This is a genomic window from Serratia sp. TMDUHS_CL (assembly GCF_037137105.1).
Classification (GTDB): domain Bacteria; phylum Pseudomonadota; class Gammaproteobacteria; order Enterobacterales; family Enterobacteriaceae; genus Serratia; species Serratia nevei.
The window spans coordinates 284,078-510,490 of the sequence record NZ_JBBBDV010000001.1; the positions used below are offsets into that span (position 1 = coordinate 284,078).

Below are 226,413 nucleotides of genomic sequence, written 5' to 3' on the forward strand. Positions count from 1 at the left end.
CTTATCACAAGGTTTTCGCGTCTCGTGCCGTCAAGGCAGGTTTATCAAGTAAAGGAAACACAAATGAGCAAGATCACTGGTCACGTTAAATGGTTCAACGAAAGCAAAGGTTTCGGCTTCATCACGCCTGCCGACGGCTCTAAAGACGTTTTCGTTCATTTTTCCGCTATCGTTAGCGATGGTTTCAAGACCCTGGCTGAAGGCCAGCAGGTTGAGTTCTCCATCCAGGACAGCCAACGTGGCCCAGCCGCAGCCAACGTCGTTGCTATTTAACGACTGAGCCGCCAAGAAACCCGCCGCCGGCGGGTTTTTTTATGCCCGCTGCCCGTAACGCCGCCCATCTCTGTTATCATTTACCGCTGATTCGGCGCCAGCCTGCGGGCGCGCCGCCATTCCATTCGTCATATAAGAGTTATCGCCGTGAGCACAGTTTCTTTTTCTTCCCTGCCTCTGCCAGCCGAACAGTTGGCCAACCTCAACGAACTGGGGTACGCCAAAATGACGCCGGTGCAGGCCGCCGCGTTGCCCGCCATCCTGCAAGGGCGAGACGTGCGCGCCAAGGCGAAAACCGGTAGCGGTAAAACGGCGGCGTTCGGCATTGGTTTGCTGAATAACATCGTCGTTGCTCAGGTTGCCACGCAGGCGCTGGTGCTCTGTCCCACCCGCGAGCTGGCCGATCAGGTGAGCAAAGAACTGCGCCGCCTGGCGCGCTTCACGCAGAACATCAAAATCCTGACGCTGTGCGGCGGCCAACCGATGGGGCCACAGCTCGATTCGCTGGTGCACGCGCCGCATATCGTGGTGGGAACGCCGGGCCGCATCCAGGAACACCTGCGCAAGAAAACGCTGCTGCTGGACGAGCTGAAGGTGCTGGTGCTGGATGAGGCCGACCGTATGCTGGACATGGGCTTCGCCGACGACATCGACGATGTGATCAGCTACACGCCGCCGCAGCGTCAGACGCTGCTGTTTTCCGCTACCTACCCGGCGGGTATCGAACGCATCAGCGAGCGCGTTCAGCGTCAGCCGCTGAGCGTCGAAGTGGACGATGACGAAGCGCAGACCGCCATCGAACAACGTTTCTATGAGACCACGCGCGATCAGCGGCCGGCGCTGCTGGTGTCGGCCATTCGTTATCATCAACCCGCGTCCTGCGTGGTGTTCTGCAATACCAAACGCGATTGCCAAACGGTGCTTGAGGCCCTGGAGGCCCGCGGTATCAGCGCACTGGCGCTGCATGGCGATCTGGAGCAGCGCGACCGCGACCAGGTGTTGGTGCGTTTTGCCAACCGCAGTTGCCGGGTGTTGGTAGCGACCGACGTCGCCGCTCGCGGGCTGGATATCAAAGAGCTGGAGCTGGTGGTTAACTACGAACTGGCGTTCGATCCTGAAGTGCATGTGCACCGTATCGGTCGTACCGGCCGCGCCGGCATGAGCGGGCTGGCGATCAGCCTGTGCACGCCGCAGGAAATGGCGCGGGCGCACGCGATTGAAGACTACCTGCAGATGACCATTGCCTGGGCGCCGGTGTCCGAGCTGAGCGGGGCCGCCAACGGTTCGCTGGAGGCGGAGATGGTGACGCTGTGCATCGACGGCGGCCGTAAGGCGAAGATCCGCCCCGGCGATATCCTTGGCGCGCTGACCGGCGATGCCGGGCTGACGGCGGCGGAAGTGGGCAAGATCGACATGTTCCCGGTGCATGCCTACGTCGCGATCCGTAAAGCCAGCGCGCGCAAGGCGCTGCAGCAGCTGCAACAGGGCAAAATCAAAGGCAAGAGCTGCAAGGTGCGGCTGCTGAAATAAGCCGAAGGCGGGTGGCGGTTTGCCTTCCCGCCGCTATCTATTTATACTGTATATAATTACAGTTATTTGAGTATTTGAGGACGCACACATGGCGGTTGAAGTTAAATATGTGGTGGTGAGAAACGGTGAGGAAAAAATGACTTTCGCGAGCAAGAAAGAAGCCGACGCCTACGACAAAATGCTGGATTTGGCGGATAACCTCGGAGAGTGGCTGCAACAGGCGCCGCTGAACCTGGACGACGAACAGCGCGAAGGGCTGAGCTTCTTCCTGGCAGAGAATAAGGACGCACTGGGTCTGATTCTGCGCGGCGCATCACCGGCGGAAACCGGCAAAAAACCGACGGAAGCGAAAGCGAAAAAAACGGTCTCTAACTCAAAAGAGGGATCTGCGTCAGAAAAGCAAGCGGCATAATGACTTATGTTGCGGTGTTGTGATGAAAAAGGATCTAAAATGAGCCGTGAAATAACTTTCTTCAGCCGCTTTGAGCAAGACATTCTGGCCGGGCGCAAAACCATCACCATTCGGGATGCCAGTGAGTCGCACTTCGAACCGGGCGAGGTATTGCGCGTAAGCCGCAATGAAGACGGCGTATTTTTCTGCTTTATCGAAGTGCTGTCGGTAACGCCGGTGCGCCTGGATGCGCTGACCGAACGCCACGCACAGCAGGAGAACATGTCGCTGAGCGAGCTGAAGCAGGTGATCAAGGAAATCTATCCGGGCCTGGATGCGCTGTTTGTCATCGAGTTCGTCAAACGGTAACTCTTTGCCGAAACCCTGTTGTGAGCCAGGGATGGGCGCCCGGATAGCGCTAATCACAACGGGAGGACATATGAAAAAAACGGGTTTGGCTATCGCCTTGTTGGCCATGATGGGAGCATCGACTGCGGTGTGGGCGCAGGATCAAGAGCAACGCACCGCCAAGGTGGGGCAGTGTGCCGGTCTGCAGCCGGCGGATATTGCCGCTCAGGTCAAGCGTGATTTCTTGCAGAACCGCATCACGCGCTGGGAGGCGGACAAAAAGCTGCTGGGCACCGCAACCCCGATCGCCTGGGTCAGCCCGGATGCCATCACCGGCAAGGATCAGGTGTGGCAGGTGCCGCTGACGGTGCGGGGTACCAAGATGGATAAAACCTACAACGTGACGCTCAACTGCAACACCGGCGAGATTGCCTACAGCGCGCCGCAGTAATACTTTCCCGCAATAAAAAGCCCGCCGATCGGCGGGCTTGATACATCAAAGCTCGGTCAGTCGCTAAACGGGATCACCAACTCACCCGGTTTCACTTCCAATCCCTTCGCCAGTTTTTTCGCCAGCGCTTCGGTTTTGCTGTTGTCAGGATTCAGCACATAAGCCGGCTTTTGGTCGAAGTAAGATTTTAGCGACTGGTTCAGGTATGGCGTCAGCGCTTTCATTACCGTCTGCATTTTTTCCGGCTGCACGCTGTAATCGGTCAACTCCATATCCTTCAGGTAAATGGCGCCCTGTGCACGGTCGTAAACCGGCTGTGCTTTCAGCGTCAGCTTCAGGTCCGCCGCCTGCGGGCCGAGAATCGACGTGATGTTGACCTTGGCGTCGCCGGAAAGGGTGACTTTACCCGGCTCGCTGCGGCCGATCTGGCTTTGCAGCTGCGTCAGCACGATGTTGGCGTCCACCAGGCCGGGCACGCCGATCTGCTTTTGATAATCATTGTGTTTCTGCAGGTAATCATTCACTTCCTGCTCGCTCAGGGTGTATTGGGTCAGTTGATTGCAACCGGCCAATACGCCGGCGAACAGCAGGGCGGCTGCGCCCATCAGGATCTTCTTCATTAATGCCTCATTGCGACTGCTGGCGAAAAGTGCTGCAGATAATTGATTAATCATTATAAACGTTCCGCCTGCGCGTGAAAACGGCAGGTGGCGATGTGCAGAGGATAGTGCGCGCAAAAGCGGGCAAGACCTATCGGATAACGCCGAAAGCGTCAGCGCCGCAGCCGCAGCGCCAAGAGAATCACGCCGGCCAGGCAGGCTGCGCCCCCCAACAGCGGGAACAGCGGAATGCCCCACAGTCGCAGCGACGAATGCATCAGATAAGGCGCCAGCCCCAGGGCAAAAGCGGCGGTGACGATGGCGATGGCCAGGGTGACGGCGGCGCGTTCCAGCGCTTTGCTCAGCTGGCCGAGGTTACTGACGTTGATATCGGCATTGAGCCGCCCGCGTTTTAGGCGGCGAACCAATAGCCGCAGCGTTTGCGGCAGCTCTTCTCCGGCATCGAGCGTTTCCCCGCCCAAGGCCAACAGCCGCTGGCGCACGGCGTCGGGGGCGTAGCGCTGCAGCACCGTTTGTTGCAGCATCGGCTTGAGCGTGGCCACGATGTCGAAGTTTGGATCCAGACGATGCAGCACGCCGTCGGCGGTGATTAATGCCTTGAACAGTAGCACCAGATCGGGCGGCAGCGCCAGCTGGTGTTCGCGCGCCATCACCAGCAGGTCGGTCAAGGCTTTACCTAGCGTCAGGGTGGTGGCGGCCTGTTTGTCGAGAAAGTTTTGTGCCGCCAACTCCAGATCCATCAGGTCCAACGGTTCGCTGTCCGACCAGGCGATCAGCGTGTTGACGATGCCTTCGGACTGGCGATCGGCGATGGCCTGCAGCAGCAGGAGCAACTGGTTGCGCCGCCGCTCGGACAGCTGGCCCACCATGCCGAAGTCGATAAAACCGACGCGGTCACCGCTCAGTGCCATGACGTTGCCGGGGTGCGGATCGGCGTGATACAGCCGATGCTCCAGCACCATGCTCATAAAGGCGCGGGCGCCGCGTTGCGCCAGTAGTGGGCCGTCAAAGCCTGCCGCCGCCAGCTGTTCAGGGCTTTCCGGCGCGGTGCCGGGCAAGTATTCCTGCACTAACAGGCGGGGAGAAGAGTATTGCCAATAGATTTTTGGCACCACCACGTCGGGTTGACGCGCGAACATCCCGGCAACGCGGTCGCAGTTATGCCCTTCGTGGGTCAAGTCCAGCTCGTGATTGAGCGCCGTTGCCAACGCTCGGACCATCTGCCGCGGCCGATAGCGCGCCAGCGCCGGGCTCTGCTGCTCCACGGTCTCCGCCAGCGAGGCCAGCAGCCGCAGATCGGCGTGGATGGTTTTCGCCAGACCGGGCCGCAGCACTTTTACCACCACTTGCTCGCCGCTGTGCAAGCGTGCGCGGTAGATTTGCGCCATCGACGCCGCGGCCAGCGGCGTGCGATCGAATTCGGCAAACCGCTGTTCCGGCTCGCCCCCCAGATCGGCGATGATTTGCGGCGCCAGCGTTTCCCATGGCAACACCGCCGCCTGGCTGTGCAGGCGATCCAGTTCGTCGGTCCAGGCCGGATCCAGGAGATCAGAGCGCGTGGCCAGGATCTGACCGAATTTGACGAAGGTGGGGCCCAGCGCTTCGAGCGCTTCGCGCAGCCGCTCAGGCAGGGTTTGTGCATCCTGCGGGGCAGATTCACCGCGGGCGCCGCGCAACAAGGCTCCCAGGCCCAGCAGGCGCAGAACGTCTTGCAGACCATAACGAATCAGAACGGAGGTTATTTCCTTCAGCCGCGCCCGGTCGCGAGCGGTGGCGAGCACCATTTTCAACATCAGTACGCCATGTCCTTATTTGTCATTCTCGAACGTTATTGTTCCATATCCAGCAGCAACGGCACCTCGCTGCGCTGCGCCATGCGGTTGCGGTAGGCTTCCACGTTGTCCGGCAGCGCAACCCCGGCGACGATCGATAACGAGCGCAACAGCGGGAACAGGTGAATGTCGTCCTCGGACAGCTCGCCGTTTACCGCGTCGGCGGAGACGATCAGCGGCGACAGCGCTTGCAGGTCGGCTTCCAGTTCGGCGATCAGATCGGCACTGTTGGCGAGATGTTCGGCAAAATCACCGATAGCCGCCTGTTTTTTATCGATAAAGTAACGGCGGGCGCTGTCGGTGGCGAACTCTTCGAAATCGGCATGCGCAATACGCGGCAGCAGCAATTTGGCGCTGTAACTGCCGACCCGCTGCAGCCACTCGGCAATGGCCGGGTTGGTGCTACCGGTCAGCACCGGCTTGCCGTCCAGGCTATCGACATAGCGCACGATATCCAGGCTTTCCGGCATCGCTTCGCCGTCGTCTTTGATCAGGATTGGCACCATTTTTGTGCCAATCAGGTTGAATGGGGTCGTCTCGTCGTCGTTGAGCAAGGTGACCAGCCGAATCGGCTGGCGCTTCAGGCCGAAAATCATACGGGCTTTAACGCAGAAGGGGCAATGATCGTAAATGAACAGTTTCATGCTTGCTCCGGGTTGTCAGGTTTTAACAGCAATAGTTACCACAGCTTACCGAGGCTGTCTTGAAGCGCGTGTGTTGGATGGTGCGTTATTGCGACATTGCCCGCGCAACAGGCGCGGGCGAGGGGCGTTATTTCTTGGCCGGTACCGAATTGAGCACATCGATCAGGTGAATGCGGGCCTGTTCCAGATCGACCTGATCGCGCTCGTTGGCGGCGGAGACGACCTGCAGCTGTTTGATGATATCGCTTTTCAGCGCGCTGTCGCCGGCGATGATGTGGGCCAGCGCTTTTTCCACCAGGGTGGAGCGCGCATAAATCATGCGCAGGTTCAGTATCATATGTTCGAGCAGTTGCGGTAACTTCGCTTCTTCAATCATGCCGACGGGCTCCTGTGGGGTTTTTACTAACAGGATAGCAGCTGTTGCCGATTCGGCCGGATTTCTATGGCGTTAACCGCCGCGCAGCATCATCGACGCGTTGCCCCGCGGGCTGAATTGCCAGTACAGCGCCAGCAGCGTGGCAAAACCGACGGCCCCGAGCAGCAACCAGGGCAGTTCCGGCATATTCATCGCCCGTCCGGTATCGTACATCCAGCCGCCGCCGGTATAGCCCAATGCGCCGCCCAGCGCCAAACCGAGGCGGCTGAAGCCCATGTAGCTGCCGCGCGCACGCGGATCGGCCAGCGAAGCGCTCAGCGTTTCGCGCGCCGGCTCGGCGATGATCGAGCCCAGATAGAAGCAGCAGATCAGCGTGAAGACCCCCTGCAGGCTGGTGGCGAGACCGATCGGCAGCAGGCTGAGCGTCATCAGCAGCAGACCCGCCATCAGGCGCTGTTCAAGCCGGAAGTGTTTTTCACCCCAACGCGCCAACGGATAGAGCAGCGACAGCGACAGCGCCGCTTCGATCGCGTACATCCATTTCACCGCCGCCGGTGAACCGGCAATTTCGTTGACCACGATAGGCATCATCAGCATCACCTGCACCGCCAGCATGTAGTAACCGGTCAGCGTCAGGACATAGGTGAGGAAGCGGCGATCGCGCAGAACCCGCAACAGGCCTTCTTTCATCGGCACGCGTACGGTGGAGATGCGATAAGCCGGCAGTAACCAGGCATTCCAACCGGCAGCCAGCACGAAGATCGCCGCCCCGACCCAGCAGACAAAGTGAAAGTCGTACTGCAGCAGCCAACTGCCGATCAGCGCGCCGACCACCGCGCCGGCGCTGTCCTGCATCATTAGCAGCGAGAAAAAGCGGCCGCGCTCGTGCGGACGGGTCAGTTTGATCACCAAAGCGGTGCGCGGCGGATCGAATAACGTGCCGCCGAGGGCGGAAAGCGCGCAGGAGAACCACAGGATCCAGGGCTCATCGGCCATCGCCATGGTGGCGAACCCGGCGGCGCGCAGCAACATGCCGGTGACGATCATCGGCTTGGCGCCGAAACGATCGGCAATGGCGCCGCCAAAGATGCCGAGCCCTTGTTGCAACAGCTGGCGCAAACCCAGCGCGATGCCGACGATCAGCGCCGCCCAGCCCAGCTGATCGACGAAGCGGATCGAAATAAGCGGAAAGACGACAAAGAAGCCTAACACCACCAGCAGGTTATCGAGCAACAGAAAATATTTACCCAAGCTGCGCGCTTGCGACACCAGAGACATGCTTCACCATGAGCAATTAAGAAAGAAGGGGAGATAGCCGTTCCATTCTCTACCCAATTCCCGTACGGCGACAGGGGCGGCATAGATAATATTTTTTTATCGTCAAGGTGTTACCTGAGCTGCAAAATTGGCGGAAAAACGCCGTAAAACGCGTATTCGGCGATTTACTGAGCGGCCGGGATTTTACCTCGGGGGCGGGCTACGGTTATATTGAATGCAGGGAAGCGCAGTTCTGCGGCGCTATTGGCAAAATAAAACCATGGCAAAAGATCGGCACAGGATAATGAGCCGCTCGGCTTCCTAATAAATACTTCTTATCGAACCGTTTTGACTGCGGGGGAAATGATGTTCGGCTATCGCTCTGCATCGCCAAAAGTACGTCTTACAACCGACCGGATGGTGGTCCGTTTAGTGCATGAACGGGATGCCTATCGCCTGGCGGATTATTATGCTGAGAACCGGACCTTTCTCAAACCCTGGGAGCCGGTGCGCGACGAAAGCCACTGTTATCCTTCCGGCTGGCAGGCGCGCCTGGGCATGATCACCGAAATGCAAAAGCAGGGCAGCGCCTACTATTTTATCCTGCTCGATCCGGAAGAGCAGGAAGTGCGCGGCGTGGCGAACTTCAGCAACGTGCTGCGCGGTTCGTTTCACGCCTGTTTCCTCGGTTATTCGCTGGGGGAGAAATGGCAGGGGCAAGGGCTGATGTTCGAAGCCTTGCAGTCCGCTATCCGCTATATGCTGCGCCAACAGCGCATGCACCGCATCATGGCCAACTATATGCCTCACAACCAGCGCAGCGGCGCACTGCTGACGCGTCTGGGATTCGAACGTGAAGGTTACGCCAAGGATTACCTGCTGATCGACGGCAAGTGGCAAGACCACGTTTTGACGGCATACACCAATAAAGAGTGGTTACCCCCACGTTGAGGCCAAACGATGAAATATGAATTGAACGCCAAAGAGGCGCGGGTCATCGGCTGCCTGTTGGAAAAACAGGTCACGACCCCGGACCAATACCCGCTTTCGCTTAACGCCATTACCCTGGCGTGCAACCAAAAAACCAACCGCGAGCCGGTAATGGATCTTAGCGAAAGTGAAGTGCAGCAACTGCTCGATCTGTTGCTGCGCAAACATTTCCTGCGCACCCTCAGCGGGTTCGGCAACCGGGTAGTCAAGTATGAACAGCGGTTTTGCAACTCCGAGTTCGGCCAACTGAAACTCTCGCCCGCCGAACTGGCGGTGATCGCCACCTTATTGCTGCGCGGCGCGCAAACGCCGGGCGAGCTGCGCACCCGCACCAACCGGATGCACGAGTTCAACGATGTCAGCGAGGTCGAACAGGTGCTGCAGCAGCTGGCTACGCGCGAAGATGGCCCGTTCGTGGTGCGCCTGGCGCGTGAGCCGGGCAAACGCGAAAGCCGGTTCATGCATCTGTTCAGCGGCCAGATTGATGAAGTGCCGGCGGCGCTTGAGTCTGAGGTCGACGGCGACCTGAGCGCCAGGGTCAGCGCATTGGAAAACGAAGTATCGGAATTGAAACGGCTGGTGCAACATCTGTTGGCGAGGGAAGCGAATGACTAAATTGCGTGTGGGCGTGGTGGGATTGGGCAGTATTGCGCAGAAGGCTTACCTGCCAATCCTCGGCCAGGCGGCGGATTGGACGCTGGTGGGCGGTTTTTCGCCCAATCAGCAAAAAGCGCAGCCGCTGTGCAACAGCTACCGCATGGCCTGTTTCTCCCGTCTGGACAGCCTGGCCGAACAGTGCGACGCGGTTTTTGTCCACAGCAGCACCGCCAGCCATTTTTCCGTGATAGGCGAGCTGCTGAACCGCGGCGTGCACGTTTACGTCGATAAGCCGCTGGCGGAAACGCTGGAGCAGGGCGAGCAGTTGCTCGAGTTGGCCGAGCGGCGAGGCAAAACGCTGATGGTGGGGTTCAACCGCCGTTTCGCGCCGCTTTACCGGCAGCTCAAACAGCAAATGAACCAGCCGGCTTCCATTCGTATGGACAAGCATCGGACGGACAGCGTCGGCCCGCACGATCTGCGTTTTACCCTGTTGGATGACTATCTGCACGTGGTGGACACCGCGCTGTGGCTGGCGGGCGGGCACGAGCAACTGCTGAGCGGCCGTTTGCAGGCCAACGCCGCCGGTGAAATGCTGTATGCCGAACACCACTTCGCCTGCGGCGACACGCAGGTGACGACCAGCATGCATCGCCGGGGCGGCAGCCAGCGTGAAAGCGTGCAGGCGGTGACCGACGGTGCGCTGTATCAGTTGACCGACATGCGCCACTGGCGGCGTGAAGATGCGCAGGGCGAGTTGGAACAGCCGGTGCCGGGCTGGCAAAGCACGCTGGTGCAACGCGGCTTCGACGGGGCGGTGCGGCATTTCCTCAGCGCCGTCGCCAACCAGAGCGCGCCGGAAACCGGCGGCGAACAGGCGCTGGTCGCCCAGCGGGTGGTCGAGCGTTTGCTGCGGGATAACTCTATGTAACATATGGCGGTAGCTATTCTTTTCCGGATGCGTAAACTGAGCCGATTGTTTCACTGACGCCTGCTGTTGCAGGCGTTGATATTTACGGTACCTATCAGACAACCACATGAACCTACTCAAATCCTTGGCTGCCGTCAGCTCGATGACGATGTTTTCGCGGGTGTTGGGCTTTGCCCGTGATGCAATCGTCGCGCGCGTGTTCGGGGCCGGCATGGCAACGGACGCCTTCTTCGTGGCGTTCAAACTCCCTAATCTGTTACGCCGTATCTTTGCCGAAGGGGCATTTTCGCAGGCCTTCGTGCCGATCCTGGCCGAATACAAGAGCCAGCAGGGTGAAGAAGCGACGCGCACTTTTATCGCCTATGTCTCCGGGCTGTTGACGCTGGTGCTGGCGGTGGTGACGGTGCTGGGGATGCTGGCCGCGCCCTGGGTGATCTATATCACTGCGCCGGGCTTTACCGATACGCCCGACAAGTTTGCCCTGACGTCGGCGCTGTTGCGCATCACATTCCCCTATATTCTGTTGATCTCACTGGCGTCGCTGGTGGGGGCGATCCTCAATACCTGGAACCGCTTCTCGATCCCGGCCTTTGCGCCAACGCTGCTTAACGTCAGCATGATCGGCTTCGCGCTGTTCGCGGCCCCGTATTTCAATCCGCCGGTGCTGGCGCTGGCCTGGGCGGTGGTGGTGGGCGGCGTGCTGCAGCTGGGGTATCAGCTGCCGCACCTGCGCAAGATCGGCATGCTGGTATTGCCGCGCCTCAAGCTGGGCGATGCCGGGGTCTGGCGCGTGATGCGCCAGATGGGGCCGGCGATCCTCGGGGTGTCGGTCAGCCAAATCTCGCTGATCATCAACACCATTTTCGCTTCGTTCCTGGTGTCCGGCTCGGTGTCCTGGATGTACTACGCCGACCGCCTGATGGAGTTTCCTTCCGGCGTGCTGGGCGTGGCCTTGGGCACCATCCTGCTGCCGTCGCTGGCCAAAAGCTTCGCGAGCGGCAACCACGACGAGTATTCGCGCCTGATGGATTGGGGGCTGCGCCTGTGCTTCCTGCTGGCGTTGCCGAGCGCCATTGCGCTCGGCATTTTGGCCAAGCCGCTGACCGTTTCGCTGTTCCAGTATGGCAAATTCAGCGCCTTTGACGCGGCGATGACGCAGCGTGCGCTGGTGGCTTACTCGGTAGGGCTGATGGGGCTGATCGTGGTTAAAGTGCTGGCGCCGGGCTTCTATTCGCGGCAGGACATCAAAACGCCGGTCAAGATCGCCATCATTACGCTGATTATGACGCAGGTGATGAACCTGGCGTTTATTGGCCCGCTGAAGCATGCCGGCCTGGCGCTGTCGATCGGTTTGGCGGCATGTCTGAACGCCTCGCTGCTGTATTGGCAACTGCGCAAGCAGAAGATTTTCCAGCCGCAGCCGGGGTGGGCGCTGTTCCTCACCAAGCTGGTGATCGCCGTGCTGGTGATGTCGGCCGTGTTGATTGGCGCGATGTGGCTGATGCCTGCCTGGGATCAGGGCAACATGCTGGAGCGTTTGCTGCGCTTGGCTGCGGTGGTGGTGGCCGGTGTGGTGGCGTACTTTGGCGTGCTGGCCGGGTTGGGCTTCCGCCCGCGCGATTTTGCTCGCCGGGTCGCCTGAGCCAAAGGCAAGCGTAAAAAAAGGTCGCCTGGGCGACCTTTTTGCTTTCTGGGCGGCGCAGTTTACATGCGTTCGACGGTTTCGATGCCCAGCGTATCCAGACCAGTTTTCAGCGTTTTTGAGGTCAGCAGCGCCAGCTTCAGGCGGCTCTGACGCACTTCTTCGCTGTCGGCGTTCAGGATCTGGCAGTGCTCGTAGAAACCGGAGAACAGGCCGGCCAGATCGTACAGGTAGCTGCACATGACGTGAGGCGTGCCTTCACGCGCGACGGTGGTGAGCACTTCTTCGAACTGCAGCAGGCGGGTGGCCAGCGCAATTTCGCGCTCTTCGGTCAGCGTCAGCGGCAGCGTCAGGCTGGTTTCGTCGATGCCGGCGCGTTTGAATACCGATGCCACACGGGTATAGGCGTATTGCATATAAGGCGCGGTATTGCCTTCGAAGGCCAGCATGTTATCCCAGTCGAAGACATAGTCGGTGGTGCGGCTTTTCGACAGATCGGCGTATTTCACCGCGCCGATGCCGACCACGCGGGCCACGGTTTTCATTTCGTCTTCCGGCATATCAGGGTTTTTGCCGGCGATCAGCTGTTCGGCGCGTTCGATGGCCTCATCCAGTAGGTCGGAGAGCTTCACCGTACCGCCCGAGCGGGTTTTGAACGGCTTGCCGTCTTTGCCCAGCATCATGCCGAACATGTGGTGTTCCAGCGAGACGGACTCCGGCACGTAACCGGCCTTGCGCACGATGGTCCAGGCCTGCATCAGGTGCTGATGCTGACGGGAGTCGATGTAATACAGGACGCGATTGGCACCCAGGGTTTCGTAGCGATACTTGGCGCAGGCGATGTCGGTGGTGGTGTAGAGGTAGCCGCCATCCTTTTTCTGGATGATGACGCCCATCGGATCGCCGTCCTTGTTCTGGTATTCATCGAGGAACACCACGGTAGCGCCTTCGCTTTCCACCGCCAGCCCTTTGGCTTTCAGGTCGGCGACGATGCCCGGCAGCATCGCGTTATACAGGCTTTCGCCCATCACGTCGTCTTCGGTCAGCGTGACGTTCAGGCGGTTATAGGTCAGCTGGTTTTGCGCCATGGTGATGTCGACCAGCTTGCGCCACATTTTCAGACAGTACTGATCGCCGCCCTGCAGCTTCACGACGTAAGCGCGCGCGCGTTCGGCGAACTCGGCATCTTCGTCGTAATGCTTCTTGGCTTCGCGGTAGAACTGTTCTAGATCGGACAGGCCCATGTCGCTGGCGTTTTCATTCTGCATTTTTTCCAGGTAGGCAATCAGCATGCCGAACTGGGTGCCCCAGTCGCCGACGTGGTTGGCGCGGATCACTTTATGGCCCAGAAACTCCTGGGTACGTGCCGCGGCGTCGCCGATGATGGTGGAGCGCAGGTGGCCGACGTGCATCTCTTTCGCCACGTTCGGCGCGGAGTAGTCGATAACGATAGTTTGCGGCTCAACCGGTGCGATGCCCAGTTTCGGTGCGTTTAGCACTCGATCGGCCTGGCGCGCGACCCAGTCGCTGTTCAGGAAAATGTTGATAAAGCCGGGGCCGGCGATTTCCACTTTAGCGGCGACGTCGCCGAGATCCAGCAGTTGCACCACTTTTTCCGCCAGTTGACGGGGTGGCATGCCCAGCTTTTTGGCGACGGACATCACGCCATTGGCCTGGTAATCACCAAACTGCGCCTTGGCGGATGGGCGGACCTGCGCTTCGCAATCGGCTGGCGCGCCAGCGGCGATCAGCGCCTGGCTGACTTTATCTGAAAGAAGAACCTGAATATTCACCGGGTTACCTTAATGACGAACGAGGGGCTGAAGCCAACCCCTGTGGGATTCAACGGTGGCAGGCACCGGTGCACGACTGGTGCGGTGCCTTCCACAAAACAGCCTGCAATTGTAACCGATCTGACGGAGCCCGTCAGCAGTTGGCTCGGCCGCAGCGATGAAACTGTTGTCGGGTGCGGCGCGTTGATGGCCGGAAGGTGAAAGCAGAATGACCTGACAGAATGTACGAAGGGGAGAGTTGCAAAGCTAGCGCTTTTTATTGCGGCGACCGGCATCCAGCGTGTTGCCGCTGCGTGATTTGAAATGACGGTAGATGGCGTATACGGCGATAATTATCAACACCAAGGATATCGTCAGCAATAACATAATGATCATCTCGAATTTAAATTTCCTCCAAAGTAGCCGAGTTATCTTGGTGAATCAATTGTTCGGGGTTAAATTAAGATAATCCTTAGTTTTTCATCAATTAATTTTGTTTATTTTCTTCTTTTACAATGGGTTGTGATTGCTTTTTGTGTGGGTTTGATAAGTGGGCCAGGGTTGATTAAACCAGACTATTCAATCGGATTGGCCAATGGGCTGCAGAGGGTTTTGTGCAAAATAACTTAAATCATAGCGTCATGAAGAAAAGGTATAATGGATTGCGAAAATTCTTATTTTTTATTTATCTGTTGATTTAATAAGCTGTCATCTTAATAAAAAGCTGGTTTTTATTCTCCCGGTCCGCAACCAAAAATCATTCTGAACGGCTGCTGAAAAACCTCGCAATGCTGGCGAGCGCTGTCGCCACCGTGTAAATTACGGCGTTTCACATGCGTTCCGTTGTTTTGAGGTTTCTATGACCACCCCCTTGCAGGCCATTGCCGAGCTGGACGACCTGGTGCTCGACCTGCCGCGTTTCGAGCAGGCATTGCATCAATTTGCCGCCAAATTGCGGCTTGATCTGGCCGCGTTTACCGCCGATCACATCTCTCTGCGCTGTCATCAGAACGCCACTGCCGAACGCTGGCGCCAGGGGCTGATGCAGTGCGGGACACTGCTGTCCGAGTCGACGATCAACGGGCGACCTATCTGTCTGTTCGATTTGTCGCAGCCGCTGGCCGTGGGGCCGTGGCAGATAGACTGCGTCGAGCTGCCGTATCCCGGGGAGAAACGCTATCCGCACGAAGGTTGGGAACACGTCGAATTAGTGCTCAGTGGCGATCCGCAGACGCTGCACGCCCGGGCGTTGAGCTACCTTGCCGATGAAGCGCTGCTGGCCCCGGGGATCAAACTGAAGCAAAGCTCGCCAAAAGGCGAGGGCGAGCGGCTACCGAACCCGACGCTGGCCATCACCGACGGAACGGTGACGATAAAGTTTCATCCTTATTCCATTCGAGATATCGTCGCCAGCGAACAAGGTTAGCCGGGCAGTGCCGCACAGGCTCGCGCCATGCGATCGAGCGCTTCATCGAGCAGGGCCCACCGGCAACCAAAGTTAAGCCGCACAAAGCGCCGATCGCCGAAATCCAAACCGGCGCTTAATCCTACGCCCGCGCGTTCGAAGAACTGATGCGGGTTGTCCACCGGTAAAGCGCTGCAATCGATCCACGCCAGGTAGGTGGCTTCGATTGGCAAAACCGTCAACCCCGGCATGGCGTTGATGCGCTCGGTCAGCCGATCGCGATTGGCACGTAGATAAATCAGCTGCTCGTCCAGCCAGGGCTGCCCGTATTGATAAGCCGCCTGCGCTGCCACCAGCGCCAGCAGATTGACCTCTGGCACGATGCCGCTGCGCGCGCGTTTCAGCCTTTGTCGCAGCGCTTCGTTGGGAACGATCGCCAGTGAAGCGCCCAGCCCGGCAAGATTAAACGTTTTTGACGGCGACATCAGCGTCACGCTGCGTTGGGCCGCATCGTCATTCAGGGTAGCGAAAGGGGTATGCCGCACGCCGGGTTCAAGCAGCAGCTCGCAGTGGATTTCATCGGAACAGACGATTAAATCGTGCTCGCGAGCGAACTGATGGTGCTGCAACAGCTCATCCCGGCGATAAACGGTGCCACCGGGATTCTGCGGGTTGCACAGCAACAGAAGCTTCTCGTTGCCGCTAAGCCGATCACGCATCACGGGGAAGTCCAACACCCAGCGTTGGCCTACCGCCGTTAGCGGCACCGAGAGGTGCTTACGCCCGGCGAATTTGGCCGCTTTGCGGAACGGCGGATAAATGGGAGCGGGGGCCAGCGTGCTCTGGTGTTCTTCGGTGCAGGCTCGCACGCACAGGTTCAGGCCGCACACCAGCCCAGGCAGGAAAATGATCCATTCAGGCTTGATGTGCCAGCCGTAGCGCTCTACCATGCGGCGGGTAAAAACCTCAATAAGATCAGTGGATGGGTGAGTGTAGCCGAATACGCCGTGCGCCACGCGACGCTGCAAGGCTTCGATCACCGCCGGCGGTGAGGTGAAATCGCTGTCGGCGACCCAAAGCGGAATAATGTCGCGGTCGCGATATTTATCCCACTTAACGCTGTCACTGTGACTGCGGTCTACCCATTGATCAAAATTGAATGCCATAGTTACAACCCTGAGCCGGTTTATGCCTAAGCATGAGCCTACGTGAGAAATGAAGAAATGAACAATTGCCGCCGTATGTTGGCCGTTATCTGGGGGTGACAATGATAAAACTGGAAGTTTGTTGCTTTAGCGTCGACTGCGCGCTGACGGCCGAACGGGCAGGCGCCGATCGTATCGAGTTGTGCGCCAGCCAGAGCGAGGGGGGATTGACGCCGAGCTATGGCACGCTGCGTCTGGCGCGCGAGCGGGTGGCGATCCCGGTGCATCCGATCGTTCGTCCTCGCGGTGGCGATTTCTGCTACGGCGCGGTGGATTTCGAGGTGATCAAACAGGATCTCCGCCAGATCCGCGAGATGGGGTTCCCCGGCGTAGTGGTCGGCATGCTGGACGAAGAAGGGCACATCGATCTGCCGCGCATGCGCGAAGTGATGAAGCTGTGCGAGGGCATGGCGGTGACGTTCCATCGCGCGTTCGACATGTGCCAGAACCCGATGGTGGCGTTGGAACAACTGACCGAGCTGGGCGTAGCGCGCATTCTAACCTCCGGCCAACAGCAGAGCGCCGAACTGGGCCTGCCGCTGCTGCGAGATTTGCGCCAGGCCAGTCACGGCCCGGTGATCATGGCGGGTGCCGGCGTGCGCCTCAGCAATCTGCACAAGTTTGTCGACATCGGTCTGCATGAACTGCACAGCTCTTCCGGCCATCTGGTACCGTCGACCATGCGTTACCGCAAGGCGGGCGTCACCATGTGCTCCGATAACGAGTTTGACGAATTTAGCCATTATTGCGTGGATGGCGAAATGGTGGAGGCGATGAAAAACGCGCTGGCCTTGGTTGATCCCCTGGCGCAAAGCGCATAATCACGCAGCTAACCGCGTTTGAAAACCGGTTTCCGGGCCGTAAGACCCCTTTGCGTGTCACTGAGCTCTCGGCGATCGCGCAAGTACCAGGCCCCGGCGTTTTGCCGGGGCTTTTTTTATGTCTTTGACCCGTCCTGAATAGCGTTGACACGTTTTCGACTTAAATCCGGAGAACGTGATAATGGCCGAGTTTAAACGCACACAACGCGACTATCCTTTGTCTTTTAAAATTGCTGTTGTTGAGCAGGTTGAAAAAGGCGAAATGTAGTGGTCAAGTAATATTGGCCACGGTTTTACAGTAAGAACGGTATCTGTTCTCTGATTCTTCTGGCGTCAGTCCACCGTTATAATGATGTGGTCTGACGCTATTGTAGTAATTCAATATATAGCGATTGATTTGCCGCCGGGCTTCGTCTTTGCCCACGTAGCCATTCGCTGGTACCCATTCTGTTTTCAGGCTGCGGAAGAAGCGTTCCATCGGGCTGTTATCCCAGCAGTTTCCCCGCCGACTGACGCTTTGCTTTATTCTGTAACGCCAGAGAAGTTGCTGATATTTCAGGCCTGTACACTGGCTTCCCTGATCGCTATGGAACATGACATCACGCGGTTGGCTACGCGTCTCATATGCCATCCGCAGAGCGTTGCTTATCAGTGCTGTATCGGCATTCGCTGACAGACTCCAGCCGATAACTCTGCGGGCAAAAAGATCCATTACGACCGCCAGATAGCACCAGCGATTTCCTGCCCAGATATAAGTAATATCTCCGCACCATACCCGGTCTGGCTCCGGTACAGCGAACTGGCGCTCTCGTCTGAGCTGGCGTACCCAAGATTCAAGCGTGGTAGAACCAACATTAACCGCTTCACTGGCTTGTCGATATGAGTAGCCCTTATCAACGATCAGCTGTGCACATTCCAGCCTGAACTCAGGGGTAAAAGTACGCTTAGTTCTCTTGTTCATTAAGTCACCTATTTTATGTTGAGGTGAGAATATCACCTTTAATCAGGTGGCCAAATTCACTGTGCCACTACACCAGTCGCTAAAATATAAAACGCCCGATGCGGTGCATCAGGCGTTTTACAGGCATAAAAGTGTCAACCTATGCCAGGACTAGTCATGTGGATGATTAGTGCTGTGCATCGGGCGAGAAGTTGAAGACTTCGCCCGGAGTAATGCCGCAGTTTAAAACGCGCACCGCATTATTGCCATTTCCGGGATTGATCAGGATATCGTGGATAGTGCGATTGTTGTTCATGACAAAACGCGCGTAGTAAAGGTTGCCGATGCGTATCCAGGGAATAGCTTCATTGCTCTCGACAGTGTCGGTATAGTTATCGTTGAACGAGCGGGCCCAAATGCCAGTCGAAGCTTGCGCGGTAGATTGATCGCCGATAGAGGATGCGATGGCCCAGAATGTTCTCAGTCCCATGCTCCGATGAATACGTTGACCTAAACCTTTATAAGCCGGGTTATCTCCATTGGCGGTCAGGATATTGCTATCCGCCGTCAGATTTCCGTCAATAAACCAGCCTACAGGCTGTTTGTCAGCACCGATGGCGATCATATTGCTGTTCGTCAAACAATTTAGCGGAGCCGCATGTAGCTGGTAGCTGCGTTGCGCAATGCTCAGTGTGCCTCTAAGAATGTTGTAACCCGCTTCATTGTTCAGACTGCCGTTCGTCCACATTGGCATGACGGTGTTGCTGAATGAAAGTTGATACCCGCCGTTCGCTTCGAAGCGAACGGCCTGAGGAGAGAGTGAACCCTTCGGTCCATTAGCGGTAGCGAAGTTAACATTGCTGATTTGCACTGGGGTGATATTTGATTGGCCAGTAGACTTTCTTAATACCAGGAAGCCCCCAACGGTATCACCATAGTCATTAATATAAGAACCGTTGGCGATTTGAATATTGGCGGAGGAATCCGAGTCGATATCAATTCCGGTACCATTTCTGTCAGCCATGAAATTGCTCAGGCTAAGGCCGCCTAAATAGGAGGTTCCTTGTGTTGTAGTTTTGATAAAGATCTTTTTGCCATAAGAGAACACATTCACCATAAACGTATTGTCGTGGCGATCGAGATTGAAAGCACAAGAACCGGTTACAGCGATAGAGGCAGTCACCGCGTTTTCTGTCGGGCGCACGACGTTGGCATTGACGTGAACATTGGTAAATCTGTTGATGTCCCTGCTTTCATAAACCCTGTAGTCGCAGCGTACTGCCCAACCGTAGATATTCTCAAAGTTGTTGGCTTCTCCACGAGCTTCAACAAAATCATAGGCGCCTACATAACGGCAGTTGGCGACTGACAGAGCGCCGGTTGCGGTAATGGTGGCCCCGTATGGAACAAACGCCTCCGGCTGGGTGGCAGTATATTTCTGATCTGGATAGAGGAACGACCAACCATCAAAGACAACGTTCTTATCGCAGGCGAAACAAACCGCACCTGCCGGCTTTTTGATGATGAAAGCACTATCGTCCGCAAGGCCTGCCCGATTAGGGCCATTGTTTGTAAGACTTGCAGGGCCTTGAGCAAGACCGCGGCGGGATCCTCTGACTGTGATGCCATTAGCGACGTTGATAGGTTGAGTGCTGGTCAGCAGATATTGAGCATTTTCCGAAGCATAGACCACTTTGTTTTTTAAACTCGCGGCATAGTTTAATGTCGCGCTGATTGCTGCGTCAGAGGTGGAAGTGCCACTAGGATCAGCGCCGAAGTGATCGAAAGTCAGTTTCTGATCCAGTCGTTTCCAGCGGGCTCCTCCCGTTGTAACCACCACGGTACCGTTATTGTCCGCACTGGTTGTATCCGTTTTCGCATAATAGAATTCGCCGCCGCCGGTGAAATGTCCGGGGGTGTGAGAAACTAAAAAGACAATCTGGTCATCTGTAACTGGCGTCAGATTACGCAATTCACTGATGTTATTAACACTAATCATATTGTTCATGAAATTTCTCCTGTTGGTTGGCAACACGATTCTCAATCAGGATGGACGTTTCAAAAAGTCGATGAAGTTTGCTGGGTGCTGATACAGCGTGAAGTTCAGGCCGCGGCAATTGGAGCATGCGTTGGCCTGGTACCTTGTCAAGACGCAGCACCGTTTCAACGCTGTTATTCGGTCGGCGGCCCCATCTCTTCTTGCGATCGCCATGCCCTGCTGATAAGTTTGTGAGTTAAAATACTTTAAATATCATAATATTAAATGATTTTTTGGTATGTATTGCCGTGGTGAATGGTTTGCGTTCTGCCGCTCGTCACCGCGCCGGTATTTTTACCTGTTCATCGCCTGCCTTATGGCCGGAACATCACAGCATCAATTGAGGAGAGCCGTCGGCGCAGCCGCAGGGCGCGTTAACGGCGGACTAAACAAGGAGATAACGATAATGACCCGAACGGCACACTGTTTGAGCGCGGCGCTTTTACTGACGTTGGCCCTGACCGGCTGCCAGACCGCCAAGCGACCTGTTTCTACATTAAGCCAGCCGCCCAGCGCAGAAGAAATTGCGGAACAAGACAAACGGCAGCGTGAGGCCGAGCGCATGCAGCAATGCCAGCGCGAGTTGGATGCCATGCGCGGTATGGATAACGAAAAATACCAAAAATTCAAACGCGAATTCGATACCTTGATGGGCGGTGCCGCGCAGTATGCCGGGGTACGTCAGCGGGTCAACACGGGCACGCAGGAAACCGTCGACGCCCTGTATCGTTATCGCACCAGCCGTCTTTGCGCGGACATCAGTTCTGCCATGATGACCGGCCTGGCTGAGCGTGGAGAACGCGCCCAATGACCCCTCGAGCAAGAAAGGCCTTGCTGAGCCTGATGATACCGCTGGCGTTTGCGCCGGCGGTGGCCGGGGCGGATGACGACGTGCCGGCATTATTGCAGTTTGCCGAGCGTTACCAGCGGCAGGACGCGCCGGCAGCCGAGACCGTGGTTACCCCATCCCAGGAAAGCCAAAAGCCGGCGTCCCGGCCGGTTCAAGCTCGTGAAACGAGCTCACAGAGAAAGCAACTGGCTCAGTTGCAAAAGACACTGCGCGAGAAAGAGACTCGCCTGGAGCAACAGCAAGCCGCTCTTCAATCCCTGCAACAGGAGTTGACCGCGTTGCGGGTTGCGTCGTCCCTGACCGCTGCCGATAAACCGACACCGGCGCCTGATTTGAGCGCGTTGAGCGACTTCGCCAGCGGCGTACGACAGGCGCTGAACCTGACGCCGCAGGAGCGCAAGGCTCAGGCGCAGATCGCCGAAGCGCAGGCGGCGTTAGCGCGGCAAAAGCAGAAAACCGAGGAGCGCGACCGGCGCATTGCCTTGCTGGAACAACGGCTGGCGGCGTTGCCTGAACAGGCGGATAAGGCTTGGCAGGAGAAACTGGCGGCGGCCCAGACCACCAACGATAAAGCGCGCCAGCGTTATGAGCAGGATAAAAAAGCGGCCGCCGCTGAGCTGGAACAGCAGAAGGCCGAGGCTGCCAGGCTGACGGGCGAACTGCAGCAGCAGCTGGCGCAGCTGCAAAAAGAGCAGGAGGGCCAACGGCAGCAGGGTGGGCAGCAAGAGAAAAGCCTGAAGACGGCGCTGGCGCAGCAAAAGGCCGAAGCCGCCAAGGCGACGGGTGAACTTCAGCAGCAGCTGGCGCAGCTGCAGAAAGAGCGTGATGGTCAACGCCAACAGGCTGAGCAGCAAGAGAAAAGCCTGAGGACGGCGCTGGCGCAGCAAAAGGCCGAAGCCGCCAAGGCGGCGGGTGAGCTTCAGCAGCAGCTGGCGCAGCTGCAGAAAGAGCGTGATGGTCAACGCCAACAGGCCGAGCAGCAAGAGAAAAGCCTAAAGACGGCGCTGGCGCAGCAAAAGGCCGAAGCCGCCAAGGCGGCGGGTGAACTTCAGCAGCAGCTGGCGCAGCTGCAGAAAGAGCGTGATGATCAACGCCAACAGGCCGAACAGCAAGAGAAAAGCCTGAAGACGGCGCTGGCGCAGCAAAAGGCTGAAGCCGTCAAGGCGACGGGTGAACTGCAGCAGCAGCTGGCGCAGCTGCAGGAAAAAAACAAGACGCAAACCGAACAAGCTAAAGCGTTGGAACAACGTTTGGCGGTGGTAACGGCGGAAAGCGCGCAGGCTGCGCAGCAGCGGGATAAAGCGACACTGCAGGTGGATAAAACGGCAACGGAGCTGGCGGCCGCCCATCAGGCGCAGCAAGCTTTGCAAGACGAGCTGAGCGGGCTGAGATTGCGGGCCAAATGGCTGCCGGATGCGCAGGCGCTCAAGAAAAAGCCGGAACAGCAGAGCTATGCTGCCGGTGTCGCTTTGGGACGCGATATTCAAACGATGCTGGCGGAGCGTAAAAATTGGGGCATCAATCCCGATAAAACCCTGCTGCTGGCGGGCGTGATCGATACCTTCAACGGCCATTACCAACTAAGCGATGCACAGTTGACCCGCGCGCTGTCGGAGTCGGAAAAAGCGGTGAACGACGCCAGAAACCAGGCGGCGAAGGTGCAGACCAGCAAGGGCGAGGCGTTCGTCACCGAGTTTAAAAAGAAGAAAGGCACGCAGAAGTCGCCTGCCGGTTTCTGGTATCGCATCGATTATGTGGGTGATGAAGCCATTAAGGAAAACGCACGGGTAGACATTGTGGTGAAAGAGAGCTTAACCGACGGCAGCGTGATTCAGGATATGGATCGCAGTGGGAAGGTGATGTCACAGCCACTCTCTGCCTATCCGCCGTTGTTCCGCGAGGCGATCGGCCATCTGAAAAATCATGGCTCTCTGACAATGGTGGTGCCGCCGGCGTTGGCGTACGGAGAAACGGGCTATGCGCCGCAGATCCCGCCGAACGCGACCATGGTGTATGAGCTGCGGATTGTCGATGTCGACAACGGGTAAATTCGGGCCGGCGCAGGCCGGCCCGATTAGCGAACGCTAGGGTTTTTTGGCGGTCAGCACGGCGCGCAGGGGCGCCGGATAGCCTTCGATCGTTTTGCTGCGATCGTTCGGATCGAGGAATTCGGCCAGTGACTCGCTGGTCATCCAGTCGGTGCGGCGCTGCTCTTCGAGGCTGGTGACGCACATATCGGCGATCTTCACGTCGACGAAACCGCACTTCTCCAGCCAGCATTTCAGCGCTTCGGCGGAAGGAATGAAATACACGTTGCGCATCTGTGCATAACGATCGCCCGGCACCAGCACCTGGTGGCGATCGCCTTCCACCACCAGCGTTTCCAGCACCAGCTCCCCTTCAGCCACCAGCTGATTTTTCAGCTGATAGAGATGATCGAGCGGCGAGCGGCGGTGATATAGCACCCCCATTGAGAACACGGTGTCGAACGCCGCCAGATCCGGCAACTGCTCGATGCCGAGCGGCAGCAGGTGGGCGCGCTGATCGCCACCCAACAGCTTGCGCACTGCTTCGAACTGGCACAGGAACAGCTGCATCGGATCGATGCCGACGGCAAAGTGTGCGCCGGCGCCGATCATGCGCCACAGGTGATAGCCGCTGCCGCAGCCGACGTCGAGAATGGTGCGGCCGGCCAGCGGAGAAATGTGCGGCAGCACGCGATCCCACTTCCAGTCGGAATGCCATTCGGTATCGATATCGATGCCATACAGCGAGAACGGCCCTTTACGCCATGGCATCAGGGTGCGCAGCATTTTCTCGATGCCCTCGAGCTGGCCCGGCGACAGGGCAGGCTCCATCTCGGCGCGTACGCCGTGCAGCAGATCGAGGCGGGTTGGGGTCAGCGTCGGCAAATGTTCCACCGAGTTGAACCACTGCTTGAATTTGCCGTGCAGCGATTCGCGTTGCCAGGCGCTGAGCTGCGCAGGCAGGGTGTCCAGCCAATGGCTTAGGGGGCTTTTGGCGATGCGCTGATAGAAATCACCGAACTCGATCATTGCGCATCCCCCGCTTTCAGGGCGATCAGCGAACCGAAGTTGAAGCATTGGAACCACACTTCGGCATGCTCGAACCCGGCTTGATGCAGGCGCGCCTTGTGTGCCTCTACCGAGTCGGTCAGCATCACGTTTTCCAGCATGCTGCGTTTTTGGCTGATCTCCAGCTCGCTGTACCCATTGGCGCGTTTGAAATCGTGATGCATGTTGAACAGCAGCTCGCCGACTTCGGCGTCTTCAAAGCTGAACTTCTCCGACAGCACCAGTGCGCCGCCCGGGCGCAGGCCGCGATAAATTTTCTCCAGCAGGCGCAGGCGATCGGCCGGTTCGAGGAACTGCAGCGTAAAGTTCAGCACCACCATCGAGGCGTTTTCGATGTCGATGTCGCGAATGTCGGCTTCGATGACGCCGACCGGCGTGTCGGCGCGGAAGGCATCGATATGGCGGCGGCAACGTTCCACCATCGCCGGCGAATTGTCGACGGCGACGATATTGCAGCCGGGCACCTTGATATTCCGCCGCATCGACAGCGTCGCCGCGCCCAGCGAGCAGCCCAGGTCATACACCCGGCTGTCGGGTTGCACAAAGCGTTCGGCCAGCATGCCGATCATCGAGATGATGTTGGAATAGCCGGGAACGGAGCGTTGGATCATGTCGGGGAACACTTCGGCAACGCGTTCGTCGAAGGTCCAGTCGCCCAATTTGGCGATGGGGGCGGAGAAAAGGGTATCGCGGTTTGGCATAGCGGCAAATCAGTTCAGAATTCGAAGCTGCGTAGTCTAACAGAAAAGCGTAAAAAAGCGGAGCGGAAGCAGGCGGCGCGGCCGCCTGATGATAAAACGGGATCAATGCAGGCTAAAAATCAGATCCCAGGGCAGATAGAAGATATTTGCCAGAACCATCAACAGCAAAGAGATATAGGTCGCGGCCATGCCTGAACGGCGCCAGCGAACCTCGCGGTTGCGCAAACCGTAGTAATGCACCAGCCGCCCGGCCATCAGCATCAGGCCGCAGAGGTGAATCATCCAGATTTCCGCGCCGTTCATCTCCATGATCACCAGCAATACGGCAGCGATCGGAATGTATTCAACGGCGTTGCCATGCACGCGGATGGCGGTCTGCAATTCGTAGAACCCGCCGTCGCCGTAGGCTACGCGGTACTGCATCCTTAATCTGACTACGTCATAAGAGAGTTTGATCAACAACAATGCGCCGAGCACCACATAAAGCGCGCTTACCATTTTTAACTCCGTTCCCTAACCAAAACTGGCAGCCAGCATCATAGCCGTCATTGTATTCACTGTCGCGGGGAAATATTTGATGTTATTGGTCAGATTAATAGGTCAAAACAGTGCATCCTGTTCCGGCCAGTCCGGCGGCGCAGGCAAATCGGGGATCGCCAGGCGTAGCTGCTGCCAAATTTTTTGCGCCTGCTGGGGCGAATCGCCGTTGTCCGGCGTATGAATAAACAGATAAGGCTGATGCTGTTGCTGCCACAGCGGCAGTTTTTGCTGCCAGGCTTCGAACCAGCGCAGGTTGTCGGCCAGCTGATCGCCGCCGATAAAGCGCACCAGCGGCTGGTCGGCGGTGACCAGGGCATGCACCGGCAGCTTCGGTTTTTTCTGCTGCGCATCGCGCACGGCGGCGGTATGGGGGGCGGCGTGATGCACCGGGCGGCTGTCGAGGATCACCCGATTGATGCCGCGCTGGTGCAACCCCTGATTCAGCGCACGCTCTGCCTCGCCCTTGGCGAAAAACGCCGGATGACGCACTTCAACACCGTAGGTGAATTCCTTCGGCAGGCTTTCGAAGAATTGCCACATGCGCGGCAGCTCGTCAGGGCCGAAGGCGGCGGGCAACTGCAGCCACAGTTGGCCGATGCGCTGATGCACTGGGCTCAGGCAGTGGTAAAACGCCTGCAGCTCGGCGGCGCAGTTACGCAGGGCAGCCTTGTGGCTGATGTCCGACGGGAATTTGAAGCAGAAGCGAAAATCGTCGCCGGTCATGTCGCGCCAGCGCTGCACGATTTCCAGCTTCGGCAGCGCGTAGAAGGTGGTGTTACCTTCCACGCAGTTGAAGTAGCGGCTGTAATCCGCCAAGTCACGCAGCCCGATGCGGTTCCAGGCCGCATGTTGCCACTGCGGCAATCCGATGTAGATCACGGCGTCGTCTTCCTTTACTGAGATCATCAGGCTACAACTTAACGTTACCGCTCGAGCGCGGCAAGAATTTCGCCGGTGTCGCGCACCCGCGCCAGACGTGGGAAGATGTGTTCGAACGCGAAGCGGTGCATTTCCGCGTTCTGCGCGCTGCAGACGTCTTCGGCGATCACCAGTTCATAGCCGTGTTCCCAGGCGGCGCGCGCGGTGGACTCTACGCCAATATTGGTGGAGATGCCGCCCAGCACCACGGATTTGATGCCGCGGCGGCGCAGCTGTAAATCCAGATCGGTGCCGTAGAAGGCGCCCCATTGGCGTTTGGTGACCAGAATATCGCTGTCATTGACCGCCAGCGGTGCGGGGAACTCCCACCAACTGACCGGCAAGCCGCCGGCGGGCGCGGGAGCCGGTTTGTCCACCGGCTGTTTCAGCGCTTCGGCGAAGGTGTCGGACCAGCCGACGCGCACCAGCAGCACCGGCGCGCCCAGCAGACGAAAACGCGCGGCCAGCAGGGCGGCGTTCGCCACTACCTGGTCGGCGCTGTGCGGGCCGCCGGCGTAGGGCAGAATGCCGTTTTGCAAATCGATCAGCACCAGAGCGGTGGTTTGGGCGTCAAGTTTCAGCATGGATTTCATCTCGTTGCGAAGTGGATAAAAACTGTTCGGCGCGCCAGGCGAGCAGCGTACGGCGCAAACCGGGGGAGAATCAGGCTACGTGAAAAAACTGTCGCAGGTTAATGGGAAATTTGTTAATCGATGTGTTGATTCGAACGAAAACGCGCCATTTAGTGCAGTAACAATGCTGTGTTCGCACTTATCGGGCGGATGAATTTCCTTTATAATGACTCCCTTTTTTCAACACTCTTTAATCCAACGACCTATGCCGATTTATGAATATGCATGTGGTGCTTGCAACCATCGGTTAGAGAAATTGCAAAAATTTTCCGATGCGCCGCTGGCAGACTGCCCGGCGTGTGGGCAGCCCGCGTTGACCAAGTTGATCTCGTCCTCCGGTTTCCAGCTTAAGGGTACCGGCTGGTATGCGACGGATTTTAAACCGGGTAACAAGTAGAATTTATCAGATAACAGCCGCGCGACAGGGGCGCAGTAGCCCGGCGCGGCATCGGCTGTGTAAAAGGATAGCGTATGCGTACTGAATATTGCGGGCAGTTGAATCTGTCCCACGTGGGCCAGGAAGTCACTCTGTGTGGTTGGGTCAATCGTCGTCGCGATCTCGGCGGCCTGATCTTTATTGATATGCGCGACCGCGAAGGCATCGTGCAGGTGTTCTTCGATCCGGACCAGAAAGTGGCGTTCGACAAGGCCTACGACCTGCGCAATGAGTTCTGCATCCAGATCGTCGGCACCGTGCGTGCGCGTCCGGACAGCCAGATCAATAAAGATATGGCCACCGGCGAAGTGGAAGTGTTCGCCCACGCGCTGGAAATCATCAACCGCTCCGAGCCGCTGCCGCTGGACTCCAACCAGGTCAACAGTGAAGAAGCGCGCCTGAAATACCGCTACCTGGATCTGCGTCGCCCGGAAATGGCCGAGCGTCTGAAGACCCGCGCCAAAATCACCAGCTTCGTTCGCCGCTTCATGGACAGCCACGGCTTCCTCGATATCGAAACGCCGATGCTGACCAAGGCGACGCCGGAAGGTGCCCGCGATTACCTGGTGCCGAGCCGCGTGCACAAGGGCAAATTCTACGCGCTGCCGCAGTCCCCACAGCTGTTCAAACAGCTGCTGATGATGTCCGGCTTCGATCGTTACTACCAGATCGTCAAATGCTTCCGTGACGAAGACCTGCGTGCGGACCGTCAGCCTGAATTCACCCAGATCGACGTCGAAACCTCCTTCATGACCGCCGATCAGGTACGTGAAGTGATGGAGAAACTGGCGCGCGAGCTGTGGCTGGACGTGAAGGGCGTGGATCTGGGCGATTTCCCGGTCATGACCTTCGCCGAAGCGATGCGTCGCTTTGGCTCCGACAAGCCGGACCTGCGTAACCCGCTGGAGCTGGTGGACGTGGCTGACCTGGTCAAAGACGTCGAGTTTAAAGTCTTCTCCGGCCCGGCCAACGACGCCAAAGGCCGCGTGGCGGCGATCCGCGTACCGGGCGGCGCACAGCTGACCCGCAAGCAGATCGACGAGTACGGCGCTTTCGTCAACATCTACGGCGCCAAAGGCCTGGCGTGGCTGAAAGTCAACGACCGCGCCGCCGGCATGGAAGGCGTGCAGAGCCCGATCGCCAAATTCCTCAGCGCGGACGTGCTGGAAGCGGTCCTGGCGCGCACCGATGCGCAGACCGGCGATATCCTGTTCTTCGGCGCCGACAGCTTCAAGATTGTCACCGATGCGATGGGCGCGCTGCGTCTGAAGCTGGGTCGCGATCTGGCGCTGACCCAACTCGACAGCTGGGCGCCGCTGTGGGTGGTTGACTTCCCGATGTTCGAAGAAGACGAAGAGGGCGGCCTGGCGGCCATGCACCACCCGTTCACTTCGCCGCGCGACATGAGCCCGGAAGAGCTGGCGGCAGCGCCGGTCAACGCCATCGCCAACGCCTATGACATGGTGATCAACGGTTACGAAGTGGGCGGCGGTTCGGTGCGTATCCACCGCAGCGAAATGCAGCAGACGGTGTTCAGCATTCTGGGCATTAACGAACACGAACAGCGCGAGAAGTTCGGCTTCCTGCTGGACGCGTTGAAGTACGGTACGCCGCCGCACGCCGGCCTGGCTTTCGGCCTGGATCGTCTGGTGATGCTGTTGACCGGCACCGACAACATCCGCGACGTCATCGCCTTCCCGAAAACCACCGCGGCGGCCTGTCTGATGACCGACGCACCGAGCTTCGCCAACCCGGTGTCGCTGCAGGAGCTGGCGATCAGCGTGGTAAAGAAAGCCGGTGCGGAACAAGAGAGCGAGTGATGAGTTACAAGCGCCCTGAATCTATCCTGGTAGTGATTTACGCGAAATCCAGTGGTCGGGTGCTGATGTTACAGCGGCGCGACGATACCGAGTTCTGGCAGTCGGTCACCGGCAGCCTGGAACAGGATGAGTCGCCGCCGCATGCCGCGCAGCGTGAAGTCATGGAAGAAGTCGGCATCGATATCGAAGCAGAGCACCTGCCGTTGTTCGATTGCCAGCGCTGCGTGGAGTTTGAACTCTTTGTCCATTTGCGACATCGCTATGCGCCGGGAACCACGCGCAATAAAGAGCACTGGTTCTGTCTGGCGTTGCCCGAGGAGCGCGATCCGGTGATTACCGAGCATCACGCTTACCAATGGCTTGAGGCGGCCGAGGCCGTGAAGTTAACCAAGTCATGGAGCAATCAGCAGGCGATTGAAGAGTTCGTGATCAATTCAGTCCAGTAGTTTTTTTCGGAGATTTTTTTATGGCAGGTCATAGTAAGTGGGCCAACACAAAGCACCGTAAAGCGGCGCAGGACGCCAAGCGCGGTAAAATTTTCACCAAGATTATTCGTGAGCTGGTCACGGCCGCCAAGCTGGGCGGCGGCGATCCGGATTCCAACCCGCGTCTGCGCGCGGCGATGGACAAGGCGCTGTCGAACAACATGACGCGCGACACCATGAACCGTGCCATCGCGCGCGGGGTGGGCGGCGATGATGATACCAACATGGAAACCATCATCTATGAAGGTTACGGCCCTGGCGGTACCGCCGTGATGATCGAATGCCTGAGCGACAACCGCAACCGCACCGTGGCGGAAGTGCGCCACGCCTTCACCAAATGTGGCGGCAACCTCGGCACCGACGGTTCCGTGGCTTACCTGTTCACCAAGAAGGGCGTGATCACCTACGCACCGGGCCTGGATGAAGACACCGTGATGGAAGCGGCGCTGGAAGCCGGTGCGGAAGACATCGTGACCTATGACGATGGCGCGATCGACGTGTTCACCGCCTGGGAAAGCCTGGGCGCGGTGAAAGATGCGCTGACCGCGGCGGGCTTCGAAGCCGAAGCGGCGGAAGTGTCGATGATCCCATCGACCAAGGCCGACATGGACGCGGAAACAGCGCCTAAGCTGTTGCGCCTGATCGATATGCTGGAAGACTGCGACGACGTGCAGGAAGTTTACCATAACGGTGAAATCTCCGACGAAGTGGCGGCGACGCTGTAATCCGGTAAAACGGGCGCCGCCGTTCGGCGGCGCCATGCATGCAAGGTGGATGTAGATATGGCGATCATACTCGGTATCGATCCCGGCTCACGCGTCACCGGCTATGGCCTTATCCGCCAGCAGGGGCGTCAGTTGAGCTATATCGCCAGCGGCTGCATCCGCACGGTGGTGGACGACATGCCGACGCGGCTGAAGCTGATTTACGCCGGCGTCAGTGAGATCATCACCCAGTTTCAGCCCGATTTCTTCGCCATCGAACAGGTGTTTATGGCCAAGAACCCGGATTCGGCGCTCAAGCTCGGCCAGGCGCGCGGCGTCGCGATCGTGGCGGCGGTGAATCAGAATCTGGAAGTGTTCGAGTATGCGGCGCGGCAGGTCAAACAGACCGTGGTCGGCACCGGCGCGGCCGAAAAGGCGCAGGTACAGCACATGGTGCGCTCGCTGCTCAAACTCTCGGCCAACCCGCAGGCGGACGCCGCCGATGCCCTGGCCATCGCCATTACCCACTGCCACCTCAGCCAGAACGTGCTGCGGATGAGCGAAGGGCGGTTGAACCTGGCGCGCGGGCGTTTGCGCTGACGCAAAGCGATGATTGCTCAGGCTGGATATTCATCCAGCCTTTTTTATGTTATAAGCTTTACCAGCAACGGCATGGCAGGGCGCCATGCCCGGTCATTCTGCAGGAGGGTAAATGATAGGTCGTCTCAGAGGAAATATTCTGGAAAAGCAGCCGCCGCTGGTGTTACTGGAGGCGAACGGCGTGGGCTATGAGGTACACATGCCGATGACCTGCTTTTACGAGCTGCCGGAACTGGGGCAAGAGGCCATCGTGTTTACCCACTTCGTGGTGCGTGAAGACGCGCAGCTGCTGTACGGTTTCAACGACAAGCAGGAGCGCGCGCTGTTCCGCGAGCTGATCAAGGTCAACGGCGTTGGGCCGAAGCTGGCGCTGGCGATCCTGTCGGGCATGTCCGCGCAGCAGTTCGTCAGCGCGGTGGAGCGCGAAGAGATCACTGCACTGGTCAAGCTGCCGGGCGTGGGCAAAAAAACCGCCGAGCGCCTGGTGGTAGAGATGAAAGACCGTTTCAAAGGGCTTAACGGCGACCTGTTCAACAGCAGCAGCGAGATCAGCCTGCCGTCTGCCACCGACAAAGCGCCGGATGTGGACGCGGAAGCCGAGGCCGTTTCGGCGCTGGTGGCGCTGGGCTATAAGCCGCAGGAAGCCAGCCGCATGGTCAGCAAGATTGCCAAGCCGGGCGCCGACTGCGAAACCCTGATCCGCGACGCGCTGCGCGCCGCCCTGTAAGGCCGAAAAGGGGTAGATAATGATTGAAGCCGATCGCCTGATTTCCGCCGAACCGATCAACGAAGAAGAGATCCTCGATCGCGCCATTCGTCCCAAGCTGCTGACCGAATACGTCGGCCAGCCGCACGTGCGCGAGCAGATGGAGATCTTCATTCAGGCGGCCAAGCAGCGCGGCGACGCGCTCGACCATCTGCTGATCTTTGGCCCGCCAGGGTTGGGGAAAACCACCCTGGCCAACATCGTGGCCAACGAAATGGGCGTGAATTTGCGCACCACTTCCGGCCCGGTGCTGGAGAAGGCGGGCGATTTGGCGGCGATGCTGACCAACCTCGAACCGCACGACGTCTTGTTCATCGACGAAATTCACCGCTTGTCACCGGTGGTGGAAGAAGTGCTGTATCCGGCGATGGAAGACTACCAGCTGGATATCATGATCGGCGAAGGGCCGGCGGCGCGTTCGATTAAGCTCGATTTGCCGCCGTTCACGCTGGTGGGGGCCACCACCCGCGCCGGCTCGCTGACCTCGCCGCTGCGCGATCGCTTCGGCATTGTCCAGCGGCTGGAGTTTTATCAGGTGGCGGATTTGCAGCACATCGTCTCGCGCAGCGCCGGGTGCCTGGGGTTGGAACTGTCCGACGAGGGTGCCCATGAAGTGGCCCGCCGTGCGCGGGGGACGCCACGTATCGCCAACCGCCTGTTGCGCCGGGTGCGCGACTTCGCCGAAGTGCGCGCCAACGGGGTGATCAGCGGTTCGGTGGCGGCGCAGGCGCTCGATATGCTCAACGTCGATGCCGAAGGCTTCGACTATATGGATCGCAAACTGCTGCTGGCGATTATCGACAAGTTCACCGGTGGTCCGGTCGGGCTGGACAACCTGGCGGCGGCGATCGGCGAAGAGCGCGAAACCATTGAGGACGTGATCGAGCCGTTCCTGATCCAACAGGGCTTTATCCAGCGCACGCCGCGCGGCCGCCTGGCGACGCAGCATGCCTACCGGCACTTCGGGCTCGAGCGCGAAGCATAAGTTTTCCACCCGTCATAAAAAAGGGCCGCATCTGCGGCCCTTGACGTTAATGTTGAACTTGATGACGTTACCGGGTCTATAGAAGGCGCACATAAAAACGGAAAATCAATTCATTGATTTTCGGCTGCTCACCACAGAGGAGGAAAAACCGCGTTTTTTCCTCCTCTGTCAGCAGTAGAAAGGGCCGCATCAGCGGCCCTTGTCATATCCCGGTTTTAATCAGGCCTGCTGTTTTTTGAACAGGCTCAGCGTGAACAGCACGGCGGCGCAGAGCACCACCGAAGGGCCGGCCGGCGTATCGTAAAACGCCGAGAAGGTCAGGCCGCCGGTGACGGCCACCATGCCGAGCAGTACCGCGACGCCGGCCATCTGTTCCGGCGTGCGCGCGAAGCGGCGAGCGGTGGCGGCCGGAATGATCAGCAGTGAGGTGATGATCAGCGCGCCGACGAATTTCATCGCCAGACCGATGGTCAAGGCGGTGACCAGCATCAATACGGTGCGTGCGCGCACCAGGTTAACGCCGTCGACGTGCGCCAGCTCCGGGCTGATGGTCATCGACAGCAGATCGCGCCACTGCCACCACAGCACCAGCAGCACCACGGCGACGCCGCCGGCGATCATCAGGATATCGCTCAGCGTGACCGACAGCAGATCGCCGAACAGGTAGGCCATCAGATCGACCCGCACGTTAGACATCAACGCCACCACCACCAGCCCGAGCGACAGGGCGCTGTGGGCCAGAATGCCGAGCAGGGTATCCACTGAAAGCTGCGGGCGGCGTTCCAGCCACACCAGGGCCAGAGCCAGCAGCAGCGTAATGGCGATCACCGCATAGAAGGGATTGATGTCCAGCAGCAGACCAAAGGCGACGCCGAGCAGCGAGGCGTGCGCCAGGGTATCGCCGAAGTAGGACATACGACGCCAGACCACGAAGGAACCCAGCGGCCCGGCGGCGCCAGCCAACAACACGCCAGCCAGCCAGCCGGGAAGTAACAGTTCAATCATGCTTCGCGGCTCCCGGTTTTCTTCAAGACAATTCTTCCCTGCAGGTCGTGACGGTGGTTGTGATGGTGGCGATACACCGCCAGTTGCTCTGCGCCGCGGTTGCCGAACATGGCGATGAATTCGGGATGCATCGACACCACCTCCGGTGCCCCGGAGCAGCAGATGTGCTGATTGAGGCACAAGACCTCGTCGGTTTTCGCCATCACCAGATGCAGATCGTGCGAGACCATCAGCACGGCGCAGCCCAGCTCTTTACGCAGCTGATCGATGAGATCGTATAGCGCCAGCTGGCCGTTGACGTCCACCCCTTGCGTGGGTTCGTCCAGCACCAGCAGCTGCGGTTTGTTCAGCAGCGCTCGCGCCAGCAGCACGCGTTGGTTTTCGCCCCCGGAGAGCTTTTGCATCGGCTGGTCGAGCAGGTGAGCGGCGTGCACGCGCTTGAGCGCCGGCAGAATGTCGGCTTTCTTTACGCCGGGCTTGAGACGCATAAAGCGGCTGACGGTCAACGGCAGGGTGGCGTCGAGGTGCAGCTTTTGCGGCACGTAGCCAATGCGCAGATCGGGCTCACGCTCCAGCGTGCCGGCGGTTGGTTTGACCAATCCCAGCACCACGCGCACCAACGTAGACTTGCCCGCGCCGTTCGGGCCCAGCAGCGTGAGAATACGGCCGGGTTGCAGGTTGAGGGAAATGTTCGACAGCACCTTGCGGCTGCCGAAGGCGACGGAGATATTTTTTAGCGTTATCAGTGTAGACATCTCGAGATTACAGGTTGCAGAACGAAGCGAATGTTATAATATCACGCCTTGTTGATGAAAACGATGGGATTACTGATGATGGCAAAGAAAAATAAATGGCTGCAGCGCACGCTGCTGGCCAGCGCACTGTTGATGGCCGGCCCGCTGAGCAGCGCTTCCGCTGCGGTGGTGACCTCGATTCGTCCGCTAGGCTTTATCGCATCGGCCATCGCCGGCGGCGTGACGCCGACCGAGGTGTTGCTGCCGGACGGCGCTTCACCGCACGATTTTGCGCTGCGCCCTTCCGATATCCAGCGTTTGCGCTCTGCGGACCTGGTGCTGTGGGTCGGGCCGGACATGGAGGCGTTCCTGAACAAGGCGCTGGTGCCGATCTCGGCAACCCGCAAACTGGCCATCAGCGAACTGCCGGCGGTGAAGCCGTTGCTGATGAAAGGCGAAGATGACGACGATCATGATCATGCAGGCGAAGCGCATAACCATGCCGATGACGATCATGGGCATCATCACGGCGAGTACAATATGCACGTTTGGCTGTCGCCGGAGATAGCAAAAGTGACCGCGATCGCGATTCACGACAGATTGTTGGAACTTATGCCGCAAAATAAGGACAAATTAGACGCAAACCTGCGCCAGTTCGAGAATCTGCTGACGCAAACTGACAAAAATGTTGGTAACATGCTTACGCCTGTGCAAGGTAAGGGTTATTTTGTTTTTCATGATGCTTACGGCTACTTTGAGAAACACTACGGTTTGAGTCCGCTGGGCCATTTCACCGTCAATCCCGAAATTCAGCCTGGAGCACAGCGCCTACACCAAATTCGAACACAGTTGGTTGAGCAGAAAGCGGTATGCGTTTTTGCTGAGCCACAATTCAGGCCGGCCGTAATCAATGCCGTCGCCAAGGGTACCAAAGTGCGTTCCGGAACGCTGGACCCGCTGGGCATCGGCATCGCGCTGGGGAAGGACAGCTACGGGAAATTCATGACTCAGCTGTCAAACCAGTACGTGAGCTGCCTGAAGTAAAGCTTATGAGGATAATATCGAGTGCAGCAGATAGTCCGAACTATCGCTCTGGCGTATAACAACCTGCCACGGCCCCACCGCGTCATGCTGGGGTCGCTGACAGTCGTCACATTGGCCGTCGCTGTTTGGCGGCCTTTTGTTTACCACCCAGAACACAACCCCATTGCCAAGAGCGTCGAGTTAGAATCCAGCCAGATGCGGTCATTGCTCCCTGAAGCCAGTGAACCGATTGATGCCGACCAACCCACCCCCGATGACGAAATCCCGCAGGATGAGCTGGATCAGAAAGATGCCGGCGACGATGGCGTGCATGAATATGTGGTTTCCACCGGCGACACCCTCGGCAGCATTCTGACGCAATATGGCATCGATATGTCGGATGTCACCTTGCTGGCTTCGCAAAACCGCGATCTGCGTAATCTGAAGATCGGCCAACAGCTGTCGTGGACCGTCAATGATGCGGGCGATCTGCAGCAGTTGACCTGGGAAGTTTCCCGCCGCGAAACCCGCACCTATGACCGCGTCGGCAATAGCTTCAAAGAGTCGAAAGAGGCGCAGCAGGGTGAATGGCGCAACAATGTGATCAGCGGCCGGGTCAACGGCAGCTTCGTCAGCAGCGCCGGCGACGCCGGGCTGAGCCGTAACGAAATCAATGCGGTGATCAAGGCGCTGCAGTGGCAGCTCGATTTCCGCAAGCTGCGCAAAGGCGACCAGTTCTCCGTGCTGATGTCGCGCGAGCATTTCGACGGTAAGAAATCGCAAAGCCAGCTGTTGGGCGTGCGTCTGCGCACCGGCGGCAAAGATTACTATGCGATCCGCGCCGAAGACGGCAAATTCTACGATCGCCAGGGTTCTGGCCTGGCGCGCGGCTTCATGCGTTTCCCGACCATGAAACAGTTCCGCATCTCCTCCAACTTCAACCCGCGTCGCGTGAACCCGGTGACCGGCCGCGTGGCGCCGCACAAGGGCGTCGATTTCGCCATGCCGGTCGGCACGCCGGTGTTGGCGGTCGGCGACGGTGAGGTGGTGATCGCCAAACGCAGCGGCGCGGCGGGCAACTATGTGGCGATCCGTCACGGTCGCCAGTACACCACGCGCTATATGCACCTGAAAAAACTGCTGGTGAAACCGGGCCAGAAGGTGAAACGCGGCGATCGCATTGCGCTTTCCGGCAACACCGGGCGCTCCACCGGGCCGCACCTGCACTTTGAACTGTGGACCGGCCAACAGGCGGTGAACCCGCTGACGGCCAAGCTGCCGCGTTCCGAAGGGCTGAGCGGCAAAGACCGCAGCGATTATCTGGCGCAGGTGAAGGAAGTGGTTCCTCAGCTGCAGCTGGATTAATACCCCCTTTTTCCGGCGCTTCGGCGCCGTCAATTTCATCGGCCTGATTGCGGGCCGATGCTGTTTTATCTGGGCGGTTCGCGGTTGTTAATTGCAAAATCGGTGATGGCAATTATGATTAGCCGAATCGCTAAGCGAAGAGCATGTGCATGCAAAACGAGAAGAAATCGAACGTAGAGTTCATCCCGCAGTTTCAGAAAGCCTTTTTATATCCGCGCTACTGGGGCGTGTGGTTGGGAACCGGCCTGATGGCCGGCATTTCGCTGGTGCCTGCGCGCCTGCGCGATCCGGTGCTGGGGGCGGTCGGCAAACTGGCCGGCAAGCTGGCGAAGGGCGCACGCCGTCGTGCCCGCATCAATTTGCTTTATTGCTTGCCGGAGCTGCCGGAAAGCGAACGTGAGCACATCATCGACCAGATGTTCGCCTGCGCGCCGCAGTCGATGGTGCTGATGGCGGAACTGGCCTGCACCAAGCCGGAGAAAGTGCTCAAGCGCGTGCGTTGGCACGGTGAAGAGGTGCTGGACAAGATCCGGGCGGAAGGGCGCAACGTCATTTTCCTGGTGCCTCACGGCTGGGCGGTGGATGTGCCGGCGATGCTGATGGCCGCGCGCGGCCAACCGATGGCCGCGATGTTCCACAATCAGCGTAATCAGCTTATCGACTACCTGTGGAATGCCGTGCGGCGTAAATTCGGCGGCCGCATGCACGCGCGCAACGACGGCATCAAACCGTTTATCAGTTCGGTGCGGCAGGGGTATTGGGGCTACTACCTGCCCGATCAGGATCATGGCGCGGAGCACAGCGAGTTCGTCGATTTCTTCGCGACCTATAAGGCGACGCTGCCGGCGGTAGGCCGGTTGATGAAAGTGTGTCGTGCGGCGATCGTGCCTTTATTCCCGGTGTACGACGGCAAAACCAGCATGCTGGACATTTATATCCGCGAGCCGATGGATGACCTGGCCGAAGCCGACGATCCGCGCATTGCCCGCCGCATGAACGAAGAGGTGGAAAATCTGGTGGGCCCGAACCCGGAGCAGTACACCTGGATCCTCAAACTGCTGAAGACGCGCAAGGAAGGGGAGATTGAACCTTACTCGCGCGACGATCTGTATCGTTAATCCTGTCTACCGCTAACGCCGGCCGGGCCACAACCCGGCCGGCGTCTCTTCAGATGTGCACCAGACAGCCGCGAGTCCGCAGGATGTCGACGACTTTAGGCGTGCGGGTGAAATCATTCCAGCGCAGGTCCAGCTTGCGCAGGCGGCTCAGTTCGCCGAGGCTTTCCGGCAGGTCGCTCAGGCGGTTGGCGCGAAGATCCAGACTTCTCAGCGCCGTCAGCTGGCCGATATTTTCCGGCAGACGCGTCAGCTGATTGAAACGCAGGTTCAACTCGCTCAACCGCGGCAGCCGGCAGAAGGCCAGCGGCAGCTCGGCGATGGCATTGTTAGCTGCGTCGAGTATCTCCAGCTCACCGAGCTGAGCCATTTCCGTCGGCAGCGAAGTCAGGGCATTTTTCATGATATGCAGTTCGCGCAGCGCGCGCAGTTGCCCAATTTCGGCGGGTAGGCTGCCGATGCGATTGTTGTATAAACGCAGCTCTTGCAATGCCGCAAGCCTCGGTATCGCCTGAGGCAAAACGGCCAGGCGGTTGTCGGTCGCATTGAGATAGATGAGTTGCTGCAGCTGCGCCAGCGAGCGCGGCAGATCGCTAAAGCCGTTATCGCTCAGATAGAGGTATTTCAATCGATGCAGCTGCCCCAGTTCCTCGGGGAGTTCGCTTGCGCGATTATGGCCAAAGTCGAACATTTCGAGCTGTTGCAACTGACCAATCTCCGGCGGCAGACGGTCGAGCTGATTACAGGAGATATTCAGCACCCGCAGATTTCGGTGCTGGAAGATCGAGGCGGGGAAGGCCGTCAGCTGATTGTCGTACAGGCTAATCTTGCGCAGCGCGTGGCCGGCTAACGGCGACTCGTCGAGCTGCGTCAGGCCGTGGCCGTCGAGATCGAGCTCATCATCGCTCGCTGCGGGAGTGTGTTGGTGGAGCATGGCGTTCTCCGTCTTTTATGGCGGTGTCAGGGCAAAAAAAATGCCGGCCAACGTGAGCCGGCCGGCATTTCGTCTGCGGCGTGGATTACTCGACGCGCAGGATACGGCTGGTATTGGTGGTGCCGACGGTTTCCATCACGTCGCCCTGGGTGACGATCACCAGATCGCCGGAGACGAGGAAGCCTTTGTCGCGCAGGCGATTGACGGCTTCATTGGCGGCGATCACGCCGTCTTTGTGGCTGTCGAAATACACCGGCGTCACGCCGCGATACAGTGCGGTCAGGTTCAGCGTGTGCTCATGACGCGACATGGCGAAGATCGGCAGGCCGGAGCTGATGCGTGACATCATCAGCGCGGTGCGGCCAGACTCGGTCATGGCGATCAGCGCGGTGACGCCTTTCAGGTGGTTGGCCGCATACATCGAAGACATAGCGATCGCTTCTTCGATGTTGTCGAACTGCACGTCCAGACGGTGTTTGGAAACATTGATGCTAGGGATCTTCTCGGCGCCCAAACAAACGCGCGCCATCGCCGCCACGGTTTCCGCCGGGTATTGGCCGGCGGCGGTTTCCGCCGACAGCATAACGGCGTCGGTGCCGTCCAGCACGGCGTTGGCCACGTCCATGACTTCGGCGCGGGTCGGCATCGGGTTGGTGATCATCGACTCCATCATCTGGGTCGCGGTGATCACCGCGCGGTTCAGGGTACGGGCACGGCGGATCAGTTTCTTCTGAATGCCGACCAGTTCCGGATCGCCGATTTCAACGCCGAGGTCGCCACGGGCAACCATGACCACGTCGGAGGCCAGAATAATGTCGTCCATCGCTTCGTCGCTGCAGACCGCTTCGGCGCGCTCAACCTTGGACACGATCTTGGCGTTGCAGCCGGCGTCGCGCGCCAGGCGGCGAGCATAGTTCAGGTCTTCACCGGTACGCGGGAAGGAGACCGCCAGGTAATCGACGCCAATCTTGGCGGCGGTCACGATGTCTGCCTTGTCTTTCTCGGTCAGCGCTTCGGCCGACAGGCCACCGCCGAGTTTGTTGATGCCCTTGTTGTTGGACAGCGGGCCGCCGACGGTGACTTCGGTAAACACTTTCATGCCCTGAACTTCGAGCACTTTCAGCTGAACGCGGCCGTCGTCGAGCAGCAGGACATCGCCCGGCACCACGTCGGCAGGCAGGCCTTTATAGTCGATACCGACTTTTTCTTTATCGCCTTCGCCTTTTGACAGGTTGGCGTCCAGCAGGAATTTATCGCCCACGTTGAGGAAGATTTTGCCTTCCTTGAAGGTGGATACGCGGATTTTCGGCCCTTGCAGATCGCCGAGGATAGCGACGTGACGTCCCAGTTTGGCGGCGATTTCACGCACTTTGTCAGCGCGAGCCTGGTGGTCTTCCGGGCTGCCGTGGGAGAAGTTAAGCCGAACTACGTTGGCGCCGGCGGCAATGATCTTTTCCAGATTATTGTCGCGGTCTGTAGCCGGACCCAGGGTGGTAACGATTTTGGTTCTTCTGAGCCGTCTGGACATGTATTACTCCGTTGACTGGTGAAGCAAATATTGGTGTTGCGATAAACGTCGGATAACGAAACCAGGCGTGAAATGTAATTTTACAACACTGATATTTCACCCGGGTTACCCGCATGAGCATATTAACAGGGTACAGCCTCTGATGCCGTCATTCAAATGTCTGTTGAACGGCGATTTTTTCTTCGTCAGGTCACGAGTCAAAACTGTTGGGAATGACCACCCCTTTATCAAAGCGCGATTCTTTGAGCGCTTCTTTGACCCGCTTCAAGTTATCTCTGAATTTAGCCCCTCTGCGCAAGGTAAATCCGGTGGCGAGCACGTCAATGAGCGTTAATTGCGCGATCCGCGACACCATCGGCATGTAAACGTCGGTGTCTTCGGGCACATCGAGCAGCAAAGGGAGGGTCGCCGCCTGAGCGAGCGGGGTGTCGCGCGAGGTGATAGCCAATACCGTGGCGTCGTTTTCTCGCGCCAGGTGGGCCATCTCCACCAGATTTTTGGTGCGGCCGGTGTGTGAGATCAACACCACCACGTCCCCTTCGCCGGAGTTCATGCAGCTCATGCGTTGCATGACGATGTCATCGAAGTAGACCACCGGGATATTGAAGCGGAAAAATTTGTTCATCGCGTCGTGCGCCACCGCCGCGGAGGCGCCCAGGCCGAAGAAAGAGATCTTTTTTGCCTGGGTGAGCAGGTCAACCGCACGATTGATTGCGGCAATATCCAAATTTGCCTTTACTGTATCCAGGCTGGCCATGACCGATTCGAAGATCTTGCTGGTATAGGAATCGACGCTGTCGTCTTCCTCAACGTTACGGTTTACGTAGGGCGTGCCGTTAGCCAGGCTTTGGGCGAGGTGCAGTTTGAAATCGGGAAAGCCTTTGGTATCAAGGCGGCGGCAAAAGCGGTTGACGGTAGGTTCGCTGACGTCGGCCATGCGCGCCAGCGTGGCAATGCTGGAGTGAATGGCGGTCTGTGGGGAGGCCAGGATCACCTCGGCGACTTTCCTTTCAGATTTGCTCAGGAGTTCCAGATGGCTCTGGATTTTGTCCAGCGTATTCATATAACGAGAGTCACTCATGGTTTTATCCCTGTGGCTTTCAAGCAACAGCGCCGAATTTCGCCCGTGTTCGCCGCGCACGCAGACGCCAAACGAGCGGCTGTAACCTGGAATCGATAGGGTATGTCGATTTCAAACAAAGGAGAAATCAATGCCGGTTTAGTGAAAATATACTACGTGCTGGTAACCGTTGGCAGTCTCGACAGGGCGTATGCAGGCTTTTTTCACCAGAATATGACCTGTGTCTAACTTTCATAATGGTAACAGAGCGTCAAAAAAGACGAAAAATTACAGTTTTGCCCGCCTGTGCGGGCTCTGGCGCGCATTGGCGCTACCACTGGAATCTTGAGGTCTTTTTTCCTGCTTCTGCACCGGGTTTGCTGGCCGTAGTCAAACAGAGTACATTAGTAATGTAAGAAAATTACAAATATCCTGCAACGAGGAGATGAACATGGCGGTAACCTCTACAGCCCAGGCGTGTGACCTGGTTATTTTCGGCGCGAAAGGTGATTTGGCGCGCCGTAAGCTGCTGCCTTCCCTGTACCAGTTAGAGAAAGCCGGACACATCCACCCGGATACGCGGATCATCGGCGTCGGCCGCGCGGAGTGGGATAAAAAAGCGTATACCGAAGTGGTCAAGGAAGCGCTTGGCACCTTCATGAAAGAAAAACTGGATGACGAACTCTGGGCCACGCTGAGCGCGCGCCTGGACTTCTGCAATCTGGACGTCAACGACAGCAAGAACTTTACCAAACTGGGTAAAATGCTGGATCAGAAACATCGCACCACCATCAACTACTTCGCCATGCCGCCAAGCACCTTCGGCGCCATCTGCAAAGGCTTGGGCGAAGCCAAGCTGAACCATGAGCCGGCGCGCGTGGTAATGGAAAAACCGTTGGGCACCGATCTGGCGTCCTCCCGCGTGATCAACGATCAGGTGGCGGAGTACTTCAACGAATCCCAGGTTTACCGTATCGACCACTATCTCGGCAAAGAGACGGTGCTGAACCTGTTGGCGCTGCGTTTCGCCAACTCGCTGTTCGCCTCCAACTGGGATAACCGCACCATCGATTCGGTGCAGATCACCGTGGCGGAAGAGGTGGGCATCGAAGGGCGTTGGGGTTACTTCGACCAGGCCGGCCAGATGCGCGACATGATCCAGAACCACCTGCTGCAGATCCTGACCATGATCGCCATGTCGCCGCCGGCGGATCTGACCACCGATCGTATCCGCGACGAAAAGGTGAAGGTACTGCGCTCGCTGCGCCGTATCGATCAGACCAATGTACGGGAAACCACCGTGCGCGGTCAGTACACCGCCGGTTTCGTCCAGGGCAAGAAAGTGCCGGGTTATCTGGAAGAGGAAGGGGCGAACAAGAGCAGCAGCACCGAAACCTTCGTCTCCATCCGCGTGGATATCGACAACTGGCAGTGGGCCGGGGTGCCGTTCTACCTGCGTACCGGTAAACGTCTGCCGACCAAATGCTCGGAAGTGGTGGTGTACTTCAAAAACCCGCCGCTTAACCTGTTCAGCGATTCTTACCAGCAGCTGCCGCAGAACAAGCTGACCATCCGCCTGCAGCCGGACGAAGGCATCGAAATTCAGGTGCTGAACAAGGTGCCGGGGCTGGATCACAAGCACCGTCTGCAGACCACCAAGCTGGACCTGAGCTTCTCGGAAACCTTCAACCAGGAGCACGTGGCGGACGCCTACGAGCGCCTGCTGCTGGAGACCATGCGCGGCATTCAGGCGCTGTTCGTGCGCCGCGATGAAGTGGAAGAAGCCTGGAAGTGGGTCGACTCCATCATGGACGCATGGAAAGCCGACAACGAGGCGCCTAAGCCTTATCAGGCGGGCACCTGGGGGCCGGTGGCCTCGGTGGCGATGATCACCCGCGACGGCCGTTCCTGGAACGAGTTCGAGTAATGCGCAATGCCGGCAGCCTGTCTGCCGGCTTTTTTTTGCCTGCGATCTGCGCGTGGGCCACATCACTTACGGTACGGCCGGACGTCCGCGCATTTGCGCGGAGCCCTGTGGCAGGGGCGTGCCATTGTTAACCGCGAGTAATGGAGAAATAACGATGAAAAACTGGAAAACCAGCGCCGAGCAGATCCTGACGGCGGGGCCGGTGGTGCCTGTTATCGTGATCAACAAGCTGGAGCAGGCGGTGCCGCTGGCGAAAGCGCTGGTTGCCGGCGGCGTGCGGGTGCTGGAGGTGACGTTGCGCACCGCCTGCGGGCTGGAGGCTATCCGCGCTATTGCCAACGAGGTGCCGGAGGCCATCATCGGCGCCGGTACGGTGATCAATCCGCAGCAGCTGCGGGAGGTGACCGAGGCGGGGGCCCAGTTCGCCATCAGCCCGGGGCTGACCGAAGCCTTGCTGCAGGCGGCGACGGCGGGGCCTATCCCGCTGATCCCGGGCATCAGCACCGTTTCCGAGCTGATGCAGGGTATGGATCACGGCCTGCGCGAATTCAAATTCTTCCCGGCGGAAGCCAACGGCGGCGTGAAGGCGCTGCAGGCGATCGGCGGCCCGTTCCCGCAGGTGCGTTTTTGCCCGACCGGTGGCATTACGCCAAACAACTACCGCGATTATTTGGCGTTGAAGAGCGTGCTTTGCATCGGCGGTTCCTGGCTGGTGCCGGCGGATGCGCTCGAAAACGGCGACTATGCGCGCATCACTGAACTGGCGCGCAGCGCCGTCAGCGGGGCTGCGTTGTAACCCGCACCGCGCCTGGGATTGGCGCATATTTGCGCACCCGCGAATATCGCAAGGCTCGACGCTTCGTTGAGCCTTTTTTAATTTTTATCGTGATTAACTTTCTTATTTTTAACCCGTTTTTTTCTGCTTTTTTATGAAAACGGCAGTTTGCTTTCTCATTTTGGCTGTGGTAAAAATATCTCAGTCGAAAATTTTACTTTTATGAGGATATTGGGCAAATCGCACGGTGTGCGGCTGATAATAGAGAACTATTATGATGACTATTAACGGAACTACCCTCAGAACCTCTACTTGCCAACTCTTCCTGTCTGCGATCCTTGCCAGTGAGCATCACTGGTGCAGCGAGCTATAGCGTCTTTCTCCCTTAACCGGTGCGGGTGGCGGGCTTAGGCCTTCACGCTACCGTTCAGCCGGGCAAACATTCTTTTTGCGTTTGGGTCAGTTTATCCCCAGGGATCTCTGCGTCTTGCGCGCCGCAATACGGCCGTTCGACGAGATAAATCGGGATAAATATGCCTTGGCGCGCGTTATTCGCCGTTTGGGAGAAAAATTATGATTTATTGGATCTTTTTAGGTTTGGCCATCATGACCGAAATCATCGGCACCTTGTCGATGAAATACGCCAGCGTCAATGGCGGCATGATCGGGCACATCGTGATGTACGTGATGATCACCGCGTCTTATGTGTTGCTGTCGGTGGCGGTAAAACGCGTGGCGCTGGGCGTGGCCTATGCGCTGTGGGAAGGCATCGGCATTCTGTTCATTACCCTGTTCAGCGTGCTGTGGTTCGACGAGCCGATCTCGGCGCTGAAGGTGCTGGGCCTGGCTACGCTGATCGCCGGCATCATGCTGGTGAAATCCGGCACCCGCAAAGAGCGAAAACAGGTCAGCCCGCGAGGTGACAACCATGCAACAGTTTGAGTTGTACCACATTGGGTTCCTGGGACTGGCGATCGTGCTGGAAATCATCGCCAACATCTTCCTGAAGATGTCGGACGGCTTCCGTAAAATTTGGCTGGGGCTGCTGTCGCTGCTGTCGGTACTCGGCGCGTTCAGCGCCTTGGCGCAGGCGGTGAAGGGCATCGATCTGTCGATCGCTTATGCGCTGTGGGGCGGTTTCGGTATCGCCGCCACCATCGCCGCAGGCTGGATCATGTTCGGCCAGCGGTTGAACGCCAAAGGCTGGATTGGCCTGGCGCTGCTGCTGACGGGGATGGTGATCCTCAAACTGTCCTGATAGCCGGCAATAAAAAAACCGCAGGCGTAGCCGTCTGCGGTTTTTTTTCGTCTGCGCTCAGGCTTACAGCGCGGCGATGATTTTGATTTCCACCTTGTACTTCGGATTCATCAGCTGCGCCTGCACCGTGCAGCGCACCGGCGCGCTGCCGGCGACCACCCAGGCGTCCCAGGCGGCGTTCATCGCGGCGAAGTCGGCGGTGTTGGCCAGGAAGATGGTGGCATCCAGAATACGGCTTTTGTCCGAACCGACGCGCGCCAGCAGCACGTCGATGGCGGCGAGGGCGTTGGCGGTCTGCGCGGTCGCGTCGTCGTCCAGGTTTTCCGGCACGCTGGTGTAGTAAACGGTCTCGTTGTGCACTACGGCCTCGGACCAGCGCTGATCGGGATCAATTCTTTCGATATTCATTTGCTTATCTCCATATCATAGTCGTGCTAAGGGTAGCACAGCCGGTCATGAAAATGCGCGGCGATAAAGTGGGTGGTAGCCGGGCGGCAGGCTTGGCATAATCACCGCTGAATGACACCGGCAAAGAGACAGCGTGACAGACGATTTTGCAACAGACGGCGCCTTGGCGCAGGCTATCAAGGGATTCAAACCGCGTGAGCCGCAGCGGCAGATGGCGCAAGCCGTTACCGAGGCGATCAATTTCAAGCAGGAGCTGGTGGTCGAAGCCGGCACCGGTACCGGCAAGACCTTCGCTTATTTGGCGCCGGCGCTGCGCGCCGATCGTAAAGTGATCATCTCGACCGGTTCGAAAGCGTTGCAGGATCAGCTGTATGCGCGCGATCTGCCTACCGTCGCCAAGGCGTTGAAGTACAAAGGCAAGCTGGCGCTGCTGAAGGGGCGCTCCAACTACCTGTGTCTGGAACGGCTGGAGCAGCAGTCGATGGCCGGCGGCGAACTGGCGGGGCAGACGCTGATCGATCTGGTGCAGCTGCGCAAGTGGTCGTCGCAGACCAAAGAGGGCGACATCAGCACCTGCAGCGAAGTGGCGGAAGACAGCTTCGTCTGGCCATTGGTGACCAGCACCAATGACAACTGCCTGGGCAGCGACTGCCCGCTGTATCAGGATTGCTTCGTGGTCAAGGCGCGTCGCCGCGCGATGGATGCGGATGTGGTGGTGGTGAACCATCACCTGTTCCTGGCGGATATGGTGGTGAAAGAGGGCGGTTTCGCCGAGCTGATCCCGGAAGCCGAGGTGATGATTTTCGACGAGGCGCACCAAATCCCCGACATCGCCAGCCAGTATTTCGGCCAGCAGCTCACCAGCCGCCAACTGTTGGATCTGGCGAAGGACATCACCATCGCCTACCGCACCGAGGTACGCGACGCCGCTCAACTGCAAAAAAGCGCCGACCGTCTCAGCCTGAGCACGCAAGATTTTCGTCTGAATCTGGGCGAGCCGGGTTTTCGCGGCAATCTGCGCGACGTGCTCGGCGAACCCAACGTGCAGCGCGCCCTGTTGCTGCTCGATGATGCGCTGGAGCTGTGTTATGACGTGATGAAGCTATCGCTGGGGCGTTCGGCGCTGCTGGACGCCGCCTTTGAACGCGCCACGCTGTACCGCGCGCGGCTCAAGCGGCTGAAGGCGGTGACGGAGCCGGGCTACAGCTATTGGTATGAATGCAACTCGCGCCACTTCGTGCTGGCGCTGACGCCGCTGACGGTGGCCGATCGGTTCCGCGAAATGCTGGACGACAAGCCGGGCAGTTGGATCTTTACCTCGGCCACGCTGTCGGTCAATGACCAGCTGGGTCATTTCACCGAACGGCTGGGGCTGACCAAGGCCAAAACGCTGCTGTTGCCGAGCCCGTTCGACTATGCCAAACAGGCGTTGCTGTGCGTGCCGCGCTTTTTGCCTTCGCCGAATCAGCCCGGCGGGGCCCGCCAGCTGGCGCGCATGCTGCGGCCATTAATCGAAGCCAACAACGGCCGCTGCTTCTTCTTATGCACCTCGCACCAGATGATGCGCGAGTTGGCGGAAGAGTTCCGCGCCACCATGACGCTGCCGGTGCTGTTGCAAGGGGAAACCAGCAAAGGGCAGCTGCTGGCGCAGTTCGTCGCCGCCGGTAACGCGCTGCTGGTGGCGACCAGCAGCTTCTGGGAGGGGGTGGACGTGCGCGGCGATGCGCTGTCCTGCGTCATCATCGATAAACTGCCGTTTACTTCACCGGACGATCCGCTGCTGAAGGCGCGCATTGAAGATTGCCGCCTGCGCGGCGGTGACCCGTTCAATGACGTGCAGTTGCCGGATGCGGTCATCACCCTGAAACAGGGCGTCGGCCGCTTGATCCGCGACACCGACGACCGCGGCGTGCTGGTGATTTGCGATAACCGTCTGGTAATGCGGCCTTATGGCGAGGTGTTTCTCAATAGCCTGCCGCCCACGCCGCGCACCCGCGATCTGAAGCAGGCTATCGCCTTCCTGCAGGCCGCCGATGCGTCGGCCACGTGAAAGATGAAGGGCTTACGGGGCTGTGCTACAATGCGCGCCCTGTATGAAAAACCCAGTTTTATTCCCGCCAGAGGTTGGCATGTCCACGCGAATTTTAGCGATCGATACCGCGACGGAAGCCTGTTCCGTCGCCGTCTGGAATCAAGGCGAAATCCACGCCCTGTTTGAGCTGTGCCCACGCGAGCATACGCAACGAATTTTACCTATGGTGCAGCAGGTGCTGGCGGAATCCGGTCTGGCGCTCAACCAGCTCGATGCGCTGGCCTTCGGTCGCGGCCCCGGCAGCTTTACCGGGGTGCGCATCGGCATCGGCATCGCTCAGGGCCTTGCGCTGGGTGCCGATCTGCCGATGATTGGCGTTTCTACGCTGCAAACCATGGCGCAGGGCGCCTGGCGTGTCAGCGGCGCGGAGCGCGTGCTGGCGGCGATCGATGCGCGTATGGGGGAAGTCTACTGGGGGCAGTTCGAACGCCAGGTGGACGGCAGCTGGTTGGAAAGCGAAGGCGAGGCCGTGCTGTCGCCGGCGCAGGCGCTGGAGCGTGCGCAGCGCCTGCATGGCGAATGGGCCCACGTCGGCACCGGCTGGCAAACCTATCCCGACCTGGCCAACGGTTCAACCCTGAGCGTACGCGACGGCCAAATGCTGTTGCCGCAGGCGCAAGACATGCTGCCGCTGGCGCTATACGCCTGGCAACAGGGGTTGGCGGTGGCGGTGGAAAACGCCGAGCCCACCTATCTGCGCAATGAAGTGACCTGGAAAAAACTGCCGGGCCGCGAGTAATCGCGGCGTATTGTGCTGTTGTTGATGCCGGGCGACGAAAGCCTGCAACTTGAACGATGAAACGCGGTCAAAGTTACAGGCATTTCAGGAGATTGCGACCATGTTAATCCGCACTGCAAGTAAAAAGCTGTCGCTGCTGGCCGTCGCCTGCAGCGCGCTGGTTCTGACCGGGTGCGTCACCGTACCGGATGCGATCAAAGGCTCCAGCCCCTCGCCGGTGACTCAGCTTTCCTCGGTACAAAATGCACCGAACCTGTTTACCGGCGCGGAAGCCCGCTTCGGCGGCACCGTGGTCAACGTCGCCAACGAGCAAGGGCGCACGGTGCTGGAGATTGCGGCGGTGCCGCTCGACAGCGGTGCGCGGCCGATACTGGGCGAACCGTCGCGCGGCCGCTTGCTGGCCACGGTAAACGGCTTCCTCGAACCGGTTGATTTCAAAGGCCAGTTGGTGACCGTCGTCGGCCCTATTACCGGGCTGAAAGAGGGGCGGATCGGCATGACGCCGTATCGCTTCGTGACGATGAACGTGACCGGTTTCAAACGCTGGCATCTGGTGCAGCAGGTGGTGATGCCGCCGGCGCCGATGGGCCCCTGGGGCTGGCGTGGTGGCCCGTGGGGACCCGGTTGGGGGGCAGGCTATGGCTGGTATAACCCTGGCCCGGCACAGGTGCAAACCATCGTAACCGAGTAGCATACGCTTGATGTGAACAAATTTGACAGGGCGGCTCAGGCCGCCTTTTTGTTTTTTGGGATAAGGAATATCCGACAATTAGTGACGTACATCGCAACCTGAATAATGTTTAAAACCCGAACTGGTCTGCTGAGTTAAAATATTGTTATGGTTAGGCTGCGAGTTTGAGGGCTGCGATGATAATTAGTAATGATTTCAGGAGTAATACCTTGGATAAGGTCTGGTTAAAACGGTATCCGGCAGATGTGCCCGCAGAGATTGATGCCGATCGCTATTCGTCGTTGATCGAAATGTTTGAGCATGCCGTGCAGCGCTATGCCGATCAGCCCGCCTTTATCAACATGGGCGAGGTGATGACCTTCCGCAAACTGGAAGAACGCAGCCGGGCTTTCGCGGCTTACCTGCAAAATGAACTGGGCCTGAAGAAGGGCGACCGCGTCGCGCTGATGATGCCAAACCTGTTGCAATACCCCATCGCGCTGTTCGGCATTCTGCGCGCCGGCATGGTGGTGGTCAACGTCAACCCGCTGTATACCCCGCGCGAGCTGGAGCACCAGTTGAACGACAGCGGTGCCAGCGCCATCGTCATCGTCTCCAACTTTGCCCATACGCTGGAAAAAGTGGTGTTCAACACCCAGGTCAAACACGTGATCCTGACGCGCATGGGCGATCAGCTTTCGGCCGCCAAAGGCACGCTGGTCAACTTCGTGGTCAAGTACGTTAAGCGCCTGGTACCGAAATACAACCTGCCGGACGCCATTTCATTCCGCAGCGCGCTGCAGCGCGGCCGGCGTCTGCAATATGTGAAACCGGACATCATTAATGCCGATCTGGCCTTCCTGCAATACACCGGCGGCACCACCGGGGTGGCAAAGGGCGCGATGCTGACGCACCGCAACATGCAGGCCAACCTCGAGCAGGCCAAAGCCGCCTATTCGCCGCTGTTCCGTGAAGGGCAGGAACTGGTGGTGACGGCGTTGCCGCTCTACCATATTTTCGCGCTGACGGTGAACTGCCTGCTGTTTATCGACCTGGGCGGGCGCAATTTGCTGATCACCAACCCGCGCGATATTCCGGGGCTGGTGAAAGAACTCGGCAAATATCCGTTCACCGCCATGAGCGGGGTCAATACCTTGTTCAACGCGTTGCTGAACAACGAAGATTTCCACAAGCTCGATTTCTCTACGCTGCGTTTCTCGGTCGGCGGCGGCATGTCGGTGCAAAAAGCGGTGGCCGAGAAGTGGGAGAAAACCACCGGCAAACACCTGCTGGAAGGCTATGGCCTGACGGAGTGCGCGCCGCTGGTGGCCGGTAACCCTTACGATCTGAAACACTACAGCGGCAGTATCGGTTTGCCGGTGCCGTCGACGGACATTCGGCTGGTGGACGACAACGGTCACGATGTGCCGCCGGGTGAACCCGGCGAACTGTGGGTCAAAGGGCCGCAAGTTATGTTAGGCTATTGGCAGCGCCCGGAAGCCACCGATGAAGTGCTGAAAGACGGCTGGCTGGCGACCGGTGATGTGGTGACCGTAGACGAACAAGGATTTGTGCGCATCGTCGATCGTAAGAAAGATATGATCCTGGTCTCCGGTTTCAACGTTTACCCGAACGAAATCGAGGACGTGGTCAGCCAGCATCCGAAGGTGCTGGAATGTGCGGCGATCGGCGTGCCCAGCGAAGTCTCTGGCGAAACGGTGAAGATCTGCGTGGTGAAGAAAGACGCTTCGCTGACCAAGGAAGAGCTGTTGACCCATTGCCGTCGCCACCTGACCGGGTATAAAGTGCCTAAAATTGTTGAGTTCCGCGATGAACTGCCGAAGTCGAACGTCGGCAAGATTTTGCGGCGAGAACTGCGTGATGAGCAAAAAACACCGAAGCCGGCCGATGCCGCCTAGGTGTCGCTCTCGCGCCTGACTATCAACAACGCCGGTGAATGCCGGCGTTGTTGTGTTTGAATCCTACAAGAGAATGATGTTTTGAATTATCAGTTGATCACTACCGATGCCGGATTGCAGCAGGTCTGCGAGCAGGCGAGAAAGCATGCCCAGATTGCGCTGGACACCGAGTTTGTCAGAACGCGCACCTACTATCCGCAGCTGGGCCTGATCCAGCTCTACGACGGTGAACAACTCTCCCTCATCGATCCTCTGCCGATCAAGCAATGGCAGCCGTTTGTTGACCTGCTGGCCGACACCGCCGTGGTGAAGTTCCTGCATGCCGGCAGTGAAGATCTCGAAGTGTTTCTCAACGCCTTTAAAACGCTGCCGACGCCGATGGTCGATACCCAGATCCTGGCGGCCTTTACCGGCCGGCCGCTTTCCTGTGGCTTCGCGACGCTGGTGGCGGAGTACATGAAGGTTGAGCTGGACAAGAGCGAGTCGCGCACCGACTGGCTGGCGCGTCCGCTGACTGAAAGGCAGTGCGTGTACGCGGCTGCCGACGTGTTCTATCTGCTGCCGATGGCCAAACAGCTGGTGCAGGAGACGGAAGAGGCCGGTTGGACCGCGGCGGCCAATAACGAGTGTCTGCTGCTGTGCCAGCGCCGTAGCGAGACGCTGGCGCCGGCATTGGCCTACCGCGAAATCAGCAACGCCTGGCAGCTGCGCCCGCGTCAGCTCGGTTGTCTGCAGAAGCTGGCGGAATGGCGGCTGCGCCAGGCACGCGAGCGCGATCTGGCGGTGAACTTCGTGGTGCGTGAGGAAAACTTGTGGCAGGTGGCGCGCTATATGCCGTCTTCGCTGGGAGAACTGGATTCGCTGGGCCTGAGCGGGCCGGAGATCCGTTATCACGGTAAAACGCTGCTGGCGCTGGTGGCGGAAGCCGAAGCGCTGGAAGAATCCGAGTTGCCGGCGCCGTTGGCTAACCTTATCGATCAGCCGGGCTACAAGAAGGTGTTCAAAGACATCAAGGCGGCGATCGCTGCCGTCAGCGAGCAAAGCGGGTTGAGCAGCGAACTGCTGGCATCCCGTCGCCAAATTAACCAATTGCTGAACTGGCATTGGAAACTGAAGGACGGCGAAAGTCGCCCTGAATTAATCAGCGGCTGGCGCGGCGATCTATTAATGGCACCGCTGCAGGACATCCTGAAAGATTATTAATCGCTGATTATCACCAGGGCAGGGTAGGGAAACTCTGCTCGGGTGAATATAGGCAGGAAATAATGCGTTGAAGGTAAATCTGGCCAGAATTTACTTTAAACGAGGCGGCGGCAAAGTTAATTGGGAATTGTCCCAAAGGGAAAAATCACTTTTTTGCTGGCGATAAAGCTTAATAACTGGATGCACATACAGTTACCCCCTGCATAAAATATACAGGGGGTAATTAATGCGTCGCAATCATTTAGCTGCTTCTTCCGATTCCGGTAATGTCACGTTAAGTTCAAGTACCGAAATATCGTCCCCTTTCTGCTCGAATTGCACGTGCAGCATTTCAGGATCGATCTGAATGTATTTGCAAATAACCGCCAGAATATCGCGTTTCAGATCAGGCAGATACGGGGGCTCACTGTCCCCGCGACGACGCTCTGCGACGATAATCTGCAGCCGTTCCTTGGCTATATTGGCTGTCTGTTTTTTGCGGGACAGAAAGAAGTCTAATAAGGCCATGGTTTATCCCCCAAAAAGGCGTTTCAGGAAACCCTTCTTCTCTTCTTCAATGAAGCGGAATGGGCGTTCTTCCCCCAACAAGCGGCAAACAGTATCGTCGTACGCCTTACCGGCGTCTGACTCGGCATCCAGAATGACAGGCTCACCCTGGTTGGAAGCGCGCAGCACGGACTGGTCTTCCGGAATCACACCCACCAGTGGAATGCGCAGGATTTCCAGCACGTCTTCCATGCTCAGCATGTCGCCACGGCTGACGCGGCCCGGGTTGTAACGGGTCAGCAGCAGGTGTTCCTTGATTGGCGATTCGCCTTTCTCGGCGCGGCGTGACTTGGAAGAGAGGATGCCCAGGATACGGTCGGAGTCGCGTACCGAAGACACTTCCGGGTTGGTGGTGATGATAGCTTCGTCGGCGAAGTACAGCGCCATCAGCGCACCGGTTTCGATACCGGCCGGTGAATCGCACACCACGAAGTCAAAATCCATCTCGCCGAGATCGTTGAGAATTTTTTCAACGCCTTCGCGGGTCAACGCGTCTTTGTCGCGCGTCTGCGAAGCAGGCAGGATATAGAGGTTTTCAGTGCGTTTGTCTTTGATCAACGCCTGATTCAGCGTGGCATCGCCCTGAATCACGTTCACGAAATCATACACTACCCGACGTTCGCAGCCCATGATCAGGTCAAGATTACGCAGGCCGATATCGAAATCGATCACGACGGTTTTCTTGCCTTTCTGGGCCAGGCCGGTAGCGATGGCCGCGCTCGAAGTGGTCTTGCCAACGCCCCCTTTACCCGATGTAACAACAATAATGCGTGCCATGAAATGGATTCCTTGTCAAAAGGGCTTAGTTTAAAGGTTGTATGGTTAAAGCGTTATCCAGCAGGCTGAGTCGTACGGCCTGCCCGACGTAATCGGACGGGATTTGGTCGCTCAACCAGTACTGCCCTGCGATAGAGACTAGCTCAGCCGCCAGGTGGGTGCAAAAAATCTGACATTGCGTGTCGCCTGACGCGCCTGCCAGTGCGCGACCGCGCATCATGCCGTAGACATGAATGTTGCCGTCGGCAATCAATTCGGCGCCGGCGCTGACGCTGTTGGTCACGATAAGATCGCAGTTGCGGGCGTAAATCTGTTGGCCGGAACGGACAGGCGTGCTGATGATACGCGTTTTGGCGGGGGCGTTATCCGCCACCACGGGCGCAGGCACAGGCTCCGGCGCCGCCATCTTCTGGCCTTTGCCTTCGCTCAGCAGCGGCAGCCCGGCACGGGCTATCGCGCGCTTTTGACGTTCATCTCTGCAACCGCTGATACCCACAACGCGCAGACCTGCTGCCGCGACAGCCTGTTGAAGTTCTTTCCAGTTCGCATCGCCATCCAGCGTTGCGACGTTGATAACAACAGGGGCGTTTTTCAGAAAAGCGGGCGCTTGCTCAACTTTTTCCTGTAACGCCTGACGTATTACCTCAGGCTGCGAATTATGCAAATGAACAACCGATAGGGTAAAACTGCTGCCTTTTAGCTCAATTGGCGATTGTGACATCTATCCTGACTCAGTCTCAGCAACTTTAAATCCCCGGAATACCACTCGGGGTGCGATATTCCGATGTACTATAAGCATGTTATAGTCAGAGTTATATCCAGGCAAGACGCTCCCTCAATTAAATAGAGTTAAAAAAATGCTTTGTGTGATCTATAGAAGCCCGAAACGCGATCAAACTTATCTTTATGTCGAAAAAAAAGACGATTTCTCTCGTGTGCCGGAAGAGCTGATGAAAAGTTTCGGCGTGCCGCAATTCGCCATGATGCTTTCGCTCGATGAGCGCAAGAAATTGGCCTCGGCGGATATCGAAAAGGTGAAGCAGGCGTTGAAAGACGAAGGCTATTACCTGCAGTTCCCGCCGCCGGTAGAAAACCTGCTCAATCAGCATCTGGCGGGCGACAAGGCCTGAGACGGCGGCCACGGCCAGGGGAGGCGCGATGACACGTTCGGCGAGAAGAACCGTATTGGCCGCCTGGCTGGCGCTGGGCGGTGTGCTGATACCGGGCGCGCCGCAGGCGGCACAGGAGGCGACACTGGCGGCGAGCGGCCGGGATCCGGCGCAGTTTCCGGCGTATGTCGAGCAACTCAAGCGCCAGGCGCGGGAGCAGGGCATCAGCCAGAGCACCCTTGACCGTGCTTTTGCGCAAATACATTTCGTCGATCGGGTGATCAAGGCCGATCGCAATCAGCCGGAGCAGAAGGTCACCCTGGATGACTACCTGCGGCGTGTAATGTCGCCCGCCAAGGTGCGCCAGGGGCGCGAACTGTACCGGCAGCGCCAGGCGCAATGGACGCGCGCCAGCGAGCGCTATCGGGTGCCGGGGCGCTATATCATCGCGCTGTGGGGCATGGAAAGCGCCTACGGTAAGATTCAGGGGCGGGAAGACGTGGTGTCTGCGCTGGCGACGCTGGCGTTTGAAGGGCGCCGCGAGGCCTTTTTCAGCCAGGAGCTGATGGCTGCGTTGCAGATAGTCGAGCAGGGGCACGTCGGCGATACGCCGCTGAAAGGCTCCTGGGCCGGCGCAATGGGGCAATGCCAGTTTATGCCGAGCTCTTTCTTGCGCTACGCGGCGGACGGCGACGGTGACGGGCGCATCGATATCTGGAACAACATTGATGATGTCTTCGCGTCTACGGCCAGTTATTTGTCCAAAGAAGGCTGGCAGGCCGGCATCGGCTGGGGGCGCGAGGTCAAATTGCCCGCCGGTTTCAATCGGGCCGAGCTGGGGTTGAAAGACGCGCAGGCGCGCAGCGTCAACGCCTGGCAACAACGCGGGGTGCGTCGTGCGGATGGCAGTGCCTTGCCGCACGCTGTTCAGCGCGGTTGGATCATCGCGCCGGATGATCTGCAGGGGCGGACGTTCCTGGTCTATGATAATTTTCGCACCCTCATGCACTGGAATCGCTCTTACTATTTCGCCCTCGCCGTGGGTATGATGGCGGACGCGATCGGGCATTGATCCGGCACACCAATAATCGGCTTGGCGCGCCAAGCCTCTACAGTTTGGGAGAAGCGGTATGTATCAACATAGAGACTGGCAGGGTTCGCTGCTCGATTTCCCGGTGAACAAGGTGGTCTGCGTCGGCAGTAACTACGCCGATCACATCAAGGAAATGGGCAGCGCGGTTTCCGTCGAGCCGGTGGTGTTCATCAAACCGGAAACGGCGCTGTGCGACATTCGCCAGCCGGTGGCCATCCCCAAAGAGTTCGGTGCGGTGCATCATGAGGTGGAGCTGGCGGTACTGATCGGCACGCCGTTGAAACAGGCCAACGAAGACCGCGTTGCGCGGGCGATCGCCGGCTACGGTGTGGCGCTCGATCTGACGCTGCGCGATCTGCAGGCGGGCTTTAAAAAAGCCGGTCAGCCTTGGGAAAAGGCCAAGGCCTTCGACGGTTCTTGCCCGATGTCGGGGTTTATCCCGGTGGCGGAATTCGGCGATCCGCAAAATGCCGAGCTGTCGCTGACCGTTAACGATCAACTGCGCCAGCAGGGTAATACGCGTGACATGATCACGCCGATCCTGCCGCTTATCAGCTACATGAGCCGTTTCTTCACGCTGCGCGCCGGCGACATCATCCTGACCGGCACGCCGCAGGGCGTGGGCCCGATGGCCTCCGGCGACATGCTGAAAATCAGCCTGAACGGCAAAACGCTCAGCACCCGCGTGATCTGATCTCTCTTGCCGCCGGCGCCGTCGGCGGCAAAGCTTGCATCTTGTGGCTAAAATGTCTATATAGTCCCCCCTCGAACCTGTGCGCAGGTGACTTATCCATTTACCGAAACCGGACGCTAACATGTCACAACTCGCTTTTTGGCAACAGAAAACGCTGGCGGAAATGTCAGAACAAGAGTGGGAATCGCTGTGCGACGGGTGCGGGCAATGCTGTTTGAATAAGCTGATCGACGAAGATACCGACGAGATTTATTTTACCAACGTAGCCTGCAACCAGCTCAACATCAAATCCTGCCAATGTCGTAACTATGAGCGGCGCTTCGAGCTGGAAGAGGACTGCATCAAACTGACGCGCGAGAACCTCACGACCTTCGATTGGTTGCCGCCGACCTGCGCCTATCGCCTGATCGGTGAAGGCAAACCGCTGTTCTCTTGGCACCCGCTGCTGAGTGGCTCCAAGGCGGCGATGCACGGCGAGCGCATCACGGTGCGGCATATCGCGGTGCGCGAGAGCGAAGTCGTGGACTGGCAGGATCATATCCTCAACAAGCCGGACTGGGCCAGGTAACGTCACCCCTTGGGCAGCACGAGGGCGGCGTATTCAGACATTCCGCCCTCTGCGCTATCTGGCGCGCTACCGACGGGCGTGGGGGTTATGGCATAACCGCCACTTCACGCTTTTTTATCGCGGCGATGCCAGTTAGCCAGATTTTTCAGCGGCTGCTTCACATACGGGCTGGCTTTGATCAGGCTGAACAGCAGTTTATTCACCGCCGTACCCACCTTGTCCATCGGCCGGTCGATATCGAGAAACAGCACCGCACGCAGCTCGTCGGTGTCGTTGCGGACCTCGTGCTCGTAGGAATCATCAAACAGAATCACTTTGCCCTCATCCCAGTGCAGGATCTGATCGTCAACGCGGATCCACAGCTTTTCCCGATCCTTTGGCACGATCAACCCCAGGTGCGCACGCACCACGGCACGGGTCGGGCCCTTGTGGGGCACGATGTGATAGTGCGGTTTAAGAATCGAAAACATCGCGGTGCGCATGCCGGCGATCTCGCTGACCGCCTGTGCGGTGCGCGGGCAAATGGCGCAGTTCTCATCAACCCGCTGCCCGTAGACAAACAGCCCGAAGGTTTTCCAGTTATCCCCTTTAGAGATGCGTTTCTGATCCGGCGATATTTGGTGGAACGCGGGAATATCTTCCGGATGCTCCAGCAGCCGATCCAACTCCTCCCGAATTGCCGGCCAATGGGCTTCCAGCGTGGCCACCCAGTTAAATTCGTGATTACCGATCTGCGGCGTAGTCGAGATTAGCGAATGACGGGTCTGAAATTCGCCGTTCCAGCGCAGGAATCTTTTCCCGGCTTTAAGCAGCAGGCGGCGCAGGAGGGGGCGCTGAGATGCAGGGGGCAATGCGGTATCCGGCATAGAATCGTGTCCTTGATGTCATTGACGTTATGCAGTCAGCCAGAGACAGGGCCTGGCTCACCGAAAGAAAGGGTGAAAATCACAACGTCATTTAGCATAAGGAAAGCATCGCGAATGATTTTAATCATTAGTGCGCGAACGGTGAGCGGGGCTTGGGATAAAGGGGAAGGAAGGAAAAAAGCCCCTGCAAAGATGAGGGGCAAGACACACAACAACACCAGGGAAATCGGTAATACTCACTTTGCCGATACTATAAGGATTTTATGGGCAAACTTCACCAAAATATTGTGCTCTGAATGTGACAAAGACGCAGTGGTTCATAAGTAACGGTAATTTATTGCTGTCCTAAGGCCGAAAGGAAAGCGCTGGCGCCGCCCGTTGTTGCCCGCCAACATCGCAGAAGTTTAATGTTATGTAAATTACGCGCTTAACCGAGCCGGAATGCTTCTTTTTAAACGATAAGTTGGGTAATTTGGCCGCTCTCCCGCATGTTCGAGAGTATAACAATGAAAATGATCCGTCTGTTTGCCGTGGCTGGAGCGCTGATTGTGCTCGTTTATTTCCTTACACATACCTGAAATGGGGTTATTTCTGAATTTGACCGTAATACCCTAAAAAAACGGCGCCTTTCGGCGCCGTTTTTTGTTTGTCTGCCGATCAGCGGCCGAACAGGTCGCGGCGACGGGGGCGAACAAATTGTGCGATCAGCACAATCAGCGCCACCAGCAGATAGGCGCCGAAGATGCCGACCAGCCACTGTGGCATTTCCAGCGTCAGGAACTGCCATTGGCGCACGGAGCAGTCGCCGGAAGCGTGGAACACCGCCGGCAGCCATTTGTCCAGCGGCAGCCACGAAGGGAAGCTGACGAAGAAATCGCAGGTATTGAACGGCGAAGGGTGCAACTGGATCATGGTATGCTTCCACGCCAGCTGTACGCCTTCCCAGGCGCTGTAGATCCACAGCAAGATCGCCACATAGCGCAGTGGGGTTTTCGGCGCGATGGCGCCCACCAGCGAGGCGCCGAGGATGCCGAACAGCGCGCAACGCTCGTAAATGCACATGACGCAGGGCTGCAGCAGCATAACGTGCTGGAAATAGAGCGCGACCAGTTCCAACACCAACGCTGTCAGGGCCATCAGCAGCCAGGCGCCGCGTCCTTGTGAACAGCGGTTAAAGAATTGCAACATATCTAGATTCTTCCATGCAGTAAGCAATTGAACCGGCAGTGTAAACCAATTCCTTCTCGCTGCCAGCCACCTGGGCCGGATTCAGCGTAAAAATAGTCGGTTCACCCTGCCGGCGCCGCCTTAGTGGCCGACGGCGTCGATGGGCGGCAGCGCCAGCCAATGCCACTGCGTCAGCAGCTCGGTCGCCGGCTCCAGCGTGAACTGGACGCACAGCAGACCGACCACCGTCAGCACCACCGTATAAGGCAGGGCCATCCACACCATGCGGCCATACGACAGACGCACCAGCGGCGCCAATGCCGACGTCAGCAGGAACAGGAACGCGGCCTGGCCGTTAGGGGTAGCGACCGAAGGCAGGTTGGTGCCGGTATTGATGGCAACCGCCAGCAGCTCAAACTGCTTCAGCGCGATGGTGCCGGTCTCCAGCGCCGTGCGCGCCTCGTTGATGTAAACCGTGCCGACGAACACGTTGTCGGAAACCGACGACAGCAGGCCGTTGAACAGGTAGAACAGCGAAAGCTGAGAGGCGGGGTCGGCGCGCAGCACAAACTGGATCACCGGGCTGAACAGGTGTTGCTCGATGATCACCGCGACCACGGTGAAAAACACCGTCAGCAGGGCGGTGAACGGCAGCGCTTCCTGGAACGCTTTGCCGATGGCGTGTTCGTCGTTCACGCCGCACAGGGAAGTGGCGAGGATGATCACCGACAGGCCGATCAGCCCAACCTCCGCCAGATGGAAGGCCAGCGCCAGCACCAGCCAAACGCCGATCAGCGCCTGCATCACCAGCTTGAGGCGTTCTTGCCTGCTGCGGCCGGCGGTGGCTTTGCGATCATACTCTTTCAGTACGTCGCGCACTGCCGCCGGCAACTGCGCGCCATAGCCAAACAGGCGAAAACGCTCTACCAGCCAACAGACCAGCAGGCCGCACACCAACACCGGCAGCGTGACCGGCGCCATCCGCAGGAAGAAATCGATAAAACCCCAGCCCGCGCTTTTGGCGATGATCAGGTTTTGCGGCTCGCCCACCATGGTCATGACTCCGCCGAGCGCGGTGCCGACGCCGGCGTGCATCAGCAGGCTGCGCAGAAAGGCGCGGAATTGTTCCAGCGTCTGCTTGCGCTCTTCACCGGTGAAATCGCTGTCATCGCCGATGTCGCCATCGGGGCGATTCGACGTCACGTTGTGATAGATGGAATAAAAGCCGGTGGCCACGCTAATCACTACCGCCACGACCGTCAGCGCGTCGAGGAAGGCGGAAAGGAAGGCGGCGGCCAGGCAGAACGCCAGCGACAGCAGCGTTTTTGACCGGATGTTGAGCAGCAGCTTGGTGAAGACGAACAGCAGCAACTGCTTCATAAAGTAGATGCCGGCCACCATAAAGACCAGCAGCAGCAAGACTTCCAGGTTATGTTCGATTTCCTGCGAGACCTGCGCCGGGCTGGTCATGCCGATGGCCACAGCCTCCAGCGCCAGCAGGCCGCCCGGCAGCAGCGGGTAGCATTTCAACGCCATTGCCAGGGTAAAAATGAACTCGACCACCAGCAGCCAACCCGCGACAAACGGGCTGGCGAAGAAGAACACCAAGGGGTTGACCGCCAGGAAAATGAGAATAGTCAGTTTGTACCAGTCGGGAGATTGCCCCAGAAAGTTTTTGAGCAGGGCGCTGCGCAGGGTTGTTTCCATTGTCCTTTATGCATCCTTAAATCAGTCGTAGCACGTACCCTAACAATGCGGCGGGGGCGGGCGCAACCGGAGCTTGTTTTACGGCGGCAAATTTCTGCCGGCCGGTGTTTTTGCGCGTTTTTTGCCACTTTATGCACACTTTCGTTTATTGTTTTTCGCTCACGCTATGTCATGTCAGCACGATCTGGTATGATGAGCTGATTACTTTTACTGATTTTATCGTCGCAACGGAACGTCAAACACATGGTCATAAAGGCGCAGAGTCCTGCCGGTTTCGCGGAAGAGTACATTATTGAGAGTATTTGGAATAATCGCTTCCCCCCTGGCTCTATTTTGCCCGCGGAGCGTGAGCTTTCAGAGTTGATTGGCGTCACGCGCACCACGTTACGTGAAGTGTTGCAACGTCTGGCCCGCGATGGCTGGTTGACCATTCAGCATGGCAAACCGACCAAAGTGAACAATTTCTGGGAAACGTCCGGCCTCAATATCCTTGAGACCGTGGCCCGTCTCGATCACAAGAGCGTCCCGCAGCTGATCGACAACCTGCTGTCGGTGCGCACCAATATCGCGTCGATCTTTATTCGCGCCGCGGTGCGCAATCATCCGGAACAGGCCCAGGAAGTGCTGGCGAAGGCCGCCGAGGTAGAAGATCAGGCGGACGCTTTCAATCTGCTCGATTACGAAATCTTCCGCGGCCTGGCGTTCGCTTCCGGCAACCCGATCTACGGCCTGATTTTCAACGGCCTGAAAGGGCTGTACACCCGCGTGGGCCGTTACTACTTCTCCAACCCGGAAGCGCGCAAGCTGGCGCTGACCTTCTACAGCAAGCTGTCCACGCTGTGCCATGAGAAGCTGTACGACCAGGTGATGGATACCGTGCGCAACTACGGTAAAGACAGCGGGGCGATTTGGCAGAGCATGCAGGGCACCATGCCGAGCGATCTGACCGAAGCGCGTCGCTAATCGCGTATTTATGAAATAAGAAAGGGCGCCATTTGGCGCCCTTTGTCGTTGTGGCGGTTACAGCGGCGTCGGCCGCGGCGGGCAACGATCGAGCAACTCCACGCTGCCATCTTCGTTTTGCTGCTCGAGGATCACGTCGAAGCCCCACAGGCGATGCAGGTGCTTCAACACGTCGCGGCGGCTCTTATCCAGCGGTGCGCGTTCCTGCGGGATGTAACGCAACGTCAGCGAGCGGTCGCCGCGCAGGTCCACGTTCCAGATCTGAATGTTCGGCTCATGGTTGCTCAGGTTGTATTGCGCCGACAGCTCCTGGCGGATCGCCCGGTAACCGGCTTCGTTATGGATCGCGGCAATCTCCAGATAGTTGTTGCGATCGTCGTCCAGCACGGTGAACAACCGGAAATCGCGCATCACTTTGGGCGACAGGAACTGGCTGATAAAGCTTTCGTCCTTGAAGTCGCGCATGGCGAAGTGCAAGGTGTCCAGCCAGTCTTTGCCGGCGATGTCCGGGAACCAGTAGCGGTCTTCTTCGGTTGGCGACTGGCAGATGCGCTTGATGTCCTGGAACATGGCGAAGCCCAGCGCATATGGGTTGATGCCGTTATAGTACGGGCTGTTATACGGCGGCTGATACACCACGTTGGTGTGGCTGTGCAAAAACTCCAGCATAAACCGCTCGGTCACCCGACCCTCGTCGTACAGATGGTTGAGGATGGTGTAGTGCCAGAAAGTGGCCCAGCCCTCGTTCATCACCTGAGTCTGCTTTTGCGGGTAAAAATACTGGCTGACCTTGCGCACGATGCGCAGCACCTCACGCTGCCAGGGTTCCAACAGCGGCGCATTCTTCTCGATGAAATAGAGGATATTTTCCTGCGGCTCGCTCGGATACCGGCGCGCCTGCTCCGGCGACTCTTCGCGTTCGACGCGCGGCAGGGTCTTCCACAGCGTGTTCACCTGGCTTTGCAGATACTCTTCGCGGCTTTTCTGGCGCGCTTTCTCTTCTACCAGGGAGATTTTCTGCGGGCGTTTGTACCTGTCGACGCCGTAGTTCATCAGCGCGTGGCAGGAGTCCAGCAACCGCTCCACTTCATCGACGCCGTAGCGTTCTTCGCACTGGCTGATGTAGTGGCGGGCGAACAGCAGATAATCGACGATGGAGCTGGCGTCGGTCCAGCTGCGGAACAGATAGTTATTCTTGAAGAACGAGTTGTGGCCATAGCAGGCGTGCGCCATCACCAGCGCCTGCATGGTGATGGTGTTCTCTTCCATCAGGTAGGCGATGCAGGGATTGGAGTTGATGACGATTTCATAGGCCAGCCCTTGCTGGCCCTGTTTGTAGCGCTGTTCGGTTTCGATGAACTTCTTGCCGAAGGACCAATGGGTATAGTTGATCGGCATGCCGACGCTCGAATAGGCGTCCATCATCTGCTCGGAGGTGATCACCTCGATCTGATGGGGGTAGGTGTCGAGCCGGTAATGCTTGGCGACGCGGTCGATCTGCTCCAAATACACCTGCAGCAGCTCGAACGTCCAGTCCGGTCCATCGCTCAGACGTTTATCATCCTTAACCTTTTCATGTGTTGAAGTAGTCATCAGCGCACCCTCATTATTCACGGGTCTTGCTCAAACGGCAGACCCTGTAACAAGCATAGTTCAAGTCATAATTAACCGTTGCAAATCAGTGAAATAAAAATGTCGGTACGCAGGGGAACGAACGGCAGTCAATCCAGCGCCCGCCGGCGCCGCGTCCGTCCCGGCAGAAGGCGGCCAGCGCCGCGCTTCCTCTTCGAGTATAACCCTGCGGCTGGGGGGCGCAATAGGGACTCTGTAGCGCGGCAGGGATTGAAATTTGTTATGTTATATTGTAACTTTTCGTCATTCTCAATGACGGACAAGGAGCATCTTTTGGCGAGGCATTTTGGCAAACTGGCGGTGGCGCTGGCAGCGTTGTTTATCGGTGGGCAGGCGCTTGCCCACGGGCATCATTCACATGGCAAGCCGCTGACGGAAGTGGAAAAAAAGGCGGAAGCGGGCATATTCGACGATAAAGACGTCAAAGATCGCGACCTGGCGGATTGGGAGGGCGTGTGGCAATCCGTGTATCCTTATCTGCTCAATGGGGATCTCGATCCGGTGTTCAAGAAGAAGGCGGAGCAGGATAAGAGCAAGACCTTCGAAGAAGTGAAGGCCTATTACCGCAAAGGGTACGCCACCGATGTGGATACCATCGGCATTGAGAACGGCGTCATGGAGTTTCATCGCGGCGACCAATCCAGCGCCTGTCAGTATAAGTACGCCGGGCATAAGATCCTGACGTATGTCTCTGGTAAAAAGGGCGTGCGTTATCTGTTCGAATGCCAGGATGCCGGCAGCCTGGCGCCGAAATTCGTGCAGTTCAGCGATCACATTATCGGCCCGCGCAAATCGGCGCATTTCCATATCTTTATGGGTAATACGTCGCAGGAGGCGTTGCTGAAAGAGATGGACAACTGGCCGACCTATTATCCCTTCCAGCTGCAGACTAAAGAAGTCGTGGACGAGATGCTGCATCATTGATGCCGCTCCCCCGCAACCACAAGCCCGCTTGCGTGGGCTTGTGCTCAGCCAAACGGTCTGATTTGCAGGTAATCGTCCGTCACTGCCATTTCAAATAACGTTTCATCCGCCAATAACGTCGCGCGCATTCGTTCCCGGGCGTGACGATAGCGCTCATCCAACTGAATATCACCGGCGCTTTCCCATGCAGCGCGGCTTGGCCACTGCGCGTAGCCAATAAACTGCCCGCCCATATCACGGTGCAGGCGGGAGCCGAGGCTGCCGCGCTGCAGATAAATGCCTTGGGTTAATTCAAGCCAAGCCTGGCGAAAGGCTTGTTCGTGTCCGGGTTTGACTGAGAAGCGGTAGAGGGCGATGAACATAAGGGATTCTCCGGAAGAGCGACAATATGAACTTTAGGAGCTGCTTCTGGCTTTAACGTTCATATCGTGCTGCAGCACTCAACCTAAACGGGCGGGGCTGAGGTAATCGGTCGTTTTATTCCGGTAGTAAAATAAAGGTTAATTTTTCGCTGAAATTTTACGCGATTTTTCTGCTGCGAGGAGAAACGCCTCTCTTTGTCTGTTGTTTTGGTTTTTTTAATTTTATTGGTTTTTTATTCTGATTATGTGATGAGTGGTATTTTTATATTCTGTTAAATCATTGTTACTTATCACGCCTTTTTTTTCTTGCTATCATTGCTAGCATTGCTATCGAATCAGCGGTGCTCTGACGCCGTATCCCCCCTTAAACCGCATCTTATCGCTATTTTCAGGTGGCTATTGCAAATGCAGAACCCATCGACGATAAATTAATTGTGAATATTGTCACGTTTGATGATGAAGTTGTTGGACGGATTTTTTCACTGAGTTAATTTCCTGTGAGCAGAAGATTATGCTTTGTGAAGCCTTGAGCTGGAGTCAGCGATGCGAGTGGTGATTTTAGGTAGTGGAGTGGTGGGCGTAGCCAGTGCCTGGTATTTGGCGAAGGCGGGGCATGAGGTGACGGTGATCGATCGTCAGCCAGGTCCTGCACTGGAAACCAGCGCGGCGAACGCCGGGCAGATTTCACCGGGCTATGCCGCTCCCTGGGCGGCGCCGGGCGTGCCGCTGAAGGCCATCAAGTGGATGTTCCAACGCCATGCGCCGTTGGCGATCCGTCTCGACGGCAGCAGCTTCCAGCTCAACTGGATGTGGCAGATGCTGAAAAACTGCAACACCGAACACTACATGACCAACAAAGGCCGCATGGTGCGCCTGGCAGAATATAGCCGCGACTGTATCAAGGCGCTGCGGCAGGAAACCGGCATCCAGTACGAAGGCCGCCAGGGCGGCACGCTGCAGCTGTTCCGCACCCAACAACAGTTCGAAAACGCAGCGAAAGACATTGCGGTATTGGAAGATGCCGGGGTGCCTTACAAGCTGCTGGAGGCCAGCCAGCTCGCCAGCGTTGAGCCGGCGCTGGCCCAGGTGGCGCACAAGCTGACCGGTGGTCTGCAGCTGCCGAACGACGAGACCGGCGATTGCCAGCTGTTTACGCAACAGCTGGCGAAGATGGCAGAGCAGGCGGGCGTGACTTTTCTGTTCAACCGCAGCGTCGATCGTCTGCTGGTGGAGGGCGACAAGATCGCCGGCGTGCAGTGTGGCGAGGAAGTGTTCAAGGCCGATAGCTACGTGGTGGCGTTCGGCTCCTACTCCACGGCGCTGCTGCGCGGCCTGGTGTCGATACCGGTTTACCCGCTGAAGGGCTATTCGTTGACCATTCCTATCACCGACGAAGCGGCGGCGCCGTTCTCTACGGTATTGGATGAGACGTATAAAATCGCCATCACGCGCTTCGACCAGCGTATTCGCGTTGGCGGCATGGCGGAGATCGTCGGTTTCAACACGCAGCTGGAGCAAAAACGGCGCGAAACGCTGGAGATGGTGGTACGCGATCTCTACCCGAACGGCGGCAGAGTGGAGGACGCGACGTTCTGGACCGGCCTGCGGCCGATGACGCCGGACGGCACGCCAATTGTCGGCCGCACTTCGCTGAAGAACCTGTATCTCAATACCGGGCATGGCACGTTGGGCTGGACGATGGCCTGCGGTTCCGGGCAGCTGTTGTCCGACCTGATGTCCGGTATTACGCCGGCGATCCCTTCCGATGATCTGGCGGTGGCGCGTTACAGCGCCGGGTTTCGCCAGCAACACGTGGTTCCGCTGAACGACGTGCATCCCGCACGTTAATCGTCGACGCTGTCATAGACTTTCCCGGCCACGCGCAGGCGCGCGTGGCCGCTGTATGCTGCCCCAAGGAGAACCGATGCCCCGTCCCATAACCGCCACGATGCATCTCGGCGCGATTGAAAATAACCTGCAGGTGGTGCGCCGTTTCGCCCCCGGCGCCAAAGTGTGGGCGGTGGTCAAAGCCAACGCCTATGGCCACGGTATCAAACACGTTTGGCGCAGCATGGCGCAAACCGACGGCTTCGCCATGCTGGATCTGGCCGAAGCGGTGCTGTTGCGCGAATCGGGTTGGCAAGGGCCGATTCTACTGCTGGAAGGTTTCTTCCAGCCGCAGGATCTGGCGTTGCTCGATCGTTATCGCCTGACGACGGCGGTGCACAGCGACTGGCAGCTGGCGGCGATCGCCGACGCCACGCTGAGCGCGCCGCTCAATGTCTATCTGAAAATGAACAGCGGCATGAATCGGTTGGGGTTCGTACCCGAGCGGCTGCGCGAGGTGTGGCAAAGGGCGCAGGCGGTTGCCAATATCGCCGAACTGACGCTGATGAGCCATTTCGCTACCGCCGACGGCCCGGAAGGCGTAACCCAGCAGATGGCCACTATCGAGACGGCGGCTACCGATATACCGCTGCCGCGCTGCCTGGCCAACTCGGCCGCTACGCTGTGGCACCCTTCGACCCATGGTAGCTGGGTCCGCCCTGGGATCATTCTGTATGGCGCTTCGCCGAGCGGTTGCTGGAATGATGTTGCGGCGACGGGGCTGCAGCCGGCGATGACGCTGAGCAGCGAGATCATCGGCATTCAACAGCTGAAGTCTGGCGATCGCGTGGGGTACGGCGGCCGTTACAGCGCCGCCGGCGCGCAGCGTATCGGCGTGGTGGCCTGCGGCTATGCCGACGGCTATCCGCGCCATGCGCCGACCGGTACGCCGGTATGGGTGGATGGTGTGCTGACGCGCACGCTGGGAACGGTATCGATGGACATGCTGGCGGTGGATCTGACGCCCTGTCCGCAAGTCGAACTGGGCGCCGAAGTGGAGCTGTGGGGGAAACGCCTGCCGGTGGACGAGGTGGCCACGGCGGCAGGGACGTTAGGCTATGAGCTGCTGTCGGCCTTAGCGGCGCGGGTGCCGGTCGTCACCGAAGCCTGAGCCGCGGCTCAGGCGACTTTTCTAATCTGCCCTTTAATCTGCTTGCTGAGCCGCCGCGCATGCAGCGCCAGCAGGCAGCCTGCCAGCATCACCAGCGCCAGCGAGAGCTTGGGTTGCAGCGGCAACGCCATCGCCACCAAACCCAGCGCGGCGCCGCCCGCCATCTGCACGAAACCGACCAGCGCGGACGCGACGCCGGCCTCATTGGAATACGGCTCCAGCGCGTAGCTGGTGGCCGGGCCCATCACGAACGCCAACCCAGCGCAGGCGCTGGCGACCGGCAGCATATACGCCAGCCAGTGCGCTTGTGCCGTTGCAGGCAACAGCATGACGCCCAGCAGCAGGCCCAGACAGCCCAGCCCCATCAACATGCCGCCGGTCGCCAGACAAACCGGGCGGCCGACCTTGTGGATGATGCGGTTGGCGAAGAAGCTCACCAGCATGATCCAGAAACCGTTGGCGCCGAACACCAGCGAGAATTGCAGCGGGGTCAGGCCGGCGGTACCCATCAGCACGTTCGGTGCCAGAGAAACGTAGGTCAGCGCCATGCCCATCGCCCCGGAGTTCACCACCGCAAAGGAGAGGAAGCGGCGTTCGCTGAGGATGCGCGCGTATTGGCGCACCGGCAGCCCTTTGACCGGCACGGTATCAGCGGGGCGGGTTTCCGGCAAGCGCAGCGCGATGAGCGCCAACACCAGCAGCGCATAGCCGACCAGGAACCAGAAAGGCGCGCGCCAGCCGAAGGCTTCGGCGAGCAGGCCACCGAGCAGCGGCGCCAGCGCTGGGATGATGTTTAGCGTGCCGTTGAGAAAACCGAAAGCGCGGGCGGCGTCGTCGCCATTCAGGCGATCGCGCACGCCGCTGAAGGCGACGACGGCGGTGCAGCAAACCGCCACCCCTTGCAGCAGACGCGAAGCGATGAAAACAGTCGGGTTGGTGGCCAGCGCCGCCATCGCGGCGCCGATCATGTAGAGGATAATGCCGGCCAGCGCCACCGGCTTGCGTCCATAGTTATCGACCAGCGGGCCGGCGATGACCTGGCCGAGGCCGAGCACCAGTATAAACAGCGATATGGTGGATTGGATCAGCGCTTCACTGCTGCCGAGGCCGACGGCAATGGCGGGAATGGTCGGCAGGTAAAGATCGATGCCTAATGGGCCGAGCAGCACCAGGCTGAGAAGCATAAACAGAAACTTTTGCATAACAGGAAAGGCACGTCCGAGTGACAAAGAGGGCTAGAGTAGAGACTCTGGCGGCAAATGAAAAGGGGCAAAGCGGGTCAGCGCTGCGCCCCCTGGCGGTAATAGAGCGCCGAGACGGTATCGGCCACATAGCGGGCCTGGTGGCGAGCATCATCCAGCGCGCGATGCGGCATGCCCTCGAACGGGCGGGTCTTTTTCGGGTTAAAGCCGTGCAGTTCCGCCAGCGTGATCACCGTGCGTACGTCCTGAGTATCCCAGAATTTCCACGGGCAGGGCATTTCCAGCTGCTGGAAGGCGTGCTCGAGGATCGCGCAGTCGAACTCTTTGCCGTTGCCCCAGACTTTCACCGTATCGGTGCTGTTCATATGGATGAAGCGGCTAAGGCTGCTCAGCACGCGCTTCAGGCTCTCGGTGCCGCCGAAGGCCTGCTTGCGCGCTTCATCGGACTGTTTCGCCCACCAGGCGACCGTATCCAGGCTGATGGTACGGCCCGGTTGGTCTTTCTGGCTGCTGACGGCGGCTTCGAATTCGGCGCCCAGCTCCCCGGTTCGGGGATCGAAAAACACCGCCGCAACCACCAGGATGACGGCGCTGGGTTTTATATCCAGGGTTTCAATATCTAACATCAGATGGTGCATCGGCGTTTCCGGTGGTTGGCGTGGTAGCTTAATGTTACTACAGAACGTGCGCCGATGCGGCCGGTGCGCACATGAAATCCTTTTAAAGCGCCGCGTTCAGGTTATGATGCTTGGGATACTCTTGTCTGGTTGGTCGCTATCGGTGAGAACGCTTATCTTTATTCTGTGCATGGTTGGCTACTTGCTGCTGCTGGGCTATCTTAGCGTGTTTGTCACGGACAAGATCTGTGAGAAGGCGGGCAACTACACCAAAATATGTCGCATCGTAGACATTTCCGAGCCCCATATCCCCAAATAGCGCCGTGTTTACCCCAGGTAGTCAGTGGTAATCAACGGGGTCAGGATGGCCGCCAGCGCCGTGAGAGCGCCCCATTGCCGCCAACCCAGCCGCGCCAGCCAGTCATGCCGCTGCGGGGGCGTGGCCAGTTGCCCGACGGCCACGGCACCGGTAAGCAGCAGCGTCAGAATCAGCAGCACCAGGCCGCGGCTCACCAGCGTGAATTCAACATGCAGCACATTGGCGTAATACAGGCGCATCAGGATAAAATAACTCAGCAAGATCCAAGCGAAAACGACGTTCTTCTTGAGCACCTGCTGCAGCATCAGCGCGAGGAACAGGCTGTGAAACAGCGACAGCAGGGGCGCCTCAAGCGGATGCCGAACGCAGACGTTGTAGACCGCCATGTAAATGTTGAAAACCAGCAGGATATAGATCACGTAAATATACCAGCCGTAGATTACTTTGAGCTTTTTCGGGCTCGGCGGCAGGGCGAGTGCGTCCGGTTTCATTAATGCCTCCTGATGATGCCCGGCAAACGCTGCGGTTGAAGACGGCGCGGCGGCATCGTAATTTAAAATTCACAGGGTATATATCACCCGCGCGCTAAATGACGATTAAACACAGGATCGGCTTTATTTCCGCGCTGGCCTGGAACTCTTTTTCGTGCGCGGGGTCGGCTGGCGTGTGACTATTTGGCGGTTTCTGCACCATGGTGAAAGACGCAATATATTGATATGAAAGATTATAAAAACACTTCGGGCACTAAGATTCTGCTGCTGTTCAGCCTGGCGTTTTACACGCTGTTGCCGCCGCTGTTGACGGCGGCCGTGTTCAACCGTTTCAATCTTAACCCCTTCGCGATCGTCAAATTTTTGCACTTCAACCCGTTTTTGGCCGACCGGGGCATACCCGGTTATCAAACTTTCTTCTACTTGCTGATGCTCTGGTTGGGGATGAATATTTTTCTGTGGCTGCTGGTGTGGGGGACGGGGCGGTTGTATCGGTGCTGGCGAGCGCCGCGCGGCTGATATTTTCCCAAAGGGAAAACGTTGCGCAGGGAAATGACTTTACAATCAATAATGAGACGTATTATCATCTTTTCGCCGGTGAGGGGAAAGGGTTGTCTCCTTCTGTGCCCCCCGAGCCGGCACGACATTGCTCACATTGCTTCCAGTTTTCATGCCAGCCTTGCGCTGGCGTTTTTTTATCCCACGCCAAAAATCCGCGACGCCGGCGGCCTTCCCTTTTTCATTAGCATGGCTGTTTAAAAACCCAAACCCGCCGCGAGGTCTGTTGGGGGATTAGAACAGCGAAAACAGCAACACGACCGGCAGGCTCAACGGCCAGGTTAACCCGATGGTCAGTGCGCTGATACAGCGTATTTTGACGGTGTCCCGGCTAACCAGGTAGGTGAAAATCATAGAAACTAACAGACCAATAAAATAACAGTATTGCGTTGCAACCCACAGCGACGACATGAAACCCGATCCCAGTTGTATTTTTACGCGCGAATTCTAGGAGCTTGGCGGGTGATAATCAATGACCAAAGGCCGTTTATTCATACCTTTATCCATAAGAATGCATAATTTATTTCTATAAAGAACGTAGGGTTATTAACGGCTTTCCGGTTATTACAAAAAGAAATCAACAACATAGTTACCGGTAACATTTTGCGTCTGGCAAGCCCTCTGTTTGGGGGGCTACGCCAGGTCAGAAAAAAGTCGACGAGGGACGCAGAAAGGGGATAGGACTGTTATCCGTAAATATTATTGATGTATCTGTGGGCGGAAAGGTTAAGGCGGGATGGCGTCAGGTTTTGCTTTCGTGGGCACTTTGGGGGGCGGTTTTAGCGCATCGTCCCGATGCGCTGCTTGCCAGCCAGGGAGGGGGATTTATTGCCGCCGCAGGTTTAATGAATGTTAAGACCGTAGACGAACAGCCACGAAAACAGCAGCGCCAGCAGGCATGCCATAAAAACGATGGAGATCATTTCCTTCACAACTTCATTCCTTTTCCCGGTGAGCTAAATTTACTTCTCTTTGTTTTTGCGCGAGATTTTAGATCGGTATGGGTAAAAATCCTAGTTTTAATCCCGTTTTTTGCTTTGCACGCTGCGTGGATAGGCCATGGCGATGCCGGGAAATCGCGTGCGTTAACCCGTCGTAGCTATTGCCGAACGCCGCGAGCCTGACTATATAAAAATGAGGACTGCGTGACGTCGCCGGTAGCAAGGCGCGCCCCTTAAGGGCTGCAGTTTATCTGTCTATAGCGCTTCCCTAAGATGAAGGAGTCGGCAATGAGCACAAAACCCACTATCGTGCTGGTACACGGATTCTGGGGCGGCGCCGCGCACTGGAGTAAGGTCATCCTCGAGTTGTCGCGTAGGGGATATTCGGCGATGCATGCGGTGGAAATGCCGCTGACCTCGTTGGCTGAGGATGCGGAACGCACGCGCAAGATGGTCGCGCAGCAAGCGGGGCCGGTATTGTTGGTGGGGCACTCTTACGGTGGTGCCGTGATCACGGCAATGGGCAACCTGCCTAACGTGGTCGGCCTGGTCTACATCGCCGCCTTTGCGCCGGACGCCGGAGAAAGCCCCGGCGGTATTACGCAAGCGCATCCTCCTGCGGCGGTGGCGAATCTGGCCCCGGACAGCGACGGCTATCTGTGGATCAAAGCCGACAAGTTTCACGAGAGCTTTTGCCAGGATCTGACTGCCGACGAAGCGCTGGTGATGGCGGTGGCGCAGAAGGCTCCGCTGGCCGATACCTTCGGTAACACCATCGGCGAACCGGCATGGAAACATAAACCGTCATGGTATCAGCTCTCCAGCGACGATCGCATGATAGCGCCGGAGAATCAGCGGCACATGGCGCAGCGGCTGCGGGCCAAGAAAGTTATGGTGCTGGATGCCAGTCATGCTTCGCTGGTTTCCCATGCCGCAGAGGTGGCGGGATTGATTGACGAAGCGGCCGGTTATGAATAAAGCCAGGGCAGAAAGGTAATCAAGGTGACAGCCCGCAACAGACTGTCTATTACGTCGGGCTAAAGAGCCGGCGTAATAGGCGCTTATTAAGGATAAGGGTTGATATCGCTATCAAGGGTAATGATGAACATCATCATTAACACCACGAGGGTGGCAATAATGGCGTAGATTTCCGCCTTGCGCATATCGCCTTAACGCCCGTTGACGCCGATCATTTCTATTGCTGCACGATGCAGTCTCTGAAAATAATCATCGGGTTGTTTTTCCACCTCCTGGATAAGGCAGGCGAGCAGATTCTGTTTGGTTATCGGCTTGTTGGCGGTCAGCACCAGCAGCACGCTTTTGCCGAGCAGGCAGCATATTTGCTTATGGTATTCATCAACATCTTGCTTGTTGAGGCCATAGAGAGTGTAGTCGATCATGATGTCTAACCTGCTGACAGGTAAATGCCCGCCGTGGAGGGCTGAGAAGCCATGGAAAAATAAAATGAGGCAAATTTCGCTTAGTAAAGGACTTAAGCGATGAGGTAACGATAACTGAATGGGAATATTCCTATCAAGCCGTGCGGGCCAGGAGGCGAATGTTTAGGAATAACCTCAGAAGCGCAAATAATAGGGAGGGCCGTTCTGGGCAATGTGGCTTATTATTGATATTGGGTTTGTTTAAAAATTAAACATAGATATTCTGAATATATAATGGTGAAAAAGAAACAGCCGGAAAATGTCATTCTCCGGCTGTGGTGACGTTCGCGCGGTGCTATTCACACGGTCTGCTTGCGAAACAGTTCGCGGAATACCGGATAAATATCGTCCGGTTCGCGGATATGCTGCATGGCGAAGTTGTCGAATTTCGCCTGCAGATCCTCATATTCGCGCCACAGCGTCTGATGAGCGCGACGAGTGATTTCTATATAGCTGTAATAACGCACCATCGGCAGGAGCTTCTTCGCCAACAGCTCATGACACAGCGGTGAATCGTCGGCCCAGTTGTCACCGTCCGACGCCTGCGCGGCGTAGATATTCCATTGCGCCGGGTCGTAGCGCTCTTCGACGACGTCGTTCATCAGCTTCAGCGCGCTGGAGACGATGGTGCCGCCGGTTTCTTGCGAATAGAAGAACTCCTGTTCGTCCACCTCTTTCGCCTGGGTGTGGTGGCGAATATAGACTACCTCGACGTTTTTGTAGGTACGGCTCAGGAACAGATAAAGCAGAATGTAAAAACGTTTGGCCATGTCTTTGGTCGCCTGATCCATCGAGCCGGACACGTCCATCAGGCAGAACATCACTGCCTGGCTGGAGGGTTCCGGCCGGCGCTCATAGTTTTTGTAGCGCAGATCGAAGGTGTCGATGAACGGCACGCTTTCGATTTTCTTGCGCAGTTCGGCTATCTCCTTGCGCAACCGCTCCTCTTCCAGCAACTGCACCGGTTCAGTGTTTTCCAACTGGTTCAACTCGTCTTCCAGTTCGTGCAACGCGCGCCTTTTCCCGGCGGTCATGGCGGTACGCCGCGCCAGCGAGTTTTGCAGCGAGCGCACGACGCTGATGTTGGCCGGCACGCCGTTGGCGGTATAGCCTGCGCGGTGGGTTTTGAACTCGGTCAACTGCTTGTACTGATTCTTTTTCAGGTTGGGCAGGGCAAGATCTTCGAACAAAAGATCGAGATACTCGTCTTTGGAAATCTGGAAGACGAATTCATCCTGGCCTTCACCGTCCTGGCTGGCGTTGCCCTGGCCGCCGCCACCGCCTGATCCGCCCTGAGGCCGCTCAACGCGATCGTTCTGCACGAAGTGGTCGTTGCCCGGATGCACCCGATGGCGCGTGCCGCCGCGCCCCTGATGAAACATCGGTTCGTTGATATCGTCAGTGGGGATGGAGACCGATTCCCCGCTGTCTACGTCGGTGACCGAACGCTTGTTGATGGCTTCGGCAATCGACTGTTTGATTTGCGACTTGTAACGACGCAAGAAGCGCTGGCGGTTCACCATGCTCTTGTTTTTGCCGTTCAGCCGTCGGTCAATGAAATAGGCCATACTTCCCCCAAACGACGTTGCCAACTCTTCATGTCCCGGCCGCTGCAGCGCAATGTGCCGCCCCTCCGTGGGCTGCGCTGCAACGTCCATGACGGTGGACATGGCCCTGATAATGCCGCTTACCTGAGGCGTTATGAGGATTTTCTGACCCGCAGATACCATTCACACAGCAGGCGCACCTGCTTACGGGTATAGCCTTTCTCCATCATACGGTCGACGAAGTCGTCGTGTTTTTTCTGCTCGTCCGTCGAGGTTTTGGCGTTGAACGAAATCACCGGCAACAGCTCTTCGGTATTGGAGAACATTTTCTTCTCGATCACGGTGCGCAGCTTCTCGTAGCTGGTCCAGTTCGGGTTACGGCCGTTGTTATTGGCGCGGGCACGCAGCACGAAGTTCACGATTTCGTTACGGAAATCTTTCGGATTGCTGATCCCGGCCGGCTTTTCAATTTTCTCCAGCTCGGCGTTCAGGGACTCACGATCGAACAGCTGACCGGTATCGGGATCGCGATACTCCTGATCCTGAATCCAGAAGTCCGCGTAGGTCACGTAGCGATCGAAAATGTTCTGTCCGTATTCCGAGTAGGATTCCAGATAGGCGGTCTGGATCTCCTTGCCGATAAACTCGGCGTATTTCGGGATCAGGTAGCCTTTCAGGTGCTCCAGGTATTTCTCGGCCAAATCCTGCGGGAACTGTTCGCGTTCGATCTGCTGTTCCAGCACATAGAACAGGTGCACCGGGTTAGCCGCCACCTCGGCGTGATCGAAGTTAAACACTCGCGAGAGGATTTTAAAGGCGAAACGGGTAGAGAGGCCGTTCATACCTTCGTCAACCCCGGCGTAGTCGCGGTACTCCTGATAGGACTTGGCCTTCGGATCGGTATCCTTGAGGCTTTCGCCGTCGTACACGCGCATTTTCGAGTAAATGCTCGAGTTTTCCGGCTCTTTCAGCCGCGACAGCACGCTAAACCGCGCCAGCGTCTCCAGGGTGCCCGGCGCGCAGGGCGCGTGGGTCAGCTCGCTGTGGTCCAGCAATTTGTCGTAAATCTTGATCTCTTCCGACACGCGCAGGCAGTAAGGCACCTTAACGATGTACACGCGGTCGAGGAACGCTTCGTTGTTCTTGTTGTTACGGAAGGTCACCCATTCGGATTCGTTGGAGTGCGCCAGAATAATGCCGTTGAACGGCAGGGCGGAGATGCCCTCGGTGCCGTTGTAGTTACCTTCCTGGGTCGCCGTCAGCAGCGGGTGCAGCACCTTGATCGGTGCTTTAAACATCTCGACGAATTCCATTATCCCCTGGTTGGCGCGGCACAGGGCACCGGAGTAGCCGTAGGCGTCCGGATCGTTCTGCGCGTGGTTCTCCAGTTTACGGATATCCACTTTACCGACCAGCGCAGAGATGTCCTGGTTGTTCTCGTCGCCCGGTTCGGTTTTGGCGATGGCGATCTGTTCCAGAATGGAAGGGCGCACTTTCACGACTTTAAACTTGGTGATGTCGCCGCCGAACTCATGCAGGCGCTTGGCCGCCCACGGCGACATGATGGTGCCGAGATAGCGACTGGGGATGTTGAACTCTTTTTCCAGGATCGAGGCATCTTCCTGCGGATTGAACAGGCACAGCGGATGATCGTTGACCGGGCTGCGTTCGCCGTTGGCGCTGAGGGTATAGATGGGCACGCGCTGCATCAGCGCCTTCAGGCGTTCCGCCAGCGAGGATTTACCGCCGCCCACCGGGCCGAGCAGGTACAGGATCTGTTTCTTCTCTTCCAGGCCCTGGGCGGCGTGTTTCAGGTAAGAGACGATCTGTTCGATGGCCTCTTCCATGCCGTAGAATTCTTCGAAGGCCGGATAGCGTGCGATCACGCGGTTGGAGAACAGGCGCGACAGGCGTGATTCTAGCGCAGTGTCGACCATCACAGGTTCACCGATAGCCATCAGCAGACGTTCGGCCGCGTTGGCATAGGCACTGCGATCTTGCCGGCAAATGGTAAGAAATTCCTGCAGTGTGAACTCTTCGTCCTTGGCAGCTTCGTAGCGCTGGCGATAGTGGTCAAATATGTTCATGATGCCCGTCCTTTCGTTATTAGCACAGGTTAAAGAGAGCGTGTGATAGTGTTCTGGCTCCCGAAAGATGAGAATACGCCTGAGTACAGCAACCCGTATGCCAACTTGGTGCGCTTATTATCGCGAGTTGCGCTGTATGCCACTGGGCCCAGGATAAATTCACCTTCTGATTTAAGCTTAGTTTGCTTGCCGGAAAATTTCCTGCCGCAGAAAAAGCTTTTTTTAAGTCATATCAATGACTCAGTTATTACCGTGTGAGCCAAATGCCTTGTCTGGCGCGGCCTGCGGGATGAAACGTCACCGTTCCACCATGATTAATTCATAATTCCGCTATAAGTTATTCGATCTTGGTCGTTTTCTATTGTAAAGATTAGGCGCGTAACTAAATTTTCACATAAACTGTTGCAGCTATTAACCCTGTAATTTATGGAAAAAGAACCAGTGAAGATTTCAAAACTCAAAACGCTAGCAATTATCGCTTCCGCAATGGTTTGTGCGCAAAGTGCTCAGGCGGGAACCTGGTCACTCGGCGCTGCCGCGCTGGTTAGCCCGGACGCGTATCGTGGTTATCAGGACCGCGTTTATCCGGTGCCCGTTATCGACTATGAAGGTGACGACTTCTACTTCCGTACTCTGACCGCCGGTTACTACCTGTGGAAGGATCAAGAAAACCAGCTGAGCATCATGGGTTACTACACGCCATGGGGCTACCGTCCGGGCGACAGCGACGACGATCGCATGAAGCGTCTCGACAAGCGCCGCGGCACGCTGATGGCCGGCCTGGCATACTCGCACAACGCCGAGTGGGGCACTCTCCGCACCACCTTCACCGGCGACACGCTGAACAACAGCAACGGTCTGGTGGGCGATGTGGCTTACCTGTACAAGTTTGATCTGGACGCGCTGACGCTGGTCCCGGGCGTGGGCGTGATGTGGAACAGCAAGAACCAGAACAAATATTACTATGGCGTCAGCGCCAATGAATCGCGCCGCAGCGGCCTGGACAGCTACACCCCAGGCGATAGCTGGGCGCCGTATCTCGAGCTGAGCGCCAATTACCAGATCAACAAAAGCTGGAATGCCTTCTTCGTCGGCCGCTATGTGAAGTTGTCTGATGAAGTGAAAGACAGTCCGATGGTGGATAAATCCTACACCGGTTTGTTGATGACGGGTGTGAGCTACACCTTCTAATCACGCATTGCACGATCATCGTGCATGGCGTGCATCAAAAAGGGGCGCTGGCGCCCCTTTTGCACATTTGTGGTGCGCTGCCGCGCACGGTTTTTCAGGTTTTCTTACGGCTACGGAAGGTCACACCCAAACGGGCCGGTTGTTCGCCGGCGGCGACCAGCGGTTTACTGACGCGCCCGGTCTCTACGCAGACCATGGTCTTGTAACCGTCGTTCGGCATATCCCCCATGCTGCAGGAGAGCTCTACGCCCGGGTTCCAGGCGATAACGTCACTCATATGATGGTGGTGAACCTCGATGGTGCGCGCGAGCGCCGGATCGCGGATCTGGCTGAAGGCCTCCGGGCGGGTGTAGACGCGGTCGGTTTGGCCGACGAAGGTCACTTCGCCCGCCTGGCGCGCCTCAGCGCCGCCCGCCACCTTGTCGATATAAGGCTCGCCCAGGCCCGCCACGCTGACCCGATCGATGTCGCCGACCTGGAAGTAGCTGTGCAGCGCCGCCGTAGCCTGATAATCGCCGTGCGATTCCAACTCGATCTCGCACTCCACACCCAGCTTGAAGCGGGCAATCAGCGTGAAGGCGTGCGGCCACAGTTTGCGGGTCTGCTCATTGTCTTTCAGGGTAAAGGTCAGGATGACGCCGTTGTCATCTTCATCGTGCGCCGTCAGGCTCCAGGGCTGATTACGGGCAAAACCGTGGGAGGGTTGTGCTACCGGGCCGAACCACGGCCAGCAGATCGGCACGCCGCCGCGGATGGCCTTGCCTTTGGCGAAGGGGGTATTGCTGCTGAGCCAAATCACCGGCTGCTCACCGCTGGGCTGCCAGGCCAGCAAATGGGCGCCTTGTAGCGCGACGGCCGCGCGCACTTTCGGGTGCGACACCACAACCACGCCCAGCTCATCGAGTTGACGCTGGCTGATGTAAGGCGAAATCTGTTCGGAAACGGGCAGGGTGAAAATTTTCTCGTTCATTTCATTACCTTAATGTTTGCCGGAGAGACAAATAAAAAAGGGCGACAAAAATGTCGCCCTCATTATCAGCTTAACATCATGCCATTACTTGGAGATGTGAGCGATCAGGTCCAGAACCTTGTTGGAATAACCGGTTTCGTTGTCGTACCAGGAAACCAGTTTCACGAAGTTGTCGTTCAGTGCGATACCGGCTTTGGCATCGAACACGGAAGTCAGCACTTCGCCGTTGAAATCGGTGGAAACCACGTCGTCTTCAACGTAGCCCAGAACGCCTTTCATAGAACCTTCAGCGGCATCTTTGATGGCTTTCTTGATTTCTTCGTAGGTAGCCGCTTTTTCCAGACGCACGGTCAGGTCAACAACGGATACGTTAGGCGTCGGTACGCGGAACGCCATACCGGTCAGTTTGCCTTTCAGTTCTGGCAGAACAACGCCAACCGCTTTCGCTGCGCCGGTAGAAGAAGGGATGATGTTCTGGGATGCGCCGCGGCCGCCGCGCCAGTCTTTGTGGGACGGGCCATCAACGGTTTTCTGAGTGGCGGTGGTCGCGTGAACGGTGGTCATCAGGCCTTCAACGATACCGAAGTTGTCGTTGATGACTTTAGCCAGTGGCGCCAGGCAGTTGGTGGTGCAAGAGGCGTTGGACACGATGTCCTGGCCGGCATATTTGTCAAAGTTGGCGCCACGCACGAACATTGGGGTCGCATCTTTGGATGGGCCAGTCAGAACGACTTTTTTAGCGCCAGCGGTGATGTGTTTACGTGCGGTTTCGTCGGTCAGGAAGATACCGGTCGCTTCAGCAACCACGTCAACACCCACTTCGTTCCACTTCAGGTTAGCCGGGTCTTTCTCTGCGGTAACACGGATGGTTTTGCCGTTAACAACCAGGTGGCCGTCTTTAACTTCTACCGTACCGTTGAAACGGCCGTGAGTAGAGTCATACTTCAGCATGTAAGCCATGTACTCTGCGTCCAACAGGTCGTTGATTGCAACGATCTCGATGTCAGAACGCTCTTGAGCAGCACGGAAAACAATGCGACCGATACGGCCAAAACCGTTGATACCTACTTTGATAGTCATATATTCCACCAGCTATTTGTTAGTGAATAAAAGGTTGGTTGTAAAATTACAAAAACCTTACCCAGCGTCAAGCGGAATCGTGTCAATTCTTGCGGCAAGTCAAACCGGAAGGGTGGTTTTGCACGCTTATTGCACAGTCCATTTGCGCTCGGCCTCATCCGTTATATGGGGACAAGCCGCCAAGTATAAAGTCAGCATACGCAAGATGTGTGATCGCTATCACATATCATCGTGACGTGGCCTTTATGGGCTACAGTTTAGGCCAAAAACCCCTGCAGCGGTGTTAATTTTTTGTTATTATTAATCATTGTTTTCGTTGACATTATCCACATTCAGAGATAAGCACAAATGGCTAAAGAGACAACCCCCGGTCATCCGGTCACGGAACTGAATGAAATCCAACGTTATGTGACGCAACAGCGCGGCACCGAAGCGCCGTTCAGCGGCAAATTGCTGCACAACAAGCGCGAGGGCGTGTACCATTGCCTGTGCTGTAACCAGCCGCTGTTCTATTCCGAAACCAAATACGATTCCGGTTGCGGCTGGCCGAGCTTTTATGAGCCGGTTTCCGCCGATGCAATCCGTTATCTTGATGATAATTCACATAATATGCACCGTGTTGAAATCCGCTGCGGTCATTGCGACGCGCACCTGGGGCACGTTTTCCCCGATGGCCCGCAGCCGACCGGCGACCGCTATTGCGTCAACTCCGCCTCGCTGAGTTTCACCGATGGCGAAAATGGCGACCAAACGGCCGGCTAAGTGGTAATTTAACCAACAAAATCGATTCAGCTAATTATTCATCCGTAAGCGAGAAGGGCTCTGATGGACGTGAAAGATCTGATTGCGGCGATGACGCCCGAGATATACCAGCGCCTGGTACAGGCGGTTGAGCTGGGCAAATGGCCGGATGGCGTGGCGCTGACGCCGGAGCAAAAAGAAAACAGCCTGCAGGCGGTGATGCTGTGGCAGTCGATGAACAACGTCGATCCGCAGCACATGAGCATCGGCACCGACGGGCAGATCGTGATGAAGAGCAAGCAAGAGCTGAAACAGCAGTTCGTTGCCGAGCCGCTGGCCAAACTCAAACCGCAGTAAGGTTGCCCTAAAGCGGGGCGATGACGCCATCGCCCCGTCGGTTCACCGTTTTTCGCCCTTGATACCCAGCGATTCCGCCAGCTGCTGTGCCAGCCGGTTGTTATCGTCCGCGCCGTACTCCCAGAACATCGCCCCTCCCAATCCCTGGCTTTTGATGTACTCGGCCTTGATGGCCACCGAACGCGGGTTCTCGTAGGAGATGGCGAACAGCGGTTTGCCTGCGGCGGATTGCAGCGTCAGGTAAGGTACCTTGGCGTCGTCATCCCAGTGCTCGTGAAAACGATGCTGCGGATCGTTGAGTAATTTGCTGACGATATCGTGGTATTTAAAGTAGGTGTCTTTGCCGAGATCCAGCCCCAGCGCGTTGAACAGGGCGGTTTCGCGCGTGCTGAAGTATGGCTGCGTCACCGGATGTTTGGCGGCGTCCGGCTTGTCCCAGTCGATGCCCGCCTCGGTCGCCCGCTTCGGTACCCGGCCGTAGAAACCGATGCCCAGGTTCATCTGTGCCGGTTTCAGTCCGGCAGCCAGATAATTCTTTACCACGAAATCGGCGCTGTAACGGTCGGCGGCCGCCACGGTTGGCCAATGTTTTGAGTCGTACAGGTTGGCATTGAAGTACTGCGTGCCGTAAGCCATGTCGTAGGTCATCAGATTGATGTAGTCGAGGTAAGGGGCAATGCTTTTCACATCGACCCATTCTTGCGGGCTTTTGGCGTTGGCCCCGACGGCGATGGTTAACAGCTTGCCTTTACCCAGCGCCTGGTGAAGCTCTTTCAGCAGCAGGGTGAAGTTGTCGCGGTCTGCCGGTTGGCTTTCCACCAGCCCCCAGGCGCCGTTCACCGGATATTCCCAGTCCAGATCGATACCATCCAGCTGATACTGGGCGATCATCTGCAGCGCGGAGCGGATGAATATCGCCCGGTTTTCCGCAGTCGCCGCGGCGGCGGAGAAGCCCCGTGCGCCCCAGCCGCCGACCGACAGCAGCACTTTCAGCTCGGGGTTCTGTTTGCGCAGCACCGGCAGCCGTTGCAGATCGGCCGTTACCTTCGGCGACAGGTAGATCTGGTGGCGGCGAGCGGGGTCTTTCAGCGCCGCATTGGCTTCGTCTTTCTCGCCGTTGTAGATCAGGCCGAACGAATAGTTGAGGTGGGTGATTTGCGTGACGTCCAGCTTGTCGATGTCGCCACCGGGGCCGGCGGTGACGTCGCCGCCGCCGTTGAAGTAGCCGACGGAGAGATAAGCGGCCTGAGCCGTGCCTGCGCCGGCCATAGCCAACTGCACCGCCGCCAGTAAAGGCAGCAGTTTTCGGGTTATTTTCATGTCTTTCTCCTTGGGTCGGCAAGGCCGACCGTACCGCCAGAGGCGGTCACAATAAAGCCGGGCTCAGCGGGCCCCGGATGCGTATAACCGATTGACGCCAAAAGCGTCGCAGCCATAACAGCAAAAGCGCCTGCCGGTCACAAGCCGTTGGGGAAGAAGAAGGGCGGTATTGTGAGCGGCGTCGATATTTTCGCCGCCGCGCAGAGAGGGCGCCGGTGGCGCCCCGGAGGATTTAGTTGGCGAGGAATTGTGACAGGGTAACCAGTTGTGCACCGGCGCGCGCCATGTCCTGCAGCGCCCGCTCGCTGTCGTCCGGCTGCAGATTAACGCCGCGGCAGCCGTCGACGATCACCTGCGTTGGATAGCCGGCAGCCAGCGCATCCAGCACGCTGAATTTGACGCAGTAGTCGGTCGCCAGGCCCATGATTGCCAGCCGCTGGACGCCCTGCGATTGCAACCAGCCGTGCAGTTCGGTCTGCGCACGGTGGCCGTTATCGAAGAAGGCGCTGTAGCTGTCGATATCCGTCTCCTGGCCTTTGCGAAAGACGGCATTGATGTGTTGCCGTTGCAGCTGGGGGTGAAAATCGGCGCCGTGGCTCCCTTGCACGCAGTGCACCGGCCACCACACCTGCGGCAGGCCCTCCAGCTCGCCGAGGGTGCCGACCTGCGCATGGGAATTCACCGCAAAGCTGCGGTGATTGGCGGGGTGCCAGTCCTGGCTGGCCACGACCGGCTCGCCACGCGCCAGACAGGCGGCGATCGCCTGATTGGCAACCGGGATGACGGCGTCGCCCGCCGTGACCGCCAGCGCGCCGCCGGGGCAGAAATCGTTTTGCAGATCGATCAACAACAGGGCCGTTTTCATCGCCGCTCCAGAGTTCAGTAGGTTAACCGTTGATGCTCAGTTCGCCGCGCAGGTCTTGCTGCATCAGGGCGCGGATTTGTTCCGGCGTCAGCGGCTGGCTCAGCAGGTAGTGCAGCTTGGTCAAGGCGGCTTCCACCGTCATGTCGAAACCGCTGATCACCCCGGCGTGCGCCAGCGCGTTACCGGTGGCGTAGCCTTCCATATTGACGCGCCCGGAGATGCATTGCGTCAGGTTGACCACCACGATGCCGCGTTCGGAGGCCGCACGCAACTCGTCGATCAGCTCGGCCTTTTGCGGCGCGTTACCGACGCCGTAGGAGCGCAGGATCAGCGCCTTGACCGGTTGCAACAGGAAGTTGCGCACCACCGCGCCGGAAATGCCCGGATAGATGGTGACCACGCCGATCGGCTGCGGCGTGATGTCGTGCACTCGCAGCGCGCCGTTGCAAGCCGGGCTGTCGATGCCGTGCTGGCGACGAATGTGAATGCCGGCTTCTAGCAGCGGCGGCAGATTCGGGGAGGCGAAGGCGTCAAAGCCGTCGGCGTGCGCTTTGGTGGTGCGGTTACCGCGGAACAGCTTGTTGTTGAAGAACAGGCTAACTTCGTTCACCGGATGGTTAGCCGCCAGATACAGCGCGTTGAGCAGGTTGGTCTGGCCATCGGAGCGTAGCTCCGCCAGTGGAATCTGCGAACCGGTGACGATCACCGGTTTAGCCAGGTTTTCCAGCATGAAGGAGAGCGCCGATGCGGTGAACGCCATGGTGTCGGTACCGTGCAGGATCACGAAGCCGTCGTAGCGATCGTAGTTCTGTTTGATGTCGTCGGCGATGTGCTGCCAATCTTCCGGCGTCATGTCCGAAGAGTCGATCAATGGCGCATATTCATGAATGGTGAAATCCGGCATCTCCGGGCGATGGAATTCGGGCATCAGCGCCAGCTGGCGCTGCAGGTGGCCGGAAACCGGGATGTAGCCGTGATCGGAGCGCTGCATGCCGATGGTGCCGCCGGTGTAGGCGACGTAAATGGATTTCTTTTGCATGGTCATGATTTTAACAAAGATAAGATGGGCTGAATTATAGGGGCATGGCGGCAGAAAAAAAGCCCGGCGATGGCCGGGCTGCAGAATTATTTGTTAGCGGACTTCTCCGCAGGTCAGGCAGATCGCATAACGGTTTTGCGGATCGTTCAGGTTATTGAACAAGCCCGGCTGTTCTTTCACCGCGTTGGCGACCGAGGCCAGCGGGGCGGGCAGCATGGCCTGAATCGCCGCCGGCAGCATGGCGTGAATGGAAACGCCGAACTGGCTGAGCACCATATCGCTGAGGCTTGGGGTATCGACGAACCAGTCGAGCTGCCACTGCTGCAGCTTCGCCAGCTCGGCGGCTTTCTTCACCGCGTCGTCGAAATCGCCCAATTGATCGACCAGGCCGTTGGCCTTGGCGTCGCTGCCGAGCCAGACGTGGCCTTGCGCGATTTGGTCAACCTGCTGCGGGGGCATCTTGCGCGATTTGGCGACCAAATCGAGGAAGTTCTTATACCCGTTTTCGATGTTCAGCTGCATCATCTGCGAGAACTCTTGCGGCAATGCCTTGGTGACCGCAATGTCGGCCAGCGGCGAGGTCGCCACGCCGTCGGTGTGCACGCCCAGCGTATCCAGGGTTTTCTCGTAGGTGTTGATGATGCCGAAAATGCCGATGGAGCCGGTCAGGGTGCTCGGGCTGGCGATGATGTAGTCGGCCGGCGTCGAAACCCAGTAGCCGCCCGACGCGGCCATGCCGCCCATCGAAACCACCACCGGCTTGCCGGCGGCGCGCACGGCGGCCAGTTCGGAGCGGATCACTTCGGATGCGCTGACGCTGCCGCCCGGGCTGTTGACGCGGAACACGACGGCCTTGATGGCCGGATCCAGGCGCGCCTGGCGCAGCTCGGCGGCGGTGGTATCCCCCCCGACGTTACCTGGCGTCTGCGGGCCGTCCATGATGGCGCCGTTGGCGAACACCACGGCGATCTTGCCGCCCTGGTTGGCGTCCGGCTTCGGCTGGTAGTCGTAGATGCTGGTGGCGTTGAAATCGTTCGCCTGCTTGTCCCAGCCGAAGGTTTTGACCAGCTGATTTTCGATCGCGGTGCGCGAGGCCAGCTCGTCCACCAGCTTATTGTCCAGCGCATAGCGGGCGGTGTCGCCACCGGCCGCCTGCAGGCCGCTCAGCACGCCGGCGGCGCCCGGGAACAGCTGCTGCGGCGTCAGCTGGCGGTTGGCCGCCACGGTTTCCAGATAGTTTTGCCACAAGCCGCCAATCCAGCGGCTGTCCGCTTCGCGCGCCGCCGGGGACATATCGTCGCGGATCAGCGGCTCGACCGCCGATTTATAGGTGCCGACGCGGAAGATATTGGTGGTGACTTTAAGCATGTCCAGCAACGACTTGTAATACAGGTTGTTGGTGGCGAAACCGTGCAGATCGACCGCGCCCTGCGGCGACAGGTAGATTTTGTTGGCGTAGCTGGCCAGGAAATATTGCGTCTGGTTGTAGCTGTCGCCGATGGCGAAGATCGGCTTGCCGCTGTCGCGGAACTCGCGCAGTGCCTTACCGATATAACGCAGCGACGGTTGATCGGCGCCGGCGAAGTCATTCAGCTGCAACACCATGCCGGTAATGTTTTTGTCGTCTTTGGCCTTGCGGATGCTGTCCACCACGTCGAACAGCGAGTTTTCCTGCAGGCGGCTGCTGGAGGCACCCAATAGTTCGCGGCCCCATTGCCGCACCCGGTTGTTTACCGAAGGCTGATCGACCACCACGCCGCTTAAGTCAACCAGCAGCGCGCCGCGCGCCGGGGCCGTCGAGGTGGAGGAACTTTGGAAGGACAGATAGATGCCGACCCCAACCAGGATCAGCAAGACCAGGAACAGGTTAAGGATCAGTTCCCTGATAAAATTCAGCAGACGCCATGTCCACCGGAAAATGCCGGCAATAATTTGCCACAATGTGCGCATGTGCTCTCCAACAAGAGTCGAGAATGTTCCGCTATCCTAATGAGCGGCCGGGTAAATGTCAGCTTTAAATCGTGGCACGCAGACGCTATCGCCGAGGCTGTAACTCGTCGTTTAGCTATGTTAACGTGGCCGGAATGAAAATTGTTATCAGGAGTTTACGATGGATGCTCTGGATCTTTTATTGAATCGCCGCTCGGCTTCGCGCCTGGCGGAACCGGCGCCGGCGGGGGAAGTGCGTCAAAATATCATCAACGCGGGCCTGCGTGCGCCCGATCACGGCGCGCTGCAGCCGTGGCGTTTCGTGATGATCGAAAATCAGGGCCTGGAGCGCTTCAGCCAGCTGCTGCAGGCGGCGGCGAAGCAGGATCAACTGGACGAAGCGGCGATCGAAAAGGCCACCAAGGCGCCGTTCCGCGCACCGCTGATCATCACCGTCATCGCCCACTGTACTGAAGAGACCAAGGTGCCGCGCTGGGAGCAGGTGGTTTCCGCCGGTTGCGCGGTGCAGGCGATGCAGATGGCGGCGCTGGCGCAGGGCTTTAACGGCATCTGGCGCACCGGCGCCTGGACCGAGCATGCGCTGGTGCGCGAAGCCTTCGGCTGCCGCGAGCAGGATGAGATCGTCGGTTTCCTCTATCTGGGCACGCCACAGCTGAAGGCCGCCACCAAGGTGACGCCGCCGGACAGCGCGCCTTTCGTCAGCTATTTCTGAGTTTTCTCCCGCGGGGCGCGGCGAAAATGCGCCAAACCCCGCAAAATTGCATGGTTTCTGAGCAGGCCGTTCGCATATCGGCGGCCCGCTCTTATCAATCCCCTCGGCAAGCGCTACCCTATGATATCTTGAGTGCCGTTACCGAAGGGAGTGGACTATGACATCGCCAGCGATCCGTTTAACCCAGTACAGCCATGGCGCTGGCTGCGGCTGCAAAATCTCACCGAAAGTTCTCGAAACCATCTTGCACAGCGAGCGGGAAAAGTTTGTCGATCCGCGCCTGCTGGTCGGCAATGAAACCCGCGACGACGCGGCGGTGTACGACATCGGCAACGGCGTCGGCATCATCAGCACCACCGATTTCTTCATGCCGATCGTCGACGATCCGTTCGATTTCGGCCGCATTGCGGCCGCCAACGCCATCAGCGACGTGTACGCCATGGGCGGCAAACCGATCATGGCGATCGCCATTCTTGGCTGGCCGATCGCCAAACTGCCACCGGAGGTGGCGCAGCAGGTGATCGACGGCGGGCGTTTCGCCTGCCAGCAGGCGGGCATCGCGCTGGCCGGTGGCCATTCCATCGATGCGCCGGAACCAATTTTCGGCCTGGCGGTGACCGGCGTGGTCAATACCGAGCGGGTGAAGAAAAACAGCGCCGCACAGGCCGGTGCGAAACTCTATCTGACCAAGCCGCTGGGCATCGGCGTGCTGACGACCGCCGAGAAGCAAAGCAAGCTGCGCCCAGAGCATCAGGGCCTGGCGACGGAAGTGATGTGCCGCCTGAACAAGCCGGGCGCCGACTTTGCCGAGGTGGCGGGCGTTACGGCGATGACCGATATCACCGGCTTTGGCCTGCTGGGTCACCTGAGCGAGGTGTGCCAGGGCTCCGGTCTGCAGGCGACGGTCTGGTTCGATCGGGTGCCGAAGCTGCCGGACGTCGAGGCGTATATTGCCGAAGGCTGCGTGCCGGGTGGCACCGGGCGCAACTTCGACAGCTATGGCCATCTGGTGGGCGAGATGAGCGATTTGCAGCGCCAGCTGCTGTGCGATCCGCAAACCTCCGGCGGCTTGCTGTTGGCGGTATTGCCTGAGTCGGAGGCGCAGGTGCTGGCAATTGCCGAGCAGCACGGTATCACGCTTAACGCTATCGGCGAATTGCATGCCGCACAGACCGGGCAGCCGCTGATCGAGGTCGCGTAGTGTCCAACATGCAAGGAAGGCCGGACAGCGACGATTACCCACGAATTTTCCTGCAGGACGTGCCGCTGATTGACGTGCGCGCGCCGATCGAGTTTCAGCAGGGCGCCTTCGCCCAGGCGGTGAATTTACCGCTGATGATCGACAGCGAACGCCAGGCGGTCGGTACCTGCTATAAGCAGCATGGGCAACAAGCGGCGATCGCGCTTGGCCACAGCCTGGTGAACGGCAAACTGCGTGAACAGCGCACCGCCGCCTGGCTGGCGGCCTGCGCAGAGCGGCCCGCAGGCTATATTTACTGCTTCCGCGGCGGGCTGCGCTCGCAGCTGGTGCAGCAATGGCTGCATGAGGCCGGCGTGGATTATCCGCGTATCACTGGCGGTTATAAGGCACTGCGCAATTATCTGCTCGGTGTACTGACGCAAAGCGCGGCATTGCCGATGGCCCTGGTGGGCGGCAATACCGGCAGCGGCAAGACGCTGCTGGTCAACGAACTGGCCGACGGCGTCGATCTGGAAGGCGCGGCGCGCCATCGCGGTTCATCTTTTGGCCGAACGCTGGCGGGACAGAGCTCGCAGATAGATTTTGAGAATCGTCTGGCTGTGTTATTGCTGAAAAAACAGCATGGTGGCAGCCGCCGTTGGGTGCTGGAAGACGAAGGGCGGATCATCGGCAGCAACAATCTGCCGCTGCCGTTGTTCAACGGCATGCAGCAGGCACCGGTGGCGGTGATCGACGATCCGTTCGACATTCGCCTGGCGCGCCTGCAGGCGGAATATATCGACGGTATGCGCGAACAGTTCGAACAGGCCTATGGCGTGGAAGAAGGTTGGCGGCAGTACGACGACTATTTGCATCACGGCCTGTTCGCCATCCGCCGCCGTTTGGGCCTGGAGCGCTTCCAGCAGCTGACGCAGCGGTTGGAGGCGGCGCTGCGGGCTCAGCGCCTCAGCGGCCAGGGCGACGCGCACCGCGAATGGTTGGCGCCTCTGTTGCAGCAGTACTACGATCCGATGTATTGCTATCAGTTGGAAAAGAAAGCCCAGCGGATCGTCTTCCGTGGGAACTATGCAGAAGTAAGAGAATTCTTGATGACGTTCAGCCAGAAAAACGGTGATTAATGCGACTGTTCATAGCCGAGAAACCGAGTTTGGCGCGCGCCATTGCCGACGTCTTGCCCAAGCCGCATCGCCGCGGCGACGGCTATATCGCCTGTGGCAACAACGACGTGGTGACCTGGTGCGTCGGCCACCTGCTGGAGCAGGCTCAGCCTGACGCCTATGACAGCCGCTATGCGCGCTGGTCGTTGGCGGATCTGCCGATCATCCCCGAAAAATGGCGCTTGCAGCCGCGGCCTTCGGTCAGCAAACAGCTCAACGCGATTAAAAAGCTGCTGCTCGAAGCCGATGAAGTGGTTCACGCCGGTGACCCGGATCGCGAAGGGCAACTGCTGGTGGATGAGGTGCTGGACTACCTGGATTTGACGGCGGAGAAGCGCCAGAACGTGCGCCGCTGTCTGATCAACGATCTCAACCCGCAGGCGGTGGAGCGTGCGGTCGAGCGCCTGCGCGACAACCGAGACTTTATCCCGCTGTGCGTGTCCGCGCTGGCGCGTTCGCGCGCCGACTGGCTGTACGGCATCAATATGACCCGCGCCTATACGCTGTTGGGCCGTAACGCCGGTTACGACGGCGTGCTGTCGGTGGGCAGGGTGCAGACGCCGGTGCTCGGATTGGTGGTGCGTCGCGACGAAGAGATCGAAAACTTCGTGCCAAAAGACTTCTTTGAGGTTAAGGCGCACATCGTCACGCCGAAAGAAGAACGCTTTGTGGCGCTGTGGCAACCCAGCGACTCCTGTGAACCTTATCAGGATGAAGAAGGGCGTTTGCTGCACCGGCCGTTGGCGGAACACGTGGTCAAGCGCATCGAGGGCCAGCCGGCCCTGGTCACGGCCTATAATGATAAACGGGAATCAGATACCGCACCGCTGCCGTTCTCGCTTTCCACGCTGCAAATCGAGGCGGCCCGGCGCTACAACCTCAGCGCGCAACAGGTGCTGGACGTTTGCCAGCGGCTGTACGAAACCCACAAATTGATCACCTATCCGCGTTCCGACTGCCGCTATCTGCCGGAAGAGCATTTTGCCGGCCGCCACGCGGTGCTGAACGCCATCAGCGTGCACCAACCCGAGCTGTATCCGCAGCCGGTGATCGACAGCGATCGCCGCAACCGCTGCTGGGACGATAAAAAGGTCGATGCGCACCATGCCATCATTCCCACCGCCCGCGCCGGCAAGGTCAATTTGACGCAGGATGAACGGAACGTGTATGGGCTGGTGGCGCGCCAGTACCTGATGCAGTTTTGTCCGGATGCGGTGTTCCGCAAATGCGTGATCGAGCTGGATATCGCCGGCGGCAAATTCATCGCCAAGGCGCGTTTCCTGGCGGAGGCCGGCTGGCGTACGCTGCTGGGCAGCAAGGAGCGCGACGAGGAAAACGAAGGTGCGCCGCTGCCGGTGGTGGCCAAGGACGATGAGCTGCTGTGCGAACGCGGTGAAGTGGTGGAGCGCCAGACGCAGCCGCCGCGGCCGTTTACCGACGCCAGTCTGTTGTCGGCTATGACCGGCATCGCGCGATTCGTACAAGATAAAGCGTTAAAGAAAATCCTGCGGGCGACCGATGGTTTAGGAACGGAAGCGACGCGAGCGGGGATCATCGAATTGCTGTTCAAGCGGGCGTTTCTGTACAAGAAGGGACGCTATATTCACTCCAGCGAAACCGGGCGCGCGTTGATTCACTCGCTGCCGGATCTTGCTGCGCGCCCTGATATGACGGCCAACTGGGAAGCCACGTTGACGCAAATCAGCGAGAAATCCTGCCGCTATCAGGACTTTATGCAGCCGTTGGTCGGCACGCTGCAAGAGCTGATTTATCAGGCTAAGCAGAGCCGGGCGAGCATGGCGTTTCGTGGATTGCCGCCGCCGCCCTCCAGCGGAGGCAAAAAACGCAGGAAAAGCGCCGGCAAGGCGCAGGAGAAGAGTGAATGAAGCGTGGACTCAGTGGGGGATTGGCTGCCGCTGCCCTGATGTTTTCCGGCCTGGCAGTCGCCAATCGCGGCGATGTGGACGTGGTGTTATCGGTTTCGCCGGAGATTTGGGGCACGGCCAAAAGCGGCGTCAACCCACCGCCGGCACAGCCCTGCAACCGCTGTTGCGTCTACCAGAATCAAAACTATTCCGAGGGCGCGGTGCTTAAAGTGGAAGGGGAAGTGCTGCAGTGCGTGCGTGAGCCTAACACCATCGGCACCAACCCCTTGATTTGGGTGCGATTGAAGAAGTGACGATGTAACCTGTCGCCGCGCTCAGCGTGCACCGCTTTGCGCGGCGATATAGTCCGCCAGCAGTGGAACGTCGGCGGGCGCCAGGGCGTATTCCTGCGCCTGCTGCGGCGTAACCCAGACCAACGCCGAGTGGCAGCGCTGTTGCAGTTCACCGGAGAACGCCGTGACTTGCCAGGCGTGCAGGCGGATGATGCGTTCGCCTTGCTGCCACTGATTGCTGCCCACATAGTCGCCGATACGGGCGCAAATTCCCAATTCTTCATCCAGCTCGCGCGCCAGCGCTTCTGGCTGGCTTTCGCCCGTTTCAACCTTGCCGCCGGGAAACTCCCACAGACCGGCCTGATCGCTGCCTGTGCCGCGCTGGGCCAGTAAAATGTGGCCGTTCTGTTCCAGAATAGCGGCTACCACGTCGATAATTTTCATTGGCTTCACAGAGTAAAACCCCGGCGAGCGCCGGGGTGATGGGGTTACAGCGTAAACTCCGCCCAGACCGGCGCATGGTCGGAAGGTTTTTCCATACCGCGGGTTTGATAATCGATGCCGGTGGCGATGCAGCGCGAAGCCAGCGGGGTACTGGCCAGCAGCAGATCGATACGCAGGCCGCGGTTGTCGTCGAACCCTTTGGAACGGTAGTCGAACCACGAGAATTCGTCGTTGCGCCCCGGGTTGGCGTGGCGATAGGTGTCTACCAGGCCCCAGTTCAGCAGGCGGTCCATCCATTCGCGCTCTTCCGGCAGGAAGGAACACTTGCCGGTGCGCAGCCAGCGTTTACGGCTGTCTTCGCCGATGCCAATGTCATAATCGCTCGGGCTGATGTTCATGTCACCCATGATCAACACCGGGGATTCCGCCGACAGCTGCTGCTCCAGGTAGTTTTGCAAATCCTGATAAAAGCGTGTTTTAGCCGGGAATTTGATCGGGTGGTCGCGGCTTTCACCTTGCGGGAAGTAGCCGTTGATCACCGTCAGCGTGCCCTGCGGCGTCGCCAGATCGGCCATGATGATGCGACGCTGCGCATCTTCTTCATCGGTCGGGAAACCGCGGCGCACGGCCAGAGGCTCCGCTTTGGTCAGCAGCGCTACGCCGTAATGGCCTTTTTGCCCGTGATAGAACACGTGATAGCCGTGCTGGCTGACTTCTTCCAGCGGGAACATGTCGTCGTGAACTTTCGTTTCTTGCAGGCCGATCACGTCGGGCTGGTGCTGTTCGATAATTGCCGCCAGCTGATGCGGACGCGCGCGCAGTCCATTGATATTAAAAGAGACAAACTTCATGAGCGGTGCCGTTTTCACGAGAAAAATGTGCTGTGATAGTAGCAGAGTTTGGCGGGAAATGTAACGCAGACAGCGGTAGGGCCGCTGGCTGCGCAGCGGGTTTATTTCGCCCAGCGGTCGTAATTTTTGGGTTGATAATCGTCAAACTGTTGTAGCAGCGTTTGCGCCGATTCACTGATGTGCAGGGTGCCGAGATAGTCGTGGCGCATAAAGCCCTGATCGGCGACGTGTTCGAGGAATTGGCTCAGCGGGCGGTAGAAGCCGTTAACGTTCAGCAGGCCGACCGGCTTGTTGTGATAGCCGATTTGTCCCCAGGTCCAGATTTCAAACAACTCTTCCAACGTTCCGATGCCGCCGGGCAGGGCGATAAAACCGTCCGCCAGCGCGGCCATACGGGCTTTGCGCGTATGCATATCAGGCACCACTTCCAGTTCGGTCAGGCCGCGATGCGCGGTTTCCGCTTCAACCAGGCGCTCGGGGATAATGCCGACAGCTTCACCGCCCGCCGCCAACACGGCATCTGCCACGATCCCCATCAATCCTTTCTTGCCGCCGCCGTAGATTAAACGGCGCCCCTGTGCGGCCAGCAGCTGCCCCAGTTGACGAGCCTGCTCGGCATAAGCGGGATTGACGCCTTCACTGGCGCCACAAAAAACGCAAATATTGTTTCGCATCCACCTGTTCCTTACTGCACTAAAGAAGCCAGTGGTATAGCGAATTGTCGGCCGGAGTTCAAGTTACGGCTGGGAGTGAGGAAATAAAACATCGAGGTGAACGCGGGGAATAAGGGGGGGTAATTGAGTTTTATTGATACGAGAGCATTGGGGGCGATGTGCTTTAAGTCGATTTGGGAATGTTCTGCAAGAGATGGTGGTGGGGGAAGGATGATTCGTCGCTGTGCGACTCACCCTGCGGGCCGCGCTAAAGTGCGTTGTCTCACTGCGTGAGACTCGAACCTTGGTCGAAGCTTCTCATCCTTCCCCGGTGCGAAGCATTACGGATGCGATGTGTTTTAAGTTTGTTTGGGATTTTCTATAAAGGGATGGTGGTGGGGGAAGGATGATTCGTCGCTGTGCGACTCACCCTGCGGGCCGCGCTAAAGCGCGTTGTCTCACTGCGTGAGACTCGAACCTTGGTCGAAGCTTCTCATCCTTCCCCAGTGCGGAGCAATATGGATGCGGTGTGCTTTAAGTCGGTTTAGGGAGTTTTTGCAATAGATGGTGGTGGGGGAAGGATTCGAACCTTCGAAGTCTGTGACGGCAGATTTACAGTCTGCTCCCTTTGGCCGCTCGGGAACCCCACCATGATATTCATGGATTTACTAATTGTTGCTCCGGTTTTATCCGGAAGAAACCTGGCCGGCTTCTTTACTGCTTCTTCGCTCCTGGCGGAGAAAAGATGGTGGTGGGGGAAGGATTCGAACCTTCGAAGTCAGTGACGGCAGATTTACAGTCTGCTCCCTTTGGCCGCTCGGGAACCCCACCATATTACATGGCTATTTAACTGGCCTTGCTTGCGAGAGCGCTGTCTCGGTAAGCGGGGCGCATCATATCAAATGAAGCGGATGTGTAAAGCATTGAAATGCAGAAAATGAATCGTTTGCCGTTTTTTTATTCTTGACGGTGCATCCATGAACGAAATGCACCGATTTATTGAGCGATTACAGAATAACGGTGCGGTTGCCGTAGACGAAGACGCGCTGTGCCAGCACCTGATACAGCGCGCGGCTGAGCACATTTTTCTCTACGTCGCGCCCGGCGCGCATCATATCCTCGGCGGAATAGGTGTGATCGACGTGGATCACGTCCTGCATGATGATCGGGCCTTCGTCGAGATTGTCGTTAACATAGTGGGCGGTGGCGCCGATGATTTTTACACCGCGCTCATAGGCCTGGTGGTAAGGGCGCGCGCCGATAAACGCCGGCAGGAACGAATGGTGAATGTTGATCACCTGATTCGGATAATGCTGCACGAAGGCCGGGGTCAGCACGCGCATATATTTGGCCAGCACCACGTAATCCGGCTGATATTGATCGATCTGGGCCGTCATTTCGCGGTCGTGTTGTTCACGCGTCAAGCCTTCGTGGCTCACCAGATGGAAAGGAATATCGAAACGTTCCACCAGCGTTTGCAGCGTGTCGTGGTTGCCGATCACGGCGGCGATTTCAACGTCGAGGCCGCCATAGGCGCTTTTCATCAACAGATCGCCCAGGCAGTGGGCCTCTTTGGTGACCAGCACCACGATGCGACGGCGCCCGGTGCTGTGCAGCTCGCGCAGCGAACCTTCCGGCAGCGCGCTGTCCAGATCGGCCAGCAGCGTGTTGTCGTTGAAAATGCCTTCCAGCTCGGTACGCATGAAGAAACGCCCGGTGCGGTGATCGACGAACTCATTATTCTGAACGATATTGAGTTCGTGCTTGTAACAGATGTTGGTGATCTTGGCGATCAGCCCTTTGGCGTCCGGGCAGATGGTGCGTAACACTTTCCGTTGTACATTTTGGTGTGGCATGGGTTTGAGGATCCTGTCTGATACTGAACGGCCTGTCTGCGCAGGCGTAAACGTGAAGCGCCGGCCGGCTAGCGCCCGCAGCACTTCTTGTATTTTTTCCCTGAGCCACAGGGACAAATCGCATTTCTGCCGGGCTGGGGTTTGGTGCCGTCGATATAATACCAACGTTGAGCGCGACGAAGGAAGCGCGAGCGCTCATGCATCGCCTGCGGTTCGCCGCTTTCGCCATCGGTAAAACGGGCGATGAATTCGACGAAGCCTTCGTCCGGCTCATGGCCGGTTTTCTCTTCCACGATCGTCAGGCCCAGCCATTCGGTATTTTTAAAGCTGTCGACGATCGCATTGCGCCAGGCTTCGGCGCCGCAGTCGGGGTGCCAGGTAGCGATCAGATAATCGACGTTATGATTCACGTAGGCGGTGAAGCGTGAACGCATCAGCTGGCCGGGCGTCGGCGCCGGTTGGTTGCCGCTGATAAAAGGGGCACAGCATGCGTTATACGCCAGTCCGCTGCCGCATGGGCATGATTCGGGCAAAATAACTCCTGAGAAGACGAGGCAGAAAATGAATTTAGCGCATATGTTACCTAACTATATTCGTCAGTGACAATCTACCCTGAAAGCAGATACCCCCTGTTACCGAGAGGATGGCGCTATGCGGCAAATCAAGATCGGACTGGCGCTGGGAGCTGGCTCGGCTAAAGGCTGGGCGCACATCGGCGTGATCAATGCGTTAAAGAAACTGGGAATTGAGGTCGATATCGTTGCCGGCTGCTCTGTCGGTGCGTTAGTGGGCGCGGCGTTCGCCAGCCATCGCCTGCCGGCGATGGAGCAGTGGGTGCGGTCGTTCAGCTATTGGGACGTGATTCGTCTGATGGACTTTTCCTGGCAGCGTGGTGGCCTGTTGCGCGGCGATCGGGTGTTTAACGCCGTCGGACAGCTGTTGAAGATCAACGATATTGCCGAATGCGCGCTGAAGTTTGGCGCCGTGACGACCAATCTCAGCACCGGCCGCGAACTGTGGCTGACCGAAGGCGATATTCATCAGGCGGTGCGCGCTTCCTGCAGCATGCCTGGCCTGCTGGCGCCGGTGTGGGCCGACGGCTATTGGCTGGTGGACGGCGCGGTGGTCAATCCGGTGCCGGTGTCGCTCTGCCGGGCGCTGGGTGCCGATATCGTCATCGCGGTCGATCTGCAGCATGACGCGCACCTGATGCAGCAGGATTTGTTCTCGGTACGCATTGAGGACGAAAGTTCGGACGATGCGCCTGCCGATACCTGGCGCGGGCGTCTGAGAGAGCGCGTCGGCAGAATGCGACAGCGTAAACCGACGACGGCGCCGACGGCGATGGAGATTATGGGCACCTCGATTCAGATGCTGGAAAATCGCCTGAAGCGTAACCGGATGGCGAGCGATCCGCCGGACGTGCTGATCCAACCTTTTTGCCCGCAAATCTCGACGCTGGATTTCCACCGCGCCGATGAAGCGATCGAGGCAGGGTTACTCGCGGTGGAAAAACAACTGGATCGGTTGTTGCCGTTGATAAAAAATAGATAATTCTCGGTTCTTGGTTGGCAATGCGCGGTCGGTCTGATTCAGACGAGCATAAGTGACCTTTTTGAGCCACTATTACACTATGGAAAGGGACGAGGCTCGGCTGATGGCATTACCACTCACTCACAAACGCATCTTGATCGTTGAGGACGAACAGGTTTTTCGTTCCGTGCTGGTCGGTTATTTGACCTCGCTGGGCGCTGAAACCGGCGAGGCGACCAACGGTTTGCAGGCGCTGAGTGCCGTCGATGACTTCAAGCCCGATCTGATTCTGTGCGATCTCGCGATGCCGGAAATGGGCGGTATCGAATTCGTTGAGCACCTGCGTTTGCAGGGGGGGCAGATCCCGGTGCTGGTGATCTCGGCCACCGACAAGATGGCCGACATTGCCAAGGTGTTGCGCTTGGGCGTACAGGATGTCCTGCTGAAGCCCCTGACCGATCTCAATCGCCTGCGTGAAGCGGTGCTGGCGTGTTTATACCCCAATATGTTCACCTCTCAGGCGATTGAAGAGGTTGAGCTGTTTCAGGATTGGGATGCGCTGAGCAAAAACCCTTCCGAAGCCGTCAAACTGCTTAAACAACTGCAACCGCCGGTACAGCAGACCATTGCACATTGCCGGATCAACTATCGGCAGTTAACCACGGGCGAAAATCCCGGTCTGGTGCTGGATATTGCCGCGTTGTCAGAAAAAGACCTGGCATTCTATTGCCTGGACGTCACGCGCGCCGGCGATAATGGCGTATTGGCGGCATTGCTGTTGCGCGCATTATTTAATGGGTTGCTGCAAGACCATCTGGCTAATCAACAACATCGTCTGCCGCAAATGTCAGCATTGTTAAAGCAGGTTAATCAATTATTGCGGCAGGGGAAATTAGATGGCCAATTCCCACTGTTGCTGGGATATTACCACGCCGAAAATAAGAACCTGATTCTGGTCTCCGCCGGGCTGCATGCCAACGTCAATACCGGGGATAATCAAATTCAGCTGAGCAACGGCGTACCGCTGGGGACGCTGGGGGCGACCTATATGAACCAGATCAGTCAACGTTGCACCGCCTGGCAATGTCAGGTGTGGGGCCGCGGGGGCCGATTGCGGCTGATGCTGAGCGCTGAATAACGGGCGCCGAGCGGCGAGATCTTAAGCTATTCACTTATCGGTAATTAAACCGTTTATTTATTCTCCCGATTATCAGAACGGGTAATAGTCCTAAATGTTTTCTATTTGTGTTCTGGCTAATGCTCGGCGCGCATAAGCTGGTATACTCCGAAGGTTTTTTTTATATCGAGCCCAAGCTCATAAAATGAGCGTTTTAGCTTTAAGAGAGGAAATAATGCCTGCTGTAAATCGCAAAGTCAGAAAAGCCGTGATCCCGGTTGCAGGCTTGGGTACGCGGATGTTACCGGCCACCAAAGCCATTCCAAAAGAAATGCTGCCGCTGGTTGATAAACCGCTGATCCAATACGTCGTCAATGAGTGCATTGCGGCAGGGATTAACGAGATTGTGCTGGTCACTCACTCCTCCAAAAACTCGATCGAAAACCATTTTGATACCAGTTTCGAACTGGAAGCGATGCTGGAAAAACGCGTCAAGCGCCAATTGCTGGATGAAGTGCAGTCGATCTGCCCGAAAGGCGTTACCGTGATGCAAGTCCGCCAGGGGAATGCCAAAGGCCTGGGGCACGCTATCATGTGCGCCTACCCGATGGTGGGCGATGAGCCGGTCGCCGTGGTGTTGCCGGACGTGATCCTCGATGAATACAGCGCCGATCCGAAAAAAGACAACCTGCACGACATGCTGCAGCGCTTCGAAGCCACCGGCGTCAGCCAGATCATGGTTGAACCCGTGCCGCATAAGGATGTCGGAAACTACGGCGTAGCCGACTGCAAGGGCGTCGATCTGCAACCTGGCGAAAGCGCGCCGATGGTCAGCGTGGTCGAGAAGCCGTCGCCGGATAAAGCGCCTTCCAACCTGGCGATTGTCGGTCGTTACGTGCTGTCCGCCGATATTTGGCCGCTGTTGGCGAAAACGCCTCCAGGCGCCGGCGACGAAATTCAGCTGACTGACAGCATCGAAATGTTGATGCAGCAGGAAACGGTGGAAGCGTATCACCTGAAAGGCGTGAGCCATGATTGTGGCAACAAACTGGGTTACATGCAGGCATTTGTGGAATACGGTATGCGCCATGCCAGCCTCGGTAAAGAATTTTCTCAGTGGCTGCAACAGGTTGTTGCCGCTGACAAGAAATAATTGAGTGATCTTTCGTCTTAATTTGAAAAACTAGGATTTTCACATGAAAGTAACAGTTTTTGGTATTGGTTATGTGGGTCTGGTGCAGGCCGCCGTGCTGGCTGAAGTTGGCCATGACGTTATGTGCATTGACGTCGATGAGCGAAAAGTCGAAAACCTGAAAAAAGGAAATATCCCGATTTTTGAACCGGGCCTGACGCCGCTGGTGCAGCAAAACTATGAGGCCGGCCGTCTGCATTTCACTACCGATGCCAAAGCGGGCGTGGCGCACGGGAATATCCAGTTCATCGCCGTCGGTACGCCGCCGGATGAAGATGGTTCCGCTGACCTGAAATATGTCACTGCGGTTGCGCGCACCATCGCCGAGCACATGACCGATCGTAAAGTGGTGATCGACAAGTCCACCGTTCCGGTCGGCACGGCGGACAAAGTGCGTCAGGTGATGGCGGAAACGCTGGCGAAACGCGGCAGCAGCGTGCCGTTCGACGTGGTGTCTAACCCGGAATTCCTGAAGGAAGGTGCGGCGGTAGCAGACTGTATGCGCCCTGAGCGCATCGTTATCGGTACCGATAATAAAGATGTGATCGAACCTATTCGCGAGCTGTACGAGCCGTTTAACCGCAATCACGATCGTATGATCATGATGGATATCCGTAGCGCAGAGCTGACCAAGTATGCCGCCAACTGCATGCTGGCGACCAAGATCAGCTTTATGAACGAAATGTCCAACCTGGCGGAAATGCTGGGGGCGGACATTGAGAAAGTGCGTCAGGGCATCGGTTCCGACTCACGCATCGGTTATCACTTCATCTACCCTGGCTGCGGCTACGGTGGTTCTTGCTTCCCGAAAGATGTCCAGGCGTTGATCCGCACGGCGGAGCAGATCGGTTACCAACCGAAGCTGCTGCAGGCGGTTGAGCAGGTCAACTACCAACAGAAAGACAAGCTGAACAGCTTTATCAAAGACTACTTCGGCAGCGATCTGAAGGGCAAAACCTTCGCGCTGTGGGGCCTGGCGTTCAAGCCGAATACCGATGACATGCGTGAAGCGTCCAGCCGCGTGCTGATGGAGCAACTGTGGGCTGCCGGCGCCACCGTTCAAGCCTACGACCCGGAAGCAATGAACGAAGTCCAACGCATCTATGGCCAGCGTGACGACTTGAAGCTGATGGGTACCAAAGAGGCTGCGCTGCACGGCGCCGATGCTCTGGTGATCTGCACCGAATGGCAGAATTTCCGCGCACCGGACTTCGACGTGATCAAAAGTGAACTGAAGCAGCCGGTGATCTTCGATGGACGTAACCTGTACGATCCGGAGCGTTTGGAGAATCGCGGCTTTACCTACTACGCGATTGGCCGCGGCGCCTCGATTAAACCGGTTATTTAAGGAGTGGGCATGAAATTCCTGGTTACAGGCGCCGCAGGATTTATTGGCTATCACGTTGCAGAGCGTTTGTTGACCGCCGGTCATCAGGTTGTCGGCATTGATAACCTGAACGACTATTATGACGTGGGCCTGAAAACGGCCCGTCTGGACAGACTGGCGGATAAGCCGGGATTCCGCTTTATCAAGCTGGATTTGGCCGATCGTGAAGGGATGGCGGCATTGTTCGCCGAGCATCAGTTCCAACGAGTCATTCATTTGGGGGCTCAAGCCGGCGTACGTTATTCGCTGGTCAATCCGTTGGCTTATGCGGATGCTAACCTGATCGGCCATTTAAACGTTCTGGAAGGCTGCCGTCATAATAAAGTCGAGCATTTACTCTACGCCTCTTCCAGTTCGGTATATGGCCTGAATCGCAAGCTGCCGTTTGCGACCGAAGATTCGGTTGATCATCCGGTGTCATTGTATGCGGCAACGAAAAAGGCCAATGAGCTGATGGCACACAGCTACTCCCATTTATACGGTCTCCCGACGACGGGGCTGCGATTCTTTACCGTATATGGCCCTTGGGGGCGTCCGGATATGGCGCTGTTCAAATTCACCAAGGCCATATTGGCGGGGGAGAGCATCGATGTATATAACCACGGTGAAATGCACCGTGACTTTACTTACATTGATGATATCGCTGAGGCGATTGTACGGCTGCAGGCGGTTATTCCGCAGGCGGATCCGTCATGGACCGTTGAACAGGGATCGCCGGCGACCAGTTCCGCACCGTATCATGTTTATAATATCGGCAATAACACGCCTGTTAAACTGATGGAATATATCCGTGCGTTGGAGCAGGCATTGGGGGTGACCGCCCGTAAGAATATGCTGCCGATGCAGCCTGGCGACGTGATGGATACCAGCGCAGATACGGAAGAGCTTTATCGTGACATTGGTTTTAAACCGGAAACCAGCGTTGAAGAGGGCGTGAAGCGCTTCGTTGACTGGTATAAGGCATTCTACCAGGTTCAATAATTGGACGAGATTTAATGCGATACAGGGGCCTTAGGGTCCCTTTTTTTTCACTGAAATTTCATGATCGAAGGAAAAGCGAATTAGGATATTTACTAAAAGGATAGGAGGGCGGGTACAGAACGATAAGATTTAAAATGAAAAGGCCCCCGCAGGGAGCCTTTCAGATACGGACTGAATCGCTATTACAGCAGGAAATCGTCCAGAGATTTACCTTGCTCTTCGATAGCTTTCTTAATCACCGCAGGAGTACGGCCTTGGCCGGTCCAGGTTTTCAGCTCGCCGTTTTCGTCTTTATATTGGTATTTAGCAGGACGTGCTGCACGTTTTGCTTTACCGGCAGCCTTGTTGGCAGCCATGGTTTGCAGCAGCTCATTCGGGTCGATACCGTCAGCAATCAGCATTTCGCGGTATTGCTGCAGCTTACGAGTGCGTTCTTCGATTTCTGCTTGAGCCTGGCTGTCTTCTTCGCGACGTTCGTTCACAACAACTTCCAGTTTCTCGAGCATTTCTTCCAGCGTTTCCAGAGTGCATTCTCTTGCCTGGGCGCGCAGGGTGCGGATGTTGTTCAAAATCTTTAATGCTTCGCTCATTGTCCTAGTCTCAAATTATATTGGTGGGGGGCGTCTCGATAATAATAGAGTGCTCTTTTCTTTTCTGCAATAGCCAAATTGACTTGAATACTCAAATTTACCTTTAAAAAAACCGTTAATCGGATCAGTCCGACAAATAATAGGAAGGCCTGTTAACTATTACCTTCATCGAGCTTAAGTCAAAATTTCAGCAGACAGGCTTTAAAGGGCGCGTGTCGCAAGGCTTTCATCGATAAGTTATCGCCGTAATTTATATCAATATTACAATGGGTTCTGTGGGCTTAATCACGCCATGGCAAGGCAGACATTGTAAACAATAGGGGTATATAGGTAAAGATTGCGTCAGGTAACGTCGGGGCGTCGGCGAAGGCGATTAAATGCCCGTTATTGGCCTCACCTATAAATAGACAGGCGTTCCGCCGCAGCTACAGCGCCTGCGGAGGGGAAAGGGCGGCTATGCATTAATGGGCAAATGCCCGGGGCTAACCATTAGCAAGAATTAATAGTGATGACAGGCATACATTATCCTGTAAATAGCTGTAAAAAGAACATGCCGACAGAACGATATGTTTCGCTTGAAAGCGCATTATTACGGCGAACGCAATATTCGTTCGCTTTGGGCTGAGCCGGGGGTCGGGTTATGGTACACTCACCGTCCTAATCAACATTTGAATATTTCTTATACCATCGGAGTGGCGGGGCCATGGCTCAACTTTATTTTTATTACTCTGCGATGAATGCCGGCAAGTCTACCGCGCTGCTACAGTCTTCATATAACTATCAAGAGCGTGGTATGCGCACGCTGGTGTTCACCGCGGAGATCGATCACCGCTATGGCGTAGGCAAAGTCAGCTCGCGCATCGGGTTATCTTCACAGGCCCAGCTCTATAACAACGACTCAATGCTCTTCGCCATGATTCAGCAAGAGCATCAACAGCAGCAGGTGCATTGTGTGCTGCTCGATGAAAGCCAGTTCCTGACCAAAGCGCAGGTTGAGCAATTGTGCGATGTGGTGGACCAACTGGACATTCCCGTATTGTGTTACGGCCTGCGCACCGATTTTCTCGGTGAGTTGTTTACCGGCAGCCAATATTTGCTGGCCTGGGCCGATAAGCTGGTGGAATTGAAAACCATCTGTCACTGCGGGCGCAAAGCCAATATGGTGCTGCGACTGGACGAGAATGGCAAAGCGATGCATGCCGGTGAACAGGTGGTGATTGGCGGTAACGAGAGCTATGTCTCCGTCTGCCGCAAGCATTATAAAGAGGCGATTCACTCCCTGGACTAAGGGTGAAAATGCCGCCAGAGCCCGCTGAAGCGTTTTGGCGGCGTGAATCGAAATGCAGCGCCTCAGGCGCAATAAAAAACCCGCCGTTTGGCGGGTTTTTTTTATCGGTTCACGGAACCGTTATTTCTTGGGCTTCTTTACCGCGGCTTTGGCGGCAGCCGGAGCGGCCGCTTCCTCTTCTACCGCTTCGCTGAATTCGCGGCCGTAGAAGGTATCCAGCATGATTTGCTTCAGCTCGGCAATCAGCGGATAGCGTGGGTTGGCGCCGGTACATTGGTCGTCGAATGCATCTTCCGACAGCTTGTCGACTTTCGCCAGGAAGTCCGCTTCCTGCACACCCGCCTCACGGATGGAGGTTGGGATGCCCAACTCGGTTTTCAGCTCGTCCAGCCAGGCCAGCAGTTTCTCAATCTTCTGCGCAGTGCGGTCGCCCGGTGCGCTCAGGCCGAGGTGGTCGGCGATTTCAGCGTAGCGGCGGCGCGCCTGAGGGCGGTCGTACTGGCTGAAGGCCGTCTGCTTGGTCGGGTTGTCGTTCGCGTTGTAGCGAATGACGTTGGAAATCAGCATCGCGTTGGCCAGGCCGTGCGGAATATGGAACTCCGAACCCAGCTTGTGCGCCATGGAGTGACAGACCCCGAGGAAGGCGTTGGCGAAGGCGATACCGGCGATGGTGGCGGCGTTGTGCACACGTTCACGGGCAACCGGATTTTTCGCGCCTTCTTTATAGCTGGCCGGCAGATACTCTTTCAACAGTTTCAGCGCTTGCAACGCCTGGCCGTCGGAGTATTCGTTCGCCAGCACCGAAACGTAGGCTTCCAGCGCGTGGGTGACCGCATCCAGACCGCCGAAGGCGCACAGGGATTTCGGCATGTTCATCACCAGGTTGGCATCGACAATTGCCATGTCCGGGGTCAGCGCATAGTCGGCCAACGGGTATTTCTGTCCGGTGGTGTCGTCGGTTACGACGGCAAACGGCGTGACTTCCGAACCGGTGCCTGACGTGGTGGTGATGGCGATCATTTTCGCTTTCACGCCCATTTTCGGGAACTTGTAGATACGCTTACGGATGTCCATGAAGCGCAGCGCCAGATCCTCGAAGTGGGTTTCAGGATGTTCGTACAGCACCCACATGATTTTCGCGGCGTCCATCGGCGAACCGCCGCCCAGCGCGATGATGACGTCCGGCTTGAAGGAGTTCATCTGCTCTGCGCCCTTGCGCACGATGCTCAGCGTCGGATCGGCTTCCACTTCGAAGAACACTTCGGTTTCGATGCCGTGAGACTTCAGAACCTTGGTGATCTGGTCGGCATAGCCGTTGTTGAACAGGAAACGGTCGGTCACGATGAAGGCGCGTTTTGCCCCGTCGGTCGCCACTTCTTCCAGCGCGATAGGCAGCGAGCCCCGGCGGAAGTAGATCGATTTCGGAAGTTTATGCCACAACATGTTTTCTGCTCGCTTCGCTACAGTTTTCTTGTTGATCAGGTGTTTAGGTCCGACGTTCTCAGAGATGGAGTTACCACCCCAGGAGCCGCAACCCAGCGTCAGCGAAGGCGCGAGTTTGAAGTTATACAGGTCGCCGATACCGCCCTGAGAAGCCGGGGTGTTGATCAGGATACGAGCCGTTTTCATTTTATCGCCGAAGTAGGCGATGCGAGCCGTTTGGTTATCCTGGTCGGTGTACAGGCAGGAGGTGTGGCCGATACCGCCCATGGCGACCAGTTTCTCAGCTTTGGCGACGGCGTCTTCGAAATCTTTGGCCCGGTACATCGCCAGGGTAGGCGACAGTTTTTCATGTGCGAAAGGCTCGCACTCGTCGACCAGCTTCACTTCGCCGATCAGCACTTTGGTGTTGGCCGGCACTTTGATGCCCGCCATCTCGGCGATTTTCGGTGCGGATTGCCCCACGATGGCCGCGTTCAGACCGCCGTTTTTCAGAATGATGTCCTGAACCGCTTTCAGTTCTTTACCCTGCAGCAGATAGCCGCCGTGGGAAGCGAAACGTTCGCGTACCGCATCATAAATAGCGTCGACGACGATGACCGACTGTTCGGAAGCGCAGATAACGCCGCTGTCGAAGGTTTTGGACATCAGGATAGAGGCGACCACGCGCTTGATGTCTGCGGTTTCGTCTACCACGACCGGGGTATTACCGGCACCGACGCCGATGGCAGGCTTGCCGGAGCTGTAGGCGGCCTTCACCATGCCCGGGCCACCGGTGGCCAGGATCAGGTTGATGGCCGGGTGGTGCATCAGCTGGTTGGACAGCTCGACGGTCGGTTGGTCGATCCAACCGATGATGTCTTTTGGCGCGCCGGCGGCGATAGCGGCCTGCAGCACGATATCGGCGGCTTTATTGGTGGCATTCTTCGCACGCGGGTGCGGCGAGAAGATGATGCCGTTACGGGTTTTCAGGCTGATCAGCGCTTTGAAGATCGCGGTAGAAGTTGGGTTGGTGGTAGGAACGATACCGCAAATCAGGCCGATAGGTTCGGCGATGGTGATGGTACCGAAAGTGTCATCTTCAGACAGGATGCCACAGGTTTTTTCGTCTTTATAGGCGTTGTAGATGTACTCGGAAGCGAAGTGGTTTTTGATCACTTTGTCTTCGACGATACCCATTCCGGATTCTTCCACGGCCATTTTGGCCAACGGGATACGGGCATCAGCAGCGGCGAGGGCGGCAGCGCGGAAGATTTTATCCACTTGCTCTTGAGTGAAGTTGGCATATTCGCGCTGGGCTTTTTTGACACGTGCGACAAGCTCGTTCAGTTCAGCGACATTCGTTACAGCCATAATGCTCTCCTGATAATGTTAAACTCTTTCAGTAAATAAGCCGTGCGAGCCACTAGTATAGTCCTAACGGGAATAAACGGTGATGAGAATACCGGGGCTTTCCCGCGTTATTTCTTCGCATGCTGCTGATTTGCTTAAAGAGCTTTACCCTACGCCAGCCGGAGGGGCAGACCGTGAGGAGAACGGAATCGGCGATGTGGCCACCCACTTTGTTCTACTCCCTGCCTACGACTAAGAGCTTACCCACTGTTGGGTAGTTGATTTGTGATCTAAATCATGAAAACTGCAAGCTGACACCTTTCAGCTTGCGGGTGTTGGGAATCATTCTTGATAACTGTGAGCAATGACTCTTTTTTCAACATAAAAAATCAAAAGGCCATACATCACTTTAACAAAGGGCATTTGTTTCGCTGCATAACTTGCTGACAGTCAAAAATGCTGCTCTGGCCGGATGGATTACCCGCGGCAATTCCATTACATTAGCGCGCATAGGCAGCACACCTTTTTATAGTACTTAACGCGGAGCCATCTGTGGGCCAATCTCTGTTGGATCTTTCCGGCTTTATCAAGTTCTTTGTCGGTCTGTTTGCACTGGTCAACCCGGTGGGCATTTTGCCGGTGTTCATCAGCATGACCAGTTACCAGGCGGAAGCGGGGCGCAATAAAACCAACCTGACCGCCAACCTGTCGGTCGCCATCATTCTGTGGACCTCGCTGTTCCTGGGGGAAGGGATCTTGCGGATGTTCGGCATCTCTATCGATTCGTTCCGCATCGCCGGCGGTATTCTGGTGGTGACCATCGCCATGTCGATGATCAGCGGCAAGCTGGGGGAAGACAAACAGAACAAACAGGAGAAGTCGGAGAGCGCGATCCGCGAAAGCATCGGCGTGGTGCCGTTAGCGCTGCCGCTGATGGCGGGGCCGGGGGCGATCAGTTCTACCATCGTGTGGAGCTCCCGTTATCACAACTGGCAAAGCCTGCTCGGTTTTACGGTCGCGATCGCCTTGTTCGCCTTTTGCTGCTGGCTATTGTTCCGCGCCGCGCCGCTGTTGGTGCGTTTGCTGGGGCAGACCGGCATCAACGTGATCACCCGTATCATGGGTCTGCTGCTGATGGCGCTCGGCATCGAGTTTATCGTTACCGGCATTAAGGCGATATTCCCCGGCCTGTTGTAATACGCCTTGTTTAGCCGCGCACTTTTCGCGTTAGCGCGGCTAAAATTAATTTTAAAGTTTAAATTATTTATTGGCTCGCATTATTATAGTGCACAGGATGAATAAAATTTATGCGGTTGCACTCTTATGTTGCATAAATCTCATGTTGTTGCTCAAAAAAAACGCTAAGCGTTATTTCAATCACTTTTCCTCCCCCATTTCTGCCCATTTCGCCCCCGCTAAACGGTCACGCTGTTGTTAAATTAGTCACATCATTCTGTGGGGCTTGTCTCACTTTCATCCAGGTGTTATTAGTGATTAACCGCACATAGGCAGGTGTTTGTTCTTTGAATGGTTGGATTGTTAACTGAATGTTTCTTTTTGCAGCAGTGAGATCGTGCTGATGGTTTCAATTGAAATGAATGTGGTTTTTTTGTCTTTAAAATCATACTGATGATCTCGATTTTTCCTGCCTTCTATCTTGGGGGCCGGATTGGGCTTCGTGCGATAAAAGAGAATTGCTTAACATTTTCGTAAAATTTATTGGCTATGGAATTTGGCTTCTGCTAATTTCCGAGCAACTTTCCCGTGGTCAATTAACTGAAATGCGCCACAAAAACGGGAATGATTTTTGCTGGTATCCGTTTATTTAGAATTCTTATAAACACTTCACAAACTTCGATAAGCGATGCTTGTCGGTGAAAAGGAGCCTCGATTATGCAGCAAACCCTGAAGCGTACTTCTTTGACCTTGTTGATTAGCGGCGCGCTGGGCGCCGGTGCCGTAAATAGCAGTTTGGCGGCAGAGGTTCCGGCCGGCGTCCAATTGGCGCAGCAGCAGAATATTGTGATCAACAACGGTAGCGAAGTGGCTTCATTGGATCCGCATAAGGTTGAGGGCGTACCGGAAAGCAATATCATTCTTAACCTGCTGGAAGGGCTGGTGAGCACCGACGCCAACGGGCATGTGGTGCCGGCGGCGGCGACAAGCTGGGAAAACCAGAATTATCAGCAGTGGACCTTCCACCTGCGCCCCGGCGCGGTGTGGAGCGACGGCAGCCCGGTGACCGCGCAAGACTTCGTCTACAGCTGGCAGCGTCTGGCCGATCCGAAAATCGCTTCGCCCTATGCCAGCTACCTGCAATACACCAAAGTCGAGAATATCGACGACATCCTGACCGGGAAGAAGAGCCCGCAGACCCTCGGCGTTAAGGCGCTGGACGACCAGACGCTGCAGGTGACCCTGAGCGAACCGGTGCCGTATTTCATCAGCATGCTGAGCCACACGTCGCTCAAACCGGTGAAACGGGCGGTGGTGGAGAAATTCGGCGATAAATGGACGCTGCCCGCCAACTATGTCGGCAACGGCGCTTACCGCCTGAAAGAGTGGGTGGTGAACGAGCGCATTGTGCTGGAGCGCAGCCCGAGCTACTGGAACAACAAGCAAACGGTGATCAATCAGGCGACCTTCCTGCCGATTACCTCGGAGGTCAGCGACGTCAACCGCTTCCGCAGCGGCGAGATCGACATCACCAACAGCGCCATTCCGCCGTACCTGTACGTCAAGATGAAACGCGAAATGCCCGAGCAGTTGCACGTTAACCCTTATCTGTGCACCTTCTATTACGAGCTCAATAACAAGCGGGCGCCGTTCACCGATCCGCGCGTGCGTACGGCGGTGAAGATGACGCTGGATCGCGACATTATCGCCAACAAGATCATGGGCCAGGGGCAAATCCCGGCCTACAGCTTCACGCCAACCTTCACGGAAGGCGCCAGCTTCACTCAGCCTGCGTGGGCCGGCTGGAGTCAGGAGCAACGCAACGCCGAAGCCAGGAAACTGCTGGCGGAAGCGGGCTACAGCGACGCCAAGCCGCTGAAGTTCTCGCTGCTGTACAACACCTCCGATCAAAACAAACAACAGGCGATCGCTGCCGCGTCGATGTGGAAGAAGAACCTGGGCGCCGAGGTCACGCTGCGCAACCAGGAATGGAAAACTTCGCTGGAGAGCCGCCATCAGGGGCAATACGACGTGGCGCGTGCCACCTGGTGCGGGGATTACAACGAACCCAGCGCGTTCCTGAACCTGGTTCTGTCCAACAGCAGCATCAATACCGTGTTCTACAAGAGCCCGGCGTTCGACGCCATCATGGCCGCCACGCTGAAGGCGCCGGATGAGGCCGCGCGCGCCGCGCTCTATCAGCAGGCGGAAGCGCAGCTGGACAAAGACTCCGCGTTGGTCCCGGTTTATTACCGCGTCAGCGCGCGTTTGATCAAGCCGACGGTGGGTGGGTTCACCGGCAAAGATCCGCTGGACTATACCGACGTTAAAAATCTTTACATTATCAATCAGTAAAGGGGTATTCCTCACGCCGAGGGGCAGGGGAATATAGGGAAGGCCGGCCGCCGCATTCGTTCCGCGGCGGCGGGAAAACAAAGTCCGCTTACGGGCAACGCGGGTTCCACGAAGAGCCTGTGATAATAAAAAACTGGAGTCGATAAGTATGACCAACATCACGAAGAAAACGCTCATTGCCGCTGGCGTCATCGCCGCGCTGGGTATCACAGCAACCACCAGCGCTTTCGCCGCTGACGTCCCGGCGGGCGTGCAGCTGGCCGACAAGCAAGAAATCGTCAAAAACAACGGTTCCGAAGTGCAGTCGCTGGATCCGCACAAGATCGAGGGCGTGCCGGAAAACAACGTCACGCGCGACCTGATGGAAGGCCTGGCGAACAACAGCCCGGACGGTTCCATCGTGCCAGGCGTCGCGGAAAGCTGGGATAACAAGGATTTCAAAGTCTGGACCTTCCACCTGCGTAAAGACGCAAAATGGTCCAACGGCAAGCCGGTGACGGCGCAAGATTTCGTCTACAGCTGGCAGCGCGTGGTGGATCCGAAAACCGCGTCGCCTTACGCCAGCTACCTGCAGTACGCCCATGTGGAAAACGTCGATGACATCATCGCCGGTAAAAAAGACAAGTCGACGCTGGGCGTGAAGGCCATCGACGACCACACCTTCCAGGTGACCCTGAGCGAGCCGGTGCCTTATCTGGTTGAAATGACCCCGCACTACGCCATGAAGCCGGTTTACAAAGACGCGGTAGAGAAGTTTGGCGAGAAGTGGACGCTGCCGGCCAACTACGTCAGCAACGGCGCTTACAAACTGAAAGACTGGATTGTCAACGAACGCATCGTACTGGAACGCAACCCGGAATATTGGGATAACGCCAAAACCATCATCAATAAAGTGACGTTCCTGCCTATTTCGTCGGAAGTGACCGACGTTAACCGCTACCGCACCGGTGAAATCGACATGACCTACAACAACATGCCGATCGAACTGTTCCAGAAGCTGAAGAAAGAGATCCCGAAAGAGGTGCATGTCGATCCTTACCTGTGCACCTATTACTACGAAATCAACAACCAGAAGGCGCCGTTCACCGATGCGCGCGTGCGTGAAGCGCTGAAGCTGGGCATGGACCGCGACATCATCGTCAACAAGGTGAAAAACCAGGGCGACCTGCCGGCCTACAGCTTTACGCCGCCATACACCGACGGTGCCAAGCTGACCGCACCGGAGTGGTTCGGCTGGACGCAGGAAAAACGCAACGAAGTGGCGAAGAAACTGCTGGCCGACGCCGGCTACGGCCCGGGCAAACCGCTGACCTTCTCCCTGTTGTACAACACCTCCGATCTGCACAAGAAGCTGGCGATCGCCGCGGCCTCCATCTGGAAGAAAAACCTGGGCGTGGACGTGAAGCTGGTGAACCAGGAGTGGAAAACCTTCCTGGATACCCGTCATCAGGGCACCTATGACGTGGCGCGCGCCGGCTGGTGTGCCGACTACAACGAGCCGAGCTCGTTCCTGAACATGATGCTGTCCGACAGCAGCAGTAACACCCCGCACTACAAGAGCGCCGAGTTCGACAAGCTGATGGCCAACGTGTTGACCGCGAAGACCAAAGACGAGCGCGCCGAGCTGTATCAGAAAGCGGAAGTTCAGCTGGACAAAGATTCCGCCATCGTTCCGCTGTATTACTATGTGAACGCCCGTTTGGTGAAACCTTACGTCGGTGGTTACACCGGCAAAGACCCGCTTGATAACGTGTACGACAAAAACCTGTACATCATCAAGCATTGATACGGTAAGAGCCGGCGGCGCAGGCCGCCGGCCCATGTTGAGAATAATAAGCCGTCATCAGGCTGTCGCACAGGGTTAGGGCAATGCTTAAATTTATACTTCGTCGCTTGTTGGAAGCGATCCCGACACTATTTATCCTTATCACCATCTCATTCTTCATGATGCGCCTGGCACCCGGCAGTCCATTTACCGGGGAACGCGCATTGCCGCCGGAAGTTATGGCGAACATCGAAGCCAAATATCATTTGAACGACCCGATCTGGAAACAGTACGGTCATTATCTGGCGCAGCTTGCGCAGGGAGACTTCGGCCCGTCCTTTAAATACAAGGACTATTCGGTGAACGATCTGGTCGCCAGCTCTTTCCCGGTGTCCGCCAAACTCGGCCTGGCCGCGTTTCTGCTGGCGGTGGTGCTGGGGGTGAGCGCAGGCGTGATTGCCGCGCTGAATCAGAACACCAAATGGGACTACACGGTGATGGGGTTCGCCATGACCGGGGTGGTGATACCCAGTTTCGTGGTGGCGCCGCTGCTGGTGCTGATCTTCGCCATCACGCTGAAATGGCTGCCGGGCGGTGGCTGGAACGGCGGCGCGCCTAAATTCATCATCCTGCCGATGGTGGCGCTGTCGCTGGCCTATATCGCCAGCATCGCCCGTATCACGCGTGGCTCGATGATTGAAGTGCTGCACTCCAACTTCATCCGTACCGCGCGCGCCAAAGGCTTGCCGATGCGTCGCATCATTTTCCGCCACGCGCTGAAGCCGGCGCTGCTGCCGGTGCTGTCCTACATGGGGCCGGCGTTCGTCGGTATCATCACCGGATCGATGGTGATCGAAACCATCTACGGTCTGCCGGGGATCGGCCAGCTGTTCGTTAACGGCGCGCTGAACCGCGACTACTCCCTGGTGCTGAGCCTGACCATTCTGGTGGGCGCCCTGACCATTCTGTTCAACGCGATCGTCGATGTGCTGTATGCGGTCATCGATCCGAAAATCCGTTATTAATCTGGAGCACGCGAATGATGTTGACTAAAAAGAACAGCGAAGCTCTGGAAAACTTCAGCGAGAAGCTGGAAGTGGAAGGGCGCAGCCTGTGGCAAGACGCGCGTCGGCGCTTTATGCACAACCGCGCGGCGGTCAGCAGCCTGTTTATTCTGGTGCTGATCACGCTGTTTGTGGCGCTGGCGCCGATGCTGTCGCAGTTTGCCTACGACGATACCGACTGGGCGATGATGTCCGCCGCCCCAAGCGTGGAATCGGGGCACTATTTCGGCACTGACTCCTCCGGGCGCGATCTGCTGGTGCGCGTGGCGATCGGCGGGCGCATCTCGCTGATGGTCGGCGTGGCGGCGGCGCTGGTGGCGGTGGTGGTGGGCACCCTGTACGGCGCAATGTCCGGCTATCTGGGCGGCAAGGTCGACTCGGTGATGATGCGCCTGCTGGAGATCCTCAACTCCTTCCCGTTCATGTTCTTCGTGATCCTGCTGGTGACCTTCTTCGGCCAGAACATCCTGCTCATCTTCGTGGCGATCGGCATGGTGTCGTGGCTGGATATGGCGCGTATCGTGCGCGGCCAAACCCTCGGCCTGAAGCGTAAGGAATTCATCGAAGCGGCGCTGGTGTGCGGCGTCTCCACGCGCAATATCGTGCTGCGCCATATCGTGCCGAACGTGCTCGGCGTGGTGGTGGTGTATGCGTCGCTGCTGGTGCCGAGCATGATCCTGTTCGAATCCTTCCTCAGTTTCCTGGGGCTGGGCACGCAGGAGCCGCTCAGCAGTTGGGGCGCATTGCTCAGCGACGGCGCCAACTCAATGGAAGTTTCACCGTGGTTGCTGCTGTTCCCGGCGGGTTTCCTGGTTGTCACTCTGTTCTGTTTCAACTTTATCGGCGATGGCCTGCGTGACGCCCTCGACCCGAAAGATCGTTAAGGAGTGCAATCATGAGCACCATTGAACATCCTCAACTGCAAACCGGCGCCGGGGTCAAAACGTCGCCGCTGCTGGACGTGAAAGACCTGCGCGTTACGTTCTCCACCCCGGACGGCGACGTGACGGCGGTGAACGATCTGAACTTCGACCTGCGCGCCGGGGAAACGCTGGGCATCGTCGGTGAGTCCGGCTCCGGTAAATCGCAGACAGCGTTCGCTCTGATGGGCCTGCTGGCCAGCAATGGCCGCATCGGCGGTTCGGCCAAATTCAACGGCCGTGAAATCCTCAACCTGCCGGAAAATCAGCTCAACAAGCTGCGGGCAGAAGAGATCTCGATGATCTTCCAGGACCCGATGACCTCGCTCAACCCTTATATGCGCGTTGGCGAACAGCTGATGGAAGTGCTGATGCTGCATAAGAAAATGAGCAAAAGCGAAGCCTTTGAAGAGTCGGTACGCATGCTCGACGCGGTGAAAATGCCGGAAGCGCGCAAGCGCATGCGCATGTATCCGCATGAGTTTTCCGGCGGCATGCGCCAGCGCGTGATGATCGCCATGGCGCTGCTGTGTCGGCCAAAGCTGCTGATTGCCGACGAACCGACCACCGCGCTGGACGTTACCGTTCAGGCGCAGATCATGACGCTGCTCAACGAGCTGAAGCGCGAGTTCAACACCGCCATCATCATGATCACCCACGACCTGGGCGTGGTGGCCGGCATCTGCAACAAGGTGCTGGTGATGTACGCCGGCCGCACCATGGAATACGGCAGTGCGCGCGAGGTGTTCTACCAGCCGAGCCACCCGTACTCTATCGGTCTGTTGAACGCGGTGCCGCGTCTCGATGCCGAAGGCGAAGCGTTGCTGACCATTCCCGGCAACCCGCCGAACCTGCTGCGGTTGCCGAAAGGCTGCCCGTTCCAGCCGCGCTGTCCGTACGCCATGGAGCAGTGCGCGAGCGCTCCGCCGTTGGAGCAATTTGGGGAAGGGCGCCTGCGCGCCTGCTTTAAACCGGTGGAGGCGTTGGTATGACAGCGGTAACCGACAAGAAAGTGCTGCTCGAAGTGGCCGATCTGAAAGTGCACTTCGACATTCATGACGATAAACAGTGGTTCTGGCAGCCGCCGAAAACCCTGAAAGCGGTCGATGGCGTCACGCTGCGGCTGTTCGAGGGGGAAACCCTGGGCGTGGTCGGCGAATCCGGCTGCGGCAAATCCACCTTCGCGCGCGCCATCATCGGCCTGGTGAAAGCCACCAGCGGGCGCGTCGCCTGGCTGGGGAAAGATCTGCTGGGCATGAGCGACGCCGACTGGCGCAAAACCCGCAGCGATATCCAGATGATCTTCCAGGATCCGCTGGCTTCGCTCAACCCGCGCATGACCATCGGCGAGATCATCGCCGAGCCGCTGCGCACCTACTACCCGAAAATGCCGCGTCAGGAAGTGAAGGACAAGGTCAAGGCAATGATGCTGAAGGTCGGTCTGCTGCCTAACCTGATCAACCGCTACCCGCACGAGTTCTCCGGCGGCCAGTGCCAGCGTATCGGCATCGCACGCGCGCTGATCCTCGAGCCGAAGCTGGTGATCTGCGACGAGCCGGTCTCCGCGCTGGACGTATCGATTCAGGCGCAGGTGGTGAACCTGTTGCAGCAGCTGCAGCGCGAAATGGGCCTGTCACTGATCTTTATCGCCCACGACTTGGCGGTGGTGAAGCACATTTCCGATCGCGTGCTGGTGATGTATCTGGGCCATGCGGTGGAGCTGGGCACCTATGACGAGGTGTACCACAACCCGCAGCACCCTTACACCAAAGCGCTGATGTCGGCGGTGCCGATCCCGGATCCGGACAAGGAGAAGGAGAAGCAGATCCAGCTGTTGGAAGGGGAGCTGCCTTCGCCGATCAACCCGCCGACCGGCTGCGTGTTCCGCACCCGCTGCCCGATCGCCGGGCCGGAGTGCGCCAAGACGCGTCCGCTGCTGGAGGGCAGTTTCCGCCACGCGGTGTCCTGCCTGAAGGTCGATCCGCTGTAATGTGCCGCTAGTCGGCAACAAAAAGCCCCGCTGAATGAGCGGGGCTTTTTTTATCCGATGCGCTAACGGCGAATCACTCTTTCCACAGAATGTGGCACAGCTTGTGGTCTTTCTCACGGCAGATCAGCACGCGGGCGAACACGTCGTTGATCGGCTCGCCGTCGCTGTCCGCCAGACCGATCACCACCTCGGCGAAGAAGTCCGGGTTCAGGTCGTAATCCACGTGCTCGCTCCAGTCTTCGGAGGGATCGTACAGTTCGGCGCCGCCGCGCTCTTCAAACTGCAGGTTGAACAGCAGAATATCCGCCGGATCCAGATTGTCGCCGGCCAATTCGAGGAAGATGTCGTAGGCCTGTTCCAGCGTTTCGTCTTCGGTAAGGCGGTTATTCAAATCCATAAAAAAATCCTGATAACAAATGATTTGGCGCTATTAAAGCACGCTCGGCGCGGCTTTTACAGCAGCGGGCTGAAAAAGTAGAACAGGCGCTCGACCAGGCGATGCCAGAACGGCCGCTTCAGCCACTCTTTGGCGTTCAGCAGCTGGGAACGGGCGATGTAATCTTCCTGCACGCAGGCCAAATCGCTGCCGAAGCCGTCATCGTCGATCACCAGCGTGATTTCGAAATTCAGCCACAGGCTGCGCATGTCCAGATTGACGGTGCCGACCAGGCTGAGCTGGCCGTCCACCAGCACGCTCTTGGTATGCAGCAGGCCGCCTTCGAACTGATAGATCTTAACCCCGGCCTCCAGCAGCTCGGAGAAGAACGCGCGGCTGGCCCAGCGCACCATCATCGAATCGTTGTCGCGCGGCACGATGATGCTGACCTCGACGCCGCGCAGGGCGGCGGTGCAAATGGCGTGCAGCAGATCGTCACTTGGCACGAAGTACGGCGTGGTCATGATCAGCTGCTCGCGGGCGGAATAGACCGCGGTCAGCAACGCCTGGTGGATCATCTCCTCGGGGAAGCCGGGGCCGGAGGCGATCACCTGAATGGTATGGCCGCTTTCCTGCTCGAACGGCATGATGTTGACGTCCGGCGGTGGCGGCAGAATGCGCTTGCCGGTTTCAATCTCCCAGTCGCAGGCATAGACGATGCCCATGGTGGTGGCCACCGGGCCTTCCATGCGCGCCATCAGATCGATCCATTGGCCGACGCCCGCATCCTGCTTGAAGTAGCGCGGATCGACCATGTTCATGCTGCCGGTATAGGCGATGTAGTTGTCGATCAGCACCACCTTGCGGTGCTGGCGCAGGTCCATGCGGCGTAGAAATACGCGCAGCAGGTTGACTTTCAGCGCCTCGACCACTTCGATGCCGGCGTTGCGCATCATCGCCGGGTAGGGGCTGCGGAAAAATTGCAGGCTGCCGGCGGAGTCGAGCATCAGGCGGCAGTGTACGCCGCGTCGGGCGGCGGCCATCAGCGATTCGGCCACCTGATCGACCAGGCCGCCGGGTTGCCAGATATAGAACACCATTTCGATGTTGTGCCGCGCCAGTTCGATGTCGCGGATCAGCGCTTTCAGCGTGTCATCGGTGGTGGTGAGCAGCTGCAGCTGGTTGCCCTTGACGCCGTCGATGCCCTGGCGGCGGTTACACAGCTGGAACAGCGGTTCGGCGACCTCGCTGTACTCGGTGGCGAAGATGCGGCGGCTCTCTTTCAGCTCTTTCAGCCAGCGGGCGGTTGACGGCCACATGGCCTTGGCGCGCTCGGCCCGGCGCTTGCCCAGATGCAGCTCGCCGAACGATAAATAGGCCACGATGCCGAACAGCGGCAGTATGTAGATAACCAGCAGCCAGGCCATGGCAGAGGGAACCGCGCGGCGTTTCATCAAAATGCGCATCGTCACGCCGGCGATCAGCAGCCAGTAGCCGAACACCATGAGCCAACTGATTACGGTATAAAATGTTGTCATAAAGGCGAAAAATCCCGTTCGCAAACCACCAATGATGAGTGTACGCACAGATCGGTCAAGGCGAAACCTTTTATCGGCGCTTATGTTACATAAATATGATGAAGTTAAGGCACTTGCTGAAAATGAAAGGGCGGCTTTTGCCCGCGGGGCGCCCGCTGTGCCGCCGATAACTGCGGCTTGGATCACGGACGGAAAGGGCTATAATGCCCGCGGTTGGCATTAGACGAACGAGTGACGGAATTATGAGACGCAGTAGAAATGAAGTGGGCCGCTGGCGCATGTTGCGGCAGAGCCAACGCCGCCGGCATCGCTGGCTGGAACGCCAGTCGTGCAGCAATCGCCATATTATCCGGGTGCGGCGCCGCCTGGACGATCAGCATCGGCGCGCGCTGCTGTTTGCGGTATCCTGCGAGTGGTAAAACGAAAACAGTCCCGTGAGGGACTGTTTTGTTATGGCGCCTGGGTTATTTGCCCAGATAGGCGTTGAGCATCCAGACCTGTTTTTCCTGCTCTTTGATGTAATCGCTCATCAGCGACGCGGTGCCTTCGTCACCGGCGTCTGCCGCTACCGTCAGCAGTTCACGCTGCTGCTGCAGCAAGATTGAATACCCTTCCAACAGGCCGCGCAGCGTGCCTTTATCATCGGTCACGTTGGTGTGTTCCTTGATGTCGGCGGTTTTCAGATAGTCGCTGAAAGCGTGGCGCGGCTGCGAGCCCAGCGTCAGAATACGTTCCGCCAGCTCATCCACCTTGGTCAGCAGATCGTTATATGTCTCTTCGAATTTCGCGTGCAGCTCAAAGAACTGCGGGCCGGTAATATTCCAGTGATAGCCGCGCACGTTCATATACAGCACCTGATAGTTCGCCAACAGCGCGTTCAGCGCCTCGGCGAGTTTTGCCGATTGTTTACTGTCGAGGCCGATATGGGTTTTCGCTGCTTTCTTTGCCGTTGCCATAATAATCTTCTCCTGATTATTTGTTCCGATAGTAGACAGAATCAATTTCCATAGCTGTTACAGTAACCGGATTTATCGCAGGGTTAAACACGATAACAGGCATTATTGCCATCGCTAAAACCGATGACGATAAATCCGTCGAGCAAATTGCCGAATCAGTTTACGCAGGATCCGCAGGCGAAAAAAGCCGCTTTTATCGGTTACTTGCGCAGCGCCAGTTTCACCGCGCCGGCGCCCAGCGCCATCAGCAATGCGGCGGCGATCAGCACCGTAATAAACGCGCGATCAAAGGCCAGACGCGCCAGCTGCGTCAGCTGCTGCGCGCGATCGGCCGCCAGCCCGGCCGCCAGCCGCAGGGCTTCGTCGATGCTGTCGTAGGCCAAATCGCTAACCGGCAGCTCCGCCGGCAGTGCCAGGCTGTGGCTGTAAACCGCCGTCATCAACCCGCCGAGCAGCGTCACGCCCAGTACGCCACCCAGTTCGTAGGAGACGTCTTCGATGGACGCCGCCATGCCGGACTTCTCCTCCGGCGCGTTCAGCATGATGGCGGTAGAAGCGGCGGTGATCACGCCGCCGAGGCCAAAGCCCACCAGCGCCAGGCTGACCAATTGCGGCGCCATGCCGCTCTGGTACCACACGGCAAGACCGGCGATGCCGAGGGTAGTCAGGACAAAGCCGCCGAGGATGATGCTGCGTTCGCCGTAGCGCGGCAACAGCAGGCCGGCTACGGGCCCCGCCAGCGCCGAGGCCAGCGGGATCGGCAAAATAAACAGCGCCGCCTGCAGCGGGCTGAGGCCGAGCACCAGCTGTAGGCGTTGGCTGAGCACCAGCTCGACGCCGATCAGCGCCACCATCGACAGCAGGGCCACGCCAATGCCGCCTGCGAACAGCCGGTTGCGGAACAGGGAGAAATCGATCATCGGGTGGGCGCTGCGCTGCTGACGACGCACGAACAGCACCAGGAACAACACGCCGATCAGGGCCGCCACAAGCAAGGCGCTCACATCAGGCGTCGGCTTGCTCAGCTCCTTCAGCGCATAGATGGCGCCGACCAGACCCATCATGATCTGCACCGAACCGACGATGTCCGAAGGGCGCGGGTTATCGCCACCGCAGCGCGGGATCAGTTTCCACGCCAGCGGCCAGACCAGCAGTACGACCGGCACATTGATCAGGAACACCGACCCCCACCAGAAATACTCCAGCAGCAGGCCGCCGACCACCGGGCCGATGGCCGCGCCGCCGGAGGCCACCGAGGCCCAGATGCCGATTGCCAGCGCGCGTTCGCGTTCGTCGGTAAAGACGTGGCGCACGATGGACAGCGTGGCGGGCATCATCATTGCCGCGCCAACGGCGAGGAACACCCGGGCGGCGATCAGCCACTCGGCGGTGGGCGAGAACGCGGCGCACAGCGACGCGACGGCAAACACCGGCAGCCCGGCGAGAAACAGCCGCTTATGGCCGATGCGGTCGCTCAGCATGCCGGCGCCGGGCAGCAGGCCGGCCACCACCAGCGGGTAGGCGTTGACGATCCAGAGTTTTTGCGAGGCGCTGGCGTCCAGCGCCTGGGTTAAGCGCGGCAGGGCGGTATATAACACCGTCATATCGATGACGATCAGGAAAAGGGCGCTGGCGACCATCGTCAGGATCAACCAGCGGTTCTTGGCGTACATAATTCATATCCAGTTAACGTGGGCGGCGCGGAGGCGCAGCCATTGGGGTAACCCACCGGCGATGCCGGGTGGTATACTGATGATAATATATATCCATACGTTCGTATTGAAAAGAAGGGTTTCTTAATGGGACGTCAACGCAGCATCGATCGCGACAAGGTTTTGGACACCGCCGAAGAGATCGTCGCCACCCAGGGCGCCGCCGGCTTGACCATCGACGCCGTCGCCAAAGCGATGGGGATCTCCAAGGGCGGGGTGCAGTATTGTTTCGGCAGCAAAGACGCCCTTATCGATGCCATGTTCGATCGCTGGGGGAGTGCCTATGAGACGCTGTTCACGGCGATCGCCGGCGACGAGCCTTCGCCGCCGACCGCCGTGCGGGCGCATATGCTGGCCACCCACAGTTCGGATCAGACCTCCAGCGCCAAGGCCGCCGGGCTGATGGCGACGTTGATTCAAACGCCGGAGCATCTGGCGAGCACGCGCGAGTGGTATCGCAGCCGCATCGCCGGTTTGGATTTGACGACCGAAGAAGGCAAGCGCGCGCGCCTGGCGTTTCTCGCCACCGAAGGCGCCTTTATGCTGCGTTACTTTGGTTTGATGGATATCGACCAGGCGGAATGGGAAACGATGTTCGCCGATATGCAGGCATTGATATTGACGGGCGGCGACAAGTAAACGCAGGGACAAGCGGCAGGAGCAGCCTGCCGCGGGCTAAGCCTGATTATTTATAGGCTATCGCATTGATGGTTTCGAAGGTGGTTTTCCCCTCGCGACCGATAATGACGTAATACTTACCGCCTTTTTCATCTACCGCTTTCGACAGACGCGCATGGTCGATCCCCACGGTGTCGTCGCCGTCTTGTGAAATGGTCACCGGACCGATCTCGGTATGTTTCGCCGCCTCTTCCCGAGTGATTTCAATTGCCGCCAGGGAAGAGAATGAGGTGAACGCCAGCAGTGCCAAGAGATATTTAGTTGCCTTCATAATTATTCCTTTTGGAAGATAAAAACGACCCGTAACTGCATTTTGACTACGGCTCAAGTGTAGGTCAGCGGCGGCGGTTTACCATGCAACGGCAAAAAATAGTCTCAGACGGTGGCGCCTATCACACTGATAGTTAGTCAAGGGGGCGGCGAAAGGCGTATGTTTATCGAACAAGATATTCCCTCGAAGAACCTTTAAGCCAGCCACTCCGTGCTGGCTTTTTTTTTGCAGACAAGTGCCATAGCAGGGCCCCCTGGAACCAGGGGGCGGGGGGATTATTTGCGTGCGTCCAACAGCGCTTGGGCGTTCTCTGCGGTAACGACGGTCCACGGAATGTAGTAATGCTTCTGCGTGCCGCCCTCCCATTTCAGATCCTTGGCGTACTGCTTCCAGATATCCGACTGAGGTTGATAGCTTTCACCTTTTACGGCGCGCAGCGCGACGTCGATGGAGCCCTGCATCTGGCCTTTGGCATCTTGCAGGATAGAGACCATTTCACCGGCCTGCACCGCATGAATCGCGTCGGAAACGCCGTCAACGCCGGCAATCGCGAAGTCTTTCACATTCAGGCCGGCGCCTTTGATCGCCTCGATAGCACCCAGCGCCATCTCGTCATTTTGGCCGATCACGCCGTTGATTTTACCCCGGTGTTTCTGCAGCCAGTTTTCCATCAGCGGCTGCGCTTCCGCGCGTGACCAGTTGGCCGTTTTGCGCTCAAGTACCGTGACCTGGCCGGCGCCGCACTCGGCAATCGCTTTATCGTTGCCCTTACCGCGCTGGATCTCGCCGCTGCCGCCTTTCGGGCCTTCGATAATCACCACGTTTACCTTGTGGTTCTTGCAGTCGAGTTTGTCCAGGACGGCTTTGGCTTCCAGATACCCCCCCAACTCGTCATTAGACACCACTTCAGACGTCATCGCGTCCGTGTTCAGGCGCGCGTTGGTGACCACCACCGGGATTTTGGCTTCGTTGGCATTAGTGACGATATCGATATTGGCCTCAAAATCCATAGGGTTGACGATAATGGCATCGGCGCGCGTCTGGATAGCGGTGGCGGCCTGATCGTTTTGCACCGATGCATCATAACGTCCATCGTAGAAGGTCAGCACGGCTTCGCCGCTTTTCACCGCCGGGTGTTCCTTGCCGAACCTTTCCATCAATTGCACGAACTCGGCTTTGTTGCCGTACATCAATACCGCGATTTTAACCGGGGCGGCCTGAGCTGCCGACAGGCTACCCAGCATCATGGCTGAGGCAAACAACGCTATCTTGGTCTTATTCATGGTTTTCTCCTGGTAGAGTTGGGTCTGATGTTATTAATCGCGCTGTTGCTTACGCGAGGGGTCGAGCAAGACGGCAAGAACGATCAATGCGCCTTTGATAATCTGTTGGTAATACGATTGCACGCCGAGCAGATCGAGGCCGTTATTCATCACCCCGATAATCAGCACGCCGAAGAAGGTGCCGACCAGCGTACCGACGCCGCCGGCCATGCTGGTGCCGCCGATCACCACCGCCGCGATGGCGTCCAGCTCATACCCAGCACCGGCGTTGGTCTGCGCCGAGCCGGTGCGCGCCGTGAGGATCAGGCCGGCGATGCCGGCCAGCGCGCCGCACAGCGTATACACCAGTATTTTGATGCGGGTGACGTTAATCCCCGAGGTGCGCGCGCTTTTCGGGTTGCCGCCGACGGCGTAGATGTAGCGCCCGAAGAGGGTTTTATTCAGCACGAGCCAGGCGAGGGCGAACAGCACGATGAAGATGATGACGGGCACCGGAACGCCGCCGACATAGCCATTGCCCAACCAGCGGAAATCGCTGTTCAATTGCGATACCGGATTGCCGTTGGTGGTCAACATGGTTAAACCGCGCGCCGCGGAGAGCATGCCCATGGTGACGATAAACGGCTGCAGGCGGTAGCGGGCTAACACGGTGCCGTTCACCAGGCCGCAAACGATGCCGATACCGAGCGCCACAATCAGCGGCGCCATGACGGCGGTCGCGGTATCGCCGATAGCCAATCCGCTGTTGTTGGTAGCGAAGCGGGCGGCGACGATCCCGCTTAGCGCCAGCACCGATCCCACGGAGAGATCGACACCGGCCGTGATAATGACGAAGGTCATGCCGATGGCCAGAATACCGTTGATCGAGACCTGGCGCAGGACGATCAGGGTGTTTTCATTGCTGAGAAAATAGTTGCTGCTCCAGGCCCCCTGAGCGACCTGATATTCGCCAATCAGCGCCACGGTCAGGCACAGGGCGAAAAAGGCGATGATAATGCCGTATTTGTGCATGCGGCGCTTATTGCGGGTGAAAAATGAAATTCCTGGTGATAAGGAGTGGGCGCTGCTCATTTTTTTTCTCTCTCTGTTAAACCGCAAGTTTCATCAGTGCTGCCTGAGTCGCATCGGCTGCCGAAAGCTCGCCGGTCAACTGCCCATCACGAAACACCAATATGCGATCGCTCATGCCGATAATTTCCGAAAGCTCGGAGGAAACCATGATGATCCCTTTGTTTTGCAAGGCGAACTCCGACATAAATCGATAGATCTCTTTCTTGGCCCCGACGTCGATACCGCGCGTCGGCTCGTCGAGCAGCAAAACCTCCGGATCCAGCAGCGCCCAACGGCCCAGCACGACCTTTTGCTGGTTGCCGCCGCTCAGGTTGCCCACCGGCTGTTCGCCGTCATGGGTTTTAACGTTGAAGCGCTGGATCATGTCGCGGGTCCGCGCCTGCTCCCGTTTTTCGCTGACAAACCCCATCCGGCTGATGGCGGCAAAAGAGGCGATATTGATGTTTTCACTGACGGAGCGGCACAGCACCAGGCCGGTTTCCTTGCGATCTTCCGTTACGTAGGCAATACCGCTGTCGATGGCCTTGCGCGGAGAGTGGCGGTTCAGCGTCTTGTCACCCAAGCGGATCGTGCCGCTGTCGGCATGCTGAATGCCGAAGATAAGATCGAGAAACTCGCTGCGCCCCGAGCCCACCAGCCCATAGATGCCCAGGATCTCACCGTGCTTAAGCTGCAGGCTGATATCTTTTATCTTGCTGCGCCAACACAGGTTGTTGACCTCCAGCAAGACCTCTTCGCCGGGCTGATTGAATTTGGCGAACTCGCTGTCGTACTCACCGCCAATAATGTGTTCGATCAGCTGTTCACGGGTGATGTCGGCGATATAGCCTTCATGGATATAGGCACCGTCGCGGAAGATGGTGTAGCTGTCCGCGATTTGGAATATCTCTGACAAACGGTGAGAGACGTAGATAATGCCTTTACCTTTCGCCGCCAGCTGCTGAAGCGTCTGAAAGATTTTCTGCGCATCCTCTTCGCCAATCGCCGAGGTGGGTTCATCCATGATGATGATGTCGGCATTGGCATGCGACAGCGCCTTGGCGATCTCGACCAGCTGTTGCTCGGCGACGCTCAGGTTGCGCATTTTTTCTCGGGCGTCGATCTTGAAATCGAGTTCTTTGAGCAGGCGGGTTGTGCGCTGGTTGAGCGTTGCGAAGTCGACGAACCCCAAGCGTCTCGGCTCGCGGCCCAGCCAAATGTTTTCGGCCACCGTCAGGTCCGGGATCGCGCTCAGTTCCTGCTGCACGATGGCGATGCCGGCGTTGAGGGCTTCCCGAGGGTGATGAAATTCGCAGCGTTGGCCATTGATAAAAATGTCGCCGCCATCGGGTTGAATAAAGCCCATCAGAATGCTGAGAAAGGTGGACTTACCCGCGCCGTTGCCGCCGCACAGGGCATGGATGGATCCGCGCCGCAGGCAAAACTCCGCATTCTTGAGCGCCACGACCGGGCCAAAGGCTTTTTTGACGCCGCTGACCTCCAGCAGGTAGGCGGGCGCTGGCGTATGGGGATCTTGCGTCACAGTTGTACCTCCGGGTAGGTCTGCTGCAAGCGTTGCAGGTACCGTTGATAAAGCGTCTCGTATTGCGCCTGTCTGCCGGCGTTTGGCCGTGTGCGCGTGGCCTCATCCAGCGCAACGAAGCGTTGGCACAGTTCGGCCAGCAACGCGCCGGCGTTCCGGCGCGGATCGTCGGCCAACATCGTCGCCCACATCGCCTGAATGGCGCCGCCCAGCGCGGCGGTCTCTTTGGCTTTCAGACAGACCACCGGGCACCCCATCACGTCCGCGACGATTTGTCGCCAGGCGGCGCTGCGGGCGCCGCCGCCGGTGAGGCGGATTTCGCGCGCTTCGATGCCCTGACGGCGAAACAGCTCGATGCCATAGCGCAACCCATACGTGGCGCTTTCGACTACCGCCAGGCAGAGATTGGCGCGGGTAAAGTTGTCGCTGTCGAGGTTATGCAGGCTGGCGCGCGCGTGGGGCAGCGGCGGAACGCGTTCGCCATTGAAGAACGGCAGCATCTCGACACCGCCTGCGCCGGGCGAGGCCTGCGCCAACAACGCGTTAAAGCCGGCAAGATCTTCATCCAGCAGCGTTTGCACGGCGGTGGTGGCCGAGGTGACATTCATGGTGCAAATCAAGGGCAGCCACCCGTTGGTGCTGGAGCAGAAGCCGGCAATCATGTCCGATTCCGCCGCGACGGGGGCAGCAGACCAGGCGAACAGCGTGCCGGAGGTGCCCAGGCTCAGGGTGAGGGTGCCGGCCTCAATGTTGCCGGAACCGATGGCCGCCATCATGTTGTCGCCGCCGCCGGTCGATACCCGCACCGTTGGGCCGAGGCCGAGTTTTTCCGCCGCGGCGGGGCGCACCGTGCCGATGCAACACTCCGCGCTTTTGAGCGGCGGCAAAGCTTGCCACAGGCGGCCGCTGTCATCGATGAGCTCGACGGCGGTTTTGCTCCAGCTACGGGTGCGTACATCGAACAGCCCGCTGCCGGAAGCGTCGCCATATTCTGCTACGCGCTCCCCGGTCAGCCAGAAGTTCAAGTAGTCATGGGGCAGCAGCACGGTGTGCAGTTTTGCCCACAGCGCCGGATGGTGCGTCTTGAACCAAAGGATTTTTGACGCGGTATAGCCGGTGGCGAGCCGCAAACCGAGCGTTTCCAGCGAGCCGTTGGCGCCGCCGAGCTGTTGCAGGAGCCGTGCGTTTTCTTCCGCGGTTTCGGTATCGCACCACAGCTTGACGCTGTGCAGCACGTTGCCGTCTGCGTCCAGCGGCACAAACCCATGTTGTTGGCCCGATACCCCCAGAGCATGAATCTCCCGCGCATCAACGCCAGCGTTAGTCACGGCTTGGCGAAAAGCGATGACTAACGCCTCAATCCACCAGTCGGCCTCCTGTTCGCGCCGGCCATTGGCTTGGCTGATGAGACGGTGAGGGGCATTGCCCTCACCGAGGATCGCGCCCTGTGTGCTGTCGACAATCACGACTTTCGTGCCTTGCGTACCGCAGTCTATGCCAGCATAGAGCGTCATAGGATTACTCCATCTCCAGCATGATTTTGATGTCCGAGGCATGTCCCGCCGCCGCGCGCTCGAAGGCGGCCACGCTGTCGGAGAACTTGTAGGTTTGGCTTATCAACGGCTGGACGCGCAACTTGCCGCTGCTCAACAGCCGCAGCGTGCGCGGGTACATGTTGGCGTAGCGGAAAATGGTCTTGAAGGTGATTTCTTTGGCCTGCGCGGCGACGATATCCAGCGGCGCGGCATCGATCGGCATGCCGACCAGCACCGCGGTCGCCCCTGGCGCCGCATGTTCGGCCAGCGTTGCGATAGCCGGTTTTGCGCCGCTGCATTCAAACACGACATCGGCGCCATTGCCGCTGGTGAGCGTGGCCACTTTCCCCGCCAGGTCGCCGGTTTTGATATTGACGGCGTGCAGCCCCTCGTAACTGGCCGCCACGGCGAGTTTCTCGTCAAACTGGTCGCAAATAATGACGTCCGAGCAGCCGCCCGCCAGCGCCGCGAGGGCGGTGACCACGCCGATCGGCCCGGCGCCGATCACCAGGGCGATATCGCCGGGTTTGATCCCGGCTTTGGTGGCCGCTTGCATGCCGATGGCCAAGGGTTCCACCATGGCGCCTTCAGCGAAACTGACGTTGTCCGGCAATTTGAACGTGAAGGCGGCAGGGTGGATGACGGTTTCGCGCAGGCAGCCGTGCACCGGCGGCGTCGCCCAGAAGCGAACGGCCGGGTCAAGGTTGTAAATACCGGCGCGCGTCTGGGCAGAGTTGAGATCGGGAATGCCGGGCTCCATGCAAACGCGATCGCCGACGCTGAGGTGAGTGACGTTTTTACCTGTCGCGAGCACCACCCCGGAGGCTTCATGGCCGAGCACCATCGGGGCGTTAACCACGAACGGGCCAATGCGGCCATGCTGGTAATAGTGCACATCACTGCCGCAAATGCCTACGGAATGAATTTTTATCTGTACATCATCGGGCCCCAACGCCTCGGCAAGCTGGACGTCCTCGATAGCGATTTCTCCCGCCTTCGCCAACACTAATGCTTTCATATGGCCTCCTGGTGAATCATTTTTATGGTAACGGTATCATTTTAGTGAGGCGATATTGGGCCAAAGCGAGTGGTTAAACTGTGATCAATGTTGGAATTACTCGACGGTGGTTAATTTTGCTGGTGGGTTGTTATTCAATATGGGGATAGCGATCACAAAATCGGCGGGGCAATGACGGTTTTAATATCAGCGCGTTGATATCGATACCGTTACTTTGCAGGGGGAAATGATGAAGATACACCAAAGCGCCAGAGCCGCTACGCTGGGATATTTGCGCCAGGCGGACATTGTCCTGACCGATGAAGAGCAGCAACGTATTGAAATTGCAACATTTGGCCTGGCCGACTATCCCGTGTCAGGGCTGCAGCTGCTGACCTACGTCAACTCACCGCGGTATTGTGCGAAAGAGCTGGTGCTGTTTCCGGGGCAAACCTGCCCGGAACATTTGCATCCTCCTTTCGCCGGCACGCCCGGCAAGCAAGAGACTTTCCGCTGCCGTTGGGGCGCGGTGTTCCTGTTTGTCGATGATGAAAACCTGACGCTTAATGACGCCGGCGGCGAACCGGTATGCCGGGTACCCGAGGGCGCGGAGCCGTGGTATACCTGCAATCGCTATATCCTTTTGCGGCCCGGCGAGCAATATACCATCGCGCCCAATACCCGGCACTGGTTCCAGGCTGGCGAGCAGGGCGCCGTGGTGTCCGAGTTCTCTTCCGAGAGCCGTGATGAGCTGGATATTTTTACCGATCCCCGGATTAATCGTCTTGCCGGCGTAAACCATTAGCGCCAGGAACCAAGTTCTGTCATGATGCTAAAAATGATACAAAATGATACCTTCAGGCTAAGGAGCTGCATTTGGCAGGGGATCGAGGACGGAAAGCGACGCTGGCTAGCGTCGCCGCACAGGCAAACGTCAGTAAAATCACCGCGTCGCGGGCATTTTCACAGCCGGACAAGGTTCATCCGGAAACGCTGCTCCGCATTCGGGAGACCGCTGCCGAGCTCGGCTATGTGGTCAATGCCGCGGCGCGCAACCTGCGGGCAAAAAGCAGCAGAACCATCGGCATCGTCAACCCTGATATGGCCAACCCGTTCTTTGGCGGCCTGACGCGGCTGATGACGCTTGAAGCGCAAAAAATGGGATATGACACCCTGGTGTTCGACTCCTATGAGTCTCAGGAAAGCGAAGACAGAATCATCGACAAACTGATTGGCTACAACGTCGATGCGATCATTCTCTCGGTCATTTCCAACGATCATCTGTACCAGCCTTCCTACCTAAAACGGTTGGAAACCTTGAATATTCCGGTGGTGCTGATCGACCGGGAGCTGGACAATCGCCACTGCAGCGGGGTGTATATCGATAACCTGGACTGCGGCCTCCAGGCGGGGCGCTGGCTGCTGGAACAGAAGGCGCAGCGGGTGGTGGTGGTCTCCGGGCCGGAAAACTCCAACGTGGCGCGTGACAGGGTCACTGGCTTGCAAGCGGCATTACAAGGCAAGGTAGCGTCGCTTGAAGTGCTGTATGCCGATTTCTTTATGGATGTCGCCTGGCAAGAGACGAGCCGTTGGCTGGCCAATAACCGCGCGCCGGACTTTTTCGTTGGCTGCAATAACCAGATCTCCCTGGGTATTATCAAGGCCTGTATCGAACATCGGCTGCCGTTGATGCAGGACGTGTCGCTGTTCAGCATCGATGAGGTTTCACATGCCGAGATCTACGGTTTTCATTTCCCCTGCGTGTCACACGATTTGCAAGAGATCGCCTGGCAAGCGTTGAATCTGGCGATCCGCCGCATTGCCGACCCCGAGATCAAGCCGGGCAAGGTGGTGGTGCGGGGAAAACTGGTCATATAACGCGGCGCACGACACCTGATGGGCGGCACAGGGGCTCACTGAGCATTGGCGTGTCAGTTTGTACCCAGCCCAAACAGCGCTGCCGCATTGCGATCCAAAATGGCGTTCACCTCTTCCTCCGGCAAACCCGCTCGCCGGATGTAGTCCACCGTGGTTTGAAACAGGTCGCCCGGTTGGAACGGAAAATCGGTGCCGAACAGCAGCCGCTGTGCGCCGAATGTCGCTGCCGCCGCTTGCAGTGCTGGCACCTGATCGTGGCCTACCGTGTCGTACCACATGCGCAGGGCAGCGCGGCTCGGGGGTTCCGGCGTATTCGGCGCCTCCCACGCGACGGTTTGGTCGAGGCGTTCCAGCGTCATCGGCAGCAGGCCGCCCAGATGCGGCACAATGATTTTCATCTCCGGAAAGCGTTGGGGGATGCCGTTGAGGATAAAGTGCATAGCGGCGACCGTGTCTTCGATCGGCGCGCCGATCGACCAGGTCAAGGCGTAGTCGGCGATGAGCGGCGAGTGCGCGCCGCGGCCGGCGGGATGAATGGCCAACACGCTGTGGCGGCGGTTGAGTTCCTGATAGAGCGGCTCGAACAGCGGGTTGGCGATAGACAGCCCGAGCACTGAGGTGGTGATGCAGGCGCCCAGCATATTGAGCTGGGTAAAGGCCCTTTCAAGCTCGCGTAACGCAGCGTCGATATGCGGCAGCGGCAAGGAAGCGATAGCCTGAAAACGAGTGGGATAACGCGCTACCAGCTCCGCATATTCATCATTGATCCGGCGCGCGGCATCAACGGCCGCCTGCTCGTCTTCCAGATGCGGCGACAGCGGCGTCGCCGACAGGATTTGCATGTCGATGCCGGCCTTATCCAGCAGGGCGAAACGCGCGTCGAGCTCGCGCTCGGTGCGGCCGGCGCCCAGGTGCCGATAGGCGGCAACTTCATGCACGCCATGCGCTTGCAAAAGATCCAGATACTCTGTGCTCCACAGGTGGGCGTGTACGTCGAGTCGCATCGGTCGATCTCCTGAGTTCGCGGCGATGCCGCGGGTTCAGGAGAGTATAGGCGGGCGGCGTTACGCCCCCTGGAGGGAGAGCATTTTTTCTACCGACGGGTTAGGGTGAGAGCACGCATTGATCCGGGAACGGCGCGCGAACGGGCGTTCCCGGTATTGGGAGGGCTGGAGATCAGAACACCTGTTTGAACGGCTTCACCGTCACGTCGGCATAGACGCCGGCGGCGATATAGGGATCCTGCTGTGCCCAGGCCTGGGCTTGCGCCAGCGACTCGAATTCGGCGATCACCGTCGAACCAGTAAAGCCGGCGGCGCCGGGATCGTTGCTGTCGATGGCCGGGTTAGGGCCGGCGACCACCAGGCGGCCGGCATCGCGCAGCGCCTGCAGGCGCGCCAGGTGTGCCGGGCGCACCGCCAGACGGTTTTCCAGCGAGTTGGGGACGTCTTGCGCGTAGATCAGATAAAGCATGTTTCACCTTTAAAATCATGGCAATAAAACGGTGCTACCAAGGTAGCGCAAAAGGCGCGGCAGGGGAACGGTGCGCGGCGAATTTCCCGGCGGATTGGCGCTTATGCCTTGAAGCCGCTACTTTTTATTCGTATAGTGCGGCGCGCTTAAACTGATATGCCATTGAGGTGAGGATATGACGGAACTGGTAAGGGAAAAACTCGATTTGCCGGCGGGCAAAAGTAAACTGCTGCTGCACTCTTGCTGCGCGCCCTGTTCCGGCGAGGTGATGGAAGCGATCCAGGCCTCCGGGATCGAGTACGCCATTTTCTTCTATAACCCCAACATTCACCCGCAAAAAGAGTATCTGCTGCGCAAGGAAGAGAACATCCGCTTCGCCGAGCAGCACGGGGTGCCGATCATCGATGCCGATTACGACACCGACAACTGGTTCGCCCGCGCCAAGGGGATGGAGAATGAGCCGGAGCGCGGGATTCGTTGCACCATGTGTTTTGACATGCGTTTCGAGCGCACGGCGCTGTATGCGCATGAGCACGGTTACGACACCATCTCCAGCTCGCTGGGCATTTCGCGCTGGAAGAACATGCAGCAGATCACCGACTGCGGCATCCGGGCAGCGGAAAAATATCCCGATTTGGTGTACTGGGATTACAACTGGCGCAAGAAGGGCGGTTCGTCGCGCATGATAGAGATCAGCAAGCGCGAACGCTTCTATCAGCAGGAATACTGCGGCTGCGTCTATTCGCTGCGCGACACCAACCTGCACCGCAAGGCGCAAGGGCGGCCGCTGATTAAGCTGGGCGTGCTTTACTATGGTGATGAAGAATAACGCTTAATCACCGCAATCAACCCGCTACGGCGGGTTTTTTATTTTTTGACGCCCGGCCAAACGTTAATGAAGCGTGTTGTTCCGGCGATAAAAAAGCAACGGTGAGGTTAATATCCTTATGAGTTTGCTGGTTTTAGCCGCGCAGACTGACGATTAAAGCGATAGTTTGCCTTTCGTTATTGAATATGATTGCTATTTGCATTTAAACTTGGCGAACCAGAGGAAACAGAATCATTATGCCGCTAAAAAAGATGTTCCTTAATCGCCGTATATCCGTGCCTTTCGTCTTGTCCGTAGGCCTGCACAGCGCCCTGGTGGCGGGATTGCTTTACGCTTCGGTAAAAGAAGTGGTGGAGCTGCCGAAGCCAGAGGACGCGCCGATCAGCGTCATGATGGTCAACACCGCCGCGATGGCCGAGCCGCCACCACCGGCGCCGGCCGAGCCGGAGCCGCCGCAGGTCGAACCTGAGCCGGAGCCAGAACCGGAACCTATCGTGGAGCCGCCGCCGAAGGCGATCGTGAAACCCGAGCCGGTCAAGCCGAAACCGAAGCCTAAGCCGAAGCCGAAGCCGAAGGTCGAAAAACAGGTTAAACCGGAGCCGAAGAAGGTTGAGCCGCGCGAGCCGTCGCCGTTCAACAACGATTCACCGGCCAAACCGATCGATAAAGCGCCGGTGAAACAGGCGCCTGCCGCGCCGGTGCAGGGCAACTCGCGCGAGGTCGGGCCAAGACCGATCAGCCGCGCCAATCCGCTCTATCCGCCGCGGGCCCAGGCTTTGCAGATCGAAGGCAACGTGCGGGTACAGTTCGATATCGACAGCGACGGGCGCGTCAGCAACGTGCGCATCTTGTCGGCCGAGCCGCGCAATATGTTCGAGCGTGAAGTGAAGCAGGCGATGCGTAAATGGCGCTATGAGGCCAAAGAAGCGAAAGATCGCACCGTCACTATCCGCTTCAAGCTGAACGGCACGACCGAAGTGAACTGAGTCCGGTAACCACCCAAAAAGAAAGGGTCGCCTCGGCGACCCTTTTTGTATTTGCGGTACAGCCGCCGGCTTATTCTTCGAAGCCAACGCGGAAATTCATTTTGCCCTCAGGCAGCGCGCGCGAGTTGCCTTCCGCATCGACCGCCACATAGGTGAACACCGCTTCGGTCGCCCGGTAGCGCTGGCCGATCGGCGCGGAAGAGACTTTCTTGACCCACACTTCGATATTGATGGTGATCGAGCTGCGCCCGGTGCGGATGCAGTGCGCATAGCAGCAAACCACGTCGCCGACCGCCACTGGTTTCAGGAAGGTCATGCCGTCCACGCGCACGGTCACCACGCGCCCTTCGGCGATCTCTTTTGCCTGGATGGCGCCGCCGATGTCCATTTGCGACATCAGCCAGCCGCCGAAGATATCACCGTTGGCATTGGTATCGGCCGGCATGGCCAGCGTGCGCAGCACCAGCTCGCCGCTGGGTAAAGGTCGTTGTTGTGTCATAGCAGTCTGCTTTTAAAAGGAGGGAATAACATCATACTGCCCGCGGCAAGCGCCGCAGGCATTAACAATTTTGTAACTATTTTTTCTGTTCTTCCGGCATGTGCCGGTAAATATAGATACCGCTGAGGAGGGTGAAGACCAGCGTCAGCACCGTCAGGCCAAAGACTTTGAAATTGACCCAGACGCTTTGCGGCAGCCAGAAGGCGACATAGATGTTCGCCAGGCCGCAGGCCAGGAAGAAGACCGCCCAAGCCAGGTTGAGATTGCTCCACACTTTGTCCGGCAGCGTCAGCTCTTTGCCCAGCATGCGTTGAACCAGCGGTTTTTTGAGCACCCATTGGCTGATCAGCAGCGCCAGCGCGAACAGCGCGTAAATCACCGTGACCTTCCATTTGATGAACAAATCGTTGTGGAACACCAGCGTCAGGGTGCCGAACACCAGCACCATCAGGAAGGTGATCAGCGTCATCTTCTCGACCTTGCGGTATTTCACCCAGGTGAACACCAGCGCCAGCGCGGTGGCGACAATTAACGCGCCGGATGCGACGTAAATGTCGTACAGCTTGTAAAAAGCGAAAAAGACAATTAACGGGAGGAAATCAAGAAACTGCTTCATAAATCAATCCATCATCTGTTCATCGGCCGACTATACCGGATTCGGCGAGCTCTGTGTACCGCCGGGCGTTGCCGATTATCGGCGTTTGGCCGGCGGATTTCTGCCGCGAAAGCAGGAATTTGCATAAACTTACGCAAGAAAGCGCGGGCACATTGCCAGTGCGGGCCGCAGGCCGCATAGTAAGTGTCATAATAACCAGATAATTTACCGCGGAAAACAGCATGCAGTGGAAATCTCTCCAGGCCTTGACGCCGGGTTTGACGCATTTATTGGGGTATCAACGCAGCTGGCTCAAGCCGGATATTCGCGCCGGCCTTTCCGTCGCCGCCGTCGCCTTGCCGGTGGCCATCGCCTATGCCGAGCTGGCCGGGGTCAGCCCGGTGGTGGGGCTCTATTCCTGTATCTTGCCGATGGTGGCCTATGCGCTGTTTGGCTCGTCGCGCCAGCTGATCGTCGGGCCCGACGCCGCCACCTGTGCGGTGATCGCCGCGGTGGTGACGCCGCTGGCGGCGGGTAATATGGAGCGCCATTGGCAGCTGACCATCATGATGACCGCGATGATGGGTGGCTGGTGCCTGCTGGCCAGCCGGTTCAAGCTGGGGGCGCTGGCGGATCTGCTGTCGCGGCCGATCCTCAGCGGGCTGCTGAACGGGGTGGCGATCACCATCATCGTCGATCAGATCGGCAAGGTGTTGGGATTCACGGTGCGCCCGGCGCAGCTGATCGAGCGCATCTACGCGCTGCCCGGCAACCTGCTGCACAGCGACTGGTTGACGATGGCGGTGTCGTTGTTGACGCTGGTGACGCTGCTCGGATTTAAAAAATGGCGGCCTAACTGGCCGGCACCGCTGTTTGCCATCGTGCTGGCGGCGTTCGTCACCTGGGCCGGCGGCCTGCAGCAGCATGGCGTGGTGACGGTGGGCGGTTTCAGCGGCGTGTTGCCGATCGTCCAGTGGCCGGACTTCCAGCCCGGCTTGCTGCGCGACATGGTGATCCCGGCGCTTAACCTGGCGGTGGTGAGTTTTGTCAGCATGATGCTCACCGCCCGCAGCTTTGCCGCCAAGAACGGTTATGAGGTGAACGCCGACGCCGAGTTTCGTGCACTGGGGCTGGTGAATATCGTCTCCGCGCTGTCGCAAGGTTTCGCCATCAGCGGTGCGGACTCGCGCACCGCGGTGAATGACGCCAACGGCGGCAAGAGCCAGCTGGTGTCGGTCATCGCCGCTGCGGTCATCGCCTTCGTCTTGCTGTTTCTGATGGCGCCGCTGCAGTTTATTCCGGTGGCAGGATTGGGCGTGGTGCTGATGTATGCGGCCTGGTCGCTGCTGGACATTCGCGGCATCTGGGTTTTGCGCCGCCGCAACGCGCAGGCGTTTCGCCTGGCGCTGTTTACCTTCCTCAGCGTGCTGCTGGTGGGGGTGATCAGCGGCATCGGGCTGGCGGTGTTGCTGGGGCTGATGCAGTTTCTGCGCACCGTCTTCCGGCCGACGGAGCAGCTGCTGGGCGTCAACGACGAAGGCATGATTCATTCCATGGGCAACAACAATGGGGTGAAGGCGGTACCTGGCGTCATGATGTATCGCTTCAATTCGCCGCTGACCTATTTCAACGTGGCGTACTTCAAACGCCGTATTCTCAATTTGGTCGACGGCACGCCGTTCCAGCCGCGCTGGGTGGTGGTGGATGCGGTAGCCAGTTTTACCCATGCCGATATCAGCGTGCTGGCGGCCATCGACGAGCTGAAACGCGACCTGTTACAGCGTAATGTTAAGCTGGTGCTGGCGGGGCGCCGCACTGAGCTGACGCGCTGGTTCCGTATCAACCGCTTAGGGCGCGACAAAGAGCTGATTTTGGTGCCGGACCTGTATCTGGCGCTGAAGCTGATTCAGAGTAAGGAGCAGGCGGAAGCCGCCACGGTGGGGTAAATAAAAAGGGGCGCGCCGAAGCGTGCCCCTTGGGTTTTGGTTGCGTCAGCGTTAGCCGCGCAGCAGCATGTACAGGCGGAACAGGTAGATCAGCAGCAGGGCAGACACCAGGTTGCTCAACGCGGTCAACACCACGCTGGCGACGTTCGGCGTCAGCACCGACAGATGGCTCACCAAAAACAGCACCAGCAGCTTGGCCGCCAGCCACAGCATCATCGCCGGCACGATCACGCGCGCATTGGCGAAGGCCAACTTGCTGCTCAGCTTGAGCGAAGCGAACACGCCTTTTTTATCGACGGAGGCGATCACCGGCGCCAGCGCGAAGGCGATCGCCATGAGCACGCCCGGCACCACAAACAGCGTCAGGCCGAGCTGGATCAGCAGGGTGCAGATAAACAGCAGCAGCAGCAGACGCGGCAGATCGGGCGCCGAGGCACCGAGCGCGCGCAGGGCGCTGGTGCGTTCCCCTTGCGACACCAGACGGATCAGCGTCAGCATCCCGCCGACCAGCAGCACGTTACCGACCAGCGCAGAGAAGGTGGCGGCCGCCGACACTTTCAGCAACACCATCTGCTGTTCCGGCGTCATCTGCTGGATCACTTCCTGAATGCCCATACCGGTAGACGAAGCGAAATCGCTGGTGGTGGCAGCGAGCGTCGCCAACTGTTCGGCATCGGGGCTGAAGGCCTGATTCAGCAGCACGGAGATAAACGCCGTCAACAGCGCCAGCATCAGGATGCTGGCCAGTTGGTTGCGTAAAAAGTTAAAACTGTCACGGTACAAAGCGTTGGCCGTGATAGGCATGCAGACTCCTTGGCGTCGGGAAAACAGAGATAAATCAGTGGGTGATTGTACCCTGTTCCACGCCGCTGTGGCACCCCGCGAATTGCACTACGCCTATTTCTTCAACGATCGTCGTCTCAGGCAGCGAGAGCGGCAGGGGCACCGGCAGGGGCGGCAGCCCGTAGCGTTCCCGGGCGCGATCGCAGGCTTCGTTGCGCAGGCCGTTTTCACCGGACTGATCGAACTCTCTGCACGGGCTGGGCCGATTGAGGTAGATCGAGCAGGACACGGCTTTGCCTATCTCGCCGTCCAGCGCGTTGCAGCGGGGGGACTTGCTGTTGGTCCCCTGCATGCAGCGCAGGAACGGGGTCAAAGGCTCCGTTAAGGAAAGGGGAACGGTGCCGCCGCCGTCTTCGGCTTCGGCCCAATAGAATGACACTCGAAAATAACCGCAGCATGCGCCGCAGCTGACACAGGGATTAAGGATTTCGCTCATCTTGATTGCCCACCGACTCCTTACGGCACCAACCAAAACCAACACGGAAAATGAAATTACCTCAGCCGCATTTTTCTCCGCAACCGAAATTTGAACATGTAGATAATTTGCAACAAAATCGATTTTTTGATGCAGATCAATCCTTGATTTATTAAGCGGTTAGGTAACCTTGTTTTTAGTGGGATTTTAAATTTTTACACATAAGATGTGATCTCGATGGGATCACAAATACCCGAAAGTAGGTATATTCCCCCTCGAGCGATTAACCACACAAATGGAATGGATAATGAAAAAGACAACTCTGGTGGTATTGGCGACGATGATGGCGCCTATGTTGGCAAGTGCGCATCAGGCCGGTGATTTCCTGTTCCGCGCGGGCACCGCAACGGTGCGTCCAAATGCGGGTTCGGACAACGTATTGGGGTTGGGTTCGCTGGATGCGAAAAATAACACCCAGCTCGGTCTGACCTTCGGTTACATGGTGACGGACAACATCGGCGTTGAGTTGTTGGCCGCAACGCCATTCCGCCACAAGGTTACGCTGGGCGGCACCGATCTGGCGACCGTTCACCAATTGCCGCCTACGCTGATGGCGCAATACTACTTCGGCGACAAGCAGGACAAACTGCGTCCTTACCTGGGCGTCGGCGTTAACTACACCACCTTCTTCGACGAGAAGTTCAACGACTACGGCAAAAGCGCCGGGTTGAGCAATCTCGACCTGAAAGACTCCTGGGGTGTGGCGGCGCAGGCCGGCCTGGATTACAACCTGGATGAACACTGGATGCTGAACATGTCGGTGTGGTGGATGAACATCGAAACCAAAACTCGCTTCAACGATGCGAATGGCGGGCACCACAGCTTCGATACGCGTCTGGATCCGTGGGTGTTCATGTTCGGGGCGGGTTATCGCTTCTGATGAAGGCCACAGACAGGGAGGCGTTGCGCCTCCCTGTGTCGGTATTATTTAATCTGCATTACGTTTTCAACCGATTTTACGCCGGCCACGCCACGAGTGACCTGCACCGCACGGTTGGCGTCGTCGCTGGACGTCACGAAGCCGCTCAGCTGTACGCGCCCTTTAAAGGTTTCCACGCTGATCTCGCGCGACTTGATGTTTTTATCCGCCAGCAGTGCCGATTTCACTTTGGTGGTGACTACGGTGTCATCGATATAACCGCCTGTTCCCTCTGATTTTGCCGTCGGCGCGCAAGCGCTCACCGCGACCGCCACAACGGCTGCCATGCACAAGGCCGAAAGGGTTTTAAACAGCTTCATAAATTACTCTCCATGCAATGTTATGGTTGAAATTCGCTACGGTTTTTCGCCGCAGCGAGCGCATTCCCCAAATCAAACGAAGAAATGCATAGCGAACAAAGTTCATTGTGAGACAAGACCTGAGTTTGTTCAAATTTTTGCTGTAAAAAAATGGAACAAACTTTGAGGGGAAACAAGCTGTTAAAGCGAGCGCCGGCGGGGCGCTCGCTGGAGAGGATCACGCCCGGGTGGCGCGCTTCATACTGCTGACGAAGGCCGCCAGCTTGGTCAGCATCTCCGCCGGGTTGGCATGGTGCTGTTCGATGATTTTGACGATTGCCGAGCCGGAGATCGCGCCGGCGGCCCCGGCCTGCAGCGCGGCCTTCACCTGCTCGGGTTCGGAGATGCCGAACCCCTGCAGCGGCGGCGCGGCGTGATACTCGCGCAGCTTGTTCACCAGGTGATGCAGCGGCAGCTGCGCCCGGCTTTCGGTGCCGGTTACCCCGGCGCGCGACAGCAGATAGGTGTAGCCGCGGCCGTGCGAGGCGATTTCACGCAGCAGATCGTCATCGGCGTTCGGTGGGCAGATGAAGATCGGTGCGATACCGTGGCGCGCGGCGGCGGCGCGGAACGGCGCAGACTCTTCAAACGGCACGTCGGCGACCAGCACCGAATCCACGCCCACTTCGGCGCAGCGCTGGTAAAACGCATCGATGCCTTTATGGAACACCAGGTTGGCGTACATCAGCAGGCCGATGGGAATGGTCGGGTGCTTCTGGCGGATGGCCGCCAACATCTCGAAGCACTGGGTCGGCGTGACGCCGGCGGCGAAGGCGCGCAGCGTCGCGCTTTGGATGGTCGGGCCATCCGCCAGCGGATCGGAGAAGGGGATGCCCAGCTCCAGCGCGTCCGCGCCGGCTTCGATCAGGGTGTCGATAATCTGCAGCGACAGCGCCGGGTTAGGATCGCCCAGCGTCACGAACGGGACGAAGGCGCCTTCCTTGCTGCTTTCCAGACGCGTGAACAGTTGCTGATAACGTTCCATCAGATTTCTCCCCGTGCTTTCAAAATGTCGTGAACGGTAAATATGTCTTTGTCGCCGCGGCCGGACAGGTTGACCACCAGGATCTGCTCTTTCTGCGGCGTTTCACGGATCATTTTCAGCGCGTGTGCCAGGGCATGTGAGGATTCCAGCGCCGGGATGATGCCTTCATGGCGCGACAGTGCCTTGAACGCTTCCAGCGCTTCGTCGTCGGTGATCGACACGTATTCGGCGCGGCCGGTGCTGTTCAGGTAGGCATGCTGCGGCCCGACGGACGGGAAGTCCAGCCCGGCGGAAATCGAATAGGACTCTTCAATCTGGCCTTCGGCGGTCTGCATCATCGGCGCCTTCATGCCGAAGTAGATGCCGACGTGACCGTGCTTGAGCGGTGCGCCGTGCTGGCCGGTTTCGATGCCCAGACCGGCGGGTTCCACCCCGATCAGCCCAACGTCGGCGTCATCGATAAAGTCGGCGAACATGCCGATGGCGTTGGAGCCGCCGCCGACGCAGGCGATAACCGCATCCGGCAGGCGGCCTTCGCGCTCCAACATCTGCGCTTTGGTTTCTTCGCCGATCATGCGCTGGAATTCACGCACGATGGTGGGGTACGGGTGCGGGCCGGCGGCGGTGCCGAGCATATAGTGCGCGGTTTCATAGCTGCCGGACCAGTCGCGCAGCGCTTCGTTGCAGGCGTCTTTCAGGGTGGCGGAGCCGCTGTGCACCGGGATCACTTCCGCGCCCATCAGCCGCATGCGGAACACGTTCGGCGACTGGCGCTCGACGTCTTTGGCGCCCATATAGATGCGGCACTTCAGGCCGAGCAGCGCGCAGGCCAGCGCCGACGCGACGCCGTGCTGGCCGGCGCCGGTTTCCGCGATGATCTCGGTTTTGCCCATGCGCTTGGCCAGCAACGCCTGACCCAGCACCTGGTTGGTCTTGTGCGCGCCGCCGTGCAGCAGGTCTTCACGCTTCAGATAAAGCTTGGTGTTGCTGCCGGCGGTGAGGTTCTTGCACAGCGTCAGCGCCGTCGGGCGGCCTGCGTAGTTCTTCAGCAGATCGATAAATTCCGCCTGAAATGCCGGATCGCGCTGGGCGCTGACAAAGGCTTCTTCCAGTTGTTTCAGGGCCGGCATCAGAATTTGCGGCACATACTGGCCACCAAATTCGCCGAAGTAGGGGTTAAGCAGCGTCATGAGAGTTCCCGTTATTATCCGTTATTAATATAGAGCCGTATTCAGTAGGCGCGCAGGGTCTGGAAGACCGAGGCCAGGCGCGCGGGATCTTTGATGCCCGGTTCGCTTTCCACGCCGGAGTTGAAGTCCAGCCCGGCGCAGCCGAGCTTGGCCGCATCGACGCAGTTGTCGGCGCGCAGGCCGCCCGCCAGCATCACGTTAGTCAGATCTTCGCCTTGCAATACCGACCAGTCGAAGCGTTGGCCGGTGCCGCCGGCGCCGTTGTCCAGCAGATAGCGATCGACATGCCGCAGATCGCGCGCCGGCACCCGATCTTTCACGCTCAGCGCTTTCCAGATGCGGCAATCGGCCGGCAGGCGGGCGCGCAGGGCGCTGATATAGGCCTGGTCTTCCGCGCCGTGCAATTGCACCGCATGCAGCCCGAGGCGCTCAACGGTCAACGCCACGGTATCAATCTGGGCGTCGCAGAACACGCCGACGTACTTCAGCGGCGCGCCGGAGATCACTTCGCGGGCGCGGGTGATGTCCACATAGCGCGGTGAACGCCCGACGAAAATCAGCCCGCCGTAGATGGCGCCGGCCTGATAGGCGGCGGCGGCGTCCTGCGGACGGGTCAGGCCGCACACTTTATTGTCGCCCAGGATCACGCGGCGCACGGCGGCGCGCAGATCGGTTTCCGACATCAGCGCGCTGCCGATCAGAAAACCGTTGGCGTAATGGCTCAGCTCGCGGATCTGCCCGTAGTTGTTGATGCCCGACTCGCTGATCACCGTCACGCCATGCGGCACGCGCGGCGCCAGCTGACGGGTGCGGTTCAGGTCGATGCTCAGATCGCGCAGATCGCGGTTGTTGATGCCGACCACGCGTGCTTCCAGCGCGATCGCGCGCTGCAGCTCTTCTTCACTGATCACTTCGGTCAGCACGCCCATGTTCAGGCTGTGAGCCACCGCGGCCAACTGGCGGTACTGCTCGTCGGTCAACACCGACAGCATCAGCAGGATGGCATCGGCCTGATAGTAGCGCGCCAGATAAATCTGATACGGGTCGATAATAAAGTCTTTGCACAACACCGGTTGGCTGACGGTTTTACTGACCAGCGGCAGGAAATCGAAGCTGCCCTGGAAGTATTTCTCGTCGGTCAGCACCGAGATCGCCGAGGCGAAGTCTTTATAGACCGTGGCGATCTCCACCGGATCAAAGTTCTCGCGAATCAGCCCCTTGGAAGGCGAGGCCTTCTTGCATTCGAGAATGAAAGCCGTCCGGGTGCCCTGCAGCGCGTGGTAGAAGCTGCGTTCGCTCGGTACGATGTCATTCTGAAAGCCGGCCAGGGGCTGTTGCTGTTGTCGCGCCGCGATCCATTGCGCTTTGTCGCGGACAATCTTGTGTAGCACGGTTTCCTGCATCATTTATCCTCTTGCCGCCAGTGCGATGACACGCTCATAGGCCTGCCCGCTGTTGATCATATCCAGTGCCTGCCGCGCATTTTGGCGCAGGTCTTCATGTCCGAATAACTTCAGAAGCAACGCGACGTTGGCCGCGACCGCCGCGGCGTGCGCCGGCTCGCCTTTACCTTGTAACAGCCGCGCCAAAATGTCACGGTTTTCTTCCGGCGTGCCGCCCAGCAAGGCTTCCAGCGGATAGGTTTCCAATCCGAAGGACTGCGGCGTGAGCTGGTAGCTGCTGATTTCGCCGTTGTTCAATTCCGCCACGTGCGTCGTGGCGTGGATCGCCACCTCATCCATGCCGCCGCCGTGAACCACCGCCGCACGCTGATAACCCAGCACGCGCAGGGTTTCGGCAATCGGCAGCACCAGTTCCGGGCTGTATACGCCGATCAGCGCCAGCGGCGGGCGCGCCGGGTTGATCAGCGGGCCCAGCACGTTGAACAGCGTGCGGGTCTTCAGCTGCTGGCGCACCGGCATGGCGTGGCGAAAACCGGTGTGGTACTGCGGCGCGAACAGGAAACACACGCCGAGATCGTCCAGCGCCTTGCGCGCTTCTTCCGCCGGCAGATCCAGACGGATGCCGAACGCCGCGAGCAGATCCGAGGAGCCGGAGCGGCTGGAAACGCTGCGGTTGCCGTGCTTGGCGATCTTCGCGCCGCACGCCGCCGCCACGAAGGCGCTGGCGGTGGAAATATTGATGCTGTTGGTGCCGTCGCCGCCGGTGCCGACGATATCGGCGAACGGGTAGTCAGGACGCGGGAACGGCTGAGCGTCGTCCAGCAGCGCTTTGGCGGCGCCGGCGATCTCTTCCGGGCGCTCACCGCGGACTTTCATGCTGATCAACGCCGCCGCCAGTTGGCTCGGCTCCAATTCGCCGCGCACGATGGCGCTGAACAGCTGTTGGCTTTCCTGCTGGCTCATCGACTCGGCGCGGTACAGTTTCTCAAGAATAGGTTGCATCGTCGTGTTCCTTATATTACTTCGCCAGCGCCCAGGCCAGGGTCTGCTCAAGCAGGCGCGCGCCGTGGGTGGTCAGAATCGATTCCGGGTGGAACTGGAAGCCGCACACGCGGCGACGGTCGTCGCGCACCGCCATCACCATCTCGCCGAAACGGGCGTTGACGGTAAGATCGGCCGGGATATTGCTGCCGACCAGCGAGTGGTAGCGCGCCACCGGCAGCGGGTTGGCCATGCCGGCGAACATGCCTGCGCCATCGTGAACGATTGCCGAGGCTTTGCCGTGCAGGATCTCGCCCGCCTGGCCGACCTGGCCGCCGTAGGCTTCGACGATCGCCTGGTGACCGAGGCAGATGCCGATGATCGGCAGCCGACCGCGCAGGCGCTGCAGCAGTTCCGGCATGCAGCCCGCTTCGGATGGCGTACCGGGGCCGGGCGACAGCATCAGCACCGGCTGGGTCATGTGTTCCAGGCGTTCGATGATCACCTCGGCGGCGATCTGGTTACGGTAAATCACCACCTGGTGGCCGCTGGCGCGCAGCTGATCGACCAGGTTGTAGGTAAAGGAGTCGACGTTGTCGAGCAACAGGATATCGGCCATCAGAACACCTCCTTGGCATGGTGCGCAGTGGCGATGGCGCGCAGCACGGCACGGGCTTTATTACGGGTTTCGTCGGCTTCCGCCTGCGGGATGGAATCCAGCACCACGCCGGCGCCGGCCTGCACGGTGGCGATGCCGTCTTCAACGTAGGCGGAACGGATGACGATGCAGGTATCCAGATCGCCGGTGGCGGTGAAGTAGCCCACCGCGCCGCCGTAGCTGCCGCGGCGTGTGCCTTCGGAGGCGGCGATCAGCTGCATCGCCCGCACTTTCGGCGCGCCGCTCAGGGTGCCCATGTTCATGCAGGCCTGGTAGGCGTGCAGCACGTCGAGATCGGCGCGCAGAGTGCCCACCACCCGGGAAACCAGATGCATGACGAACGAATAGCGGTCCACCTTGGTCAGGTCGGCCACGTAGCGGCTGCCGGCCTGGCAGATGCGCGCCAGATCGTTGCGCGCCAGATCGACCAGCATCAGGTGCTCGGCCAGCTCTTTGTGGTCGGTGCGCATTTCCAGCTCGATGCGGCTGTCGAGATCCAGATCCAGCGAACCGTCCTTACTCCGGCCGCGCGGACGAGTGCCGGCGATCGGGTAGATTTCGATTTGGCGATTGCCCGCGTCGTATTTCAACGCGCTCTCCGGTGAAGCGCCGAACAGGGTGAAGTCATCATCCTGCATGAAAAACATATACGGGCTGGGGTTGTTGTCTTTCAAGGTCTGGTAGGCCGCCAGCGGCGCCGGGCACGGCAGGGAGAAGCGGCGCGACGGCACCACCTGGAAAATCTCGCCCTGACGGATCGCTTCCTGAAGCCCGCTGACCACCGCGCCGTACTCTTCATCGCTCTGGTTGCAGCTCAGCTGCATATTCTCCAGCGTTTGATGCGGGATCGGCTGCGGGGTTTGTTGCAACTCGGCCTGCAGCTGTTCCAGACGTTGCTGCAAACGCTGCGCTTCACTCGCCTGCTCGCTGAAGACGCTAGCCTGCAGACGGGCCGTACCGCGTTGGTGATCCAGCACCAGCAGGGTTTCCGCCAGATAGAAGCAGAAGTCCGGGCAGCGCTGATCCTGGCGCAGCGACGGCAGGTCTTCGAAACCGGCGACCAAATCGTAGGCAAACAGGCCGCCCAGCATCACGGCTTCGCGCTCGTCCGCCGGGGAGTCCACCAGGGTCAGCAGCGTGCGCAGCGCATCGAACACCGACAGTGAGCGCAAGCGGGCGTCTTCGTCCTGCACCGCGTCGATCGCCGGGAAGGTCAGTTCGCGGCCGTTGGGGCGCGCCTGATTGCGCACCTCGGGCGGTAGCGCTTCGTCCAGCAGCGGCAGCAGCGCCGCGCCGTTGGCGGTCAGCGCCTGCACGCTGACGGTATGACCCAGTGCGGTAATGCGCAGCGCGCTGTCAATCACCAGCAGGCTCTGCAGATTCTGTTTGCTGTTGATTTCCGCCGATTCCAGCAGCAGGGTGGCCGGACGGGCACCGCACAGCTGGTGGAAAATGGTGGTGGGGTCGCCCCGGTAGCTGGCTTGCGCCTTCAGCAATGTCAGTTGTGGTTTGGTGTTCATCATCGGTGGTTCCAGTGAATTCTGTCCATAAAAAAGCCCGCATCAGGTGCGGGCTCAGGAAATCTGCATTGTCAGATGACAGCTATGCGCGATTACACCGCCCGCAAGAGGGAGGTACGCCACCAACCGTGAAGAGAAATATATTTGTTCATTTGCCGACTCTCTCTGTTAACGCTCATCTGACACGGCCGTTGCCGTGAACTTGTGTACTAGTTAACTGGTTCGTGGCGGCAAAGTCAACCCTCTTTTTGCACAATGTTTTAGCGGTTAGCGTGAATTCTATTCATCATCCGCCTGGCGCCTGCGGCCAGGACAGAATAGATTTCCGTCCGGCCGCCGATCGCGGGTATGATAGAAATCCAAGCCATTGCCGGATAGCCGTTTTGACAGACAGTAACCCCCAATCGACCGCTTTTACTCTGTACGACCTCCACAGCCACACGACCTCCTCCGACGGCTACCTGACGCCGACGCAGCTGGTGCAGCGGGCGGTCGAGATGCGCGTGGGCGTGCTGGCGATCACCGATCACGATACCACCGCCGGGTTGGCCGAGGCCGCCGCCGCCATTGCGGAGCAGGCGTTGCCGCTGCGGTTGGTCAACGGGGTGGAAATCTCGACGCTGTGGGAAAATCATGAGATCCATATCGTTGGATTGGGCATGGACGTCGCGCACCCGGCGCTGGTGGCGCTATTGGCGGAACAAACCGAACGCCGCAATCGCCGTGCGCAGGAGATCGGCGTGCGTCTGGGCAAGGCGCGCATTCCCGACGCCTATGCCGGCGCCCAGCGGTTGGCGGGGGCCGGTGCGGTGACCCGCGGCCATTTCGCCCGTTACCTGGTGGAGATAGGCGTGGCGGACAACATGGCGCAGGTGTTCAAGAAATACCTGGCCAAGGGCAAAACCGGCTACGTGCCGCCGCAGTGGTGTACAATAGAACAAGCCATTGATGCGATTCATCAATCGGGCGGTCAGGCGGTGATGGCGCATCCCGGCCGTTACGATCTGACCGCGAAGTGGTTGAAACGTTTGCTGGCGTATTTCGCCGAACACGGCGGCGACGCCATGGAAGTGGCGCAGTGTCAGCAGGCGCCGCATGAGCGCTCGCAATTGGCGAAATACGCCCAGGACTACCGCCTGTTGGCCTCGCAAGGCTCTGATTTTCATCAGCCTTGTTCGTGGATCGAACTGGGCCGCAAACTGTGGCTGCCGGGCGGCGTCGAGCCGGTGTGGCGCGATTGGCCGCAGCCGGGCGAGGCGGTCTGATTTTACGCGCGTGGCAACGCGCGCGGGCATCATTTTAGGAGCAAGTCATGAGTCAGCTTTTTTATATTCACCCGGACAACCCGCAGCCGCGTTTGATTAACCAGGCGGTTGACGTGCTGCGCAAGGGCGGGGTGATCGTTTATCCCACCGATTCCGGCTATGCGCTGGGTTGCATGCTGGAAGAGAAGGCGGCGATGGAGCGCATTTGCCGCATCCGTCAGCTGGACGGCAACCACAACTTTACCCTGATGTGCCGCGATCTGTCCGAGCTGTCGACCTATGCGCACGTCGATAATACGGCGTTCCGCCTGATCAAAAACAATACGCCGGGCAACTACACCTTCATTCTGAAAGCGACCAAGGAAGTGCCGCGCCGTCTGATGAATGACAAGCGCAAAACCATCGGCCTGCGCGTGCCGTCGAACCCGATCGCATTGGCGCTGCTGGAGGCGTTGAACGAGCCGATGATGTCCACCACGCTGATGCTGCCGGGCAATGACTTTGCCGAGTCCGATCCGGAAGAGATCAGCGATCATCTAGGCAAGGTGGTCGATCTGGTGATCCACGGCGGCTTCCTCGGCCAACAGCCGACGACGGTTATCGATCTGACCGAATCCTCACCGGAAGTGGTGCGTGAAGGGGCGGGTGACGCGGCGCCTTTCCGTTGATGTCAATTGTTGCCACCTTGCCCATTGTCTGAAAATCGGCTGAAGCGACGCTATTTCGCATGAAAGCCGCTATTCTTGAATACTTCAGAATTGATAATGGGCAGGATGCGCAGCAATGATTAAACAGGTTTCTTTTTTAGCGGCCTTATTATTTTCCTCAATGGCAAATGCGGGGTTTTATTCGGGCAGCGGTTTGCTGGCGGAATCCGGCGGTTACGTAAAAAATAAAAGCGGTGAAGCCACCGTGGCCGAAGCGCTGAATGGCGGCATGTTCATGGGATACGTCGCCGGCGTATTCGATACCTACTCCATGCAGGGCAATCGCAATATTTGCCCCGAAGCCGGGATGAGCATCGGCGTAGCCGCCGACGCGGTGATGCAATATTTGAACGAGCATCCTGAGCAGCTGCATTATTCCGCACCGTCGGTGATCATGCTGGCGTTAAGCGCCGCCTATCCCTGCGTCCGCCATTAAGTTCCTATTCCAATTCGTGCGCATTTTTTCATAAGGTGCGCTCGGACTCTTTCCGCACGAACTTCAATAGATCAATGCCTGCTGCGCTGTCACCTTATCCCCGTCGGTATTTCCCGAACGGGTCGGGGAGAGACGCGCAGGAGGTAATATGACCGCATTTCACAGCGCCAACATGATGCTCGACTATCAGGATATCGGCTCAGGGCCGCTCACGTTGGTGTTGCTGCCCGGCTGGTGCGAGCCGAAAACCGTATTTGAGCCGTTCATCGCTCTGGCCGCCGAACGCTATCGGGTGATCAGCATCGACTGGCGCGGCCACGGCCTGTCGTCAAAAGCGGCGGGGATGTCGCTGGCGGCGGACGATTTGCTGGAAGATGTGCGTCAGCTGCTGACGGTGCTGCGTTTGGACAACGTGATCACCCTGTCGGTGGCGCATGCCAGCTGGCTGGCGGTGGCGTTGGCCGAAGCGTTGCCGCAGCGGATACGGGGCATGGTGTTTCTCGACTGGATCATGACGCAGCCGGAACCGGCGTTCTTTACGGCGGTGAGCCGTATGCAGCAGCCGCAGCAGTGGCTGGCGGCGCGCGACGCCTTGTTCGACTTCTGGCAGGGCGGCATCCGCCACGATCGGGTCAAACGCCATCTGGAGGTCGAGATGGCACAGGAAGATTACCGGCTCTGGCGTGCCGCCGGTGTGGCCATCGAACAGGCCTACCGGCAATTCGGCTCGCCGCTGCAACGCCTGGCGGGAATGAGCGCGCCGCCGCCGTGCCGGCATATTTACTCGTTGGATCGCCGCGACGACTATCTGCGGCAGCAGCAGGCATTTGCCGCCGAGCAGCCGTTTTTCTCCGTGGTACGGTTAGGGGAGGCTCGTACTCACCTCGGCATTCTGGAACGGCCTGACGCGGTGCTGTGGGCGGTGGAGGATTTTTTGTCCATCGCCCTCAAATAACAGGATGGCGCTATTATACTGGCTGTCGAAATCGTTACGGCACCCCTGAATTAAGAGGTCATAATGTCATTGAAAAAGCACTTGGAGCAACTGTTCAATTATAAGCAATGGGCGGATGCGGAGGCCTTCGCCGCCATTCGAAAAGTGGACGCCGATGCTTGGCCTAAGCAGCGTCATTTGATGCTTCGCTTGATGAATCATATCTATGTCGTCGATCAGATTTTTATCGCCAATTTGCAAGGACAACGCCATGGCTATACGGCGTTGAACACCCAAGAAACCCCAACGTTGGAAGCGCTGGAAGAGGCGATGTTGGCCAGCGATCGTCGCTACCTCGCGTATATCGCTTCGCTGAGCGAAGCGCAACTGGATGAGCGCATTCATTTTACCTTCGTCGACGGCGGCCCTGGGGATATGCTGCGACGGGAAATGTTGGCGCACGTTGAACACCATGGCTGCTACCACCGTGGTGCGGTGGGATGGCTGATTACTGAAAGTGCTGTCAAAGCGCCACAGGATGTTTTGACCGTGTTTGTACGCGATGGGGGTGTAGCTTAATCGTCGAACGCTATACCAACATAACGCAGACAGGAGATGCGGTGGCCGAAACCCACCGATAAAGTGGGTTTCAACACCTTAGAAAGCCTGTATAATGCGCGGTTCGATCCTGATAAACGTATTATTACCGTGGTGGCGCTTGGCCGCGGCGGTTATCCCCCCGACGCCTGTGAAGGCGACATTAGAGGTTGCTCAATGAGCGAAAAGTTACAGAAAGTTTTAGCGCGCGCCGGGCATGGCTCGCGTCGTGAAATCGAAACCATGATTGAAGCCGGGCGCGTCAGCGTCGACGGCAAGGTCGCCAAGCTGGGCGATCGCGTTGAAGTGACGCCGGCGATGAAAATTCGTCTGGACGGTCATGTCCTGTCGATCAAAGAATCCGAAGAGGTGGTTTGCCGGGTGCTGGCTTACTACAAACCGGAAGGCGAGCTGTGTACCCGCAGCGATCCTGAAGGCCGCCCGACGGTGTTCGATCGCTTGCCTAAGCTGCGCGGTTCACGCTGGGTGGCGGTAGGGCGACTGGACGTCAACACCTCCGGTCTGCTGCTGTTCACCACCGATGGCGAACTGGCCAACCGTCTGATGCACCCAAGCCGTGAAGTGGAGCGCGAGTACGCGGTACGCGTGTTCGGCCAGGTTGACGATGCGAAAGTGAAGCAGCTGAGCAAGGGCGTGCAGCTGGAAGACGGCCCGGCCGCCTTCCGCACCATCAGCTTCCAGGGCGGCGAAGGTCTCAACCAGTGGTACAACGTGACCCTGACCGAAGGCCGTAACCGTGAAGTGCGTCGCCTGTGGGAAGCGGTGGGTGTGCAGGTGAGCCGCCTGATCCGCGTGCGCTACGGCGACATCGATCTGCCGAAAGGCCTGCCGCGCGGCGGCTGGGCCGAGCTGGATCTGCCGGCGATCAACTACCTGCGCGAGCTGGTGGAATTGAAGCCGGAAACGGTCAGCAAAATGCCGGTGGAGCGTGAACGCCGCCGCGTGAAGGCCAACCAGATCCGCCGCGCGGTCAAGCGCCACTCTCAGGTGGCCGGCAGCGGCCGCCGCAGTGCGCCAGGCAGCAAGCCGGGTAAACCGGGCAAGCCAAGCAAACGCAGCTAATCCCTCATTCTGGCCCCGTTCGGGGCCAGAACTTTTTGTTACCAATCGATCCCCTGTTGCGCCTTCACGCCTGCATCGAACGCGTGTTTCACCGGCCGCATCTCCGTGACCGTATCCGCCAGTTCCAGCAGATCGCGATGGCAACCGCGCCCGGTCAAGATCACCGTTTGGTGCGCAGGGCGCTCCAGCAACGCTGCCTTCAGCTCTTCCAGTTCCAGATAGCCGTAGGTCAGCATGTAGGTTACTTCGTCCAGCAGCACCAGATCCAGGCTGCTGTCGGCCAGCATGCGTTTGCCGTGCTGCCACACCGCCTGACAGGCGGCGGTATCGCCGGCTTTATTCTGCGTCTCCCAGGTAAAACCGGTGGCCATCACCTGGAATTCAACGCCGTGTTGCTGCAGCAGGTTTTTTTCGCCATTGGGCCACTCGCCCTTGATGAACTGGATCACCCCGGCGCGCATGCCGTGGCCAACCGCCCGGGTGACGGTGCCGAAGGCGGCCGTGGTTTTACCCTTGCCGTTGCCGGTAAACACCAGCAGCAGGCCGCGCGTGTCCTGCGCGGCGGCGATGCGGGCATCGACCTGTTCTTTCAGGCGCTGCTGGCGCTGTTGATGACGATCTTCCGCCATGAAACGCTCCTTATTATTCGGCCGCGCCGGGTTTACGGTTCGGCTGCGCGTCGAAGCTCATGCCGGTTTTGCGGCGGCTGTCTTCGCCCATCAGATACAGATACAGCGGCATGATATCGGCCGGGGTTTTCAGCTTGTTCTTGTCTTCGTGCGGGAAGGCAGATGCGCGCATTTTGGTGCGGGTGCCGCCCGGATTGATGCAGTTAACCCGCAAATTGCGGTTTTTATACTCGTCGGCCAATACCTGCATCATGCCCTCGGTGGCGAACTTCGACACCGCATAGGCACCCCAGTCTGCGCGGCCGGTGCGCCCGACGCTGGAACTGGTGAACACCAGCGAACCGGCGTGGGATTTCAGCAGCAGCGGCAACAGCGCCTGAGTCAGCATAAAGGTGGCGTTGACGTTAACCTGCATCACCTCTTGCCACATGGTCATCGACAGGTCGGCCATCGGCGCGATGTCGCCGAGCAGGCCGGCGTTGTGCAGAACGCCGTCAAGGCGGGGGATCTGGCTCGCCAGATCGTCGGCTATCTGCCGGCATTGCTCCTGAGTGGCGTGCAGCAAGTCCAGCGTCACCACCCGGGCCGGGGCGCCGCCCTGGGCCGCGATCTCTTGTTGTACCGCCAGCAGTTTGCTTTCGGTGCGCCCCAGCAGCACCAGCTGAGCGCCGAAGCGCGCGTAGGTCAGCGCCGCTTCGCGGCCGATGCCGTCGCCGGCGCCGGTGACCAAAATGATACGTTGTTCGAGCAGATCTTGTTTGGGTTGGTAATGCACGATAAATCCTCGCCTGGGTGGCTGTTCTCCCGCGAATATCGGGGAGCAAGGGTGAAACGCGCGGCCGGGGCGGGAGCGAAGGCTCGACCGTCTGCGGGCCGCGCAGCGAATCCGTCTCATCGTATTGATGAATAATGGGTGTTATATGCCTTAATCCGTGGGCATTTTCAATGCGTAGCAGGCTGAAATGGCATTCTTTTGTAACAAAAGCACGGCGGCGGCGCCTTGGTTCGGCCTTGAATCGTCCCCATAGTGATGATCCGTGCGCAATGAATTTTCATTTAGCCGCGACAGCAGCCGCTGCGGTTGGCTAAAATGGAAAGAAGCATACTAACAACCTGTAAATAAAGGCGGAATCTGTGGAGTTTATATCTGTTTATGGCCTGTTTCTGGCCAAGGTCGCCACGGTGGTGCTCGCCATCGCCGCGTTGGCCATCCTGGCGGTCAGTTTGGGGCAACGCAAGAACCGCCAGAAAGGGGAGCTGCAGCTGACCGATCTCGGTGAACAGTATCGCGAGATGCAGCGTGATATGCGCCTGGCGCGTATGGATACCGCCGAGCAGAAGGTCTGGCTGAAACAGTTCAAGAAGCAGACCAAGGCCGACGACAAGCTGAAGAAGCAGCGCGCCAAGTCCGGCGCGGTGGAAGTGACTAAGCCGTGCCTGTATGTGCTGGACTTCAAGGGCAGCATGGACGCGCACGAGGTGACCTCGCTGCGCGAAGAGATCTCGGCGGTGCTGGCGGTAGCGTCGGCGCAGGATGAAGTTCTGTTGCGCCTGGAAAGCCCGGGCGGGGTGGTGCACGGCTACGGCCTGGCGGCCTCGCAGCTGGAGCGCCTGCGCAAAGGCGGCATTCGCCTGACGGTAGCGGTGGATAAAGTGGCGGCCAGCGGCGGCTACATGATGGCCTGCGTCGCGGATCGCATCGTGGCGGCGCCGTTCGCCATCATCGGCTCCATCGGCGTGGTGGCGCAGATCCCGAACTTCCACCGCCTGCTGAAGAAGAACGACATCGACGTGGAGCTGCACACTGCCGGGCAATTCAAACGCACGCTGACGCTGTTTGGCGAAAACACCGAGCAGGGGCGCGAGAAGTTCCGCGAAGATCTGAACGAAACCCACGAGCTGTTCAAACGCTTCGTGCATGAGCAGCGCCCGTCGTTGGACATCGACAGCGTCGCCACCGGTGAGCACTGGTTCGGTTCACAGGCGAAAGAGAAGGGGCTGATCGACGCCATCGGCACCAGCGATGACTTGCTGATCGCCGAGCTGGATAACCACGAAGTGATCGCCGTGCGCTATACGCGCCGCAAACGCCTGATGGATCGCTTCACCGGCAGCGCGGCGGAAAGCGTCGATCGCTTGCTGTTGCGCTGGTGGCAGCGTGGTGAAAAGCCGCTGCTGTAACGGCGGCGATAGCGTGAATCAACGGGGGCCAGCTGCCCCCGTTTTCTTTTCTCAATCGACCAGGTGGTATTTTTCCGAAAGCAGATGGGCCAAGTGTTTAAACATATTAAATACCGCGGTGGTTTTGGCGGTGGGCAATCCATCGGCATCCAAAAAGTATTCGCCGCGGAAAACTAAAACGCCGCTTTTTTGTTCAACGTCGGTGGCGATCATGCCGTGCAGATAATCTTCGTGTTGGCGGATGATGTTATTTGCTTCCGCCAGCAGGGCCTCGCGGCCGATAGGGGCAGTATTTGTGCGCATTTATTAGACTCCAAACTAAAAACTCTGCGCATATTCTAACGCCGGTTCGCTTTTATCCGCAAACCGACTAAGGTTTATTTGCCGTCTGGATGGCCATGGGCGGCCGCCGGTTGGCGAAATCGGTCTTTCCGTGCTAATTAGGTTGCGTGACGCTTTTTATCAGGTACAGTGTGGGATTTTGCGGCGTCGGGTGGAAGGTTTTGTTTACGCCATGAATAAAACTCACACAGCCATACTTCTGGGGCATGGGTGAATAGCAGGCAGGATCAACAACTTGCGTTCAGGTTGAGCAGTTGGGCAACCAAAAGAAAAAAATCTGTTGATCTCTTGCCAGACTGCCGCAATATAAAAAAAGAGACACGAATTGCCGCGGCACGGCGAGATAAAAGACTTCTTTTTAGAAGAAATAAATTAGGTAAAGGTAAATATGGGTAAAGCTCTCGTAATAGTTGAGTCCCCGGCAAAAGCCAAAACTATTAATAAATATTTAGGAAGTGACTACGTGGTGAAGTCCAGCGTCGGTCATATCCGTGATTTGCCGACCAGTGGCTCAGCCAGCAAAAAGAGCGCTGACTCAACCGAAGACAAAGCCAAGAAAAAAGTTAAAAAAGATGAGAAGGCGGCGCTGGTAAATCGCATGGGCGTCGACCCTTACCACGGCTGGAAAGCGCATTATGAAATCCTGCCGGGTAAAGAAAAAGTGGTCGCCGAGTTAAAATCGTTGGCGGAAAACGCCGACCACATTTATCTCGCAACCGACCTTGACCGCGAAGGGGAAGCCATCGCCTGGCACCTGCGGGAAGTGATCGGTGGGGATGACAAACGCTTTAGCCGCGTGGTGTTTAACGAAATCACCAAAAACGCGATCCAGCAGGCGTTCAAACAGCCGGGCGAGCTGAACATTGACCGCGTCAACGCGCAGCAGGCGCGCCGGTTTATGGACCGCGTGGTGGGCTATATGGTCTCGCCACTGCTGTGGAAGAAAATCGCCCGCGGCCTGTCCGCCGGCCGCGTGCAGTCGGTGGCGGTGCGCCTGGTGGTTGAGCGCGAGCGCGATATCAAGGCCTTCGTGCCGGAAGAGTACTGGGAGCTGCATGCCGATCTGCTGGCGAAGGGCGAAACCGCGCTGCAGATGGAAGTGACCCATGCGCACGACAAACCGTTCAAGCCGGTCAACCGCGAGCAGACTCACGCCGCGGTCAAACTGCTTGAAAAAGCCCGTTACACGGTGCTGGATCGCGAAGACAAACCGACCAGCAGCAAACCGGGCGCGCCTTTCATTACCTCCACGCTGCAACAGGCCGCCAGCACCCGCCTGAGCTTCGGCGTGAAGAAAACCATGATGATGGCGCAACGGCTGTATGAAGCCGGCCACATCACCTATATGCGTACCGATTCCACCAACCTGAGCCAGGATGCGCTCAACATGGTGCGTGGCTACATCGGCGACAACTTCGGCGATAAATACCTGCCGAAGGCGCCGAATCAGTACAGCAGCAAAGAGAATTCGCAGGAAGCGCACGAAGCGATCCGACCTTCGGACGTGAACGTGCTCGCCGAGCAGTTGAAAGACATGGAGGCGGACGCGCAGAAGCTGTATCAGCTGATCTGGCGCCAGTTCGTCGCTTGCCAGATGACGCCGGCGCAATACGATTCCACCACGCTGACGGTGAAGGCCGGCGATTATCAGCTGCGCGCCAAGGGTCGTACGCTGCGCTTTGACGGCTGGACCAAGGTGATGCCGGCGCTGCGCAAGGGCGATGAAGATCGCACCCTGCCATACGTCGAAATCGGCAGCGAGCTGGATCTGCAGAAACTGATCCCGAGCCAGCACTTCACCAAGCCGCCGGCGCGTTACAGCGAAGCCTCGCTGGTGAAAGAGCTGGAAAAACGCGGTATCGGCCGTCCGTCCACCTATGCCTCCATCATCTCGACCATTCAGGATCGCGGTTATGTGCGGGTGGAAAGCCGCCGCTTCTATGCCGAGAAAATGGGCGAGATCGTCACCGATCGCCTGGAAGAAAACTTCCGCGAGCTGATGAACTATGACTTCACCGCGCGCATGGAAGACGGTCTTGATGAGGTTGCCAACAACCAGGCCGAGTGGAAAGCGGTGCTGGACGAGTTCTTCGTCGACTTCAGCGAGCAGCTGGAAACGGCGGAGAAGGATCCGGAAGAAGGCGGCATGCGGCCTAACCAGATGGTGATGACCAGCATCGACTGCCCGACCTGCGGCCGCAAGATGGGTATCCGTACTGCCAGCACCGGCGTGTTCCTCGGCTGTTCCGGCTACGCGCTGCCGCCGAAGGAGCGCTGCAAAACCACCATCAATCTGGTGCCTGAAGCGGAAGTGCTCAATATCCTCGAAGGCGACGACGCGGAAACCAACGCGCTGCGCGCCCGCCGTCGCTGCAAGAAATGCGGTACGGCAATGGACAGCTACCTGATCGACAACCAGCGCAAGCTGCACGTTTGCGGTAACAACCCGGCGTGTGACGGCTATGAAATCGAAGAGGGCGAGTTCCGTCTGAAAGGCTACGATGGCCCGGTGGTGGAGTGCGACAAGTGCGGCTCGGAAATGCACCTGAAAATGGGGCGTTTCGGCAAGTACATGGGCTGTACCAACGAGAACTGTAAAAACACCCGCAAGATCCTGCGTAACGGCGATGTCGCGCCGCCGAAGGAAGATCCGGTGCCGTTGCCGGAGCTGCCGTGCGAGAAGTCCGACGCCTATTTCGTGCTGCGTGACGGCGCTGCCGGCGTGTTCCTGGCGGCCAACACCTTCCCTAAATCGCGCGAGACCCGTGCGCCGCTGGTGGAAGAGCTGGCTCGCTTCAAGGATCGCCTGCCGGAGAAGCTGCGCTATCTGGCCGATGCGCCGGTGGCGGATGCCGAAGGCAATAAAACGCTGGTGCGTTTCAGCCGTAAAACCAAACAGCAGTACGTCTCTTCTGAAAAAGATGGCAAGGCGACCGGTTGGTCCGCGTTCTACGTGGACGGCAAGTGGGTCGAAGGCAAGAAGTAAGGCCGCTGTCCTGCCAGTAAGATGAAAAACCAGCCCCGGCGGCTGGTTTTTTTATTGGTGAAAAGGGACAAACGGATCTATCCTTTGCTGTTTTTATCCCTCCGCCACCGCCGTTTCACGTTGATACCAATGCAAAATAATCGTTATCATAGTGTGACGCGGATCTATACTTGAAGCTGCAACGTGGTATAGTGGTTATATAAAAAGTTTTTTTATTATTAAAGCTTATTAACAACGGCGTTTTCTTCACCATCAGGGTAAAACACGGTGTTTATGGCTTGTGACTTTCAGCATACCGGGGCGACACCGATATACCTGGCTGCGGGTAAGCCGCAGTGTTTAACCTAGGATGGTATAAGATATGAAATTGCAGCAGCTTCGTTACATTGTGGAAGTGGTTAACCACAACCTGAATGTCTCCTCGACGGCAGAAGGGCTCTATACCTCGCAACCCGGCATCAGTAAACAGGTGCGCATGCTCGAAGATGAGCTGGGCATCCAGATTTTCGCCCGCAGCGGCAAACACCTGACCCAGGTCACCCCGGCCGGCCAGGAAATCATTCGCATCGCACGTGAAGTGCTGTCCAAGGTCGACGCCATTAAAGCCGTCGCCGGTGAACACACCTACCCGGACAAAGGCTCGCTGTACGTCGCCACCACGCATACCCAGGCCCGCTACGCCTTGCCCAACGTAATTAAAGGCTTCATCGAGCGTTACCCGCGCGTCTCGCTGCACATGCATCAGGGTTCGCCGACGCAGATCGCCGAAGCGGTCTCCAAAGGGACCGCCGATTTCGCCATCGCCACCGAAGCGCTGCACCTGTACGACGATCTCATCATGCTGCCGTGCTACCACTGGAACCGTGCGGTAGTCGTGAAGCCCGATCATCCTTTGGCGGGCAAAAGCAGCATCAGCATTGAAGAGCTGGCGGCTTACCCGATCGTCACTTACACCTTCGGCTTTACCGGGCGTTCGGAGTTGGATACCGCCTTCAACCGCGCCGGCCTGACGCCGCGCATTGTCTTTACCGCCACCGACGCCGACGTGATCAAAACCTACGTGCGTCTGGGATTGGGGGTGGGGGTGATCGCCAGCATGGCGGTGGATCCGGTGCAGGATCCGGATCTGGTGACGGTGGATGCGCGTGATATCTTCACCTACAGCACCACCAAGATCGGTTTCCGCCGCAGCACCTTCCTGCGCAGCTACATGTACGACTTCATTCAGCGCTTCGCGCCGCACCTGACGCGCGATGTGGTAGACAGCGCGGTGGCGCTGCGCTCCAACGAAGAGATCGAAGCGATGTTCAAGGACATCAAACTGCCGATTAAGTAACCATCGACGATATCAAATCAATCCCGGTTAGGCGCCTGCCTAACCGGGTTTTTTTTAGCCCGGAAATCCGTACTGATTACCGTAAATGCGTGGTATCACGATGAAAAAAAGTCTCTGGATTGTTCTGTTCTTGTTGCTCACCCTTTTGTTGCTGCGCTACCTACCAGACGGCATTTTCGACAGCTTCGTTTCCAACAACATAGAAATTAGCGGTGATGGTGAAATAGGGATGAATAATTTCGACTCGGTTGTCATTGCCATTAAATTGGGTGTCTCTGCCATCATTGCGGCGGTTGTCCTAATAGTCTGTCGCCGCCTGGTGCGTAAACCCCGCTAAAGCCGCGAAATCTTCCCAGCCAAAACGCCGCCTTGTCGCGGCGTTTTTGTTGGCGCATTGCCTAACCCCTTGGCGGCGCTCGCACTTCCTTCCCGCTGATTGTTCCCGCCTATCGTTGTGATCAAATCGTGTTGTTATCAAAACGTTAACTTATCTTTGTGGTATCTTTAAACAAGACCTCACTGATTACCCTGTTTTAGTCACAATAAGAAATGGAGGAGCTATGTCGTCCGATCTTCGTGAAACAAGTCTGGATAAGCTGGTTGCGCTGAATAGCGAGTATTACTACTACAGCCTGCCGCTGGCGGCGAAGCAGCTGGGTGATATCGACCGGTTGCCGAAATCAATGAAAGTGCTGTTGGAGAACCTGCTGCGCCATGTGGATGGCGACACCGTGCAGGTTGACGACCTCAAGGCCATCGTTGCCTGGCTGCAAACCGGCCATGCTGACCGTGAGATCGCCTACCGTCCGGCGCGCGTGCTGATGCAGGATTTTACCGGCGTACCGGCGGTGGTGGATCTGGCGGCGATGCGCGAAGCGGTACGGCGGCTGGGCGGCAACGTCGACCAAGTGAACCCGCTGTCGCCGGTGGATCTGGTGATTGACCACTCGGTTACCGTCGATGAATTTGGCGATGACAACGCCTTTGAAGACAACGTGCGTATCGAAATGCAGCGCAACCACGAGCGCTACACCTTTTTGCGCTGGGGGCAGAAAGCCTTCAACCGCTTCCGCGTAGTGCCGCCGGGCACCGGCATCTGTCACCAGGTTAACCTTGAATACCTTGGCCAAACGGTCTGGCACAGCGACGAAAGCGGCCGCCGCGTGGCTTATCCCGATACGCTGGTGGGCACCGATTCCCACACCACCATGATCAACGGCCTCGGCATCCTCGGCTGGGGCGTCGGCGGCATCGAAGCGGAAGCGGCGATGCTGGGCCAGCCGGTGTCGATGCTGATCCCGGACGTGGTCGGCTTCAAGCTGACGGGCAAGCTCCGCGAGGGCATTACCGCCACCGACCTGGTGCTGACCGTGACCCAAATGCTGCGCAAGCACGGCGTTGTCGGCAAATTCGTCGAGTTTTACGGCGACGGGCTGGCCGATCTGCCGCTGGCGGACCGGGCAACCATCGCCAACATGTCGCCGGAGTTCGGCGCCACCTGCGGTTTCTTCCCGGTGGATGACGTTACGCTCGGCTATATGAAGCTCAGCGGCCGCAGCGCCGAACAAATCGCACTGGTGGAAGCCTACGCCAAAGCGCAGGGCATGTGGCGTAACCCGGGTGATGAACCGGTCTTCACCAGCTCGCTGGCGCTGGACATGTCAACCGTGGAAGCCAGCCTCGCCGGGCCGAAACGCCCGCAGGATCGCGTTGCGCTGCCGAATGTGCCGCAGGCGTTCAAGGCCGCTACCGAGCTGGATATCGGGGGGCACAAAGCCAATACCGACAGCAAAACCTTTACGCTGGACGGGCAGCAGCACGAACTGCGCGACGGCGCGGTGGTGATCGCGGCGATCACCTCCTGCACCAACACCTCCAACCCGAGCGTGATGATGGCGGCCGGCCTGCTAGCGAAAAATGCCGTCAAGAAAGGGCTGCGCAGCAAACCCTGGGTAAAAACCTCGCTGGCGCCGGGATCCAAAGTGGTAACCGACTACTTCGACAGCGCCAAACTCACCGCCTATCTGGAAGAGCTGGGGTTTAACCTGGTGGGGTATGGCTGCACCACCTGTATCGGTAACTCCGGCCCGCTGCCGGATCCGATCGAGCAGGCGATCAAAGAGGGCGATCTGACCGTGGGCGCGGTGCTGTCGGGCAACCGCAACTTCGAAGGGCGTATTCACCCGCTGGTGAAAACCAACTGGCTGGCCTCGCCGCCGCTGGTGGTGGCTTATGCGCTGGCGGGCAGCATGAAGATTGACCTGACCAAAGAGCCGCTGGGCGAGGGCAACGACGGTCAACCGGTCTACCTGAAGGATATCTGGCCGAGCAGTCAGGACATCGCTCAGGCGGTGGAAGAAGTGCGCACCGAGATGTTCCACAAGGAATACGGCGAAGTGTTCGACGGCGACGCCAACTGGCAGGCGATCCAGGTGGCCGGTTCGGCAACCTATCAGTGGCAGGAGGATTCTACCTATATCCGCCATCCGCCGTTCTTCAGCACCATGAAGGTGAAACCGGATCCGGTGCAGGACATCAAAGACGCGCGCATTCTGGCGATTCTGGCTGATTCGGTGACCACCGACCACATCTCGCCGGCGGGCAACATCAAGCGCGACAGCCCGGCGGGGCGCTACCTGAGCGAGCACGGCGTGGCGCCGCAGGATTTCAACTCCTACGGCTCGCGCCGCGGCAACCACGAAGTGATGATGCGCGGCACCTTCGCCAACATCCGCATCCGCAACGAAATGGTGCCGGGCGTGGAAGGCGGTTATACCCGCCATATTCCGTCGCAGCAGCAGCTGTCTATCTACGACGCCGCCATGCAGTATCAGCAGGAGAAGGTGCCGCTGGCGGTGATCGCCGGGAAAGAGTACGGTTCCGGCTCCAGCCGCGACTGGGCGGCGAAAGGGCCGCGCTTGCTGGGCGTGCGGGTGGTGATTGCCGAGTCCTTCGAGCGTATCCACCGCTCCAACCTGATCGGCATGGGGATTTTGCCGCTGGAGTTCCCGCAGGGGGTGACGCGCAAAACCCTGGGGCTGACCGGGGATGAGCAGATCAGCGTCGGCGGCCTGCAGCAGCTGCAGCCGGGCCAGACGGTCCCGGTGCATATCACCTATGCCGACGGGCGCAAGGAAGTGATCGACACCCGTTGCCGCATCGATACCGGCAATGAGCTGACCTACTACGAAAACGACGGCATTCTGCACTATGTGATCAGGAAAATGCTGTAATTAAGCAATAAAAAGGGCGCCGCAAGGCGCCCTGATTGTTTCCGCTGCGGCGGCGATCACTTCTGGTCGAGCAAATGGCCCATTTTGGCGGCCTTGGTCGCCAGATAGTGTTCGTTCTTCGGGTTGCGGCCGACGATCAGCGGCACGCGCTCGCTGATGTTGATGCCGGCTTCGGTCAGGATCTCGACCTTTTTCGGGTTGTTGGTCAGCAAACGCACCGCGTCGACGCCCAGCAGTTTGAACATGTCGGCGCACAGGGTGAAGTCGCGCTCGTCGGCGGCGAAGCCGAGCTGGTGGTTGGCTTCCACGGTGTCTGCGCCCTTATCCTGCAGGGCATAGGCGCGGATCTTGTTCAACAGGCCGATATTGCGGCCCTCCTGGCGATGATAAAGCAGAATGCCGCGGCCTTCTTCGGCGATCTGCTCCAGCGCGGCTTCCAGTTGAAAACCGCAGTCGCAGCGCAGGCTGAACAGAGCATCGCCGGTCAGACATTCGGAATGCACGCGCGCGAGCACCGGCGCTTTGCCGGAAATATCACCGAATACCAGCGCCAGATGGTCATGCCCGGTCGCCAGTTCTTCGAATCCTACCATCAGGAAATCGCCCCAAGGTGTCGGCAGTTTAGCCTCTGCCACCCGTTTAAGCTGCATGTCACTCTCCACAAAAGCGTACGATTCAATCATTGTCGCGCATCCTAAGTCCGGTTCGGTAAATTGACCAAGACTAAAACGTGCTACGCCGATCTCTATTTCGTTAATTATCGGCTATTTTGCCACAACTTCTTGCCGGGCGGTGCTCAGCAAACCAGCAGATGGCGTTTTCTGGCCACCTATTATTGCGATAGGTTGCCTATCTGTTTAATTTTTCGCGTGTTATCAATATTGCACTCTTGTTACACTGCTGCCTGATTCACGCAGAGGAAGAATAGAATGTATGAGATAACAAAACGCACGGCGGGCGGCGCACTGCTGCTGCTGTTGATGCCGCTGGCGGTCTGGGTATCCGGTTGGCACTGGCAACCCGGCGGCAATGAGCCGCTGCTCAAAGCGCTGTACTGGGTGACCGAAACCGTGACCTCGCCGTGGGGCATTCTGACCAGCGCTATCCTCTGCGGTTGGTTTTTGTGGTGCCTGCGCTTTCGCCTGAAGGCGGCCATCGGTCTGGCGCTTCTGCTTTTCGCCGCGCTGGTGATCGGGCAGGGGGTCAAGTCGTTAATCAAGGATCGGGTGCAGGAACCGCGGCCGTTCGTGGTATGGCTGGAGCAAACCCACGGCGTGGACGGCAAATACTTCTATTCGCTGCATCGCAAAGAGCGCAGCGCGCTGGTGCGCGAGCAATTGCAGGATCAGACGCTGGTGCCGAACTGGCTGCGCAAGCACTGGCAGTTTGAAACCGGCTTCGCTTTCCCGTCGGGGCACACCATGTTCGCCGCTACCTGGGCGCTGTTGGGCGTAGGGCTGCTGTGGTCACGCCGCCATTATAAAACCGTCGCGCTGCTGATGGTGTGGGCGACCGGCGTGATGGGCAGCCGTCTGCTGTTGGGCATGCACTGGCCGCGCGATCTGGCGATGGCCACGCTGATCAGCTGGCTGCTGGTGGTGGTTACCTGCTGGCTGGCGCAGCGCTGGTTCGGCCCGCTGACGCCGCCGCCGCAAGAGCAGCAGGAAATCGCGGCGCGCAAGCCGGAGATATGATCGTTATGTGACCATGTCACAAAAAGGCGGCGTCGGATCGGCGCCGCATTAACCGCTTACATTTTCCCGCCATTGCAATCCGCCCGGCCGCCCCCATATCCTTATAAATTCGACGTTTTGAGAAGCTTTCTCATCAATTTGTTCGCTAAGGCCGTTTACTGCCGAATATGCCAGCAGATATGTGGTTTTATCGTGCCGCAGGGTTTCCCTGCCGCAACGGGAAATGCTAACTTAAGGGTTAGGGACGCCACGTTTTGGCATCGTTCATCCGATTCACTCGGCATCGCGGGAAAGAATGTGAAATATTTGCTGATTTTTTTGTTGGTTCTGGTGATCTTCGTGATTTCTGTCACCTTGGGTGCGCATAACGATCAGGTGGTCAATTTTAACTATCTGGTTGCGCAGGGCGATTATCGCGTATCGACCCTGTTGGCCACGCTGTTTGGCGCCGGTTTCGTTCTTGGCTGGATCATTTGCGGTCTGTTCTACCTGCGCACGCGCATTGCGCTGGGCCGCGCCGAGCGCAAGATCAAAAGGCTGGAGCTGCAGCTTGAGCAGCCCGCTGAACCGGCGGCTCAGCCCGTTGTCAGCAAGGAATAATCCTCTATGTTAGAACTGCTGTTTCTGTTGCTGCCCGTGGCTGCCGCGTACGGTTGGTACATGGGGCGCAGAAGCGCTCAGCAGGATAAACAGCAAGAAGCCAACCGCCTGTCGCGTGAATACGTGGCAGGGGTGAACTTTCTGCTTTCCAACCAGCAGGACAAGGCGGTCGATCTGTTCCTCGACATGTTGAAAGAGGACAGCAACACCGTTGAAGCCCACCTGACGCTGGGTAACCTGTTCCGTTCGCGTGGTGAAGTCGACCGCGCCATCCGCATCCATCAGGCCTTGATGGAAAGCGCCTCCCTGACCTTCGAACAGCGTCTGCTGGCGGTACAGCAGCTGGGCCGCGACTATATGGCGGCCGGGCTGTACGATCGTGCGGAAGACATGTTCAGCCAGTTGACTGACGAAGCGGATTTTCGCGTATCGGCGCTGCAGCAACTGCTAGTGATCCATCAGGCCACCAGCGATTGGCAAAAAGCGATCGACGTGGCGGAAAAGTTGGTCAAGCTGGGTAAAGAGAAACAACGCGTCGAGATCGCACACTTCTATTGTGAACTGGCGCTGCAGGCGATGGGCAGCGACGATCTCGATCGGGCGATGAGCCTGCTCAAGCGTGCGGACGCAGCCGATAAACAGTGTGCGCGCGTGTCCATCATGTTCGGCCGCATCTATATGGCGCAAAACGACTACGCCAAAGCCGCCGAGTCGCTGCAACGCGTACTGAGTCAGGATAAAGAGTTGGTCAGCGAAACGCTGCCGATGCTGCAGGAATGCTACACCCATATGCCGGAACAACAGCACAACTGGGCTGAATTCCTGAAGCGCTGCGTAGAAGAGAACACCGGTGCCACCGCCGATCTGATGCTGGCCGAGATCATCGAGCAGCACGAAGGGCGCGATGTGGTGCAGGTCTATATCAACCGCCAGCTGCAACGCCATCCGACCATGCGGGTATTTTACCGGCTGATGGATTATCACCTGGCGGACGCCGAAGACGGCCGGGCGAAAGAGAGCCTGCTGCTGTTGCGCGATATGGTCGGCGAGCAAATTCGCACCAAACCGCGTTACCGCTGCCACAAATGCGGCTTCACCGCGCACTCGCTCTATTGGCATTGCCCGTCGTGCCGCGCCTGGTCATCGGTTAAACCGATCCGCGGCCTGGATGGGCAATAACGCCGCGGCTCGACAAAATAAAACGGGGCGATTTATCGCCCCGTTTTTTTATGTTTGTCTGTTCGTCGTTTACTTTTTCTTGCCGCCTTTGGCGCCGGTTTTCAACAGCTGGCGGAGTTTCTTCAGCTCTTTCTGGCTCAGAGGCTGTTCAATTTCTTCTTCGGTGCTTTGGTTGTCTATCTCGCCGTGGTGCAGCTCATCCGCCTTTTTGGCCGGTTTTTCTGCCTTGGCGGCGGGCGCGCTGAAGCTGCTTTCCAGGCGCTGGCATACTTCCACGCTCAGCGAAAATTCGTTTTCAGCGGCGGCGGCGCGGATTTTTTCCTTGAGTTCCAGAGGAATTTTAATGGTAAGTGTCGATATCTCGCTCATTTTGAAAGCCTTTCTGCAGGAAGATGCCTTCAAGCTAAGCCACTGGCGATCGGGTGTCTAGTGTGTAATAAAAATTTAATATTTCTGTAACAAATAGGGGCGAGGAAAACGCGGGTTTTTTAGGCGAGAAACAGAGGCAGGGCCCGAGTGAGCGGGCCCTGTACCGGAAACATTATTTGTAGATGATCGCGGTGCCGCTCAGCATGTTGTTACCACCGGCGGAGATGATGCGGTAGCTGCTGGCGCCCTGGGCATCCGCTTTAGCGGCCAGCTTTTTCTCCAGGCTGCTGAGGGTGGTCGCGTGGCCTGCGGAAACGACGCCGGTGGCAGTCAGGCTATCGGCCTGCTGGCTGCTGATCGGTTCAGCCGCGAAGGTGGCGAAAGAGGTCAGTGCGATAGCGGCAGCGGCCGCAAAATTTTTGATGGTTTTCATAGGTGACTCCAGTCTGTTTATTAAGGAAGGAAGCCGTTCGCTTCCGATGTGGTGAATAATAAAGCATCTGTGCCAATTGAAAATCTGATAATGCTGAGTAAGTGATTCAAAATATCTGATTAACAATTTACGCATCTTTACGGCGTTTTACGCTGCGTGGTTTATTGCTGACGCGCTTTCGTTGACGCGCCATGACAAAGGTGAGAAGTAACATGACAGAGCGCCGGTGCGCGCTGCGGCTGGGATTTCTGGCCCTCGGCATGTAGAATGCGGCGGTCAGTTTCGCGGGTGAGTCCCTGATTATGTCTATTTTAGAGAAGGTAGAAGAAATGAAGTCTGAAAATAACGCTAATAACAATGACTTAAAATCATCTCCAATCGTTGTGGCGTTAGATTACGCCGATAAGAACGCTGCGCTGGCGTTCGCCGACCGTATCGATCCGCAAGACTGCCGGCTGAAAGTGGGCAAAGAAATGTTCACGCTGTTTGGGCCGCAGCTGGTGCGCGATCTGCATGGGCGTGGCTTCGACGTGTTTCTCGACCTGAAATTCCACGATATTCCCAATACCACCGCGCATGCGGTCGCGGCGGCGGCCGAGCTGGGCGTTTGGATGGTCAACGTTCACGCCAGCGGCGGCGCGCGCATGATGACCGCCGCTAAAGAAGCGCTGGCGTCATTCGGGGCGGATGCGCCGCTGCTGATTGCCGTGACGGTGCTCACCAGCATGGAAGCGGAAGACCTGCACGGCATCGGCATCGAGGCCAGCCCGGCGGAACACGCCGAGCGCCTGGCGCGCCTGACCCGCGACTGTGGGCTGGACGGCGTGGTGTGTTCGGCACACGAAGCGCAGCGGCTGAAGGCGGCCTGCGGGCAGGCATTCCAGCTGGTTACGCCGGGGATCCGCCCTGAAGGCAGCGCGGCGGGCGATCAGCGCCGTATCATGACGCCGGTGCAGGCACAGGCCGCCGGCGTGGACTACATGGTGATTGGGCGTCCGATCACCCAATCTGCCGATCCGGCCGCGACGCTGCGCGCGATCCGCGCCTCTTTGGCCTGAGGAACTGCCGATGAATGACGATAACAGCCGCCTGGTGTATTCCACGGACACCGGCCGTATTAAGCAGGAAGAGGTTAAACCGCAACGCGCCAAAGGTGACGGCATCGTGCGCATCCAGCGTCAAACCAGCGGCCGCAAGGGGAAGGGCGTGTGCCTGATCGCCGGTGTCGATCTGGATGACGCTGCGCTCGACAAACTGGCGGCCGAGCTGAAGAAGAAATGTGGCTGCGGCGGTTCGGTGAAAGACGGGATCATCGAAATCCAGGGTGATAAACGCGATCTGCTCAAGCAGCTGCTGGAAGCCAAAGGCATGAAGGTCAAGCTGGCGGGCGGTTGAGCTGAATCGCCATGCCGCGGTGCAATGCCGCGGCATGGCTTGAGGTTGTTGCTGCCGGGGGTTAGCCCGTTAACGGCAAAAGACCCATAGACTTAAAGTAAAACAGACCTGAAATCATCGTTATTCTGGATAATACGTCAAAGCGCCGAGGCGCTTTTGCCAGCCTGTCGGCCGAGGGCGCTCGGTCAGGTTATTTGCCAACCTGGTGACCGATAATGCCCCCCACCGCAGCCCCACCCAGCGTGCCCAACGCGCTGCCGTCTGTCAGCACTGCGCCGCCGACTGCGCCGGCACCGGCACCGATAGCGGTGTTGCGATCGCGTTTGGACATGTTGGAACAGGCGCTGAGTGAAAACGCCAGAGTCAGTGCCAGAGCGGCGGTGGCGAAACGTTTATTGATAATCATCATAATGACTTCTCCTTAGCATTGGCTATATGGAAGTGCCCTATAAGTATAGGCGCTAACCATAAATCAGGCCTGCCGTTGGTTCCCATACAGTATCGATATAAAAAATGGCATTTTTTGTTAAAAGCCGAATAATTAGCAAGTTACGGCCCAAAAGTTGCCGAAACTGAGTATAGGTTTCTCGGGAAGGATAAACAGGTAAATAGTCTTAAAATCCCGCTGCGCAGGGGGAAAGGCGCGCGGCGTGGCCCGCGCGGCGCGCTTGGTACGATGGCGGCCCGTGTTAGTCGTTGACCAACTCCACCTGTATGCCCTGGCGTTTCAGCTGATGCTGATACTCGAGCGCCAAACGCGAATCGGTGATCACCCGGCTGATCTGGCCCGGCTGCGCCAGCGGGTTGGGCTGGATCTGGCCGAATTTGCTGGAGTCCGTTAGCACGATATTCTCCACGCCCTTGGCCAGCACTGCGCTGACCACGTCGGCGCGCATCATGTCGCGGCCGGTAAAGCCGGTTTCGGCCTGAAAGCCGTCAATGCCGATAAACGCCTTGTTGAAATGCACCTGCTGAATGCACAGCCGCGTGAGTGGGCCGACCACGGTCTCGCTTTTCTTCTGGTACATGCCGCCCAGCACAATCACGTCGCAGTCGGTTTCTTTCAGCAGGTTGGCGATGTAATGGCTGACGGTGATCAGCGTAATGCGCTTGCGTTCGGCGATGTAGCGCGCCAGCAGGGCGTTGGCGCTGCCGCTCTCGATGAAGATCGTCTCGCCGTCGTTGACCTGCGCGGCGGCGTACTGCGCCAGCCGCTGCTTGAGAGTGAAGTTGGACATCATGCGGGCGTCGACGTCGTCGCTCTCCAGCGCCACGGCGGAGCCATGTACCCGCTTCAGGTAGCTGCGCTTTTCCAGCAGGTTGAGATCTTGCCGGATGGTGACTTCCGAGACGCCCGAGGCGCGCGCCAGCTCATTGACGCTGATTCGCCGGCGATCGTTAACCAACTGCAATATGGTCTGTTGTCGTAAATTCATATCGGCCTGATGATGCGGCCGCCAAGGTGCGGCCGCTAAGAGTCAAAGGTTTAAAGAGTATGTTCTGTGCGCGCAATAATATCATCCTGCGCCTCAGGGGATAATGCGGTAAAGAAGGCGGAATAGCCAGCTACGCGAACCACTAAATCACGATATTGGTCAGGATGTTGCTTCGCTGCCAGCAGCGTTTCGCGCGACACGATGTTGTACTGCACATGCCAGCCGCGATAGCTCTCGAAGAAGGTGCGCAACATCAGCATCAGCTTTTCCCGATCGCGTGGGTTGTCCAGCGTCGTCGGGTTCAGCTTTTGGTTGAGCAACACGCCGCCGAGGATCGCTTCGGTCGGTAGCTTGGCGAGCGAATTGAACACCGCCGTCGGCCCCAGGTGGTCGGTGCCGGACGCCGGGCTGGCGCCTTCCGCCAGCGGCTGGTGCGCCTTACGGCCATCCGGGGTCGCCAGGGTGGCGGCGCCGAAGGGCACGTTGGCTGAGATAGACGACGTACCGGCGTAGTAGCCGCCGCCGATCGGCCCGCGGCCGAAGCGGGTGTTGCGATACTGCTTCAGTTCCTCGATGTAGGTTTGGTAGGCGCGCACCAGCAGCCGATCGACGTCGTCCACGTCGTTGCCGTATTTGGGCGCGGCGTTGAGCAGCCGCTGGCGCAGCTGTTCGCCATCCAGCCCGGCGAAGTCGTCGGCCAGCGCCGCCGCCAACTGCTGCTGGCCGATTGTCCCTTGCTCGAACACCAGTTTGCGCACCGCCGCCAGGCTGTTGCCGAGGTTGGCGATGCCGACCTGCAGGCCAGAAACCCAGTCGTACTTGGCGCCGCCTTGCTTGATGCTTTTGCCGCGTTCGATGCAGTCGTCCACCAGCGCGGAACAGAGGATATCGTGGGCGTTCTCCTCCAGCACGCTGTCCACCACGCATTCGATCTCAATTGACTTGCGCGTGTAGTAACGGATTTGCCGATCCCACGCCGCCATCACCTGCTCGAAATCGGCGAAATTCCCTTTGGACAGCGCCTGTTCCTGCGGCAGGAAAATCTGCCCGGAGGTGGCGTCGCGGCCCTGTTCCAGCGCCGCCAGCAGCACGCGGGCGAAGTTGATGAAGCTCATGCCGGTGCAGCGATAGCCCCATTTGCCGCCGACGGCGGTCTCGATGCAGCCGATGGCGGCATAGTCGTAGGCGTCCTGCGGCTCAACCCCCAGTTTGATAAACTCGGGAATGACGATTTCGTCGTTGTTGAACGCCGGCATGCCGAAGCCGCAGCGGATCACCTGCACGCAGGCGTCGAGGAAATCGGCGCTCATTCCGGCGTGGTAACGCACGCTGAGGTTGGGTTGGGTGGAGCGCAGGCGGCCGCAGGATTCGAGAATGGCGTAGGACAGCGGGTTGACCGCGTCGCACGGCCGGCCGTCGATCAGTTTTTGGCCGCCGATGGTGACGTTCTGGTACAGCGGGCTGCCGGCGGAGGCCTTGGAGTGCGAGCCGGAGCGGATCTTGTTGACCTCCAGCAGCTTCAGCCAGCAGCTGTGCAGCAGCTCGATGGCGTCTTCCCGCGCCAGGTTTTGCTCCAGCTCGACGTCGCGCCGATACCAGGGATAGAGATATTGGTCGAGACGACCAAAGGAAACCGAATGGCCGTTGGATTCGATCTGCAACGTCAGCTGGATGAAATAGCACAGCTGCAGCGCCTGCCAGAAGGTCTGCGGCGGACGATGGGCGATCAGATCGCAGTTGTCTGCGATAGCCAGCAGCTCGGTGCGCCGCCAGTCGCGGGTTTCGCGTTGCACCATGTCGCGCGCCAGGCAGGCGAAGCGCAGGATGTGCTCGCTCAGCGCCGCCAGCACGATGTCGATGGCGTTGAGAAACTGCGCTTTGTGCAGGTCTTCCCACTCGGTCAGGTGCAGGCGGCTGCGGCGCGCGTTCACCTTTTCACGCAGGCCGTCGAGGCCTAGCGCCAGCAGCAGCGGGAAGTTGACCGCCAGGTGGGCGTCACCGGAGGTCATGTTGCCCTCGGCTTTGATGATGCCGGTGGCCAGCAGCGCCTTTTGTTCGTCGGTAAACATGCCGTAGCAGCGATCCTGCACCGTTTGGCCGCGCCACCAGGGGCAAAGACGGTGCAAAATCGCCTTGTTCTCTTCGCTGACCGAGAAGCCGGCGCCTGGCCGGTCGGCCAACTGGTCGATCTCGTTTTCTATCCAGCCGACGGTGTATTCGGGGAAGATCGGCGCGGCGCGCAGCTCACTGGCCTGGTTGCCGACGATCAGCTCGTCGTTGGCGATCCAGATACTGCGCTTCGCCAGGTGGTTGGCCAGCGCCAGCGCACGGCGCACCGGCAGCGGCCGATCCTGATGCTGTTGATAGGCTTCGGTATAGTGCTGCGCGCGTTCGGTGCACACCGGCGGTTTGACGATGTGGATCAGCGCGTTCTTATGCGCCTGAATACGGGCGCTGAGGGTGGTCAAATCCAATGTGGTCATGGCGTTATCCTCGCAAAATGGCGGTCAGGCCTTTGGCGCCGGCGTACGCTTCGGCGAAGGCCAGCAGATCGGGCGCGTCCAGCGGCGTGCGGGCGGCGCGGTAGGGCTCGCCGAGCAGGTGATACTTGTTGATGCCCAGCGTGTGGTACGGCAGAAAATGGATCTCCGATACGCCGATCTCGTCGGCGGCGAAGTCGACAATCGCGCGGACAGAGTGGCGATCGGCGTTGAAATCGGGGATCAGCGGCACGCGCACGGTCATTGGCACGCCGTGCGCCGCCAGCCGGCGAAAATTGTTCATCACCCGACGGGCGGAGCCGCCGGTCCAGGTTTTGAAGCGCGCTTCATCGGTGTGTTTGAGATCGGCCAACAGCAGATCCAGCCAGGGCAACGAAGGGGCGATGTAGCGCCAGGGAACGTGCAGACAGGATTCGACGGCGGTGTGGATGCCGGCTTCCCGGCCGCGCCGCAGCAGCTCCGCCGCGATTTCCGGCTGCATAAAGGGTTCGCCGCCGGACAGCGTTAAACCGCCGCCGCTGCGCAGGTAGAAAGGCTTATCCCGCATCACCTCGGCCATGATATCGTCGGGGTTGACCGCGCTGCCGCACAGGCTGAGCGCGCCGGTCGGGCAGGCGGCGGCCAGCGCCGCATAGTCGTCTTTGCTGATGACGTCGCGCCGCAGCGTCAATGCTCCCTCGTCACGCCGCAGGCCTTGCGGGCAGCGCTCGGTGCACAGCGTACAGCCGCTCAGGCACAGGCGCTCGTCAAACAGCAGATCCGCGTGGCGCGAGCGGCTTTCCGGGTTCTGACACCAGCGGCAGATCAGCGGGCACCCTTTTAAAAAGACCACGCTGCGGATGCCGGGGCCATCATGGGTCGAGTAGCGCTGCAGATTGAAGAACATGAGTCACCCGTTTGGCGTTGCTGAATCTTTCGCCATTAAAGATGTTTCGAATGAAAGTTGAATTGATTTTGGTCAAAGGTTGACAGGGTTTTTGCCCTATGATGATCAGAGTTTGAATCCGCCCACAGAACATGACACAGGAGTCCGTGATGGAGCTTTATCTCGATACCGCCGATGTGACTGCGGTAAAACGCCTGGCGCGCATTCTGCCGCTGCACGGCGTCACCACCAACCCGAGCATCGTGGCGAAGGAAGGCAAGCCGATCTGGGAAGTGCTGCCCGCGCTGCGCGACGCCCTCGGCGGCACCGGCAAGCTGTTCGCGCAGGTGATGGCGGCCGATGCCGAGCGCATGGTGGCGGAGGCGGCGCTGCTCAGCCAGCGCGTACCGGGGCTGGTGGTGAAGATCCCGGCAACCGCCGAGGGGCTGGCAGCGATCAAGAAACTTAAAACGATGTCCATTCCGACGCTGGGCACGGCGGTATACGGCGCCGGGCAGGGGCTGCTGGCGGCCTTGGCCGGAGCGGAATATGTGGCTCCTTACGTCAATCGGGTAGATGCGCAGGGCGGCGACGGTATCGAAATGGTGCACGAGCTGCAGCAGCTGCTGAGCCTGCACGCGCCGTCGGCGCAGGTGCTGGCCGCCAGCTTTAAAACGCCGCGCCAGGCGCTGGAATGTCTACTGGCGGGCTGCCAGGCCATCACGCTGCCGGTGGATGTGGCGGAGCAGTTTCTCAGCGCGCCGGCGGTGCAGGCCGCGGTCGAGAAGTTCGAGCAGGATTGGCAGGGGGCTTTCGGCTCCACGCTGCTGGGTTAAAGTCTGGCCAGTAAAAAGGGCGCCGCGGCGCCCTTACTGGATGACTGAAACGCTTAGCTGCGGCCGGTTTCTTCCCTAAGCGCGGCGCTCACCTCGTGCGCCGTCGGGTGTTCGGCACGCAGCGCCCGGCGGATCGCGAAGAAGGCGGCGATCAGCATGGTTACCGCCACCAGCATAAAGAACCCGCACAGCGCGGCGTTGATTTGGTTGCTGAACACGATGGTCTCCATGTCTTTCAGCGATTTGGCCGGCGCAATGATCGTGCCTTGCTCAATGCCGGTGGAGAATTTCTTCGCCTGCGCCAGGAAACCGATGCTCGGTTTCTCGTGGAAGATTTTCTGCCAGCCGGCGGTCATGGAGGTCACGAACAGCCAGGCGGTCGGCAGGATGGTAACCCAGGCGTAACGCTGTTTTTTCATCTTGAACAGCACCACGGTGCCGAGGATCAGCGCCATCGATGCCAGCATCTGGTTGCCGATGCCGAACAGCGGCCACAGGGTATTGATGCCGCCGAGCGGATCGACCACGCCTTGATACACGAAGAAGCCCCAGCCGGCTACCGCCACCGTGGTGCCCGCCAGATTGCCGAACCAGGAACGGTTGTTGGCCAGCTGCGGCACCGCCACGCCCACCAGATCCTGCACCATAAAGCGGCAGGCGCGGGTACCGGCGTCGACGGCGGTCAGGATGAACAGCGCTTCGAACAGAATGGCGAAGTGGTACCAGAAGGCCATCATCGCCCGGCTGTTGAACACCTCGCTGATGATGTGCGCCATGCCCACGGCGAAGGTTGGGGCACCGCCAGCGCGCGACAGGATGGAGTTCTCACCTACCTCTTTGGCGATCAGCGCCAGCGTTTCCGGCGTGACGATAAAGCCCCAGCTGTTAATGACCTGCGAAGCATTTTCCACCGTGGTGCCGATCAGCGCCGCCGGGGAGTTCATGGCGAAGTAAACGCCCGGATCCAGTACCGAGGCGCAGATCAACGCCATGATGGCGACGAAAGACTCCATCAGCATGGCGCCGTAACCGATAAAGCGAATGTGGCTTTCGCGTTCCACCAGCTTGGGCGTGGTGCCGCTGGAGACCAGCGCGTGGAAGCCGGAAATGGCGCCGCAGGCGATGGTGATGAACAGGAACGGGAACAGGGCGCCGGCGAACACCGGGCCGCTGCCGTCGATGAAGCGCGAGACCGCCGGCATTTTCATCTCCGGCATGGCGAAGACGATGCCGATGGCCAGGCCGATGATGACGCCGATTTTCATAAAGGTGGAAAGGTAGTCGCGCGGCGCCAGCAGCAGCCACACCGGCAGCACCGAAGCGACGAAGCCGTAGATCACCAGCACCCAGGTCAGGGTGGTGCCGTGCAGCGTGAAGAACGGCCCCCAGTAAGGATCTTGCGCCACGTTGCCGCCGTAAATAATCGCCAGCAGCATCAGCACGAAGCCGATCACCGAGATTTCAGCGATCTTGCCCGGCCGGATAAAGCGCATGTAGATGCCCATGAACAGGGCGATCGGGATGGTGGCGGCGATGGTGAACAGCCCCCACGGGCTGTCGGCCAAGGCTTTTACCACCACCAGCGCCAGCGCCGACAGGATGATGATCATCACCCCCAGCGCGCCGAGCATGGTGATCACCCCGGCGAATGCGCCCAGCTCTTGCTTGGCCATTTCCCCCAGCGAACGTCCGTCGCGGCGTGTGGAGATGAACAGCACCAGGAAATCCTGCACCGCGCCGGCCAGCATAACGCCGACCAGGATCCAGATGGTTCCCGGCAGGAAGCCCATCTGCGCGGCCAGAATCGGCCCCACCAGCGGCCCGGCGCCGGCGATGGCGGCGAAGTGGTGGCCGAACAGCACCCATTTGTTGGTGGGCACATAGTCCAGGCCGTCGTTGTGGCGTTCTGCCGGGGTCAGACGGCGGTCGTCCAGTTCAAAGACCTTATCGGCAATGAACCGGCTGTAGAAGCGGTAGGCGATGCTGTAGCAGGCGACGGCGGCGACCACCAGCCAGACGGCGTTGACGTGTTCGCCGCGGCTGAGCGCCAGCATGGCGAAGGCGAAGGCGCCGACCAACGCCACCAGCAGCCAGATAAGTCCTGACCTGATGTTTTTCATGAAACAACTCCTTGGCGTACAGAGGTAAAAATCGACGTTGTTATTAGGAATGACGTTTTAACAGTAGAAGTTTTGCCGCCGAACCGCGGCAGGTCGGATGAGAAATGTGAAGCAGGTGGGGTTTTAGTGTAAAAACAACGTGATGAAACCGCGTTGGCGCAGGCTGCCGCCCACGCAATCCCCGGCAGTTATTCATTCTGCATTTTCACGGCGCGTACAGCGAATCATCGTCGTTTTTTATTCGGGCACGGCGTCTGGCGAATTATTATTTTATCTGTCGAGGCGTGCCGAAATAAAATCATCCGTGCCGTGTTATACCTTTATTTCAACCCGCAGGTTTAATCATTCATAAAATAAATAATAAAGTCACGAAAGGAATTTAATTATGATAAATAAAATCATCGAAGGGTATTTACCGCAGCTCACGGCCATTCGGCACGATATTCATCAACACCCTGAACTGGGTTTCGAAGAGTTTCGCACCAGCGATCTGGTGGCGGATTATCTGAATTCGTGGGGCTATGAGGTGCACCGCGGATTGGCGGGCACCGGCGTGGTGGGCACGCTGCGGGTGGGCGACGGCGTTAAACGCCTAGGATTGCGTGCCGATATGGACGCCTTGCCGATCGAGGAGAACAACGGCAAGCCCTGGAGCAGCAGCGTGGCCAACCGCATGCACGCCTGCGGCCATGACGGCCACACCACCATGCTGCTCGGTGCCGCTCGTTACCTGGCGCAAACGCGCAACTTCAACGGCACGCTGCACCTGATTTTCCAACCGGCGGAAGAGATGCTGAACGGCGGCGCGCGCATGGTCGAACAGGGGCTGTTCGAGCGCTTCCCCTGCGACGCCATCTTCGCCATGCACAACATGCCGGGGATGCCGCTCGGCGAGTTCTTCTTCCAGCACGGCCCGTTTATGGCCTCGATGGATCAGTTCAACGTGCGGGTGCAGGGGCGCGGCGGCCACGGTGCCATTCCGCAGCTGACGGTCGATCCGGTGCTGGTGGCTTCGCATATCACCGTCGCGCTGCAGAGCATCGTTTCGCGCAATATCGATCCGCTGGAGGCGGCGGTGATCACCGTCGGCAGCATCAAGGCCGGTGAGGCGGCCAACGTGATCCCGGACAGCGCGGAGATGAAGCTCAGCGTGCGCTCGCTGGATCGCCAGGCGCGCGCCACCTTGCTGGCGCGCATTCCGGCGCTGATCGAGGCGCAGGCGGCAAGCTTCGGCGCTCACGCGGTGGTGGAACACGTTAACGGCACACCGGTACTGGTCAACGACGAAGCGATGACCCGTTTCGCCCACCGCGTGGCGCAGCAGCAGTTCGGCGATGACCGCGCACACTACGGCGCCCGGCCGCTGATGGGCAGTGAAGATTTCGCCTTCATGCTCGATGCGCATCCGCAGGGCTGCTACCTGATCATCGGCAACGGCGATGGCGAAGGCAGCTGCATGGTGCATAACCCGGGATATGACTTTAACGACGGCTGCCTGGCGGCCGGCAGCCAGTATTGGGGAGCGTTGGCGGAAACGTATTTAAAATAAACTCGAAAATAATAACAGGGAAGGTAATGATGAGTGAAAATATGGCTGAAACCCAGGCGGCAATAATATCGGCCCCGAAGGCCGGCGGCAAAAAGGTCATATTCGCCGCCTCCTTCGGCAATGCGCTGGAGTTTTTCGATTTCGGTATTTATAACTTCTTCGTTATTTACATCAGCGTATTATTCTTTCCGCCGTCCAGCGATCCGCATCTGGCGTTGCTGTTGGCGTTTGCCACGTTCGGCGTCAGCTTCTTCATGCGGCCGCTGGGCGGCATTCTGATTGGCGCCTATGCCGATCGCCATGGCCGCAAGCCGGCGATGATCCTGACGATTTCCTTGATGAGCCTGGGCACGGCGATGATCGGTTTTGCGCCGACCTACGCCAGCGCCGGCTATTGGGGAACCGTCACGCTGGTGGCGGCACGCCTGATCCAGGGCGTGGCGGCGGGCGGCGAGGTGGGGGCATCGATGTCGTTGCTGGTGGAGTCGGCGCCGCCCAACCGGCGCGGCTTCTATTCCAGCTGGTCGCTGGCGACGCAGGGCATCGCTACCGTGGTCGGCGGCGTCACCGCGCTGGCGCTCAGCGCGGCCTTGCCGGTGCTTTCCGGCGAGCCGAACGCCATGGCCGAGTGGGGATGGCGTATTCCTTTCTTTATCGGCGTGGCGCTGGCGCCGCTCGGTTGCTGGCTGCGCCTCGGGTTGGAGAGCGATCGGCCGTCGGTGTCGCGGGCTCACGAGCCGCCTGCGCAGTTGCGAAAGTACTCGCGGGCGGTGGTGCTCGGCGTGATGTTGACCATCGGCGCCACCGTCGCCACTTACATCTCGATGTATTATCTCGGCACCTACGCGGTGAAATACCTGGGGATGGCGCAGGCTTACGGCTATGCCGCGATGCTGCTGGCAGGGCTCGTCACCTTCGGCGGCAGTCTGCTGGTCGGGCACTGGTGCGATCGTTACGGCCGTCTGCCGCTGATCCGCGGGTCGCGGATCGCGATTCTGATCGTGGCCCTGCCGGCATTTTGGTGGCTGAGCGCGGTACCGCATCCGGCGGTGCTGCTGCTGATTGTCGCGGTGCTGGTCGGGTTGACCACGCTCGGTTCGGTGCCGACCATGCTGATGATTTCGGAGCTGTTCCCGCAGCGCATTCGGGCGCTGGGGTTTGCTTTGGTCTACAGCCTCGGGGTGGCGATCTTCGGCGGCTTTGCCCAGTACATCGCTTCGCAGTCGATCGCGCTGAGCGGTTCGCTGCTGGCGCCCGCCGTCTATCTGATGCTGGCGACGCTGGCGACGCTGGCTTCGCTGGCGGTGCTGCCGCTGCTGCGTGAAACCGGCGGTGAGCCGCTGCACTAGTCGAAAAAAAAACGCCGGCGGTTTTCACCGTCGGCGCTTTGCGTTGCGGCCGTTTCAGGCTGGCGTTCAGGCCGCCGGACGGGCGATCACGCTGCGGGTTTCCATGCGCACTTCGGCGATGGTGACCTGCAAGGTGTCGCTCTGGCGGTAAACCACTTCACCCTTGATCTGCACGGTGCCGGTTTCCTGGCTGCACTGCATCTCGTCGCGCACCGCGTGAATAAACGGTGCCGGGATGAAGGCAACCGCACCGTTGTCCAGCAGGCGCACGCGCAGGCCGCCGCGGGTCACGTCGATGATCTCGGCGTTGAAGCGGGTATCGGTACCGGCCTTGTCCTGCAGGAAGCGGGCGTACAGCCAGTCGCCGACGTCGCGCTCCGCCATGCGGTTCAGGCGGCGGCGTTCCGCCAGCTGCACCGTCACGTCATCCTGCGGTTTTTCTGCCGGCTGCTGGTTGATGATCGCCTTCAGCAAGCGATGGTTGACCATATCGCCGTATTTACGGATCGGCGATGTCCAGGTGGCGTAAGCCTCCAGACCCAGACCGAAGTGTGGCCCCGGCGTGGTGCTGATCTCGGCGAAGGTCTGGAAGCGGCGGATGCGGCTGTCGAGGAACTGGGTCGGCTGCGCATCCAGGTGGCGGCGCAGTTCGCAGAAACCGTCGAGGGTCAGCAGCTTCTCGGCCTCGGCTTCCACGCCGTTGGCCTGCAATACGGTGACCGCTTGCTCGACCAGAGCAGGATCGAAACCGGTGTGCACGTTGTACACGCCGAAGCCCAGGCGATCGCGCAGCACGATGGCGGCGCAGACGTTGGCGGCGATCATGCACTCTTCAACGATGCGGTTGGCGCTGCGGCGTTGCTCGGTAACGATCTCGAGTACGTCGCCTTTTTCACCCAGCACGAAGCGGTAGTCCGGGCGGTCTTTGAACACCAGCGCATGCTGATGGCGCCAGGCGTTGCGCGCGTCGCAAACGCGCTTCAGCAGGGTGATTTGTTGCGCGATGGCGTCGCTCGGCGGCTGCCAGCCGGCAATGCCTTCCAGCCAGTCGGAGACTTCGTCGTATACCAGCTTGGCTTTGGATTCGATCTCGGCGGCGAAGAACTGAATATCCTCGCCCAGCGCGCCGTCGGCGGCGATGGTTACGCGGCAAGCCAGCACCTGGCGGCGCTCGTTAGGGCGCAGCGAGCACAGGTTGTCCGACAGATCGCGCGGCAGCATCGGGATGTTGAAGCCCGGCAGGTAGTTGGTGAAGGCGCGCACGCGGGCGATATCGTCCAGCTTGCTGCCTTGTTCGACATAGGCGGTCGGATCGGCGATGGCGATGGTCAACTGCAGCGAACCGTCGCCGTTGTCGGTCACATACAGCGCATCGTCCATGTCTTCGGTGCTGGCGCTGTCGATGGTGACGAATTCGAGCGCGGTCAGGTCTTCACGCACCAGCGCAGCGGCCGGCTCGCTGAGAGCCTGCATCTCCGGCGCTTCTTTCTCCAGGTTGTGACGCGCCAGCGTCACCCACCATGGGGCGAAATGGTCTTCACCTTCGGTGATAAAGTGGGTCAGATCGGCGTTGAAGCCGCGATCGCCTTTCAGCGGGTGACGGCGCATTTCCGCCACCGCCCAGTCGCCGGCCTGGAAGTTGTGGGTCAATTCACGCACCGGGCGGCACGGAATCGCATCTTTCAGCAACGGATGATCGGGCACGATGGACAGACGGTCGTCGCGCTTTTGCACGCGGCCGACAAAGCGCGACAGGAACGGCTCGACCAGGGTTTCCGGCTCGGCGATTTCGCGCTCTTTCTCGGTGTGCAGGGTGGCGATAATGCGATCCCCGTGCATGACTTTCTTCATGTACGGCGGCGGAATGAAGTAACTTTTTTGACCGTCTACTTCAAGAAAGCCAAAGCCTTTCTCAGTCCCTTTCACTACGCCTTCAACGCGCGGGGTCTGAGAGTGAAGTTGCTGTTTAAGCTGCGCCAGCAGCGGGTTATCTTGAAACATATCGTCCAGTGAATGGGTTGTGAGTGGCAAGATTTGCGGCTGACAGTTTTACGCGAATCACCCGCTGCGAGCAAGCCTAACGTCACGGAACCCCGCGTTGCCACGCGATTTTGCGCAAGAATGGTCAATCGGAGTGCTATCGAGGGAAAACCCCGGCGCGAAGGCCGGGGTGAAGGGCGGGTGGCGATCAGTCCCGCAGCGGCGTCGGCTGCAGGATTTCAATCCAGTAATCGTCCGGATCGCGAATGAACGCCACGTAGTTCATACGGCCTTCATGCAGGCGCTTTTGGAAGGTGACGCCGAGGCGCTCAAACCGCTCGCAGGCGGCGCGCACGTCCGGCACCGTGACGCACAGGTGGCCAAAGCCGCGCGGCTCACCGTTGCCGTTGTGGTAATGGAAATCGGCCTGATTTTCGGTGCCGTGGTTATGGGTCAGCTCGAGAATGCCCGGCTGGTTCAGCGCCCAGCGTTTGCGCTCATCGTCGTCCTGCGGGATCTGTTCACGCGGGCTGCGTGTCAGGTAGCAGATGGTAAAAGCGGCTTCTTCGAACGTTTCCAGATAGACCGGGGTAAAGCCCAGCACGCGGGTGTAGAAATCCAGCGCTTTGGTCAGATCCTTCACGCGGATCATGGTGTGGTTGAACACGTAACCGTCGGTTACCGCGTCCGGTTGGGCCGCCACGCCGGGCAGCGTCAGTAGATCATTCAGTGGCATCAGAGATCCTCCTCAGGGTGTCGGCAGACTGTAGGTGAAATCAATGCTAATCTAAAGTGATTGTTTTTAACTAAAACACTGACTAAAAGTGAATGACAGATGAAGCTGAGCCAGCTGAAGTTTTTCTGTACCGTGGTGGAGCACAAAACCATCGCCGCCGCCGCGCGCGAGCTGCACTGCGTGCCTTCCAACGTCACGCTGCGGCTGCGCGAACTGGAGGAGTCGCTGGGCGGCGAACTGTTTTTCCGCGACAAGAATCGGCTGTACGTCAATCCCAAAGGGCGGCTGTTCTATCAGCAGGCGCGCGACATTGTGGCGCAGGCGGAGCGCAGCAAGCAACTGTTCGCCGGCGAGCATCAGCGTGGGCTGCTGAACCTCGGGGCGCTGGATTTCTCGCTGGTCAGCCATTTGCCGGCGCGCATTGCCCGGCTGCGCCGTTTACAGCCTCATCTGCACATCAACGTGCTGAGCCGCGACTCGCTGGTGCTGGAACGCATGCTGATCGACAGCGATCTCGACCTGGCGATCACCGACGGCCCGATTGAACATCCGCTGCTCGCCAGCCAAAAGGCATTCGATGAACGGCTGGTATTGCTGATGCCGGCCGATGCCGGGGAACCCGACGCCGCCACGCTGGCGCCGCTGGAGTTTTACACGTTCAGCCGCGAATGTTCGTTTCGTCTGAAGGTGGATCACTGGCTGGCCTCGCGTGGGCTGAAACCGCGCATGACGCTGGAAATGGAGTCTTATGCCGCGATGGCGGCCTGCGTACAGGCCGGTTGTGGTGTCGCCTGCGTCCCCGGTTCGTTGCTGCCGCTGATCTTGCCGGCGCCGGGGCTGAAGGTGTTGGAAATGGGCGAAGAGGGGCTGAGCGACCTGTATTTCGTCTGGCGACGGCATCAGCTGTCGGACGAGTTGCAGACCATCCTGGGGATATTGGCGCACCCGGCGTGAACCGGGCGCGCATTTTCAGGCGATGCGCAGCGAAGGTTGCTGTTCGCTGCGGCGGATCACCACCGGAATCGACTTCGAGGTCGGGGTACCGGTGCCGTCGCCGAAGCTGGCCAGCGGCACCAGCGGGTTGGTTTCCGGGTAGTAGGCCGCCAGGTTGCCACGCGGAATGTCGTAACTCACCAGCTTGAACCCGTCCACTTTGCGCACCACGCCGTCGTTCCACAGGGTTTCTATCTCTACCCGTTCGCCGTCCTGAAGGCCCAGCGCCGCCAGATCCTCCGGATGGATGAACAGCACTTCACGCTGACCGTAAACGCCGCGGTAGCGGTCATCCAGACCATAGATGGTGGTGTTGTACTGATCGTGCGAGCGCAGCGTTTGCAGGGTGAACGGTGCTTTCTCGCTGCCCAGCTGTGGGAACAGGGTGGTCGGCAGCGCGGCGGCGCTGAATTCCGCCTTGCCGCTCGGCGTGGCGAAGCGCAGTTCGGCGGCGGCATTGCCGAGGTAGAAACCGCCGGGCTGGTCGCAGCGCCGGTTGAAATCTTCGAAGCCGGGAATGGTGGCGGCGATGTGATCGCGGATCAGCGAATAGTCGTCGGCCAATTCCAGCCAATCCAGCTGCTGGGTGCCCAGCACCGCGTCGGCGATGCCGCAGACGATCGCCGTCTCCGAACGTTGGGTCTCCGCCAGCGGCTTGCCGATGCCTTCCGAGGCGTGGACCATGCTGAACGAATCCTCGACCGTAATGTACTGCGAGCCGCTGGCCTGCATGTCAAGCTCGGTGCGGCCGAGCGTCGGCAGGATCAGCGCGTCTTTGCCGGTCACCAGGTGGCTGCGGTTAAGCTTGGTGCTGATATGCACCGTCAAATCGCAGTTGCGCAGGGCGCGGGCGGTGCGTTCGGTGTCCGGCGCCGCGGCGGCCAGGTTGCCACCCAGCGCGATCAGCACTTTCACTTCGCCGCGCAGCATCGCTTCGATCGCTTCCACCGTGTTGTGGCCCAGCGCGCGATTGGCGGTGAAGTTAAAGTGGCGCTCCAGGCTGTCGAGCAGCGCCTTCGGCGACTTCTCGTCGATTCCCATAGTGCGGTTACCCTGGACGTTGCTGTGGCCGCGTACCGGGCACAGGCCGGCGCCCGGTTTGCCCAACTGCCCGAACAGCAGCTGCAGGTTGGTGATTTCACGCACCGTCGCAATAGAGTGTTTATGCTGAGTCACGCCCATCGCCCAGGTGCAGATCACCCGTTCGGCGCCCTGATAGGTGGCCGCCGCCTGGCGCAGCTGCGCCTCGCTCAGGCCCGACTGCGCGGTAATGGTCTGCCACTCGGTGGCGTCTACCTGCGCCAGGTAAGCCTCCACGCCGACGCTGTGCCGTTCGATAAACGCCAGGTCGAACAGGGCGGGCTCGCCGGCGGCCAGGCGCTGACGGTGGGTTTCCAGCAGGGCTTTCACCATGCCGCGCACTGCCGCCATATCGCCGCCCAGATTCGGTTGGTAATAGGAAGAGCTTATCGGCGAGGATTTTGGCGTCAGCATCTGTACCGGATCCTGCGGATCGGCGAACCTTTCCAGCCCGCGCTCGCGCAGGGTGTTGAAGCTGACGATACGCGCGCCGCGTCGGGAGGCGTTCTTCAGGCTGTGCAGCATGCGCGGGTGGTTGGTGCCGGGGTTTTGGCCAAACACGAAGATGGCATCGGCCTTTTCGAAGTCATCGATGCGGATGGTGCCTTTGCCGACGCCGATGCTCTGCTTCAGCCCGACGCCGCTCGCCTCGTGGCACATATTGGAGCAGTCGGGGAAGTTGCTGGTGCCGAGCATGCGGCCGAACAGCTGATAAAGGTACGACGCTTCGTTGCTGGCACGGCCCGAGGTATACAGCTCGATCTGGTTCGGGTTGTCCATGCCGTTGATGTGTTTGGCGATCAGCGCCAGCGCGTCCGGCCAATGGATAGGTTCATAGTGGTCGGTTTCGGCGTTGTAGCGCATCGGATGGGTGAGGCGACCCTGATACTCGAGGAAATAGTCGCTCTGCTGCTGCAGCGTGCTGACGCTGTGGGCGGCGAAGAACTCAGGCTCCACGGCGCTGCGCGTCGCTTCCCAACTGACCGCTTTGGCGCCGTTTTCGCAGAAGCTGAAGGTGCTGTGATTGTCGTCGCCCCAGGCGCAACCGGGGCAGTCGAAGCCGCGAGCCTTGTTGACGCGCATCAGGTTGCGCATGTTTTTTAGCGTTTGTTTACTGTCGAGGACAAAGCGGGTGGTGGCTTCAAGCGAACCCCAGCCGCCCGCCGGGCCGGTATAAGGCTTGATTGACGGTTTGAATTTCATGGTGACACTTCGCAGGTGGTTGTAGCTAAAAAGTAAACGCTTTTTTATGCGTCTTGCGTATTTATGTCACAAGTTTAGGGGCGCTGAGGGGTGGCGTCTAATCGAATGGGGCAATGGCGGCATAGAGCGCATCTATCGCCGGCGGGCGGTGCCGTAAACAAATGGTTGCATAAAGACACCCGCTGCAAAAGAGTAATGGTTTCGTCTGAAAGTGAATTCATGCAGTCTATCTCGCGGATTATATTGGCATTTTATTCAGCCTGCGGGCCTGAGGAACACAGCGTGAAGCGTTCAGTATCAGTGGTAATCGGCGGCATATTGCTGCCTTTAGCGGCGCAGGCGGCGGAAACGACGCCCAATTTTCCTACCATGACCCCGCCGACGATAGACGCCGCCTCTTACGTTTTGATGGATTACACCACCGGCCAGGTGTTGGCCGCCGGCAATGCCGACGAACGGCGCAACCCGGCCAGCCTGACCAAACTCATGACCGGGTTGGTGATCGACCACGCGCTCGACCAGCACAAGATTGGCCTCGACGATGTCGTCACCGTGGGGAAAGACGCCTGGGCGCAGGGCAACCCGGTGTTCAAAGGATCTTCGTTGATGTTCCTGAAGCTAGGTGACAGGGTCACGGTGCGCGATCTCAGCCGCGGTATCATCATCGATTCCGGCAACGACGCCTGCGTAGCGATGGCGGATTATGTGGCGGGCAGCCAGGCCAACTTCGTCAAGCTGATGAACGAGAAGAGCGCGCAGCTGGGCCTGCAGAACACCCATTTCGAAACGGTACACGGGCTGGATGCGCCGGGGCAGTTCACCACCGCCGGCGATCTGGCGGTGATTGCGCGCGCCATCATCATGAGTGAACCGGCGGAATACCATATGTACAGCGAGAAGTCGCTGACCTGGAATGGCATCACGCAGCAGAACCGCAATGGCCTGCTGTGGGATAAGACGCTGCACGTCGATGGGCTGAAAACCGGGCACACCGCCTCGGCCGGCTTCAACATCATCGCCTCCGCCACCGAAGGGGATCGCCGCCTGATTGCCGTGGTGATGGGCGGCAAAAGCGCTAAAGGGCGTGAGGAGCAGGCGCGTAAGCTGTTGACTTGGGGGCTGCGCGACTTTGCCACCGTACACCTGTTCAGCGCCGGCCAAAGCCTGGGGGAAGAGCCGGTCTGGTACGGCGAGAATCATCGGTTACCGGTCGGTAGCGCGCAAGAGCAGTCGCTCAGCCTGCCGAAAAGCGAGGCGGACAAGCTGAAGGCGCAGTACGTGATCAATAGCGCACGGCTCGAAGCGCCGATTGGCAAAGGGCAGACCGTTGGCGAGATCCGCATCAGCGACAATGGCCAGGTGGTGAAAACCTTGCCGCTGGTGGCGCTGCAGGCGGTGCCGCAGGGCGGCGTGTTCTCGCGCCTGGTGGATTACGTGAAGCTGAAGCTCTGACTCGCCGGGCGGACGACGGTGCCCGGTGGTATACTGGTGCGAATGCCGATCATTGAGCCGCGCTATGGATATTAAACAACTGATTTATTTGTGTAATTTAGAACGAGAACGTCACTTCGGCCGGGCGGCGGAGGCCAGCTTCGTTAGCCAGCCGACGCTATCCATGCGATTGAAAAATCTGGAAAAAGAGCTGGGCGTTTCACTGATTAACCGCGGCAACCATTTCGGCGGTTTTACCGCCGAAGGCGAGCGGGTGCTGGCGTGGGCGCGTGAGATCGTCTCGGTTTACCAGGGGCTGAAGCTGGAGGTGGAGTCGCTCAAGCACGGCTTGCACGGCACGCTGCGCCTTGGCGTGGTGCCGCAGTGCAGTATCTCGGTATCGGAAATGCTCAAGGCGGTCAGCGAGCGTTACCCGCATCTCGATTACCGGCTGGCGGTGCTGAGCGCCGATCAGCTACTGGAGGCGCTGACGGCGCATACCGTTGACATCGGCATCGGCTTTTTCGAGCTGTCGACCTTAAAGGAGCTGCACTTCCAATCGCAACCGCTGGTGGAAACCGGCGTCGAGCTGGTATTCCATCCGCAACACTTTCCGAAGCTGGTGGGCGATACGCCGTTGCCGCTGGAGGCGGTGGCCGCTTTGCCGCTGTGCCTGGCCGAGCCGACGCGTTATTTCCGCCGCTATCTCGATCAACACTTCCGCGACGCCGGGTTGACGCTGCACACGCGGCTTGAAACCGCCTCGATCTTCCAACTGCTGGAGGGGATTTTCGTCGGCCTGGGCTGCGGGCTGTTTCCACGCGGCCAGCTGCAATCGCCGCTGATGCCGGCGTTGCAGCGCCGTCCGGTGGCCATCGGTGCCATGCCGCGTCATGCGGCGGTGGTGGTCGATATGGCAGAGCGCGCCACGCCGTTGGCGCAAAAATTCTTCGACGCCGCCAGCGAGTGGCTGCGTCAGCAGAATGTCTAAAACGCGGCGTATCACGGCCGGTAATCAGGCCGCGTAGCGGTCTTCAGTCGGCGGCGATGAAAGGCTCCGCATCGCCCAGCGTTTGGCGCAGCCGATTTTCCCAGGCGTAGAGCGCGGCGGTGAGGATCACTTCCAGCGCCTGTGCCTGATTCAGGCCGCTGTTGAACAACGGCTGCACGCTCTGCGGGGTAAATTTCTCCGGTGCGCGCGTCAGCTCGGCGGCGGTGTGGATCACCGCGCGTTTGACCGTGTCCTCGGTAAACGCCAATCCCTGAGGCAGCCCGGCGAACAGCGCCTGTACCAATCCGTCATCCTGCAATTCATGCGCCACCGTGGCCGCGCAGTAGCGGCTGCCGTTGATGCGCGAGACCGCCAGCGTCGCCAGCGCTTTCAATCGGCTCGACAACCCATATCCTTCGGCATTGATGCCGTTAAACACGCCGTTGCGCTCACGCAGTGCGGCGGCATCGTGCGCCAGCAGCAGGTAATAAGATTCGGCGCGCGCCTGCGGGTGGCTCTGATCCAGCACGTCAAGCTGTTCGGCGGCGGCGGCTTCCGTGTCGATTGGCGGCAGGCGCGCAGTCCAGCTTAACTCTTCGGTGCTGAAGGTTACGCCATCGGCGTCTTCGACGTTCGGGAAACCGGGCACCACCACCGCCGGTCGGCCGGCCAACGCCGCTACGCCCGCCACCACGCGCGCTTGGTAGCTGACAAAACCGATGATTTGCGAAAAGGTGACGATATCCGCCGGGCTCAGCCCGACGTCGCCAAGCTGCTGCAGCGCTCTGCGGCAAATCAGCGTGGGCTGGCTGGCGAGCTGGCGGGCGTATTGGGTGATCTGGGCGAGGCGGATATTGCTTTCCCGGGAGGCGTCCGGGCTGTGCAGCGGGGCGAGGCGGGCGGCGTAGTGGCTACAGAGCGACTGCACGCCGGTCACCTGAGCGACGGTCAGCGCGGTGCTGAGTCGATCATAGGGTGACAATGTCACGTATCGTGATAGCGACACCTGGTCGGGAAACAGGGCGTGGTAACCGGCCAGCGAGGCGTTGAATACCCCGGCGCGGGCGCCGAGCGCAGCGTTTAACGCTTCATCGGCGAAGGCGCCCAACCCCAGCAGAAAACGATCGCGCAGGGTAGCCGCCTGTGGCTCCAGCGGCGCATCGCCCCGCACGCTGCTTTGGGTTTCGTGATACCACTGGGCATTATGTTGTCGACGGAGTCGTTCCATAGGGTCAATCCTTAATCATGAGCAACAGCCACCGGTGCGTGCGGCAGCGGCGGCTGGACAAAGAGTCAACATGCCCGCAGGCGGGGCGAAAGGTAGATTTAGCGCAGCTCATCGCAGCACAGCGCGTGGCCGTAAACAGAGAAACCGGCGGCCAGCGTGAGCAGAAACTGCGTGAGGCGGCGATGGCGAAGGCTGTTCATCAGTGCGATACCCTGTCGTATGAGAGGCTCAACGTAGGGGATATCCTCACCGATCGCCCTGGCGAGATAAAATAATGTTACGGACTAATCAATAACTGAAAGGAATAAAATATAAGGATATATAACAAGAATGTAATTTGTATGTGCGTTTTCTGGCTAAGCGGCCAAGACGCGCGGTAATAAAAAAACCCGCCGCAGCGGGTTTGCATGTACAGACGTGGCTCAAAAACGGCCGCCGTCGCGTCGCCAGGCGTCGGCGGTCAGCGCCTCGCCGAAGTGGCTGGCGATAAGTCGCTTGGTCAATTCGTGCAGCGGCGCCGCCAATACCTCGGCGGTGCTGCCGCGCTCGACGATTTCCCCTTCGTGCATCACCAGCACCTGGTCGCTGATATGCTTCATCATGCCGAGGTGCTGGGTGACATAGATATAGGAAATACCGTGTTTTTCCTGCAGCTCAAGCATCAGGTTGATGATTTGCGAGCGCATCGACATGTCCAGCGAGGCCAGCGCCTCATCGGCGACGATCACTTTCGGCTGCAGGATCAGCGCACGCGCCAGCGCGACGCGCTGTTTCTGCCCGGAAGCCAGCATGTGCGGATAGTAGTAGGCGTGATCCGGCAGCATGCCGACCTGGCGTAATGTCTGGTTGATGCGCTGCTCGCGCTCGGCGGGTTCCAGACTGGTGTTCAGCCGCAGCGGCGCGTCCAGCAGCTGGCCGATGCGCTGGCGCGGATTGAGCGAGGTGCTCGGATCCTGAAAAATCATGCGAATGCGCTGGCTGCGATAGCGATAATCGCCGAATTCCAGCGGATGATCGTCGATCAGCAGTTCGCCGGCGGTCGGTTCCACCATGCCGGAGAGCATCTTCGCCAGCGTGGATTTGCCGGAGCCGTTCTCGCCGATTACCGCCAGCGTCTGGCCTTCGCGCAGGGTAAAGCTGACCGATTTCACCGCCTCGACGTGCTGGCGGCGGAACAGACCGGTGCGGTAGCGGTAGGTTTTGCTCAGGTTGCGCACTTCCAACAGCGTTTCCATGTTATTGCTCCTCCATGTTCAGCGGGAAGTGGCAGGCAAAGAAGTGGTTTTTGACCGGGCGCAGGCGTGGTGTTTCGATGCACTTCTTCTGTGCGTAAGGGCAGCGTGGCCCCAAGCGGCAGCCGATCGGCAGGTGTTCCAGCGAAGGAATGGCACCCGGCAGCGTGTTCAACCGGCTCTTGTGCGGCAGCGAGCGGCCGAAGTCCGGCATAGCGCGGATCAGCGCCTGGGTGTAAGGGTGGTGCGGCGCCGCCAGCAGCTCTTCGCACTGGGCGCTTTCCACCGTTTGCCCGCAGTACAGCACGTTCACCCGGTCGGCCCACTTGCTCATCATCTGCAAATCGTGGCTGATCAGCAAAATGGTGGTGTTGTTGTTCTGGTTGAGGCGCGCCAGCAGGCGGAAAATCTGCGCCTGGGTGGTCGGCTCCATGGCGTTGGTCGGCTCATCGGCGATCAGCAGGCGCGGCTGGTTGGCCAGCGCGATGGCGATCATCACTTTCTGGCACTCGCCTTCGGTCAGCTCGTACGGGAAGCTGCCCATGATGTCGTCGTGATCCTTGATGCCGACGCGGTGCAGCAGTTCGATGGCGCGGCGTTTGCGCCAGTTGAAGCGCTGCCACCAGCGGCCCTTGTAGGTCCAGCCCGGAATGGCCTGCGCCAGCTGGCGGCCGATGCTTTCGGAAGGATCCAGACAGGACTGCGGCTCCTGGAAAATCATCGAGACGTTGTGGCCCACCAGTCTGCGCCGCTCGCGCGGGCTCAGCTGCAGCAGATCGATGTCGTCGAAGCGGAAACGGTCGGCGGTGACGCGCCAGTTGTCTTTGGTTACGCCGCAGATGGCTTTGGCGATCAGGCTCTTGCCGGAGCCCGATTCGCCCACCAGGCCGCGCACCTCGCCCTCGGTCAGCGTCATGCTGACGCGATCGACCGCCTTGACCGGCCCTTCGGCGGTCATAAATTCAATCGTTAGATTGCGGATATCGAGTAACGGCATTATTCCACCCCGGCATTGATTGCGCGGCGCATACCGTCGCCTAACAGGTTAACCAGCAGCACGCTGACGAGGATGGCCGCGCCGGGCAGCATCACCGTCCAGGGCGCGACGTACACCAGCTCGAGCGAATCGCCGAGCATCGCTCCCCATTCCGGCGAAGGCAGCTGCGCGCCGAGATCGAGGAAGCCGAGCGCGGCAATATCCAAAATGGCCATCGACAGCGCGCGGGTGAACTCGGTCACCAGCACCGCCGCAATGTTCGGCATCACTGCGTACCACAGGATCTGCAGCGTGGAAGCGCCGTCGAGCCGCGCCGCCACCACGTATTCTTTATCCAGCTCGTCGTGCACCGCGCTGTAGATGGTGCGCACCATGCGCGGCAGCAAGGCGAGCCATACCGCCAGCATGGCGTGTTCGAGTTTGGGGCCGATAAACGCCACCACCACGATCGCCAGAAGCAGCGAGGGAATGGACAGCAGGGTATCGAGAATGTGGTTGAGCACCGCCGAGCGCAGCCCGTGAGTGACGCCGGCGAACACGCCGAGGATCACCCCGCAGAACGCCGCAGCCAGCGTCACCGCCAGCGCCGAGCCGAAGGTGGCAGCGGTGCCGGTCAGTAGCCGGCTGAGGATGTCGCGCCCGAGATCGTCGGTGCCGAGAAAGAACGACACGTTGCCATAGCGCGACCAGGAAGGCGGCAGCAGCTGATAACCGAGGAACTGCTGATCCAGCGCGTAGGGCGCCAGCAGGCTACCGAACAGCGACAGCAGCAGCAGGGCGATCACGCCGTAAAAACCGATCATCGCCAGCGCGTCGCCGTAGAAAATCCGCCAGGTGTAGCGCAGCGGGCTCGGCATCTTTTTCTCGCGGTATACGTTATCGAAGGGCATACCATTCCTTATGTTTCAGCGGGTTGGTTGCCGCACCCAGAATGTCGGCCAGGACGTTAATGGTGATCACCAGCGTGCCGACCACCATGACGCCGGCGGAGATCGCCGCATAGTCCTGCTGGCGAATGGCGTTGATCAGCCACCGGCCGAGGCCCGGCCAGCTGAACACCACTTCGGTGATCATCGCCAGCGTGAGCATGGTGGAGAACTGCAGCCCCAGCTTGGGCACGATCGGCGGCAGCGCATTGTGCAACACGTGGCGGCGAATGATGGTGAAGCGCGACAGGCCGCGGGTGGCGGCGGCCTTGATGTAGTTTTGGCTCAGCACGTCGTCGGTGCTGATGCGCATCAGGCGCACCACTTCGGTAGTGGGGGCCACCGCCAGCGCGGCGATCGGCAGGATCATGTGGCGCAGGGCGCTGCCGATCATCTCGGCGCGGTACGGCGAGTCCGACAGCCAGGCGTCAATCAGCGCGAAACCGGTGATCGGCTTCACCTGATACAGCAGGTCGAAACGGCCGGAAACCGGCAGCCAGCCCAGGTGCAGCGAGAAGAACAGCATCAGCAGCAGCGCCAGCCAGAACACCGGCATCGAAAAGCCCAGCAGCGCGAAGGTGCTGATGGCGGTGTCCTGCCATTTGCCGCGCAGCACGCCGGCGATGATGCCCAGCGGAATGCCGATAAACAGCGCCAGGGCGAAGGCCAGCAGGCACAGTTCCATGGTAGCCGGGAACACTTCGCGCAGCTGTTCGCTGATCGCCTGGCCGTTGATGCTGGAGACGCCGAAGTCCCAGTGCAGCAGGCTGACGAAGTAGAACTGATAGGCGTCCAGCAGGGCGGCGCCGTTCAGCGGCGCGCGCGGCGTGAAATAGCTCAGGCTGAAGCTGACCAGCGTCAGGAAGAACAGCGTGATCAGCAGCAGCAGAATGCGGCGCAGGGTAAAGATAATCACTTTTTCACCTCCGGCGCGGATTCACGGTACACCCCGGCGAACGAGGCGTTGCCGAACGGGCTCAGCACCAATCCCTTGATGTCGTAGCGGTAGGCCTGCAGCCGCAGGGAAGAGGCCAGCGGCAGCACCGGCAGTTGCTGCTCGAGGATCTTCTGCGCCTTACGGTAGTTGTCGATGCGCTGAGACAGCTGCTGCGACAACAGCGCGTTCTGCAACACCTCGTCGAAGCCCGGGTCACACCAGTGAGCATAGTTGGTTTGCGAACGGATTGCCGCGCAGCTCAGCAGCGGCCGGAAGAAGCTGTCCGGGTCGTTGCTGTCGGTGGCCCAGCCGGTCAGGGTCAGATCGTGGTTCATCTCCATCAGGCGCGCCTCCTGGAAGCGCCCCTCTACCGGCACGATGGTGACGTTGATGCCCACCTGGCCGAGATCGGCCTGGATCAGCTCGGCGGTTTTCAGCGGGCTCGGGTTGTAAGATTGCGAGGCGGTCGGCACCCACAGCTTCAGGTTCAGCTGGCCGACGCCGGCCTGCCGCAGCATCTCGCGCGATTTGGCCGGATCGTACTCGGTGACGTGCGCGTCGTTGTCATAGGCCCAGGAGGCGCGCGGAAGGATTGAGGCGGCGGTTTCCGCCGTGCCGTAATAGATCGACTGCATCAACCGCTGGTTGTTGATCGCCAGCGAGATCGCCTGGCGCACGTTGAGGTTGTCGAGCGGCGGTTTGCGGGTGTTGAACGCCAGGTAGGCGATGTTCATCCCCGGGCGCAGCGTCAGGCGCAGGCGCGGATCGTCGCGCAGGATAGACAGCTGGCTGGCCGCCGGATAGGCCAGCACGTCGCATTCGCCGGTCAGCAGCTTGGAAAGGCGGCCGGTGCCGCCTGCGCCCAGATCGATCACCACCTGCGGCATGCGCGGCAGGCCTTTCCAGTAGGCGGCGTTGCGCGCCAGGCGAATATATTGCCCCGAGCGGTATTCATTGAGCAGGAACGGGCCGCTGCCGACCGGCTCGCGGTCGATCAGCTCCTGGTGGCCTTCGCGCGCCAGCGTGTCGGCGTATTCAGCGGACAGCACCGGCGCGTAGTGGGTCGCCAGGTGCCACAGGAACGAGGCGTCCGGCGACTGCAGGCGGATCTCCACCGTGTAGTCGTCGAGCTTTCTCACGCTCTGCACTGAATCACCGAACTGCAGGCTGTCGAAATAGGGGTATTCGCCGCCGTTGACGTCGTGATACGGGTGTTTTTGGTCAAATACGCGCGCGAAACTGAACACCACGTCGTCGGCGTTCATCTTGCGGGTGGGCGTGAACCAGGCGGTGGTCTGGAACGGCACGTCCTTGCGCAGATGGAAGCGGTATGTGGCGCCGTTGTCCAACACTTCCCAGCTTTGCGCCAGCTCGGGGATCAGCCGGTAGGTGTAGGGATCGACATCCAGCAGACGATCGTACAGCTGGGCGGCCAGGGTATCCACCGTTAGGCCGCTGCTGGCCATTTGCGGGTTAAAGGTATTCAGTATGCCGCTGACGCAATAGACAAAGCCGCTCTGGCGAATGTCCGGCAGCGGCGCCGCGGCGGGCGCGGGCGGTGTTGTCGCGGCCAAGGCGGAGCCGGTAAAGCACAACGACACTATCCAAAGGGGTAAACCACGCATAGGGGCTCATGGGTTAATCAGCAATAGCGTTAGTGTATCGCACTCTGACCGGCAGCCCAATCCATTGAGCAAAATCGCTGAGTTTTCTGCTACTTGATTAATCAGGTCGCCCAACGGCGTGAAAAAAATCTTATTTGATATGTTATAACATAACAAAATCATGATACCGTTCCCCGGCAAAGTCACAATAACGCAAGGGGATGTATGAACGAAGTTGCACTTCCACCACGCCGTTCGCTGCCGGACGCTCAGGCATGGCGCGGCGAAATGAGTGATGTCGGGCTCGATTGGGTCGGGATGCAAGGGATCGCACTGCCGCTGGAGCTGGCCGGCAAGCCACTGATGGCCACAGTCGACGCCGGCATCAACCTGCGCGCCGAAGCGGCGGGCGAACGCGGTATTCACATGTCGCGCCTGTATCTGGCGCTGGATGAATTGACGCAGGGCGAGCTGACGCCGCAGCGCATCGGCCGAACGCTGCAGGCCTTTCTGGATTCGCAGCCGGAACACAGCGATCGCGCCAAACTGGCGATCGGCGGCGAGCTGCTGTTGTCGCGCCCGGCGTTGCTGTCGCCGCAGCGCGGCTGGAAGGCTTACCCGCTGCGCATTGAGGCGACCCTGACGAACACGCTGACGCTGGCGCTGACCGTCGGTGTGCCTTACTCCTCTACCTGCCCGAGTTCGGCGGCGCTCAGCCGTCAGTTGGCGCAGCAACAGTTTCAGTTTGATTTTGAACAGGCGGCGGAGCGGGTCAGCCAACGGCAGGTGAGCGAGTGGCTGTTGGAGCAGGGAATGCCGGCCACCCCTCACAGCCAGCGCAGCTGGGCCTGGGTCACCGTGACGCCCGAGAATGAACGGGCGTTCGAACCGGTGAAATTGATCGACCGCATCGAACACGCGCTGGGCACGCCGGTACAAACGCTGGTGAAACGCCGCGACGAGCAGGCCTTCGCGCTGGCCAACGGTCAGAACCTGATGTTTTGCGAAGATGCGGCGCGCCGTCTGTATCGCATGCTGCGCAGCCAGTGCGATTACCGCGCCTTCTCGCTGCGCGTCGAGCATCAGGAGAGCCTGCATGCCCACAATGCGGTGGCGGAGTTGAGCTGGCGGGGAGAAAATCATGCTGCGTAAAAATCCCAGCGGCCATCTGCCGCAGGTCTCGCCGCTGGCCTACATCGATCCCACCGCCATTATTTGCGGCCGGGTGATCGTCGAAGATTTCGTTTACGTCGGCCCTTACGCGGTGATCCGCGCCGACGAGTTGAACGCCGCCGGCGACATGGAGCCGATCGTCATCGGCTCGCACTCCAATATTCAGGACGGCGTGGTGATCCACTCCAAGAGCGGGGCGGCGGTCACCATTGGCCGTTACAGCTCGATCGCCCACCGCGCCATCGTCCACGGCCCGTGTCGCATCGACGATCGGGTGTTTATCGGTTTCAACAGCGTGCTGTTCAATTGCCACATCCAGTCCGGCTGCGTGGTGCGTTACAACGCGGTGGTGGACGGCGTGACGCTGCCTGAAAACCGCTATATCCCCTCGACCGAGCGCGTAGGGCCGGACAGCGACCTGTCGCGCTATCGCCAGGTCGATCGCGGCGCGCTGCAGTTTTCGGAAGAAGTGGCCGCCACCAACGTCGAGCTGGTGCGCGGTTACCAGGCATTACGCAATGAATTTTAATGAGGCTCCCATGAAACAACTTCCCGTGACCGTGCTTTCCGGCTTTCTCGGCGCCGGCAAAACCACGGTGCTGAACCACATCCTGAACAACCGGCAGGGCATGCGCGTGGCGGTGATCGTCAACGACATGAGCGAGGTGAACATCGACGCCGCGCTGGTGGAAAATGCCGTGCATCTCGATCGCCAGGAAGAGAAGCTGGTGGAGATGAGCAACGGCTGCATTTGCTGCACGCTGCGCGAAGATCTGCTGGTATCGGTGCGTGAACTGGCGCAGGACGGGCGTTTCGATTACCTGCTGATCGAATCGAGCGGCATCTCCGAGCCGCTGCCGGTGGCGGAAACCTTTACCTTTGAGGACGAAAAGGGCGAAAGCCTGTCGCAGTTCGCCCGGCTGGATACCCTGGTGACGGTGGTCGACGGGGTGAATTTCATCCAGCAGTACCAGCAGGCGCAAAGCCTGCAGGAGGCCGGCCAAAGCCTGGGCGAGGACGATCTGCGCAGCGTGGCGGATCTGCTGATTGAGCAAATTGAGTTCTGCGACGTGATCCTGGTCAGCAAGACCGATCTGTTGACGCCAGCCCAGCAGGGCGAAGTGATGGCGCTGCTGGCCAGCCTGAACCCCGATGCCCGCATTGTGCCGATCGCGCCGGGCAAACTGCCGCTGGAGGCGGTGCTGAATACCGGCAGCTTCAGCTTTGAAAAGGCGCAGCAGGCGCCCGGCTGGCTGAAAGAGCTGCGCGGCGAACACGTGCCGGAAACGGAAAACTACGGCATCAGCAGCTTCGTCTATCAGGCGCGGCGGCCGTTTGCGCCGGACAAGTTTTACCGCGTGATCAACGGCGACTGGGGCGGCGGCAAGCTGCTGCGCTCGAAAGGCTTTTTCTGGCTGGCGACGCGGCCGCGGCAGGCCGGGCAGTGGAGCCAGGCAGGGGGCATCGCCCACTACGGCCTCGCGGGCACCTTTTGGCGCGCCATTCCGCAAGATAATTGGCCGCAGGATCCCGAAGCGCGGGCGCACATTCAGGAAAAATGGGTGGAGCCGTTCGGCGATATGCGCCAGGAACTGGTGTTTATCGGCCAGCATTTGCAGCAGGCGACGATCGTGCGTTTGCTGGACGACTGCCTGCTGAGCGACGATGAAATGGCCGCCGGCGTGGACTATTGGCTGGACATGGCAGACCCGTTCCCTGAGTGGTAATTGCGCAATCTTCGTGTGGTAATGAGAAAAATTCTCAACAAAGTGCTTTACAGACGATACTGATAACTATTATCATCGCCTGGCAGTTCACGGAAGGCCACAGTTTGCGGCTCTGATGTGGAAGGCACGACATTGCTCACATTGCTTCCAGTGTTTTTTAAGCCAGCTCGGGTGCTGGCTTTTTTTTTGCCTGTTATTCCTCGTCCGCTTCGCCGTTTTGCAGCAGCGCATGCTTTTTCAGCATGCCGCGCAGCTGGTGATAGGTGAGCCCCAGCAGCTGCGCCGCCTTGCGCTGATTGAAGCGCCCCTGCTGCAGCGCCGCTTCGATCAATGCCTTCTCCTGCTCGAGCTGCCAGTGTTTCAAATCCAGCGGCAGCGGCGGTAACGCGCCGGCGTCTTCAGGAACGGGCGCGACCGGCGTGGCCTCGCGTGGTGCAAACGGGTTGATGACGATGTCGCCCAGCGGGCTGTCGCTGTCGCCGTGGCGATAAACCGAGCGCTCCACCACGTTTTTCAGTTCGCGCACGTTGCCCGGCCAGCCATACTCGAGCAACGTTCGCCTGGCATGCTCGGTAAAGCCTGGAAACAGCGGCAGCGCCAGCTCGCGGCACATTTGAATGGCGAAATGCTCGGCCAACAGCATGATATCGGGCCGCCGTTGGCGCAGCGGCGGCAGCTGCACCACGTCGAACGCCAGCCGATCCAGCAGATCGGCGCGGAACTTGCCCGCCGCCGCCAGCGCCGGCAGATCGTCGTTGGTGGCGCACACCAGGCGCACATCTACCCGCAGCGGCTGGCTGCCGCCCACGCGCTCCAGCTGGCCGTATTCGATCACCCGCAGCAATTTCTCCTGCACCAGCATCGGCGCGGTCGCCAGCTCATCGAGAAACAGCGTGCCACCGTCGGCGCGCTCGAAGCGCCCCAGATGGCGCTTTTGCGCGCCGGTAAACGCGCCGGCCTCATGGCCGAACAGCTCGGAATCCAGCAGGTTTTCATTCAGCGCCGCGCAGTTAAGCGAGATGAAGGGCCCTTGCCAGCGGTTGGAGAGGTAGTGCAGACGGTGGGCGATCAGCTCCTTGCCGGTGCCGCGCTCGCCGATCACCAGCACCGGCTTGTTCAGCTTGGCGACCTGGGAGACTTGCTCCAAGACTTCGACAAAGGCGTTTGCCTCGCCCAACAAATTCTCTGGCTGTTCGTTCATGATGAAATTCGCCAATGTTTGGTGAAAATAATCACTCTACAGCAAGCGCGCAGAGAGTCAAAAAATAATATTCGTTACTTTTCAATAACATAAAAGTTGGCACGGGTTTTGATTATATCTTTGGGCAAGCTGTACGACTTAACGCGGCGCTTCAGACGCCATCAGAACCAAGAGGAAGTGAATTATGGGTATTTTTTCTCGTTTTGCCGACATCGTGAACGCCAACATCAACACCTTGCTGGACAAGGCGGAAGATCCGCAGAAGCTGGTGCGGTTGATGATCCAAGAGATGGAAGACACGCTGGTTGAAGTTCGCTCTACGTCGGCGCGCGCGCTGGCGGAGAAAAAGCAGCTGCTGCGTCGCATTGAGCAGGGTGAAAACCAGGTAAGCGACTGGCAGGAAAAAGCCGAACTGGCGCTGCGCAAAGATAAAGAAGACTTGGCCCGTGCGGCGCTGATCGAAAAACAAAAGGTGGCCGATCTGATCGCCACGCTGACGCAGGAAGTGGCGACCGTAGAAGAAACGCTGGCGCGCATGAAGAGCGAAATCGGCGAGCTGGAAAACAAGCTGACCGAAACCCGCGCGCGGCAGCAGGCGCTGGCGCTGCGTCATCAGGCCGCGTCTTCTTCCCGTGACGTGCGCCGCCAGCTCGATAGCGGCAAGCTGGATGAGGCGATGGCGCGTTTCGAACAGTTCGAGCGCCGTATCGACCACATGGAAGCCGAGGCGGAAAGCATCAGCATCGGTAAAAAGAAGTCGCTGGACCAAGAGTTTGCCGAACTGAAGGCCGACGACGCCATCAGTGAGCAACTGGCGGCGCTGAAAGCCAAGATGAACCGCTCAGAGTAAGGCGAACCGCGGCCACACGCCGGAGGTGGCCGCCTATCCAGGACCCGATAAGAAGGAATAACAATGAGTGCTTTATTACTTGCCATTCCGCTGACAATTTTCGTGCTGTTTGTCGCGCCGATTTGGCTTTGGCTGCATTACAGCAATCGGCAACAGACCGGCATCCAGCTGAGTCAGCAAGAAATGCAGCGCCTGGCGCAGCTGGCGGAAGACGCCAAACGCATGCGTGAACGCATTCAGGCGTTGGAAGAGATCCTCGATACGGAACACCCGAACTGGAGACAGTCCTGATGAGCACGACGCTGGGCAGTAAAAAGCTTTATCGCGTTCCCGAAGAAGGCATGGTGAAAGGCGTCTGCGCCGGTTTGGCCCACTATTTCGACGTGCCGGTGCGCCTGATCCGCGTGATGGTGGTGCTGTCGCTGTTCTTCGGGCTGTTCTTCTTCACGCTGGTGGCCTATATCGCGCTGGTGTTCGTGTTGGATGAAGCGCCGGCCAGCCGTTTCGAAGGCGAGCATCAGAAGACGCCGCGCCAGCTGCTCGATCAGCTGGAGTATGAGCTGGGCAGCGGCGAGCAGCAGCTGCGCCAGGTCGAGCGCTACGTGACGTCCGATACCTTCGGCGTACAGAGCCGTTTCCGCAAGCTGTAACCCTTCTTGCGATACCCGGCCTGCACAGGCCGGGTATCTTCGCCGCCGTTATCCCATAAATGTAACCTTAATCGTCTTGTGCCGGAGGGCATTGTCATGAATAAAATCGATGTCGCGAACACCGCCAAAACGGGTGGATTTAAACGAGGAGCGGCGGCAATGTTGAAGACATTGGCTAAAGTCATCATCATAGCGTTATTGAACTATGGCCCGGCGGGCGCCGCCGGCTGGCTGTTGAAGACCGTCGGCCGCAAACCGGTGCGCTTCGTGTTGGCGCTGGTGCTGGAACCGCTGTTCCGTAAAGGCCTGAACAAGGCATTCGGGCGTTACGTCAAGGAGAGCAATGAAACGACTGCAAAATGAGTTAACCTCGCTGGTCAACCGCGGAATGGATCGCCATCTGCGCCTGGCGGTGACCGGCCTGAGCCGCAGCGGCAAAACCGCCTTTATCACCGCCTTCGTCAACCAACTGCTGCATGTGCACAGCGGCGCGCGCATGCCGCTGTTTTCACCGGTGCGTGAAGAGCGCCTGCTGGGCGTCAAACGCATCCCGCAGCGCGATCTCGGCATCCAGCGTTTCACCTATGACGAAGGGCTGGCGCAGCTGTACGGCACGCCGCCGGCCTGGCCGACGCCGACGCGCGGCGTCAGCGAAATTCGTCTGGCGCTGCGTTACCGCTCCAACGACTCGCTGCTGCGCCACTTCAAAGACACCTCCACGCTGTACCTGGAGATCGTCGATTATCCCGGCGAATGGTTGCTGGATCTGCCGATGCTCGAGCAGGATTACCTGGCCTGGTCGCGCCAGATGACCGGGCTGCTGCAGGGCGAACGCGCCGAATGGGCCAAGCCCTGGCTTGAGCTGTGCAAGGCCTGCGATCCGCTGGCCCCGGCCGATGAAAACCGCCTGGCGGCGATCGCCCAGGCCTACACCGATTACCTGCTGCGCTGCAAAAGCGAAGGGCTGCACTTCATTCAGCCGGGGCGTTTCGTGCTGCCGGGCGATATGGCCGGCGCGCCGGCGCTGCAGTTTTTCCCCTGGCCTGACGTGGCCGCGATCGGCGAATCGAAGCTGGCGCAGGCCGACAAACACACCAACATCGGCATGTTGCGCGCTCGCTTCAACTACTACTGCCAGTCGATCGTCAAAAACTTCTACAAAGAGCATTTCGTCCGTTTCGATCGGCAAATTGTGCTGGTCGACTGCCTGCAGCCACTCAACAGCGGCCCGCAGGCGTTCAACGACATGCGTCTGGCGTTGACCCAGCTGATGCAGAGCTTCCATTACGGCAAGCGCACGCTGTTTCGCCGCTTGTTCTCGCCGACCATCGACAAACTGATGTTCGCCGCCACCAAGGCGGACCATATCACCGCCGATCAGCACGCCAATCTGGTCTCGTTGCTGCAACAGCTGGTGCAAGAGGCGTGGCAGAACGCGGCGTTCGAGGGCATCAGCATGGATTGCGTCGGCCTGGCCTCGGTGCAGGCGACCGAGAGCGGCATCGTCGATCATCAGGGGCAACGCATTCCGGCGCTGAAGGGCAACCGCCTGAGCGACGGCGCGCCGCTGACGGTGTTCCCCGGCGAAGTGCCCGCGCGCCTGCCGGGGCCGGCGTTCTGGCAGAGCCAGGGGTTCCACTTCGATGAGTTTCGTCCGCGCGCCATAAGCGTGGACAGCCCGTTGCCGCACATTCGTCTGGATGCGGTGATGGAGTTTTTATTGGGAGACAAATTGCGATGAGCGAGCCGATCAAACCGCGTATCGATTTTGACGAGCCGCTGCAGCCGCCGCAGGAGCCGGCGTTGCGCGCCGGCGTCGCTTTCGATGCCGAACAGGCGGAAAGCTTTTTCCCGGCGGCGCCGGAGCTGCAGCAGGAAGAGGAAGAAGGGCGCGCCGAAGGCATCATCAACGCCGCGCTGAAACCTAAACGCAGCCTGTGGCGCAAAATGGTCACCGCCGGCCTGGCGCTGTTCGGCGTCAGCGTGGTGGCGCAGGGCGTGCAGTGGGTGCATACCGCCTGGGTGCAGCAGGACTGGATCGCCATGGGCGGCGGCGTGGCCGGCGGCCTTATCGTGTTCGCCGGCGTCGGCTCGGTGGTCACCGAGTGGCGGCGTTTGTATCGGCTGCGCCAGCGCGCGGAAGAGCGCGACGTGGCGCGCGAGCTGTTGCATAGCCACGGGCTGGGGCAAGGGCGCGAATTCTGCGAGAAGCTGGCGCGTCAGGCCGGGCTGGATCAGGGGCATCCGGCGCTACAGCGCTGGCAGGCGTCGCTGCATGAAACGCAAAACGATCGTGAAGTGGTGGAGCTGTACGCCAAACTGGTGCAGCCGGTGCTCGATAACCAGGCGCGGCGCGAAATCAGTCGCTCCGCCGCCGAGTCGACGCTGATGATCGCCGTCAGCCCGTTGGCGCTGGTGGATATGGCGTTTATCGCCTGGCGCAACATCCGTTTGATCAACCGCATCGCCGCGCTGTACGGCATCGAGCTGGGCTACTTCAGCCGCATTCGTCTGTTCCGGCTGGTGCTGTTGAACATCGCCTTCGCCGGCGCTTCCGAGCTGGTGCGCGAAGTAGGCATGGACTGGATGTCGCAGGATCTGGCGGCGCGGCTGTCGGCGCGCGCGGCGCAGGGCATCGGCGCCGGCTTGTTGACCGCGCGGCTGGGCATCAAGGCGATGGAGCTGTGCCGCCCGCTGCCGTGGCTGGAAGGGGAAAAGCCGAAGCTTGGCGATTTCCGCAGCCAGCTGATCGGCCAGTTGAAAGACACGCTGAAAAAGAGCGACGGCAAGGCCAAATGACCCCACGACGGCGCTCTCAGGAGCGCCGTTTTCTCAACGGCGCCGACGCCGAACGTAATCGAGACTTGACGACAGTCGATCCCCCTGTGAGTGCATGATAAATCTCTGCAAAATTAATTCTGGTTGTGATAACTCTCTGTTTGTAGGCTAAAATGACGCCGATGCTGTTATCCGCTTGCGTTTAAAATCAGCAACCACGGCAATAAATCAGAGTTCTGTCAACTTTTGCTGACAGATCGCTTCTACCGCCCGGTGCGAGGGAGTATCATCATCGTCAACGATCCCCGCACCTGCAGAGATAAGGCCAACACTGATGCGTTTGGAAGTATTTTGCGAAGACCGCCTCGGTCTCACTCGAGAATTACTCGATCTTTTGGTATCGCGCAGCATTGACTTACGTGGCATCGAGATCGATCCCATCGGCCGCATTTACCTCAATTTCTCCCAGCTGAATTTCGATACTTTCCGCGCGCTGATGGCGGAGATCCGCCGCATCGCCGGCGTAACCGACGTGCGCACCGTCAGCTTTATGCCTTCCGAACGCGAGCATCGCGCGCTGCGTGCGCTGCTGGAATCGATGCCGGAACCGGTGTTCTCTATCGATATGAAGGGCAAGGTCGAGCTGGCCAACCCGGCGGCACAGGCGCTGTTCAGCCTGAACGAAGACAAGATCCGCAACCAGACCGCCGGAGCGCTGATCGGCGGCTATAACTTCAGCCGCTGGCTGGAGAGCGAGCATACGGCGCCGCACTCCGAGCGGGTGGTGATTCGCAGCCAGGACTTCCTGATGGACATCACGCCCATCTATCTGGAAGACGAACAGCAGCAGCCGGCCGCGGTCGGCGCGGTGGTGATGCTGAAGTCCACCGCGCGCATGGGCCGCCAGCTGCAAAATCTGTCGGTGAACGACGATACCGAATTCGACCACATCGTCGCGGTAAGCGCCAAGATGCGCCACGTGCTGGAGCAGGCGCGCAAGTTGGCGATGCTCGATGCGCCGCTCCTGATCGTCGGCGATACCGGTACCGGCAAGGATATTTTGGCCCGCGCCTGCCATTTGCGCAGCCCGCGCGGCAAACAGCCGTTCCTGGCGCTGAACTGCGCTGCACTGCCGGATGACGTGGTGGAGAGCGAGCTGTTCGGCCATGCGCCGGGCGCTTATCCCAACGCGCTGGAAGGCAAGAAAGGCTTCTTCGAGCAGGCCAATGGCGGTTCGGTGCTGCTGGATGAGATCGGCGAAATGTCGCCGCGCATGCAGACCAAACTGCTGCGTTTCCTCAACGACGGCACCTTCCGTCGCGTTGGCGAAGAGCATGAGGTGCACGTCGACGTGCGCGTGATCTGCGCCACCCAGAAAAACCTCACCGAGCTGGTGCAGCGCGGTGAATTCCGCGAAGACCTCTATTACCGCCTCAACGTGCTGACCATCACCATCCCGCCGCTGCGCGAGCGTCCGCAGGACATCATGCCGCTGACCGAGCTGTTCGTGGCGCGCTTCGCCGATGAGCAGGGTGTGGCGCGGCCCAAGCTGGCGAGCGATCTGGGCGGCTTCCTCAGCAAGTACGGCTGGCCGGGCAACGTGCGCCAGCTGAAAAACGCCATCTACCGCGCGCTGACGCAAACCGAAGGCTATGAGCTGCGGCCGCAGGATATCGTGTTGCCGGAGTTCGAGGTGGAGATGTCGCTGGGCGACGAGGTGCTGGACGGCTCGCTGGACGACATCAGCAAGCGTTTCGAGCGCTCGGTGCTGACGCGCCTGTATCGCACCTATCCCAGCACCCGCAAGCTGGCGAAGCGCCTGGGCGTTTCCCATACCGCCATCGCCAACAAGCTGCGCGAGTATGGCCTGAGCAGCCGTAAAGGCGGCGCCGAGGGCGAGGAATAAGAAAGGCGCCTTGCGGCGCCTTTAACGGGTTTCCAAAGCCGGCGTTCGCCGGCTTTGTTATTTCAGCGCAGCCAGCGCTGCGTCGTAGTCCGGCTCGGTGGTGATTTCGTTCACCAGCTCGCTGTACAGCACGTTGTCCTGGCCATCCAGCACCACGACCGCACGCGCGGTCAGGCCTGCCAACGGGCCTTCGGCGATTTCGACGCCGTACGCCTGCTTGAACTCGGCGCCGCGCAGGGTGGACAGGGTGACCACATTGCTCAGGCCTTCCGCGCCGCAGAAGCGAGACTGCGCGAACGGCAGATCGGCGGAGATGCACAGCACCACGGTGTTATCCAGGCCGCTGGCCAGCTGGTTGAATTTACGCACCGAAGTCGCGCAGACGCCGGTATCGATGCTTGGGAAGATGTTCAGGACTTTGCGTTTACCCGCGAAGCTGCTCAGCGCCACGTCTGACAGGTCTTTGGCAACCAGTGAGAAGGCCTTGGCCTGTTCGCCCTGCTGTGGCAGTTTGCCCGCTACGCTGACCGGATTGCCTTGAAAATGTACTGTCTGAGTCATTGCTAGATTCCTTTTACAGGTGTTTATACAAAGGGTATGAACCTGATGAAACGGCGCACCGGCAACGGCATTTAACATCAGGTTCACACCCTGGCGCCAGTTTATGACAACCGGGGCGGATTGGATATCAAAGTTTGCTAAATAGTTGTATATATTAGGCTGTTCTATAAAACATCACCGGCGCATCAGCCTGGCTGAATGCGCAGTTTTCGCTCAGGAGCCGTTATGAGAGACATGCGTTTTTACCCGGAAGCCTGGCCGCTGCATACCGCCTTCGTGATTGCGCGCGGCAGCCGCACCGAAGCTCGGGTGGTGGTGGTCGAAATCGAACAGCAGGACGTGCGCGGCATCGGTGAGTGCACGCCGTACCCGCGCTACGGCGAAAGCGAGGAGTCGGTGATGGCGCAGCTGGCGGAGATGGCGCCGGCGATCGCACAAGGCATGACCCGCGAACAGCTGCGGGTGCAGATGCCGGCGGGCGCAGCCCGCAACGCGCTGGATTCGGCGCTGTGGGATCTCGAGTGCCGCCTTCACGGGCAGAGCCTGTGGCATCTCAGCGGCGTGACGGCCCCGGCGCATATCCGTATGGCGCAGACCGTCAGCATCGGCACGCCGGAAGCGATGGCCTTCGCCGCGCGTGAACTGGAGCAGCAGGGCGCTACGTTGCTGAAGATCAAACTCGACGATCACTATATCAGCGAACGATTGGTCGCGATCCGCGCTGCGGTACCCCAGGCGACGCTGATCGTCGACGCCAATGAATCCTGGCAGGCGGAAGGGCTGGCGGCGCGCTGCCAGCTGCTGGCCGATCTCGGTGTGGCGATGCTGGAGCAGCCGCTTCCGGCCGGTGACGATGCCGCGCTGGAGCACTTTATTCATCCGCTGCCGATCTGCGCCGATGAAAGCTGCCACACCCGCGCCGATCTACCTCGGCTGGCGCAGCGCTATCAGATGGTCAACATCAAACTGGACAAAACCGGCGGCTTGACCGAGGCGTTGGCGCTGGCGCAGGCCGCGCGCGAACAAGGGTTCGCCATCATGCTCGGCTGCATGTTATGTACGTCGCGGGCGATATCCGCCGCCTTGCCGCTGGCGCCGGCGGCGCGCTTCGTCGATCTGGACGGCCCGACCTGGCTGGCGCGGGACGTCGAACCGGGCCTGGCGTTCGAATGCGGGGCGATCGTCGATATCGCCCCGTAGGGATTAATTCGGGTAGGTCAGCAGCTCGGTCATCGCGTCGATGTAGCGCTCGCTGGCGGCATCGGCGGAGATCGGCGGGAATTCGGCGGTGATGCACGGCAGCGACAGATCCGCGCACCAGCTGCCGAACGAACCGGGCGTTTCATAACCGACGCTGGTCACCAGCGGCAGCTCGAACTTGTGCGCCAGCCAAACGCCGAGCCGCGAGCTGGCGGGATCTTCGATGCAGGCCAGCGGCTCATGGAACGACACCACCCAGTGCGGCTTCAGGCGATGGATCAGGTGACACAGCGCCTGAGTTTCCGGTTCGGAACCGGGGCGCCCGCCGGTGGAGAGCTTGACGTCGCGCACCGGCGCCGCGCTGTTCCAGCGGTAGACGGTGTCGCCGGAGCGCCAGTTGGCGGCCGGGAAGTTGCGGTTCAGATCGACGCCGTTGGCATTGGCGCGCAGCCCCAGTTGGCAGCCGTCGGGGTTGACCGCCAGCACCACGTGGTGCCGCAGCCGCTCGGGGGCGATGCTGCGCAGCGCGCAGGACAGGGTCACGATGGCGGCGCTCTCATCGCCGTGGGTGCCGGCGATGATAAGGCCAGTCTCCGGGCCGCTGACCGCCGCCGGGAAATAGAGCAGCGGCGCGCCCAGCAGCGAGCTGCCGTAGTTCTCTCCTGCGACGGCCAACTGGCCACGTTCACTGCGCGGTCGATGTTCGGTCATGGTGTTGTCCCTGAGTAAAAGGCCGAGAGTCATTGTCATTTTATTCAGTGTATTACGCTTTGAGGCATCTTTCCCATCGCAATTGTGCGGCGTTTGCGCGATCTGTGACGCGGCGGCGGCGAAAACGCCAATTAAACCGCACCTGGCCTGACGCTGTTGTTATACTAACGGCAGTGCTAAGCCAATCACCCGCAAGAGGATTTAACATGCCAGTAGCCAGAATCATCGCCAGCTATAGCGAAAATGAAAATGACACCATCACGCTGCTGTGCGGCGTGGACGCTGAAAACCAGATCCGTCAGGGGGAGTGGTTCGGCGTGGTGAAAAACGACGATGGGCGCGGGGACGAATCGAATTATCCGTTCACCCTGCATATCGATTACCAGAAAGATGTCTTCTACCTTGATTACGGCTACGACGACGCCGACGCGCGCCAGCTGCAAAAAACCGATATTTCGGCCCGCCCGCTGGCCGAGAAAGGCTTTTTCACCGTGTTCGATGAAGAAGAAGGCGAAGAGTTCAGCTACCGCATCAACAGCATCCACCTGTACGACTGACGGTCGCTGCTGCAAACACCGCCCGTGCCGCCCTGCGCCGCACGGGTTTTTTATCGCCTGAATCGCACTTTTTGCAACTTCTCGGCCGTGAGCGCTAGGCCGGACGGATCTTGTGCTATATGATAAAAAATTCAGATGGTTAACGGGGGAACATCATAATGACGGGAAGAAAAATGCAACGAGGTTTTCGTTTGGCGCTTTGCGCGGCGGCGATCGGCGCCTGTATGAGCAGCGCCATGGCGGCGCAGGTTCCCCCGGGCACCGCGCTGGCGGCCAAACAGGAAATCGTGCGCCACATTAAAGACGAACCGGCCTCGCTCGATCCGATTAAAGCGGTTGGCCTGCCGGAGGCCCAGCTGGCGCGCGATTTGTTCGAAGGGCTGGTCAATCAGGACGCCAACGGGAAAGTGATCCCCGGCGTCGCCACGCGCTGGCAGACCAGCGACAACCAGACTTACATTTTCCATCTGCGTAAAGACGCGCGGTGGTCAAACGGTGACCCTGTCACGGCGAAGGATTTCGTCTACAGCTGGCAGCGGCTGGTAGAGCCGAAAAACCTGTCGCCGTTCGCCTGGTTCGCGCAGTTGGCGGGGATCCAGAACGCCGAGCAGATCATCAGCGGCAAATTGCCGGCCGATCGCTTGGGCGTGTCGGCGCCGGACGACTACACGCTCAAAGTGCAGCTGGACAAGCCGGTGCCTTATTTCGTCAGCCTGACGGCCAACTTCAGCCTGTTCCCGGTGAATAAGGCGGTGGTGGAAAAATATGGCAACGACTGGACCAAGGTCGGCAATCTGGTGGGCAACGGCGCGTTCAAACTGCAGGAGCGGGTGGTGAACGAGAAGCTGGTGCTGACGCCTAACGATCATTACTGGGATCATGCGCATACCGTGCTGACCAAAGTGACCTTCGTACCCATCAACCAGGAATCCAACGCCACCAAGCGTTACCTGGCAGGTGACATCGATATCACCGAATCCTTCCCGAAAAACATGTATCAGAAGCTGCTGAAAGACATTCCGGGGCAGGTGTACACACCGGATCAGCTCGGCACCTATTACTACGCGTTCAACACCCAGCGCGCGCCGACCAACGACGTGCGGGTGCGCCAGGCCTTGTCCTACGCCATCGATCGCAAGATTATCGCGGAAAAAGTGCTGGGCACCGGCGAAAAACCGGCCTATCACTTCACGCCGGACGTGACCGCCGGGTTCAAACCGGAGGCGAGTTTGCTGCAACAGCAATCGCAGGCGGAGCTGGACGCGCAGGCCAAGGCGTTGCTGCAGGCGGCCGGCTACGGCCCGAACAACCCGCTGAAGTTGACGTTGCTGTATAACACCTCGGAAAGCCACCAGAAGATCGCCATCGCCGTGGCCTCGATGTGGAAGAAGAAGCTCGGCATTGACGTCAAGTTGCAAAACCAGGAGTGGAAAACCTATATCGACAGCCGCAACACCGGTAATTTCGACGTGATCCGCGCCTCCTGGGTGGGTGACTATAACGAAGCGTCGACCTTCCTGTCACTGCTGACCTCGACCCACAGCGGCAACATCGCCAAGTTCAAGAACGCGGACTACGACAAGCTGCTGGCGCAGGCGGGGCGGGAAACCAATCCGGCGGCGGTGACCGCCGATTACAACAAGATGGAGCAGATCATTGCCGACCAGGCGCCGATCGCGCCGATTTACCAGTACACCAACGGCCGCCTGATCAAACCGTGGGTAAAAGGCTACCCGATCACCAACCCGGAAGACGTGGCCTACAGCCAGACGATGTATATCATCAAACACTGAGTCGATTTATTTATCGCCCCCGCCTAATGCGGGGGCTTTATTTTAGCGACGATGCAACGAAGGCGATAATTAATTTTCCCACGCGATAAACCCCGTTTAATAATAAACAGGGTTGCCATCATCATATGATTATTTCGTTATTTCAGAGAGAGGTTACGCTTATAGACAGTCCCGCATGGCATCCACCACCACACGGCCGCTCATGTCGGTCTGGGTGATGCGGTAGCTGGTGGGGTACGAGCGTCGGGTGCTGAAACGATCGTGGACGGAGACCTTGCCAATCTGCAGGCCGGCGGCGTTCTTCACCACAAACTCACTGATCTCTTCCTGGCCCTGGTTTTGCAAATGGATATTACTGATTTTTTCCAGCGTATCGCTGGCGTTTATTTTTAAATGGTCGCGTAACATAACTACCTCCTCGTAGTGAGAAAAGTATATGCCCCTAAAATTTGCGCTGAAACAGCTTTGTGTTGATTTATTATTATCATTTTGAATTAAAATTGATAGCAATATGTTAAGTCATAATAATAACGGCTTTGCCAGCGCTTTATCGGCGATATTGCCTGATTTATCGGCAATGGTTTATTTCATTGCCGTTATTATTAGTCTGCATTAATGGGGAAAAGCGCCTGCCTGGCCGCCGGGGCGGGAAAGACGCAGGCGACGTTGTGCCCGCAGCCGGGAACGATCGTTAACCGATGCGGCTTATCCGGCACCAGGTAACGCCGGTCATAGTCGGCATAGGCCAGGGCACGTTGCAATCGATAGGGGCCCTGCAGCTGGGCGGCGCAGGATTTGTCGAGTATCCGATAGTAGGCGCCCGGCGCGGTGCCGGTATCACCGGCGGCGGCCAGGTAGGAGATATCCGCAGCGGCATAGCGCCCGCGGGCCGCATCGGCAGTGCGCTGCAGGTGAGCGGGAAGCGATTCCAGGCCGTATTTCCACCGGTTGGCCTGTGGGCACTGGCCGGCGTTCAGCGTTTGCCAACGGAAGCGGCAGGCTGTTTCACTGCCGCAGCTCCCCCCGTTTATTGGTTGGGGGCGCAGATTATCAAAATAGAGCCAGCTGCCAGGATCGGCCACCACATAGCGCAGCCGCACCCCGCCTGGCGGATGGGCAAAGCCGACATAATGTTGCACGAACTGGGCGCCGGCAGAGAAACCGGCCACGGTTATCGTCTGCAGCGACGGCCAGCGCCGTTTCATATTGGCCAGCAGGTTATCCATGGCGTTGAATGAGCCAGTCTTCCCGGCATTATCCAAACCGCCCTCGATCCAGGAACCGCAGCGCCACAGGGCGTCGCCGCCTTGCGGCTGGGGCAGACCGGCGGAATGGCAGTGGACGGCGAGTTTTTCCGGCACCTGGAACAGCGGGGCGGCCAGTAAGGCATCGTCTCCCGCTCCTGCCGCCTGCGCGGCGTCGATCGCCGCTTGCAGCGTTTTAACGGCGTCGCGTGGATGACCGTGCATCACCACCAGTGCGTTACGCGGCTGGGCACTGTGCTTCTGGGCGACATAGTAAGAAAAATTGCCGCCGGCCGTCGCGACCCGTAAAGGGGTAGACATGCGTTCCAGCGCCGGCTCCGCGCGCAGCGGTTGGCTGGCGAACAGCAGCAGCGCCGCCATGGTACAGAGCAGGCGCCGCAGCACAGCTAGGTTCAATGCAAAATGTCTTGCGCCTGATTCAGTACTTCCCGCCATCGTCGTTCCTCACCCGTTCGCAAATGTGGCTTCGCCTGAAGTATAGAGCACGCTTTTTGTCCGGCGTGAAAACTGGCGTTACAGCTTGGCCTTTGATCTCCAAGGTGTTAACGCTAGACTCAGCAACATAAGCAAGAGTGAGGGGATAAATGAATGGATGTGATTGAGGGGAGCGAGCTGCAGGTCGCTGATGCGGTTTATGCCTACCAGCTGGACGGCAAGGGGGGCGTAACGCCGATCGAGCAGGATGACAAGATCACCTGCGACGCGCCGTGCTGGCTGCATCTCGATTATGCGCACCCGGCCAGCGCCGAATGGCTGAGCACCACGCCGCTGCTGCCGGATTCGGTGCGCGAGGCGCTCTCAGGCGAAAGCTCGCGGCCGCGCGTCAGCCGCCAGGGTGAAGGCACCATGATCACCCTGCGCAGCATTAACTTCAACGCCAACTCCCGGCCGGATCAACTGGTCACCATCCGCGTGTACATCACCGATAAACTGATTATCTCCACCCGGCACCGCAAGGTGTACTCCATCGATCAGGTGGTGAACGATCTGCAGAGCGGCGCCGGGCCGACCAACAGCGGCAGCTGGCTGGTGGAGATTTCCGATGCGTTGACCGATCACACCAGTGAATTTATCGAGGATCTGCACGACAAGATTATCGATCTGGAGGACGCCTTGCTGGAGCAGCAGGTGCCGGAGCGCGGCCAGCTGGCGTTGATCCGTAAACAGCTGATCGTGCTGCGCCGTTACATGGCGCCGCAGCGCGACGTGTTCGCTCGGCTGGCCAGCGATCGCCTGCCATGGATGAGCGACGACGATCGCCGCCGCATGCAGGACATCGCCGATCGCCTGGGGCGGGGATTGGACGATCTGGACGGCAGCATCGCGCGCACCGCCATCTTGTCCGACGAAATCACCACGGTGATGGCCGACGCGATGAACCGCCGCACTTACACCATGTCATTGTTGGCAATGGTCTTTTTACCTACCACCTTCCTGACCGGGCTGTTTGGCGTCAACCTCGGCGGCATTCCGGGCAACAGCGCGCCGTTTGGCTTCGGCACTTTTTGCCTGATGCTGCTGGCCCTGGTGGGCGGCGTCGCCTGGTGGCTGAAGCGCAGCCGCTGGTTGTAGGCAAAAATGACGAAAACCCGGTTAACATTGAGCAATATCAACATTTAGCCGGGAGAAATGGGGCATGATCTCTCTCGCAGGTGAATGCAACGTCAAGCGATGGGCGTTGCGCTCCATAATTGTCTTACTTTCTTATTTTTGAATTACTGCATAGCACATTTGATTCGTACAATGCCGGTTTAATCACCGGCATTTTTTTATTCGGCTTTTACTCTGTTTCAGGCCGCGCTTTCATCCCAGAAGCTGGCTTCAATCTTGTGCCCATCCAAATCCCGAACAAAGCAGCCGTAGTAAGCCTCACCGTAGTGCGGCCGCGAACCGGGCGCGCCCTCATCGACGGCGCCGGCCAGCAGCGCCTGACGATGGAATTCATCCACCTGTTGCTTGCTGGTCGCGAAAAAGCCGACGTGCGTGCCGTTGCCGGGCGCGGCAGGCCGGCCGTCAATCGGCACCTGCAGCCAAAACTCCGGGTAGTCGCGACCGTAACCGATGGCGCCGGGATGTTCCAACACGCGTCGGCAACCCAAGGCGGCCAGCGCACGATCGTAAAAGGCCGCGGCGGCCTCGAAATCGTTGGAGCCTAGCGAGACGTGGGACAGGCAGGGGGTAATATTCATTGCGCGCTCTCCAATTGACTGTATAAATAAACAGTATAGGGTAAAAACGGCACTGCCCAGTAAATTTTGCGCAAACTGTGAACAGGATCGAGATCGACGAGAGCGGGGAATGTCGCCGCTTGCAGAGGGCAAGCGGCGAGAGGGGCTTATTTGATTTCCAGCACGTTCAACCGCTCTGGCGCTGGCACCGCGTCGTCTGAGTCTTCCGGCTGCCAACCGACCGGTTGCATCGGGATGTCTTCGCGATCGAAGGCCAAATCGCCGCCGTCTACCACGGCGCTACCGTGGTGAATGCCTTTGAAATCGAACAGATTGATATCGCTCAGGTGCGAAGGCACCACGTTTTGCATGGCGCTGAACATGGTTTCCAATCGGCCAGGGTAACGCTTGTCCCAGTCGCGCAGCATGTCGCCGATCACCTGGCGTTGCAAATTAGGCTGCGAGCCGCACAGGTTGCACGGAATGATCGGGAAGGCTTTGGCGATAGAGAAACGCTCGATGTCTTTCTCGCGGCAATAGGCCAGCGGGCGGATGACCACGTGTTTGCCGTCGTCGCTCATCAGCTTGGGCGGCATGCCTTTCATTTTGCCGCCGTAGAACATGTTGAGGAACAGCGTTTGCAAAATGTCGTCGCGGTGGTGGCCCAGCGCGATCTTGGTGGCACCCAGTTCGGTGGCGGTGCGGTACAAAATGCCGCGACGCAGGCGCGAGCACAGTGAACAGGTGGTTTTGCCTTCCGGGATCTTGTCTTTGACGATGCTGTAGGTGTTCTCTTCGACGATCTTGTACTCCACCCCCAGGCTTTCCAGGTAGGCGGGCAGAATATGCTCCGGGAAGCCGGGCTGTTTCTGATCGAGGTTCACCGCGATTAACGAGAAGTTAATCGGCGCGCTCTGCTGCAGGTTGCGCAGGATCTCAAGCATGGTGTAGCTGTCTTTACCGCCGGACAGGCAGACCATGATGCGGTCGCCTTCTTCAATCATATTGAAATCGGCGATCGCTTCGCCCACGTTGCGGCGCAGGCGCTTTTGCAATTTATTCAGGTTGTACTGCTCTTTTTGGCTAACGGATTGCTTTTCTGACATTTAAATCGTGCTCATTCTCAATGGGGGGCACTAGGGGCATGGCGTTGTAGACCGCGAGTTTACCATTCAACCGGCCAATTTTGATCATTATTCATCATCCAGCTTCCACGCGCCCGACGCGAGGCCTGTATGGTACGGATTGTGGCGATGAATGCCAGCAGGTTTTTCGGCTCACAGCATTCGCCGTCATTTGAACGACGGCTTCGAGGGAACGTTGTTTCACGGTGCGGGTCTCATCTCAGTCAGAACTTACACCGAGAGGCACAGAGAGCATGAAAGGAATCACTGTTGTTGGACTTTGCGCATCGTTTTTTGCTTACGCAGAAAACGCACTGGCGTTTGACACGATGCCTGTTGGTTTGAGCGAACCGACCGAAACCGTCGTACTGGTACCGCGAGAGCAAAAAGAGCGTCTTGATGGCAAGGATAAGGGAGATGCACTTTATTGTTACTATGACGGGAAACTATTTTCGCTGGGCGCCACGTTCAAAGACAAGGTTTGTGCTTTAGCGGAGATTAGAACGGATAAGCCATTCTCGACACGCGTCATGGCGCAATGGATAAAAGAAAAAAGCGCGGCTCGTTAAGTGTGAGGCCCTTGAGCATTGAGGGCCACCGCTGATTCAAACGGCATGTGAAAAACAGGGCGCGAATCGCTCGCGCCCTGAAGGGGATTACTCAGTGGCGGATTTTTCCGCCTTGCCGGCCAGCAGGCTGAGGAAGTCGTATTTCTCCTTCAGCTCTTTCTCGGCGGCCTGATACAGCGCGCTGGCCACTTCCGGCTGCTGTGAGTTCAGGCGGCGGAAACGCTGTTCTTTCAGCAGCGTTTCCGACAGGCTGCTGTTCGGCGGCCGGGAGTCCAGCGCCAATGCGGCCTTGCCCTCGGCGCTGCGGCGCGGATCGAAGCGGTACAGCGGCCAGAAGCCGGTGGCGGTCAGCTGTTTCATCTGATCGTGGCTGAGCGCCAGATCGTAGCCGTGCTCTTCGCACGGGCTGTAGGCGATGATCAGCGACGGGCCCGGATAGGCTTCGGCCTCCTGAATCGCTTTCACCGTTTGGTTAAGCTGCGCTCCCAGCGAGATCTGCGCGACGTAGACATGGCCGTACATCATCATGCTGACGCCCAAATCCTTGCGCGCCTTGCGCTTGCCGTGTTCACCGAACTTGGTCACCGCGCCGAGCGGCGTGGCCTTAGACTGCTGGCCGCCGGTGTTGGAGTAACATTGGGTGTCGAGCACCAGCACGTTGACGTTTTCCGTCAGGCTGAGCACGTGATCCAAACCGCCGAAGCCGATGTCGTAGGCCCAACCGTCACCGCCGATCAGCCAGATGGATTTATCCACCAGGTAGTCGGCGTCGGCCGCCAGCTGGCGCGCGTCTTCGCCTTCGAGACTCGCCAACAGCGTGCGCAGTTCGGCGATCTGCTTACGGCGCGGCTCCGGCGCCACGTCGTCCATCTGCAAGGCATTGACCAACTGCTCCGGCAGCTGCGGCGCCAGCGAATTCAGCAGGCGCAGCACCCGTGCGCGATGTTGATCGACCGTCAGACGGAAGCCCAGGCCAAATTCGGCGTTGTCTTCGAACAGCGAGTTGGCCCACGCGGGCCCGCGCCCTTCGGCGTTGGTGGTGTAAGGCGTGGTCGGTAGGTTGCCGCCGTAGATCGACGAACAGCCGGTGGCGTTGGCGATCAGCAAACGGTCGCCATAGAGCTGGGTCAGCAGCTTGATGTACGGCGTTTCGCCGCAGCCGGAACAGGCGCCGGAATACTCGAACAGCGGCGTGATCAGCTGCGAAGTGCGAATGTCGATGCGCTCCAGCTGCGTCGGATCGATTTCCGGCAGCTGCAGGAAGAAGTCGTAGTTGTCTTTCTCAGCCGTCAGATTATCGAGGCGCGAAGCCATGTTGATGGCCTTGATCTCCGGGTTCTGGCGATCTTTCGCCGGGCAGACCTCGACGCACAGGTTACAGCCGGTGCAATCTTCCGGGGCTACCTGCAGCACGTATTTCTGGCCGCGCATATCGCGCGCTTTGACATCCAGTGACTGCAGGGAAGCAGGGGCGTGCTCCATCTCCGCCGGCTGAACCACCTTGGCGCGAATGGCGGAGTGCGGGCAGGCGGCGACGCAGTGGTTGCACTGGGTGCACAGGTCGGGCTGCCATACCGGGATCTCTTCGGCGATGTTGCGCTTTTCCCATTGGGTGGTGCCCACCGGCCAGGTGCCGTCCGGCGGGAAGGCGGAAACCGGCAGCGCATCGCCCAGCCCGGCCAGCATCGCGGCGGTGACGGTTTTGACGAAGTCCGGCGCGGCGTCCGAGACCACCGGCGGGCGCATCGGGCTGCTGGCGTCGACCGGCTGCAGCGGGATCTCGGTCAGCGCGGCGCGGGTGGCACCCAGCGCCTGCCAGTTGCGCTCGACGATCTCCTGACCCTTGCTGCTGTAGCTGCGGGCGATGGCGTCTTGCAGCTGTTGCAGCGCCACGTCGCTCGGCAGGATCTGCGTCAGGTGGAAAAACGCCATCTGCATTACGGTGTTGATGCGCGCGCCGAGCCGGCATTCGCGCGCCAGCTTGGCGGCGTTGATGATATAGAAACGCGCCTGGCGTTGGTGCAACAGCGCCTGAACCTCCTGCGGCAGGCGCGACCAGACCTCGTCGGCGCCGTAAGGGGTATTTAGCAGGAAGGTGCCGCCGGGCTTCAGGCGTTCAACCATTTGGTACTTATCGATAAATTGCAGCTGGTGGCAGCCGACGAAGTCCGCGCGGCTGACCAGGTAGGCCGAGTTGATCGGCTGCTCGCTGACGCGCAGGTGCGACACCGTCAGGCCGCCGGCCTTTTTGGAGTCGTAGACGAAATAGCCCTGGGCATACAGCGGCGTGGCATTGCCGATGATCTTGATGTTGTTCTTGGTGGCCGAGACCGAGCCGTCGCTGCCCAAACCGTAGAACAGGGCTTCCAGCGAGGCGCGCTGTGGCAGGATTTCGTCGCTCAGCGGCAGTGAAAGCCCGGTGACATCATCGAAGATGCCGACGGTAAAGCGCGGACGCGGCTGCGGCTGGGCCAGCTCGCGGAACACCGCCAGCGCGCAGTCCGGGCCGAACTCTTTCGACGACAGGCCGTAACGGCCGCCGATCACCCGCGGCAGCGTGGCGCGCTCACCCCGGCTGTAGGCTTCCGCCAGCGCGGTCATCACGTCCAGATACAGCGGTTCGGCCAGCGCGCCCGGCTCTTTGGTGCGATCGAGCACCGCGACGCTGCGCACGCTGTCCGGCAGCGCGCTGAGCAGATACTGGGCGGAGAACGGCCGGAACAGCCGCACCTTCAGCACGCCGACTTTCTCGCCGCGGGTCAGCAGGGTGTCAATCACCTCTTCGCAGGTGCCGGCGGCGGAACCCATCACCACCACCACGCGCTCGGCCTGCGGGTGGCCGTAATAGTCGAACGGCCGATAGTGGCGGCCGGTAAGGGCGGCGAAGGCCGCCATGGCGTCGATCACGTGCTGGCCGGTGGCGTCATACCAAGGGTTGGTGGCTTCGCGCGATTGGAAATAGGTGTCCGGGTTGGCCGAAGTGCCGCGCACCACCGGATGATCCGGCGACAGCGCCCGGCTGCGGTGAGCGTCGATCGCCGCCTGCGGCAGCATTTGCCGCAGCGTATCGTCGCTGAGCGGCACGATCTTGTTGATTTCGTGCGAGGTGCGGAAGCCGTCGAAGAAATGGATAAACGGCACGCGCGCGTTGAGGGTGGCGGTCTGCGAGATCAGCGCGAAGTCCTGCGCCTCCTGCACGCTGCCGGCGCACAGCATGGCGCAGCCGGTCTGGCGCACCGCCATCACGTCCGAATGATCGCCGAAGATAGACAGCGCGTGCGTGGCCACGGTGCGCGCGGCGACGTGCAGCACGAACGGCGTCAGCTCGCCGGCCAGCTTGTACAGCGTCGGGATCATCAGCAGCAGGCCCTGCGATGAAGTGAACGAGGTTGACAGCGCGCCGGTTTGCAAGGCACCGTGCACGGTGGCGATCGCGCCGCCTTCCGACTGCATTTCCACCACCCGGGGGATGTCGCCCCAGATGTTTTGCCGGCCATCGCCGGACCAGGCATCCGCCTGTTCCGCCATGGTGGAACTCGGCGTGATAGGGTAGATGGCAATCACTTCGTTGGTGCGATAGGCCACGGAAGCGACTGCATTATTACCATCTGTAGTTATCATCGACGTTACCTTTTCATTGCTCACAAAGCCGCGAAAGCGCACTTTCGCAGTAATGGAAAAAAGTCTAACAGAGGGTTTGAACGTGGCTTTATCGTGTTTGTGTGGCGGGTGATAAATCGTCAAAGGCGTATTTCCTCGCCGATTGGGAGCCGGCGGCAATAAATTGTTTTCACCGTTTAAAGACAATTTATTTCCGGCACGTCATAATTGCGCATCGGCAAACTGACAGAAGAAAACCATGAGCGCATTTATGTATTTGACGATGGCGATAGTCGCGGAAGTGATCGCCACCACCATGTTGAAAGCCTCCGAAGGCTTTACCCGCCTGTGGCCGTCGCTGCTGGTGGTGCTGGGCTACGGCGTGGCATTTTGGGGGCTGTCGATGGTGGTCAAGAGCATGCCGCTGGGCATCGTATATGCGATCTGGTCGGGCATGGGCATCGTGCTGGTGTCGGTCGCGGCGGTATTCGTTTATCAGCAAAAATTGGATTGGCCGGCGATCGTCGGTATGGGATTAATTATTGCCGGCGTGCTGGTGATTAATTTACTGTCCAAAGCCTCGGTGCACTGAGTGTTATTTTAATGTGAAAAAAGGCCGGCGTGACAGCAAGTCGCGCCGGTTGAAGAATTCAGCCATCATTCACTGAAAATAGTGGAATGCTAATTACTTAGCGCCGCCAGCATAGACGCAAATATCCTCCTCTCCGGTAGCAAAAAATGCGCCGCCATACTGAAAGCACGCGAAGATAATGAATACCGATATTGCGGGAGAAATCTCCCCGTCGGCAGCGGTGACGTTATCACTTTCTGCGTGCGGCCGGGGCCGGGTAGCGGGTGGCGCCGTCACGTTTGGCACCGCGCGCCGGTGTGGAAATATTCTGCAAACAAAATAAATGTCCGGCCGGCGCAAAAAAACGACAAATAATGGCTGGAATATATTTTCATTATTTATATATCGAGCTAGATTAAACAAGTTTGCATCAAAGATAGCGAAACGTGTCCGCCAAGTGACGCGCGTTATCAGCAATGGCGATTTTACACAGCGCAGTTCCGGGTTCAGGAGTGGGATAATGACGACATCAAAATGGCTGCTTGCCAGCGCCGTGCTGCTTTTAGCCGCCTGCAGCAGCAATAACGAAGAGCCAGTACAGCAGGGCAACAGTGCCAGAATCAATACGTTACAGACCAGCGCCGGTTGCGCGGCGGTCGGCGGCGTCACCACCATCGCGCACAACCTGAACGGTGAAGCGCTGCGCATGTGCCAAATGCCGAACGGCAAGCAGTGCGAAGAACGCACGCTGGGCCTGGGCAGCTGCGCCGGGTAAGCCCGCGGCGCCAGGCCTGGCGTGCAGGATCAATACACCCAATCGCGCAGGGTATAGATAAGCGTGTGGCCGCTGCCGTTGAGCGTCAGCTGCTGGGCGTTTAGCGTCACTTCGGCGCCGTTTTCGAGCACGGTGCCGATCACCCGATCCCAGCGGTTGCGCTGTTCATCAGGGCACAGCCTGCGCGTCATGGCCAGCGGTTTCACCGTCAGCACGCCGTCGCGTAATTGCCCCTGGCCAAAGAAGCGGTTGCACATCGTGCCGGAGACATGCAGGCTCTCGCCGAACTCCAGATTGAGCAGGCCGCCACCCGCCGGTGATTTCGCCGTTTCGCCATCCACGCTCTGCAACACAAAGTTGTGATGTAACAGATCGCCTGGCGTGACGGCCGTGTGTGGTTTCATGCTGCACCCCGCTAAGGCCAGCGCCGCAAGGGCGGCTACCGTGGTTTTTCTCATCGCGTTCTCTCAAATAAACAGGGCGCCGCAAGGGCGCCCCGAGGTTACGCTCAGGCGTTCAACTGGTTCGGGCAGGCTTCGCCGCGTTCCAACTGGCTGATGTTCTGCAGCGTGGTTTGCGAAATGCTGGTCAGCGCCTCTTCGGTCAGGAAGGCCTGATGGCCGGTAAACAGCACGTTGTGGCAGGCCGAGAGGCGGCGGAACACGTCGTCCTGAATCACGTCGTTCGACTTGTCTTCGAAGAACAGATCGCGTTCGTTCTCGTAAACGTCCATCCCCAGCGCGCCGATTTTCTGCTGCTTCAGCGCGTCGATGGCGGCGGTGGAGTCGATCAGCGCGCCACGGCTGGTGTTGATCACCATCACGCCGTTTTTCATCATCGCGAAGGCATCGGCATTCAGCAGATGGTGGTTTTCCGGCGTCAGCGGGCAGTGCAGGGTGATCACGTCGGACTGCGCGTACAGCGTTTTCAGATCGACATACTCCGCGCCCAGTTCCAGCGCCTGTTCGCTCGGGAAGGGATCGTAGGCCAGCAGCTTCATGCCAAAGCCTTTCAGAATGCGCATCGTCGCCACGCCGATTTTACCGGTGCCGATCACCCCGGCGGTGCGGTTGTGCATGTTAAAGCCGATCAGCCCTTCCAGCGAGAAGTTGGCGTCGCGGGTGCGTTGATAGGCGCGGTGAATACGGCGGTTCAGGCACATCATCATGCCTACCGCGTGCTCTGCCACGGCCTCCGGCGAATAGGCGGGCACGCGCACCACCTTGATGCCCAGTTCTTGGGCGGCGTCCAGATCGACGTTATTAAAACCGGCGCAGCGCAGGGCGAGAATTTCGACGCCCAGCGCCGCCAGTTCTTCGAGCACTTCACGGCTGCCGTCGTCGTTAACGAAGAGGCACACCGCCTTGCAACCGGCGGCCGTTTTGGCGGTTTTTTTACTGAGTAAAAAGTCGAAGAATTCCAGCTCGTAGCCAAACTGCTGATTCACCAGTTCGAGATATTTACGGTCATACTGTTTAGTACTGTATATCGCCAATTTCATCGTGGTTTCTCCACCGTGATTTTGTGATCAATTTAACAGATTTTAGTAAATTCGACAATTGGTTAGCCCTTTGCGACGCGGGCGATATGGCCGCTGCCGGGCAGTTGCGGAGGCGTGATACGGTGGAGGGAAGGCGACGGTGGCGGCAGGCGGCAAAAAAATCCCCACGGGGGTGTGGGGAATGGCTTCTCTAGTACACAGTTAGCTAGCAGCTAAACTTTTATTAGAATGGTTGCAAGACTATTAATCATCAACGGTAACGACAATAACAAAAGTCTGAAAACCGTCCTATTTATGTGATGTATATGTAACGAAAATCTACAACCCCGCACACGTTTGTGCCAAAAAGGTGCAAATCGCTTCTGGAACCGCACTCAGCTTCACCCTATGTCAAATTCGTGCCATCATTATTGTCAATTCAGGCATAGACTTAACGAATGCCTAACTCAGGAACAAGCAATCATTTAATGACCAAGCGATTGAAAGTATTCATAGGGACGGTGGCGGGCTGTGCAATTCTGGTGTTGGCGTTGTGGCAAACCCTGCCGCGCTGGCTGCCGGGAGTGCTATCGCATTGGTTACCGGCGGGGAGCCGGCTGGAATTGCAGGGCAATTTGCACTGGCGCCAGGGCGGCCTGGCGTTGGCGGGGGCGCGTTTCACCGCGCAAGATTGCCTGCTGGCCAATGTCGGGCCGACGCGGCTGGCTTATCACCAGGGCCGCTGGCAGCTGTCGAGCGATAAGGTCAGCGTCGACAGCGCCTGTTTGTCAAAACTCCCGGGCGGCGACGCCAACAGCGCGCCGCTGGCGCTCGATCAGCTGCAGCGGGAGCTGCCGTCGCTGGATCTCACCCTTAATGACCTGACGCTCATTCCCTGGCAGCGCTATGCCGGCAAGCTGCAGCTTTCCTCCGGCCCTGACGGGCAACGCCTGCATTATCAGGGGCCGAATCTCAGCGCCGAGGCGCAGCTGGATGAAAAACAGCAGCTGACGTTGCAAAGTCTGACCATTGTCCCGCCCAACAGCGCGCAACCGCTACACCTCGCCGGCAAGATAACCATTCCGCTGGATTTGGCCAGCCTGCCGACGCAGGGGGCGTTGCAGGGGGAAATGCAGACCGCCTATCTGGAAAAGCCGGTGTTGCTGGACATGCGCTGGCAACAGCAGCAGGGCGTGTTGACGGTGAGCGAAAAAGGCGACGATCGCCCGCTGGCGGTGTTGCCGTGGGAAGTCGCGCCGCAGCGGCTCAGCATCAAGCAGGGCGAGTGGCGTTGGCCGTACAGCGGGCAGCCGTTGATCGGCGGCCTGAATATCGCGCTGCATGACTGGAGCAAAGGGTGGGATGAAACGGAGATCAGCGCGCGGCTGAACGTGATCACCGCCGGCCACAACGGCAAGGGCAATGCGGTGCTCACCCTCGGGCCGGGCAAGGTAGGGTTGACCGACAGCGATCTGCGCTTCCAGCTGACCGGCCAGGCCAATCTGGCCGATTTCTCCACCACCGCGTCGATTCCGGGCGTGATTGGCGGCAGCATTCTTAATCCGACGCTGGTGCTGCAGCCGGGGTCGCTCCTGCGCCTGTGGGGCAAGGTGACGCCGGAAATGACGCTGGAGGAAGCGCGTTTACCGCTGGCGGGCGTGAAGGTGACCGCCGCCGGTATCACCGGCCGCCTGCAGGCGATTTTGAGCGCCAGCGACAGTTATTGGGGGCGCATCAAGCTGCACCTGGACGGCCAGGCGCAGGATTTCTGGCCGGACAAGGGTGACTGGCAGTGGCGCTACTGGGGCAACGGCCGGTTGCCGCCGCTGCAGGCCGCCTGGGACGTTGCCGGCAGCGGCCGCTGGCAGGACAGCGAGCTGGTGCTCGACAAACTCTCCACCGGCTTCGACAAATTAAAGTACGGTCTGGTGACGGTCGCCGCGCCGCGCCTGAGCCTCAACCAACCGCTGCGCTGGCGGCGCGATGAACAAAACCCGCAGTTCAACGGCGAGCTGCAGCTGGCGGCGGATAAGGTCAGCTTCAGCGACGGCGGCCATCTGCCGGCGCCGGTGCTGGCGCTGCAGCTGAACGGCCGTTCGCCGGACAGTTTCCAGCTGCAGGGCAAACTGCAGGCGCAGCAGATCGGGCCGATCGCGCTGCGCGGCCGCTGGGACGGCGAACGCCTGCGGGGCGAAGGCTGGTGGCCGAAACAGTCGCTGAAGGTCTTCCAGCCGCTGCTCGCGCCGGATCTCAATCTCACGCTGCGCGACGGCGAGTTTTATGCGCAGTCGGCGTTTTCCGCCGCCCGCGAGCAGGGCTTCGAAGCCGGCGGCCACTGGGTGGTGAAAAACGGCGGCATGTGGCTAAAGGACGGCGAAATGAGCGGTCTGGATTTCATCCTGTCGTACCGGTTCAAGCAGCATCAGTGGCTGCTGGGTGCCAAACAGCCGGTATCGCTGCGCATCAAGTCCTTCACCAACCTGTTCGAGATGCAGAACATTTCCGCCGATCTGCAGGGCACTTATCCCTACAGCGAAAGGCAGCCGCTGACGTTGAGCAACGTCGGCGTGGACATGCTCAACGGGCATATCAGCCTATCGGCGCTGCGGTTGCCGCAGCATGACGCCGCGGTGCTGAAGCTGGACAAGGTCGATCTCAGCGCGCTGTTCACCGCCCTGAAACCGAAGCAGTTCGCCATGTCCGGCCGCGTCGACGGCGAGCTGCCGCTGTTCCTGAACCACCCGAAATGGCTGGTGCAGAACGGCTGGATCGCCAACGCCGGCACGCTGACGCTGCGGCTGGACAAAGACATGGCCGACGCCATCGGCAGCAACAACCTGGCGACCGGCGCGGCGATCGACTGGCTGCGCTATATGGAAATCAACCGTTCGCACGCCCGGGTCGATCTCGATAACCTGGGCGAGCTGACGCTGAGCGCGCGCATCGACGGCATCAACCCGCAGAAGAGCGCCAAGCGCGAGGTGATCCTGAACTATCGCCATCAGGAAAATGTGTTTCAGCTGTGGCGCAGTTTGCGCTTCGGCGACAATTTACAGGAGTGGCTGGAGCAGGCCCTCTCACAACCTGGGGAACAACAATGAAAATCATGAGTGTGCCGACGCTGGCAGCGGTGCTGTGCGTTTCGCTGCTGAGCGGCTGCGTGCCGCGCATCGAGGTGGCGACGCCGAAGGATCCGATCACCATCAATATGAACGTCAAGATCGAGCATGAAATTCATATCAAGGTGGATAAGGACGTCGAAAACCTGCTGAAAACCCAAAGCGGTCTGTTCTAGGAGCCGACATGAAAAAACGTTATTTGTGGCTGGCCGGCGCTGCCTGGTTGTTCAGCGGCGTGGTAATGGCACTGACGCTGGATGAGGCGAAGCAGCAAGGGCGAGTAGGCGAAACCCTGAGCGGCTATATCGCGCCGGTGAAGCAGGACGCGGAAACGCTGGCGTTGGTGAAGCGCATCAACGCCGGCCGCGCCGAGAAGTATCAGGAAGTGGCGGACGGCAACCACATCGCCGTCGACGAAGTGGCGCGCATGGCCGGGCAGAAGCTGGTGACGCGGGCGCAGAGCGGTGAGTATGTGCGCGGCATCAACGGCCAGTGGCTGCAGAAATAAAAAAAAGCGCGCCGTCTGGCGCGCCAAGAGATACGGATAGATGATTATTATGAGGGTAGTGCAGGTTTGACAGGACGTGTGTCTTGTCCGGCAGGGGCGTGGTGCCCCTGCGCAGGGTCTTAGGCAGCAACCACCTGAGACAGGGCCGCCTTGGCGTCTTCCTGGGCTTTGGTCGCCACTTCCGGGCCGTAGGCGATGCCTTCCGCGAAGACGAACTCCACGTCGGTGATGCCGATGAAGCCCAGGAACAGACGCAGGTAAGGCTCTACCAGGTCGGTTGGAGTGCCTTTGTGGATGCCGCCGCGGCTGGTCAGGATCACGGCGCGTTTGTTTTTCACCAGGCCTTCCGGACCGTTTTCGGTGTAGCGGAAGGTTACGCCGGCGCGGGCAACCAGATCGAAATAGTTTTTCAGCTGGGTCGGGATGTTAAAGTTGTACATCGGCGCGGCAATCACGATGACGTCATTGGCCTGCAGCTCGGCGATCAGCTCGTCCGACAAGGCCAGCGCTTCTTGTTGACGCGGGGTCAACGGAGCATCGGAAGGACGCAGCGCGCCGACCAGTTCACCATCCAGCACCGGGATTGGCTGCGCGGCCAGATCGCGTACGGTGATGGTGTCGCCGCTGTGGGCGTTGCTCCATTGCTCTACGAAGAAATCGGCCAGTTGGTTAGACTGAGAGTAGGTCGCCAGGATGCTTGATTTCAGAACCAATACTTTGCTCATCGATAATTCCTTACGTTGTGACAGTGACATCAGGACTCAGCGTCCCTTGCATGAAGTACATGCTATTCACATTCCCCCAACAGTGATAGCGCAATATTTCGAGATCTTCGTTCGATTTTATTGAATGACATGGCGACGCTTTACTCGCGGAAGTAGGGGGAGAAAGCCGTTTGTGATAGGCTGTGCGGCTAAAGTAAAAAAATCGCTAAAAAAACACCAAACCGTTGCTAAGCCTGGCCTTGGCGGCGAAGAAACAAGGAACACCGAACGTGAAATCTCCGCTCGAGGCACTGCCGGCCCAACTGGGTGAGCTGATGCTCCGCGATCAACAACGCCTGCGTCGTCGCCTGCAGGGCGCACGAAAAATCAAAAATCCCGATGCCCAGCTGGCGGTTGCCGCCGAAGTAGAAAGCGACATCGCGGCGGCGCGGCAAAAAGTGCAGGCGCGCGCCGCGTCTTGCCCGCGCATTACCTATCCGGAAAGCCTGCCGGTCAGCCAAAAAAAGCAGGACATTTTAAACGCCATTCGCGATCACCAGGTGGTGATCGTCGCCGGGGAAACCGGCTCGGGGAAAACCACCCAGCTGCCGAAGATCTGTCTGGAACTGGGACGCGGGGTGAAAGGGCTGATCGGCCATACCCAGCCGCGCCGCCTGGCGGCGCGCACCGTTGCCAACCGCATCGCCGACGAGCTGGAAACCCCGCTCGGCGGCAGCGTCGGCTACAAGGTGCGCTTCAACGATCAGGTGGGGGAAAATACCCTGGTCAAGCTGATGACCGACGGTATCTTGCTGGCGGAAATTCAGCAGGACCGCCTGCTGATGCAGTACGACACGCTGATCATCGATGAAGCGCACGAGCGCAGCCTCAATATCGACTTTATTCTCGGCTACCTGCGCGAACTGTTGCCGAAGCGCCCGGATCTGAAGGTGATCATTACCTCGGCGACCATCGATCCGCAGCGCTTCTCGCGCCATTTCAACAATGCGCCGATCATCGAGGTTTCCGGCCGCACCTACCCGGTGGAGGTACGCTACCGCCCGGTGGTCGACGACGGCGACGATACCGATCGCGATCAGCTGCAGGCGATTTTCGATGCGGTGGACGAGCTTGGGCGCGAAGGGCCGGGCGACATTCTGATCTTCATGAGCGGCGAGCGCGAGATCCGCGATACCGCCGACGCCCTGAACCGCCTCAATCTGCCGCATACCGAGGTGCTGCCGCTGTATGCGCGCCTGTCGAACAGCGAGCAGAACCGGGTATTCCAGTCGCACCACGGCCGGCGCATCGTGCTGGCCACCAACGTGGCGGAAACCTCGCTGACGGTGCCGGGCATCAAGTACGTCATCGATCCGGGCACCGCGCGCATCAGCCGTTACAGTTTCCGCACCAAGGTGCAGCGCTTGCCGATCGAACCGGTGTCGCAGGCCTCCGCCAACCAGCGTAAAGGGCGCTGCGGTCGCGTATCGGAAGGGGTGTGCATCCGTCTGTACTCCGAGCAGGATTTCCTCTCGCGGCCGGCGTTTACCGATCCGGAAATTCTGCGCACCAACCTGGCGTCGGTCATTCTGCAGATGACCTCGCTGGGGCTGGGCGACATCGCCGCGTTTCCGTTCGTCGAGGCGCCGGACAAGCGTAATATTCAGGATGGCGTGCGCCTGCTGGAAGAGCTGGGGGCGATCGCCACCGCCGATAACGGCCACTATCAGCTGACGCCGCAGGGCCGCCAGCTGGCGCAGTTGCCTATCGACCCGCGTTTGGCGCGCATGGTGCTGGAGGCGCAGAAGAGCGGCAGCGTACGCGAGGTAATGATCATCACCGCCGCGCTGTCGATTCAGGATCCGCGTGAGCGCCCGATGGACAAGCAGCAGGCCTCGGATGAAAAACACCGCCGCTTTGCCGACAAGGACTCGGATTTCCTGGCGTTCGTCAACCTGTGGGATTATCTGCAGGAGCAGCAAAAAGCGAACTCTTCCAGCCAGTTCCGCCGCCTGTGCCGCAACGATTTCCTCAACTACCTGCGGGTGCGCGAGTGGCAGGATATCTATACCCAGCTGCGCCAGGTGGTGAAAGAGCTGGGGCTGCCGATCAACAGCACGCCTTCCGACTACCGCAGCGTGCACACCGCGTTGCTGACCGGCTTGCTGTCGCACATTGGCCAGAAGGATGCGGACAAGCAGGAATTTACCGGCGCGCGCAACGCCCGTTTCTCGATCTTCCCCGGCTCCGGCCTGTTCAAGAAGCCGCCGAAGTGGACCATGGTGGCCGAACTGGTGGAAACCAGCCGCCTGTGGGGGCGCATCGCCGCGCGCATTGAACCGGAATGGATTGAGCCGCTGGCTCAGCACCTGGTGAAACACAGCTACAGCGAGCCGCACTGGTCGAAATCGCAGGGGGCGGTGATGGCCAGTGAAAAGGTCACGCTGTTCGGTCTGCCGATCGTCGCGGCGCGCCAGGTCAATTACGGCGCCATCGATCCGCTGCTGTGCCGCGAGCTGTTTATCCGCCATGCGCTGGTGGAGGGCGACTGGCAGACGCGCCACGCCTTCTTCCGCGAAAACCAAAAGCTGCGCGCCGAAGTGGAAGAGCTGGAGCATAAATCGCGCCGCCGCGACATTTTGGTGGACGACGAAACGCTGTTCGGCTTCTACGATCGCCGCATCCCCAACGACGTGGTTTCCGGCCGTCATTTCGACAGCTGGTGGAAGAGCGCGGCCAAACAGCAGCCGGACCTGCTGAACTTCGAAAAAGAGATGCTGATCAAGGACGGCGCCAACAAAATCAGCGCGCTCGACTACCCGAATTTCTGGCATCAGGGCAACCTCAAGCTGCGGCTGAGCTACCAGTTCGAACCGGGCACCGACGCCGACGGCGTGACGGTGCACATTCCGTTGCCGAT

The 226,413-nt window shown here is 58.9% G+C and carries 216 protein-coding genes, 2 tRNA genes, 2 other RNA genes, 1 pseudogene and 1 other annotated feature (1 of these 222 running past the window's edge); of the genes and pseudogenes, 116 read left to right on the forward strand and 105 right to left on the reverse strand.

Features of this window, described 5'->3' with window-relative positions; genetic code table 11:
* Positions 1-63: 63 nt before the first annotated feature.
* From cspE to yebF, 5 genes are all read left to right on the forward strand, one after another.
* On the forward strand, positions 64-273 hold the full coding sequence (cspE, locus tag WCL58_RS01400; protein WP_004927572.1) for a transcription antiterminator/RNA stability regulator CspE: 210 nt from the start codon (positions 64-66) through the stop codon (positions 271-273).
* A 147-nt stretch (positions 274-420) separates the two neighbouring features.
* Positions 421-1,803, forward strand: coding sequence for an ATP-dependent RNA helicase DbpA (gene dbpA, locus WCL58_RS01405; RefSeq protein ID WP_060423966.1), 1,383 nt, complete (start codon positions 421-423; stop codon positions 1,801-1,803).
* 88 nt (positions 1,804-1,891) lie between these two features.
* Positions 1,892-2,215 carry a YebG family protein gene (locus WCL58_RS01410; protein WP_060423963.1) on the forward strand — a complete coding sequence of 108 codons (324 nt, stop codon included), beginning with the start codon at positions 1,892-1,894 and terminating at the stop codon, positions 2,213-2,215.
* Between the two features lie 39 nt (positions 2,216-2,254).
* A complete protein-coding gene (gene yqfB, locus WCL58_RS01415; RefSeq protein ID WP_060423960.1) occupies positions 2,255-2,563 on the forward strand; it encodes a N(4)-acetylcytidine aminohydrolase in 309 nt (102 codons plus the stop codon).
* A 70-nt stretch (positions 2,564-2,633) separates the two neighbouring features.
* Positions 2,634-2,993, forward strand: a complete 360-nt coding sequence (yebF, locus tag WCL58_RS01420) for a protein YebF (RefSeq protein WP_060423958.1) — start codon at positions 2,634-2,636, stop codon at positions 2,991-2,993.
* A 56-nt stretch (positions 2,994-3,049) separates the two neighbouring features.
* On the opposite strand, the gene WCL58_RS01425 is transcribed toward yebF, so the two are convergent.
* The 5 genes from WCL58_RS01425 to mdtH form a co-directional block, all read right to left on the reverse strand.
* Positions 3,050-3,613 carry a lipoprotein gene (locus WCL58_RS01425; RefSeq protein WP_004927555.1) on the reverse strand — a complete coding sequence of 188 codons (564 nt, stop codon included), beginning with the start codon at positions 3,611-3,613 and terminating at the stop codon, positions 3,050-3,052.
* Between the two features lie 152 nt (positions 3,614-3,765).
* A complete protein-coding gene (locus WCL58_RS01430) occupies positions 3,766-5,406 on the reverse strand; it encodes an ABC1 kinase family protein (RefSeq protein WP_070914702.1) in 1,641 nt (546 codons plus the stop codon).
* 35 nt (positions 5,407-5,441) lie between these two features.
* Positions 5,442-6,089 (reverse strand): glutaredoxin 2, encoded by a 648-nt coding sequence (gene grxB / locus WCL58_RS01435; RefSeq protein ID WP_060423952.1) that lies wholly within the window; start codon positions 6,087-6,089, stop codon positions 5,442-5,444.
* 127 nt (positions 6,090-6,216) lie between these two features.
* Positions 6,217-6,465 (reverse strand): hypothetical protein, encoded by a 249-nt coding sequence (locus WCL58_RS01440; RefSeq protein WP_049202450.1) that lies wholly within the window; start codon positions 6,463-6,465, stop codon positions 6,217-6,219.
* 72 nt (positions 6,466-6,537) lie between these two features.
* The gene (gene mdtH / locus WCL58_RS01445; protein ID WP_070914703.1) at positions 6,538-7,743 is read right to left on the reverse strand and encodes a multidrug efflux MFS transporter MdtH; all 1,206 of its coding nucleotides are present in this window, start codon (positions 7,741-7,743) and stop codon (positions 6,538-6,540) included.
* Positions 7,744-8,088: 345 nt separating this feature from the next.
* Between mdtH and rimJ the strand changes: the two genes are divergently transcribed.
* The 4 genes from rimJ to murJ all read left to right on the forward strand — a co-directional run bounded on the left by rimJ (position 8,089) and on the right by murJ (position 11,882).
* Positions 8,089-8,673 (forward strand): ribosomal protein S5-alanine N-acetyltransferase, encoded by a 585-nt coding sequence (rimJ, locus tag WCL58_RS01450; RefSeq protein WP_025159814.1) that lies wholly within the window; start codon positions 8,089-8,091, stop codon positions 8,671-8,673.
* A 9-nt stretch (positions 8,674-8,682) separates the two neighbouring features.
* On the forward strand, positions 8,683-9,327 hold the full coding sequence (locus WCL58_RS01455) for a YceH family protein (RefSeq protein WP_060439770.1): 645 nt from the start codon (positions 8,683-8,685) through the stop codon (positions 9,325-9,327).
* Entirely contained in the window at positions 9,320-10,240 is a 921-nt protein-coding gene (locus tag WCL58_RS01460) for a Gfo/Idh/MocA family protein (protein ID WP_084827691.1), read from the forward strand. The genes WCL58_RS01455 and WCL58_RS01460 overlap by 8 nt, the downstream gene beginning before the upstream one ends.
* A gap of 106 nt (positions 10,241-10,346) precedes the next feature.
* Positions 10,347-11,882: a murein biosynthesis integral membrane protein MurJ gene (gene murJ / locus WCL58_RS01465; protein WP_060423943.1), complete on the forward strand. Its 1,536-nt coding sequence runs from the start codon at positions 10,347-10,349 to the stop codon at positions 11,880-11,882.
* A gap of 62 nt (positions 11,883-11,944) precedes the next feature.
* On the opposite strand, the gene argS is transcribed toward murJ, so the two are convergent.
* The gene (gene argS, locus WCL58_RS01470; RefSeq protein ID WP_060423941.1) at positions 11,945-13,675 is read right to left on the reverse strand and encodes an arginine--tRNA ligase; all 1,731 of its coding nucleotides are present in this window, start codon (positions 13,673-13,675) and stop codon (positions 11,945-11,947) included.
* A gap of 838 nt (positions 13,676-14,513) precedes the next feature.
* Between argS and WCL58_RS01475 the strand changes: the two genes are divergently transcribed.
* Entirely contained in the window at positions 14,514-15,080 is a 567-nt protein-coding gene (locus WCL58_RS01475) for a VOC family protein (RefSeq protein WP_336850350.1), read from the forward strand.
* Here WCL58_RS01475 and WCL58_RS01480 read toward each other — a convergent pair.
* On the reverse strand, positions 15,077-16,225 hold the full coding sequence (locus tag WCL58_RS01480) for a MalY/PatB family protein (protein ID WP_336850351.1): 1,149 nt from the start codon (positions 16,223-16,225) through the stop codon (positions 15,077-15,079). The two genes, WCL58_RS01475 and WCL58_RS01480, sit on opposite strands and share 4 nt — an antisense overlap.
* 101 nt (positions 16,226-16,326) lie before the next feature.
* On the opposite strand from WCL58_RS01480, the gene cutC reads away from it, so the two are divergent.
* Positions 16,327-17,085 carry a copper homeostasis protein CutC gene (cutC, locus tag WCL58_RS01485; protein ID WP_038877351.1) on the forward strand — a complete coding sequence of 253 codons (759 nt, stop codon included), beginning with the start codon at positions 16,327-16,329 and terminating at the stop codon, positions 17,083-17,085.
* A gap of 271 nt (positions 17,086-17,356) precedes the next feature.
* On the opposite strand, the gene WCL58_RS01490 is transcribed toward cutC, so the two are convergent.
* Both WCL58_RS01490 and WCL58_RS01495 read right to left on the reverse strand, forming a co-directional pair.
* Positions 17,357-18,082: an IS3 family transposase gene (locus WCL58_RS01490; protein ID WP_087762683.1), complete on the reverse strand. Its 726-nt coding sequence runs from the start codon at positions 18,080-18,082 to the stop codon at positions 17,357-17,359.
* A gap of 130 nt (positions 18,083-18,212) precedes the next feature.
* Positions 18,213-20,033 carry an exopolysaccharide biosynthesis protein gene (locus WCL58_RS01495; RefSeq protein ID WP_087762684.1) on the reverse strand — a complete coding sequence of 607 codons (1,821 nt, stop codon included), beginning with the start codon at positions 20,031-20,033 and terminating at the stop codon, positions 18,213-18,215.
* Positions 20,034-20,469: 436 nt separating this feature from the next.
* Here WCL58_RS01495 and WCL58_RS01500 point away from each other — a divergent pair, with 436 nt between their 5' ends.
* Together WCL58_RS01500 and WCL58_RS01505 are read left to right on the forward strand one after the other, a co-directional pair.
* Entirely contained in the window at positions 20,470-20,874 is a 405-nt protein-coding gene (locus WCL58_RS01500) for a hypothetical protein (protein ID WP_060425843.1), read from the forward strand.
* Positions 20,871-22,961 (forward strand): FKBP-type peptidyl-prolyl cis-trans isomerase N-terminal domain-containing protein, encoded by a 2,091-nt coding sequence (locus tag WCL58_RS01505; protein WP_336850353.1) that lies wholly within the window; start codon positions 20,871-20,873, stop codon positions 22,959-22,961. Before WCL58_RS01500 ends, WCL58_RS01505 begins: the two co-directional genes overlap by 4 nt.
* A 36-nt stretch (positions 22,962-22,997) precedes the next feature.
* Here WCL58_RS01505 and cmoB read toward each other — a convergent pair whose 3' ends face one another.
* The 5 genes from cmoB to WCL58_RS01530 form a co-directional block, all read right to left on the reverse strand.
* A complete protein-coding gene (cmoB, locus tag WCL58_RS01510; protein WP_060439776.1) occupies positions 22,998-23,969 on the reverse strand; it encodes a tRNA 5-methoxyuridine(34)/uridine 5-oxyacetic acid(34) synthase CmoB in 972 nt (323 codons plus the stop codon).
* Positions 23,966-24,709 (reverse strand): carboxy-S-adenosyl-L-methionine synthase CmoA, encoded by a 744-nt coding sequence (cmoA, locus tag WCL58_RS01515; protein WP_102984529.1) that lies wholly within the window; start codon positions 24,707-24,709, stop codon positions 23,966-23,968. Before cmoA ends, cmoB begins: the two co-directional genes overlap by 4 nt.
* Positions 24,710-24,811: 102 nt before the next feature.
* Positions 24,812-25,207: an MAPEG family protein gene (locus tag WCL58_RS01520; RefSeq protein WP_004932387.1), complete on the reverse strand. Its 396-nt coding sequence runs from the start codon at positions 25,205-25,207 to the stop codon at positions 24,812-24,814.
* Between the two features lie 102 nt (positions 25,208-25,309).
* Positions 25,310-26,125, reverse strand: coding sequence for a DUF72 domain-containing protein (locus WCL58_RS01525; protein WP_100395852.1), 816 nt, complete (start codon positions 26,123-26,125; stop codon positions 25,310-25,312).
* Between the two features lie 47 nt (positions 26,126-26,172).
* Complete coding sequence (locus WCL58_RS01530; RefSeq protein ID WP_060424110.1) at positions 26,173-26,751, reverse strand: hydrolase; 579 nt, start codon at positions 26,749-26,751, stop codon at positions 26,173-26,175.
* Between the two features lie 253 nt (positions 26,752-27,004).
* Here WCL58_RS01530 and WCL58_RS01535 point away from each other — a divergent pair, with 253 nt between their 5' ends.
* From WCL58_RS01535 to ruvB, 7 genes are all read left to right on the forward strand, one after another.
* On the forward strand, positions 27,005-27,196 hold the full coding sequence (locus WCL58_RS01535) for an FmdB family zinc ribbon protein (RefSeq protein WP_033632845.1): 192 nt from the start codon (positions 27,005-27,007) through the stop codon (positions 27,194-27,196).
* Positions 27,197-27,270: 74 nt separating this feature from the next.
* Complete coding sequence (gene aspS, locus WCL58_RS01540) at positions 27,271-29,055, forward strand: aspartate--tRNA ligase (protein ID WP_336850355.1); 1,785 nt, start codon at positions 27,271-27,273, stop codon at positions 29,053-29,055.
* Positions 29,055-29,501, forward strand: coding sequence for a dihydroneopterin triphosphate diphosphatase (gene nudB / locus WCL58_RS01545; RefSeq protein WP_019452808.1), 447 nt, complete (start codon positions 29,055-29,057; stop codon positions 29,499-29,501). Before aspS ends, nudB begins: the two co-directional genes overlap by 1 nt.
* Positions 29,502-29,521: 20 nt before the next feature.
* The gene (locus tag WCL58_RS01550; protein WP_033647638.1) at positions 29,522-30,265 is read left to right on the forward strand and encodes a YebC/PmpR family DNA-binding transcriptional regulator; all 744 of its coding nucleotides are present in this window, start codon (positions 29,522-29,524) and stop codon (positions 30,263-30,265) included.
* A 57-nt stretch (positions 30,266-30,322) separates the two neighbouring features.
* Positions 30,323-30,844: a crossover junction endodeoxyribonuclease RuvC gene (gene ruvC, locus WCL58_RS01555; protein WP_004932367.1), complete on the forward strand. Its 522-nt coding sequence runs from the start codon at positions 30,323-30,325 to the stop codon at positions 30,842-30,844.
* 112 nt (positions 30,845-30,956) lie between these two features.
* Positions 30,957-31,571: a Holliday junction branch migration protein RuvA gene (ruvA, locus tag WCL58_RS01560; protein WP_060423916.1), complete on the forward strand. Its 615-nt coding sequence runs from the start codon at positions 30,957-30,959 to the stop codon at positions 31,569-31,571.
* Between the two features lie 19 nt (positions 31,572-31,590).
* On the forward strand, positions 31,591-32,595 hold the full coding sequence (gene ruvB, locus WCL58_RS01565; protein WP_038877130.1) for a Holliday junction branch migration DNA helicase RuvB: 1,005 nt from the start codon (positions 31,591-31,593) through the stop codon (positions 32,593-32,595).
* A gap of 219 nt (positions 32,596-32,814) precedes the next feature.
* On the opposite strand, the gene znuB is transcribed toward ruvB, so the two are convergent.
* Positions 32,815-33,600, reverse strand: a complete 786-nt coding sequence (gene znuB / locus WCL58_RS01570) for a zinc ABC transporter permease subunit ZnuB (RefSeq protein WP_038877132.1) — start codon at positions 33,598-33,600, stop codon at positions 32,815-32,817.
* Complete coding sequence (znuC, locus tag WCL58_RS01575; RefSeq protein ID WP_336850356.1) at positions 33,597-34,355, reverse strand: zinc ABC transporter ATP-binding protein ZnuC; 759 nt, start codon at positions 34,353-34,355, stop codon at positions 33,597-33,599. The genes znuB and znuC overlap by 4 nt, the downstream gene beginning before the upstream one ends.
* A 78-nt stretch (positions 34,356-34,433) precedes the next feature.
* On the opposite strand from znuC, the gene znuA reads away from it, so the two are divergent.
* The 3 genes from znuA (at position 34,434) to lpxM (ending at position 37,840) form a co-directional block, all read left to right on the forward strand.
* Positions 34,434-35,378, forward strand: coding sequence for a zinc ABC transporter substrate-binding protein ZnuA (gene znuA / locus WCL58_RS01580; protein ID WP_336850549.1), 945 nt, complete (start codon positions 34,434-34,436; stop codon positions 35,376-35,378).
* 21 nt (positions 35,379-35,399) lie between these two features.
* Positions 35,400-36,722, forward strand: coding sequence for a murein DD-endopeptidase MepM (gene mepM / locus WCL58_RS01585; protein ID WP_038877136.1), 1,323 nt, complete (start codon positions 35,400-35,402; stop codon positions 36,720-36,722).
* Between the two features lie 149 nt (positions 36,723-36,871).
* Positions 36,872-37,840 carry a lauroyl-Kdo(2)-lipid IV(A) myristoyltransferase gene (lpxM, locus tag WCL58_RS01590; RefSeq protein ID WP_015378127.1) on the forward strand — a complete coding sequence of 323 codons (969 nt, stop codon included), beginning with the start codon at positions 36,872-36,874 and terminating at the stop codon, positions 37,838-37,840.
* A 49-nt stretch (positions 37,841-37,889) separates the two neighbouring features.
* Here the strand turns inward: lpxM and WCL58_RS01595 are convergent, their stop codons facing one another.
* The 3 genes from WCL58_RS01595 to WCL58_RS01605 form a co-directional block, all read right to left on the reverse strand.
* On the reverse strand, positions 37,890-38,771 hold the full coding sequence (locus WCL58_RS01595) for a leucine-rich repeat domain-containing protein (protein WP_336850358.1): 882 nt from the start codon (positions 38,769-38,771) through the stop codon (positions 37,890-37,892).
* A gap of 85 nt (positions 38,772-38,856) precedes the next feature.
* Entirely contained in the window at positions 38,857-40,299 is a 1,443-nt protein-coding gene (gene pyk / locus WCL58_RS01600; protein ID WP_019452801.1) for a pyruvate kinase, read from the reverse strand.
* A 190-nt stretch (positions 40,300-40,489) separates the two neighbouring features.
* Positions 40,490-41,362 (reverse strand): MurR/RpiR family transcriptional regulator, encoded by an 873-nt coding sequence (locus tag WCL58_RS01605; RefSeq protein WP_038877144.1) that lies wholly within the window; start codon positions 41,360-41,362, stop codon positions 40,490-40,492.
* 448 nt (positions 41,363-41,810) lie between these two features.
* Between WCL58_RS01605 and zwf the strand changes: the two genes are divergently transcribed.
* The 4 genes from zwf to mdtI all read left to right on the forward strand — a co-directional run bounded on the left by zwf (position 41,811) and on the right by mdtI (position 45,319).
* Positions 41,811-43,286 carry a glucose-6-phosphate dehydrogenase gene (zwf, locus tag WCL58_RS01610; protein WP_019452799.1) on the forward strand — a complete coding sequence of 492 codons (1,476 nt, stop codon included), beginning with the start codon at positions 41,811-41,813 and terminating at the stop codon, positions 43,284-43,286.
* A 154-nt stretch (positions 43,287-43,440) separates the two neighbouring features.
* Positions 43,441-44,082, forward strand: a complete 642-nt coding sequence (locus WCL58_RS01615; RefSeq protein WP_060439782.1) for a bifunctional 4-hydroxy-2-oxoglutarate aldolase/2-dehydro-3-deoxy-phosphogluconate aldolase — start codon at positions 43,441-43,443, stop codon at positions 44,080-44,082.
* Between the two features lie 552 nt (positions 44,083-44,634).
* Complete coding sequence (mdtJ, locus tag WCL58_RS01620; RefSeq protein ID WP_004932327.1) at positions 44,635-45,003, forward strand: multidrug/spermidine efflux SMR transporter subunit MdtJ; 369 nt, start codon at positions 44,635-44,637, stop codon at positions 45,001-45,003.
* Positions 44,990-45,319, forward strand: coding sequence for a multidrug/spermidine efflux SMR transporter subunit MdtI (gene mdtI / locus WCL58_RS01625; protein WP_016927446.1), 330 nt, complete (start codon positions 44,990-44,992; stop codon positions 45,317-45,319). Before mdtJ ends, mdtI begins: the two co-directional genes overlap by 14 nt.
* A 63-nt stretch (positions 45,320-45,382) precedes the next feature.
* On the opposite strand, the gene WCL58_RS01630 is transcribed toward mdtI, so the two are convergent.
* On the reverse strand, positions 45,383-45,727 hold the full coding sequence (locus WCL58_RS01630) for a RidA family protein (RefSeq protein ID WP_015378124.1): 345 nt from the start codon (positions 45,725-45,727) through the stop codon (positions 45,383-45,385).
* A gap of 133 nt (positions 45,728-45,860) precedes the next feature.
* Between WCL58_RS01630 and WCL58_RS01635 the strand changes: the two genes are divergently transcribed.
* The 5 genes from WCL58_RS01635 to rnd all read left to right on the forward strand — a co-directional run bounded on the left by WCL58_RS01635 (position 45,861) and on the right by rnd (position 52,350).
* On the forward strand, positions 45,861-47,777 hold the full coding sequence (locus WCL58_RS01635) for an ATP-dependent DNA helicase (protein WP_038877150.1): 1,917 nt from the start codon (positions 45,861-45,863) through the stop codon (positions 47,775-47,777).
* A 79-nt stretch (positions 47,778-47,856) separates the two neighbouring features.
* Entirely contained in the window at positions 47,857-48,558 is a 702-nt protein-coding gene (gene tsaB / locus WCL58_RS01640) for a tRNA (adenosine(37)-N6)-threonylcarbamoyltransferase complex dimerization subunit type 1 TsaB (protein ID WP_336850360.1), read from the forward strand.
* 100 nt (positions 48,559-48,658) lie between these two features.
* Entirely contained in the window at positions 48,659-49,249 is a 591-nt protein-coding gene (locus WCL58_RS01645) for a Slp family lipoprotein (RefSeq protein ID WP_336850362.1), read from the forward strand.
* 209 nt (positions 49,250-49,458) lie between these two features.
* Complete coding sequence (gene fadD, locus WCL58_RS01650) at positions 49,459-51,147, forward strand: long-chain-fatty-acid--CoA ligase FadD (protein WP_060439783.1); 1,689 nt, start codon at positions 49,459-49,461, stop codon at positions 51,145-51,147.
* Between the two features lie 81 nt (positions 51,148-51,228).
* Positions 51,229-52,350, forward strand: coding sequence for a ribonuclease D (gene rnd / locus WCL58_RS01655; protein WP_038877158.1), 1,122 nt, complete (start codon positions 51,229-51,231; stop codon positions 52,348-52,350).
* Between the two features lie 237 nt (positions 52,351-52,587).
* On the opposite strand, the gene minE is transcribed toward rnd, so the two are convergent.
* Genes minE through minC form a run of 3 tightly spaced genes read right to left on the reverse strand, consistent with a single transcriptional unit; the run spans position 52,588 to position 54,394 of the window.
* Positions 52,588-52,857 carry a cell division topological specificity factor MinE gene (gene minE, locus WCL58_RS01660; protein ID WP_004932303.1) on the reverse strand — a complete coding sequence of 90 codons (270 nt, stop codon included), beginning with the start codon at positions 52,855-52,857 and terminating at the stop codon, positions 52,588-52,590.
* A 3-nt stretch (positions 52,858-52,860) separates the two neighbouring features.
* On the reverse strand, positions 52,861-53,673 hold the full coding sequence (gene minD, locus WCL58_RS01665; protein WP_016927452.1) for a septum site-determining protein MinD: 813 nt from the start codon (positions 53,671-53,673) through the stop codon (positions 52,861-52,863).
* A 25-nt stretch (positions 53,674-53,698) separates the two neighbouring features.
* The gene (gene minC / locus WCL58_RS01670) at positions 53,699-54,394 is read right to left on the reverse strand and encodes a septum site-determining protein MinC (RefSeq protein WP_084827697.1); all 696 of its coding nucleotides are present in this window, start codon (positions 54,392-54,394) and stop codon (positions 53,699-53,701) included.
* Between the two features lie 136 nt (positions 54,395-54,530).
* Between minC and WCL58_RS01675 the strand changes: the two genes are divergently transcribed.
* From WCL58_RS01675 to WCL58_RS01690, 4 genes are all read left to right on the forward strand, one after another.
* Entirely contained in the window at positions 54,531-54,803 is a 273-nt protein-coding gene (locus WCL58_RS01675; RefSeq protein ID WP_004932294.1) for a YcgL domain-containing protein, read from the forward strand.
* Between the two features lie 28 nt (positions 54,804-54,831).
* A complete protein-coding gene (locus tag WCL58_RS01680; RefSeq protein ID WP_060423888.1) occupies positions 54,832-55,854 on the forward strand; it encodes a lytic murein transglycosylase in 1,023 nt (340 codons plus the stop codon).
* 58 nt (positions 55,855-55,912) lie between these two features.
* Positions 55,913-56,569, forward strand: a complete 657-nt coding sequence (locus WCL58_RS01685) for a fumarylacetoacetate hydrolase family protein (protein WP_004932286.1) — start codon at positions 55,913-55,915, stop codon at positions 56,567-56,569.
* Between the two features lie 121 nt (positions 56,570-56,690).
* A complete protein-coding gene (locus tag WCL58_RS01690) occupies positions 56,691-57,137 on the forward strand; it encodes a YcgN family cysteine cluster protein (RefSeq protein WP_336850364.1) in 447 nt (148 codons plus the stop codon).
* Positions 57,138-57,241: 104 nt separating this feature from the next.
* Here WCL58_RS01690 and WCL58_RS01695 read toward each other — a convergent pair whose 3' ends face one another.
* Positions 57,242-58,003, reverse strand: coding sequence for an aspartyl/asparaginyl beta-hydroxylase domain-containing protein (locus tag WCL58_RS01695; RefSeq protein WP_197795048.1), 762 nt, complete (start codon positions 58,001-58,003; stop codon positions 57,242-57,244).
* Positions 58,004-58,117: 114 nt separating this feature from the next.
* On the opposite strand from WCL58_RS01695, the gene WCL58_RS01700 reads away from it, so the two are divergent.
* A complete protein-coding gene (locus WCL58_RS01700; protein ID WP_060439787.1) occupies positions 58,118-58,330 on the forward strand; it encodes a hypothetical protein in 213 nt (70 codons plus the stop codon).
* 330 nt (positions 58,331-58,660) lie between these two features.
* Here WCL58_RS01700 and dsbB read toward each other — a convergent pair whose 3' ends face one another.
* A complete protein-coding gene (gene dsbB, locus WCL58_RS01705; protein ID WP_033643335.1) occupies positions 58,661-59,191 on the reverse strand; it encodes a disulfide bond formation protein DsbB in 531 nt (176 codons plus the stop codon).
* A 120-nt stretch (positions 59,192-59,311) separates the two neighbouring features.
* On the reverse strand, positions 59,312-60,877 hold the full coding sequence (gene nhaB / locus WCL58_RS01710) for a sodium/proton antiporter NhaB (RefSeq protein ID WP_197652949.1): 1,566 nt from the start codon (positions 60,875-60,877) through the stop codon (positions 59,312-59,314).
* A 243-nt stretch (positions 60,878-61,120) separates the two neighbouring features.
* Here nhaB and fadR point away from each other — a divergent pair, with 243 nt between their 5' ends.
* The gene (gene fadR, locus WCL58_RS01715; protein WP_025303107.1) at positions 61,121-61,840 is read left to right on the forward strand and encodes a fatty acid metabolism transcriptional regulator FadR; all 720 of its coding nucleotides are present in this window, start codon (positions 61,121-61,123) and stop codon (positions 61,838-61,840) included.
* Between the two features lie 57 nt (positions 61,841-61,897).
* On the opposite strand, the gene WCL58_RS01720 is transcribed toward fadR, so the two are convergent.
* Complete coding sequence (locus WCL58_RS01720; RefSeq protein WP_004932268.1) at positions 61,898-63,433, reverse strand: SpoVR family protein; 1,536 nt, start codon at positions 63,431-63,433, stop codon at positions 61,898-61,900.
* A 312-nt stretch (positions 63,434-63,745) separates the two neighbouring features.
* Between WCL58_RS01720 and zinT the strand changes: the two genes are divergently transcribed.
* On the forward strand, positions 63,746-64,396 hold the full coding sequence (gene zinT, locus WCL58_RS01725) for a metal-binding protein ZinT (RefSeq protein WP_033634825.1): 651 nt from the start codon (positions 63,746-63,748) through the stop codon (positions 64,394-64,396).
* 44 nt (positions 64,397-64,440) lie between these two features.
* On the opposite strand, the gene WCL58_RS01730 is transcribed toward zinT, so the two are convergent.
* Complete coding sequence (locus tag WCL58_RS01730) at positions 64,441-64,758, reverse strand: antibiotic biosynthesis monooxygenase family protein (protein WP_084827699.1); 318 nt, start codon at positions 64,756-64,758, stop codon at positions 64,441-64,443.
* 543 nt (positions 64,759-65,301) lie between these two features.
* Here WCL58_RS01730 and WCL58_RS01735 point away from each other — a divergent pair.
* On the forward strand, positions 65,302-66,606 hold the full coding sequence (locus WCL58_RS01735; RefSeq protein ID WP_336850368.1) for a D-amino acid dehydrogenase: 1,305 nt from the start codon (positions 65,302-65,304) through the stop codon (positions 66,604-66,606).
* A 76-nt stretch (positions 66,607-66,682) separates the two neighbouring features.
* Complete coding sequence (gene dadX / locus WCL58_RS01740; protein WP_336850370.1) at positions 66,683-67,756, forward strand: catabolic alanine racemase DadX; 1,074 nt, start codon at positions 66,683-66,685, stop codon at positions 67,754-67,756.
* 8 nt (positions 67,757-67,764) lie between these two features.
* On the opposite strand, the gene WCL58_RS01745 is transcribed toward dadX, so the two are convergent.
* From WCL58_RS01745 to WCL58_RS01755, 3 genes are all read right to left on the reverse strand, one after another.
* Complete coding sequence (locus WCL58_RS01745) at positions 67,765-68,958, reverse strand: multidrug effflux MFS transporter (protein ID WP_060423860.1); 1,194 nt, start codon at positions 68,956-68,958, stop codon at positions 67,765-67,767.
* A gap of 77 nt (positions 68,959-69,035) precedes the next feature.
* Entirely contained in the window at positions 69,036-69,596 is a 561-nt protein-coding gene (locus WCL58_RS01750; RefSeq protein WP_060423857.1) for a 3'-5' exonuclease, read from the reverse strand.
* Positions 69,597-69,902: 306 nt separating this feature from the next.
* Entirely contained in the window at positions 69,903-70,385 is a 483-nt protein-coding gene (locus tag WCL58_RS01755; RefSeq protein WP_060423854.1) for a hypothetical protein, read from the reverse strand.
* Positions 70,386-70,610: 225 nt separating this feature from the next.
* Here WCL58_RS01755 and WCL58_RS01760 point away from each other — a divergent pair, with 225 nt between their 5' ends.
* Positions 70,611-70,904 (forward strand): hypothetical protein, encoded by a 294-nt coding sequence (locus WCL58_RS01760; RefSeq protein ID WP_087762700.1) that lies wholly within the window; start codon positions 70,611-70,613, stop codon positions 70,902-70,904.
* Between the two features lie 273 nt (positions 70,905-71,177).
* Here WCL58_RS01760 and WCL58_RS01765 read toward each other — a convergent pair whose 3' ends face one another.
* Entirely contained in the window at positions 71,178-71,354 is a 177-nt protein-coding gene (locus WCL58_RS01765; protein ID WP_033634815.1) for a GhoT/OrtT family toxin, read from the reverse strand.
* Positions 71,355-71,656: 302 nt separating this feature from the next.
* On the opposite strand from WCL58_RS01765, the gene WCL58_RS01770 reads away from it, so the two are divergent.
* Complete coding sequence (locus WCL58_RS01770) at positions 71,657-72,067, forward strand: hypothetical protein (RefSeq protein WP_127554725.1); 411 nt, start codon at positions 71,657-71,659, stop codon at positions 72,065-72,067.
* A gap of 105 nt (positions 72,068-72,172) precedes the next feature.
* Entirely contained in the window at positions 72,173-72,862 is a 690-nt protein-coding gene (locus WCL58_RS01775) for an alpha/beta hydrolase (protein WP_049201689.1), read from the forward strand.
* A gap of 191 nt (positions 72,863-73,053) precedes the next feature.
* Here the strand turns inward: WCL58_RS01775 and WCL58_RS01780 are convergent, their stop codons facing one another.
* The 3 genes from WCL58_RS01780 to yeaG all read right to left on the reverse strand — a co-directional run bounded on the left by WCL58_RS01780 (position 73,054) and on the right by yeaG (position 76,957).
* Positions 73,054-73,284, reverse strand: a complete 231-nt coding sequence (locus tag WCL58_RS01780; RefSeq protein ID WP_060423848.1) for a hypothetical protein — start codon at positions 73,282-73,284, stop codon at positions 73,054-73,056.
* Positions 73,285-73,622: 338 nt separating this feature from the next.
* Positions 73,623-74,891, reverse strand: a complete 1,269-nt coding sequence (locus WCL58_RS01785) for a YeaH/YhbH family protein (protein WP_060423846.1) — start codon at positions 74,889-74,891, stop codon at positions 73,623-73,625.
* A gap of 131 nt (positions 74,892-75,022) precedes the next feature.
* Positions 75,023-76,957, reverse strand: coding sequence for a protein kinase YeaG (gene yeaG, locus WCL58_RS01790; protein WP_004932230.1), 1,935 nt, complete (start codon positions 76,955-76,957; stop codon positions 75,023-75,025).
* Between the two features lie 426 nt (positions 76,958-77,383).
* Between yeaG and WCL58_RS01795 the strand changes: the two genes are divergently transcribed.
* Entirely contained in the window at positions 77,384-78,148 is a 765-nt protein-coding gene (locus WCL58_RS01795) for a MipA/OmpV family protein (RefSeq protein WP_015378103.1), read from the forward strand.
* Positions 78,149-78,242: 94 nt separating this feature from the next.
* On the opposite strand, the gene WCL58_RS01800 is transcribed toward WCL58_RS01795, so the two are convergent.
* Both WCL58_RS01800 and gapA read right to left on the reverse strand, forming a co-directional pair.
* Positions 78,243-79,118: a D-hexose-6-phosphate mutarotase gene (locus WCL58_RS01800; RefSeq protein WP_197756410.1), complete on the reverse strand. Its 876-nt coding sequence runs from the start codon at positions 79,116-79,118 to the stop codon at positions 78,243-78,245.
* 84 nt (positions 79,119-79,202) lie between these two features.
* Positions 79,203-80,198, reverse strand: coding sequence for a glyceraldehyde-3-phosphate dehydrogenase (gapA, locus tag WCL58_RS01805; protein ID WP_004932222.1), 996 nt, complete (start codon positions 80,196-80,198; stop codon positions 79,203-79,205).
* Positions 80,199-80,546: 348 nt separating this feature from the next.
* Here gapA and msrB point away from each other — a divergent pair, with 348 nt between their 5' ends.
* Positions 80,547-80,960 carry a peptide-methionine (R)-S-oxide reductase MsrB gene (gene msrB, locus WCL58_RS01810; RefSeq protein ID WP_004932219.1) on the forward strand — a complete coding sequence of 138 codons (414 nt, stop codon included), beginning with the start codon at positions 80,547-80,549 and terminating at the stop codon, positions 80,958-80,960.
* A 63-nt stretch (positions 80,961-81,023) separates the two neighbouring features.
* Positions 81,024-81,296 (forward strand): YeaC family protein, encoded by a 273-nt coding sequence (locus WCL58_RS01815; RefSeq protein ID WP_033634809.1) that lies wholly within the window; start codon positions 81,024-81,026, stop codon positions 81,294-81,296.
* 42 nt (positions 81,297-81,338) lie between these two features.
* Here the strand turns inward: WCL58_RS01815 and WCL58_RS01820 are convergent, their stop codons facing one another.
* The 4 genes from WCL58_RS01820 to sppA all read right to left on the reverse strand — a co-directional run bounded on the left by WCL58_RS01820 (position 81,339) and on the right by sppA (position 86,470).
* The gene (locus WCL58_RS01820) at positions 81,339-82,616 is read right to left on the reverse strand and encodes a glycoside hydrolase family 18 protein (protein ID WP_336850372.1); all 1,278 of its coding nucleotides are present in this window, start codon (positions 82,614-82,616) and stop codon (positions 81,339-81,341) included.
* Positions 82,617-82,848: 232 nt separating this feature from the next.
* On the reverse strand, positions 82,849-83,481 hold the full coding sequence (gene pncA / locus WCL58_RS01825; protein ID WP_102984566.1) for a bifunctional nicotinamidase/pyrazinamidase: 633 nt from the start codon (positions 83,479-83,481) through the stop codon (positions 82,849-82,851).
* A 22-nt stretch (positions 83,482-83,503) separates the two neighbouring features.
* The gene (gene ansA, locus WCL58_RS01830) at positions 83,504-84,520 is read right to left on the reverse strand and encodes an asparaginase (RefSeq protein WP_047730911.1); all 1,017 of its coding nucleotides are present in this window, start codon (positions 84,518-84,520) and stop codon (positions 83,504-83,506) included.
* Between the two features lie 93 nt (positions 84,521-84,613).
* Positions 84,614-86,470, reverse strand: a complete 1,857-nt coding sequence (gene sppA / locus WCL58_RS01835) for a signal peptide peptidase SppA (protein ID WP_159318095.1) — start codon at positions 86,468-86,470, stop codon at positions 84,614-84,616.
* Positions 86,471-86,630: 160 nt separating this feature from the next.
* Between sppA and WCL58_RS01840 the strand changes: the two genes are divergently transcribed.
* From WCL58_RS01840 to WCL58_RS01860, 5 genes are all read left to right on the forward strand, one after another.
* Complete coding sequence (locus WCL58_RS01840; protein WP_060423835.1) at positions 86,631-87,182, forward strand: NAD(P)H nitroreductase; 552 nt, start codon at positions 86,631-86,633, stop codon at positions 87,180-87,182.
* Between the two features lie 157 nt (positions 87,183-87,339).
* A complete protein-coding gene (gene selD, locus WCL58_RS01845; RefSeq protein ID WP_060423833.1) occupies positions 87,340-88,383 on the forward strand; it encodes a selenide, water dikinase SelD in 1,044 nt (347 codons plus the stop codon).
* A gap of 8 nt (positions 88,384-88,391) precedes the next feature.
* Positions 88,392-89,501 carry a tRNA 2-selenouridine(34) synthase MnmH gene (gene mnmH, locus WCL58_RS01850; RefSeq protein WP_102985028.1) on the forward strand — a complete coding sequence of 370 codons (1,110 nt, stop codon included), beginning with the start codon at positions 88,392-88,394 and terminating at the stop codon, positions 89,499-89,501.
* Positions 89,501-91,426, forward strand: a complete 1,926-nt coding sequence (locus WCL58_RS01855) for a DNA topoisomerase III (RefSeq protein ID WP_041035424.1) — start codon at positions 89,501-89,503, stop codon at positions 91,424-91,426. Before mnmH ends, WCL58_RS01855 begins: the two co-directional genes overlap by 1 nt.
* Positions 91,423-91,719, forward strand: a complete 297-nt coding sequence (locus WCL58_RS01860; protein WP_336850374.1) for a YnjH family protein — start codon at positions 91,423-91,425, stop codon at positions 91,717-91,719. Before WCL58_RS01855 ends, WCL58_RS01860 begins: the two co-directional genes overlap by 4 nt.
* Positions 91,720-91,740: 21 nt before the next feature.
* Here WCL58_RS01860 and WCL58_RS01865 read toward each other — a convergent pair whose 3' ends face one another.
* From WCL58_RS01865 to WCL58_RS01905, 9 genes are all read right to left on the reverse strand, one after another.
* A complete protein-coding gene (locus tag WCL58_RS01865; RefSeq protein ID WP_060423827.1) occupies positions 91,741-92,142 on the reverse strand; it encodes a pyrimidine (deoxy)nucleoside triphosphate diphosphatase in 402 nt (133 codons plus the stop codon).
* A 44-nt stretch (positions 92,143-92,186) separates the two neighbouring features.
* Positions 92,187-92,993 (reverse strand): exodeoxyribonuclease III, encoded by an 807-nt coding sequence (gene xthA, locus WCL58_RS01870; protein ID WP_033634797.1) that lies wholly within the window; start codon positions 92,991-92,993, stop codon positions 92,187-92,189.
* Positions 92,994-93,094: 101 nt separating this feature from the next.
* Complete coding sequence (locus tag WCL58_RS01875; protein ID WP_033647601.1) at positions 93,095-93,667, reverse strand: TIGR00730 family Rossman fold protein; 573 nt, start codon at positions 93,665-93,667, stop codon at positions 93,095-93,097.
* Positions 93,668-93,861: 194 nt separating this feature from the next.
* Positions 93,862-93,989: non-coding RNA, RtT sRNA (locus WCL58_RS01880), on the reverse strand.
* Positions 93,990-94,036: 47 nt separating this feature from the next.
* Positions 94,037-94,164, reverse strand: a non-coding RNA gene (locus WCL58_RS01885) — RtT sRNA.
* 47 nt (positions 94,165-94,211) lie between these two features.
* A tRNA-Tyr gene (locus WCL58_RS01890) sits at positions 94,212-94,296 on the reverse strand.
* A 96-nt stretch (positions 94,297-94,392) separates the two neighbouring features.
* Positions 94,393-94,477, reverse strand: a tRNA-Tyr gene (locus WCL58_RS01895).
* 176 nt (positions 94,478-94,653) lie between these two features.
* A complete protein-coding gene (gene purU / locus WCL58_RS01900) occupies positions 94,654-95,502 on the reverse strand; it encodes a formyltetrahydrofolate deformylase (protein WP_060423821.1) in 849 nt (282 codons plus the stop codon).
* Between the two features lie 68 nt (positions 95,503-95,570).
* The gene (locus WCL58_RS01905; protein ID WP_336850375.1) at positions 95,571-96,035 is read right to left on the reverse strand and encodes a YchJ family protein; all 465 of its coding nucleotides are present in this window, start codon (positions 96,033-96,035) and stop codon (positions 95,571-95,573) included.
* 118 nt (positions 96,036-96,153) lie between these two features.
* Between WCL58_RS01905 and rssA the strand changes: the two genes are divergently transcribed.
* The 5 genes from rssA to WCL58_RS01930 all read left to right on the forward strand — a co-directional run bounded on the left by rssA (position 96,154) and on the right by WCL58_RS01930 (position 101,712).
* Positions 96,154-97,056, forward strand: coding sequence for a patatin-like phospholipase RssA (gene rssA, locus WCL58_RS01910; RefSeq protein WP_047730554.1), 903 nt, complete (start codon positions 96,154-96,156; stop codon positions 97,054-97,056).
* 103 nt (positions 97,057-97,159) lie between these two features.
* Positions 97,160-98,173, forward strand: coding sequence for a two-component system response regulator RssB (gene rssB, locus WCL58_RS01915; protein ID WP_336850376.1), 1,014 nt, complete (start codon positions 97,160-97,162; stop codon positions 98,171-98,173).
* A 214-nt stretch (positions 98,174-98,387) separates the two neighbouring features.
* Positions 98,388-99,305, forward strand: coding sequence for a UTP--glucose-1-phosphate uridylyltransferase GalU (galU, locus tag WCL58_RS01920; RefSeq protein ID WP_055312650.1), 918 nt, complete (start codon positions 98,388-98,390; stop codon positions 99,303-99,305).
* 43 nt (positions 99,306-99,348) lie between these two features.
* Complete coding sequence (locus WCL58_RS01925) at positions 99,349-100,692, forward strand: UDP-glucose dehydrogenase family protein (protein WP_038877243.1); 1,344 nt, start codon at positions 99,349-99,351, stop codon at positions 100,690-100,692.
* A 9-nt stretch (positions 100,693-100,701) separates the two neighbouring features.
* The gene (locus WCL58_RS01930; protein WP_038877245.1) at positions 100,702-101,712 is read left to right on the forward strand and encodes an NAD-dependent epimerase; all 1,011 of its coding nucleotides are present in this window, start codon (positions 100,702-100,704) and stop codon (positions 101,710-101,712) included.
* 182 nt (positions 101,713-101,894) lie between these two features.
* On the opposite strand, the gene hns is transcribed toward WCL58_RS01930, so the two are convergent.
* A complete protein-coding gene (hns, locus tag WCL58_RS01935) occupies positions 101,895-102,302 on the reverse strand; it encodes a histone-like nucleoid-structuring protein H-NS (RefSeq protein WP_004932170.1) in 408 nt (135 codons plus the stop codon).
* A gap of 703 nt (positions 102,303-103,005) precedes the next feature.
* On the opposite strand from hns, the gene WCL58_RS01940 reads away from it, so the two are divergent.
* Entirely contained in the window at positions 103,006-103,590 is a 585-nt protein-coding gene (locus WCL58_RS01940; RefSeq protein ID WP_038877247.1) for a thymidine kinase, read from the forward strand.
* Between the two features lie 120 nt (positions 103,591-103,710).
* Here the strand turns inward: WCL58_RS01940 and adhE are convergent, their stop codons facing one another.
* Positions 103,711-106,383 carry a bifunctional acetaldehyde-CoA/alcohol dehydrogenase gene (gene adhE, locus WCL58_RS01945; protein ID WP_336850377.1) on the reverse strand — a complete coding sequence of 891 codons (2,673 nt, stop codon included), beginning with the start codon at positions 106,381-106,383 and terminating at the stop codon, positions 103,711-103,713.
* Between the two features lie 531 nt (positions 106,384-106,914).
* Between adhE and WCL58_RS01950 the strand changes: the two genes are divergently transcribed.
* The 7 genes from WCL58_RS01950 to oppF all read left to right on the forward strand — a co-directional run bounded on the left by WCL58_RS01950 (position 106,915) and on the right by oppF (position 115,632).
* On the forward strand, positions 106,915-107,559 hold the full coding sequence (locus WCL58_RS01950) for a YchE family NAAT transporter (protein WP_015378089.1): 645 nt from the start codon (positions 106,915-106,917) through the stop codon (positions 107,557-107,559).
* Between the two features lie 696 nt (positions 107,560-108,255).
* Positions 108,256-109,893 (forward strand): ABC transporter substrate-binding protein, encoded by a 1,638-nt coding sequence (locus WCL58_RS01955; protein ID WP_060423807.1) that lies wholly within the window; start codon positions 108,256-108,258, stop codon positions 109,891-109,893.
* A gap of 148 nt (positions 109,894-110,041) precedes the next feature.
* Positions 110,042-111,679, forward strand: coding sequence for an oligopeptide ABC transporter substrate-binding protein OppA (gene oppA / locus WCL58_RS01960; protein ID WP_049199093.1), 1,638 nt, complete (start codon positions 110,042-110,044; stop codon positions 111,677-111,679).
* A gap of 83 nt (positions 111,680-111,762) precedes the next feature.
* Complete coding sequence (gene oppB / locus WCL58_RS01965; protein WP_004932150.1) at positions 111,763-112,683, forward strand: oligopeptide ABC transporter permease OppB; 921 nt, start codon at positions 111,763-111,765, stop codon at positions 112,681-112,683.
* Positions 112,684-112,697: 14 nt separating this feature from the next.
* Positions 112,698-113,606, forward strand: coding sequence for an oligopeptide ABC transporter permease OppC (gene oppC, locus WCL58_RS01970; protein ID WP_049199092.1), 909 nt, complete (start codon positions 112,698-112,700; stop codon positions 113,604-113,606).
* A gap of 11 nt (positions 113,607-113,617) precedes the next feature.
* Positions 113,618-114,634 carry an ABC transporter ATP-binding protein gene (locus WCL58_RS01975; RefSeq protein WP_033634782.1) on the forward strand — a complete coding sequence of 339 codons (1,017 nt, stop codon included), beginning with the start codon at positions 113,618-113,620 and terminating at the stop codon, positions 114,632-114,634.
* Positions 114,631-115,632 (forward strand): murein tripeptide/oligopeptide ABC transporter ATP binding protein OppF, encoded by a 1,002-nt coding sequence (gene oppF, locus WCL58_RS01980; RefSeq protein ID WP_025303071.1) that lies wholly within the window; start codon positions 114,631-114,633, stop codon positions 115,630-115,632. The genes WCL58_RS01975 and oppF overlap by 4 nt, the downstream gene beginning before the upstream one ends.
* 73 nt (positions 115,633-115,705) lie before the next feature.
* Here oppF and WCL58_RS01985 read toward each other — a convergent pair whose 3' ends face one another.
* Positions 115,706-116,029: an HI1450 family dsDNA-mimic protein gene (locus WCL58_RS01985; protein WP_004932139.1), complete on the reverse strand. Its 324-nt coding sequence runs from the start codon at positions 116,027-116,029 to the stop codon at positions 115,706-115,708.
* Between the two features lie 56 nt (positions 116,030-116,085).
* A complete protein-coding gene (gene cls / locus WCL58_RS01990; RefSeq protein ID WP_038877257.1) occupies positions 116,086-117,546 on the reverse strand; it encodes a cardiolipin synthase in 1,461 nt (486 codons plus the stop codon).
* 242 nt (positions 117,547-117,788) lie between these two features.
* Here cls and WCL58_RS01995 point away from each other — a divergent pair, with 242 nt between their 5' ends.
* Positions 117,789-117,965: a YciY family protein gene (locus WCL58_RS01995; RefSeq protein WP_025159792.1), complete on the forward strand. Its 177-nt coding sequence runs from the start codon at positions 117,789-117,791 to the stop codon at positions 117,963-117,965.
* Between the two features lie 45 nt (positions 117,966-118,010).
* Here the strand turns inward: WCL58_RS01995 and WCL58_RS02000 are convergent, their stop codons facing one another.
* Positions 118,011-118,502 carry a Dps family protein gene (locus WCL58_RS02000; RefSeq protein WP_004932132.1) on the reverse strand — a complete coding sequence of 164 codons (492 nt, stop codon included), beginning with the start codon at positions 118,500-118,502 and terminating at the stop codon, positions 118,011-118,013.
* A 200-nt stretch (positions 118,503-118,702) separates the two neighbouring features.
* Complete coding sequence (gene smfY, locus WCL58_RS02005) at positions 118,703-120,175, reverse strand: multidrug efflux MFS transporter SmfY (protein WP_038877262.1); 1,473 nt, start codon at positions 120,173-120,175, stop codon at positions 118,703-118,705.
* Between the two features lie 126 nt (positions 120,176-120,301).
* Here smfY and WCL58_RS02010 point away from each other — a divergent pair, with 126 nt between their 5' ends.
* On the forward strand, positions 120,302-120,853 hold the full coding sequence (locus WCL58_RS02010) for a TetR/AcrR family transcriptional regulator (RefSeq protein WP_060439804.1): 552 nt from the start codon (positions 120,302-120,304) through the stop codon (positions 120,851-120,853).
* A 46-nt stretch (positions 120,854-120,899) separates the two neighbouring features.
* Here WCL58_RS02010 and WCL58_RS02015 read toward each other — a convergent pair whose 3' ends face one another.
* From WCL58_RS02015 to WCL58_RS02040, 6 genes are all read right to left on the reverse strand, one after another.
* Complete coding sequence (locus WCL58_RS02015; protein WP_019452732.1) at positions 120,900-121,163, reverse strand: hypothetical protein; 264 nt, start codon at positions 121,161-121,163, stop codon at positions 120,900-120,902.
* A gap of 275 nt (positions 121,164-121,438) precedes the next feature.
* Complete coding sequence (locus WCL58_RS02020; protein WP_060423804.1) at positions 121,439-122,446, reverse strand: substrate-binding domain-containing protein; 1,008 nt, start codon at positions 122,444-122,446, stop codon at positions 121,439-121,441.
* 33 nt (positions 122,447-122,479) lie between these two features.
* Positions 122,480-123,457 carry an ABC transporter permease gene (locus WCL58_RS02025; protein WP_369819331.1) on the reverse strand — a complete coding sequence of 326 codons (978 nt, stop codon included), beginning with the start codon at positions 123,455-123,457 and terminating at the stop codon, positions 122,480-122,482.
* Between the two features lie 76 nt (positions 123,458-123,533).
* Positions 123,534-125,039 (reverse strand): ATP-binding cassette domain-containing protein, encoded by a 1,506-nt coding sequence (locus WCL58_RS02030; protein WP_197795009.1) that lies wholly within the window; start codon positions 125,037-125,039, stop codon positions 123,534-123,536.
* Positions 125,036-126,553, reverse strand: a complete 1,518-nt coding sequence (gene xylB / locus WCL58_RS02035) for a xylulokinase (RefSeq protein ID WP_197784511.1) — start codon at positions 126,551-126,553, stop codon at positions 125,036-125,038. The genes WCL58_RS02030 and xylB overlap by 4 nt, the downstream gene beginning before the upstream one ends.
* Before the next feature lie 4 nt (positions 126,554-126,557).
* Positions 126,558-127,592, reverse strand: coding sequence for an NAD(P)-dependent alcohol dehydrogenase (locus WCL58_RS02040; RefSeq protein WP_060423792.1), 1,035 nt, complete (start codon positions 127,590-127,592; stop codon positions 126,558-126,560).
* A gap of 229 nt (positions 127,593-127,821) precedes the next feature.
* On the opposite strand from WCL58_RS02040, the gene WCL58_RS02045 reads away from it, so the two are divergent.
* Together WCL58_RS02045 and WCL58_RS02050 are read left to right on the forward strand one after the other, a co-directional pair.
* On the forward strand, positions 127,822-128,376 hold the full coding sequence (locus tag WCL58_RS02045; RefSeq protein WP_080432897.1) for a D-lyxose/D-mannose family sugar isomerase: 555 nt from the start codon (positions 127,822-127,824) through the stop codon (positions 128,374-128,376).
* A gap of 71 nt (positions 128,377-128,447) precedes the next feature.
* The gene (locus WCL58_RS02050) at positions 128,448-129,449 is read left to right on the forward strand and encodes a LacI family DNA-binding transcriptional regulator (RefSeq protein ID WP_336850379.1); all 1,002 of its coding nucleotides are present in this window, start codon (positions 128,448-128,450) and stop codon (positions 129,447-129,449) included.
* A gap of 53 nt (positions 129,450-129,502) precedes the next feature.
* Here WCL58_RS02050 and WCL58_RS02055 read toward each other — a convergent pair whose 3' ends face one another.
* Together WCL58_RS02055 and WCL58_RS02060 are read right to left on the reverse strand one after the other, a co-directional pair.
* Entirely contained in the window at positions 129,503-130,453 is a 951-nt protein-coding gene (locus tag WCL58_RS02055; protein ID WP_336850380.1) for an amidohydrolase family protein, read from the reverse strand.
* Positions 130,454-130,625: 172 nt separating this feature from the next.
* Positions 130,626-130,922, reverse strand: a complete 297-nt coding sequence (locus tag WCL58_RS02060) for a YciI family protein (RefSeq protein ID WP_033634770.1) — start codon at positions 130,920-130,922, stop codon at positions 130,626-130,628.
* A gap of 175 nt (positions 130,923-131,097) precedes the next feature.
* Between WCL58_RS02060 and WCL58_RS02065 the strand changes: the two genes are divergently transcribed.
* Positions 131,098-131,751 (forward strand): epoxyqueuosine reductase QueH, encoded by a 654-nt coding sequence (locus WCL58_RS02065; protein WP_025303057.1) that lies wholly within the window; start codon positions 131,098-131,100, stop codon positions 131,749-131,751.
* Positions 131,752-131,987: 236 nt separating this feature from the next.
* Positions 131,988-132,737 carry a TonB system transport protein TonB gene (gene tonB / locus WCL58_RS02070; RefSeq protein WP_336850381.1) on the forward strand — a complete coding sequence of 250 codons (750 nt, stop codon included), beginning with the start codon at positions 131,988-131,990 and terminating at the stop codon, positions 132,735-132,737.
* Between the two features lie 70 nt (positions 132,738-132,807).
* Here the strand turns inward: tonB and yciA are convergent, their stop codons facing one another.
* Both yciA and WCL58_RS02080 read right to left on the reverse strand, forming a co-directional pair.
* On the reverse strand, positions 132,808-133,236 hold the full coding sequence (gene yciA, locus WCL58_RS02075) for an acyl-CoA thioester hydrolase YciA (protein ID WP_004932085.1): 429 nt from the start codon (positions 133,234-133,236) through the stop codon (positions 132,808-132,810).
* Between the two features lie 76 nt (positions 133,237-133,312).
* A complete protein-coding gene (locus WCL58_RS02080; RefSeq protein WP_004932082.1) occupies positions 133,313-133,852 on the reverse strand; it encodes a septation protein A in 540 nt (179 codons plus the stop codon).
* A 221-nt stretch (positions 133,853-134,073) separates the two neighbouring features.
* Here WCL58_RS02080 and WCL58_RS02085 point away from each other — a divergent pair, with 221 nt between their 5' ends.
* Entirely contained in the window at positions 134,074-135,777 is a 1,704-nt protein-coding gene (locus WCL58_RS02085) for a SulP family inorganic anion transporter (RefSeq protein ID WP_038877273.1), read from the forward strand.
* Positions 135,778-135,828: 51 nt separating this feature from the next.
* Here WCL58_RS02085 and WCL58_RS02090 read toward each other — a convergent pair whose 3' ends face one another.
* Both WCL58_RS02090 and WCL58_RS02095 read right to left on the reverse strand, forming a co-directional pair.
* Positions 135,829-136,581, reverse strand: coding sequence for a YciC family protein (locus WCL58_RS02090; protein WP_049232944.1), 753 nt, complete (start codon positions 136,579-136,581; stop codon positions 135,829-135,831).
* Positions 136,582-136,615: 34 nt separating this feature from the next.
* Positions 136,616-137,056, reverse strand: a complete 441-nt coding sequence (locus tag WCL58_RS02095; RefSeq protein WP_033634766.1) for a YkgJ family cysteine cluster protein — start codon at positions 137,054-137,056, stop codon at positions 136,616-136,618.
* A 286-nt stretch (positions 137,057-137,342) separates the two neighbouring features.
* Here WCL58_RS02095 and ompW point away from each other — a divergent pair, with 286 nt between their 5' ends.
* Positions 137,343-137,975, forward strand: a complete 633-nt coding sequence (ompW, locus tag WCL58_RS02100; RefSeq protein ID WP_019452715.1) for an outer membrane protein OmpW — start codon at positions 137,343-137,345, stop codon at positions 137,973-137,975.
* Positions 137,976-138,019: 44 nt separating this feature from the next.
* Here ompW and WCL58_RS02105 read toward each other — a convergent pair whose 3' ends face one another.
* The 6 genes and pseudogenes from WCL58_RS02105 to WCL58_RS02130 form a co-directional block, all read right to left on the reverse strand.
* On the reverse strand, positions 138,020-138,334 hold the full coding sequence (locus WCL58_RS02105) for a BON domain-containing protein (RefSeq protein ID WP_025303053.1): 315 nt from the start codon (positions 138,332-138,334) through the stop codon (positions 138,020-138,022).
* Between the two features lie 217 nt (positions 138,335-138,551).
* Complete coding sequence (gene trpA, locus WCL58_RS02110; RefSeq protein WP_060439812.1) at positions 138,552-139,358, reverse strand: tryptophan synthase subunit alpha; 807 nt, start codon at positions 139,356-139,358, stop codon at positions 138,552-138,554.
* Positions 139,358-140,548 (reverse strand): tryptophan synthase subunit beta, encoded by a 1,191-nt coding sequence (gene trpB / locus WCL58_RS02115; protein WP_060439813.1) that lies wholly within the window; start codon positions 140,546-140,548, stop codon positions 139,358-139,360. Before trpB ends, trpA begins: the two co-directional genes overlap by 1 nt.
* Before the next feature lie 41 nt (positions 140,549-140,589).
* The gene (gene trpCF, locus WCL58_RS02120) at positions 140,590-141,951 is read right to left on the reverse strand and encodes a bifunctional indole-3-glycerol-phosphate synthase TrpC/phosphoribosylanthranilate isomerase TrpF (RefSeq protein ID WP_336850550.1); all 1,362 of its coding nucleotides are present in this window, start codon (positions 141,949-141,951) and stop codon (positions 140,590-140,592) included.
* Between the two features lie 3 nt (positions 141,952-141,954).
* A pseudogene (gene trpD / locus WCL58_RS02125) lies at positions 141,955-143,551 on the reverse strand (bifunctional anthranilate synthase glutamate amidotransferase component TrpG/anthranilate phosphoribosyltransferase TrpD).
* A complete protein-coding gene (locus WCL58_RS02130; protein WP_060439815.1) occupies positions 143,551-145,113 on the reverse strand; it encodes an anthranilate synthase component 1 in 1,563 nt (520 codons plus the stop codon). Before WCL58_RS02130 ends, trpD begins: the two are co-directional and overlap by 1 nt.
* A 24-nt stretch (positions 145,114-145,137) precedes the next feature.
* Positions 145,138-145,241: a sequence feature (Trp leader region), on the reverse strand.
* A 252-nt stretch (positions 145,242-145,493) separates the two neighbouring features.
* Between WCL58_RS02130 and rnm the strand changes: the two genes are divergently transcribed.
* The 6 genes from rnm (at position 145,494) to rluB (ending at position 150,132) form a co-directional block, all read left to right on the forward strand.
* Positions 145,494-146,375, forward strand: coding sequence for an RNase RNM (gene rnm, locus WCL58_RS02135; RefSeq protein ID WP_336850382.1), 882 nt, complete (start codon positions 145,494-145,496; stop codon positions 146,373-146,375).
* 47 nt (positions 146,376-146,422) lie between these two features.
* Entirely contained in the window at positions 146,423-147,043 is a 621-nt protein-coding gene (locus tag WCL58_RS02140; RefSeq protein ID WP_049232951.1) for an L-threonylcarbamoyladenylate synthase, read from the forward strand.
* Between the two features lie 115 nt (positions 147,044-147,158).
* Positions 147,159-147,518, forward strand: a complete 360-nt coding sequence (locus WCL58_RS02145) for a Rap1a/Tai family immunity protein (RefSeq protein WP_016927523.1) — start codon at positions 147,159-147,161, stop codon at positions 147,516-147,518.
* A 148-nt stretch (positions 147,519-147,666) separates the two neighbouring features.
* Complete coding sequence (locus tag WCL58_RS02150; RefSeq protein ID WP_100395698.1) at positions 147,667-148,473, forward strand: alpha/beta fold hydrolase; 807 nt, start codon at positions 147,667-147,669, stop codon at positions 148,471-148,473.
* Positions 148,474-148,536: 63 nt separating this feature from the next.
* On the forward strand, positions 148,537-149,031 hold the full coding sequence (locus WCL58_RS02155; RefSeq protein ID WP_060439817.1) for a DinB family protein: 495 nt from the start codon (positions 148,537-148,539) through the stop codon (positions 149,029-149,031).
* Between the two features lie 195 nt (positions 149,032-149,226).
* Positions 149,227-150,132 (forward strand): 23S rRNA pseudouridine(2605) synthase RluB, encoded by a 906-nt coding sequence (gene rluB, locus WCL58_RS02160; protein WP_025303042.1) that lies wholly within the window; start codon positions 149,227-149,229, stop codon positions 150,130-150,132.
* A 38-nt stretch (positions 150,133-150,170) separates the two neighbouring features.
* On the opposite strand, the gene cobO is transcribed toward rluB, so the two are convergent.
* Positions 150,171-150,761 carry a cob(I)yrinic acid a,c-diamide adenosyltransferase gene (gene cobO, locus WCL58_RS02165; RefSeq protein WP_033647573.1) on the reverse strand — a complete coding sequence of 197 codons (591 nt, stop codon included), beginning with the start codon at positions 150,759-150,761 and terminating at the stop codon, positions 150,171-150,173.
* A gap of 13 nt (positions 150,762-150,774) precedes the next feature.
* Positions 150,775-151,536 (reverse strand): YciK family oxidoreductase, encoded by a 762-nt coding sequence (locus WCL58_RS02170; RefSeq protein ID WP_089195947.1) that lies wholly within the window; start codon positions 151,534-151,536, stop codon positions 150,775-150,777.
* Between the two features lie 359 nt (positions 151,537-151,895).
* Between WCL58_RS02170 and sohB the strand changes: the two genes are divergently transcribed.
* Complete coding sequence (sohB, locus tag WCL58_RS02175; RefSeq protein ID WP_038877302.1) at positions 151,896-152,942, forward strand: protease SohB; 1,047 nt, start codon at positions 151,896-151,898, stop codon at positions 152,940-152,942.
* A 51-nt stretch (positions 152,943-152,993) separates the two neighbouring features.
* Here sohB and WCL58_RS02180 read toward each other — a convergent pair whose 3' ends face one another.
* A complete protein-coding gene (locus WCL58_RS02180) occupies positions 152,994-153,245 on the reverse strand; it encodes a YciN family protein (RefSeq protein ID WP_004930700.1) in 252 nt (83 codons plus the stop codon).
* A gap of 427 nt (positions 153,246-153,672) precedes the next feature.
* On the opposite strand from WCL58_RS02180, the gene topA reads away from it, so the two are divergent.
* The 4 genes from topA (at position 153,673) to acnA (ending at position 160,839) form a co-directional block, all read left to right on the forward strand.
* The gene (gene topA / locus WCL58_RS02185) at positions 153,673-156,270 is read left to right on the forward strand and encodes a type I DNA topoisomerase (RefSeq protein WP_038881773.1); all 2,598 of its coding nucleotides are present in this window, start codon (positions 153,673-153,675) and stop codon (positions 156,268-156,270) included.
* Positions 156,271-156,631: 361 nt separating this feature from the next.
* The gene (gene cysB / locus WCL58_RS02190; RefSeq protein WP_004930690.1) at positions 156,632-157,606 is read left to right on the forward strand and encodes an HTH-type transcriptional regulator CysB; all 975 of its coding nucleotides are present in this window, start codon (positions 156,632-156,634) and stop codon (positions 157,604-157,606) included.
* A 100-nt stretch (positions 157,607-157,706) separates the two neighbouring features.
* Positions 157,707-157,943 (forward strand): hypothetical protein, encoded by a 237-nt coding sequence (locus WCL58_RS02195; protein ID WP_060424102.1) that lies wholly within the window; start codon positions 157,707-157,709, stop codon positions 157,941-157,943.
* Between the two features lie 223 nt (positions 157,944-158,166).
* Positions 158,167-160,839 carry an aconitate hydratase AcnA gene (gene acnA, locus WCL58_RS02200; protein WP_087762717.1) on the forward strand — a complete coding sequence of 891 codons (2,673 nt, stop codon included), beginning with the start codon at positions 158,167-158,169 and terminating at the stop codon, positions 160,837-160,839.
* Between the two features lie 56 nt (positions 160,840-160,895).
* Here the strand turns inward: acnA and ribA are convergent, their stop codons facing one another.
* Entirely contained in the window at positions 160,896-161,489 is a 594-nt protein-coding gene (gene ribA, locus WCL58_RS02205; RefSeq protein ID WP_141959382.1) for a GTP cyclohydrolase II, read from the reverse strand.
* Between the two features lie 279 nt (positions 161,490-161,768).
* Here ribA and pgpB point away from each other — a divergent pair, with 279 nt between their 5' ends.
* From pgpB to lapB, 3 genes are all read left to right on the forward strand, one after another.
* Positions 161,769-162,533 (forward strand): phosphatidylglycerophosphatase B, encoded by a 765-nt coding sequence (gene pgpB / locus WCL58_RS02210; RefSeq protein ID WP_336850383.1) that lies wholly within the window; start codon positions 161,769-161,771, stop codon positions 162,531-162,533.
* A 297-nt stretch (positions 162,534-162,830) separates the two neighbouring features.
* Positions 162,831-163,133 carry a LapA family protein gene (locus WCL58_RS02215; RefSeq protein WP_004930650.1) on the forward strand — a complete coding sequence of 101 codons (303 nt, stop codon included), beginning with the start codon at positions 162,831-162,833 and terminating at the stop codon, positions 163,131-163,133.
* A 6-nt stretch (positions 163,134-163,139) separates the two neighbouring features.
* The gene (gene lapB, locus WCL58_RS02220; protein ID WP_336850384.1) at positions 163,140-164,312 is read left to right on the forward strand and encodes a lipopolysaccharide assembly protein LapB; all 1,173 of its coding nucleotides are present in this window, start codon (positions 163,140-163,142) and stop codon (positions 164,310-164,312) included.
* Positions 164,313-164,381: 69 nt separating this feature from the next.
* Here the strand turns inward: lapB and WCL58_RS02225 are convergent, their stop codons facing one another.
* Together WCL58_RS02225 and bhsA are read right to left on the reverse strand one after the other, a co-directional pair.
* Positions 164,382-164,681 carry an Arc family DNA-binding protein gene (locus WCL58_RS02225; protein WP_038876228.1) on the reverse strand — a complete coding sequence of 100 codons (300 nt, stop codon included), beginning with the start codon at positions 164,679-164,681 and terminating at the stop codon, positions 164,382-164,384.
* A gap of 172 nt (positions 164,682-164,853) precedes the next feature.
* Entirely contained in the window at positions 164,854-165,114 is a 261-nt protein-coding gene (gene bhsA / locus WCL58_RS02230; RefSeq protein WP_149572564.1) for a multiple stress resistance protein BhsA, read from the reverse strand.
* Positions 165,115-165,443: 329 nt separating this feature from the next.
* Between bhsA and pyrF the strand changes: the two genes are divergently transcribed.
* Both pyrF and yciH read left to right on the forward strand, forming a co-directional pair.
* Positions 165,444-166,172: an orotidine-5'-phosphate decarboxylase gene (pyrF, locus tag WCL58_RS02235; protein WP_336850388.1), complete on the forward strand. Its 729-nt coding sequence runs from the start codon at positions 165,444-165,446 to the stop codon at positions 166,170-166,172.
* Positions 166,173-166,182: 10 nt separating this feature from the next.
* On the forward strand, positions 166,183-166,509 hold the full coding sequence (yciH, locus tag WCL58_RS02240; protein WP_060418537.1) for a stress response translation initiation inhibitor YciH: 327 nt from the start codon (positions 166,183-166,185) through the stop codon (positions 166,507-166,509).
* A gap of 190 nt (positions 166,510-166,699) precedes the next feature.
* Here the strand turns inward: yciH and osmB are convergent, their stop codons facing one another.
* The 4 genes from osmB to WCL58_RS02260 all read right to left on the reverse strand — a co-directional run bounded on the left by osmB (position 166,700) and on the right by WCL58_RS02260 (position 171,332).
* Positions 166,700-166,918, reverse strand: coding sequence for an osmotically-inducible lipoprotein OsmB (osmB, locus tag WCL58_RS02245; protein WP_004945176.1), 219 nt, complete (start codon positions 166,916-166,918; stop codon positions 166,700-166,702).
* A 280-nt stretch (positions 166,919-167,198) separates the two neighbouring features.
* On the reverse strand, positions 167,199-167,945 hold the full coding sequence (locus WCL58_RS02250; RefSeq protein WP_038876236.1) for a DeoR/GlpR family DNA-binding transcription regulator: 747 nt from the start codon (positions 167,943-167,945) through the stop codon (positions 167,199-167,201).
* A 50-nt stretch (positions 167,946-167,995) separates the two neighbouring features.
* A complete protein-coding gene (locus WCL58_RS02255; protein WP_336850389.1) occupies positions 167,996-170,428 on the reverse strand; it encodes a formate C-acetyltransferase/glycerol dehydratase family glycyl radical enzyme in 2,433 nt (810 codons plus the stop codon).
* Positions 170,429-170,432: 4 nt separating this feature from the next.
* Positions 170,433-171,332, reverse strand: coding sequence for a glycyl-radical enzyme activating protein (locus tag WCL58_RS02260; protein WP_089186051.1), 900 nt, complete (start codon positions 171,330-171,332; stop codon positions 170,433-170,435).
* Between the two features lie 149 nt (positions 171,333-171,481).
* Between WCL58_RS02260 and fsa the strand changes: the two genes are divergently transcribed.
* A complete protein-coding gene (fsa, locus tag WCL58_RS02265) occupies positions 171,482-172,147 on the forward strand; it encodes a fructose-6-phosphate aldolase (protein WP_016927538.1) in 666 nt (221 codons plus the stop codon).
* Positions 172,148-172,200: 53 nt separating this feature from the next.
* Here fsa and WCL58_RS02270 read toward each other — a convergent pair whose 3' ends face one another.
* Entirely contained in the window at positions 172,201-174,267 is a 2,067-nt protein-coding gene (locus WCL58_RS02270; RefSeq protein WP_048234130.1) for a carbon starvation CstA family protein, read from the reverse strand.
* Positions 174,268-174,652: 385 nt separating this feature from the next.
* Between WCL58_RS02270 and WCL58_RS02275 the strand changes: the two genes are divergently transcribed.
* Both WCL58_RS02275 and WCL58_RS02280 read left to right on the forward strand, forming a co-directional pair.
* Positions 174,653-175,816: a M20 aminoacylase family protein gene (locus WCL58_RS02275; protein WP_336850393.1), complete on the forward strand. Its 1,164-nt coding sequence runs from the start codon at positions 174,653-174,655 to the stop codon at positions 175,814-175,816.
* 41 nt (positions 175,817-175,857) lie between these two features.
* Positions 175,858-177,165, forward strand: a complete 1,308-nt coding sequence (locus WCL58_RS02280) for an MFS transporter (protein ID WP_443004960.1) — start codon at positions 175,858-175,860, stop codon at positions 177,163-177,165.
* Positions 177,166-177,231: 66 nt separating this feature from the next.
* Here the strand turns inward: WCL58_RS02280 and WCL58_RS02285 are convergent, their stop codons facing one another.
* Positions 177,232-179,166 (reverse strand): exoribonuclease II, encoded by a 1,935-nt coding sequence (locus tag WCL58_RS02285; protein WP_060439832.1) that lies wholly within the window; start codon positions 179,164-179,166, stop codon positions 177,232-177,234.
* Positions 179,167-179,353: 187 nt separating this feature from the next.
* Positions 179,354-179,881, reverse strand: a complete 528-nt coding sequence (gene gloA / locus WCL58_RS02290) for a lactoylglutathione lyase (protein ID WP_164123776.1) — start codon at positions 179,879-179,881, stop codon at positions 179,354-179,356.
* 99 nt (positions 179,882-179,980) lie between these two features.
* Between gloA and WCL58_RS02295 the strand changes: the two genes are divergently transcribed.
* The gene (locus WCL58_RS02295; protein WP_213872956.1) at positions 179,981-180,835 is read left to right on the forward strand and encodes a LysR family transcriptional regulator; all 855 of its coding nucleotides are present in this window, start codon (positions 179,981-179,983) and stop codon (positions 180,833-180,835) included.
* A gap of 15 nt (positions 180,836-180,850) precedes the next feature.
* On the opposite strand, the gene WCL58_RS02300 is transcribed toward WCL58_RS02295, so the two are convergent.
* Entirely contained in the window at positions 180,851-183,157 is a 2,307-nt protein-coding gene (locus WCL58_RS02300; RefSeq protein ID WP_336850396.1) for an FdhF/YdeP family oxidoreductase, read from the reverse strand.
* A gap of 282 nt (positions 183,158-183,439) precedes the next feature.
* Here WCL58_RS02300 and dacD point away from each other — a divergent pair, with 282 nt between their 5' ends.
* Positions 183,440-184,609 carry a serine-type D-Ala-D-Ala carboxypeptidase DacD gene (gene dacD, locus WCL58_RS02305; RefSeq protein ID WP_336850398.1) on the forward strand — a complete coding sequence of 390 codons (1,170 nt, stop codon included), beginning with the start codon at positions 183,440-183,442 and terminating at the stop codon, positions 184,607-184,609.
* Positions 184,610-184,673: 64 nt separating this feature from the next.
* Positions 184,674-185,579, forward strand: coding sequence for a LysR family transcriptional regulator (locus WCL58_RS02310; RefSeq protein ID WP_025303008.1), 906 nt, complete (start codon positions 184,674-184,676; stop codon positions 185,577-185,579).
* Between the two features lie 43 nt (positions 185,580-185,622).
* Here the strand turns inward: WCL58_RS02310 and WCL58_RS02315 are convergent, their stop codons facing one another.
* From WCL58_RS02315 to sapA, 6 genes are all read right to left on the reverse strand, one after another.
* Positions 185,623-186,807, reverse strand: a complete 1,185-nt coding sequence (locus WCL58_RS02315) for a CMD domain-containing protein (protein ID WP_084827729.1) — start codon at positions 186,805-186,807, stop codon at positions 185,623-185,625.
* Positions 186,808-187,229: 422 nt separating this feature from the next.
* The gene (sapF, locus tag WCL58_RS02320; RefSeq protein WP_033648455.1) at positions 187,230-188,042 is read right to left on the reverse strand and encodes a putrescine export ABC transporter ATP-binding protein SapF; all 813 of its coding nucleotides are present in this window, start codon (positions 188,040-188,042) and stop codon (positions 187,230-187,232) included.
* 1 nt (position 188,043) lies between these two features.
* Positions 188,044-189,036 (reverse strand): putrescine export ABC transporter ATP-binding protein SapD, encoded by a 993-nt coding sequence (gene sapD, locus WCL58_RS02325; protein WP_019452674.1) that lies wholly within the window; start codon positions 189,034-189,036, stop codon positions 188,044-188,046.
* Positions 189,036-189,926 (reverse strand): putrescine export ABC transporter permease SapC, encoded by an 891-nt coding sequence (sapC, locus tag WCL58_RS02330; RefSeq protein ID WP_060418571.1) that lies wholly within the window; start codon positions 189,924-189,926, stop codon positions 189,036-189,038. Before sapC ends, sapD begins: the two co-directional genes overlap by 1 nt.
* Positions 189,913-190,878, reverse strand: a complete 966-nt coding sequence (gene sapB / locus WCL58_RS02335) for a putrescine export ABC transporter permease SapB (protein ID WP_004930575.1) — start codon at positions 190,876-190,878, stop codon at positions 189,913-189,915. Before sapB ends, sapC begins: the two co-directional genes overlap by 14 nt.
* A complete protein-coding gene (gene sapA / locus WCL58_RS02340; RefSeq protein WP_336850399.1) occupies positions 190,875-192,524 on the reverse strand; it encodes an ABC transporter substrate-binding protein SapA in 1,650 nt (549 codons plus the stop codon). The genes sapB and sapA overlap by 4 nt, the downstream gene beginning before the upstream one ends.
* Before the next feature lie 204 nt (positions 192,525-192,728).
* On the opposite strand from sapA, the gene folE2 reads away from it, so the two are divergent.
* The 3 genes from folE2 to zigA are packed head-to-tail and all read left to right on the forward strand — an operon-like array spanning position 192,729 to position 195,403.
* Positions 192,729-193,655 carry a GTP cyclohydrolase FolE2 gene (gene folE2, locus WCL58_RS02345; RefSeq protein ID WP_197802093.1) on the forward strand — a complete coding sequence of 309 codons (927 nt, stop codon included), beginning with the start codon at positions 192,729-192,731 and terminating at the stop codon, positions 193,653-193,655.
* The gene (locus WCL58_RS02350; RefSeq protein WP_025303003.1) at positions 193,645-194,205 is read left to right on the forward strand and encodes a carbonate dehydratase; all 561 of its coding nucleotides are present in this window, start codon (positions 193,645-193,647) and stop codon (positions 194,203-194,205) included. The genes folE2 and WCL58_RS02350 overlap by 11 nt, the downstream gene beginning before the upstream one ends.
* 10 nt (positions 194,206-194,215) lie before the next feature.
* A complete protein-coding gene (zigA, locus tag WCL58_RS02355) occupies positions 194,216-195,403 on the forward strand; it encodes a zinc metallochaperone GTPase ZigA (RefSeq protein WP_060439838.1) in 1,188 nt (395 codons plus the stop codon).
* A gap of 193 nt (positions 195,404-195,596) precedes the next feature.
* Here zigA and pspF read toward each other — a convergent pair whose 3' ends face one another.
* Positions 195,597-196,604, reverse strand: coding sequence for a phage shock protein operon transcriptional activator (pspF, locus tag WCL58_RS02360; protein ID WP_084827732.1), 1,008 nt, complete (start codon positions 196,602-196,604; stop codon positions 195,597-195,599).
* 184 nt (positions 196,605-196,788) lie between these two features.
* Here pspF and pspA point away from each other — a divergent pair, with 184 nt between their 5' ends.
* The 7 genes from pspA to tyrR all read left to right on the forward strand — a co-directional run bounded on the left by pspA (position 196,789) and on the right by tyrR (position 202,788).
* Entirely contained in the window at positions 196,789-197,454 is a 666-nt protein-coding gene (gene pspA / locus WCL58_RS02365) for a phage shock protein PspA (RefSeq protein WP_025303000.1), read from the forward strand.
* A 63-nt stretch (positions 197,455-197,517) separates the two neighbouring features.
* On the forward strand, positions 197,518-197,745 hold the full coding sequence (gene pspB, locus WCL58_RS02370; RefSeq protein WP_039565931.1) for an envelope stress response membrane protein PspB: 228 nt from the start codon (positions 197,518-197,520) through the stop codon (positions 197,743-197,745).
* Positions 197,745-198,104 (forward strand): envelope stress response membrane protein PspC, encoded by a 360-nt coding sequence (pspC, locus tag WCL58_RS02375; protein ID WP_004930552.1) that lies wholly within the window; start codon positions 197,745-197,747, stop codon positions 198,102-198,104. Before pspB ends, pspC begins: the two co-directional genes overlap by 1 nt.
* Positions 198,105-198,200: 96 nt before the next feature.
* The gene (pspD, locus tag WCL58_RS02380; RefSeq protein ID WP_072035771.1) at positions 198,201-198,467 is read left to right on the forward strand and encodes a phage shock protein PspD; all 267 of its coding nucleotides are present in this window, start codon (positions 198,201-198,203) and stop codon (positions 198,465-198,467) included.
* Positions 198,448-199,845, forward strand: coding sequence for a YcjX family protein (locus tag WCL58_RS02385; protein ID WP_336850400.1), 1,398 nt, complete (start codon positions 198,448-198,450; stop codon positions 199,843-199,845). Before pspD ends, WCL58_RS02385 begins: the two co-directional genes overlap by 20 nt.
* A complete protein-coding gene (locus tag WCL58_RS02390; RefSeq protein WP_004930545.1) occupies positions 199,842-200,903 on the forward strand; it encodes a YcjF family protein in 1,062 nt (353 codons plus the stop codon). The genes WCL58_RS02385 and WCL58_RS02390 overlap by 4 nt, the downstream gene beginning before the upstream one ends.
* A gap of 313 nt (positions 200,904-201,216) precedes the next feature.
* On the forward strand, positions 201,217-202,788 hold the full coding sequence (gene tyrR, locus WCL58_RS02395; protein ID WP_336850402.1) for a transcriptional regulator TyrR: 1,572 nt from the start codon (positions 201,217-201,219) through the stop codon (positions 202,786-202,788).
* A gap of 57 nt (positions 202,789-202,845) precedes the next feature.
* Here the strand turns inward: tyrR and tpx are convergent, their stop codons facing one another.
* Entirely contained in the window at positions 202,846-203,349 is a 504-nt protein-coding gene (tpx, locus tag WCL58_RS02400) for a thiol peroxidase (protein ID WP_004930536.1), read from the reverse strand.
* Positions 203,350-203,574: 225 nt separating this feature from the next.
* On the opposite strand from tpx, the gene ycjG reads away from it, so the two are divergent.
* Positions 203,575-204,549 carry an L-Ala-D/L-Glu epimerase gene (ycjG, locus tag WCL58_RS02405; protein ID WP_060418587.1) on the forward strand — a complete coding sequence of 325 codons (975 nt, stop codon included), beginning with the start codon at positions 203,575-203,577 and terminating at the stop codon, positions 204,547-204,549.
* A 3-nt stretch (positions 204,550-204,552) separates the two neighbouring features.
* Here the strand turns inward: ycjG and mpaA are convergent, their stop codons facing one another.
* Positions 204,553-205,260: a murein tripeptide amidase MpaA gene (gene mpaA / locus WCL58_RS02410; protein ID WP_060418590.1), complete on the reverse strand. Its 708-nt coding sequence runs from the start codon at positions 205,258-205,260 to the stop codon at positions 204,553-204,555.
* Positions 205,261-205,466: 206 nt separating this feature from the next.
* Here mpaA and WCL58_RS02415 point away from each other — a divergent pair, with 206 nt between their 5' ends.
* Together WCL58_RS02415 and WCL58_RS02420 are read left to right on the forward strand one after the other, a co-directional pair.
* The gene (locus WCL58_RS02415; protein WP_025302994.1) at positions 205,467-205,817 is read left to right on the forward strand and encodes a hypothetical protein; all 351 of its coding nucleotides are present in this window, start codon (positions 205,467-205,469) and stop codon (positions 205,815-205,817) included.
* A 158-nt stretch (positions 205,818-205,975) separates the two neighbouring features.
* Positions 205,976-207,610 carry a peptide ABC transporter substrate-binding protein gene (locus WCL58_RS02420; protein ID WP_060439841.1) on the forward strand — a complete coding sequence of 545 codons (1,635 nt, stop codon included), beginning with the start codon at positions 205,976-205,978 and terminating at the stop codon, positions 207,608-207,610.
* 159 nt (positions 207,611-207,769) lie between these two features.
* Here WCL58_RS02420 and WCL58_RS02425 read toward each other — a convergent pair whose 3' ends face one another.
* Positions 207,770-208,018 carry a hypothetical protein gene (locus WCL58_RS02425; RefSeq protein ID WP_004930507.1) on the reverse strand — a complete coding sequence of 83 codons (249 nt, stop codon included), beginning with the start codon at positions 208,016-208,018 and terminating at the stop codon, positions 207,770-207,772.
* Positions 208,019-208,212: 194 nt separating this feature from the next.
* On the reverse strand, positions 208,213-209,235 hold the full coding sequence (locus WCL58_RS02430) for a hypothetical protein (RefSeq protein WP_443004961.1): 1,023 nt from the start codon (positions 209,233-209,235) through the stop codon (positions 208,213-208,215).
* Positions 209,236-209,463: 228 nt separating this feature from the next.
* Here WCL58_RS02430 and zntB point away from each other — a divergent pair, with 228 nt between their 5' ends.
* Positions 209,464-210,447, forward strand: a complete 984-nt coding sequence (zntB, locus tag WCL58_RS02435; protein WP_064290024.1) for a zinc transporter ZntB — start codon at positions 209,464-209,466, stop codon at positions 210,445-210,447.
* A 218-nt stretch (positions 210,448-210,665) separates the two neighbouring features.
* On the opposite strand, the gene WCL58_RS02440 is transcribed toward zntB, so the two are convergent.
* Entirely contained in the window at positions 210,666-211,064 is a 399-nt protein-coding gene (locus tag WCL58_RS02440) for a VOC family protein (RefSeq protein WP_060418601.1), read from the reverse strand.
* Between the two features lie 146 nt (positions 211,065-211,210).
* On the reverse strand, positions 211,211-212,149 hold the full coding sequence (gene ttcA, locus WCL58_RS02445; protein WP_060418604.1) for a tRNA 2-thiocytidine(32) synthetase TtcA: 939 nt from the start codon (positions 212,147-212,149) through the stop codon (positions 211,211-211,213).
* A 272-nt stretch (positions 212,150-212,421) separates the two neighbouring features.
* Between ttcA and WCL58_RS02450 the strand changes: the two genes are divergently transcribed.
* Positions 212,422-212,736, forward strand: a complete 315-nt coding sequence (locus WCL58_RS02450) for a hypothetical protein (RefSeq protein ID WP_060418606.1) — start codon at positions 212,422-212,424, stop codon at positions 212,734-212,736.
* An 87-nt stretch (positions 212,737-212,823) separates the two neighbouring features.
* Here WCL58_RS02450 and nifJ read toward each other — a convergent pair whose 3' ends face one another.
* Positions 212,824-216,357, reverse strand: coding sequence for a pyruvate:ferredoxin (flavodoxin) oxidoreductase (gene nifJ / locus WCL58_RS02455; protein ID WP_336850405.1), 3,534 nt, complete (start codon positions 216,355-216,357; stop codon positions 212,824-212,826).
* Positions 216,358-216,595: 238 nt separating this feature from the next.
* On the opposite strand from nifJ, the gene ssmE reads away from it, so the two are divergent.
* A complete protein-coding gene (gene ssmE / locus WCL58_RS02460) occupies positions 216,596-216,928 on the forward strand; it encodes a multidrug efflux SMR transporter SsmE (protein WP_004930487.1) in 333 nt (110 codons plus the stop codon).
* A 499-nt stretch (positions 216,929-217,427) separates the two neighbouring features.
* Positions 217,428-217,682, forward strand: coding sequence for a DUF333 domain-containing protein (locus tag WCL58_RS02465; protein ID WP_015377999.1), 255 nt, complete (start codon positions 217,428-217,430; stop codon positions 217,680-217,682).
* A 29-nt stretch (positions 217,683-217,711) separates the two neighbouring features.
* On the opposite strand, the gene hslJ is transcribed toward WCL58_RS02465, so the two are convergent.
* Positions 217,712-218,140: a heat shock protein HslJ gene (gene hslJ, locus WCL58_RS02470; RefSeq protein WP_087762735.1), complete on the reverse strand. Its 429-nt coding sequence runs from the start codon at positions 218,138-218,140 to the stop codon at positions 217,712-217,714.
* Between the two features lie 50 nt (positions 218,141-218,190).
* Positions 218,191-219,183 (reverse strand): 2-hydroxyacid dehydrogenase, encoded by a 993-nt coding sequence (locus WCL58_RS02475; RefSeq protein ID WP_038880333.1) that lies wholly within the window; start codon positions 219,181-219,183, stop codon positions 218,191-218,193.
* A 467-nt stretch (positions 219,184-219,650) separates the two neighbouring features.
* On the opposite strand from WCL58_RS02475, the gene WCL58_RS02480 reads away from it, so the two are divergent.
* The 3 genes from WCL58_RS02480 to WCL58_RS02490 are packed head-to-tail and all read left to right on the forward strand — an operon-like array spanning position 219,651 to position 222,789.
* On the forward strand, positions 219,651-222,263 hold the full coding sequence (locus tag WCL58_RS02480) for a YdbH family protein (RefSeq protein ID WP_336850407.1): 2,613 nt from the start codon (positions 219,651-219,653) through the stop codon (positions 222,261-222,263).
* On the forward strand, positions 222,260-222,457 hold the full coding sequence (locus tag WCL58_RS02485) for a YnbE family lipoprotein (RefSeq protein WP_100395721.1): 198 nt from the start codon (positions 222,260-222,262) through the stop codon (positions 222,455-222,457). The genes WCL58_RS02480 and WCL58_RS02485 overlap by 4 nt, the downstream gene beginning before the upstream one ends.
* Positions 222,458-222,465: 8 nt before the next feature.
* A complete protein-coding gene (locus WCL58_RS02490) occupies positions 222,466-222,789 on the forward strand; it encodes a YdbL family protein (protein ID WP_060418625.1) in 324 nt (107 codons plus the stop codon).
* A 119-nt stretch (positions 222,790-222,908) separates the two neighbouring features.
* Here WCL58_RS02490 and azoR read toward each other — a convergent pair whose 3' ends face one another.
* Positions 222,909-223,514, reverse strand: coding sequence for an FMN-dependent NADH-azoreductase (gene azoR, locus WCL58_RS02495; RefSeq protein WP_019452650.1), 606 nt, complete (start codon positions 223,512-223,514; stop codon positions 222,909-222,911).
* A 269-nt stretch (positions 223,515-223,783) separates the two neighbouring features.
* Here azoR and hrpA point away from each other — a divergent pair, with 269 nt between their 5' ends.
* A protein-coding gene (gene hrpA / locus WCL58_RS02500; RefSeq protein WP_336850408.1) for an ATP-dependent RNA helicase HrpA crosses the window boundary here: on the forward strand, positions 223,784-226,413 show its 5' portion. The gene runs 1,258 nt beyond the window's last position; the window shows 2,630 of its 3,888 coding nt (coding positions 1-2,630); its start codon is at positions 223,784-223,786; the stop codon falls past the right edge of the window.

Bases quoted from the DNA above. Each gene is read 5' to 3' on its own strand.
- WCL58_RS02430 (WP_443004961.1), bottom strand. From the start codon at position 209,235: ATGGCGGCGCTGCTGCTGTTCGCCAGCCAACCGCTGCGCGCGGAGCCG.
- grxB (WP_060423952.1), bottom strand. From the start codon at position 6,089: ATGAAACTGTTCATTTACGATCATTGCCCCTTCTGCGTTAAAGCCCGT.
- WCL58_RS01550 (WP_033647638.1), top strand. From the start codon at position 29,522: ATGGCAGGTCATAGTAAGTGGGCCAACACAAAGCACCGTAAAGCGGCG.
- pspD (WP_072035771.1), top strand. From the start codon at position 198,201: ATGAATAAAATCGATGTCGCGAACACCGCCAAAACGGGTGGATTTAAA.
- WCL58_RS02295 (WP_213872956.1), top strand. From the start codon at position 179,981: ATGAAGCTGAGCCAGCTGAAGTTTTTCTGTACCGTGGTGGAGCACAAA.
- pspA (WP_025303000.1), top strand. From the start codon at position 196,789: ATGGGTATTTTTTCTCGTTTTGCCGACATCGTGAACGCCAACATCAAC.
- minD (WP_016927452.1), bottom strand. From the start codon at position 53,673: ATGGCACGCATTATTGTTGTTACATCGGGTAAAGGGGGCGTTGGCAAG.
- zntB (WP_064290024.1), top strand. From the start codon at position 209,464: ATGGATGTGATTGAGGGGAGCGAGCTGCAGGTCGCTGATGCGGTTTAT.
- WCL58_RS01680 (WP_060423888.1), top strand. From the start codon at position 54,832: ATGACACGTTCGGCGAGAAGAACCGTATTGGCCGCCTGGCTGGCGCTG.
- WCL58_RS02020 (WP_060423804.1), bottom strand. From the start codon at position 122,446: ATGAATAAGACCAAGATAGCGTTGTTTGCCTCAGCCATGATGCTGGGT.
- WCL58_RS02180 (WP_004930700.1), bottom strand. From the start codon at position 153,245: ATGCGCACAAATACTGCCCCTATCGGCCGCGAGGCCCTGCTGGCGGAA.
- nhaB (WP_197652949.1), bottom strand. From the start codon at position 60,877: ATGGAAACAACCCTGCGCAGCGCCCTGCTCAAAAACTTTCTGGGGCAA.
- hslJ (WP_087762735.1), bottom strand. From the start codon at position 218,140: ATGAGAAAAACCACGGTAGCCGCCCTTGCGGCGCTGGCCTTAGCGGGG.
- WCL58_RS02095 (WP_033634766.1), bottom strand. From the start codon at position 137,056: ATGAGCGAAATCCTTAATCCCTGTGTCAGCTGCGGCGCATGCTGCGGT.
- WCL58_RS01440 (WP_049202450.1), bottom strand. From the start codon at position 6,465: ATGATTGAAGAAGCGAAGTTACCGCAACTGCTCGAACATATGATACTG.
- WCL58_RS01500 (WP_060425843.1), top strand. From the start codon at position 20,470: ATGACCCGAACGGCACACTGTTTGAGCGCGGCGCTTTTACTGACGTTG.
- WCL58_RS02065 (WP_025303057.1), top strand. From the start codon at position 131,098: ATGACGGAACTGGTAAGGGAAAAACTCGATTTGCCGGCGGGCAAAAGT.
- WCL58_RS01520 (WP_004932387.1), bottom strand. From the start codon at position 25,207: ATGGTAAGCGCGCTTTATGTGGTGCTCGGCGCATTGTTGTTGATCAAA.
- WCL58_RS01750 (WP_060423857.1), bottom strand. From the start codon at position 69,596: ATGCACCATCTGATGTTAGATATTGAAACCCTGGATATAAAACCCAGC.
- oppF (WP_025303071.1), top strand. From the start codon at position 114,631: ATGACAGCGGTAACCGACAAGAAAGTGCTGCTCGAAGTGGCCGATCTG.
- WCL58_RS02485 (WP_100395721.1), top strand. From the start codon at position 222,260: ATGAAAATCATGAGTGTGCCGACGCTGGCAGCGGTGCTGTGCGTTTCG.
- WCL58_RS01975 (WP_033634782.1), top strand. From the start codon at position 113,618: ATGAGCACCATTGAACATCCTCAACTGCAAACCGGCGCCGGGGTCAAA.
- xylB (WP_197784511.1), bottom strand. From the start codon at position 126,553: ATGACGCTCTATGCTGGCATAGACTGCGGTACGCAAGGCACGAAAGTC.
- WCL58_RS01760 (WP_087762700.1), top strand. From the start codon at position 70,611: ATGAAAGATTATAAAAACACTTCGGGCACTAAGATTCTGCTGCTGTTC.
- zigA (WP_060439838.1), top strand. From the start codon at position 194,216: ATGAAACAACTTCCCGTGACCGTGCTTTCCGGCTTTCTCGGCGCCGGC.
- WCL58_RS01780 (WP_060423848.1), bottom strand. From the start codon at position 73,284: ATGATCGACTACACTCTCTATGGCCTCAACAAGCAAGATGTTGATGAA.
- WCL58_RS02145 (WP_016927523.1), top strand. From the start codon at position 147,159: ATGATTAAACAGGTTTCTTTTTTAGCGGCCTTATTATTTTCCTCAATG.
- WCL58_RS01800 (WP_197756410.1), bottom strand. From the start codon at position 79,118: ATGAACGAGAAAATTTTCACCCTGCCCGTTTCCGAACAGATTTCGCCT.
- pncA (WP_102984566.1), bottom strand. From the start codon at position 83,481: ATGAAAACGGCCCTGTTGTTGATCGATCTGCAAAACGATTTCTGCCCC.
- WCL58_RS02225 (WP_038876228.1), bottom strand. From the start codon at position 164,681: ATGAGCGAGATATCGACACTTACCATTAAAATTCCTCTGGAACTCAAG.
- WCL58_RS02285 (WP_060439832.1), bottom strand. From the start codon at position 179,166: ATGTTTCAAGATAACCCGCTGCTGGCGCAGCTTAAACAGCAACTTCAC.
- mpaA (WP_060418590.1), bottom strand. From the start codon at position 205,260: ATGACCGAACATCGACCGCGCAGTGAACGTGGCCAGTTGGCCGTCGCA.
- WCL58_RS01940 (WP_038877247.1), top strand. From the start codon at position 103,006: ATGGCTCAACTTTATTTTTATTACTCTGCGATGAATGCCGGCAAGTCT.
- topA (WP_038881773.1), top strand. From the start codon at position 153,673: ATGGGTAAAGCTCTCGTAATAGTTGAGTCCCCGGCAAAAGCCAAAACT.
- WCL58_RS02490 (WP_060418625.1), top strand. From the start codon at position 222,466: ATGAAAAAACGTTATTTGTGGCTGGCCGGCGCTGCCTGGTTGTTCAGC.
- znuB (WP_038877132.1), bottom strand. From the start codon at position 33,600: ATGATTGAACTGTTACTTCCCGGCTGGCTGGCTGGCGTGTTGTTGGCT.
- WCL58_RS01995 (WP_025159792.1), top strand. From the start codon at position 117,789: ATGAGACGCAGTAGAAATGAAGTGGGCCGCTGGCGCATGTTGCGGCAG.
- WCL58_RS01955 (WP_060423807.1), top strand. From the start codon at position 108,256: ATGCAGCAAACCCTGAAGCGTACTTCTTTGACCTTGTTGATTAGCGGC.
- WCL58_RS01735 (WP_336850368.1), top strand. From the start codon at position 65,302: ATGCGAGTGGTGATTTTAGGTAGTGGAGTGGTGGGCGTAGCCAGTGCC.
- WCL58_RS02420 (WP_060439841.1), top strand. From the start codon at position 205,976: ATGACGGGAAGAAAAATGCAACGAGGTTTTCGTTTGGCGCTTTGCGCG.
- WCL58_RS02465 (WP_015377999.1), top strand. From the start codon at position 217,428: ATGACGACATCAAAATGGCTGCTTGCCAGCGCCGTGCTGCTTTTAGCC.
- adhE (WP_336850377.1), bottom strand. From the start codon at position 106,383: ATGGCTGTAACGAATGTCGCTGAACTGAACGAGCTTGTCGCACGTGTC.
- WCL58_RS01615 (WP_060439782.1), top strand. From the start codon at position 43,441: ATGAAAAACTGGAAAACCAGCGCCGAGCAGATCCTGACGGCGGGGCCG.
- sapD (WP_019452674.1), bottom strand. From the start codon at position 189,036: ATGCCGTTACTCGATATCCGCAATCTAACGATTGAATTTATGACCGCC.
- mdtH (WP_070914703.1), bottom strand. From the start codon at position 7,743: ATGTCTCTGGTGTCGCAAGCGCGCAGCTTGGGTAAATATTTTCTGTTG.
- WCL58_RS02260 (WP_089186051.1), bottom strand. From the start codon at position 171,332: ATGTTCTTCAATCTGCAGCGCTACTCGACCCATGATGGCCCCGGCATC.
- WCL58_RS01495 (WP_087762684.1), bottom strand. From the start codon at position 20,033: ATGAACAATATGATTAGTGTTAATAACATCAGTGAATTGCGTAATCTG.
- cobO (WP_033647573.1), bottom strand. From the start codon at position 150,761: ATGGCGGAAGATCGTCATCAACAGCGCCAGCAGCGCCTGAAAGAACAG.
- acnA (WP_087762717.1), top strand. From the start codon at position 158,167: ATGTCGTCCGATCTTCGTGAAACAAGTCTGGATAAGCTGGTTGCGCTG.
- WCL58_RS02015 (WP_019452732.1), bottom strand. From the start codon at position 121,163: ATGAAGGCAACTAAATATCTCTTGGCACTGCTGGCGTTCACCTCATTC.
- ssmE (WP_004930487.1), top strand. From the start codon at position 216,596: ATGAGCGCATTTATGTATTTGACGATGGCGATAGTCGCGGAAGTGATC.
- WCL58_RS01785 (WP_060423846.1), bottom strand. From the start codon at position 74,891: ATGGCCTATTTCATTGACCGACGGCTGAACGGCAAAAACAAGAGCATG.
- lpxM (WP_015378127.1), top strand. From the start codon at position 36,872: ATGCAAAACGAGAAGAAATCGAACGTAGAGTTCATCCCGCAGTTTCAG.
- WCL58_RS01755 (WP_060423854.1), bottom strand. From the start codon at position 70,385: ATGAAACCGGACGCACTCGCCCTGCCGCCGAGCCCGAAAAAGCTCAAA.
- WCL58_RS01630 (WP_015378124.1), bottom strand. From the start codon at position 45,727: ATGAATATCGAAAGAATTGATCCCGATCAGCGCTGGTCCGAGGCCGTA.
- tonB (WP_336850381.1), top strand. From the start codon at position 131,988: ATGCCGCTAAAAAAGATGTTCCTTAATCGCCGTATATCCGTGCCTTTC.
- rssB (WP_336850376.1), top strand. From the start codon at position 97,160: ATGGCATTACCACTCACTCACAAACGCATCTTGATCGTTGAGGACGAA.
- WCL58_RS01925 (WP_038877243.1), top strand. From the start codon at position 99,349: ATGAAAGTAACAGTTTTTGGTATTGGTTATGTGGGTCTGGTGCAGGCC.
- folE2 (WP_197802093.1), top strand. From the start codon at position 192,729: ATGAACGAAGTTGCACTTCCACCACGCCGTTCGCTGCCGGACGCTCAG.
- cls (WP_038877257.1), bottom strand. From the start codon at position 117,546: ATGACAACATTTTATACCGTAATCAGTTGGCTCATGGTGTTCGGCTAC.
- ruvC (WP_004932367.1), top strand. From the start codon at position 30,323: ATGGCGATCATACTCGGTATCGATCCCGGCTCACGCGTCACCGGCTAT.
- WCL58_RS02280 (WP_443004960.1), top strand. From the start codon at position 175,858: ATGGCTGAAACCCAGGCGGCAATAATATCGGCCCCGAAGGCCGGCGGC.
- WCL58_RS02300 (WP_336850396.1), bottom strand. From the start codon at position 183,157: ATGAAATTCAAACCGTCAATCAAGCCTTATACCGGCCCGGCGGGCGGC.
- pspB (WP_039565931.1), top strand. From the start codon at position 197,518: ATGAGTGCTTTATTACTTGCCATTCCGCTGACAATTTTCGTGCTGTTT.
- selD (WP_060423833.1), top strand. From the start codon at position 87,340: ATGACATCGCCAGCGATCCGTTTAACCCAGTACAGCCATGGCGCTGGC.
- ansA (WP_047730911.1), bottom strand. From the start codon at position 84,520: ATGCAAAAGAAATCCATTTACGTCGCCTACACCGGCGGCACCATCGGC.
- pspF (WP_084827732.1), bottom strand. From the start codon at position 196,604: ATGAACGAACAGCCAGAGAATTTGTTGGGCGAGGCAAACGCCTTTGTC.
- rimJ (WP_025159814.1), top strand. From the start codon at position 8,089: ATGTTCGGCTATCGCTCTGCATCGCCAAAAGTACGTCTTACAACCGAC.
- WCL58_RS01605 (WP_038877144.1), bottom strand. From the start codon at position 41,362: ATGAATACGCTGGACAAAATCCAGAGCCATCTGGAACTCCTGAGCAAA.
- WCL58_RS01865 (WP_060423827.1), bottom strand. From the start codon at position 92,142: ATGAAAATTATCGACGTGGTAGCCGCTATTCTGGAACAGAACGGCCAC.
- smfY (WP_038877262.1), bottom strand. From the start codon at position 120,175: ATGTACGCCAAGAACCGCTGGTTGATCCTGACGATGGTCGCCAGCGCC.
- WCL58_RS01700 (WP_060439787.1), top strand. From the start codon at position 58,118: ATGATTTTAATCATTAGTGCGCGAACGGTGAGCGGGGCTTGGGATAAA.
- tyrR (WP_336850402.1), top strand. From the start codon at position 201,217: ATGCGTTTGGAAGTATTTTGCGAAGACCGCCTCGGTCTCACTCGAGAA.
- WCL58_RS01460 (WP_084827691.1), top strand. From the start codon at position 9,320: ATGACTAAATTGCGTGTGGGCGTGGTGGGATTGGGCAGTATTGCGCAG.
- minC (WP_084827697.1), bottom strand. From the start codon at position 54,394: ATGTCACAATCGCCAATTGAGCTAAAAGGCAGCAGTTTTACCCTATCG.
- nudB (WP_019452808.1), top strand. From the start codon at position 29,055: ATGAGTTACAAGCGCCCTGAATCTATCCTGGTAGTGATTTACGCGAAA.
- WCL58_RS01720 (WP_004932268.1), bottom strand. From the start codon at position 63,433: ATGACTACTTCAACACATGAAAAGGTTAAGGATGATAAACGTCTGAGC.
- gloA (WP_164123776.1), bottom strand. From the start codon at position 179,881: ATGCCACTGAATGATCTACTGACGCTGCCCGGCGTGGCGGCCCAACCG.
- WCL58_RS01860 (WP_336850374.1), top strand. From the start codon at position 91,423: ATGAAGCGTGGACTCAGTGGGGGATTGGCTGCCGCTGCCCTGATGTTT.
- WCL58_RS01410 (WP_060423963.1), top strand. From the start codon at position 1,892: ATGGCGGTTGAAGTTAAATATGTGGTGGTGAGAAACGGTGAGGAAAAA.
- WCL58_RS02440 (WP_060418601.1), bottom strand. From the start codon at position 211,064: ATGAATATTACCCCCTGCCTGTCCCACGTCTCGCTAGGCTCCAACGAT.
- trpB (WP_060439813.1), bottom strand. From the start codon at position 140,548: ATGACGCTGCTTAACCCCTACTTCGGCGAATTTGGTGGCCAGTATGTG.
- zwf (WP_019452799.1), top strand. From the start codon at position 41,811: ATGGCGGTAACCTCTACAGCCCAGGCGTGTGACCTGGTTATTTTCGGC.
- galU (WP_055312650.1), top strand. From the start codon at position 98,388: ATGCCTGCTGTAAATCGCAAAGTCAGAAAAGCCGTGATCCCGGTTGCA.
- WCL58_RS02270 (WP_048234130.1), bottom strand. From the start codon at position 174,267: ATGAAAAACATCAGGTCAGGACTTATCTGGCTGCTGGTGGCGTTGGTC.
- yqfB (WP_060423960.1), top strand. From the start codon at position 2,255: ATGAGCCGTGAAATAACTTTCTTCAGCCGCTTTGAGCAAGACATTCTG.
- WCL58_RS01695 (WP_197795048.1), bottom strand. From the start codon at position 58,003: ATGCCGGATACCGCATTGCCCCCTGCATCTCAGCGCCCCCTCCTGCGC.
- murJ (WP_060423943.1), top strand. From the start codon at position 10,347: ATGAACCTACTCAAATCCTTGGCTGCCGTCAGCTCGATGACGATGTTT.
- WCL58_RS02195 (WP_060424102.1), top strand. From the start codon at position 157,707: ATGAAAAAAAGTCTCTGGATTGTTCTGTTCTTGTTGCTCACCCTTTTG.
- mdtI (WP_016927446.1), top strand. From the start codon at position 44,990: ATGCAACAGTTTGAGTTGTACCACATTGGGTTCCTGGGACTGGCGATC.
- yebF (WP_060423958.1), top strand. From the start codon at position 2,634: ATGAAAAAAACGGGTTTGGCTATCGCCTTGTTGGCCATGATGGGAGCA.
- pspC (WP_004930552.1), top strand. From the start codon at position 197,745: ATGAGCACGACGCTGGGCAGTAAAAAGCTTTATCGCGTTCCCGAAGAA.
- fsa (WP_016927538.1), top strand. From the start codon at position 171,482: ATGGAGCTTTATCTCGATACCGCCGATGTGACTGCGGTAAAACGCCTG.
- znuA (WP_336850549.1), top strand. From the start codon at position 34,434: ATGGCAAAGAAAAATAAATGGCTGCAGCGCACGCTGCTGGCCAGCGCA.
- xthA (WP_033634797.1), bottom strand. From the start codon at position 92,993: ATGAAGTTTGTCTCTTTTAATATCAATGGACTGCGCGCGCGTCCGCAT.
- WCL58_RS01675 (WP_004932294.1), top strand. From the start codon at position 54,531: ATGCTTTGTGTGATCTATAGAAGCCCGAAACGCGATCAAACTTATCTT.
- nifJ (WP_336850405.1), bottom strand. From the start codon at position 216,357: ATGATAACTACAGATGGTAATAATGCAGTCGCTTCCGTGGCCTATCGC.
- WCL58_RS01745 (WP_060423860.1), bottom strand. From the start codon at position 68,958: ATGCAAAAGTTTCTGTTTATGCTTCTCAGCCTGGTGCTGCTCGGCCCA.
- WCL58_RS02315 (WP_084827729.1), bottom strand. From the start codon at position 186,807: ATGGAACGACTCCGTCGACAACATAATGCCCAGTGGTATCACGAAACC.
- WCL58_RS02155 (WP_060439817.1), top strand. From the start codon at position 148,537: ATGTCATTGAAAAAGCACTTGGAGCAACTGTTCAATTATAAGCAATGG.
- WCL58_RS02105 (WP_025303053.1), bottom strand. From the start codon at position 138,334: ATGAAGCTGTTTAAAACCCTTTCGGCCTTGTGCATGGCAGCCGTTGTG.
- WCL58_RS02350 (WP_025303003.1), top strand. From the start codon at position 193,645: ATGCTGCGTAAAAATCCCAGCGGCCATCTGCCGCAGGTCTCGCCGCTG.
- dsbB (WP_033643335.1), bottom strand. From the start codon at position 59,191: ATGTTGCAATTCTTTAACCGCTGTTCACAAGGACGCGGCGCCTGGCTG.
- minE (WP_004932303.1), bottom strand. From the start codon at position 52,857: ATGGCCTTATTAGACTTCTTTCTGTCCCGCAAAAAACAGACAGCCAAT.
- WCL58_RS01930 (WP_038877245.1), top strand. From the start codon at position 100,702: ATGAAATTCCTGGTTACAGGCGCCGCAGGATTTATTGGCTATCACGTT.
- WCL58_RS02450 (WP_060418606.1), top strand. From the start codon at position 212,422: ATGAAAGGAATCACTGTTGTTGGACTTTGCGCATCGTTTTTTGCTTAC.
- cspE (WP_004927572.1), top strand. From the start codon at position 64: ATGAGCAAGATCACTGGTCACGTTAAATGGTTCAACGAAAGCAAAGGT.
- WCL58_RS01815 (WP_033634809.1), top strand. From the start codon at position 81,024: ATGGACGTGAAAGATCTGATTGCGGCGATGACGCCCGAGATATACCAG.
- purU (WP_060423821.1), bottom strand. From the start codon at position 95,502: ATGCCACACCAAAATGTACAACGGAAAGTGTTACGCACCATCTGCCCG.
- sapF (WP_033648455.1), bottom strand. From the start codon at position 188,042: ATGGAAACGCTGTTGGAAGTGCGCAACCTGAGCAAAACCTACCGCTAC.
- WCL58_RS01480 (WP_336850351.1), bottom strand. From the start codon at position 16,225: ATGGCATTCAATTTTGATCAATGGGTAGACCGCAGTCACAGTGACAGC.
- msrB (WP_004932219.1), top strand. From the start codon at position 80,547: ATGGCTAAAGAGACAACCCCCGGTCATCCGGTCACGGAACTGAATGAA.
- sapA (WP_336850399.1), bottom strand. From the start codon at position 192,524: ATGCGTGGTTTACCCCTTTGGATAGTGTCGTTGTGCTTTACCGGCTCC.
- WCL58_RS02040 (WP_060423792.1), bottom strand. From the start codon at position 127,592: ATGAAAGCATTAGTGTTGGCGAAGGCGGGAGAAATCGCTATCGAGGAC.
- cmoB (WP_060439776.1), bottom strand. From the start codon at position 23,969: ATGATCGAGTTCGGTGATTTCTATCAGCGCATCGCCAAAAGCCCCCTA.
- ruvB (WP_038877130.1), top strand. From the start codon at position 31,591: ATGATTGAAGCCGATCGCCTGATTTCCGCCGAACCGATCAACGAAGAA.
- pgpB (WP_336850383.1), top strand. From the start codon at position 161,769: ATGTATGAGATAACAAAACGCACGGCGGGCGGCGCACTGCTGCTGCTG.
- yciH (WP_060418537.1), top strand. From the start codon at position 166,183: ATGAATGACGATAACAGCCGCCTGGTGTATTCCACGGACACCGGCCGT.
- tsaB (WP_336850360.1), top strand. From the start codon at position 47,857: ATGTCCACGCGAATTTTAGCGATCGATACCGCGACGGAAGCCTGTTCC.
- pyrF (WP_336850388.1), top strand. From the start codon at position 165,444: ATGAAGTCTGAAAATAACGCTAATAACAATGACTTAAAATCATCTCCA.
- WCL58_RS01595 (WP_336850358.1), bottom strand. From the start codon at position 38,771: ATGCTCCACCAACACACTCCCGCAGCGAGCGATGATGAGCTCGATCTC.
- WCL58_RS02000 (WP_004932132.1), bottom strand. From the start codon at position 118,502: ATGGCAACGGCAAAGAAAGCAGCGAAAACCCATATCGGCCTCGACAGT.
- hns (WP_004932170.1), bottom strand. From the start codon at position 102,302: ATGAGCGAAGCATTAAAGATTTTGAACAACATCCGCACCCTGCGCGCC.
- sppA (WP_159318095.1), bottom strand. From the start codon at position 86,470: ATGCGCACATTGTGGCAAATTATTGCCGGCATTTTCCGGTGGACATGG.
- WCL58_RS02045 (WP_080432897.1), top strand. From the start codon at position 127,822: ATGAAGATACACCAAAGCGCCAGAGCCGCTACGCTGGGATATTTGCGC.
- oppA (WP_049199093.1), top strand. From the start codon at position 110,042: ATGACCAACATCACGAAGAAAACGCTCATTGCCGCTGGCGTCATCGCC.
- WCL58_RS02150 (WP_100395698.1), top strand. From the start codon at position 147,667: ATGACCGCATTTCACAGCGCCAACATGATGCTCGACTATCAGGATATC.
- WCL58_RS02310 (WP_025303008.1), top strand. From the start codon at position 184,674: ATGGATATTAAACAACTGATTTATTTGTGTAATTTAGAACGAGAACGT.
- WCL58_RS01535 (WP_033632845.1), top strand. From the start codon at position 27,005: ATGCCGATTTATGAATATGCATGTGGTGCTTGCAACCATCGGTTAGAG.
- WCL58_RS01840 (WP_060423835.1), top strand. From the start codon at position 86,631: ATGGATGCTCTGGATCTTTTATTGAATCGCCGCTCGGCTTCGCGCCTG.
- ttcA (WP_060418604.1), bottom strand. From the start codon at position 212,149: ATGTCAGAAAAGCAATCCGTTAGCCAAAAAGAGCAGTACAACCTGAAT.
- WCL58_RS02130 (WP_060439815.1), bottom strand. From the start codon at position 145,113: ATGATGAACACCAAACCACAACTGACATTGCTGAAGGCGCAAGCCAGC.
- bhsA (WP_149572564.1), bottom strand. From the start codon at position 165,114: ATGAAAACCATCAAAAATTTTGCGGCCGCTGCCGCTATCGCACTGACC.
- WCL58_RS01765 (WP_033634815.1), bottom strand. From the start codon at position 71,354: ATGTCGTCGCTGTGGGTTGCAACGCAATACTGTTATTTTATTGGTCTG.
- cysB (WP_004930690.1), top strand. From the start codon at position 156,632: ATGAAATTGCAGCAGCTTCGTTACATTGTGGAAGTGGTTAACCACAAC.
- WCL58_RS02275 (WP_336850393.1), top strand. From the start codon at position 174,653: ATGATAAATAAAATCATCGAAGGGTATTTACCGCAGCTCACGGCCATT.
- WCL58_RS01985 (WP_004932139.1), bottom strand. From the start codon at position 116,029: ATGGATTTGAATAACCGCCTTACCGAAGACGAAACGCTGGAACAGGCC.
- pyk (WP_019452801.1), bottom strand. From the start codon at position 40,299: ATGTCCAGACGGCTCAGAAGAACCAAAATCGTTACCACCCTGGGTCCG.
- rluB (WP_025303042.1), top strand. From the start codon at position 149,227: ATGAGCGAAAAGTTACAGAAAGTTTTAGCGCGCGCCGGGCATGGCTCG.
- WCL58_RS02140 (WP_049232951.1), top strand. From the start codon at position 146,423: ATGAGTCAGCTTTTTTATATTCACCCGGACAACCCGCAGCCGCGTTTG.
- mnmH (WP_102985028.1), top strand. From the start codon at position 88,392: ATGCAAGGAAGGCCGGACAGCGACGATTACCCACGAATTTTCCTGCAG.
- oppB (WP_004932150.1), top strand. From the start codon at position 111,763: ATGCTTAAATTTATACTTCGTCGCTTGTTGGAAGCGATCCCGACACTA.
- trpCF (WP_336850550.1), bottom strand. From the start codon at position 141,951: ATGCAGGAAACCGTGCTACACAAGATTGTCCGCGACAAAGCGCAATGG.
- yeaG (WP_004932230.1), bottom strand. From the start codon at position 76,957: ATGAACATATTTGACCACTATCGCCAGCGCTACGAAGCTGCCAAGGAC.
- WCL58_RS01430 (WP_070914702.1), bottom strand. From the start codon at position 5,406: ATGTTGAAAATGGTGCTCGCCACCGCTCGCGACCGGGCGCGGCTGAAG.
- gapA (WP_004932222.1), bottom strand. From the start codon at position 80,198: ATGACTATCAAAGTAGGTATCAACGGTTTTGGCCGTATCGGTCGCATT.
- WCL58_RS02055 (WP_336850380.1), bottom strand. From the start codon at position 130,453: ATGCGACTCGACGTACACGCCCACCTGTGGAGCACAGAGTATCTGGAT.
- tpx (WP_004930536.1), bottom strand. From the start codon at position 203,349: ATGACTCAGACAGTACATTTTCAAGGCAATCCGGTCAGCGTAGCGGGC.
- WCL58_RS01475 (WP_336850350.1), top strand. From the start codon at position 14,514: ATGACCACCCCCTTGCAGGCCATTGCCGAGCTGGACGACCTGGTGCTC.
- WCL58_RS02390 (WP_004930545.1), top strand. From the start codon at position 199,842: ATGAGCGAGCCGATCAAACCGCGTATCGATTTTGACGAGCCGCTGCAG.
- WCL58_RS01505 (WP_336850353.1), top strand. From the start codon at position 20,871: ATGACCCCTCGAGCAAGAAAGGCCTTGCTGAGCCTGATGATACCGCTG.
- WCL58_RS02085 (WP_038877273.1), top strand. From the start codon at position 134,074: ATGCAGTGGAAATCTCTCCAGGCCTTGACGCCGGGTTTGACGCATTTA.
- WCL58_RS02415 (WP_025302994.1), top strand. From the start codon at position 205,467: ATGCCAGTAGCCAGAATCATCGCCAGCTATAGCGAAAATGAAAATGAC.
- WCL58_RS01690 (WP_336850364.1), top strand. From the start codon at position 56,691: ATGTCACAACTCGCTTTTTGGCAACAGAAAACGCTGGCGGAAATGTCA.
- WCL58_RS01425 (WP_004927555.1), bottom strand. From the start codon at position 3,613: ATGAAGAAGATCCTGATGGGCGCAGCCGCCCTGCTGTTCGCCGGCGTA.
- ribA (WP_141959382.1), bottom strand. From the start codon at position 161,489: ATGCAGCTTAAACGGGTGGCAGAGGCTAAACTGCCGACACCTTGGGGC.
- lapB (WP_336850384.1), top strand. From the start codon at position 163,140: ATGTTAGAACTGCTGTTTCTGTTGCTGCCCGTGGCTGCCGCGTACGGT.
- WCL58_RS02250 (WP_038876236.1), bottom strand. From the start codon at position 167,945: ATGAATTTACGACAACAGACCATATTGCAGTTGGTTAACGATCGCCGG.
- WCL58_RS02090 (WP_049232944.1), bottom strand. From the start codon at position 136,581: ATGCCTATCACGGCCAACGCTTTGTACCGTGACAGTTTTAACTTTTTA.
- trpA (WP_060439812.1), bottom strand. From the start codon at position 139,358: ATGGAACGTTATCAGCAACTGTTCACGCGTCTGGAAAGCAGCAAGGAA.
- WCL58_RS02255 (WP_336850389.1), bottom strand. From the start codon at position 170,428: ATGACCACATTGGATTTGACCACCCTCAGCGCCCGTATTCAGGCGCAT.
- WCL58_RS02060 (WP_033634770.1), bottom strand. From the start codon at position 130,922: ATGCTTTATCTGATCTACGCGCAAGACGTCCCCAACTCGCTGGAAAAC.
- WCL58_RS01455 (WP_060439770.1), top strand. From the start codon at position 8,683: ATGAAATATGAATTGAACGCCAAAGAGGCGCGGGTCATCGGCTGCCTG.
- cutC (WP_038877351.1), top strand. From the start codon at position 16,327: ATGATAAAACTGGAAGTTTGTTGCTTTAGCGTCGACTGCGCGCTGACG.
- WCL58_RS02480 (WP_336850407.1), top strand. From the start codon at position 219,651: ATGACCAAGCGATTGAAAGTATTCATAGGGACGGTGGCGGGCTGTGCA.
- WCL58_RS02010 (WP_060439804.1), top strand. From the start codon at position 120,302: ATGGGACGTCAACGCAGCATCGATCGCGACAAGGTTTTGGACACCGCC.
- oppC (WP_049199092.1), top strand. From the start codon at position 112,698: ATGATGTTGACTAAAAAGAACAGCGAAGCTCTGGAAAACTTCAGCGAG.
- sapC (WP_060418571.1), bottom strand. From the start codon at position 189,926: ATGCCCTTCGATAACGTATACCGCGAGAAAAAGATGCCGAGCCCGCTG.
- WCL58_RS02080 (WP_004932082.1), bottom strand. From the start codon at position 133,852: ATGAAGCAGTTTCTTGATTTCCTCCCGTTAATTGTCTTTTTCGCTTTT.
- WCL58_RS02385 (WP_336850400.1), top strand. From the start codon at position 198,448: ATGAAACGACTGCAAAATGAGTTAACCTCGCTGGTCAACCGCGGAATG.
- azoR (WP_019452650.1), bottom strand. From the start codon at position 223,514: ATGAGCAAAGTATTGGTTCTGAAATCAAGCATCCTGGCGACCTACTCT.
- WCL58_RS01775 (WP_049201689.1), top strand. From the start codon at position 72,173: ATGAGCACAAAACCCACTATCGTGCTGGTACACGGATTCTGGGGCGGC.
- WCL58_RS01645 (WP_336850362.1), top strand. From the start codon at position 48,659: ATGTTAATCCGCACTGCAAGTAAAAAGCTGTCGCTGCTGGCCGTCGCC.
- yciA (WP_004932085.1), bottom strand. From the start codon at position 133,236: ATGACACAACAACGACCTTTACCCAGCGGCGAGCTGGTGCTGCGCACG.
- WCL58_RS02025 (WP_369819331.1), bottom strand. From the start codon at position 123,457: ATGCACAAATACGGCATTATCATCGCCTTTTTCGCCCTGTGCCTGACC.
- osmB (WP_004945176.1), bottom strand. From the start codon at position 166,918: ATGATGATTATCAATAAACGTTTCGCCACCGCCGCTCTGGCACTGACT.
- fadR (WP_025303107.1), top strand. From the start codon at position 61,121: ATGGTCATAAAGGCGCAGAGTCCTGCCGGTTTCGCGGAAGAGTACATT.
- mdtJ (WP_004932327.1), top strand. From the start codon at position 44,635: ATGATTTATTGGATCTTTTTAGGTTTGGCCATCATGACCGAAATCATC.
- WCL58_RS01730 (WP_084827699.1), bottom strand. From the start codon at position 64,758: ATGTTCATCGCCCTCTACCGCTTCTCAGTCAAACCCGGACACGAACAA.
- WCL58_RS01685 (WP_004932286.1), top strand. From the start codon at position 55,913: ATGTATCAACATAGAGACTGGCAGGGTTCGCTGCTCGATTTCCCGGTG.
- ruvA (WP_060423916.1), top strand. From the start codon at position 30,957: ATGATAGGTCGTCTCAGAGGAAATATTCTGGAAAAGCAGCCGCCGCTG.
- ycjG (WP_060418587.1), top strand. From the start codon at position 203,575: ATGAGAGACATGCGTTTTTACCCGGAAGCCTGGCCGCTGCATACCGCC.
- dadX (WP_336850370.1), top strand. From the start codon at position 66,683: ATGCCCCGTCCCATAACCGCCACGATGCATCTCGGCGCGATTGAAAAT.
- WCL58_RS01855 (WP_041035424.1), top strand. From the start codon at position 89,501: ATGCGACTGTTCATAGCCGAGAAACCGAGTTTGGCGCGCGCCATTGCC.
- rssA (WP_047730554.1), top strand. From the start codon at position 96,154: ATGCGGCAAATCAAGATCGGACTGGCGCTGGGAGCTGGCTCGGCTAAA.
- WCL58_RS02475 (WP_038880333.1), bottom strand. From the start codon at position 219,183: ATGAAATTGGCGATATACAGTACTAAACAGTATGACCGTAAATATCTC.
- WCL58_RS01530 (WP_060424110.1), bottom strand. From the start codon at position 26,751: ATGCTGAAACTTGACGCCCAAACCACCGCTCTGGTGCTGATCGATTTG.
- WCL58_RS01795 (WP_015378103.1), top strand. From the start codon at position 77,384: ATGGAAAAAGAACCAGTGAAGATTTCAAAACTCAAAACGCTAGCAATT.
- WCL58_RS01820 (WP_336850372.1), bottom strand. From the start codon at position 82,616: ATGAAAATAACCCGAAAACTGCTGCCTTTACTGGCGGCGGTGCAGTTG.
- cmoA (WP_102984529.1), bottom strand. From the start codon at position 24,709: ATGCCAAACCGCGATACCCTTTTCTCCGCCCCCATCGCCAAATTGGGC.
- WCL58_RS01875 (WP_033647601.1), bottom strand. From the start codon at position 93,667: ATGCGAAACAATATTTGCGTTTTTTGTGGCGCCAGTGAAGGCGTCAAT.
- znuC (WP_336850356.1), bottom strand. From the start codon at position 34,355: ATGTCTACACTGATAACGCTAAAAAATATCTCCGTCGCCTTCGGCAGC.
- ompW (WP_019452715.1), top strand. From the start codon at position 137,343: ATGAAAAAGACAACTCTGGTGGTATTGGCGACGATGATGGCGCCTATG.
- aspS (WP_336850355.1), top strand. From the start codon at position 27,271: ATGCGTACTGAATATTGCGGGCAGTTGAATCTGTCCCACGTGGGCCAG.
- WCL58_RS02425 (WP_004930507.1), bottom strand. From the start codon at position 208,018: ATGTTACGCGACCATTTAAAAATAAACGCCAGCGATACGCTGGAAAAA.